General features: G+C 61.3%; 213 protein-coding genes, 2 tRNA genes, 3 pseudogenes and 1 riboswitch (1 of these 219 running past the window's edge). Of the genes and pseudogenes, 96 read left to right on the top strand and 122 right to left on the bottom strand.

The genetic code is table 11. The annotated features are described in order from the left end of the window. Positions 1–76 precede the first annotated feature (76 nt). The 21 genes from M5C01_RS18405 to M5C01_RS18305 all read right to left on the bottom strand — a co-directional run bounded on the left by M5C01_RS18405 (position 77) and on the right by M5C01_RS18305 (position 13,021). Positions 77–409, bottom strand: coding sequence for a hypothetical protein (locus M5C01_RS18405; protein WP_152739795.1), 333 nt, complete (start codon positions 407–409; stop codon positions 77–79). 166 nt (positions 410–575) lie between these two features. Continuing rightward, entirely contained in the window at positions 576–875 is a 300-nt protein-coding gene (locus M5C01_RS18400; RefSeq protein WP_121141184.1) for a type II toxin-antitoxin system RelE/ParE family toxin, read from the bottom strand. Next, on the bottom strand, positions 872–1,159 hold the full coding sequence (locus M5C01_RS18395; RefSeq protein ID WP_103499793.1) for a type II toxin-antitoxin system ParD family antitoxin: 288 nt from the start codon (positions 1,157–1,159) through the stop codon (positions 872–874). Before M5C01_RS18395 ends, M5C01_RS18400 begins: the two co-directional genes overlap by 4 nt. Positions 1,160–1,242: 83 nt before the next feature. After that, positions 1,243–1,764: a hypothetical protein gene (locus tag M5C01_RS18390; RefSeq protein ID WP_152739794.1), complete on the bottom strand. Its 522-nt coding sequence runs from the start codon at positions 1,762–1,764 to the stop codon at positions 1,243–1,245. Further along, a complete protein-coding gene (locus tag M5C01_RS18385) occupies positions 1,757–2,164 on the bottom strand; it encodes a head-tail adaptor protein (protein ID WP_121141188.1) in 408 nt (135 codons plus the stop codon). The genes M5C01_RS18390 and M5C01_RS18385 overlap by 8 nt, the downstream gene beginning before the upstream one ends. 2 nt (positions 2,165–2,166) lie before the next feature. Next, the gene (locus tag M5C01_RS18380; RefSeq protein WP_152739793.1) at positions 2,167–2,517 is read right to left on the bottom strand and encodes a head-tail connector protein; all 351 of its coding nucleotides are present in this window, start codon (positions 2,515–2,517) and stop codon (positions 2,167–2,169) included. Beyond that, the gene (locus tag M5C01_RS18375; RefSeq protein WP_152739792.1) at positions 2,517–2,798 is read right to left on the bottom strand and encodes a hypothetical protein; all 282 of its coding nucleotides are present in this window, start codon (positions 2,796–2,798) and stop codon (positions 2,517–2,519) included. The genes M5C01_RS18380 and M5C01_RS18375 overlap by 1 nt, the downstream gene beginning before the upstream one ends. Positions 2,799–2,805: 7 nt before the next feature. Continuing rightward, positions 2,806–3,387, bottom strand: a complete 582-nt coding sequence (locus M5C01_RS18370; protein WP_152739791.1) for a hypothetical protein — start codon at positions 3,385–3,387, stop codon at positions 2,806–2,808. Continuing rightward, entirely contained in the window at positions 3,388–4,068 is a 681-nt protein-coding gene (locus M5C01_RS18365; protein ID WP_152739790.1) for a hypothetical protein, read from the bottom strand. Beyond that, positions 4,032–4,640 (bottom strand): hypothetical protein, encoded by a 609-nt coding sequence (locus M5C01_RS18360; protein ID WP_152739789.1) that lies wholly within the window; start codon positions 4,638–4,640, stop codon positions 4,032–4,034. Before M5C01_RS18360 ends, M5C01_RS18365 begins: the two co-directional genes overlap by 37 nt. Continuing rightward, complete coding sequence (locus tag M5C01_RS18355; RefSeq protein ID WP_178129869.1) at positions 4,630–5,208, bottom strand: hypothetical protein; 579 nt, start codon at positions 5,206–5,208, stop codon at positions 4,630–4,632. The genes M5C01_RS18360 and M5C01_RS18355 overlap by 11 nt, the downstream gene beginning before the upstream one ends. Before the next feature lie 57 nt (positions 5,209–5,265). Then, entirely contained in the window at positions 5,266–6,462 is a 1,197-nt protein-coding gene (locus tag M5C01_RS18350) for a phage major capsid protein (protein ID WP_152739788.1), read from the bottom strand. A gap of 66 nt (positions 6,463–6,528) precedes the next feature. Beyond that, positions 6,529–7,389: a head maturation protease, ClpP-related gene (locus M5C01_RS18345; protein WP_152739787.1), complete on the bottom strand. Its 861-nt coding sequence runs from the start codon at positions 7,387–7,389 to the stop codon at positions 6,529–6,531. A gap of 4 nt (positions 7,390–7,393) precedes the next feature. Then, positions 7,394–8,707, bottom strand: a complete 1,314-nt coding sequence (locus M5C01_RS18340) for a phage portal protein (RefSeq protein WP_178129868.1) — start codon at positions 8,705–8,707, stop codon at positions 7,394–7,396. After that, positions 8,700–8,852, bottom strand: coding sequence for a hypothetical protein (locus tag M5C01_RS18335; RefSeq protein ID WP_178129854.1), 153 nt, complete (start codon positions 8,850–8,852; stop codon positions 8,700–8,702). The genes M5C01_RS18340 and M5C01_RS18335 overlap by 8 nt, the downstream gene beginning before the upstream one ends. 8 nt (positions 8,853–8,860) lie before the next feature. Continuing rightward, positions 8,861–10,543, bottom strand: a complete 1,683-nt coding sequence (locus M5C01_RS18330; RefSeq protein ID WP_152739785.1) for a terminase large subunit — start codon at positions 10,541–10,543, stop codon at positions 8,861–8,863. Between the two features lie 3 nt (positions 10,544–10,546). Then, positions 10,547–11,011 carry a terminase small subunit gene (locus tag M5C01_RS18325; RefSeq protein WP_152739814.1) on the bottom strand — a complete coding sequence of 155 codons (465 nt, stop codon included), beginning with the start codon at positions 11,009–11,011 and terminating at the stop codon, positions 10,547–10,549. A gap of 142 nt (positions 11,012–11,153) precedes the next feature. Next, positions 11,154–11,501: an HNH endonuclease gene (locus tag M5C01_RS18320; protein ID WP_152739784.1), complete on the bottom strand. Its 348-nt coding sequence runs from the start codon at positions 11,499–11,501 to the stop codon at positions 11,154–11,156. 21 nt (positions 11,502–11,522) lie between these two features. Continuing rightward, positions 11,523–11,858 (bottom strand): phage holin, lambda family, encoded by a 336-nt coding sequence (locus M5C01_RS18315; protein ID WP_152739783.1) that lies wholly within the window; start codon positions 11,856–11,858, stop codon positions 11,523–11,525. A gap of 68 nt (positions 11,859–11,926) precedes the next feature. Then, positions 11,927–12,002: transfer RNA gene (locus tag M5C01_RS18310), tRNA-Met, on the bottom strand. A gap of 122 nt (positions 12,003–12,124) precedes the next feature. Further along, positions 12,125–13,021, bottom strand: coding sequence for a Bro-N domain-containing protein (locus M5C01_RS18305; RefSeq protein ID WP_152739782.1), 897 nt, complete (start codon positions 13,019–13,021; stop codon positions 12,125–12,127). A gap of 17 nt (positions 13,022–13,038) precedes the next feature. Here M5C01_RS18305 and M5C01_RS18300 point away from each other — a divergent pair, with 17 nt between their 5' ends. Continuing rightward, complete coding sequence (locus M5C01_RS18300) at positions 13,039–13,812, top strand: Arc family DNA-binding protein (RefSeq protein WP_248764368.1); 774 nt, start codon at positions 13,039–13,041, stop codon at positions 13,810–13,812. Positions 13,813–13,903: 91 nt separating this feature from the next. Further along, positions 13,904–14,491 (top strand): hypothetical protein, encoded by a 588-nt coding sequence (locus tag M5C01_RS18295; protein ID WP_152739781.1) that lies wholly within the window; start codon positions 13,904–13,906, stop codon positions 14,489–14,491. A 211-nt stretch (positions 14,492–14,702) separates the two neighbouring features. Here M5C01_RS18295 and M5C01_RS18290 read toward each other — a convergent pair whose 3' ends face one another. The 6 genes from M5C01_RS18290 to M5C01_RS18265 form a co-directional block, all read right to left on the bottom strand. Next, complete coding sequence (locus M5C01_RS18290; RefSeq protein WP_152739780.1) at positions 14,703–15,368, bottom strand: hypothetical protein; 666 nt, start codon at positions 15,366–15,368, stop codon at positions 14,703–14,705. Positions 15,369–15,565: 197 nt separating this feature from the next. Then, positions 15,566–15,910, bottom strand: coding sequence for an antiterminator Q family protein (locus tag M5C01_RS18285; RefSeq protein ID WP_152739779.1), 345 nt, complete (start codon positions 15,908–15,910; stop codon positions 15,566–15,568). 34 nt (positions 15,911–15,944) lie between these two features. Beyond that, a complete protein-coding gene (locus M5C01_RS18280) occupies positions 15,945–17,321 on the bottom strand; it encodes a site-specific integrase (protein WP_248764367.1) in 1,377 nt (458 codons plus the stop codon). Then, a complete protein-coding gene (locus M5C01_RS18275) occupies positions 17,318–18,100 on the bottom strand; it encodes a hypothetical protein (RefSeq protein ID WP_152739778.1) in 783 nt (260 codons plus the stop codon). Before M5C01_RS18275 ends, M5C01_RS18280 begins: the two co-directional genes overlap by 4 nt. Next, a complete protein-coding gene (locus M5C01_RS18270; protein WP_152739777.1) occupies positions 18,093–19,022 on the bottom strand; it encodes a hypothetical protein in 930 nt (309 codons plus the stop codon). Before M5C01_RS18270 ends, M5C01_RS18275 begins: the two co-directional genes overlap by 8 nt. 43 nt (positions 19,023–19,065) lie before the next feature. Then, on the bottom strand, positions 19,066–19,890 hold the full coding sequence (locus tag M5C01_RS18265) for a phage antirepressor KilAC domain-containing protein (RefSeq protein ID WP_248764366.1): 825 nt from the start codon (positions 19,888–19,890) through the stop codon (positions 19,066–19,068). Between the two features lie 145 nt (positions 19,891–20,035). On the opposite strand from M5C01_RS18265, the gene M5C01_RS18260 reads away from it, so the two are divergent. Next, positions 20,036–20,449: a hypothetical protein gene (locus tag M5C01_RS18260; RefSeq protein WP_152739776.1), complete on the top strand. Its 414-nt coding sequence runs from the start codon at positions 20,036–20,038 to the stop codon at positions 20,447–20,449. A gap of 273 nt (positions 20,450–20,722) precedes the next feature. Here the strand turns inward: M5C01_RS18260 and M5C01_RS18255 are convergent, their stop codons facing one another. Further along, positions 20,723–21,193, bottom strand: coding sequence for a YmfL family putative regulatory protein (locus M5C01_RS18255; RefSeq protein ID WP_152739775.1), 471 nt, complete (start codon positions 21,191–21,193; stop codon positions 20,723–20,725). 29 nt (positions 21,194–21,222) lie between these two features. Beyond that, complete coding sequence (locus M5C01_RS18250; RefSeq protein WP_152739774.1) at positions 21,223–21,465, bottom strand: Cro/CI family transcriptional regulator; 243 nt, start codon at positions 21,463–21,465, stop codon at positions 21,223–21,225. A gap of 50 nt (positions 21,466–21,515) precedes the next feature. Here M5C01_RS18250 and M5C01_RS18245 point away from each other — a divergent pair, with 50 nt between their 5' ends. After that, complete coding sequence (locus tag M5C01_RS18245; RefSeq protein WP_152739773.1) at positions 21,516–22,211, top strand: helix-turn-helix domain-containing protein; 696 nt, start codon at positions 21,516–21,518, stop codon at positions 22,209–22,211. An 81-nt stretch (positions 22,212–22,292) separates the two neighbouring features. Here the strand turns inward: M5C01_RS18245 and M5C01_RS18240 are convergent, their stop codons facing one another. Beyond that, on the bottom strand, positions 22,293–22,628 hold the full coding sequence (locus tag M5C01_RS18240) for a S24 family peptidase (protein ID WP_248764365.1): 336 nt from the start codon (positions 22,626–22,628) through the stop codon (positions 22,293–22,295). Between the two features lie 858 nt (positions 22,629–23,486). Here M5C01_RS18240 and csrA point away from each other — a divergent pair. From csrA to M5C01_RS18220, 4 genes are all read left to right on the top strand, one after another. Continuing rightward, a complete protein-coding gene (csrA, locus tag M5C01_RS18235) occupies positions 23,487–23,702 on the top strand; it encodes a carbon storage regulator CsrA (protein WP_152739771.1) in 216 nt (71 codons plus the stop codon). A gap of 77 nt (positions 23,703–23,779) precedes the next feature. Then, positions 23,780–24,157, top strand: coding sequence for a hypothetical protein (locus M5C01_RS18230; RefSeq protein ID WP_152739770.1), 378 nt, complete (start codon positions 23,780–23,782; stop codon positions 24,155–24,157). 55 nt (positions 24,158–24,212) lie between these two features. Further along, entirely contained in the window at positions 24,213–24,902 is a 690-nt protein-coding gene (locus M5C01_RS18225) for a hypothetical protein (protein ID WP_152739769.1), read from the top strand. Between the two features lie 11 nt (positions 24,903–24,913). Beyond that, positions 24,914–25,192: a hypothetical protein gene (locus M5C01_RS18220; RefSeq protein WP_152739768.1), complete on the top strand. Its 279-nt coding sequence runs from the start codon at positions 24,914–24,916 to the stop codon at positions 25,190–25,192. A gap of 152 nt (positions 25,193–25,344) precedes the next feature. On the opposite strand, the gene M5C01_RS18215 is transcribed toward M5C01_RS18220, so the two are convergent. After that, complete coding sequence (locus tag M5C01_RS18215) at positions 25,345–25,884, bottom strand: hypothetical protein (RefSeq protein WP_152739767.1); 540 nt, start codon at positions 25,882–25,884, stop codon at positions 25,345–25,347. An 84-nt stretch (positions 25,885–25,968) separates the two neighbouring features. After that, complete coding sequence (locus tag M5C01_RS18210) at positions 25,969–26,649, bottom strand: hypothetical protein (protein WP_152739766.1); 681 nt, start codon at positions 26,647–26,649, stop codon at positions 25,969–25,971. Between the two features lie 49 nt (positions 26,650–26,698). Between M5C01_RS18210 and M5C01_RS18205 the strand changes: the two genes are divergently transcribed. From M5C01_RS18205 to M5C01_RS18190, 4 genes are all read left to right on the top strand, one after another. After that, positions 26,699–28,414: a DNA cytosine methyltransferase gene (locus M5C01_RS18205; RefSeq protein WP_178129867.1), complete on the top strand. Its 1,716-nt coding sequence runs from the start codon at positions 26,699–26,701 to the stop codon at positions 28,412–28,414. Positions 28,415–28,877: 463 nt separating this feature from the next. Continuing rightward, positions 28,878–29,399, top strand: coding sequence for a hypothetical protein (locus tag M5C01_RS18200; RefSeq protein ID WP_152739765.1), 522 nt, complete (start codon positions 28,878–28,880; stop codon positions 29,397–29,399). Continuing rightward, the gene (locus M5C01_RS18195; RefSeq protein ID WP_178129866.1) at positions 29,396–29,548 is read left to right on the top strand and encodes a hypothetical protein; all 153 of its coding nucleotides are present in this window, start codon (positions 29,396–29,398) and stop codon (positions 29,546–29,548) included. Before M5C01_RS18200 ends, M5C01_RS18195 begins: the two co-directional genes overlap by 4 nt. Beyond that, positions 29,545–30,090, top strand: a complete 546-nt coding sequence (locus M5C01_RS18190) for a hypothetical protein (protein ID WP_152739764.1) — start codon at positions 29,545–29,547, stop codon at positions 30,088–30,090. The genes M5C01_RS18195 and M5C01_RS18190 overlap by 4 nt, the downstream gene beginning before the upstream one ends. A gap of 57 nt (positions 30,091–30,147) precedes the next feature. Here the strand turns inward: M5C01_RS18190 and M5C01_RS18185 are convergent, their stop codons facing one another. Next, positions 30,148–30,378, bottom strand: a complete 231-nt coding sequence (locus tag M5C01_RS18185) for a hypothetical protein (protein ID WP_152739763.1) — start codon at positions 30,376–30,378, stop codon at positions 30,148–30,150. A 139-nt stretch (positions 30,379–30,517) separates the two neighbouring features. Beyond that, complete coding sequence (locus M5C01_RS18180; RefSeq protein ID WP_152739762.1) at positions 30,518–31,861, bottom strand: hypothetical protein; 1,344 nt, start codon at positions 31,859–31,861, stop codon at positions 30,518–30,520. 119 nt (positions 31,862–31,980) lie between these two features. Here M5C01_RS18180 and M5C01_RS18175 point away from each other — a divergent pair, with 119 nt between their 5' ends. From M5C01_RS18175 to M5C01_RS18165, 3 genes are all read left to right on the top strand, one after another. Further along, entirely contained in the window at positions 31,981–32,124 is a 144-nt protein-coding gene (locus M5C01_RS18175) for a hypothetical protein (protein WP_178129865.1), read from the top strand. 218 nt (positions 32,125–32,342) lie between these two features. Further along, entirely contained in the window at positions 32,343–32,579 is a 237-nt protein-coding gene (locus tag M5C01_RS18170; RefSeq protein ID WP_152739809.1) for a DUF4224 domain-containing protein, read from the top strand. Between the two features lie 3 nt (positions 32,580–32,582). Further along, entirely contained in the window at positions 32,583–33,650 is a 1,068-nt protein-coding gene (locus M5C01_RS18165) for a tyrosine-type recombinase/integrase (RefSeq protein ID WP_152739761.1), read from the top strand. A gap of 99 nt (positions 33,651–33,749) precedes the next feature. Here the strand turns inward: M5C01_RS18165 and M5C01_RS18160 are convergent. The 12 genes from M5C01_RS18160 to M5C01_RS18105 form a co-directional block, all read right to left on the bottom strand. After that, positions 33,750–33,823: transfer RNA gene (locus M5C01_RS18160), tRNA-Cys, on the bottom strand. A 148-nt stretch (positions 33,824–33,971) separates the two neighbouring features. Continuing rightward, positions 33,972–35,426, bottom strand: coding sequence for an FAD/NAD(P)-binding protein (locus tag M5C01_RS18155; protein WP_152739760.1), 1,455 nt, complete (start codon positions 35,424–35,426; stop codon positions 33,972–33,974). Between the two features lie 14 nt (positions 35,427–35,440). Then, on the bottom strand, positions 35,441–36,208 hold the full coding sequence (locus M5C01_RS18150; RefSeq protein ID WP_152739759.1) for an ABC transporter ATP-binding protein: 768 nt from the start codon (positions 36,206–36,208) through the stop codon (positions 35,441–35,443). Positions 36,209–36,211: 3 nt separating this feature from the next. After that, positions 36,212–37,552: an ABC transporter substrate-binding protein gene (locus tag M5C01_RS18145; RefSeq protein WP_103494301.1), complete on the bottom strand. Its 1,341-nt coding sequence runs from the start codon at positions 37,550–37,552 to the stop codon at positions 36,212–36,214. 35 nt (positions 37,553–37,587) lie between these two features. Next, positions 37,588–38,637, bottom strand: a complete 1,050-nt coding sequence (locus tag M5C01_RS18140) for a branched-chain amino acid ABC transporter permease (protein WP_152739758.1) — start codon at positions 38,635–38,637, stop codon at positions 37,588–37,590. 3 nt (positions 38,638–38,640) lie between these two features. Then, entirely contained in the window at positions 38,641–39,522 is an 882-nt protein-coding gene (locus M5C01_RS18135) for a branched-chain amino acid ABC transporter permease (protein WP_152739757.1), read from the bottom strand. Beyond that, the gene (locus tag M5C01_RS18130) at positions 39,522–40,298 is read right to left on the bottom strand and encodes an ABC transporter ATP-binding protein (protein ID WP_152739756.1); all 777 of its coding nucleotides are present in this window, start codon (positions 40,296–40,298) and stop codon (positions 39,522–39,524) included. The genes M5C01_RS18135 and M5C01_RS18130 overlap by 1 nt, the downstream gene beginning before the upstream one ends. Beyond that, complete coding sequence (locus tag M5C01_RS18125) at positions 40,295–41,290, bottom strand: AMP-binding protein (RefSeq protein ID WP_152739755.1); 996 nt, start codon at positions 41,288–41,290, stop codon at positions 40,295–40,297. The genes M5C01_RS18130 and M5C01_RS18125 overlap by 4 nt, the downstream gene beginning before the upstream one ends. Positions 41,291–41,567: 277 nt before the next feature. After that, on the bottom strand, positions 41,568–42,965 hold the full coding sequence (locus M5C01_RS18120; protein WP_152739754.1) for an LLM class flavin-dependent oxidoreductase: 1,398 nt from the start codon (positions 42,963–42,965) through the stop codon (positions 41,568–41,570). Continuing rightward, positions 42,955–43,410 (bottom strand): hypothetical protein, encoded by a 456-nt coding sequence (locus M5C01_RS18115; protein WP_152739753.1) that lies wholly within the window; start codon positions 43,408–43,410, stop codon positions 42,955–42,957. Before M5C01_RS18115 ends, M5C01_RS18120 begins: the two co-directional genes overlap by 11 nt. A 9-nt stretch (positions 43,411–43,419) precedes the next feature. Continuing rightward, positions 43,420–44,622, bottom strand: coding sequence for an SfnB family sulfur acquisition oxidoreductase (locus tag M5C01_RS18110; RefSeq protein ID WP_152739752.1), 1,203 nt, complete (start codon positions 44,620–44,622; stop codon positions 43,420–43,422). Between the two features lie 281 nt (positions 44,623–44,903). Next, positions 44,904–45,467: an XRE family transcriptional regulator gene (locus M5C01_RS18105; RefSeq protein WP_103499610.1), complete on the bottom strand. Its 564-nt coding sequence runs from the start codon at positions 45,465–45,467 to the stop codon at positions 44,904–44,906. Between the two features lie 83 nt (positions 45,468–45,550). Between M5C01_RS18105 and M5C01_RS18100 the strand changes: the two genes are divergently transcribed. From M5C01_RS18100 to M5C01_RS18050, 11 genes are all read left to right on the top strand, one after another. Further along, on the top strand, positions 45,551–46,501 hold the full coding sequence (locus M5C01_RS18100; protein ID WP_152739751.1) for a DMT family transporter: 951 nt from the start codon (positions 45,551–45,553) through the stop codon (positions 46,499–46,501). Positions 46,502–46,617: 116 nt separating this feature from the next. Beyond that, positions 46,618–49,536, top strand: coding sequence for a monovalent cation/H+ antiporter subunit A (locus M5C01_RS18095; protein WP_152739750.1), 2,919 nt, complete (start codon positions 46,618–46,620; stop codon positions 49,534–49,536). Further along, positions 49,536–49,880: a Na+/H+ antiporter subunit C gene (locus M5C01_RS18090; protein ID WP_005789164.1), complete on the top strand. Its 345-nt coding sequence runs from the start codon at positions 49,536–49,538 to the stop codon at positions 49,878–49,880. Before M5C01_RS18095 ends, M5C01_RS18090 begins: the two co-directional genes overlap by 1 nt. Next, on the top strand, positions 49,877–51,544 hold the full coding sequence (locus M5C01_RS18085; RefSeq protein ID WP_152739749.1) for a monovalent cation/H+ antiporter subunit D: 1,668 nt from the start codon (positions 49,877–49,879) through the stop codon (positions 51,542–51,544). The genes M5C01_RS18090 and M5C01_RS18085 overlap by 4 nt, the downstream gene beginning before the upstream one ends. After that, entirely contained in the window at positions 51,541–52,029 is a 489-nt protein-coding gene (locus M5C01_RS18080) for a Na+/H+ antiporter subunit E (protein ID WP_103499614.1), read from the top strand. Before M5C01_RS18085 ends, M5C01_RS18080 begins: the two co-directional genes overlap by 4 nt. Then, a complete protein-coding gene (locus M5C01_RS18075; RefSeq protein WP_100943305.1) occupies positions 52,026–52,304 on the top strand; it encodes a K+/H+ antiporter subunit F in 279 nt (92 codons plus the stop codon). The genes M5C01_RS18080 and M5C01_RS18075 overlap by 4 nt, the downstream gene beginning before the upstream one ends. Beyond that, positions 52,301–52,660: a Na+/H+ antiporter subunit G gene (locus tag M5C01_RS18070; protein ID WP_103499615.1), complete on the top strand. Its 360-nt coding sequence runs from the start codon at positions 52,301–52,303 to the stop codon at positions 52,658–52,660. The genes M5C01_RS18075 and M5C01_RS18070 overlap by 4 nt, the downstream gene beginning before the upstream one ends. A 332-nt stretch (positions 52,661–52,992) precedes the next feature. Then, positions 52,993–53,868, top strand: coding sequence for an ectoine/hydroxyectoine ABC transporter substrate-binding protein EhuB (gene ehuB / locus M5C01_RS18065; protein ID WP_152739748.1), 876 nt, complete (start codon positions 52,993–52,995; stop codon positions 53,866–53,868). A gap of 41 nt (positions 53,869–53,909) precedes the next feature. After that, the gene (gene ehuC, locus M5C01_RS18060) at positions 53,910–54,581 is read left to right on the top strand and encodes an ectoine/hydroxyectoine ABC transporter permease subunit EhuC (RefSeq protein WP_152739747.1); all 672 of its coding nucleotides are present in this window, start codon (positions 53,910–53,912) and stop codon (positions 54,579–54,581) included. A gap of 2 nt (positions 54,582–54,583) precedes the next feature. Further along, complete coding sequence (ehuD, locus tag M5C01_RS18055; protein WP_152739746.1) at positions 54,584–55,234, top strand: ectoine/hydroxyectoine ABC transporter permease subunit EhuD; 651 nt, start codon at positions 54,584–54,586, stop codon at positions 55,232–55,234. Next, positions 55,227–56,018 carry an amino acid ABC transporter ATP-binding protein gene (locus M5C01_RS18050; protein WP_152739745.1) on the top strand — a complete coding sequence of 264 codons (792 nt, stop codon included), beginning with the start codon at positions 55,227–55,229 and terminating at the stop codon, positions 56,016–56,018. The genes ehuD and M5C01_RS18050 overlap by 8 nt, the downstream gene beginning before the upstream one ends. On the opposite strand, the gene M5C01_RS18045 is transcribed toward M5C01_RS18050, so the two are convergent. Next, positions 55,996–56,925, bottom strand: coding sequence for a LysR family transcriptional regulator (locus M5C01_RS18045; RefSeq protein ID WP_103499620.1), 930 nt, complete (start codon positions 56,923–56,925; stop codon positions 55,996–55,998). The two genes, M5C01_RS18050 and M5C01_RS18045, sit on opposite strands and share 23 nt — an antisense overlap. Before the next feature lie 131 nt (positions 56,926–57,056). On the opposite strand from M5C01_RS18045, the gene M5C01_RS18040 reads away from it, so the two are divergent. From M5C01_RS18040 to M5C01_RS18025, 4 genes are all read left to right on the top strand, one after another. Beyond that, on the top strand, positions 57,057–58,151 hold the full coding sequence (locus M5C01_RS18040; RefSeq protein ID WP_152739744.1) for an AbrB family transcriptional regulator: 1,095 nt from the start codon (positions 57,057–57,059) through the stop codon (positions 58,149–58,151). A 264-nt stretch (positions 58,152–58,415) separates the two neighbouring features. Then, the gene (locus M5C01_RS18035) at positions 58,416–59,432 is read left to right on the top strand and encodes an iron ABC transporter substrate-binding protein (RefSeq protein WP_152739743.1); all 1,017 of its coding nucleotides are present in this window, start codon (positions 58,416–58,418) and stop codon (positions 59,430–59,432) included. 3 nt (positions 59,433–59,435) lie between these two features. Continuing rightward, on the top strand, positions 59,436–61,046 hold the full coding sequence (locus M5C01_RS18030; protein WP_103495178.1) for an iron ABC transporter permease: 1,611 nt from the start codon (positions 59,436–59,438) through the stop codon (positions 61,044–61,046). Further along, positions 61,043–62,116 carry an ABC transporter ATP-binding protein gene (locus tag M5C01_RS18025; RefSeq protein WP_103495175.1) on the top strand — a complete coding sequence of 358 codons (1,074 nt, stop codon included), beginning with the start codon at positions 61,043–61,045 and terminating at the stop codon, positions 62,114–62,116. Before M5C01_RS18030 ends, M5C01_RS18025 begins: the two co-directional genes overlap by 4 nt. Here the strand turns inward: M5C01_RS18025 and M5C01_RS18020 are convergent. Further along, positions 62,113–63,828 (bottom strand): hydrogenase maturation protein, encoded by a 1,716-nt coding sequence (locus M5C01_RS18020; RefSeq protein WP_152739742.1) that lies wholly within the window; start codon positions 63,826–63,828, stop codon positions 62,113–62,115. The genes M5C01_RS18025 and M5C01_RS18020 overlap by 4 nt on opposite strands. A 224-nt stretch (positions 63,829–64,052) precedes the next feature. Between M5C01_RS18020 and M5C01_RS18015 the strand changes: the two genes are divergently transcribed. Continuing rightward, positions 64,053–64,247 (top strand): hypothetical protein, encoded by a 195-nt coding sequence (locus tag M5C01_RS18015; RefSeq protein WP_103495173.1) that lies wholly within the window; start codon positions 64,053–64,055, stop codon positions 64,245–64,247. Here the strand turns inward: M5C01_RS18015 and M5C01_RS18010 are convergent. The 3 genes from M5C01_RS18010 to M5C01_RS18000 form a co-directional block, all read right to left on the bottom strand. Further along, a complete protein-coding gene (locus M5C01_RS18010; RefSeq protein WP_152739741.1) occupies positions 64,209–64,877 on the bottom strand; it encodes an HAD family hydrolase in 669 nt (222 codons plus the stop codon). The genes M5C01_RS18015 and M5C01_RS18010 overlap by 39 nt on opposite strands. Before the next feature lie 153 nt (positions 64,878–65,030). Beyond that, positions 65,031–65,447: a VOC family protein gene (locus tag M5C01_RS18005; RefSeq protein WP_103495177.1), complete on the bottom strand. Its 417-nt coding sequence runs from the start codon at positions 65,445–65,447 to the stop codon at positions 65,031–65,033. A 32-nt stretch (positions 65,448–65,479) separates the two neighbouring features. Further along, positions 65,480–65,905, bottom strand: a complete 426-nt coding sequence (locus tag M5C01_RS18000) for a YciI family protein (protein ID WP_152739740.1) — start codon at positions 65,903–65,905, stop codon at positions 65,480–65,482. A 370-nt stretch (positions 65,906–66,275) separates the two neighbouring features. On the opposite strand from M5C01_RS18000, the gene M5C01_RS17995 reads away from it, so the two are divergent. Further along, positions 66,276–67,406 (top strand): patatin-like phospholipase family protein, encoded by a 1,131-nt coding sequence (locus M5C01_RS17995; protein ID WP_152739739.1) that lies wholly within the window; start codon positions 66,276–66,278, stop codon positions 67,404–67,406. 11 nt (positions 67,407–67,417) lie between these two features. Here M5C01_RS17995 and M5C01_RS17990 read toward each other — a convergent pair whose 3' ends face one another. After that, positions 67,418–68,299 carry an EamA family transporter gene (locus tag M5C01_RS17990; RefSeq protein WP_152739738.1) on the bottom strand — a complete coding sequence of 294 codons (882 nt, stop codon included), beginning with the start codon at positions 68,297–68,299 and terminating at the stop codon, positions 67,418–67,420. 94 nt (positions 68,300–68,393) lie between these two features. Here M5C01_RS17990 and M5C01_RS17985 point away from each other — a divergent pair, with 94 nt between their 5' ends. Beyond that, positions 68,394–69,317, top strand: a complete 924-nt coding sequence (locus M5C01_RS17985) for a LysR substrate-binding domain-containing protein (RefSeq protein ID WP_152739737.1) — start codon at positions 68,394–68,396, stop codon at positions 69,315–69,317. Here the strand turns inward: M5C01_RS17985 and M5C01_RS17980 are convergent. Next, on the bottom strand, positions 69,262–70,167 hold the full coding sequence (locus M5C01_RS17980; RefSeq protein WP_103495167.1) for a LysR family transcriptional regulator: 906 nt from the start codon (positions 70,165–70,167) through the stop codon (positions 69,262–69,264). The two genes, M5C01_RS17985 and M5C01_RS17980, sit on opposite strands and share 56 nt — an antisense overlap. Before the next feature lie 107 nt (positions 70,168–70,274). Here M5C01_RS17980 and M5C01_RS17975 point away from each other — a divergent pair, with 107 nt between their 5' ends. Beyond that, positions 70,275–70,862: an NAD(P)H-dependent oxidoreductase gene (locus M5C01_RS17975; protein ID WP_152739736.1), complete on the top strand. Its 588-nt coding sequence runs from the start codon at positions 70,275–70,277 to the stop codon at positions 70,860–70,862. A gap of 133 nt (positions 70,863–70,995) precedes the next feature. Further along, positions 70,996–71,583 carry a TetR family transcriptional regulator gene (locus M5C01_RS17970; RefSeq protein WP_152739735.1) on the top strand — a complete coding sequence of 196 codons (588 nt, stop codon included), beginning with the start codon at positions 70,996–70,998 and terminating at the stop codon, positions 71,581–71,583. 3 nt (positions 71,584–71,586) lie between these two features. On the opposite strand, the gene M5C01_RS17965 is transcribed toward M5C01_RS17970, so the two are convergent. Together M5C01_RS17965 and M5C01_RS17960 are read right to left on the bottom strand one after the other, a co-directional pair. Further along, a complete protein-coding gene (locus M5C01_RS17965) occupies positions 71,587–73,047 on the bottom strand; it encodes a HAMP domain-containing sensor histidine kinase (protein ID WP_152739734.1) in 1,461 nt (486 codons plus the stop codon). Then, on the bottom strand, positions 73,044–73,760 hold the full coding sequence (locus tag M5C01_RS17960; protein WP_103495163.1) for a response regulator transcription factor: 717 nt from the start codon (positions 73,758–73,760) through the stop codon (positions 73,044–73,046). The genes M5C01_RS17965 and M5C01_RS17960 overlap by 4 nt, the downstream gene beginning before the upstream one ends. A gap of 159 nt (positions 73,761–73,919) precedes the next feature. Between M5C01_RS17960 and msrB the strand changes: the two genes are divergently transcribed. From msrB to msrA, 3 genes are read left to right on the top strand one after another with little or no spacing between them, the layout of a single operon-like run. Then, positions 73,920–74,438 (top strand): peptide-methionine (R)-S-oxide reductase MsrB, encoded by a 519-nt coding sequence (msrB, locus tag M5C01_RS17955; RefSeq protein WP_103495162.1) that lies wholly within the window; start codon positions 73,920–73,922, stop codon positions 74,436–74,438. A gap of 27 nt (positions 74,439–74,465) precedes the next feature. Further along, entirely contained in the window at positions 74,466–76,271 is a 1,806-nt protein-coding gene (locus M5C01_RS17950) for a cytochrome c biogenesis protein DipZ (RefSeq protein WP_152739733.1), read from the top strand. A 20-nt stretch (positions 76,272–76,291) separates the two neighbouring features. After that, positions 76,292–77,020 (top strand): peptide-methionine (S)-S-oxide reductase MsrA, encoded by a 729-nt coding sequence (msrA, locus tag M5C01_RS17945; RefSeq protein WP_103495160.1) that lies wholly within the window; start codon positions 76,292–76,294, stop codon positions 77,018–77,020. A 166-nt stretch (positions 77,021–77,186) separates the two neighbouring features. Here the strand turns inward: msrA and M5C01_RS17940 are convergent, their stop codons facing one another. Beyond that, the gene (locus M5C01_RS17940) at positions 77,187–78,806 is read right to left on the bottom strand and encodes a glucan biosynthesis protein D (RefSeq protein WP_152739732.1); all 1,620 of its coding nucleotides are present in this window, start codon (positions 78,804–78,806) and stop codon (positions 77,187–77,189) included. Positions 78,807–79,123: 317 nt separating this feature from the next. On the opposite strand from M5C01_RS17940, the gene M5C01_RS17935 reads away from it, so the two are divergent. Both M5C01_RS17935 and M5C01_RS17930 read left to right on the top strand, forming a co-directional pair. Beyond that, positions 79,124–79,807 carry a response regulator transcription factor gene (locus M5C01_RS17935; RefSeq protein WP_100943330.1) on the top strand — a complete coding sequence of 228 codons (684 nt, stop codon included), beginning with the start codon at positions 79,124–79,126 and terminating at the stop codon, positions 79,805–79,807. Further along, entirely contained in the window at positions 79,785–81,179 is a 1,395-nt protein-coding gene (locus M5C01_RS17930) for a HAMP domain-containing sensor histidine kinase (protein WP_152739731.1), read from the top strand. The genes M5C01_RS17935 and M5C01_RS17930 overlap by 23 nt, the downstream gene beginning before the upstream one ends. Positions 81,180–81,201: 22 nt before the next feature. Here M5C01_RS17930 and M5C01_RS17925 read toward each other — a convergent pair whose 3' ends face one another. After that, on the bottom strand, positions 81,202–81,618 hold the full coding sequence (locus tag M5C01_RS17925; RefSeq protein ID WP_103495155.1) for an SRPBCC family protein: 417 nt from the start codon (positions 81,616–81,618) through the stop codon (positions 81,202–81,204). Between the two features lie 89 nt (positions 81,619–81,707). Then, the gene (locus tag M5C01_RS17920; RefSeq protein ID WP_152739730.1) at positions 81,708–82,718 is read right to left on the bottom strand and encodes an aldo/keto reductase; all 1,011 of its coding nucleotides are present in this window, start codon (positions 82,716–82,718) and stop codon (positions 81,708–81,710) included. A gap of 143 nt (positions 82,719–82,861) precedes the next feature. On the opposite strand from M5C01_RS17920, the gene M5C01_RS17915 reads away from it, so the two are divergent. Next, positions 82,862–83,779 (top strand): LysR substrate-binding domain-containing protein, encoded by a 918-nt coding sequence (locus M5C01_RS17915; RefSeq protein ID WP_103495153.1) that lies wholly within the window; start codon positions 82,862–82,864, stop codon positions 83,777–83,779. Here M5C01_RS17915 and M5C01_RS17910 read toward each other — a convergent pair. The 3 genes from M5C01_RS17910 to M5C01_RS17900 all read right to left on the bottom strand — a co-directional run bounded on the left by M5C01_RS17910 (position 83,776) and on the right by M5C01_RS17900 (position 86,791). Further along, positions 83,776–84,507 (bottom strand): hypothetical protein, encoded by a 732-nt coding sequence (locus M5C01_RS17910; protein WP_152739729.1) that lies wholly within the window; start codon positions 84,505–84,507, stop codon positions 83,776–83,778. The two genes, M5C01_RS17915 and M5C01_RS17910, sit on opposite strands and share 4 nt — an antisense overlap. A 253-nt stretch (positions 84,508–84,760) precedes the next feature. Further along, positions 84,761–85,315, bottom strand: coding sequence for a phosphonate metabolism protein/1,5-bisphosphokinase (PRPP-forming) PhnN (gene phnN / locus M5C01_RS17905; RefSeq protein ID WP_152739728.1), 555 nt, complete (start codon positions 85,313–85,315; stop codon positions 84,761–84,763). Between the two features lie 162 nt (positions 85,316–85,477). Continuing rightward, positions 85,478–86,791 (bottom strand): MFS transporter, encoded by a 1,314-nt coding sequence (locus M5C01_RS17900; protein WP_152739727.1) that lies wholly within the window; start codon positions 86,789–86,791, stop codon positions 85,478–85,480. Between the two features lie 244 nt (positions 86,792–87,035). Here M5C01_RS17900 and M5C01_RS17895 point away from each other — a divergent pair, with 244 nt between their 5' ends. The 4 genes from M5C01_RS17895 to M5C01_RS17880 all read left to right on the top strand — a co-directional run bounded on the left by M5C01_RS17895 (position 87,036) and on the right by M5C01_RS17880 (position 90,393). After that, the gene (locus M5C01_RS17895; RefSeq protein ID WP_218586085.1) at positions 87,036–87,158 is read left to right on the top strand and encodes a LysR family transcriptional regulator; all 123 of its coding nucleotides are present in this window, start codon (positions 87,036–87,038) and stop codon (positions 87,156–87,158) included. A gap of 117 nt (positions 87,159–87,275) precedes the next feature. Further along, a complete protein-coding gene (locus M5C01_RS17890) occupies positions 87,276–87,914 on the top strand; it encodes a substrate binding domain-containing protein (protein WP_218586084.1) in 639 nt (212 codons plus the stop codon). 206 nt (positions 87,915–88,120) lie between these two features. After that, complete coding sequence (locus tag M5C01_RS17885; RefSeq protein WP_103495148.1) at positions 88,121–89,419, top strand: MFS transporter; 1,299 nt, start codon at positions 88,121–88,123, stop codon at positions 89,417–89,419. A 200-nt stretch (positions 89,420–89,619) separates the two neighbouring features. Continuing rightward, positions 89,620–90,393 (top strand): substrate-binding domain-containing protein, encoded by a 774-nt coding sequence (locus tag M5C01_RS17880; protein WP_152739726.1) that lies wholly within the window; start codon positions 89,620–89,622, stop codon positions 90,391–90,393. 106 nt (positions 90,394–90,499) lie between these two features. On the opposite strand, the gene M5C01_RS17875 is transcribed toward M5C01_RS17880, so the two are convergent. The 6 genes from M5C01_RS17875 to M5C01_RS17850 form a co-directional block, all read right to left on the bottom strand. Beyond that, positions 90,500–91,414, bottom strand: a complete 915-nt coding sequence (locus M5C01_RS17875; RefSeq protein WP_103495146.1) for a LysR family transcriptional regulator — start codon at positions 91,412–91,414, stop codon at positions 90,500–90,502. A gap of 224 nt (positions 91,415–91,638) precedes the next feature. Then, positions 91,639–93,081 carry an outer membrane protein transport protein gene (locus M5C01_RS17870; protein WP_152739725.1) on the bottom strand — a complete coding sequence of 481 codons (1,443 nt, stop codon included), beginning with the start codon at positions 93,079–93,081 and terminating at the stop codon, positions 91,639–91,641. Positions 93,082–93,203: 122 nt separating this feature from the next. Next, a complete protein-coding gene (gene praB / locus M5C01_RS17865) occupies positions 93,204–93,686 on the bottom strand; it encodes an alkane oxidation protein activator PraB (RefSeq protein ID WP_100943342.1) in 483 nt (160 codons plus the stop codon). A gap of 170 nt (positions 93,687–93,856) precedes the next feature. After that, positions 93,857–94,348, bottom strand: a complete 492-nt coding sequence (gene praA / locus M5C01_RS17860) for an alkane oxidation protein activator PraA (RefSeq protein ID WP_152739724.1) — start codon at positions 94,346–94,348, stop codon at positions 93,857–93,859. A 138-nt stretch (positions 94,349–94,486) separates the two neighbouring features. Further along, entirely contained in the window at positions 94,487–95,764 is a 1,278-nt protein-coding gene (locus M5C01_RS17855; RefSeq protein WP_152739723.1) for an alkane 1-monooxygenase, read from the bottom strand. A 242-nt stretch (positions 95,765–96,006) separates the two neighbouring features. After that, the gene (locus tag M5C01_RS17850) at positions 96,007–96,999 is read right to left on the bottom strand and encodes an alpha/beta hydrolase (RefSeq protein WP_152739722.1); all 993 of its coding nucleotides are present in this window, start codon (positions 96,997–96,999) and stop codon (positions 96,007–96,009) included. A gap of 252 nt (positions 97,000–97,251) precedes the next feature. Between M5C01_RS17850 and M5C01_RS17845 the strand changes: the two genes are divergently transcribed. The 3 genes from M5C01_RS17845 to M5C01_RS17835 are packed head-to-tail and all read left to right on the top strand — an operon-like array spanning position 97,252 to position 100,537. After that, positions 97,252–98,802, top strand: a complete 1,551-nt coding sequence (locus tag M5C01_RS17845; RefSeq protein ID WP_152739721.1) for an NAD(P)/FAD-dependent oxidoreductase — start codon at positions 97,252–97,254, stop codon at positions 98,800–98,802. Continuing rightward, on the top strand, positions 98,799–99,695 hold the full coding sequence (locus M5C01_RS17840) for an SDR family NAD(P)-dependent oxidoreductase (protein WP_152739720.1): 897 nt from the start codon (positions 98,799–98,801) through the stop codon (positions 99,693–99,695). Before M5C01_RS17845 ends, M5C01_RS17840 begins: the two co-directional genes overlap by 4 nt. Before the next feature lie 14 nt (positions 99,696–99,709). Continuing rightward, positions 99,710–100,537 (top strand): metal-dependent hydrolase, encoded by an 828-nt coding sequence (locus tag M5C01_RS17835; protein WP_152739719.1) that lies wholly within the window; start codon positions 99,710–99,712, stop codon positions 100,535–100,537. 7 nt (positions 100,538–100,544) lie between these two features. Here the strand turns inward: M5C01_RS17835 and M5C01_RS17830 are convergent, their stop codons facing one another. Continuing rightward, positions 100,545–101,690, bottom strand: coding sequence for an HlyD family secretion protein (locus M5C01_RS17830; protein ID WP_152739718.1), 1,146 nt, complete (start codon positions 101,688–101,690; stop codon positions 100,545–100,547). Continuing rightward, positions 101,687–103,348, bottom strand: a complete 1,662-nt coding sequence (locus M5C01_RS17825; RefSeq protein ID WP_152739717.1) for an MFS transporter — start codon at positions 103,346–103,348, stop codon at positions 101,687–101,689. Before M5C01_RS17825 ends, M5C01_RS17830 begins: the two co-directional genes overlap by 4 nt. Positions 103,349–103,744: 396 nt before the next feature. On the opposite strand from M5C01_RS17825, the gene arnC reads away from it, so the two are divergent. The 8 genes from arnC (at position 103,745) to M5C01_RS17785 (ending at position 113,092) form a co-directional block, all read left to right on the top strand. Continuing rightward, entirely contained in the window at positions 103,745–104,758 is a 1,014-nt protein-coding gene (arnC, locus tag M5C01_RS17820) for an undecaprenyl-phosphate 4-deoxy-4-formamido-L-arabinose transferase (RefSeq protein ID WP_103495135.1), read from the top strand. Beyond that, positions 104,755–106,746, top strand: a complete 1,992-nt coding sequence (gene arnA, locus M5C01_RS17815; protein ID WP_103495134.1) for a bifunctional UDP-4-amino-4-deoxy-L-arabinose formyltransferase/UDP-glucuronic acid oxidase ArnA — start codon at positions 104,755–104,757, stop codon at positions 106,744–106,746. The genes arnC and arnA overlap by 4 nt, the downstream gene beginning before the upstream one ends. Next, positions 106,746–107,630, top strand: coding sequence for a 4-deoxy-4-formamido-L-arabinose-phosphoundecaprenol deformylase (gene arnD, locus M5C01_RS17810; RefSeq protein ID WP_152739716.1), 885 nt, complete (start codon positions 106,746–106,748; stop codon positions 107,628–107,630). The genes arnA and arnD overlap by 1 nt, the downstream gene beginning before the upstream one ends. Next, entirely contained in the window at positions 107,627–109,276 is a 1,650-nt protein-coding gene (gene arnT / locus M5C01_RS17805) for a lipid IV(A) 4-amino-4-deoxy-L-arabinosyltransferase (protein WP_152739715.1), read from the top strand. The genes arnD and arnT overlap by 4 nt, the downstream gene beginning before the upstream one ends. After that, a complete protein-coding gene (gene arnE / locus M5C01_RS17800; RefSeq protein ID WP_103495132.1) occupies positions 109,273–109,617 on the top strand; it encodes a 4-amino-4-deoxy-L-arabinose-phosphoundecaprenol flippase subunit ArnE in 345 nt (114 codons plus the stop codon). Before arnT ends, arnE begins: the two co-directional genes overlap by 4 nt. Beyond that, positions 109,614–110,021 (top strand): 4-amino-4-deoxy-L-arabinose-phosphoundecaprenol flippase subunit ArnF, encoded by a 408-nt coding sequence (gene arnF, locus M5C01_RS17795; protein WP_103495131.1) that lies wholly within the window; start codon positions 109,614–109,616, stop codon positions 110,019–110,021. Before arnE ends, arnF begins: the two co-directional genes overlap by 4 nt. Beyond that, the gene (locus M5C01_RS17790) at positions 110,018–111,379 is read left to right on the top strand and encodes a UDP-glucose/GDP-mannose dehydrogenase family protein (RefSeq protein ID WP_103495130.1); all 1,362 of its coding nucleotides are present in this window, start codon (positions 110,018–110,020) and stop codon (positions 111,377–111,379) included. Before arnF ends, M5C01_RS17790 begins: the two co-directional genes overlap by 4 nt. 117 nt (positions 111,380–111,496) lie before the next feature. Beyond that, positions 111,497–113,092, top strand: coding sequence for a glycosyltransferase family 39 protein (locus tag M5C01_RS17785; protein WP_152739805.1), 1,596 nt, complete (start codon positions 111,497–111,499; stop codon positions 113,090–113,092). A 185-nt stretch (positions 113,093–113,277) separates the two neighbouring features. Here the strand turns inward: M5C01_RS17785 and M5C01_RS17780 are convergent, their stop codons facing one another. The 7 genes from M5C01_RS17780 to M5C01_RS17750 all read right to left on the bottom strand — a co-directional run bounded on the left by M5C01_RS17780 (position 113,278) and on the right by M5C01_RS17750 (position 123,100). Continuing rightward, positions 113,278–115,125, bottom strand: a complete 1,848-nt coding sequence (locus tag M5C01_RS17780; protein ID WP_152739714.1) for a polyurethanase — start codon at positions 115,123–115,125, stop codon at positions 113,278–113,280. Between the two features lie 25 nt (positions 115,126–115,150). Further along, positions 115,151–116,488 carry a TolC family outer membrane protein gene (locus M5C01_RS17775; protein ID WP_177099079.1) on the bottom strand — a complete coding sequence of 446 codons (1,338 nt, stop codon included), beginning with the start codon at positions 116,486–116,488 and terminating at the stop codon, positions 115,151–115,153. A 13-nt stretch (positions 116,489–116,501) separates the two neighbouring features. Further along, a complete protein-coding gene (locus M5C01_RS17770; protein WP_152739713.1) occupies positions 116,502–117,830 on the bottom strand; it encodes an HlyD family type I secretion periplasmic adaptor subunit in 1,329 nt (442 codons plus the stop codon). Further along, on the bottom strand, positions 117,827–119,608 hold the full coding sequence (locus M5C01_RS17765) for a type I secretion system permease/ATPase (protein ID WP_152739712.1): 1,782 nt from the start codon (positions 119,606–119,608) through the stop codon (positions 117,827–117,829). The genes M5C01_RS17770 and M5C01_RS17765 overlap by 4 nt, the downstream gene beginning before the upstream one ends. A 183-nt stretch (positions 119,609–119,791) precedes the next feature. Further along, a complete protein-coding gene (locus tag M5C01_RS17760; RefSeq protein ID WP_248764363.1) occupies positions 119,792–120,187 on the bottom strand; it encodes an AprI/Inh family metalloprotease inhibitor in 396 nt (131 codons plus the stop codon). A gap of 51 nt (positions 120,188–120,238) precedes the next feature. Continuing rightward, positions 120,239–121,687 (bottom strand): serralysin family metalloprotease, encoded by a 1,449-nt coding sequence (locus M5C01_RS17755; protein WP_152739711.1) that lies wholly within the window; start codon positions 121,685–121,687, stop codon positions 120,239–120,241. Positions 121,688–121,996: 309 nt separating this feature from the next. Next, positions 121,997–123,100 (bottom strand): P1 family peptidase, encoded by a 1,104-nt coding sequence (locus M5C01_RS17750; protein ID WP_152739710.1) that lies wholly within the window; start codon positions 123,098–123,100, stop codon positions 121,997–121,999. Positions 123,101–123,272: 172 nt separating this feature from the next. On the opposite strand from M5C01_RS17750, the gene M5C01_RS17745 reads away from it, so the two are divergent. The 9 genes from M5C01_RS17745 to M5C01_RS17705 all read left to right on the top strand — a co-directional run bounded on the left by M5C01_RS17745 (position 123,273) and on the right by M5C01_RS17705 (position 132,312). Then, a complete protein-coding gene (locus tag M5C01_RS17745; protein ID WP_103499142.1) occupies positions 123,273–124,124 on the top strand; it encodes an AraC family transcriptional regulator in 852 nt (283 codons plus the stop codon). A 51-nt stretch (positions 124,125–124,175) separates the two neighbouring features. Further along, positions 124,176–124,787, top strand: coding sequence for a LysE family translocator (locus M5C01_RS17740; protein WP_152739709.1), 612 nt, complete (start codon positions 124,176–124,178; stop codon positions 124,785–124,787). A gap of 134 nt (positions 124,788–124,921) precedes the next feature. Continuing rightward, on the top strand, positions 124,922–125,863 hold the full coding sequence (locus M5C01_RS17735; protein WP_100943482.1) for a choline ABC transporter substrate-binding protein: 942 nt from the start codon (positions 124,922–124,924) through the stop codon (positions 125,861–125,863). Between the two features lie 221 nt (positions 125,864–126,084). Further along, positions 126,085–127,014, top strand: a complete 930-nt coding sequence (locus tag M5C01_RS17730) for an alpha/beta hydrolase (protein WP_152739708.1) — start codon at positions 126,085–126,087, stop codon at positions 127,012–127,014. Positions 127,015–127,118: 104 nt separating this feature from the next. Continuing rightward, positions 127,119–128,147 (top strand): LacI family DNA-binding transcriptional regulator, encoded by a 1,029-nt coding sequence (locus M5C01_RS17725; protein WP_349292400.1) that lies wholly within the window; start codon positions 127,119–127,121, stop codon positions 128,145–128,147. Between the two features lie 71 nt (positions 128,148–128,218). Next, complete coding sequence (locus M5C01_RS17720; RefSeq protein WP_152739706.1) at positions 128,219–129,007, top strand: TIM barrel protein; 789 nt, start codon at positions 128,219–128,221, stop codon at positions 129,005–129,007. Beyond that, positions 129,000–129,953 carry a sugar kinase gene (locus tag M5C01_RS17715; protein ID WP_152739705.1) on the top strand — a complete coding sequence of 318 codons (954 nt, stop codon included), beginning with the start codon at positions 129,000–129,002 and terminating at the stop codon, positions 129,951–129,953. The genes M5C01_RS17720 and M5C01_RS17715 overlap by 8 nt, the downstream gene beginning before the upstream one ends. Before the next feature lie 63 nt (positions 129,954–130,016). After that, positions 130,017–131,315, top strand: a complete 1,299-nt coding sequence (locus M5C01_RS17710; protein ID WP_152739704.1) for an MFS transporter — start codon at positions 130,017–130,019, stop codon at positions 131,313–131,315. 19 nt (positions 131,316–131,334) lie between these two features. Then, complete coding sequence (locus M5C01_RS17705; RefSeq protein ID WP_152739703.1) at positions 131,335–132,312, top strand: NAD(P)-dependent oxidoreductase; 978 nt, start codon at positions 131,335–131,337, stop codon at positions 132,310–132,312. Between the two features lie 49 nt (positions 132,313–132,361). Here M5C01_RS17705 and M5C01_RS17700 read toward each other — a convergent pair whose 3' ends face one another. The 4 genes from M5C01_RS17700 to M5C01_RS17685 all read right to left on the bottom strand — a co-directional run bounded on the left by M5C01_RS17700 (position 132,362) and on the right by M5C01_RS17685 (position 137,779). Next, positions 132,362–133,987 (bottom strand): methyl-accepting chemotaxis protein, encoded by a 1,626-nt coding sequence (locus M5C01_RS17700; RefSeq protein WP_103494261.1) that lies wholly within the window; start codon positions 133,985–133,987, stop codon positions 132,362–132,364. 336 nt (positions 133,988–134,323) lie between these two features. Continuing rightward, entirely contained in the window at positions 134,324–135,403 is a 1,080-nt protein-coding gene (locus M5C01_RS17695) for a polyamine ABC transporter substrate-binding protein (RefSeq protein ID WP_152739702.1), read from the bottom strand. A gap of 104 nt (positions 135,404–135,507) precedes the next feature. After that, positions 135,508–136,914, bottom strand: a complete 1,407-nt coding sequence (locus tag M5C01_RS17690; RefSeq protein WP_152739701.1) for an FAD-dependent oxidoreductase — start codon at positions 136,912–136,914, stop codon at positions 135,508–135,510. 49 nt (positions 136,915–136,963) lie between these two features. Further along, positions 136,964–137,779 (bottom strand): helix-turn-helix domain-containing protein, encoded by an 816-nt coding sequence (locus M5C01_RS17685; protein ID WP_152739700.1) that lies wholly within the window; start codon positions 137,777–137,779, stop codon positions 136,964–136,966. 170 nt (positions 137,780–137,949) lie between these two features. On the opposite strand from M5C01_RS17685, the gene M5C01_RS17680 reads away from it, so the two are divergent. Beyond that, positions 137,950–138,240, top strand: coding sequence for a DUF1652 domain-containing protein (locus M5C01_RS17680; RefSeq protein WP_152739699.1), 291 nt, complete (start codon positions 137,950–137,952; stop codon positions 138,238–138,240). A gap of 132 nt (positions 138,241–138,372) precedes the next feature. Here M5C01_RS17680 and M5C01_RS17675 read toward each other — a convergent pair whose 3' ends face one another. Further along, a complete protein-coding gene (locus M5C01_RS17675; protein ID WP_178129864.1) occupies positions 138,373–140,856 on the bottom strand; it encodes a UvrD-helicase domain-containing protein in 2,484 nt (827 codons plus the stop codon). A gap of 271 nt (positions 140,857–141,127) precedes the next feature. On the opposite strand from M5C01_RS17675, the gene M5C01_RS17670 reads away from it, so the two are divergent. After that, complete coding sequence (locus M5C01_RS17670; protein ID WP_152739698.1) at positions 141,128–141,826, top strand: pirin family protein; 699 nt, start codon at positions 141,128–141,130, stop codon at positions 141,824–141,826. A 160-nt stretch (positions 141,827–141,986) separates the two neighbouring features. On the opposite strand, the gene pgm is transcribed toward M5C01_RS17670, so the two are convergent. Then, positions 141,987–143,633: a phosphoglucomutase (alpha-D-glucose-1,6-bisphosphate-dependent) gene (gene pgm / locus M5C01_RS17665; RefSeq protein WP_103494254.1), complete on the bottom strand. Its 1,647-nt coding sequence runs from the start codon at positions 143,631–143,633 to the stop codon at positions 141,987–141,989. Between the two features lie 164 nt (positions 143,634–143,797). Beyond that, a complete protein-coding gene (locus M5C01_RS17660) occupies positions 143,798–144,067 on the bottom strand; it encodes a DUF1652 domain-containing protein (RefSeq protein ID WP_103494253.1) in 270 nt (89 codons plus the stop codon). Between the two features lie 427 nt (positions 144,068–144,494). Between M5C01_RS17660 and eco the strand changes: the two genes are divergently transcribed. After that, the gene (gene eco / locus M5C01_RS17655; RefSeq protein WP_103494252.1) at positions 144,495–144,974 is read left to right on the top strand and encodes a serine protease inhibitor ecotin; all 480 of its coding nucleotides are present in this window, start codon (positions 144,495–144,497) and stop codon (positions 144,972–144,974) included. Between the two features lie 11 nt (positions 144,975–144,985). Here eco and ilvA read toward each other — a convergent pair whose 3' ends face one another. Then, a complete protein-coding gene (gene ilvA, locus M5C01_RS17650; RefSeq protein ID WP_152739697.1) occupies positions 144,986–146,017 on the bottom strand; it encodes a threonine ammonia-lyase, biosynthetic in 1,032 nt (343 codons plus the stop codon). Positions 146,018–146,216: 199 nt separating this feature from the next. Further along, entirely contained in the window at positions 146,217–147,803 is a 1,587-nt protein-coding gene (locus M5C01_RS17645; protein WP_152739696.1) for a RimK family protein, read from the bottom strand. 92 nt (positions 147,804–147,895) lie between these two features. Between M5C01_RS17645 and M5C01_RS17640 the strand changes: the two genes are divergently transcribed. Then, on the top strand, positions 147,896–149,002 hold the full coding sequence (locus tag M5C01_RS17640; protein ID WP_152739695.1) for a GNAT family N-acetyltransferase/peptidase C39 family protein: 1,107 nt from the start codon (positions 147,896–147,898) through the stop codon (positions 149,000–149,002). Positions 149,003–149,016: 14 nt separating this feature from the next. Here the strand turns inward: M5C01_RS17640 and M5C01_RS17635 are convergent, their stop codons facing one another. Next, positions 149,017–149,361 (bottom strand): hypothetical protein, encoded by a 345-nt coding sequence (locus M5C01_RS17635; protein ID WP_152739694.1) that lies wholly within the window; start codon positions 149,359–149,361, stop codon positions 149,017–149,019. Between the two features lie 109 nt (positions 149,362–149,470). Next, positions 149,471–155,767 carry a TcdA/TcdB pore-forming domain-containing protein gene (locus M5C01_RS17630; RefSeq protein WP_178129862.1) on the bottom strand — a complete coding sequence of 2,099 codons (6,297 nt, stop codon included), beginning with the start codon at positions 155,765–155,767 and terminating at the stop codon, positions 149,471–149,473. Positions 155,768–156,490: 723 nt separating this feature from the next. Here M5C01_RS17630 and M5C01_RS17625 point away from each other — a divergent pair. Both M5C01_RS17625 and M5C01_RS17620 read left to right on the top strand, forming a co-directional pair. Continuing rightward, on the top strand, positions 156,491–158,080 hold the full coding sequence (locus M5C01_RS17625; RefSeq protein ID WP_152739692.1) for an ABC-F family ATPase: 1,590 nt from the start codon (positions 156,491–156,493) through the stop codon (positions 158,078–158,080). Positions 158,081–158,205: 125 nt separating this feature from the next. Next, a complete protein-coding gene (locus M5C01_RS17620) occupies positions 158,206–159,399 on the top strand; it encodes an MFS transporter (RefSeq protein WP_152739691.1) in 1,194 nt (397 codons plus the stop codon). Between the two features lies 1 nt (position 159,400). Here the strand turns inward: M5C01_RS17620 and M5C01_RS17615 are convergent, their stop codons facing one another. Both M5C01_RS17615 and M5C01_RS17610 read right to left on the bottom strand, forming a co-directional pair. Beyond that, on the bottom strand, positions 159,401–160,432 hold the full coding sequence (locus M5C01_RS17615) for a dienelactone hydrolase (protein WP_103494244.1): 1,032 nt from the start codon (positions 160,430–160,432) through the stop codon (positions 159,401–159,403). Positions 160,433–160,681: 249 nt separating this feature from the next. After that, positions 160,682–161,293 (bottom strand): FMN-dependent NADH-azoreductase, encoded by a 612-nt coding sequence (locus tag M5C01_RS17610; protein ID WP_103494243.1) that lies wholly within the window; start codon positions 161,291–161,293, stop codon positions 160,682–160,684. Positions 161,294–161,422: 129 nt separating this feature from the next. Between M5C01_RS17610 and M5C01_RS17605 the strand changes: the two genes are divergently transcribed. Together M5C01_RS17605 and M5C01_RS17600 are read left to right on the top strand one after the other, a co-directional pair. Then, positions 161,423–162,331, top strand: coding sequence for a LysR substrate-binding domain-containing protein (locus M5C01_RS17605; RefSeq protein WP_152739690.1), 909 nt, complete (start codon positions 161,423–161,425; stop codon positions 162,329–162,331). Beyond that, entirely contained in the window at positions 162,328–162,687 is a 360-nt protein-coding gene (locus M5C01_RS17600) for an MmcQ/YjbR family DNA-binding protein (RefSeq protein WP_178129861.1), read from the top strand. The genes M5C01_RS17605 and M5C01_RS17600 overlap by 4 nt, the downstream gene beginning before the upstream one ends. On the opposite strand, the gene M5C01_RS17595 is transcribed toward M5C01_RS17600, so the two are convergent. Both M5C01_RS17595 and M5C01_RS17590 read right to left on the bottom strand, forming a co-directional pair. Continuing rightward, positions 162,682–163,113: a DUF1294 domain-containing protein gene (locus M5C01_RS17595; protein ID WP_152739689.1), complete on the bottom strand. Its 432-nt coding sequence runs from the start codon at positions 163,111–163,113 to the stop codon at positions 162,682–162,684. The two genes, M5C01_RS17600 and M5C01_RS17595, sit on opposite strands and share 6 nt — an antisense overlap. Beyond that, the gene (locus M5C01_RS17590; RefSeq protein ID WP_152739688.1) at positions 163,110–163,937 is read right to left on the bottom strand and encodes an undecaprenyl-diphosphate phosphatase; all 828 of its coding nucleotides are present in this window, start codon (positions 163,935–163,937) and stop codon (positions 163,110–163,112) included. Before M5C01_RS17590 ends, M5C01_RS17595 begins: the two co-directional genes overlap by 4 nt. Positions 163,938–164,232: 295 nt before the next feature. Here M5C01_RS17590 and M5C01_RS17585 point away from each other — a divergent pair, with 295 nt between their 5' ends. From M5C01_RS17585 to M5C01_RS17550, 8 genes are all read left to right on the top strand, one after another. Further along, complete coding sequence (locus M5C01_RS17585) at positions 164,233–165,867, top strand: methyl-accepting chemotaxis protein (RefSeq protein ID WP_152739687.1); 1,635 nt, start codon at positions 164,233–164,235, stop codon at positions 165,865–165,867. 61 nt (positions 165,868–165,928) lie between these two features. Further along, the gene (locus tag M5C01_RS17580; RefSeq protein ID WP_152739801.1) at positions 165,929–166,465 is read left to right on the top strand and encodes an AAA family ATPase; all 537 of its coding nucleotides are present in this window, start codon (positions 165,929–165,931) and stop codon (positions 166,463–166,465) included. Positions 166,466–166,918: 453 nt separating this feature from the next. Continuing rightward, positions 166,919–167,359, top strand: a complete 441-nt coding sequence (locus M5C01_RS17575; RefSeq protein WP_152739686.1) for a hypothetical protein — start codon at positions 166,919–166,921, stop codon at positions 167,357–167,359. A 1-nt stretch (position 167,360) separates the two neighbouring features. Further along, positions 167,361–167,936, top strand: coding sequence for an adhesin (locus M5C01_RS17570; protein ID WP_152739685.1), 576 nt, complete (start codon positions 167,361–167,363; stop codon positions 167,934–167,936). A gap of 65 nt (positions 167,937–168,001) precedes the next feature. Next, positions 168,002–168,976 (top strand): heme utilization protein, encoded by a 975-nt coding sequence (locus M5C01_RS17565; protein WP_152739684.1) that lies wholly within the window; start codon positions 168,002–168,004, stop codon positions 168,974–168,976. Between the two features lie 63 nt (positions 168,977–169,039). Then, entirely contained in the window at positions 169,040–169,720 is a 681-nt protein-coding gene (locus M5C01_RS17560) for a C39 family peptidase (RefSeq protein ID WP_152739683.1), read from the top strand. Between the two features lie 43 nt (positions 169,721–169,763). Then, the gene (locus M5C01_RS17555; RefSeq protein ID WP_152739682.1) at positions 169,764–170,513 is read left to right on the top strand and encodes a hypothetical protein; all 750 of its coding nucleotides are present in this window, start codon (positions 169,764–169,766) and stop codon (positions 170,511–170,513) included. A gap of 49 nt (positions 170,514–170,562) precedes the next feature. Then, positions 170,563–171,864, top strand: a complete 1,302-nt coding sequence (locus M5C01_RS17550) for a hypothetical protein (protein WP_152739681.1) — start codon at positions 170,563–170,565, stop codon at positions 171,862–171,864. A 67-nt stretch (positions 171,865–171,931) separates the two neighbouring features. On the opposite strand, the gene M5C01_RS17545 is transcribed toward M5C01_RS17550, so the two are convergent. Beyond that, positions 171,932–173,257, bottom strand: coding sequence for a sigma-54 dependent transcriptional regulator (locus M5C01_RS17545; RefSeq protein WP_152739680.1), 1,326 nt, complete (start codon positions 173,255–173,257; stop codon positions 171,932–171,934). A 360-nt stretch (positions 173,258–173,617) separates the two neighbouring features. Between M5C01_RS17545 and M5C01_RS17540 the strand changes: the two genes are divergently transcribed. Then, positions 173,618–173,881, top strand: a complete 264-nt coding sequence (locus tag M5C01_RS17540) for a hypothetical protein (protein WP_100943402.1) — start codon at positions 173,618–173,620, stop codon at positions 173,879–173,881. Between the two features lie 162 nt (positions 173,882–174,043). On the opposite strand, the gene M5C01_RS17535 is transcribed toward M5C01_RS17540, so the two are convergent. From M5C01_RS17535 to cobW, 4 genes are read right to left on the bottom strand one after another with little or no spacing between them, the layout of a single operon-like run. Then, positions 174,044–174,655 carry a VWA domain-containing protein gene (locus tag M5C01_RS17535; protein ID WP_152739679.1) on the bottom strand — a complete coding sequence of 204 codons (612 nt, stop codon included), beginning with the start codon at positions 174,653–174,655 and terminating at the stop codon, positions 174,044–174,046. 35 nt (positions 174,656–174,690) lie between these two features. Then, positions 174,691–175,716 carry an AAA family ATPase gene (locus M5C01_RS17530; protein ID WP_152739678.1) on the bottom strand — a complete coding sequence of 342 codons (1,026 nt, stop codon included), beginning with the start codon at positions 175,714–175,716 and terminating at the stop codon, positions 174,691–174,693. A 12-nt stretch (positions 175,717–175,728) separates the two neighbouring features. After that, positions 175,729–179,502 carry a cobaltochelatase subunit CobN gene (cobN, locus tag M5C01_RS17525; RefSeq protein ID WP_152739677.1) on the bottom strand — a complete coding sequence of 1,258 codons (3,774 nt, stop codon included), beginning with the start codon at positions 179,500–179,502 and terminating at the stop codon, positions 175,729–175,731. A 3-nt stretch (positions 179,503–179,505) separates the two neighbouring features. Beyond that, positions 179,506–180,573, bottom strand: coding sequence for a cobalamin biosynthesis protein CobW (cobW, locus tag M5C01_RS17520; protein ID WP_152739676.1), 1,068 nt, complete (start codon positions 180,571–180,573; stop codon positions 179,506–179,508). A gap of 94 nt (positions 180,574–180,667) precedes the next feature. Next, positions 180,668–180,887: riboswitch (cobalamin riboswitch) on the bottom strand. A gap of 88 nt (positions 180,888–180,975) precedes the next feature. Here cobW and M5C01_RS17515 point away from each other — a divergent pair. Continuing rightward, entirely contained in the window at positions 180,976–182,268 is a 1,293-nt protein-coding gene (locus tag M5C01_RS17515; RefSeq protein ID WP_152739675.1) for a glycosyltransferase family 4 protein, read from the top strand. Between the two features lie 3 nt (positions 182,269–182,271). Here M5C01_RS17515 and M5C01_RS17510 read toward each other — a convergent pair whose 3' ends face one another. Both M5C01_RS17510 and cobF read right to left on the bottom strand, forming a co-directional pair. Beyond that, positions 182,272–184,605: a glycoside hydrolase gene (locus M5C01_RS17510; RefSeq protein ID WP_248764361.1), complete on the bottom strand. Its 2,334-nt coding sequence runs from the start codon at positions 184,603–184,605 to the stop codon at positions 182,272–182,274. A gap of 211 nt (positions 184,606–184,816) precedes the next feature. Continuing rightward, positions 184,817–185,566: a precorrin-6A synthase (deacetylating) gene (gene cobF / locus M5C01_RS17505; protein WP_152739674.1), complete on the bottom strand. Its 750-nt coding sequence runs from the start codon at positions 185,564–185,566 to the stop codon at positions 184,817–184,819. 125 nt (positions 185,567–185,691) lie between these two features. Here cobF and M5C01_RS17500 point away from each other — a divergent pair, with 125 nt between their 5' ends. Beyond that, the gene (locus M5C01_RS17500; protein WP_100943409.1) at positions 185,692–186,597 is read left to right on the top strand and encodes an AraC family transcriptional regulator; all 906 of its coding nucleotides are present in this window, start codon (positions 185,692–185,694) and stop codon (positions 186,595–186,597) included. Positions 186,598–186,613: 16 nt separating this feature from the next. Here M5C01_RS17500 and metC read toward each other — a convergent pair whose 3' ends face one another. The 10 genes from metC to M5C01_RS17450 all read right to left on the bottom strand — a co-directional run bounded on the left by metC (position 186,614) and on the right by M5C01_RS17450 (position 197,302). Next, positions 186,614–189,358 carry a cystathionine beta-lyase gene (gene metC / locus M5C01_RS17495; RefSeq protein ID WP_178129870.1) on the bottom strand — a complete coding sequence of 915 codons (2,745 nt, stop codon included), beginning with the start codon at positions 189,356–189,358 and terminating at the stop codon, positions 186,614–186,616. A 26-nt stretch (positions 189,359–189,384) separates the two neighbouring features. Continuing rightward, entirely contained in the window at positions 189,385–190,041 is a 657-nt protein-coding gene (locus tag M5C01_RS17490; RefSeq protein WP_152739672.1) for a glutathione binding-like protein, read from the bottom strand. Then, complete coding sequence (locus M5C01_RS17485) at positions 190,038–190,637, bottom strand: cysteine dioxygenase (protein ID WP_152739671.1); 600 nt, start codon at positions 190,635–190,637, stop codon at positions 190,038–190,040. The genes M5C01_RS17490 and M5C01_RS17485 overlap by 4 nt, the downstream gene beginning before the upstream one ends. 29 nt (positions 190,638–190,666) lie before the next feature. After that, on the bottom strand, positions 190,667–191,488 hold the full coding sequence (locus tag M5C01_RS17480; protein ID WP_152739670.1) for an amino acid ABC transporter ATP-binding protein: 822 nt from the start codon (positions 191,486–191,488) through the stop codon (positions 190,667–190,669). After that, on the bottom strand, positions 191,475–192,149 hold the full coding sequence (locus M5C01_RS17475; RefSeq protein ID WP_103494401.1) for an amino acid ABC transporter permease: 675 nt from the start codon (positions 192,147–192,149) through the stop codon (positions 191,475–191,477). The genes M5C01_RS17480 and M5C01_RS17475 overlap by 14 nt, the downstream gene beginning before the upstream one ends. Next, entirely contained in the window at positions 192,139–192,861 is a 723-nt protein-coding gene (locus M5C01_RS17470) for an amino acid ABC transporter permease (RefSeq protein WP_152739669.1), read from the bottom strand. The genes M5C01_RS17475 and M5C01_RS17470 overlap by 11 nt, the downstream gene beginning before the upstream one ends. Then, entirely contained in the window at positions 192,861–194,075 is a 1,215-nt protein-coding gene (locus M5C01_RS17465) for an aminotransferase class I/II-fold pyridoxal phosphate-dependent enzyme (RefSeq protein ID WP_152739668.1), read from the bottom strand. The genes M5C01_RS17470 and M5C01_RS17465 overlap by 1 nt, the downstream gene beginning before the upstream one ends. Continuing rightward, complete coding sequence (locus M5C01_RS17460) at positions 194,072–195,481, bottom strand: FAD-binding oxidoreductase (protein WP_152739667.1); 1,410 nt, start codon at positions 195,479–195,481, stop codon at positions 194,072–194,074. Before M5C01_RS17460 ends, M5C01_RS17465 begins: the two co-directional genes overlap by 4 nt. Next, positions 195,478–196,299: a transporter substrate-binding domain-containing protein gene (locus M5C01_RS17455; RefSeq protein ID WP_152739666.1), complete on the bottom strand. Its 822-nt coding sequence runs from the start codon at positions 196,297–196,299 to the stop codon at positions 195,478–195,480. The genes M5C01_RS17460 and M5C01_RS17455 overlap by 4 nt, the downstream gene beginning before the upstream one ends. A gap of 169 nt (positions 196,300–196,468) precedes the next feature. Continuing rightward, complete coding sequence (locus tag M5C01_RS17450; protein ID WP_152739665.1) at positions 196,469–197,302, bottom strand: transporter substrate-binding domain-containing protein; 834 nt, start codon at positions 197,300–197,302, stop codon at positions 196,469–196,471. Positions 197,303–197,545: 243 nt separating this feature from the next. Between M5C01_RS17450 and M5C01_RS17445 the strand changes: the two genes are divergently transcribed. Beyond that, on the top strand, positions 197,546–198,403 hold the full coding sequence (locus tag M5C01_RS17445; RefSeq protein WP_152739664.1) for a LysR substrate-binding domain-containing protein: 858 nt from the start codon (positions 197,546–197,548) through the stop codon (positions 198,401–198,403). Between the two features lie 80 nt (positions 198,404–198,483). After that, a pseudogene (locus M5C01_RS17440) lies at positions 198,484–199,287 on the top strand (hydantoinase/carbamoylase family amidase); the annotation flags it as partial. A gap of 130 nt (positions 199,288–199,417) precedes the next feature. Here the strand turns inward: M5C01_RS17440 and M5C01_RS17435 are convergent. From M5C01_RS17435 to M5C01_RS17410, 6 genes are all read right to left on the bottom strand, one after another. Further along, positions 199,418–200,986 carry a GGDEF domain-containing protein gene (locus tag M5C01_RS17435; protein ID WP_152739663.1) on the bottom strand — a complete coding sequence of 523 codons (1,569 nt, stop codon included), beginning with the start codon at positions 200,984–200,986 and terminating at the stop codon, positions 199,418–199,420. Positions 200,987–201,089: 103 nt separating this feature from the next. Beyond that, positions 201,090–202,358, bottom strand: coding sequence for a DUF1479 domain-containing protein (locus M5C01_RS17430; protein ID WP_152739662.1), 1,269 nt, complete (start codon positions 202,356–202,358; stop codon positions 201,090–201,092). A gap of 156 nt (positions 202,359–202,514) precedes the next feature. Then, complete coding sequence (locus M5C01_RS17425; RefSeq protein WP_152739661.1) at positions 202,515–203,387, bottom strand: AraC family transcriptional regulator; 873 nt, start codon at positions 203,385–203,387, stop codon at positions 202,515–202,517. 87 nt (positions 203,388–203,474) lie between these two features. Then, complete coding sequence (map, locus tag M5C01_RS17420) at positions 203,475–204,287, bottom strand: type I methionyl aminopeptidase (RefSeq protein WP_152739660.1); 813 nt, start codon at positions 204,285–204,287, stop codon at positions 203,475–203,477. Beyond that, positions 204,284–204,550 (bottom strand): ParD-like family protein, encoded by a 267-nt coding sequence (locus M5C01_RS17415; RefSeq protein WP_152739659.1) that lies wholly within the window; start codon positions 204,548–204,550, stop codon positions 204,284–204,286. The genes map and M5C01_RS17415 overlap by 4 nt, the downstream gene beginning before the upstream one ends. 191 nt (positions 204,551–204,741) lie before the next feature. After that, positions 204,742–205,074 carry a hypothetical protein gene (locus tag M5C01_RS17410; protein WP_178129860.1) on the bottom strand — a complete coding sequence of 111 codons (333 nt, stop codon included), beginning with the start codon at positions 205,072–205,074 and terminating at the stop codon, positions 204,742–204,744. 186 nt (positions 205,075–205,260) lie between these two features. Between M5C01_RS17410 and M5C01_RS17405 the strand changes: the two genes are divergently transcribed. Next, on the top strand, positions 205,261–205,788 hold the full coding sequence (locus tag M5C01_RS17405) for a DNA-binding protein (RefSeq protein ID WP_255916948.1): 528 nt from the start codon (positions 205,261–205,263) through the stop codon (positions 205,786–205,788). Between the two features lie 42 nt (positions 205,789–205,830). On the opposite strand, the gene M5C01_RS17400 is transcribed toward M5C01_RS17405, so the two are convergent. Next, a complete protein-coding gene (locus tag M5C01_RS17400; protein WP_152739658.1) occupies positions 205,831–206,787 on the bottom strand; it encodes a threonine dehydratase in 957 nt (318 codons plus the stop codon). 105 nt (positions 206,788–206,892) lie between these two features. Here M5C01_RS17400 and M5C01_RS17395 point away from each other — a divergent pair, with 105 nt between their 5' ends. Then, positions 206,893–207,690, top strand: coding sequence for an AraC family transcriptional regulator (locus M5C01_RS17395; RefSeq protein WP_152739657.1), 798 nt, complete (start codon positions 206,893–206,895; stop codon positions 207,688–207,690). Between the two features lie 4 nt (positions 207,691–207,694). On the opposite strand, the gene M5C01_RS17390 is transcribed toward M5C01_RS17395, so the two are convergent. Both M5C01_RS17390 and M5C01_RS17385 read right to left on the bottom strand, forming a co-directional pair. After that, entirely contained in the window at positions 207,695–208,441 is a 747-nt protein-coding gene (locus M5C01_RS17390) for an EcsC family protein (protein ID WP_152739656.1), read from the bottom strand. Between the two features lie 115 nt (positions 208,442–208,556). Beyond that, a pseudogene (locus M5C01_RS17385) lies at positions 208,557–208,640 on the bottom strand (thioesterase); the annotation flags it as partial. Positions 208,641–208,774: 134 nt separating this feature from the next. Between M5C01_RS17385 and M5C01_RS17380 the strand changes: the two are divergent. Beyond that, positions 208,775–209,274, top strand: a pseudogene (locus M5C01_RS17380) (GNAT family N-acetyltransferase). Between the two features lie 56 nt (positions 209,275–209,330). Here the strand turns inward: M5C01_RS17380 and M5C01_RS17375 are convergent. Both M5C01_RS17375 and M5C01_RS17370 read right to left on the bottom strand, forming a co-directional pair. Then, entirely contained in the window at positions 209,331–211,535 is a 2,205-nt protein-coding gene (locus M5C01_RS17375) for an OsmC domain/YcaO domain-containing protein (RefSeq protein WP_152739655.1), read from the bottom strand. Between the two features lie 86 nt (positions 211,536–211,621). Further along, positions 211,622–213,199 (bottom strand): L,D-transpeptidase family protein, encoded by a 1,578-nt coding sequence (locus M5C01_RS17370; protein ID WP_152739654.1) that lies wholly within the window; start codon positions 213,197–213,199, stop codon positions 211,622–211,624. A 143-nt stretch (positions 213,200–213,342) separates the two neighbouring features. Here M5C01_RS17370 and M5C01_RS17365 point away from each other — a divergent pair, with 143 nt between their 5' ends. Continuing rightward, a complete protein-coding gene (locus M5C01_RS17365) occupies positions 213,343–214,053 on the top strand; it encodes a murein L,D-transpeptidase catalytic domain family protein (RefSeq protein WP_152739653.1) in 711 nt (236 codons plus the stop codon). A 21-nt stretch (positions 214,054–214,074) separates the two neighbouring features. Here the strand turns inward: M5C01_RS17365 and M5C01_RS17360 are convergent, their stop codons facing one another. Further along, complete coding sequence (locus tag M5C01_RS17360; protein ID WP_152739652.1) at positions 214,075–214,806, bottom strand: type 1 glutamine amidotransferase; 732 nt, start codon at positions 214,804–214,806, stop codon at positions 214,075–214,077. Between the two features lie 132 nt (positions 214,807–214,938). On the opposite strand from M5C01_RS17360, the gene M5C01_RS17355 reads away from it, so the two are divergent. The 5 genes from M5C01_RS17355 to M5C01_RS17335 all read left to right on the top strand — a co-directional run bounded on the left by M5C01_RS17355 (position 214,939) and on the right by M5C01_RS17335 (position 222,347). Beyond that, positions 214,939–216,108: a hypothetical protein gene (locus M5C01_RS17355; RefSeq protein ID WP_152739651.1), complete on the top strand. Its 1,170-nt coding sequence runs from the start codon at positions 214,939–214,941 to the stop codon at positions 216,106–216,108. Positions 216,109–216,112: 4 nt separating this feature from the next. Next, entirely contained in the window at positions 216,113–217,669 is a 1,557-nt protein-coding gene (locus M5C01_RS17350; RefSeq protein WP_178129858.1) for a rhomboid family intramembrane serine protease, read from the top strand. Between the two features lie 263 nt (positions 217,670–217,932). After that, positions 217,933–219,309, top strand: a complete 1,377-nt coding sequence (locus M5C01_RS17345) for a cystathionine beta-synthase (protein ID WP_103498720.1) — start codon at positions 217,933–217,935, stop codon at positions 219,307–219,309. Next, positions 219,306–220,484 (top strand): cystathionine gamma-synthase, encoded by a 1,179-nt coding sequence (locus M5C01_RS17340; protein ID WP_152739649.1) that lies wholly within the window; start codon positions 219,306–219,308, stop codon positions 220,482–220,484. Before M5C01_RS17345 ends, M5C01_RS17340 begins: the two co-directional genes overlap by 4 nt. Before the next feature lie 147 nt (positions 220,485–220,631). Next, complete coding sequence (locus M5C01_RS17335; protein ID WP_152739648.1) at positions 220,632–222,347, top strand: amidase; 1,716 nt, start codon at positions 220,632–220,634, stop codon at positions 222,345–222,347. Between the two features lie 129 nt (positions 222,348–222,476). Here the strand turns inward: M5C01_RS17335 and lepB are convergent, their stop codons facing one another. Together lepB and M5C01_RS17325 are read right to left on the bottom strand one after the other, a co-directional pair. Continuing rightward, on the bottom strand, positions 222,477–223,145 hold the full coding sequence (lepB, locus tag M5C01_RS17330) for a signal peptidase I (protein WP_152739647.1): 669 nt from the start codon (positions 223,143–223,145) through the stop codon (positions 222,477–222,479). Between the two features lie 166 nt (positions 223,146–223,311). After that, on the bottom strand, positions 223,312–224,208 hold the full coding sequence (locus M5C01_RS17325) for a LysR substrate-binding domain-containing protein (RefSeq protein WP_152739646.1): 897 nt from the start codon (positions 224,206–224,208) through the stop codon (positions 223,312–223,314). Between the two features lie 106 nt (positions 224,209–224,314). Here M5C01_RS17325 and M5C01_RS17320 point away from each other — a divergent pair, with 106 nt between their 5' ends. Further along, positions 224,315–225,032: the 5' portion of a 2OG-Fe(II) oxygenase gene (locus tag M5C01_RS17320; RefSeq protein WP_152739645.1), read on the top strand. The gene runs 71 nt beyond the window's last position; only the first 718 of its 789 coding nucleotides appear in the window; it begins with the start codon at positions 224,315–224,317; its stop codon lies off the right edge, out of view.

The following is a 225,032-nucleotide window of genomic DNA, read 5'->3' as shown; positions in this document are numbered from 1 at the left end:
GTGCTCAGGAGCGCGGTACCGTTAGCTTTGGGCAAAAGGCAAAAATAGCCGGCTGTCACATACCGTCTCAGAGAGATCAAGCTTCATCAAAGCTGTCTTTCTCAGAATTTATGATAGGTAGCACCACACCCATTTTCGCCGACATAAATTCAGCTTCTTCCTTGCTCATGACCACTTTGAAGCCGTTCCCAATCAAGTCGTTGATATAGATCTTGTTGTACTTGAACCAGTACACGATCAGAACAATGCCGAACGTGGGAACGCTCAAGAACAACATAATCAGAAAGTTCTTCCAATCACCTCGTAATAGCGCAGGAAAGAACCCGAAAAAAAACGTCGTCCAAGAAAAACCTACCGGCGCTTCCTTGAACTGCCCGGTGTGTTCATTCTTCAATTTGATCGTATCCATGCTGCCATCCGTTTCAGTGATTGAAAGGGAGTCAACGTAAGAAAGAAAGCCTAAATTCGTCTGTAGTCCAGATTCCGAAAATCACGCCAGAAACGTCCGGAGAAACGTCCTGATCGCCAGAGTCAGCGGGCGCATTCATCCTGGCGCCCCCTCAAATCGCAGTCACTTAAAGCAGATCGACAACACCTGGCAAGTTGCGACCGCCATAAACTACACGCTCGATCCGCACAGTCTCACCTTCAATAACACGAAAAAGGATGGCGTAATTCCCAACTACCGCCATGCGGGCATCTTGGCCTATATCCGGGCGGAGCTGGTAGATGTACGGGTTGCGTTGGATGTCCGAAAGTTTCCTTCGGATGTCCTGAATAAAGGTCACAGCCCGTACCGGGTTGTCTTGCGCAATAAAATCAGCGACGTCATCCAAATCCCCCTCAATATAACGAGAGAGCTCAAGCTGCATCATTTGCCCACGCCCCTGGCGTCAGCAATGGCCTGATACTTACGTTCCAGGCGGTCAAGAACACTATCAGCGGAGACGCCGGGGGTTTCATCAGCCCGCGCCTCTTGCCAAAGCTGACGTAATTCGTCGACACCTTGCTGGCGCAAGCTGCGCTTGTACGTCCAGTCCCGCAATGCATCGCGAATGACTTCACTGCTTGAGGCATATTCGCCGGTGGCCACCGCGCTACGGACCATGTGGACCATTTCGGGCGGCAACGCAATACTGATTTTTTCGGCCGTGCTCATAGGCTCACCTGTGAAAGGTAGGAATACTTCCTACCACCATAGCAAATCCGAACAGTCGCCACAAACCAGCCCCTGTCTCCCCCTCAACCCAATGCCTGCGCAAAGGCCGCCTCCAAAATTCTACGCACTTGCGACTGAGTATCCTGAAGTGCGTCGGACATGTAGTTCTTGCGCGGCTTGATCCGCCAGTCACCTGCAGCGCGCACTGCCAGAGCTGCAGCCCGGACGCCCTTGCCCCGGCGATTCGACTTGCCCTTGCCCAGCCCTGGGGCCAGGGGTTTCAGGCGCCCTCCCATTTTAACCCCGTAATACAGGTAGGCCGGGTAATACGCCTTCATGGCGCCGGTTTTGTACGGTGCGATTTTGACCAGGAATCCCGACCGGGAGAGCTTGAAGGCGATCGAATTCACCAGCGTCCCGGTTCGACTGACCGGGTAATTATCTTCTCCTCGAGCCAGCGCCAGGTTCACCTGGGCCTGCCTCGCAACAACGCGCCCAGCCTTGCGCATGCCCTCGCGGATCTTCCGCTTGTCGAAGACGTCACGGGTCAAATTGTCGAATCCCTCGATATGCAGATAGCCTTCGAGCGCCACTGAGTTAGCCATAAATGCCTCCAGCCGGTTGTATCAAGCCCAGTTCCTCCACTTCCAACAGCGTGAAGCGTCCGGTACCGTTCATATCGGCGCTGCGCTTGACCCGGTATACCGGCGTATCTGCAATCACCTCATAGAGGTCGGTGCCACCAGGCTCAAGCCGTACATGCACCACTTCATGCGCGTCGGTGATGCCCGGAAAAAGCCTCATTTCGATGCGATGAGTAATCTTGACGTCGGTCTGGATACCCTCGGCGTACACCGCCGTCCCAACGGGCACGATCTTCGCCCAACGGGGCTTGAGCGTTGAGAACTCGGACCCCAAGCCCATATCCGGCGTCGGGACATCCGTGCGCAGACGGATAGCGACACGCCGATTGAGCTCGCCGGCCGCCGGTTCACGGTAGGCCATGCTCAGACTCCCCAACCGATGCGATACGGTGTCAATAGCGCCTGTGACCCCATGGGCAACGCCACGACGGAAGCCGTATTGATGCCGGTCACGGTGTCTTCGCGGTTGGCGTAGAGGTGCCCGAGAATCAACAGGCAAGCCGCCTGTATGGCCGCGCTGATCACCATCGGCGAGCGCCCGGCCGTTCCATCGATAACAGCCTGCTCCAGCGCGGCTTGATCGGCGAAAAAGCGCCTGTTCAGGAACTGAGTGGCGCTGTCCTCGGCGGCCTCCAGCAGGAGTGCAACGTGCCCTCGATCGTCCTCTTCAGCCTTTACATGCTGCATGGCAGTACCCATGTCGATGACGGCCATCAGCGGCGGGGCTCACTGTCAGTGGCCAACCCCTTGGCAATCAACTGAGCGGCTTGGTACCGGGCCGCTTGATAGGGTTTGCCTCCGGCACGCTTCACTTCGCCTTGGTCCAGATAGCTGCGCAGAGGCCAGAGGATGACGCCTCCCTCATCAACAGAGGTGGGTGCCTGGGAAGTCGACTGAATGAGTGAGGACAGCGCGCCCTGATCGTCCGACGCAGATGTCTCCGGCGTCGAGTCCCTGGATTGCGCGGCTGAACCCTTCTGATTTTTACGTGCCATGTTGCCTCTACCTTTTTTGTGCATTGCGTTGCTTCATCGCCATCTTGGTCGAGTCCATCGACAGCCCCATGCCGATGACCGAGCCCGGGGCATAGCCGCGGCGAACCGGCAGCGCGTGATAGCTGATCGGGAGGGTCGCGACCGAGACTTGCAACCGATCAGCCAACCTGTTCCAGGTGATGTCCAGGGCGGCCTCATCGGTACCGCCGCAGGACTCCAGCCGGTCAATCCATTCATCCAGCAACCAAGCCACACCCGCACACTGCCGGAACATCATCATGCCCACATGCCAATGCCGCGGGAGCGTGGTATGGCGTACCAGACCGAGGTCCGACGGCAGCGAGCGCTTGAACAAATCGGGTTTGCGCAGCAGCGCACTGTCCACATCGAGCCAGATGATTTCACCGTGCCGCTCCAGACGATCACGGATGAACCGCGCCTTGAGCTGCGTGTTCTGCATCCAGTCGCCGGTGGTTTCAAGCCGACAGATATCGTGTGCAATACCGTAGTGGTCGCACTCGGCAGCCAGCCGGGCCGCGTGCTGCGGGTACAGCCAGTTGTCGGTGTAGAACGAAATAAGTACAGGCATTCAGGTCACCATCGGGGGCACCCAGGACTCTCCACTTTCCCAAGGGCGCGGGCTGCCATGAAAGCAGACGATCCGGGCGGACTCGGGCACCCGCCCCGTCCCCACCGAGCGGGAGTAGCGACCCTTTTGTGCAACGTCTTTCTTGAAGCTGACCACTGTACCCGGCATGACCTCCTGCCAGCGCTGAGCACCAATGCCGGTGGTACCGATAAAGCCCTGGTCACCGTGCCGGTGCGGCGCTGTGCATTCGCGCATATGCCGCTCGGGATCAAGCATGAACTGGTGCCAGATAGGCGCCTTGACCTCAACCGGAATCGACATCACCGCCGAGGCCGCAGGCGGGTCGTTTTGCGTCTCGCGGTAGAAGTCGGTCAGCATCGTGTATGGCCGAACGGCCAGCAGGTCGCGGATATCTCCGACGATGACCGAGTCCAGGTCGATAAAGAACAGATGTCGGCGACCGAGCGGGCCTTTGGGGTTGAATAGTTCCAGCTTGCTCCACCATTTCGGCCAGCCATACTCCAGCTCAAAGCAATCGACGCCTGCCACGGCAACATCGGTCAGGCAGGCACTGCTGTAGTGCCTGGGGAACTGCCGGTGCAGCCACCGCACATGCTCCGGCGAGTACACGCCGCCGGAGCGCATTACCGTGACAATGACGGGCTGGTTTTTTCGAGCCATTCAAGAAGCTCCATATGCGGGATGCCGCCCATCAGGCCGCAGGAGGTCACGTCGATCTGCTCTCGTGCCGAGGCGAACAGAAGCGGCAAGTGGCTCAGGTTATTGGGATGGCCCCCCTCTATGCGCTCGTCAGCCGTTGCGTCGACCCCGACCAGCGCAACCTGTTTGCAACCCAGGTGGAAAGCCAGGCCCAGCGCGCCGTAGGCGCTGTTGCCGGTATTGATCCGGTTGGGATCAGTGCTCAGTCCAGACACCGCCGACCAGCGCCAAAACCACCATTCAGGACTTCCCGTTGCACTCGGCTCTATCCCTCGCTCGGCATGCCGCTCGAACCGCAGAACATGACCAGGAAGGCCGCGTATTGCTGGAAACGCGACGGCATAGCGCACGCCGTGACGAGATGTCGCCAGCCGCTGGAGATTGGCGGTCGAAGGATCCAGGGTGAAAAACCAATCGGCCCGGGACAACCAGTCGATCGCCCCGTTGACGGCGATGACCAGGACGTCGGCCGGCGGTTCGAAACCACGCGCCGAAGGTCCGGAGGCAACGATGATGCAACGGCTACCGACCATCGAGCGTCACCTGCAGGTCCGCCCTTGGGAAGACGGTCAGTGCCGTTTCCCGAGAACAGTTGATGATGTCGATAGACGGATGGTCCTGACGCAACCGCGCAAACTGCGCCGGCCAAGTAGTGATTCTGTCGGCATTCCCGAGACAGGCCGGATGGTCTCCATGCCAGTGCCGGCGGCCACCGGTGTATTGCAGGTCGTAGCCCAGCAGGATCACTCGGCTTGCACCGCGTTTGATCGCCAGAGCCACCGCGGCGGCGCCGGAGTTGCGGTAATCCTTGATCCGCCAGGGCACCACGTCGTGGGCCGCCTGATTCAGGGCCGCCAGCTCACCGGAAAATCGGCGTTTCACCTCCGGCATATGCTCGTACCACCAGGCACGGTCCATGGCGAACAGCACATCGGCCCACGGTGCCAGGCGAAAACTGGTGTTGGTGCAGATGACTGCCCGGCCTTCGACGCCTGACACCTCGCGCCAGGTTTTGACCGCCGCGCAATCTTCCGCCGTCAAACTGGGTCCGCTGGCGATGCAGACCACCACCGACCAGGATGCAGGAATAGAGTCAGCCATAACGTTTCCACGAGTCGTGCGACCGGATTGCCCGGTCACGCAGGCGAATGCTTGTCATCAGGACTCGGACAGGGATCCGGTGACGAATGCTTCAGGGCGGTACACGGTGAATGCCAGACGCTCTTCGGCGCGGATGGTGATCATGTTGTTTTCGAAGTCCTTGTCGTTCTCGGTGGAGATCAGCACTTCAATGGCCATGCGGTCGAATATCTGCGCCGCCAACTTGAAGGCCCCCACCAGGAAGTCGTCCTGGACGATGGCCTGGGTTTCCACCACCGGCAGGTTCCACAGACGCGCCGCGGTACCTTCTTGCGGCCGACCAATGATGTAGCGATGCTCACCGTCCTTGAGCAGCTCGATCAACGCCCAATCGATGGGATTGAGCACGATGCCCGTCGAGGGGAACTCGGCCAGGGTGGCCTGCAACAGCGCCAGGCGGATACGGTCGATACGTTGCTCGGCGTCGACGACGACCCCAGCCGGTGGGTTGTACGGTTGGGCCTGCGGAATGATGCCGTGCACGTTATTGCCGGTCCCGTTGCCGTACAACAACTGGGCCTCTTCCGCCAGAAGCAACCCATAACGGGCACGTGCGTCAATGAAGCTCTGTAAGGCCGGAGCGTCGTCGAGGATCTGCCGACTACCTTTGAACAGATGGGCGATGGTGCGGACCGCCGCGTTGTCCAACTCGAACTTCAGGTCACTGTAAGGCTTGGCCTGCCCCTCACCCACGACCCCCGCGTTGTTGGTGAACCCCGTTTCGCGGACGTACTCCACCGAGTTGCTACTGGTACTCCCCGGCGCCACTAAATCCCGAATGGTCAAGCGGCGTTGAGGCAGGGCAATAATTCCCGGTTGACGATCCGGGGCCACCAGGGCGCCGGCCGACTCAGGCACCGAGGTAATGGCCGCGCGCGGTACCTCGACACGACGCGAGCCGCGAAACGAACTGGTCACCCCCTCCTCGGTCATTTTCGCCGCCACCAGCTCGCCGGCAGACGGCTGGTGTTCCGGTTCACGGTGCGTGTTCGCCCGGATCAGTTTCTGCTCGGTCTCCAGCAGGCGGGCCTGCAACTCTCCCTGGGTGAGCAACAGTTCGTCGACCTTGGTGCGAGTTTCGGCCTGCATCTCACCGGAAAGCTTGATTTCCTTGGCCGTCTGCTCGGCGTACTGCTTGATCTGGTCGCCGACGGCTTTCAGCTCTTTTTGGGTATCCTGCTGGGCGGCTTCGATTTTTTCGAGATCCAAAGGCATGGCGTTGATCCTTGCTAAATGCAAAAGCCACCTCGCGGGTGGCTTTGAATGGGCGTGAACAGGCGATTAACGCAGAGGGAGAAGCCCCTTAAGCGCGCTGGCCTGCTGTGCGGTTTGTTCGAAAACGGCGGTATCCAGGGCAGCGCCAGGCGTACCCGTCACGACAGCGCGAAGCCTGTCGCCGCCGGTAGCGCGAGGCATACCGGTCTTGATCTCTGCCAGCAGTTTGCGTCGCTCGCTACGGGACATTCCGGATTTCGCCAGCGCGGCATCCAAACGGCGTGCAGCGCGGGCCTGGGACTGGGCGTCATCGTGGCTTTCCTTGATTTCATCAGCCGCGATCAGGCCAGTGGCGAAACCTTTCTCCAGCGCGCTGACACCATTGAGATAGGTTTCAGCATCGAGCAGGGTCTCGACCTCATCCTCCTCCAGCCCGCTGGTATCGGCATAAAGGCCGATCATCGCCCGATCGAACGCCTCCATCTGATCCGCCGCCTCTCGCAAGCCATGGCGGTTCGCGGCCAGCCAGACCCAACAGTTATGGATCATCAGAAAGGCGCTCTTGGCCATCTCACGCTGGATACCCGCCATGGCAATGACCGACGCCGCTGACGCCGCCAGGCCGAGTACCTTGGTGGTGACCCGTTGCGAATGCTCCCGCAGACGGTTGTAGATGGCGATCCCCTCGAACATATCGCCGCCGGGGGAGTTGATGTAAACCGTGACCGCTTTGTCGCCGATAGCCCGTAGAGCCGCATCCACCCGTTTGAGCGTGACGCCTTCGCCCCACCAGTCATCGCCGATGATGCCGTAAACGGTGATCGTCGCCTCATCGCCGTCGACGGCGGCGCGCAGGTCCGGATTCCACATTTCCAAGGCGAGCGGGCTCAGCTCGCAACGAAAATCGCGCTCCTGTGTTGCTTGCATGCTGTTACTCCGGGTTTCTTGTGTCCGGCTGATTGAGCCCGTTCATCAGGGCGTTCCTGGCGGTTTGCATATCGCTGGTTTCGCCGAGACGGTCGATTGGCGACAGATTGGTCTGCACGGTCAGCACATCGGCATTGCCGCCGCGGCGTGGCAGGTTCTCTTTGGCCCGGCATTCGTCGCGGGTCATGATCCCGTTCTGGGTCATCTGGCTGTACCAGGCCGCCCGGCCGGCAGTGTCTGCCTTGAGGAATGCCTCCAGGGAAAACTCTGCATAGTGTCGAACCCGATCCACCGGGCTCAGCAAGCGCTTATTCACGCATTGCTGAATCTGGCTGGTGATTGAGCTGATGCAAAAGGTCAGGAACGCAATCATCTGCTGTTCCAGCCCTGTCCCCCAGTTACTGCCCTTTTCGGTTTTGCCGACCATCCAGGGCGGTACACCGAACCAACGGCAGATTTCCTCAACGCTGAAGGACCTGGACTCCAGCAACTGCGCATCGGCGGGATTGATGCCGATGGTTTCAGGCGTGACGCCTTGCTCCAGCACCGGTGACTTCCCGGCATTCATGGCGCCGGAGACTTGCCGAACATAGTCACGGAACTCATCGCGTTGACCGGGCTTGAGGATGCGATCGACCTTGAAAGCCACCGTTGGCAGCAAACCATTCTTGAAGGTGCCGTTGGCCGCATCATCGGCGGACATGGCCGCGCCAAAGACATCCGCGCCATAACGAATAGCCGACAGACCGACCCGGCCGTCCAGTGAGAACGCCGGGATGTGCAGCATGTCGACGCGCTGGATTTGTCGGCGTGGACCTTTTTTCGGCCGGTACCAGTATTCCAATCGTCCATCGGCGTCCACCACCAGGTCGACCCGCGACGGCAACAGGAAATCCAGGGCAATCACGCGGCCCGCAGAACGATGAATCTCACAGAAGGCATTGCCCCACAACAGCATGGACGCGACCACCGCCTGCCAGAACTGGAAGGCCGTCATGTCCTCGTTGGGGCTGTTGTGGATCACGTCATACAGCGAGAAGCTGCGAGCATCTTCTCGACCACCGTCGCTCATGCGCCGGTAGACACCCAGCGGCAGGCCGGCGACCGATGTGGAAATAATCCGTACACATGACCAGACCGCCGACAGGTGCAGAGCACTGTCAACGGTAACGGTTTTCCCGGAGCTGGATTGGGTACCGAGAAAGCCGCTCCAGAAGCCGCCGTCCGTCAACTTGATGACCGTGCCCAACCATTCCCCAAGAGAGGCCCGTGGCTTTGTCGCCGACCGTACGAGGACCGCGGCTAAGGTTTTACTCACTGGTCAGCCCTTGGCGGATAAAGCCCGCGATAGCAAAAAAAGAGGCCGCCCCAGCCAGCAGCGCCCAGCCAGTGCCTGACAACACGTACACACCGGATATCAGTAAACCGAACCCCAGCAGGGAGCTCCCGATAAAGCTAATCATGGGCATGCTCATACGATGATTGGATTCCTGATAGCGTCCATGAAGTCATCATTACCGCGTGCCTGCGGACTGAGCGAAAGCAGTGATACCGCGTTGAAAGTGGCCATCAGCGGGTCGATCTTGGCGAACCCCGAGGCCTGCTTGGTAATGAGGATCGAATTGCCCCTGGGCTCCACACGCGCGTTACCGCAACACCAGGCCATCATCGGTTGCCCACCATGGATCAAGCCGCCTTCGGCCAACTTTCGCTCGGTGGTCTTGATCGCGCCGCCGAGCTTCCACCCCTGGGAAATACCAATGATCTTGTCCTCCGGTACCCCTGCCTCAATGAGTGCATCGAGAATCGCACCGACACCGGCCGGGTCGATCCCGACCTTATCCAGCAATCCGGACTCCTCCACCTGCGCAGCAAGACGGGCGACCTCGCTAACATCCTCACCAATGGTCTCCACCAAGGTGAGATGACCGTCCCGGGCAAAATCGTGAAAGCGTGCGGCCTCGCTCTTGCGTCGCTCGAGCACCGAGGGATGAGCCCAAGCGTGGGTCCACAGCAACCATTTGCGCGTGCTCCCATCGCGCCCGATGGCGGAGAAGCCCAACAGGTCATCGAGGCCACCCCCATCGATCCCGATATCAATCACTTCGCTCCGTTCAAGCAGGTCTTCAAACGACACACCCTCGGGGATCCCCTGGGCTTGCCAAAATTCAGCACCGGCCCAGCGATCAGACTTCAGGGCCAGGCCGATTTCGACGTTCAGGTGCTTGGCCAGAAAACCCAACATTGACGACTCGCCGGCCTCCTGGGCCTTTTGAAACTCGCGAACGAGAAACGCCGTGTCCACCGACGCCCCCAGGTTGGGGTTGGTGATGTAGAAGTTCTCCGGATTGCGATGCTGCTGGGCCTTGAGCATTTTGTCCGGAAACTCATAGAGCACCGGCAGAAAGCATTTGTCCTCAATGCGCCCGTCGCGCACGCCCCGGGCGTACTGCAACTTGGCCCGAAACACCCCCGCCGGCGGCTCGTCGGACTGGGTCGACAGGAAAATGGTAAAGCCCTCGGGTCGCGAGGCCAGGCCGCCACAGGCTTCGCGCAGCATGTTTTCGGCGTTGGCCTTCTTGCCGAACAGCCACAGTTCGTCAATCAATACGCCCGTGGCCTTTTTGCCACCCACCGTCTCGCTGTCGGCGGCAATGACTTTCAACGTTGCGCCGGTCGTGCGGTGCGTGATCGTTCGGATGTGATCCTGCACATGGAGGAGCGCTGACAGTTCATCGTCAGCTTTCACCATGTCCCGAGCGGGGTAAAAGCTGTTGTTCGCGACCTCGATGGTCGGGGCCAGAATCAGAAATTCAGCCGAAGGCCGCCAGTTCAGGATCAGGGCCGTAAGCATGATGCCGGCCGCCGTGGTGGACTTGGTGTTCTTCTTGCTGATCAGCAGGAAGAACTCGGTGATCAGTCGCCGTCCCGCCTCTTCGTCGTAAGCACCGAAGACCGCCTCGACGAACTGCAGAATCCAGGGGCGACTGACCTCGCCCATGGTAGGGCTGTGCGCCATGTCCACCACACGCAATTCCCGAAACACATCCAGCGCCTGCCTGGCCACACCCGGAAATAGCGGTTCGAACGGAATCAGTGACTGCCCGGCGACGATCCGCTGCTCCCAGTCGGGGCATGCCGTCGACCACTCCATTCATCACCTCTTGATCGGAACCACTTTGCTGGGCTGGGCGCCCTGACCGAAACGGCCACTGGCGGCCGCTTTGGCCGCCGCCTCCTTTTCCTCCTTCTTACCGCCCTCGCCTTTCCTGGCATGTACGAACGGCATCAGGGTCTTCGCCGCTTCGACCCGCAGCTTGGCTTCGGATTTCGTATCGTTCATCACGGCCAGCAGGAAGGCTTTTGGATCGCGGAACATCAACGCCGATTGGATATCGAAACGCGGCTCTTCAGGTTCAGGTTTGGGTAGTTCGCTGGGCGTCGGCGTTTTGTTAAAGCCCCGGCGTTCAAGCTCAGCCTGCACCGCCGGATCCTTGAACAACCGAGAGCCGGCGGCGGATGCCGTCGCCGCGCTGTAACCCGCGGCGATAGCGGCGTCCCGCTTGGAGGCGCCTTGCTCGATGGCCTCAACAAACGCCCGCTTTTTGTTTGTTAAAGCCATTAACAAAAATCCTGAAAGGGGGAAAAAATCTGTCCGTGCGAGGGCGGGCGGTCGCGCAGACGAAAGTCTCTGAAGTTTTGCCCCCCCTACCCCTCAAAAATGATAATGATTCTCGATTTCGAAAATCCTGACCGATCTCGCCCTACCGAACACCCTGCCGTGCCGCCTCGACCTCCTCACGCTGTTTCACTGAGGAGTGGCAGGGAGTACAGAGCGAAACCCACAGGCTTCTATCCCAGAACAGCGCCATGTCACCCCGATGAGGAGTGGAATGGTCAACCACGTTCGCCGCCGTTACCCTCCCTTCTCGCTCGCAGTACGCACACAGAGGATGCGCTTGCAGATGTTCCAGCCGCGCCTTGCGCCAGGCATGGTTGTAACCGCGCTGGTGGGCGTTGCTCTTGTCGTAGCGCCAGGAACCCGGCTCAACAATGCGGATGCGATCATCCTGGGTTTTCACCCGAGTACCGAGCGTATGCAGACGAGCCATTGTCGGCCTCCACGAGGATCATCAATCGACAGGGCGCTTGGGCAATTTGAGATCGACGAGCCGATCTACCAGCCGGGCGATTTTCTTCGTGCCGAGGTATCCCACCCAGACACCCACCGGCAATGCCAGGCTGGACGGCAATTCGAAGTGCTCGAGCAGCGGAATCATGCCGAGGGTCATGCCCGCGCAGAGAGGCCCCTCGAGGAGCCATTCGCGCCAATTGCCACCGCTATGGATAACACGGAGCACTGCCATCCCACAGGACATCAGCACCACGTACAGCGTCGCCTTGTGCTGGCTAAACCATTCAAGCGCCGCCGCCCAGGTGTCGGGGTTTTTCTCGGGCATGTCGCTCATCTCGGGGATTCCTCCCAAGCAGGGAGCTGCAAAAAAGAAAACCCTGCGCGGTGGCAGGGTCTTGAATATGGATGCGAGGGCCGGATACGAACCGACGACCTTCGGGTTATGAGCCCGACGAGCTGGCCTCTGCTCCACCACGCATCAAAAACGAAAAAGCCCGACACAGTGGCCGGGCTTTTTTTGCGGAAAAACCGCAACGTAATGAAAATTTATACGACAGGATCGATCCAGTCAACCAACCTTCCGGTAGACGTTGAGAGCAATCAGAAACGCAGTCCCCCCAGGTTCTGACACTCTTCGGGCATCAGGGCAAAAAAGTCAGATGGTCGACCCACGCTACAGACAGATTCAATCGTTTCTCTGACGGGTTTCAGTCTCTCAACGGACTGTCGCAGATTCGTAATATGGGTATTCGCATTGCCGTAGAACCGACTGTGCACCAATTTCATTGCTGGACCTATACCCTCCTCCCAGTGGTGCACTGTCCACGCAGCGCTATGCATTAAATTCCAGGCTGCCAGCGCCTGGCCGTCATCCAAAGCGAGTACCCCGACGGGCTCCTTGGGTAGATAATCACCTTCTCTGAGTACGTATGCCGCAATAAAATTGCGTGCCGCGTCCAACTGCTCAGCAGGAATATCCTCTGCTGACCGTACTCCGAAAGCCACATGAGTCTGGGACCAGATCTTGGACATTGCACGGCGCCTCGCGGGCATTGGCAACTCTGCCACCTTGCCTTTGATAATCGAACCCAGCATGTGGAAACCGTCGGTCCCGATGGTTTGACCGATCAGGGTACCCATGCGACCCAGACCGTCATGGTAATGGCCGTACTTGTGGATTGCCGGAAGCACTTCGGCGGTGACCCACTTTTTGAAGCGCTTAGCCTCGGCCTTGCGGCTGCGCAGGATTGCCGAATACAGGCCGGACTCGTTGATGACCAACATTTCTTGCTCGCCGCCAGGGGTCACCACAATGTGGAGACCCTTTTCATCCTCGTCGAGATTGCGGGTCATCCTGCTCGCCTCGGTATATGCCAAGGCCGCGGATACATCGCTGCCCACGAACCAAGGTTGATCGTCGATCAACAGGGTGCGGACTTCGCGAGACTCAAATCTGAACGGAATGACACTCGATGCTGCTGTGGTATTCTTGACCATGTGGATGTCCTCAGAAAATGTTCACATCTGAAGCCCTGGCGAATCTCACCTCGCCGGGGCTTCTTCCTTTCAGGCACTGCCTGCTTACCGCCTTTCCTCCTCCGCCAAGAAAACATTCTCCATTGCCGACCATCGGCTGGCTTGCTTCTGCCCAACTCTCAACCTCCAGCCGAAAGCCATCGCCACCAATGCATCACCGTTATGCACAAAACAAATGTATAACGGTGATGCATTGCCGTCAACATCACGGTGATGCATTCTTTTCACAAGGTAAATCGCCTGTCAAAAAAGCACGGAAATCTATGAGTCGCACCGACCCCCAATTCAATCTGCGCATTCCCGAGACCTTAAGGGATCAGGTAGCTGCGGCATCCAAAGAGAACGGCCGATCTGCCACAGCAGAAATTCTTGCGCGCCTCGAGATGAGCTTTTTGAAGGAAAACCCACCCTCAGAATTCATGCCGGCCGAGAAAGTTCGAGAGCTATCAGCTATAGCTCGCCGGCAAATCCCAAGAATGGTAAGAGAGCGGATACTGCGCGATATCACCCGTGCCATTGAGCTAGGCCATGGAAATTCGCACACTACTTTCCGCGATCTAGAACTTGAGCAGATGCCGGAACAGGATTTCACTGCTCTCCTTGATGGGGTGACCGAGGAGCTCAGGATATTGGGCTATCAGGTAGAGTGGGACGGAGGAGAATCCGTCTGGATCACCTTCGATGAGCTAGAAAAGGCAAAGAGCAAAGAGTCTCCACCCGATGTACCAATCTCTAACAACCTGTACAGATAGTGCACCAATTTAAGCCACCCTAAAATAGACAGGCATGATGAGGACACCTCTCAGCACATGGAAACGCATAAAATAATCAACCAGGAATCAAATGAGAGGATATATATTTTTCGCAGCCGCCTTACTAGTCACCTTGCCTGTGGCAGCGGCACCAGAAGATCTTTTTGATACAATGCCAGTATATTCAATTGCTGCGCGCATGCCAGCTTGCAGCAAAACAATTGGAATGCCTGCGGGTATTTTTGGTGACGATGAAAGTAAAAAACCAAATCTAACTAGTCGTGTGAGAAATGACGGCCAAGTGATGATGGTGCGTGACCTAAGGGAAAATGGTGACATTTACATATCGCAATTTTTTCTTGATAAAAAACAGTGCCTGCAAGCAATAGCCGAAGGTGCAGTTTCTACGTATACCCCGTCGCCAAAGTCTAGTAATTGGTGGTACCACTTTGATGGAGAGGTTAAGTGTCTTCCGATTTCTTACACCAGTTCAAAACTCAGGGAGCCAGCAGACTTCGCCCTAAAAGCCAAAAAAAACGGATACCACTATGATGTCGTGAAGTTTTCTGATTCTTATATTCTTGAGGACAAGAACAGGAAAAGCGTTATCTGGTTTCAAAAAGGCCAGGAAAATTGTGAGTCTGTTGCTCGTGACCTTCTAAAAGAGCGAGCTTACTGAGGTTGCCTTCAGCAATGAATATCAGGGCCTGCTTACCACCGCAAGCAAGGCTGTCTCTAGCGATGATTGTGTATCCGCCTGTACTTCACAGAGCGCCAATCCTGTATCGCTGAATTTACAGTGACGGGTGACGGGCAAACGAAACATCAAGCAAAATTCATAGAGATGAGCGCACCAATTTCTGAAGGCTATTGCATTTACAAGTGCTACTTCACCCCGGATTAACTTCCATGAGAAAAGGCACAACTTGAGCTTTGATTTTATCGAAAAAGAAGGACATCTCAAAAGGTTTGTCTGCTGCTAAAGTCCATAGCCGTGTCATGCTATCCAGCGCCTGTTCATGTGACTGTAGTTTTTCATCAGGCCACAACGTCCTCATAACCGCATAGGTTGAACACATTATAGCTTGCAAACTTTCATCCTTCGAGCCTCGACTCTCTAAAAATTTTATTTTTGATATTTTTCCAGATTCCGCCACATCAACAAACACATCCAATTTGGCGCCGCCAAGATTTAACTCTTGGTAAATCACAGCGCCATCGTTAATCATATGCTCAGGTGTCAATTTTGATAAGGAGCACTGCGGGATTTGTTTCAAATACTTAATGACTCCCTCCTTAAACTCTCTTGGTGTGAGATTAAGGCTTTTATCTTTTTGCGGTGTGCCTTGCTCATCCTGATAATCTTCTGGAAGTAGGTAAACAAATTCCTCTTCTTGTTTGGCAGTCGCAGAAAAAGCATGAGTCATTAAGAGAATTGCAACCATTAAACGGGAAAACCCAGGGGAAAATTCAAAAAATATCTTCATCTTGAAGAAACTTGTCGAGACCTCCTTGAACTGCCCTGCGTGTTCGTTCTTCCATCTGATCGTAGCCATGCTGTCATCCGTTTCAGTGTTTGAAAGGATGCCAACATAGGAAAGAAAATCTCAACTCGTCTGTAGTCCTAATTCCGAAAGTCGCACCAGAAATTTCCCTGAATATCACAACCAGCCAACGAACTCGCTTTCGCGCAGAACCAAAATTTGCATCTCTCATCTCGTGCTCACTTCACGCTGTCTGCCACCTCAAGACATCATCCGATCAGCCTGCGGCGTGACTCGAGCACACCATCAATCCAGGCAATACCCGCCTTCCAAAGCTCCCTCGTCTTCCCGTAACCAAAGCCCAGCCTCTTGCCGATAGTCATCAGATCGGCATCACGAGAGGTGTAGTAGTGAATGATCACCTGTCCCGCCTCCGCATAGCGATCACGCAGGCGACCGACCAGGCTATCAATCAGCAGCGCATCATCGTCAGTAATCATTGGCATTGCCAAATCGTTCTCCCGCGACGCGCAACAAGACACGCCCGAGCCCAGCAACACCCAGCGCCCCCAATGCTCCAGCAGATCCTCTACGGTTCGATCCGTGCACTTCATGGTCGTGCGCTCCTCTCAAGCCCAATCATCATGTTCAACCTATGTCCTGACGCCGTTTGGGGCTGGCGGCGTCGAATAGCGTCCTCCTTGGCAATGGAAATTCGGCCGCGCTGAACGCCTGATCCGGTAAGGCCTGCGGGCCTTTTGGCGGTTTTTCGCATCTCGCCTCTGTCTCACCGTGCAACCCGACAAAACCCCGCGCATCCAACCACCCGTGCCAGACCTCCAACGCCTGGCGCTTGAGGCGCTCGGCGGTGGTGTGGATGTACACCTGATCGAGGTTTTTCAGGGCATGGTTGAGCAGCAGCTCGCCCACCAGGTAATCCACGCCCAGGTCGGTCCAAGCCGTGCGCGCCACCTTGCGCAAGTCGTGGCTCGACCATTCGCCGTTCGACAAGCCCCTGAACAGCGTGCTGGCCTGGGTCGCACTGAGGGGCGCTCTCGGGCGACCGGGGAACAGGAAAGGGCCGTCATACCCCGCGGCCTGCTGATGCGCCTGGTACCGCCGCAGCAACGCGCACACCTGAGCGGTCAGTGGCAGGCGGTGCTCGCTCTTGGTCTTGGTGTCCCCCGCCGGAATAAACCAGGTGTGCGCCCGCAGGTCGATGTGCTGCCAACGCGCCACCCGGGTTTCCCCGATCCGCGTGCCGTGACACAGCATCATCACCGCCAGCATCGAGGCGCCGGGGGCGGCTTCAAAACCGTCAGCCAGCCTTGGCAGCAGCGCCTCCAGATCGGTCCCGCGCAACCGGGCCGGCTTGGCCCGGATCCGGGTGTTCACAAAGTCTCCGAATGTCAGCCCCGCCATGGGATTGCTGGCAATCATCGACAGCCGCTGCGCCTGCCGAAACGCCACCGCCAACACGCCATACACCGAGCGCACAAACGACAAGGCATAGCGCTCCTGCATCGGCCAGAGCAGCAAACCGTCCAACGCCGGGCGATCCAGCGCGAGCAACGCCAACGGGCCCAGACGCGGCACCAGATGACACTTGAGCGCCGACCGGGCACTGGCCTTGCGTTTGGCCGATAAAGCCTTGTCCCGGGTCATGCGATCCTGGTACCAGGCCAGCAGGTCACCCACCGTGGCCCAGTGGCTGGCTGTGGAATTCGCCTGGGGATCCGCAGCGCGGCGCGCCAGAATGGCCGGCAGGGTATCCAGCATCCTCCGGGTATTGAGGCCTGGGTAATCCCCCGCCTTGCCCCACTGGCCGGCGACCACCACGTGCCAGGCCCCTCGGCTGCGGTCGACCGTGGAGTAACGGAAACGCAACTCCCGGTACCGAGGATCGCGCAGTTGGCGAACATTGCCACCCTGGTGCCGGCGGATCTCGGCATCGCTCAAGGTGACGTTCAGGGTTTTCGGTACCGGGGCGTCTGGTTCATTTTTCAGTGCGGTATCACTGCTCACAACCGTCCCTCCTTTCGGGCTTGGGCTATCAGGTCAAACTGTCGATTGATACGCTCGGCCAGGTCGCGGCGTTCAGCCTCCACCCGGCGCTGACGCTCCTCCAGGGCCAAGGCCCGTCGCGCCTCCAATTCCACGCTGAGTTGATGTAACCGCTCACGAACTTGGGGCGAGGGACTGGCCGTTGCCCCGGTGATCAGCCCTGCAATGGCCCGGCCATCCTCGGTGATGGGGGTGTGCTCGAGGCGCGCCAACTGGGCGCTGGCAACTTCCGGAGCAATCAATTTCAGCTGCACCGCACGCTCGATCGCCGCCACACCGCGGCTGGGGTCATAGCCCACGGAAACGCTCCAGGCCACTGGCCGAACCTGGCGCCGAGCCTCGTCTACCAGCCGTTCGTAGGCCGACAGAAACGCCATGCGCGCGCCCACCTTGTCGCCCAACTCGAGGATCGGGCGCGCCGCCGGCAGCGCCTGTAGGATTTCCTCGGTCAGCACCACCGTTTCGAATTCATCGAGCGCGACCAACGCGATCGACCAGGCCTCGTTCTTGTCGGGACGCCCATCCGCGGCCTTGAGGTGCTCCAGGATGTCGAACGTCGTCAGCGTCGCGCGACCGCCCCGACGGCATGCCGTCAACGCCGCCTCAATCCGTTCAAGCGGGTGCTCGCTCAAATCGGCAGCCATGATCAGCGCCGTATTCGGGCTGATCGTGGTGCCCATGGCTTCCGCCGTGGCACAGAGCAGGTCGATGATTGCTTCGAGGTGGGACGGGTTAAGCATGGCGGCCACTCCGCTGGCGCAACAGGTCTTTCGCCTGTTCGGCGGCCGACAGATTGCTCTGGGTGTTTTCCATCTGCCGGGCGCTGGTCCCGGTGATGGGCCGGCCGGTGATCCATTGGGTGTGGATGCTCTCGGCCTTGGACAACAGGGTGGTGAGGCTGTGGCACTCACGCAGGTACTGGGCATCGCTGATCACCAGGTAGTACGCGGCCACCTTCGGCGCGGCGTTGACCCCGAGCCGATCCACCAGTTGCCCGAGCAATCCGCCGACCCGAGCGTTCCACACCGGCCAGGTCGAATACCGCTTGCGGTAGGCGAAGGCATAATTCGCCCACACCTTGAACGTCTTGCAGCTCGGATCCCTCGGTCCGGGCATGTCGGGCGGGATCTCGCAGCGCGGTATATCCGAGAGCGACTCGCCCCCCTCGCCGGGCTGGGGCGGCGCAGCCGCACCCTCCCCCGGTAAAGTCTCTGTTGTAATCTCTGAAGTAATCTCTGAAGTAATCTCTGTTGTAGTCTCTGTAATAGCCTGTGGGTTTTCCTCAGGCCTGCTGGTGGGTTTTCCCCGAGCCTGTTTGGGGTTTTTCCGCAAACTGGGCTGCGGATTTTCCACAGACAAGTTTGCGCGGATCGCCTCGAGGTTCACGCGATAAAACAAACGACAGGGAACGCCTTTTTTTTGTTCCTCCAGCACGCCTATCTTGACCAGTTTTTTACGAGCGCCCTCCTGCTCATAACGCGTCATACCGGTCTCGGCTTCCCACTCCTCCATGGTCTTGTAGAACCATCCCTCGGCGTCATCGGTGCGGTTGGACCAGTAGATCGCCTGGGACAACATCAGGGCGCCGGTGATGCCCACGCCCAGCGACACAAACGCGCGCTGAAAGGCGATCGGGCGATCCAACAGTTCTTGCAAAGTCATGGCATCGCCCCGGCGGCCGCCTGGCCTATCCCGTGATCGGACATCACTCCCCCTCCTGCAGCAGGGTCGCCAGGTAGGCCAACCCCTTCGGCGTGACCAAGGGCTGAAACGCCGCCCGCTCCAACCCAGTCTCCGCATCGGGCGTCAACGCCGTCACCTTGTGCTGCAACAGCCCTTCCCGAATCCGTGGCTGATACGCGATCCAGCGGGTGGAGCCCTTGCGACGGAAAATCCAGCGGCGCTGTTCCATAAAGGCGAAGAGACGGGATGGCATCACCTGCAGTTGCTTCGCGGCATCGGTGATGCAGATCGCCCCCTGGGCCGCGGCCAGGCGATTGATGGCCTTGATTTTCGGCGCCTGAGCCTCGATCGCTCGCTGAAGCTCACCGTTCTGCTCGGCCAGATCCGCGGCCAGACGCAGCGCTTCAGGGAGCGTTTGAGGGATACGTAGGGATTCTGAGGGCGAAGGCCGGGCCTCCAGCTCAAGCCAACGCTGCACCACCCGGTGACGCAGCTTGACGCTGTAACCGGAGGTCAGCGTGATCGCGTGCTCCTTGTCCAGCATAAAGCTGCAGATGTAGCCGCGGCTGTCGCGGGCCCAGGAAAATCCCCTCGTGGAAGGATGGCGCCTTTCTGAGCCATCGCCGAACACCAGGTCGAGCAAGGCGTCGGCGTTCTCGCGAATGTATTCCGAACGTCGGTTTCGGTACTTGCCCGGCATGTGCTGCTGCAGGTAGCTGTCCCCATAGAGGGTGATCAGCATGATCCGAATATCACGGATGACATTCTTGTGGTCCTTTTCCGTGAGCTGGGCGATCTCACGGCTGGACATCATGACAATGTTGCTCGACGCGACGATTGTGTTCACGACGGCCTCTCACTGCGGTGACGTTGTTGAAAACACCGGGGGAGCACTCCGGCTTTTTTAAGCCCGCGATTCACGCGAAATGGGTGTCCGGCGCATCCGTGGTAACGTTCGTTTCCCACAAAACACAGGCCAGGAGGCCGGACATATGAACTACATCGATTACGCCAAAGAGTGGTCTGATCGCGTCGAGGCAGTGATTTTTGCCGAAGGCCATCCAGAAGGTGCACCGCTTAGCCGAGAAGCGCACAAACGTGCCGTTCTCAAGGCGCTGCCAGGCTATCTGCTTTTCAGCTTCTGCCAAGTACAGCGCGCGCTCCATGCAACACCCTGGGAACCGCTTGAGGGCCTCAAGGCCGCCCAGCTGTACGTTATTCAGAAACACCATTGGGACCTCGCGCAGGTTCAGTCGCTCTCAGAGGAACAGCTTCAATTCGTTCTGCACGAGGAGCTTTGCCAGGTTGAACTGACAGAGAGTGCTTATCAGATGGCTCAGGTTGATATTGTTTATCTGGGCATGGCGGGGCTGAAGCTGAAACAGCAGCCTGCCGTACCGCAGTAACAATCCGGACCTCGTTGATCCAGGCCTCTCGTTTTTTGAGTGCTGCCGCCTGTTCCATATGCCAGGCGGCCTTGTCACCCAAACTCAGCCCATTCGGCCATGCCACTGCCGGGATGTGCTGCCCATCCAGCACCGCGATGCCACGCAACAATTGCAACGCGGCCTCGGCCGGCTCTCCCGAGACTCGAGCACCCATCGCCTGAATGGCAATCTCCCGCTCGCGGGGGGACAATTTGATATCTGCGCTGATGTTTTCTCGAGCCATGATCTCTCTCACTTGGCCTTGTTCAAGGCAATCACCGAATTCACATACTCATGCCGCGCCGCCATATGCTTGGCATGCACAGCCAAAATCTCCCGGGCTTCGGCGTCATCGATCTCCCCGCCGTTGAGCAGGGACTGGATGATCAGTTGATCAACCTGCCCACGTTTGGCCGAAGTCATCAGAGCCCGTTCGTGCAAGCAGACATTGTCCAAGGCCTCTGTATCCGGAAGCCGGACAAACACCCCGCCATAGCGCGCACAGAGGTAATCCGGCAGATAACTCGTCCCTGTCTCCGACTCGAGCACGCACAGTTCGGCATCGCTCAGCGGTTTGCTGCCCGCGTTTTCATAGAGGTGGTTTTCAAAGCGCTTGAGGTTTTCGTAACCCAGACGCGCGGCGGCACACTCCGCCCCGCCCGGAAAAGCCCGGACAATGGCTTTAGCCACTTCGCGGCGAGACTCTAGAATGGGCGGGGGCATTTTCTGGTTTCTCCTCGAACCGGCAACCGTCACACTGAGCCTTGCACGGCGAGCTCAGCACTATCGGCAGGTGGTTTGGGTATGTGCCGACAGAGCTCCCAGGCCTTGATAGCACCGCTGGTCTTTTCTTCAGCGACAAACGCCGTGGACGCACTCAGCCCACAGGATCCGGACAGCCATTGCGAGACCGCCGGTTGCGATACGCCCAACTCCCTGGCGGTTTTGACTTGATCGCCGAAGTGCTCGACGAGTCGTTCTACAGGTGTCTTCATCGCAGCAACCTTAATAAGCACCCTTATAGCATACAAATAAGAACTCTTATTTGCAACTGCATAAGCTCACTTATACATTGTTGAGCATGAACTTCTCCCAACGATTGAAAGCCGCCCGCAAGTACGCCGGTCTGACCCAGAAACAGCTCGCTGACGCCGCTGGGGTCAGCCAGCCCGTGATCTCGCAGATCGAGAATGGCGCGTCCTTGAAAAGCGTCCATACCAGCAAGCTGGCCACCGCTTGCAGGGTCGATCTCCTCTGGCTGTCCGAAGGCATTGGAGAAATGCTGAATGACGCTGCTGCCAGAGGCGCGTCATCGACCACGGCGAACAGGGGGCCGGTCTACAACGTACCGTTGATTGCCCTGAGCCAAGTCCATTCCTGGATCTCGGGCGGCTACAAGACGCCGGACTTCAAGATAGAAGAGTATCTCCCCTGCCCGGTCCCGGTCGGTCCCCGGGCCTTTGCCTTTCGCATGCCGAACGACTCGATGATCGGCCCTCGGCCCGACAAGTCGATTTTTGAAGGCTGGGCGGTGTTTGTCGATCCCGACACGCCCCCCCAACCCGGGCAGGTCGCCTTGGCATCAATCAAGGGGGCAGATCCGATCCTGGGCGTGCTGACGCCCCACGGCGGGCACCTGTTTATCAAGCCTGCGAACTCTCAGTTCGTGAAGGAAGAGGTTGACTCAGAGAACACCGAGTGGTGCCTGGGTCGAGCGGTGTTCACCGGTTATTCGATGTAAGAACTGCCAGTCTCTCTAGACGCCCCATCGTGACAAAGGGCTTGAAGAACAATCCATGTGTCTCCCCAAGCCGCAACGCATCTATTTTGCTACTCCAATAAACACTACGCGCCCCAGGCACCAGTCGGACCGACTTCGATCCACGACGACCATGGGGTAACGCGGGTTGGACGGTTTAATGTAGGAGAGTCCTCCGCGCATGGTCAATACGCCGACAATGGGCTGACTACCATCGATAGAGCCCAGTACCAGTTGACCTGGCTCCGGTGCGCTATCGGGATCGATGACGACAGTCCACCCCTCTGGAATCGATTTTTCAATCGTAGGCCCAAGCATGGAGTCGTTGGGCATCAGAAAGAAAAAACTGCGTTTTCCGATCTGTATGGGAGAAAGCATGTTCACCTCTACGAGCGACATCTTATAACCCCCGGCAATCCACTCCAGCACATGCTCCAGAGGAATCAGCGGGACCCTGTATAGATGCTCAGTATGCGTAGAGGGGGAGCCTGCCGATTCCCCAAATCCTGTATGAGATTTCCCTTTTTTTGAACACGCCCTCGTCATGGCGTGTTCACACCCCCGCCATTCGAGGCGCGCTCCCGGCGCTTCGGCCATCGTAAAAGAACACCTACTCCTCAGACCTGTTGGCCAGCCCCTCTACTCCCGTCAGCATTTTCGTATTCGAGTGCCTCCACTTTCCTCCCTTCCTCTCCATGACCTCACCGATTTCAAAAATCAAAAATAAAATAAGCATTCTTATTGACAAGAAAAATAAGCTATCTTATTTTTCAGTCGTCGACAGGCATCACCAGCAGCAAAACAGGCATTGCCCACACGCTCTTTAACAACTCGACAGCCGATCCTGCTGCGGCACAAGCAGGGCCTTCTGCCCGGCAAGGACAGGGAGGGTCGATGCAAAGGCTCTCAACAACCCCCAACCAACAGACCGCGATGCCTCTACCGGAGACCGGCGATCCGCCTTGGCCCGTGCCTCAGGAGTGACTGGGGAAACAGCCAAGAACGCAGGAACAACCTGCGGCGGACGAGGGATACCGAACTGGCGAATGACCCGGAAACGCATTGCGCACCGCCAACCCGGCGGCAATGGGTGAGGAATCGAGCTTCAGCGCACGGCTGCCGGCGCCGCGGTGAGAAACCTGACATGTGATTCAAACCAGTGGCCGACGCCAGTAGCGGGCCATGGTTAGCAAAGTTCCACTGAAGCGCCTTCACCACGAGGGCGCTTTGGGAAATCATCAAGCAGGGAGCACCACCATGTTGATACTCAGCCGCCAAATCGGCGAAACCATCTGCATCAACGACGACATCTGCGTCACCGTACTTGGCGTCCAGGGTAAGCAAGTGAAGCTTGGGATCACGGCTCCACCGGGCGTGCCTGTACACCGCGAAGAGATTTATCGACGCATTCATGGCACGAATTCGACCCAGACCGAATGCGGGCGGGCGCCAGGCCGCAGCCTATTGCCCTGAGAAAGAATCTCGCCCTCCATCGAAGTACATTCCCCGTGTCCCAACCAACGCTGACGAGCACCCGGTTGGGACAACCCATGCAGGAAATCGCCATGGACCCAACGATCAAACAGAGGCTCGCCATCTTCCATGGGCTGCGCCTCCGAGCGGAGCTGACCCCCACCGAATTCCGGCAGATGGCCGGCGTCGACCAACCGATTCAAGCGCTCCGCTTCACCGTCATTCCCCGAGGCAACAACACGTTCGAGATCGTCGAACGTGCCACCGGAAAAACCAAGGGTGAGCGCTTTGGCCACCACAACGCCTGCCAATTTGCCCAACAACTCGAAGATCACACCAAAGGCCACCACGGCCGTTACTCCACAGTAAAGCTATTCGGCAAATTGCTGCTGCGTTGGGCGCTGGCACTCACGGCCCTGCTCAGCATCTTTGCCTTCTATGGAACCGACCGCTGACCTCGCTCGCGGCCTACCAGCACTGAGTCCGTTATCAATCTACACGGAGCCCTATATGAATATTGAAATCGAAGGTCTCATCGCCTCCTCCCTGACTACCGCCCTGTCGCCAGAAGCCCTCCAACCCCTGATACAGGCCAACCTGGAAAAAGCTCTGAAGGCCGCCATTGAGGAACAGTTTGACTATCGCTCGACGTTTCGTGAAATGCTCAAAACGAAGATTACCGAGGCGATGCCTGCCGATATCGGCGATATGGGGCGCTTCGGCGACTTGATGCTGAAAATCATCAAGGCCCATCTGGCGGAGGTGCAGGAGGGTTTTGTGAAACAGGCAATCGAGCGCCGGATGACAACGTTGTTGAAACCATTGCCACCCAGCATGAAGCTGTCCGAACTCGTCGAAGAGTTGGCCCGCTTCTTTGATAAACCTTACAACCGCGATGGCGCTTACAGACCGACATTCATCCTTCAACGGAGCAACTACAGCGACGGTTTTTGGGACTTGTTCGCTGATCCGAAAGAGGCTGTCCGCTGGCATCGCTGCAAGTTCTGCATGCGCTTCAACCGGGAAGGTAACTGCTGGTCACTGGCAGTCGACGACACCGATATCGGCAAGAAACTGTTTCTCGGACCAAGTTTCGACGCCGATGCCCTGGTACTGAACCTCTACACCGGACAGATCAAGATCGAGCGGGACATGGATCAAGACGATTTGGACAACGTCGCTTACCGCGGCGATGACTGAGGGAGATATCCATGTTCACCAAGATATTCAATCAGGACGGAACCTTCCAGGCCCTGTATGCAGCCCAGCGGTGGTTGGCCAGCAATGGCTACAGCTACGGCCCTTCCAGCGCCATGAATCCCATCCCGGTCCTGAAAGGTGACGTCTGTATCGCCAAGTGGAAGAACCTGACCCGGGAAGAGGTCGCTGCGCTGGATGGCCAGGTGACCGGCAACCTCCGCGACGGGCCGATCACGGTGACATTGAATTGCGATCCGACAGCGACTGAGCGCGCGGGCGGCATAGCGTGAGCGGAGATTCAGCATGACCCTTTCCCACCAGGTGCTGGTCGGCGACTGCCTGGAGCTGCTCCAAAAGATGCCCGCCCGATCAGTGCATTGCCGCGTGTCCAGCCCGCCCTACTTCGGGTTACGGCGTCGACAGGTAGTTCGGCCTGCAGGAGTCAAGCGTTGGAAAGGCCATTACCCATTATCGTGTTTCCAATGTGGAAAAAACCGGTCCCATCGTCGATCGAAAACATAACAGTAGTTTCAATAAGGAGATCGCGCAGCTTTTTCAGTTCCGCAGGATCCGTTGGCATCTTGATCAGGAGGGAGGTAACCATGCCACCGTCACCGGGTTTGGATATTTGGAGGTATTCATACCCGGACAGCGATTCACGCAGAGTGTTATGTCCTCCAATTTCCTTGCCCGTTCTCGCTAGCCTTGCACGGACAGTGAACGCGAATGCATAACCTGAAATTACTGGGTCTGGTGTCGGAGTGTCCTTCCACTCGTGCCCCTCTTTACTTTCTATCATGTAGGGGCCTTGGCCTATGTACTGACCGTAGTTTTCGACAAGATAGGCCATTTCATAGGTCGACTTCACCGTAGAGGCTATTTCCAAAACCGGCGTACTCATGCTCACAACGAGCATAGAAGCGGCAGCTAAATTTCTCAGGTAAGCAGGCAAATCATTTTTCTGAACAAATTCCTTCATCACGCATCCTTACTCCTGCCTCATACCGGGCCGAACACAAATCGATATTACAGCGATCACATAGTCCAGCGCCAAAATGGATATTGCTTACTTAAATTCGTCAACAACCTTCTTGAACTCAAAAAGTTTTCTGTACTCTTCTATCGCGGCAACAATCTCTTCCCTATAGTTTTCCGGTTTCGGCGAAGTTCTGTTTTCAGCTCCAGCGATACCTTCCGGATCGAAAGCAATAGCAGCTAACCTTATTGGCTCAATGAGTGGCACCGCGAATATATCACCGACCTTATCATTTCTCCAGGCAACACATCTGAGCTGCGCGACCATAAGAACATAAAGACTTGTCGCAAGCGGAGCCTTCAATTCTTGCACACAGTTATATTTCTTAATAAGCTCCGTAAGCTCCCAAAATTCTGCAACCCTTGGATCTATCGGCCCTGAATTTCCAAACCCGCCAGAGTGCTTTAGGGCAAGCCCCAAAAACACGCTAAACATTTCCACTCGAGAAGTATTCAAGCTTTCAATAGCACTTAATGCTTCAGCCTTTATCTCTCTCAGCTTTACAACACTTCCTGCTATTGATATTTCTTGAACCTCAGGGGCAAACCCAACTGCAACTGCCAACAACGCAAACGCCAATACAAACGCAGTAAACTCCGCGCCAGAAAATTTTGAAAAAAGCAGCAAGCCTAAAGCAAGAGCTAAAGCAACAACAAATCCAACACTCGCTCCGACCGCAAGACGTACGCGATTAGTTGAATCAACACTCATACCAGTATCCCCATCAGATTTTGACCGACTATACCGGCGAGGCGTCACTGTGCCCATCACTTATGGAAGTGTTTGCAGCGGTATCGAAGCTGCGACCATAGCCTGGCACCCGCTGGGCATGCGTGCGACTTGGTTCGCCGAAATCGAGCCGTTCCCATCGGCAGTCCTGGCCTATCACTATCCGGACACGCCGAACCTCGGCGACATGACCCGGCTCACGGCCAAGGTACTGACCGGTTCAATTCAGGCACCAGACATTCTGATTGGCGGCACGCCCTGTCAGGCCTTCTCGGTAGCAGGAATGCGCGAAGGCCTGTCCGATCCGCGAGGCGCCCTCACCATCAAATACGTAGGACTCGCAGATGCAACTGACTATGTTCGCACCAGCAGAGGTAAACCAGCCTCAATCATCGTCTGGGAAAATGTCCCCGGCGTCCTCAGTGACAAGCACAACGCCTACGGATGTTTTCTTGGCGCACTTGCTGGGGAAGACTGCGAGCTGCACCCTTCAAGGAAGAAATGGCCGAACGCTGGTTGTGTCTATGGACCCAAAAGAACAATCGCGTGGCGGGTCCTGGACGCCCAATATTTCGGCCTGGCCCAACGACGCCGTCGTGTGTTCGTTGTCGCAAGTGCTCGAGACGGGTTCGATCCCATCGAGGTACTTTTTGAGCGAGAAGGCATGCGCCGGGATACTGCGCCGCGCCGAGGCCAGGGGCAGGACGTTACCGGAACAGCTCCTTTCGGCCCTGCACTCCAGTGCGGATGCGGGCAAATCTTTGCAGAGCCGCTTGGCCCCTATGGCTGTCCGAACTGCGAGGGTGATGAGGGGCCGGCGGTAGACATGTTCGGCGGAATCCCCGCATTCGGCGGCTACCACCTGGAAAGCTCGGTTGAGCAAGCCGCCACACTGACCGCAAAGGACAGTCGCCTGGATATGGAAAGCGAGACATTCTTCGTCGCGCCGACACTTGTAGGTGGCGGCAGAAAGTCCGGAGGGTATTCACTCGACGATATCCCCATCACCACCCCTGCACTCCGGGCCCAAGCCCAGAGCAGTCATCGCGCCGACTCAGAAGCCTTCATCGTGGCCGGAACTCTCAACGCCAACAGCAAGGCCGCTGGCAGCGTCACCCAGCAGGACGCAGAGTCAGGTCTGCTGGTTGTGCACGGAACGCAAGATCCCGGGGTAAGCAGCTCGACCGCGTTTGCACTTGGTCGAAATAGCGGACGGGAAAATGCGGTGCTGGCCTTCAGTTGCAAGGATCATGGCGCCGATACCGGGGCGATATCACCAACGCTTCGTGCAATGAATAACTCAGGTAGTCACGCCAATTCCGGCGGCCAGGTCGCCGTTTGCATCACCGGCGATATCACACATGCATTGAAGGCCAACGGCTTCGACGGCAGCGAGGACGGTAGTGGGCGCGGCCAGCCAATCGTGGCAGCGTTCGCGGAAAACTCTCGAGCCGAAGTGCGTTACGAGGACAGTGACGGCGGGATTGCTGGATCCCTGAGTGGTGGTGGCGGAAAAGCTGGCCAGGGCATGTCATCGGCTCAGATCGGTTCATCCGTACGCCGCCTCACTCCACGTGAGTGTGAACGTCTCCAGGGAATGCCCGACGACTACACGCTGATCCCCTGGCGCGGCAAACCAGCGGAGGAATGCCCTGACGGCCCGCGCTACAAAGCGATCGGGAACAGCAAAGCAGTCACCGTCGTGCGCTGGATCGGAATGCGGATTCTGCGGCAGATAAAAGCCTGACCGATGCCGGGATTCCGGCATCGGGTACTCTGAAAAACACTATGTCTCGCTGGGACGGCCGGCCTCCGCTCGAAGCGTGTTCAACTGATCAGCGGTGAGTCGCCAGATAGAGAAGCGGCAACGCTCGAACCCTGAGGAGGTCTTCCTGACTTCCTCCACAAACTCAATCACTACACCACCAACACCTTTTATCGTCTTCAACTGCAAACCCATTACTAATTCCTCTAAATGTGAAAAGTCGGCACGTGAAAAATTTCGTCGGCCGATTTACATCATCAAGGAAAATTTTTTGCTGTTGTATACCACCGCGAAAGCATCAGACCAGAGCGCTACACGGATTTAAAGCCGGGCTACCAACTGCGCCCCAGCACCCGACCAGCCACCTGCGCTAACCCTCGGACCGCGTACCTCAGGGACATCAGGCCACATGACTACCCGACTAAGCACCAGCACAGGAGGCGGTATGATCGATCTCTTCTGGTTTCTGATCGCCAGGCTCTTGGCGCCCCCCGTCATTGCCGACAAGCTCATTTCCCGAGCCAAGCTCACCCCGTACCAACACATGATGTCCGCCGACGGTACTGGCACATACATGGGCCGCTGGTGGCTGTTCAACCCGTACGACCGGAAGACACACAAGCCAAAGATTTGGTCGCTCCCGTGGTCGTTCCGCATTCACCACATCATGCAACCCGATACTGGCCGCGCTCTTCATGATCATCCCTGGAACGCCAGAACTATAATTCTACGTGGCTGGTACATTGAGGAACGGCTAAGCCCCGGCAATCACACGCAGCTCAGCGAACATGTTCGCCGAAGCGGTAATACATCCCACCTCAACCACGGCGAATTCCACCGTATTGAAGAGGTATCACCTGGCGGGGTCTTTACCTTGTTCATCACCAGTCGCAGGAAGGGAGGCTGGGGATTTCTGGTCAACAGCGTGAAAGTATCATTACATAAGTACCTGGGAGAAAAATCGTGAACCACCTTCTCACCATCTGCTTCACCGAAACTGATGCGGGTGACCCATTCGACATTGAGCAGATGTCACGTCAACTCAAACAGATCACAATCGAAGTCATTCAAAGAGCTACAGGACAACACCACTATCCCGATACGGAGGCATCATGAACGAGGAGTTGAAAAAACTGATCGACAACGACAATTCCCGACCACAGTCGCAAAAAGATTTGTATGACACCATAGATACTGCCCTGGCCCACGAAGGAGACAGCAAGCAGTTGGTGCAATTTTTGCTTTACCAACGCGACGAGTTGCTGCGACAGCTGCATGCTGCCGATAAGAGAGTTGTCGAACTGACCGGACTATTGGATGAAACAATCCAATATCTGAGCAATACACCTGGCTTGTTACAGCACGGTGCCAAGAGCTTGGCAGATCACATCAAGGCTAAACTCAAAGGTACTGTTCTCCCTACCAGTACTGACGAAACCTACCAACAGAACGGTGGGTGGATTGAATGGTCCGGTGGTAGCAACCCTGTTGGCATGGCAGACATGGTCGATTTCATGATGGCAGAAAACCCAAACATTTTTTGCCACTGTGCCGGCTTCCTAAATTGGGAGCATCGTAAAAAAAATCGACTGAATATCGTTCGGTACCGGTTGAGTAAACCCCGAGCAAACGACGGTACTTCGGTGATAAAACCCTGACGTAGACAACCTAGCGACCGGAGGCCAGGACATGCGGATAGCGGCCTGGGGCTGGGATTAACCTTTTTCTTTCGCCAGTTTCGCGCCCAACTGCCGGCCGGCAACCTGGGCCAGGCCATGGTTAGGAAATGTGCGGCCTCCAGCAACAACTGGCACCACCACTGCGCCGTCTAACTCCATCTCGACCTTGATCCGCCAGGTTTCCCGGCCCTTACCGTCCTTCTCGCACTCCATGTAATTCCAGAGCTGAAACCCTTCGTGCTCGTCATAGATGCCGTGCTTGGTCATGTGCCTGCCCGCTTGAGGAAGGCGCCATCGCAGCATCTCGACCGGGCATACCCCGACCAGAGATAATCATGTCCACAGAAAATAGCCTGCGACATAGCAATGATAGGGGCGCACTTTTATGGATTTTTCATTGTTATTCTTACGTTGCTTCATTTGGCGGTGTTAGAAAAATTATTGCCTTCTCTATTAATAGCTTTTTTCTCTCAAGTTCTTGAATTGAATCCGAGAGATCCAAAAACTCGTTCGACTCTCGAAGACTAGAAAAAAACTCAGCATTTGATGCGTGAAAGATTACTGCCTGACGGAAAAAATTTTGTGCCTGGTAGCAGTAATCGTTGGGGTTTTCAATGGACCGCCCTGTATGAACGCTACGATTCCTATAGTCCTTAAGATGTTCAAGTACCTGATGGTGATACGCACGATCACCAAACATAAAAGAACAACGTTTTACTACCAAATCGGTATTATTCTCTCCCGGAGCCATTAACGTTTCTAATGCGGCCCAAATTTTCTGCAAAGCAAAATTTTTATCTTTACCATCAAACGCCCTAACAAAGCGAACTATCGCTTCTTTTAGAACATGGCCATCTTTATGCAAATAGATACGAGAATGTATTTGATTAAAAAAATCAATAGCATGCGCACGCTTGGATTCATTTATATAGAGCGAATCAACTTCTGTGTATTCACTTTCAAACCAGTATACACCACCACTAGCGAGCTTTCCCTTTTGGTTGTGCAGTGTATGCATTCCACCAAGCATCACAGAGTTAATTGGCAGTCTCGACCCATTCCCTCCACCAAGAGGGGCCTTATAAGACGAGTTAAGTATTAGCGAAAAAACACCTCGAACATAGTCGAGCTCAGCAAGAGCAAACTCCATCCCATCCATGGCACTCTTTGACTTGAACCTTATCACCACTGGACAATAGTGCTCGGGCATCGGGCTCCCCATTTCCTTCCAGCGTGAATCAAACGCAATCCTTGTACGATATTTTTTTGGTAGTCCTTTAGGAAAGCATTGAACTGTTGAGCCTGATAATTTTATCCTTTCAATTGGAAAACCACCAATCAACGAAATGGAAGTCACAGCGATATATTCTAGCTCTGGTTTTTTACCGTACTCCACCACCTGTTTATTCATGCATTGCATAAACTGCTCAGCAGTAGTTGACCCCGATACGATCCAGAAATCCAGCGCAAGAGAGTAAAATGATCGAGATGTATGGTGACTATACTCTTTGTGAAAATCGATCATCGAAAACAGCACTGAATCGAGCTCGAATTTTTCAAATCCATTATATGAAACTCGCCCTTCAGAATCAATAATCGATGAGCGTTTTAAACGTTCCAAAATAACTATCGGCTTCAGTTTTTTGTTTGACCTCCATGATACTTTCAACTTAAATCCCTCACTATTTTGTTGAGTGGGCATTTTGCCATGTGGCAGCCCCTTTAGCATCATTAGAAAAGCTGCTTTCACTACCTAAGCGCACCTCCTGAAAACCTCACCCCAAAGCGTTATCTGTCGACGAGTCTAAATTCGCGTAAAACAACCATTCCCCCTTCAAAGTCAGCCGTCATAGCGGCCAAGGAGTCGTCATGCCTGAAGAAAACGCTCTGAAGCGCTTCACCGTCGGCGATAGCGATTTTGACGTCGCCCACACTGAAGCCAAATCTCTGAATCCACACATGAATACCAGGAAGCTGTTTATCAGCCTCATGGGTACTTTGGCGTATTGGTGATCATCGGGCTCTGGTTCTTCCTAGCCGCGCCGGAGCTGTTCGAAGAAGGGAATGTGAAGAACCTGTTGCTGGCATTCGTTGGCACCACAGCCTGGCTCACCACCCCCTGTGCATCGCAATCCACATCATCCAGAAAACATAGCCGGCAGCGCCCGGCACCAACAGCAAGCTATCCAAATGACAGGCCTGCCGTCGCCATAGGCGGCATGGAGAACCCCATGGAAATTCAAAGCGAAACGCTCGCCGACGAAGAGTTGGCAGCAATCACCGGCTACCAATTGCCAGCCAAGCAAATCGCCTGGCTCTCGAACAATGGCTGGCAATACGTCCTCACCGGCGCCCGCCGGCCAGTAGTTGGTCGCGTATACGCCCGATTGAAGCTGGCCGGCATCAAACCCTCTGCGACGAATGCGGTCGCCGAGACCTGGACCCTGGACCTTTCTCGGGTGAGTTAATAAATGCGCAAGAAGAAGGCTGCAAACTTGGATTTGCCGCCTCGCATGGTACGCCGCATTAGAAAAAGGAAGAGCGGGAAGATTTGGGTTGGGTATTACTACTGCGGCAGGGATGCCGAAGGAAAGAGGATCGAGATCCCCCTGGGCGGCGACCTGGATGAGGCGAAGATCGAATGGGCACGTCTTGATAGAAAGGTAGTTCCCAAACCCGTTTATTTGATGGGTCGCCTATTCGACGACTATGAGAATAGGATCATGCCGGGGCTTAAGAAAGGGACCCTGAACGATTACAAGAAAGGATTGAAGCAGATCAGGAAGGCATTCGAAAACGCCCCAGTTGAGGCGATGACGCCGCAGGTTATCGCGCAATATCGCGATAACAGAACAGCCAAAGTTCGGGCAAATCGGGAACTGGCTCTGCTTTCAGTAATCTTCACCTACGCCAGGGAATGGGGACTCACCGACAAGGCAAACCCATGCCTCGGCCTTCGCCGGAACAAGGAAATCCCACGAGACTTCTATGCGGGCGATGTGGTCTGGGATGCGGTATACAAGGAAGCGCCACAGGAGCTCAAGGACGCGATGGATCTTGCCTACCTTACTGGCCAGCGACCAGGTGATGTCATAAAGAGCTCCACCCTCGACCTGAATAACGGATTTCTCAGCGTTGTCCAAGGGAAGACCGAGAAACGTCTGCGGATTCGCCTGCATGATGGCGAGTCTGCCTCGGAGCTCAGCCTATTCATCGATGCGCTTCTTGAAAGAAAGAATGCCGCCGGCATCAAGAACTCAGTCCTGATCACCAACCAGTCCGGCCTGCGAATGAGCTACGCCATGCTACGCAACAGGTGGGATGGGGCCCGTGAGACAGCGGCGGAAAAAGCAGCAGCAGAAGGTGATGCGGCCCTGGCGGCGACCATCCGCCAGTTCCAGTTCCGGGATATCCGCCCGAAAGCCGCCAGCGAAATCGAAGACATTGGCCACGCCAGCAGACTGCTTGGCCACTCGACCGAAGAGATGACCAAGAAGGTCTATCGCCGCGTTGGCGAGATCGTCAACCCGACGAAATGACGTCGAGTTGCGGAACTCCTGCCAAGAGTTGCGGAACTCTTTTCATTTTTCGGGCATTAAAAAAGCCCCGTAAATCGTTGATTTACGGGGCTTTGAAGGTGGAGGCCGAGGTCGGAATCGAACCGGCGTAGATGGATTTGCAATCCACTGCATAACCATTTTGCTACTCGGCCTCAGGTCGAATCGAGCGCCCTTGCAAGACTGGCTTGCCGCAACTCCTTGATTCTTCAGCGTTGGTTACGTTGCCGTCCCTGCTGATGGCGCGCATTATGTCCTAGTTGAATGACACTGGCAACCCCCTGAATTCTAATAATTTTTAGGTCAGCTTCGGTCTTTCTCCGAGGCGCTCAATTGCGCCAGACGCACCGCCAGTGCCTTCGCCTGGCTGGCCACATCCGTCACCGCCGTGCTCTCCCACCACATGCCCCGCAACGGCGGGCCCATGGCGAACAAGCGGGTGGAGATATTGCCCTCGGCATCCACCACAGCGCCACCGACATCCGCCGCGATACCCAACGCCAGCGGCCCTGGCCGAACCAATCGTCGTGCCAGCAATTGCTGGGGCAATGGGCGATCCACCCGGCACCAGTCATATTCAATACCCGTGGAGTTGATCAGGGCGGTTCCCGTGACCGTATGTGTCTGCGTCTCCCCCCTTGGCCGGATGAAAATACTCACCTGCCCATCCCGTGGCTCTTCCAGGCCCTTGAGTGACGCCGCCTCGATGGTCAGCCGCCCTTCTTTATATAACCGCTCTACCAACTCGGCACTCAAGGGTGGCGAACGGTGGTGATGACTCTCCCACCAGGGCCGCACATGCCGCACGAACTGCCGACGCTGCACATCGCTGGCCTGGCTCCAGAGCCGACCGATATGTGCCCGCACCGTGTCCAACGGCGCCTGCCAGTCAATCCCGGTCTCCAACGCCAAGGTGCATTGGCGACGCACCTCGCGCAGCAACTGCCGTGGGCTGCGAATACTGTGATCGGCCGCCAGGAAATCCACCCAGCTCGGCGGCTGACGCCGCACATGAGGCAACAGCCCGTGCCGGGAAATCACCCGGATCGGCCCGCGATGCCCGGCCTGTTCCAGCGAGACCACGGCATCGACCATGGTCAGGCCGGAGCCGATGATCAGCACCGTCCCTTGCGGATCAAGCCGCGACAGGGTCGCCACATCCCAAGGGTCCACCGCCGCCGCATTCAAGCCGCTGGATTGTTTCTGCCGGGTACGCGCCGCAGGGAACATGCCGGTCGCCAGCACCGCGCTGGTACCTTGCAATTGCCGACCATCAGCCAGCATCAGCAGTACCCCATCACTGTCGCTTTGCAGATCGACCACTTCGCCCCGCACATGCTCGGCCGTCGATCCCCAGGCCGCCCCCTGCTCCCGGGCTTCGGCCAGGCGCTGCTGGACGTAAAGGCCAAAGATCCCCCGGGGCATGAACAGCTCGCTGACCGGAACATGCTGTTGATCCGACTCAGGCCAACCACCGTCCGCTATATAAGCCTGCAACCACTGCGTCAGGTCATCGGCATTGTCCGGGTCGACGCTCATCCGCGCCGCGTTACCGTTCAACGTATGCCCCAGCTCCGTGGCGCTGTAGGCCTCACCCCGTCCCAATTCGGCACGCGGCTCGACGATCAGGATCCGCCGCCGGCCTTCCAGGCGCAGTAACTGCACCGCCAGCATCGCGCCGCTCAAGCCCCCGCCGATAATCAACACATCAGCAGCCGGGATGGCGTCTGTCGCCTGTCCGCTCAGGGTTCCACTCATTCTTCACTCTCTTGTCAGTGCTTGCCCAGGTAGAAGTCGTGCAGGTCGCCCCTGGCCAGCAATTCATCCGCCGTACCGCTGAGCACCACCCGGCCGGTGTCGAGCACATGGGCCTGGGTCGCGTATTTGAGCGCTACATTAATGTTTTGCTCGGCAATCAGGAAGCTGACCTGCTGCTCACGATTGAGCTGAGCCACGATCTCGTAGATTTCCTGAACGATAATAGGCGCCAGGCCCATGGATGGCTCGTCGAGCAAGACTAAAGTCGGTCGTGTCATCAAGGCCCGGCCAATGGCGACCATCTGCTGCTCGCCTCCCGAGGTCAGCCCGGCCTGGGTTTTGCGCTTGGTTTTCAGGCGCGGGAACCAGGCATAGACCCGCTCCAGGTCTTCCAGCATCTGCCGTCGACTCAGCCCGCGGACAAACCCACCGCTGCGCAGGTTGTCCTCCACCGTCAGTTGCCCGAATACATGTCGCCCCTCCAACACGTGCACCAGGCCGTCACGCACGCGCTGGCTCGGGTCGACCGCCAGGCTGTCACGTCCCTGGAAGTGGATGCTGCCGCGCGTGACCTGTGCCCGTTCGGCCCGCGCCAGCCCGGAGATTGCCTTGAGGGTGGTGCTTTTGCCGGCACCGTTGGCCCCGAGCAAAGCGACAATGCCGCCTTTGGGCACACTCAGGGAAACCCCGGACACCGCCAGGATCGTCCGGTCATAGATCACCTCGATGTCCGAGACCTGCAACAGCGGCGCACCGCTCGCTTCAAGCGCGGGCCGGCCCATGGCTTACTCGCCCGCCGCGCAGGTGCGCGGAGTCAGGTGTTTTTCTGCCGCAAAGGCTGCCGACTTCTCGTCGATCAATGGCCGCAACAGCGCCCGATCCGCCGCGATCCAGTCGCTGACCAGGCTCCAGTGGCTACCGTCCCATTGCTGGACCCGCGCCGAACCGCCGCCTTCATGGTCGCTGCAGGACAGTTTCAGGTTCTGCATCAGGCCGTAGAAGCCCATGGCCTTGAGTCGCGCATCATCGATATCCAGATGCTCCAGGCCCCAACGCCCTTCTTCGCCATGCAGCGGCCGCTTGCCGAACTTGGCCTGCCCGGTGCGAATGGCTTCCACCGCAATCGCCGCGTTCACCAGCCCGGAGTTGTAGTAGACGCTGCCGAAGTTGTTCAGGTCCTTGAGGTCGCTCTTGCCCTTGTCGAGGATGTATTGCTTGAGGCGCTTGTGGATCTCGAAGTCCGCGCCCGCCGGGTAAGGCGTCAACGCCAGATAACCCTTGGCCGCCGCACCCGCCGGCAACACATCTTCGCTGGAACTGGCCCAGATATCACCGACGATATGGTCCACCGGGAAGCCAAAGCGCGCGGCGGTCTTGACCGCTACCGGCGTCGATACACCCCAGGTCCGCAGGAACACCCAGTCCGGATTGAGCTGGCGAATCTGCCGCCATTGCGCCGACTGTTCGTTGCCCGGATCAGCTACTGGAATCTGGATATTCTCGAAGCCGTATTTTTCCGCCAGCAGTTTCAGCGGCCCGAGGGTTTCACGGCCATAGGCCGAGTCATGGTAGACGGTGGCGATCTTCTTGCCCTTGAGCTTGTCGAAGCCGCCTTCGCGCTGGGCTATGTAATTCACCAGGGTTGAGGCTTCGCTGTAGAAGGTCAGCATCACCGGGAAGTTATAGGGGAAGACCTTGCCGTCGGTGGCCTCGGTACGGCCGTAACCGAGGGTGATCAACGGTATCTTGTCGACTTCCGCGCGCTCGCTCAGGGCGTAAGCCGCCGGCGCGCCGTTAGGCTGATAGACCGCCACCGGCGCACCATCCAGACCGTTCTTGAAGCGCTCGTAGCACTCGATGCCCTTCTCCGCCGTCCATTCGGTTTCACACTCCTGCCAGACCAGCTTGACGCCGTTGATCCCGCCTTCCACCTCGTTGATGTAGTTGAGGTAGTCGATCATCCCGGCCCAGACCTGCACGCCGCTGGAGGCATAGGCGCCGACCCGGTAGGTGGCCAGGGGGAAGAATTGCTGGTCGGGCGAGGCCTGGGCCATCGGCGCCGCAGTGCCGAGAACCGTCAGGGCCAGGGCCGCAGCCGTCAGTGAACGTTTGAAAAGTGCACGCATGGTGGAATCGTTCTCCAGGGATGGGAAATCGGAAGTCAGAAGCGCAACGGCCAGTGCCGGATCCGTTCGCGGGTGTTGCTCAGCAGGCGGATCAGCCCTTCCGGTTCCTTGATCAGGAACAGGATGATCAGCACGCCAAAGATGATTTTTTGCAGGTTCTGCAACTGCCCGGCATCCACCGCGCCACCGAGCAAGGCCTGCCCGAGATGGCTGAGGAGGATCGGCAGCAGGCAGATAAAGGCCGCGCCGACAAAGTTGCCGGCGATGCTGCCCATGCCGCCGATAATGATGATGAAGAGGATCTGGAACGACCGATTGATATCGAAACTGCCGGCGCTCGCGGTGCCCAGGTAGGCGAACGCCCACAGCGCCCCGGCGATGCCCAGGTAGAACGAACTGACGGCAAATGCCAGGCGCTTGTAGCGCGCCACCGGAATACCGATCACCGCCGAGGCCGTGTCCATATCGCGGATCGCCATCCAGTTGCGCCCGGTCTGGCTGTTCACCAGGTTGCGCGCGACCCAGGTCAGCAGCAGCACCGTGACCAGGGTCAGCAGGTAGCGGCCCACCGGGGTATTCAGGTCATGCCCGAGCAACGACAGACTCGGAGCGGAAATGGTCCCGGACGATCCGTAGTTGTAAAACCAGGGAAACTTGACGAACAACCACTCGAGGAAAAACTGCGCGGCCAGGGTGGTGACCATCAGGTAGAAGCCCTTGATCCGCGAACTGGGCAGGCCGAACAGCAAGCCCACAAAGCCGCTGATGATGCCGCCGCCCAGCAGCGCCAGAGGCAAGCCCAATTCCGGCAGACGCAGCAGAAAGCCGTAGGTGGCAAAGGCCCCCACTGCCATGAAGCCCGCCGCGCCGACCGAGGTCTGCCCTGTGTAGCCGGTCAGCAGGTTGAGCCCCAGCCCCGCCAGGGACAGCACCAGGAACGGGATCAGGATCGCGCTCAGCCAATAATCGTTGCCCACCAGCGGCACGACACCAAATGCCAGCACCAGCAGGCCGAGCAACGACCATGGCAGGCGCCGCTCGATCAGCACCCAGGGTGCGGTTTCACTCATTACGGGAACGGACATGCTTCAGACTCGCTCAATGGCCCGCTCGCCGAACAGGCCAGCCGGGCGGATATACAGGAAGGCCAACGCCAGGACATAGGCGAACCAGGGCGTGATGCCGCCGCCGATCAGCGGCCCGATATAGACTTCGGCGAGGCTCTCGGAGGCGCCGACGATCAACCCGCCGACAATCGCCCCGCCGATCGAGGTAAAGCCGCCGATGATCAACACCGGCAAGGCCTTGAGCACCACCAGCGACAGGGAAAACTGCACCCCCTGGCGCGCGCCCCAGAGCAGGCCCGCCACCAGACCGACACAGCCGGCCACCGCCCAGACGATCTGCCAGATGCGGTTGAGGTTGATGCCGATGGACAGTGCCGCCGTGGTGTCGTCGGCCACCGCCCGCAGCGATACGCCGATCCGGGTCTTGTTGAACAGCAGCGCCAGGACCACCACCAGGACCACGGCGGCAGCGGCGGCAATCAGGTCGAACTGGCTGAGCATCATCCCGTGGACAAACAGCGGCACGTCGTCGATGCCCAGATCCAGCGCACGGACCTGGGAGCCCATCAGCCCTTGTGCCAGGCCTTCGATAATGAACGACAGGCCCAGGGTCGCCATGAACAGGGTGATCTGCGAACGGTTGACCAGCGGCCGCAATACCAGGCGCTCGATCAGCAGCGCGCCGATCACCATCACTCCGACCGTCAGCAGCAACGCCAGGGCGAACGGCACGCCTTGGTCGTGAAGGCTGACAAAAGTCAGTGCGGCAAACAGCAGCATCGAGCCCTGGGCAAAATTGAACACGCCGCTGGCCTTGTAGATCAGCACGAAGCCGATGGCGACCAGCGAATACAGGGTCCCGGCGAGCAATCCGCCGATCAGGGTTTCGAGAAAAAACGCCATCAGTGCACTGCTCCCAGGTAGGCCGCGATCACTTCGGGATTGCCCTGCACTTCGGCCGGCGTGCCGTCGCCGACCTTGCGCCCGTAGTCGAGCACCACCACATGATCGGACAACCCCATCACCACCCCCATGTCATGTTCGATCAGCACCACGGTGGTACCGAGATCGCGATTGACGTCGGCGATAAACCGCGCCATTTCCTGCTTTTCTTCGGCATTCATACCGGCCATGGGCTCGTCCAGCAGCAACAGCGTGGGACCGGCAATCAGCGCCCTGCCCAGCTCCACGCGTTTTTGCCGGCCATAGGACAAGGTGCCCACCGGCACATCGCGCACGGCCTGCAGTTCAAGCAACTGGAGAATGTGTTGAGCCTTGAGGCGAAAGGCCTCGGCCTCCCGACGCGCCCGGGGCAAGCCCAGGGCCTGTTCGAGAAAGTGGCTGCGCATATGCCGCGACAGCCCGGTCAGGAGGTTGTCGATCACGCTCATCTTCTTGAACAGCGCATTGTTCTGGAAGGTCCGGCCAATGCCGCGACGGGCCGCGTCCAGGGGATCGATACGGTGAAAGCGCTGCTGCTCGAAGACGATCTCACCGCTGTCGAAGCGGTAGACCCCGTTCAACAGGTTGAGCAACGAGCTCTTGCCCGCGCCGTTGGGCCCGATCAGGGCGCAGATCTCGCCGCGCGGCACGTCGAATGACAGTGCATTGATGGCCTTCACGCCCTTGAACGACAGCGACACGTCACGTACTTGCAAAATAGGTTCGAGGGTACTCATGCGCTTTTCCGTCCTGGGGCATCGACCCGCCATTGATTGAAGGCCGCCGGGACTTTCGATGGCGTCGCCGGTTGCCAGATGTATTGCAGACGCTGAAAGCCCAGCAGGCGCCGCACACGCTGCTTGAGCAGGCGGGCCACGAGTCGTTCGGGATGGGCCAGTGACCATTCGCACAGGCGCCGGCGCCAACTGCCCGGAGGAGCCAGGCGTTGTTCGATTTCGTCGGCCAGCACTTGCAGGCGCTCCGCTGACAGCAGCAGGCCGGACGGCGCGAGTTCCCGTCGATCACGGCTGGCGCTGTCGCGGCTTTCCGGGAAAGCCAGGCTGTGGCCGGTGTTCAGCCATTGCTCCAGGACCACGCTCAAGCCGCCCTGCCATTGGCTATCTTCTTCACTCCATAGCTGAGGTTGGGCGCTTGTTGCACGCCACCGCACCAGCGGGCGCGGCTCCTGGTTGTCGCCACTGAGGCTGGCGAAGGCGAGCACGTTTTGCCTCGGTGAACCCGGCTGGCGTCCCGGTAGCTGATTGGCGATCAGCACTGCTGGGGCGGCACTTGAATCGCCGGCAGCTAGCCAATTGAGCAGTTGCTGGCGACTGTCGACAAAGCCGTGGCTGGGGTGCAGTCGCCAGAAGGTCTGGGCCAGGACTTCGGCGCTCAGGTCCGGGGCCAGGCTCAGGACCTGAGCGCCGATGGAATGGGCGGCCAGTGCCAGCAGCAACAGGTTCGGTTCCAGTGAGCCGCTGACGGCCAAGCGTGAGTCGGCGGTGAAACCCTGTTGGCGTAGGCCGTCGGCCAGGCGCTCGACTTCGCGCAAGGCATCGATCCAGCGCCAGCTGTGCCATTGCCCGTGGCGCTTGTGGCGCAAGGCGCTCTGCAACGGGCTGACCTGGGCCCAGTGGCGCAGCTGCTCAAGAGCACCCGTAAAGATCGAAACCGTTTCAGGGTGCGGCGGATGGATGACGGGCGGACGTTTCAGTTCATGCACGCTCATGGCGGAACCTCGTTCAGTCGTTTGGCGTGCGGTGGTCCGCTGGCGATTGTGAAATACAGGTTTGTCTATGGAGATATTGGTGCTCTCAGGGGCCTCTTCGCGGGCAAGCTCCGCTCCCACAGGTTTTGTGTTGTGCGCTTTGGCCAGGGCAACTCAAACATTTCCCACAGGCTTTGTGTCGTGCGCACTGGCCGGGACAACTCGAACCTTGTGGGAGCGGAGCTTGCCCGCGAAAGGGCCCTGAAGGTCAGCACGAGAATCCCTGCCCCACTCGGTATCAGGCTGATCGCAGGCTCTTCCCGCGCAACGCCGCCAGATCCCGATACCCCGCCCCCGGATGGATATCCGCCAGCTTCGGCCCCGCGCCGAACAACTTCTCGCGCAAGGTCCCCGGGGCATACTCGGTCTTGTACACACCACGCTTCTGCAACTCCGGCACCAGCAAGTCCACCGCGTCGACAAAGGTCTCGTGGGTCAGCGCATAGGCCAGGTTGAAACCGTCGACATCGGTCTCTTCAACCCACTCCTGCAGCAGATCCGCCACGGTTTCCGGGCTGCCGACAAACAGCGGCCCAAACCCACCGATCCCGACCCAGTCAGCCAGTTCATTGGGCGTCCAGATCCGGTTCGGGTCCGCCGTGGAAAAGGTCTCCACCGCCGACTGGATGGCATTGGTGTGCACATGCCGCAGCGGCTCATCGGGCTTGAACTGGCTGAAGTCGATCCCGGTCCAACCCGAGATCAGCGCCATGGCGCCCTCGTAGCTGACATAGGATTTGTATTCCTCGAACTTGGTCTTGGCCTTGGTATCGGTCTCGCCAAGGATCACCGTCTGCAGGTTGAAGATCAGGATGCTTTTCGGGTCCCGACCGGCCTCGGCCGCGCGCCGACGGATATCGGCCACGACCTTTTTCAGCAGCACCTTGGACGGTGCGGCGACAAACACGCACTCGGCATGCTCGGCGGCGAACTGCTTGCCACGACTGGACGCGCCGGCCTGGTAGAGCACCGGGGTACGTTGCGGCGACGGCTCGCACAGGTGAATACCCGGCACCTGGAAGTGTTTGCCGACATGCTGGATCTCGTGGATCCTGCTCGGGTCGCTGAACACCTTGCGCGCCCGGTCGCGCAGGATCGCGCCGTCTTCCCAACTGCCTTCCCAGAGTTTGTAGCAGACCTCCAGATACTCCTCGGCATAGTCGTAACGGGCGTCATGTTCGGTCTGGGCACGCTGGCCGAGGTTCTTCGCACCGCTTTCCAGGTACGAAGTGACGATGTTCCAGCCGGCGCGCCCCTTGGTCAGGTGATCGAGGGTGGAAAGACGTCGGGCAAAAGGATACGGATGCTCGAAGGACAACGAAGCCGTGAGGCCGAACCCCAGGTGCTCGGTCACCAGCGCCATGGGCGGAATCAACTGCAACGGGTCGTTCACCGGCACCTGGGCCGCCTGGCGAATCGCCGCGTCGCCATTGCCGTTATAAACGTCATAGATGCCCAGCACATCGGCGATAAACAGGCCGTCGAACTTGCCACGCTCAAGGATCTTCGCCAGGTCGGTCCAGTACTCCAGGTCCTTGTATTGCCAGGAACGGTCACGCGGGTGAGCCCACAGTCCGGGCGACTGATGGCCGACGCAGTTCATGTCGAAGGCATTGAGGCGGATTTCACGGGACATCGACAGCACTCCTGGCACTCGGTGGAACCACGCCATTGAGGCGCAAGTCACCGATCAATCGGTATTTGAGATGCAACGGATCCTGGAGCGGATCATGGCTGGGCGACCACTCGGGGCGTTGGCCGGTCAGTTCCTGTTCAACCTGTCCGACCTGCGCCAGGGCTTCGGCGATGGCAATACTGGCTTCGGCGACGGCAATGGTCTTTTCGGCCTCGTCCTGGTTGCCGGCAGCAATGCGTTCGGCGCGCTCCAGCAGCGCCGCCGCCACCTCGATGCGAATCTGCAGGTCGCCGAACTTGCCGATGACCTGGTGATCGTTGGCCAGTCGGGCATGGCCGCGCGCAACGCCCAGGGTCCGTTCCAGGGATTGGCGGGCGTTACGCAGGTCGCTTGCCACTCGGGCCAGGGCGGGCTGGTGACTGGCGGGATGAGTCAATGCGTTCATCGTGGGCTCCTAGTTCCAGGCATGTCGGGCCGGCTTGACGCCGTTGAGCAGGTAGTTGCCGATCAGGTGGTATTTCCAGCGCGCCGGGTCATGCAGGGTGTGGGTGCGGGCGTTGCGCCAATGGCGATCGAGGTTGTGCCTGGCCAGTACCGAACGGGTGCCGGCCAGCTCGAAAATCTTGCTGCTGGCCAGCAACGCGATTTCGGCGGACAGCACCTTGGCCTGGGCCACCACCACGGAGGCCAGGGCAACACTGTCTTCGCTGGGCTGCGCCAGGGCGTGGTCGACTGCCAGGCCGGCCTTTTCCAGGATGGCTTCGGTGCCGTGTACCCGCCATTCAAGATCGCCGATGGCAGCCTGGGTGAACGGGTCCTGCCAGCCATGTTCCTGCTGGCTGTCGATCCACGGCCGCGCTTGACGGGCATGACGCTTGGCTTCTTCGAGGGCACCGACGGCAATACCGGTGTCGACCGCCGCCTGGATGATCTGGGAAATCGGGCCGTTGGCGGTGGGCCGGTCGAAGGCCTGGTGGGCTGGAATCACGCTGCTGCGCGGTACCTTCACGTCGTTGAACAGCGCATTGCCGCTGGCGGTGGTGCGTTGGCCGAAGCCGTCCCAGTTATCGACGATGGTCAGGCCCGGGGTGCCCTGCTCGACAAAGGCGATCTGCGCATTACCGGCCTCGTCGAGCCCGACCACCGGGACGATATGGGCGAACAAGGCGCCGGTGCAGTAGAACTTCTCACCGTCGATATGTGCGGTGTCGCCGTCGAAACGGATACGGGTGTCGAAGGTGCCGGCGTTCTTGCTCTTGGCTTCGGAGAAGGCATTGCCGAAGCGATAACCTTGCAGCACCTTGGCGAAGTAATAATGCTTTTGTTCCTCGCTGGCGGTTTGCAGGAGGATATCCAGCACACCGAGGTGGTTCTGCGGGATCTGGCCAAGGGACGAGTCGGCAGCGGAAATGATCTTGATGACTTCCGCCACCGTCACATAGGAAACGCCGGCACCGCCGTAGGCTTTGGGAACGGTGATGCCCCACAGGCCGCTGGCGGCGAATTCATCGAGTTCGGCGACGGGCAGGCGTCGCTCGCGGTCACGTACGCCGGCTTCGACGGCAAAACGCGCCGCGAGGGTTCTGGCCGCGGCAATGGCCTCTTCATCCGAACGGATGATATGGGCGGTGTAGGCAGGTTTGGCGACAGTTGTCATAGACCGACTCCCGAGTCCTTGAAAATGCAAAACGCATGACAAGGACATAGCAGGAGTCGTGCCTGAAATTAAAATCTATATTTTTCAGTCGCTTAAAATAAAAACCTAGAATTGATCGCAGCTGTAAAACAGCAAACTGTCCAGACACTGTTGCCCTGGCAACAGTTGGTATTGGGGCAGATGGAGATGGAAATTTAAGAACACCGCGAACCTGTAGGAGCCTGGCTTGCCAGCGAAGAGGCCCTTGAGGCCGCCAAAAGCTTCGCGGGCAAGCCACGCTCCTACAATACAACGTTGCGGATAAAGCGCGTCGCCACATCACCATCGTTGCGATAGCCGTGGGGCTGGTTGCTGGGAAACATAAAGAACTCCCCCGCCGCTACCAACCGCGGCTGCTCCCCGAGCACCACCGTCAGGCAACCTTCGAAGACATAGATCTGCTCACTCCAGCCATCGCAGTCCGGCTCCGAGTCATAACGCTCCCCCGGCTCCAGGCGCCACTCCCAGAGTTCGACTTCGCGACTGGCCATGGCCTTGGCCAGCAACACCGCCTTGCTCCCCGGAATCACCCCGGCCCAGGCCACCTCGTTGATCCGACTCGGGTCGCGGACATCCGGCGCCTGGATCAGATCGCTGAAAGCCACACCCAACGCCTCGGCCACCCGGTCCAAGGTGGTCAGGCTGACATTCTTCTCCCCTGCCTCGATCGCCACCAGCATACGGCGGCTGACCCCGGACTTTTCCGACAACGCGGTCTGACTCAACTGAGCCTCATGGCGCAGGCGACGCACATTCAAGCTGACGTGTTGCAACACCGAAGCCCGTTGCGAAGTTTCTTTGTGCACTATATTGCTCACTTGGTTGGTTTGCGCAGTATACTGCCCAGCTTCGGCGCATTGTGCGTCTCACCCGAATAGTGTGCAAGGCCATGACTGCGGCGAACCCCAACACCTCGTTTGCCTCGACCCTGCGGTTCAGCAAGGCCGAGTGCGTGCTGATCCTGATCACCATGGTCTGGGGCGGTACCTTTCTGCTGGTGCAGAACGCCATGACCGTCAGCGGCCCGATGTTTTTCGTCGGCCTGCGCTTTGCCGCGGCGGCGTGCATCGTCGCCTTGTTCTCGGCCCGCAGCCTGCGGGGCATTACGGCTTTCGAGCTGAAGGCGGGATTCTTTATCGGCACCGCAATCATGCTCGGCTACGGTCTGCAAACCGTGGGCCTGCAAAGCATTCCCAGCAGCCAGTCGGCGTTTATCACCGCGTTGTACGTGCCCTTTGTGCCGCTGCTGCAATGGCTGGTGCTGGGCAAACGTCCGGGGCTGATGCCGAGTATCGGGATCATGCTGGCCTTTACCGGCTTGATGCTGTTGTCCGGGCCTAACGGCGCGAAGCTGAATTTCAGTTCCGGGGAAATCGCCACGGTGATCAGCGCCATCGCGATCGCCGCCGAAATCATCCTGATCAGCAACTATGCCGGCAAGGTCGATGTACGGCGGGTGACCGTGGTGCAGTTGGCCACGGCGTCGATCCTGGCGTTTCTGATGATCGTGCCGACCCAGGAGGCGTTGCCGGAGTTTTCCTGGTTGTTGTTGGCCAGTGCCGTCGGCCTCGGGGCCGCCAGTGCAGCGATTCAGGTGGCGATGAACTGGGCGCAGAAGAGTGTTTCGCCGACCCGTGCCACCTTGATCTATGCCGGGGAGCCGGTCTGGGCGGGGATTGCCGGGCGTCTGGCGGGTGAGCGCCTGCCGGGGATTGCGCTGCTGGGGGCTGCGTTGATTGTCGCGGCGGTGATCGTCAGTGAGTTGAAGACCAAGGGCAAACAACGGGCCGAGGCAGTCGAAGAGGCTGCGGAAGCCGAAGGGCTGGATCCGAACAAATAAACAGGGCAAATCAGGCATTTGCCACCTACCTTGTAGGATTCTGCCACAGGTTCTGGGTTGGTGATCTCCGGCGCGCCACGTATGATCCTTCGCAAACTCCTGCAGATTAGAAGCCTATGTCCCTGATAGTTCTACTGCTTCTGCCTTTTATCGGCAGCTGTCTGGCGGCCCTGCTGCCGCATAACGCACGCAATAGCGAATCCATCCTGGCCGGTGTCATCGCCCTGGTCGGCACCCTGCAGATGGCGCTGCTCTACCCGCAGATCGCCCACGGCGGCGTGATTCACGAAACCATCAATTGGCTGCCCAGCCTGGGGCTGAACTTCGTCCTGCGCCTGGATGGCTTCGCCTGGCTGTTCTCCATGCTGGTGCTGGGCATCGGTACCCTGGTGTCGCTGTACGCTCGCTACTACATGTCGCCGGAAGACCCGGTACCGCGCTTTTTCGCCTTTTTCCTGGCCTTTATGGGCGCCATGCTCGGCCTGGTGCTGTCCGGCAACCTGATCCAGATCGTGTTCTTCTGGGAACTGACCAGCCTGTTCTCCTTCCTGCTGATCGGCTATTGGCACCACCGCAGTGATGCCCGTCGCGGTGCCTATATGGCGCTGACGGTTACCGGCGCCGGCGGTCTGTGCCTGTTGGCGGGGGTATTGATTCTCGGCCATGTGGTCGGCAGCTATGACCTGGACACTGTGCTGGCGGCCGGCGATAAAATCCGCGCCCACGTCCTGTACCCGGTCCTGCTGCCGCTGATCCTGATCGGCGCCCTGAGCAAGAGCGCACAGTTCCCCTTCCACTTCTGGCTGCCCCACGCCATGGCCGCACCGACTCCGGTTTCGGCCTATCTGCACTCGGCGACCATGGTCAAGGCCGGGGTGTTTCTCCTGGCGCGTTTGTGGCCGTCGCTCTCCGGCAGCGACGAGTGGTTCTGGATTGTCGGTGGCGCGGGCGCCGCAACCCTGATGCTCGGCGCCTACTGCGCCATGTTCCAGAACGACCTCAAGGGCCTGCTGGCCTACTCCACCATCAGCCACCTGGGCCTGATCACCCTGCTGCTGGGCCTGAACAGCCCACTGGCCGCCGTGGCCGCGGTGTTCCACATTCTCAACCATGCGACCTTCAAGGCCTCGCTGTTCATGGCCGCCGGCATCATCGACCATGAAAGCGGCACCCGCGATATCCGCAAGCTCAGCGGCCTGATCAAGCTGATCCCGTTCACCGCGACCCTGGCGATGGTCGCCAGTGCCTCCATGGCCGGGGTGCCGCTGCTCAACGGCTTCCTCTCCAAGGAAATGTTCTTCGCCGAAACGGTGTTCATCAATTCCACGGCCTGGGTCGAAACGGCCCTGCCGGTGATTGCCACCCTCGCCGGTACCTTCAGCGTCGCCTACTCGCTGCGCTTTACCGTCGATGTGTTCTTCGGTCCCAAGGCCACCGACCTGCCCCACACGCCTCACGAGCCGCCGCGCTGGATGCGCGCGCCGGTGGAACTGCTGGTGTTCACCTGCCTGCTGGTGGGGATTTTCCCGGCCCAGGTGGTCGGCTCGATACTCGCCACCGCGGCCCTGCCGGTGGTCGGCGGGGTCTTGCCCGAGTACAGCCTGGCGATCTGGCACGGCCTGAATGCGCCGATGATCATGAGCCTGATCGCCATGTCCGGCGGCGTGCTGCTCTATCTGCTGCTACGCAAGCAACTCAAGCGCGGCCGCTTCAGCCGTCCACCGCTGATCGGCCGCCTCAACGGCAAGCGCCTGTTCGAGCGCTGCCTGGTGACCATCATGCGCTACGCCCGGCGCATCGAGCGCCGGGTCAGCACCCAGCGCCTGCAAACCCAGTTGTTCCTGCTGGTGCTGGCGGCGGTGGTTGCCGGCCTGATCCCGATGCTGCACAGCAGCCTGTCCTGGGGCGACCGGCCGAAGATCCCCGGTTCCATCGTCTTCGTCACCCTCTGGTTGCTGGCCATCGCCTGCGCCCTGGGCGCCGCCTGGCAAGCCAAGTACCACCGACTGGCGGCCATGATCATGGTCAGCGTCTGCGGCCTGATGACCTGCATCACCTTCGTCTGGTTCTCCGCGCCGGACCTGGCCCTGACCCAACTGGTGGTGGAAGTGGTGACCACGGTACTGATCCTGCTGGGCCTGCGCTGGCTGCCACGGCGTATCGAAGAGGTCTCGCCGCTGCCAAGCAGCATGCGCAAGGCGCGGATTCGCCGCCTGCGCGACCTGCTGCTGTCAGTCGGGGTCGGCGGCGGCATGGCCCTGCTGTCCTACGCCATGCTGACCCGCCAGACGCCCAACGATATCTCCTCGTTCTACCTCAGTCGTGCCCTGCCCGAAGGGGGCGGCAGTAACGTGGTGAACGTGATGCTGGTGGACTTCCGTGGCTTCGACACCCTCGGTGAAATCACCGTGCTGATGGCCACCGCCCTGACCGTGTTCGCCCTGCTGCGCCGCTTCCGTCCGCCGAAGGAAAGCCTCGAACTACCCAACCAGCAGCGCCAACTGGCCCCGGACGTGGCCACCGACCTGGTCAACCCGCGCAGCGCCAGCGACACCGCCCTGGGCTTCATGATGGTGCCGGCGGTGCTGGTGCGCTTGCTGCTGCCGATCGCCTTCGTGGTCTCGATGTACCTGTTTATGCGCGGGCATAACCAGCCGGGTGGCGGTTTTGTCGCCGGGCTGGTGATGTCGGTGGCGTTTATCCTGCAATACATGGTCGCCGGCACCCAGTGGGTTGAAGCACAGATGAGCCTGCGGCCGTTGCGCTGGATGGGCACCGGCCTGCTGTTCGCCACGGTCACGGGCCTGGGGGCGATGGCTCTCGGTTATCCGTTCCTGACCACCCACACCGCCCACCTGCATCTGCCGTTGCTGGGGGATATCCATGTCGCCAGCGCGTTGTTCTTCGATATCGGCGTGTACGCGGTGGTGGTCGGTTCGACCCTGCTGATCCTCACCGCCCTGGCGCACCAGTCGGTCCGCGCCCATCGGCCGAGCCAGCAACTCGGCGCCCAACCCAAGCCAGGAGCCGCCTGATGGAAGAAGTCATTGCAATTGCCATTGGCGTGCTCGCGGCCTCCGGCGTCTGGCTGGTGCTGCGTCCACGGACCTTCCAGGTGGTGATGGGCCTCTGCCTGCTGTCCTACGGGGTCAATCTATTTATCTTCAGCATGGGCAGCCTGTTTATCGGCAAGGAGCCGATCATCAAGGACGGCGTGCCCCAGGACCTGCTCAACTACACCGACCCGCTGCCCCAGGCCCTGGTGCTCACCGCCATTGTGATCAGCTTCGCCATGACCGCGCTGTTCCTGGTGGTGCTGCTGGCCTCGCGCGGCCTGACCGGTACCGACCATGTCGATGGCCGGGAGCCCAAGGAATGAACCCGATGTCGCACCTGATCATCGCCCCGATCCTGCTGCCGCTGCTTACGGCGGCGCTGATGCTGATGCTCGGCGAGAAGCACCGGCCACTCAAGGCCCGCCTCAACCTGGGCTCGAGCCTGATCGGCCTGGGCATCTCGGTACTCTTGCTGATCGGCACCCAGGCCGGCGAAACCGGCTCCATCGGCGTCTACCTGCCGAGCAACTGGCAGGTGCCATTTGGCATCGTGCTGGTGGTCGACCGTCTCTCTGCGTTGATGCTGGTGCTGACCGGGATCATCGGCGTCAGCGCGCTGCTGTTCGCCATGGCCCGTTGGGACCGTGCCGGCGCCAGCTTCCACGCGCTGTTCCAGATCCAGTTGATGGGCCTTTACGGCGCTTTCCTGACCGCCGACCTGTTCAACCTGTTCGTGTTCTTCGAAGTCCTGCTGGCCGCTTCCTATGGCCTGGTCCTGCACGGTTCGGGGCGCTCGCGGGTGTCGGCGGGCTTGCACTACATCGCGATCAACCTGCTGGCCTCGTCGTTGTTCCTGATCGGCGCGGCGCTGATCTATGGCGTTACCGGCACCCTGAACTTCGCCGACCTGGCGCTGAAGATCCCGCTGGTGCCGGAAACCGATCGCGGGCTGCTGCATGCGGGCGCGGCGATTCTCGCCGTGGCCTTCCTGGCCAAGGCCGGGATGTGGCCGCTGAACTTCTGGCTGGTGCCCGCCTACTCCGCCGCCAGCGCCCCGGTGGCGGCGATGTTCGCGATCATGACCAAGGTCGGGATCTACACGCTGCTGCGGCTGTGGACCTTGCTGTTTTCCGGCGAGGCCGGTGCCTCGGCGCATTTCGGCGGTGACTGGCTGATCTACGGCGGCATGGCGACCATCGCCTGCGCCGCCGTGGCAATCCTCGCCGCCCAGCGCCTGGAACGCATGGCCAGCCTGAGTATTCTGGTCTCGGCGGGGATCCTGCTCTCGGCCATCGGCTTTGCCCAACCGAACCTCACGGCCGGCGCGCTGTTCTACCTGGTCAGCTCGACCCTGGCCCTGAGTGCGCTGTTCCTGCTGGCCGAACTGATCGAACGCTCACGTTCGGCCAACGAACTACCGCTGGAAGAGGACATCGACCCGCTGCCCCGGCGGCTGGAGTCCTTGCACCCAAGGCCCGGCACCAACCTGGACGATGAACAGAAAGCCGTGGTCGGCCAGGTCATTCCCTGGACCATGGCCTTCCTCGGTTTGAGCTTTATCGCCTGCGCCCTGCTGATCATCGGCATGCCGCCGCTGTCCGGCTTTATCGGCAAGCTGGCCTTGCTCAGCGCCTTGCTCAATCCGAAAGGGTTGGGCATCGATGCGCCGATCTCCCTGGCGGCCTGGGGCCTGCTGGCCTTGCTGGTGCTGTCCGGGCTCGCTTCGCTGCTGGCTTTCTCGCGCATGGGCATCTCGCGTTTCTGGACACCCCAGGAGCGGCCGTCGCCAGCGCTACGGCGTTTCGAATGCCTGCCCATCTTTGCCCTGCTGGGCCTGTGCATCCTGCTGACCGTCAACGCCGAGCCGCTGTTGCGCTACACCCAGGCGGCGGCTGACTCCCTCGACAACCCCGGACAGTACATCAGCGCCGTGCAGGCCGCTCGCCCGGTGCCTAACCCGACCACCGCCGTGGAGGTACAGCCATGAAACGCCTGTTCCCCGCGCCGTGGCTGTCCCTGGCGCTGTGGCTGTTGTGGCTGGTGCTGAACCTGTCGGTCAGTCCGGGTAACCTGCTGCTGGGTGCGGCCCTCGGCGTCTTCGCTCCGGTGATGATGGCGCCCTTGCGCCCGCGGCCGATCCGTATCCGTCGCCCCGGGGTGATGCTACGCCTGTTTTTTCGGGTCGGTGCCGACGTGGTGCTGTCCAACCTCGCCGTTGCCTGGGGCGTGCTCAACGCCGGACGCCGTGCGCCGCGTTCGGCCTTCGTCAAGGTGCCCCTGGACCTGCGCGATGCCAACGGCCTGGCCGTGCTGTCGATGATCTGCACGGTGGTTCCCGGCACCGTCTGGTCGGAACTGGCCCTGGACCGCAGCGTCCTGCTACTGCACGTTTTCGACCTGGACGACGAAAACGGTTTTATCCAGCACTTCAAGACGACTTACGAACGTCCTCTGATGGAGATCTTCGAATGAGCGCACTGCTCGCCAATGCGATCCTGCTGAGCCTGTTCATCTTCAGCGTGGCGCTGGTGCTGACCGTGGTCCGGCTGTTCAAGGGCCCGTCGGCGCAAGACCGGGTCCTGGCCCTGGACTACCTGTACCTGATTGCCATGCTGATGATGCTGGTACTGGGCATCCGCTACGCCAGTGATACCTACTTCGAAGCGGCGCTGCTGATTGCCCTGTTCGGCTTTGTCGGCTCGTTTGCCCTGGCCAAATTCCTTCTGCGTGGCGAGGTGATCGAATGAACCCGTTATCCCTCTGGATCGAAATTCCGGTGGCCTTTCTGCTGGTGGCCGCCAGCCTGCTCGCCCTGTGTGGCGCCATCGGCCTGTTGCGCATGAAGGACTTCTTCCAGCGCATGCACCCGCCGGCACTGGCCTCGACCCTTGGCGCCTGGTGCGTGGCGCTGGCCTCGATCCTGTACTTTTCTGCACTCAAGTCGGAGCCGGTGATCCACGCCTGGCTGATTCCGATCCTGTTGTCGATCACTGTGCCGGTGACCACCCTGCTGCTGGCCCGGACCGGGCTGTTCCGCAAGCGCATGGCTGGGGATGATGTGCCGGCGGAAGTCAGCAGCGGGCGTACCGAAGGCGGGAGCTGAGGGCACCCGCTTTACCCTCGGCAAACAACATATGCTTATCACTTAACGATATTTAAAACTTTTCGCTTATATCGATAAAATCATTTTCAGATTCTGTCAGTCGAGGCTGAACACCCCCTCGGGCCAGGCTGGACTGGCGACAAGTGGACTTGTCGCCGGCGCCAGTCAGTTAAGGAAATGGGATCTCAAAAATGCCACCTAACCTGTAGGAGCAGGGCTTGCCCGCGAAGCTTTTAGCGTCCTCACGGACTCTTCGCCAGCAAGCCGGCGCCTACGGGTCATGTATTCGGCTTAACTGTCTGGCACCCCTTTCCATTCTCTCCAGGTCCTCCATGAACGCTATCAAGTCCCTGTCGTTGCCGGCCGCGCTGTGCGCCAGCGTGCTGTTGAACCTAGCCCCGTCCTCCTCGGCCCTGGCCGCGGGCCTGCTGGAAAAGGGTCGTAGCCAAGGCCTCAGCGCCGGTATCGCCAATGAGCAGCCGTACGCCTACATCGACACCGACGGCAAGGTCACCGGCGCCTATGTCGATGTGCTCAAGGCGATTCTCGAACCGCTGGGCATCCACAAGCTGGAAACCCCGATCACCGACTTCGGTTCCCTGGTCCCCGGTGTCACCGCCAAGCGTTTCGATCTGATCGGCGAAGGCCTTTTTATCAACGCCAATCGCTGCAAGGTCATCGGTTTCTCCAACCCGATCACCCGCTCCGGCGGCGCCTTCATCGTCAAGGCCGGCAACCCGCTGAACCTGCACAGCCTCAAGGATGTCGCCAACAACGGCCAGGCACGCCTGGCCACCCAGGCCGGCACCAACCAGGTCCAGGAAGCCCGCGACAGCGGCGTTCCAGCGGCCAATCTGGTGCTGTTCGACAAGGACACCGAAGCCCTCTCCGCCCTGGAGGCCGGACGTATCGACGTGGTGTATTTCCCCGACGCGGAAATCATCGGCCTGCTCAAGAAAGCCGCCAACCCCGCTATCGAACGCGCTCTGCCTTTCGCGCAGATCCCCGATGCCCAGGGCAAGCCAAGCTGGAACTACCAATCCTATGGCCTGCCGAAAAACGATCCGGCCTTTACCCAGGCCTTCAACGAACAGTTGGCCAAGCTGCGGGCCTCCGGTGAGTTGCTGAAGATCCTGCAGAAATACGACTACACCGAAAACGAGCTGCCCGACCTGGACGTCACCGCCGCCCAACGTTGCAGCCAGTAACCAGACGCTGAAACGGCCTCAAACCCACACGAGTACAGGCCATGTCCCTCGATACCCCGGCCGTGGAAACGGCCCTGTTCATCGCGCGCCAGTTGGCCCATGGCGCGTGGGTGACCGTGCAAATCACCTTCCTCGCGGAGCTGCTGGTACTGGTGCTGTCGCTGGTGATCGCGCTGATGCGCCTGTCGCCCTGGCGCGCGCTGCGCTGGTTCGCCAGCGCCTATGTCGAGCTGCTGCGTGGCATTTCGGCCCTGGTGCTGCTGTTCTACCTGTTCTTTATCCTGCCGCTGTTCGGTATCAGCCTGTCGCCGATGACCACCGGGGTGATCGGCCTGGGCCTGACTTTCTCGGCCTACGGCTCGGAGATCGTCCGCGCGGCGCTGATGAATGTCAGCGCCGGGCAACGTGATGCCTTGCGCGCCCTGGACTTCGGGCCGCTGGCGGCCTTTCGGCGGATCATCCTGCCCCAGGCCCTGCCGTTTATGCTGCCACCGCTGGGCAACCAGTTGGTCGAGTTGATGAAGACCACTTCGCTGGTGTCGCTGATCACCTTGAGCGACCTGACCTTTTCCGGCAATCAGCTGGTGACCACGCTGGGGCAACAGACGCTGATCTGGAGCATCGTGCTGGTCTGCTACTTCGTCATGGCCTGGCCATTGACCTGGCTGGTGCGGCGTTATGAACACCACAGTTCGGCCTGGCGCCGGGAGTAACCATGGAATTCGACTTCGAGTTTGCCTGGTCGATCCTGCCCGACCTGCTGCGTGGCCTGCTGGTCACCGTGCAGGTGGTGGTGCTCGGTTTCCTCCTGGCGGTACTGCTCGGGCTGATCCTGGCGATTGCCCAACGCTCATCGGTCAGCGCAATACGGCGCGGCTGCCAGGGCTATCTGAGCTTTTTTCGCAACACGCCGCTGATGGTCCAGCTCTATGTGCTGTTCTTTGCCCTGCCCTCGGCCGGGATTACCCTGCCGGCGATCTCCACAGGGGTGATCGGCCTCGGGCTCTACTACAGCGCCTATATCGCCGAGGCCTATCGCGGTGCCATCGACGGTGTACCGGCGGGCCAGTGGCAAGCCGCCCGGGCGCTGGACTTCGACACAGCCACCACCTGGCGCCGGATCATCCTGCCCCAGGCCCTGAAACCGATGCTGCCGGTGCTGGGCAACTACCTGATCGGCATGTTCAAGGAAACTCCGCTGCTGGCGGTGATCACCATTCCGGAGCTGTTCCAGGCCGCCAAGCAGGTGGCCGGGATGAGCTATCGCTACACCGAACCCTATACGCTGATGGCCGTGCTGTTCCTGATCATCAGCGTGCCGACTTCCCTGCTCTTCAAGTACCTGGAAAGGCGCAGCCATGTCTGACGTTGTACACCTCGCGGCCACGGCGCCGGCACAGATCCGCCTCACCCAGGTGGTCAAGCACTTCGGCGCGACCCGGGTCATCGACCACCTCGACCTGAGCATTCCCCAAGGGCAGAAAGTCGCGCTGATCGGCCCCAGCGGTTCGGGGAAATCCACCGTATTGCGCTTGATCAAGGGCCTGGAAAGCTACGAGCAGGGCCACATCGAGGTCGACGGCGTGGCGGTCAGCGCCAAGGGCGGCGGCTGGCGCTGGCCCGGCACGAAAAAAGCCCCGGTGGAGCATCGGGTCGGCATGGTCTTCCAGCAGTTCAACCTGTTCCCGCACCTGACCGTTCGGGAAAACATCACCGAGGCGCCGTTGCAGGTGCTCAAGGTCAGTCGCGAAGAAGCCCTGGACCGCGCCCAGGCCTATCTGGCGATGGTCGGCCTGAGCCACAAGGCCGATGCCTATCCCGCCCAGCTGTCCGGCGGCCAGCAGCAGCGGGTGGCCATCGCCCGGGCCCTGGCGATGCGTCCGAAGGTGATGCTGTTCGACGAGGTGACCTCGGCCCTCGACCCGGAACTGGTGGGCGAAGTGCTGGAGGTGATTCGCACGATTGCCCATGAGCAACAGGTGACCATGCTGCTGGTGACCCACGAAATGAAGTTCGCCCAGGACATCGCCGACCGGGTGCTGTTCATGGAGGCCGGGCGTATTGTCGCCGACGGCACGCCCCGGCAGATCCTGGTGGAGCCGGACAACGAACGCACCCGGCGCTTTCTCAATCGGGTCGAGCAGCGTTAACGGCTCGCCGTGCGCTGAAAAACGCCCGGCCATCGCGCTTGAGCAGGTCGAGCATGGTCTGCGCGGCTGGCGATAAGTAAGCGCCGGCCCGCACCGACACCACCAGCGTACGCTTCATGGTGGTTTCCTTGAGCCGCACTTCGCGCAGGTGCGTCGCGCCCTTCACATCCTCCAGGGTTTCCCGTGCCAGGAAACTCAACAGGCGGGTCTGGCCGATCAGCCGCGGTAGCAGCGAAATGGTGTTGGTCTCGATCTGCACCGAGGGCAGCGGCAGATCGTGAGCCAGGAACACATTGTCGATCCAGCGTCGGGATGAAACACCCGACGCAGGCAACACCCAACGATAACGCCCCAGCTCGCTCAGGCGAATCGGCGCGTCGAAGATCGGGTGATTGCGACTGGCAACCACCACCGCTTCGTCATCGAACAGCGGATGCGACAACAGCTGGGGGTCATCGTCGAACAGTGGGCAGATCACCATGTCCAGGCGTCCGGAACGCAGGGATTCGCGCAACATATCGTCCTGGCCGATCGCCAGGCTCAAAGTGATCTCCGGCGCCCGCTCCAGCAAGGCCGCAGTCAGTTGCGGCAGCAGGTATTCGGCCATGCTCGACGCGCAGCCCAGGCGGATATTGCCCAGCACGCCACTGGCGAAATCGCGTATTTCACGGTGGGTCTCGGCAATGCTCTGCTGCAACTGCCGACCGCGCTGCTGCAATAACTCGCCGACCGGCGTCAGCTTGATCCGTCGGCCCTCGCGCTCGAACAGCTTGGTGCCGAACGACTCCTCCAGCCGTTGGATGCTCTTGGTCAGCGCCGGCTGGCTGCGATTGAGCTTCTGCGCCGCGCGGCCCAGATGACCCAGCTCGGCAATGGTTTCGAAATAGGTGAGATCCCGCAGGTCCATATCAATCAACCAAAGTTATCGTTTCATCACAATTAGAAACTAGACTTGATCGATCAGGCTATCAATAATTTACCCACTGCGCCGCTTTCAACGCCCTGCAACAGGAGCGTCCAGCGCTTTGGAGAGTGCTCTTGACCACATTATCATCCTCATCCTCCCGGCTTTCCCTGACCACCTGGCCGCGCTCGTTGCAATGGCTGGCCCTGCTGTTGCTGGCCGGCGGCAGCGGACAACTGCTCAAGTACGCCGAGTTGCCCGCCGGGCAATTTATCGGTCCGATGCTGGTGGCAATCGCCTTTGGCGTCAGTGGCGCCAGCATCCGTGTTCACCGCCAGGCGTTCCGCCTGGGCCAGGGTTGCATCGGCCTGCTCGCCGCCCACTCCATAACCCTGGCGGTACTGACGTCAATGTCCGACTCCTGGCACCTGATGCTGTTCGCCACGGTACTGACGGTATGCCTGAGCGCCATGGTGGGCCTGGCGATGGTGCGTTTCGGCGGGATCCAGGCCAGCACCGCCGCCTGGGGCACCTCCCCTGGAGCGGCATCGGCCATGGTCGCCATGGCCGATGATTTCGGCGCCGACGGGCGGGTCGTGGCAACCATGCAGTATGTGCGGGTGGTCTGCGTGGTCATGATCGGGGCGCTGGTCAGCCATGTACTCGAAGCACCGGTCAACGGCAGCGAATCCCATGCCGCCGATGCCGCGCTGCATGGCTTCAACCTGCTCAACCTGGGGCTGACGCTGATCACCGTGGTGTTCGGCGTGGTGCTGGGCGCGCGCGTACCGGCGGGGGCCCTGCTGGTACCGCTGCTGATCGGTGCCGTCCTGCAACTGTCCGGGCTGCTGCATATCACCCTGCCCGCCTGGCTGCTGGCAATCGCCTACGGCGCCATCGGCTGCTACGTCGGCCTGCGTTTCGACCGCCCCACCGTGCTCTATGTCTGGAAACACCTGCCGGCCATGATCCTCAGCGCCATCAGCCTGATCGCCCTGTGCGCCGCCTCGGCCTGGGTCCTGGCGAAGTGGCTCGGCCTGGACTTCCTCTCGGTCTACCTGGCCACCAGCCCCGGCGGGCTCGACACCATGGCGATCATCGCAGTCGACACCCATTCGGATGTCGGCCTGGTCCTGGCGATGCAGACCTTGCGCCTGCTGGCGGTGATCTTCACCGGCGCGTTCTTTGCCCGGCTGGTGATTCGCTTCTCCCTACCCATCAAGCCCTAGGCACGACAAGACTCACCGATGACGAAGCATTCATGGCACAATCTGCGTCGTTACCTTAGTCAAAATACGAACGACATTGATTAAGATTTGTTTGAGAGTCATGCTGGTTTTGACGTTTTTTTCTCATTTCACCCTCTAAATTGCCGCCCCAGACAAACATGCGAATGATTCCCATTGTTTAACTGGGCCGGCGAGCCGGGTGTAGATGCACCGAAAATCGCCAGCCACCTCGACTACTAAAAGACTGCAGGAGCTACCCACGCAATGATTCCCCGTCTGCCTTCGTTTCTGAAAACCGCCTTTCTGACCACCGCCATGCTCAGCGCCGGCCACGCCTATGCGGCCCCAAGCGCCGACGGCATCGTGGTCTACAACGCCCAGCACGAAAGCCTGACCAAGGCCTGGGTCGATGGTTTCACCAAGGAAACCGGGATCAAGGTGACCCTGCGTAATGGCGACGACACCGAGATGGGCAACCAGATCGTCCAGGAAGGCGACAAGTCGCCAGCCGACGTGTTCCTGACCGAGAACTCCCCGGCCATGGTCCTGGTGGACAACGCCAAACTGTTCGCACCGGTGGCCCCGACCACTCTGGAACAGATCGGTGCAGCCTACCGTCCGGCCCACGGCAACTGGGTCGGCATCGCCGCCCGCTCCACCGTGTTCGTCTACAACAAGAGCAAGTTGACCGAAGCCCAACTGCCCAAGTCCCTGCTCGACCTCGCCTCGCCTGAGTGGAAAGGTCGTTGGGCCGCCTCGCCGGCCGGTGCCGACTTCCAGGCCATTGTCGCCGCCGTACTGGAACTCAAGGGCGAAGCCGCGACCCTGGACTGGCTCAAGGCAATGAAGACCAACGCTTCGATCTATCGCGGCAACAGCGCGGTGCTCAAGGCGGTCAATGCCGGGCAAGTCGAAAGCGGTGTGATCTACCACTACTACAGCTTCGGCGACCAGGCCAAGACCGGCGAGAACAGCAAGAACACCTCGCTGCACTACTTCAAGCACCAGGATCCGGGCGCTTTTGTCAGCACCTCCGGCGGTGGCGTGTTGAAGTCGAGCAAACACCCGGAAGAGGCCCAGGCCTTCCTCAAGTGGATCACCGGCAAAGATGGCCAGGCGGTTCTCAAGAACGGCAACTCGTTTGAATACGCGGTGGGCGTGGGTGCCGAATCCAATGCGAAACTGGTGCCGCTCAAGGACCTCGACGCACCCAAGGTCGATGCCTCGAAACTCGACAGCAAGAAAGCGGTTGAGTTGATGACCCAGGCCGGAATCCTGTAATTGATCCCAGAGTCCATTTCCCCCCTGGACCCCGCCGCAGTCGCATACGCGCCTGCGGCGCTTTCGCGCAAGCGATCCAGAAATTTCTTCGGGCGCCAGGGCAATGCCTGGATCATCGGGCTGTCCGTGCTGGTGTCCCTGCTGGCGTTGTTGCCGATCGCCTTCGTGATCCTGTCTTCCTGGCAAACCGGGTGGACCACCCTTGAAGCGCTGGTCTGGCGTCCGCGGGTGGCCGAGCTGCTGACCAACACCCTGTTGCTGATGGTCATCACCATTCCGCTGTGCGTGGCACTGGGGCTGGCCCTGGCCTGGCTGACCGAACGCACCGACCTGCCCGGCCGCCGCGCCTGGTCATTGCTGGCCACCGCGCCCCTGGCCGTACCGGCGTTCGTCCACAGCTACGCCTGGGTCAGCCTGGTGCCGCCGATCCACGGGCTGTTCGCCGGGGTGCTGGTCTCGGTGATCGCCTATTTCCCGTTTCTCTACCTGCCGATTGCCGCGACCCTGCGCCGCCTGGACCCGGCCATCGAGGATGTCGGCGAGTCCCTGGGGCTCAAACCCTGGGCGGTATTTTTCCGCATTGTCCTGCCGCAACTGCGCCTGGCGATCTGCGGCGGCGCCTTGCTGGTCGGCCTGCACCTGCTGGCCGAATACGGCCTCTACGCGATGATCCGCTTCGACACCTTCACCACGGCGATCTTCGACCAGTTCAAGTCGACCTTCAGCGGACCGGCGGCCCATACCCTGGCCGGGATCCTGGCGCTGTGCTGCCTGGGCCTGTTGACCGTCGAGTCGGCCGCCCGGGGCAAGGCCCGTTATGCCCGGGTCGGTTCCGGCAGCGCGCGGCAACAACGCACGGTACGCCTCAGCCGCAGCACCAAGCTGCTGGCGCTGAGCATCCCGATCGTCAGCAGCCTGCTGGCCCTCGGCGTGCCGCTGGTCACCCTGGGCAACTGGCTGATCGCCGGTGGCCGCGAGGTCTGGCAAATGGGCGACCTGCTGCCGGCCCTGGAACAGACGCTGCTACTCGGTGCCGCCGGCGCCCTGCTGACCACCTGCGCGGCGGTGCCCGTGGCCTGGTTGTCGATCCGCTCGCCCGGACGCCTGCATCGCCTGCTGGAAAGCTGCAACTACATCACCAGTTCCCTGCCCGGCATAGTCGTGGCCCTGGCCCTGGTCACGGTCACCATCAACTTCGCCCGACCGATCTACCAGACCTCGATCACCGTCCTGCTGGCTTACCTGTTGATGTTCATGCCCCGCGCCCTGGTCAGCCTGCGCGCCGGTATCGCCCAGGCGCCGGTGGAACTGGAGAATATCGCCCGCAGCCTCGGGCGCTCACCGGTCCGCGCGCTCTGGTCGATCACCCTGCGTCTTGCCGCGCCGGGGGCCGCCGCCGGTGCCGCACTGGTGTTCCTGGCCATTACCAACGAACTGACCGCCACCCTGCTGCTCGCACCCAACGGCACACGGACCCTGGCCACCGGTTTCTGGGCCATGACCAGTGAAATCGACTATGCCGGCGCCGCGCCCTATGCGCTGCTCATGATCCTGCTGTCGCTGCCGCTGACCGGGCTTCTCTATCATCAATCCAAACGCACGGCTGGCCGATGAACGCTCTTGAAATCAACGCGCTGTACAAGTCCTTCGGTTCGCAAGCGGCCCTGGAAGATATCCATCTGTCGATTGCCACCGGTAGCCGCACGGCCATCGTCGGCCCATCCGGCTCGGGCAAGACCACCCTGCTGCGGATGATCGCCGGTTTCGAATTTCCCGACGCCGGGCGTATCACCCTCGACGGCCAACCGCTGGTGGATGCCCAGACCCAGGTCCCGGCCCACCAGCGTCTGATTGGTTATGTGCCGCAAGACGGCGCGCTGTTTCCCCATATGACAGTGGCCGATAACATCGCCTTCGGTATCGTCGACAAGGCTACCCGGCAACAACGGGTGGCCGAGCTGATGGACAGCGTGGCCCTGGAGCCGCAGATGGGCAAACGCTGGCCCCATGAGTTGTCCGGCGGTCAGCAACAGCGGGTGGCACTGGCCCGCGCCCTGGCGCAACGCCCTCGGTTGATGCTGCTGGACGAGCCCTTTTCCGCCCTCGACACCGGGCTGCGGGCATCCATGCGCAAGATGGTCGCGCGGCTGCTGTCCGAAGCCGGGGTGACCACTATCCTGGTCACCCACGACCAATCCGAAGCCCTGTCCTTTGCCGATCAGTTGGCGGTAATGCGCAAGGGCCGGCTGGTACAGGCCGGACACCCGATGGACCTGTACCTGCGTCCGGACGATGAGGACACCGCGCTGTTCCTTGGCGATGCGGTGATCCTGCCTGCCCTGATCGAAAACGGCTGGGCGCAATGCGACCTGGGCCGGCTGGCGGTCAATGATGAAGGCCGCCACGGCCAGGCGCAGATCATGTTGCGCCCCGAGCAGTTGCAACTCGCGGCCCAGGCGCCGGGACAAGCGGACGGCAACGGCAGCCCGGCGGTGGTCACCGAATGCGACTTCGGCGGCAACACCTGCACCTTGACCGTGGAGCTGAAGGCACCGGCCGCCGACGGACAGAAACGTTCATTGCTGGTGCGTAGCTCCGGCATGCACGCACCCCGGGTCGGCAGCCAAGTGCTGGTCTCGGCCCTGGGCCATGCCCATGTGCTGGGGCGCCAGGCCGTCCGCTAGCCGTTCACCACCTCGGCGCTGTTCGCCCAGGGCGCAACCAGTCGCCGAGGTGTCCCGCAGGTCCGGTGCTTGAACACGAAGTGCCGGCACTTTTCTGCAAAGCCATTACGATCCTCGACCATATCCAGGCGCATCTGCGCCAACTCTTCGTCGCGGCAGCGCTCCATGTCTTCGACATCCCGGGCACGCCGGCGCTCGCGTACGGCTTTATAAAGAGGGTCGTGGGCGACACGCTGCGCCTGGGCCATCAACCAGTTGCCAAAGGCCTGCGGGCAACGCGGGCCGATGTCCTGGACCAGGCCGATTTCCAGCGCCTGGGCGACGCTGATCGGCAAGCAGTCTTCGCTGAGCTGCAGCGCACGCTCATAGCCCACCGCGCGAGGCAGACTGTAAGTCCAGTATTCGGAGCCATAGAGGCCCATGCTCTTGTAGTGAGGGTTGAGCACCACGCCACTGCGGGCGAACACCCCGTCGGCCGCCAGGGCCAGCATCACCCCACCGGCGCCGGCGCTACCGGTCAGGCCGCTGACCACCAGTTGCCGCGCGGTCAGCAACTCACGGCAGACATCGTTGATTGCGCGGATATTGGCCCAGGCCTCAAGCCCGGGCACCGCCGCCGCCTGGATCACGTTGAGGTGCACACCATTGGAAAAACTGCCGCGCCCGCCACGGAACAGCAGCACCTCGGTGTCCTGGGCCTTGGCCCAGCGCAGGGCACTGACCAACCGTCGACATTGCTCGGTGCTCATGGCGCCGTTGTAGAACTCGAAGGTCAGCTCGCCCACACCGTCCAGTTCACGATACCGGATCGGCTGGTAGGCCTCCTTGCAATACGGGTGGCTGGCGACAGACCAATTCAAGGTCGGCACCCTGTCGAGCCGACCGGCCAGCACATGCCGCGCCGGGCGTTTGAACGTCTCCTCCCCCAGCCGGGGTTTGCGCCGCAATGAGCCGATCCACAGGCTGCGGTCTCCGGTCGCCACCAGCACCGCATCGTCATGCACCGCCAGCAGTTGGCCCGGCGTTCCACAGCGGCTGTCGAGATGGGCGTCATAGAGGTAGCAGGATTCGCCCAGCAGTTCGGCGAGCACGCCGGGCTGGCCGTCGGCGGCGTCGATGCGCCGCTGGATCAGTTCGGCGTCATCCTGCCAACTGAAGGCGCGGTCGCTCTGCTTCATATTCGCTTGCAGACGCCCGCGAACCTCCGGCAAACGGTAATCCAGGGGCAGGGGCACAAAGTCTCTGCCGAACCGGGCCACCACGTCGTGGATGCAGGTCATGGCCGCGTCGGCCACCGGGCCGTTGTAGAGCTCGGACTTGCGCACGCCCGCCGGCATCTCGAATTCACAGGTGGCCCAGATCGCCCCGCTGTCCATTTCCTCGGCGGCCTGCAAGGCGGTCACGCCCCAGGTGGGCAACTGCCGGGTGATCGCCCAATCCAGCGCACTGGCGCCGCGATCACCGACAATCCCGGGGTGGATGATCACCACCGGGCGCTGCGGGTCCTGCCACAACCGGGCCGGCACCCGGTCCTTGAGAAACGGGCAGATCACCAGGGCCGCATCGGTGTTTTCGATCTGTTGGCAAACCGTATCTTCGTCGCTGAACAGCACCACACTGGGCACGTGCCCCGCTTCGCGCAGTTCCAACCAGGCGCGCTGGGTCAAGCCGTTGAATGCCGATGCCAGCAGAATGATTTTCAATGAACGCATAACGGAACTCCTCCTTGAGCAATACGCCGGGCCCCACGCTGCAACGAGCAATCCATGGCCCGACCGGAGCCGCTACAGTAAAGCGCCCCACCCGCGGCACCTTGACCGAGGTCAACAGACAACCGTACGGCGGGAGCATTCGCGCAGCATCGATTTCTCGGCTAGGATTTTCCGCTCATGGAGTCGCCCGACTATTCAGCGGGCTTTTGAACAAGGAGAGAGAAATGACCGCAGTTCGTCTTGCAGAGCGTGCCTATCGCAGTTGGTCCAGCCCCATCCTGCTGGAACTCAAGGAACGGGAACATCAGTTGGACCCGTCCGCCCGCGTTGCCCTGATCAATGTATTGCAAGAGCGCCGCCTGATCGAGAGCGACAGGCCTTCAGCCGTGGTGCAGCCCATCCGGCCGGGCGTCGAGTGAAGGCAAGGCACCCAGTCCGCGCAACCAGCCGTGTTCGGCAAACGCCAGCATCTCCTGGTCGCCGCGACTGTCGCCATAGGCAAACAGTACCCGCCCGCGCGCATCGCCCAGCCAGTGCTGCAACTGCCGGACCTTTTCCGGCCCCCAGCAGTTGGGCGACGCCAGGCGTCCGGTAAAACGTCCGTTGCGAAACTCCAGTTGCGTGGCCAGTACCGCATCAAAACCGGCGGCCTGGGCCCAGTGCTCGAGATAGAGCGTGGGCGATGCACTGACCAGCACCAGACGGTGCCCCAGGCGCTTGTGCGCCTCGATCCGTTCGAGCATTTCCGGACGGATCAGCGTCGGCAGGCGCTCGGCGACATAACGCGCCGCGGCCTCTTCCAGCTCGACCTGGCTCCTGCCACGCAGGGTGAACGCCAGAAACCGGGCCTTGGCCTCGGCCCGCTTGCACAGCCCCGTATACATACCCGCCAGCCAGGGCAAGACCAGCAGTCCGGCGATCAGAAAACGCCGGTTACCCACCTGGTAACGGACGAAATCCCGCAAGCTGTCGGTGGTGGTAATGGTGCCGTCAAAATCGAAGGCCACGCAGGTTACGGCTTGCGGCGCGGCACTGTTTGAAATCGTCATTGCTGTTTCACGCTCATGAACCGAACGGGCACAGTGTCTCACTCCTGCGCGACAATTGCCTGAACGACAGGTATCGCCAATGCCCTTCCCTCACGAGCCCGCTCGCTCCCGCAACTGACCGCCTGGCTGCGGGAGCGGGTTTATCTCAGAGGCTTAGTGGCCCGTCTCGCAATTGATCATCCAGCTCACGCCAAAACGGTCTTCGAACATTGCGAAGTACTCGGCCCAGAAGGTCTTGGCCGGCGCCATATGGATGTTGCCACCGTCGCTCAGGCCAGCGAACAGTCGCTTGGCCTCGTCAACGCTGTCGACATTGAGCGACACCGAAATGCCCTGCATTTTGCTGTACGGCTGATGCGGCGGACAATCGGAGGCCATCAGGCTGAAATCCCCCACCGTCAGGCGGGTATGCAGGATCTTGTCCTGGTTCGGTGCATCCTTGGGGATGCAGGCCTCTTCCGGCGCATCGGCGAACGACAGGGAAAACAGCTCGCCACCGAGCACCTTTTTGTACAGGGCAAAGGCCTCCTTGCAGTTGCCGTTGAAGGTCAGGTAAGGAATGATTTTCAGGCTCATGATGGATCTCCTGTTCTGGCAGGTTTTCAGGATTGACCGGACATCTTCGCGCGCAGGTGTTCTTCCTGTTCGCGCAACTCGGGGGTCAGGCTCTCGCCAAAGTCCTCGGCCTCGAAGATCTGGCGGATTTCGATTTCAGAGTCGCTGGCCATCGGGTTCGGGCAACGCTTGACCCAGTCGATGGCTTCTTGCAGTGACTGCACATTGAAGATCCAGAAACCGGCAATCAGTTCCTTGGTCTCCATAAAGGGTCCGTCGACCACACTCCTCTGTTTGCCGCTGAACTGCACGCGCACACCCTTGGCGCTGGGGTGCAGCCCCTCCCCGGCAAGGATTACACCGGCCTTGGCCAGTTCTTCGTTATAGGCGCCCATGGCCGCCAGCAATTCGTTACTGGGCATTTCGCCGGCTTCCGATTCCGGGCTGGCTTTGACGATCACCATAAATCGCATGGTCGTATCTCCTGATGACAGTGCTAGACAAGTTTAGACAAGCCAATAAGTGGCCCCGTCGACTAATCGAATGAGCGAGCGCGGAATCGACACAGGGTGAATTTTTTTACTGATCGCCGTGGATCCGTTTGCAGCGATCGAGGAAATCGGCGATCGATGGCGCCGTCGCTCATTCGACCAAGCATAGAAATAGACAACGCAAAACCACGGATTGGCTCTGGAACCCTGATCGTTACAAGGCAGCCCCTACACACAGTTGCCGTAAGTCCTACCTCGAAACAGACATTGAAGCGCAGCCCTATGCCGTACCTGGAGAAAGCACTACCATCGAAAAGCCATTGCCCACGACAACCCCCACCAGAGAGGAAACATGGAGTCTCCTGCAATCTCGATTGGCCCACGTTCAGATTTTGCCCTTGCGCTCTCCGGCGGCGGCGTTCGGGCCATGACGTTTCACCTTGGCGTGCTCAAATACCTCGCCGAACAACAGGCCCTGGAACAGGTCACGCAGATTTCCACGGTGTCCGGCGGTAGTCTGCTGGTGGGCCTGATGCTTCACGAAAACCACGGCCAGTGGCCCGACTCCGCGACCTTCCTGCAACATATCTACCCCGCCCTGCAAGCCAGGCTGTGCTCACGCAGCCTGCTCTGGAGCGCCTTGCGCCAATTGTGCAACCCGCTGAATTGGCGCTTCCTGCTGTCCCGGGCCAACCTGCTGGCCCTGGCCCTGCAAAAGGAATGGGGGGTGACCGCCCTGCTGCCGGAGATCGCCGCCAAACCCGACTGGTCGATCAACGGCACCACGGCGGAAAACGGCAAGCGCTTTCGCTTCAAGCGCAGCAATATGGGTGACTACTCCATCGGTTACGCCAGCACCACCGGCTTCCCCCTGGCCCAGGCCCTGGCGGTGTCGGCGGCGTTCCCCGGTGGCATCGGCCCGCTGTCGCTCAAGACCCGCCGTTTCAAATGGATGCAGCGCGAATGGGAAGCCCCACTCAACAGCGCCGTCGAGATGCGTTTGCCGTTCAAGAAGCTGCGGCTCTACGACGGCGGCGTCTATGACAACCTCGGCCTGGAACCTTTTTTCGACGCAGCTACCGGACAGACCAAGCGCTACGAATACCCGATCATTCTCTCGGACGCGGGCGCACCGCTGAAGCCGGGGTTTGACGCCGGGGTGCTGAGCCCCTGGCGACTCAAGCGCCTGGCCGACATCATGTCCGACCAGACCCGGGCGTTGCGCAGCCGGACCTTTGTCGAATACCTGAAGAAAGCCCCGGGACGCGGCGGTTACCTGAGTATCGCCAGCTCCCTGATCGACTCGTTCAAAGGCAGCGATGCGGCCTTTGCCGCGGGTTTCCCCACCACCCTGAATCGCCTCAAGCCCGAGGTGTTCGAGCGGATCGCCCGACATGGCTATGCCGTGGCGCAAGCGACCGACCGGGAGTACCCGCTACTGCCCGTGGCCTCGAAAACAGCGGAGCTCCTCGTGCTCTCGTAAAGCCGCAACAGTCAGGGCAGCGCCAGCACGCCCAGGCTGGCACTGATCACCAGGGCGGTGCCGACAAACTGCATCGGGATCATCGGCTGGGCCAGCACCACATAACCGGCCAGGGCGCCCACTGCCGGTTCGGCGCTCATCAGGATGCCGAACGAAGACGCCGGCATCCGCCGCAACGCAACCATCTCCAGGCCATAAGGCAGCAGCGGTACGAACAAGGCCAAGCCCGCGCAGTTGGCGATCTGCAACAGCGGCGGATGGCCGCCGCTTTGCCAAAGCCCCAGGGGCGTGGCAATCAGGGCAGCGGCCAGCAGCGATACCGACAACCCTTCAAAGCCCTGGAACAGCCGACCGACCTTTTTCATCATCAGGATATAAGCCGCCCAACCCGCCGCCGAACCGAACGCCAGCAACACACCCAGTGGCTCGCCGATCCAGCCCTCCTCATTACGTGCCAGCAGCAACACCCCGGTTACCGCCAGCAAAGGCCAGATCAACGCTCGCCAGCTACGTACCCCGAGGCTGGCCACCAGCAATGGACCGAGAAACTCGATGGCGATCGCCAGCCCCAGTGGAATGCGCTGGATCGCCGCGAAGAAACAGGTGGTCATCACCGCCATCGCCAGGCCAAGACTCCCGGCGGCCAGCCAGCGTGACAGCGAAAACCGATGCAGGCGCGGCCGCACCAGCAGCGCAAGAACCGCCGCCGCCCAGCACAGGCGCAGCCAGGTGGTACTGAAGGTGCCATAAGTCTCCATGGTCGGCGACGACAGCGCCGCGCCGAACTGGACAAAGAGCATCGACAGCACGCAGAGCATGGCCGCCCATAACAGCGCGCGGTGGTGTGTCCTGCCGGTATCGGAGAGCGGTAGTCCGGTGGCATTTTCCTGCATGCTGAAGTCTCCTGTGAATGTCGAGCCATCCTAGCCAGTCGCAGAGACTTCAAATAAGCTGATATTTCTTATCCAGACTTCACGAATATTGATAATGCGCGATCTCGACAGCAGTCTGTTGCGAACCTTCGTCACCGTCGCCGAAACCGGTGCGGTGGGCACGGCCGCCCGGCGCCTGGCACGCACCCAGGCCGCGGTCAGCATGCAGTTGCGGCGGCTGGAGGAAGACCTCGAACGCCGCCTGTTCGACCGCTCGCCACGGGGCCTGCGCCTGACCGAGGCCGGCCACCTGCTATTGCCTTACGCCCACAGCATTCTTGGCGCCGGGACCGATGCCCGACGAGCCTTGTCCGCCAGCCAGATCGCCGGCACCGTGCGCCTGGGTCTGCTCGAAGACATTGCGGTGGGCAGCCTGCCCCGGGCGCTACGGCGCTTCTCCTCAGCCTATCCACACATTTCCCTGGAAATTGTGATCGACAGCAGCGTGGCCATGTCCGCCAAACTGGCGGACGGTACCCTGGATGTGATCATCGGTGACGCCTCGGCGATCACTGCCCAGCCCCAGGCCTGCTGGACCCAGTCGTTGTTCTGGGTCGGGGCTCGCGGCCTGGCCCTGCCCGCCGACCTGAGCACACAGAGCCTGCCCCTGGTGACCTTTGGCGGTGGCTGCCTGTGGCATGGCCAGGTGGTGAAAATCCTCAAGCGGGCGAACATCCCCTGGCGCGTGGTCTGCAGCAGCACCAGCCTGCCGGCGGTACAGTCGGCGGTCGAGGCCGGCCTGGGCATCACGGTGTTGCTGGAAGGCAATATCCGCAGCGAAAGCATGCGTGTACTGGGCCCGGCCGATGGCCTGCCGGCGCCGCCCATCGTCGATTTCGCCCTCTATGTCCGCCGGGTACCGGCGGTCCAGGCCGCCGCGGTCCAGGCGCTGCAAAGCTTCCTCGGGGAAGAGTTGAATATCATCATGCCCCGGTCGCTGACTTCGGAAACGGCAGGTGCTCTTGCAGAAAGTCAATAAACGCCCGCAGCTTGGGCACCACGTGCCGACCTGAGGGCCACAGTACATTGAATTGACCGGTTTCCTGGGTGAAGCTGTCCAGCACGGTAATCAGTTCACCATTTTCCAGCTCCCGCGCAATCAGGAAATCCGCCACGTAAATCAGCCCCAGGCCCTCAACCGCGAAAGCCGTTCGACCATCCTGGGCATTGCAGACCATCGAACAGGGCAACCCCGCTTCGGCGTCCTCTCCAGCCCCCGACAGCATCCAGCTCTGCAGCTTGCCGGTCAGGGGGTAACGAAAATGAATGCAGGCGTGGGCCCACAGATCCGCAGGCGTGAGTGGAACCCCGCGCCGGGAGAAATAGGCCGGTGAGCCGGCGACCAGCATCCGAAAGCCCCCCAACGGTCTGGCACTGAGCCCGGAATCCTTGGGTTCCCCGGTCCGGATCACCGCATCGAACCCCTCCTCGATCACTTCCACCACCCGGTCGGTAAACTCCAGGTCGAGCTGGATATCCGGATAGCGTCGCTGGAATTGGGTAAAGACTGGCAGAAAGGGCTTGCCGATCATCGGCAGGCTGATACGCAGCCGCCCCTGGGGCATCGACGATAGCTGCGACAGCTCGGCGTTAGCGGCGTCCAACTCCCCAAGTACCCGCTTGCAGCGCTCCAGATACAGCATCCCTTCGCCCGTTAGCGCGATGCTCCGGGTGCTGCGATGAAACAGGCGCACGCCGAGCTTTTCCTCCAGCCGCGCCATGCTCTTGCTGACCGCCGATGCCGAAATCCCCAGAAAGCGTCCGGCCGCCACGAAACTGCGGGCCTCGGCGGCCTGCACAAACACACCGATTGCACTCAGACTGTCCATACCCACCCCATTAATGACTCCAGAGTCCATTCTAAACGGATCTACAAACCATTTTTCCAGTCGATGTTCATCGCTATCGTCTACACCTACTCAACTGGAGCACCGTGATGGACAAGATATTCGTGATCAACGCCGGCACCCCTTATGCCTTTGCCAAAGGCGACTTGAACCGCAGCCTGCATGACACCGCGGTCAGCCTGCTGACCCGCTCCGGGTACGAGGTCCGCTCCACCCACCTGACAGAGGGTTACCGGGAGGAGGAAGAAGTCGCCAAGTTCCTCTGGGCCGATGCGATCATCTATCAGATGCCGGCCTGGTGGATGGGCGCGCCCTGGACACTGAAGAAATACATCGACGAAGTCTTCACCGTGGGCCATGGCCAGCTCTATGCCAGCGATGGGCGCAGCGCTGAAACCCCCTCCCTTGGTTATGGCTCCGGAGGGCTGCTGCAGGGTCGCAAATACATGATCTCGGCAACCTGGAACGCCCCCAGGCACGCTTTTGAAGCCGAAGATGATTTTTTTGAAGGCAAGGATATCGATGCCGTCTACTTCCCGTTCCACAAGGCTCATCAGTTGATCGGGCTGCAAGCGCTGCCGACCTTCGCCTGCTTCGACGTCGTGAAAAACCCCGGACATGAGAACGACCAGTTGCGCTACAAGCGGCATCTGGAGCAGGTGTTCAACACTCGATAAGCCTTGTTCATGCCACCTGCCACTCATGACAAGGAAGTCGTCCAAGGTATGGAAAAGAACAGATAGATGTTTACAACAATCTATAATCTGAAGGATGCTAAGCCAATCACCGCATCCCTTCAGGAGCCCCCCCATGCCCCGCGTCTCGCGCAAACAGGCCGAACTCAATCGCGAAAGCATCACCGACGCCGCCGCGCGGCTGTTTCGTGAGCGCGGTCTGAAAAGTCTGAGCCTGGTTGAGGTGATGGGCGCCGCCGGCCTGACCCATGGCGGTTTCTATGGGCATTTCGAGTCCAAGGAAGCCCTGGCCGCCGAGGCCTGCAGCCGCAGCTTCCAGCAGTCGACCGAGCGCTGGCGGCAGAAGGCCGAGACCCTGGGCCACGGCGAAGCGGCGCGCCAGTCCATTGTCGAGCACTACCTCAGTACGAAACATCGCGACACGCCGGGCGAAGGCTGCCCGGCGGCGGCCTTCTGCGGCGACCTGGCCCATGAAGACCCCGGGACCGCGCTGCATCGCAACTACGTCAAGGGCCTGGAGACACTACTCGACACCTACGCCTCACTGCTGGGTACCGACGACCCGCAGGTCCGGCAAAAAGCCCTGGTGCATCAGGCGCTGCTGGTCGGCGCCCTGACCCTGGCCCGTTCGACCCGGGGCCAGGCGCTATCGGACGAGTTCCTGACAGCAGCCAGGGATTTCCTGCTGGCCGAAGCGAGCTGAAAATCAGCCCACCGCCGTCAGTTCGAAACAGAACACCGCGCCCTTGCCCGGAATCGACAACAAGCGAATCTGACTGTCGTGCAATTGCAGGATGCGCCGCACAATCAGCAACCCCAGGCCGCCGGAACGCCGGTCGCCGTCCTGGTTGAACGGCCGGCGGAACAGGTTTTCCAGCAAGCTCGGGGCAATCCCCGGCCCGGTGTCGCTGACCGTAACCTGAAGCTTGCCGCGGCCATGGGTCAGCGCCACCTCGATGGTGCCGCCTTCGGGGGTATGGCGCAGGGCGTTATCGATCAGGTTGGTCAGGACCCGCTCGATCATCCCCAGGTCCGCGCTGACCATCGACGCCCCACGGGGCAAGACCGCCAGCAGCTTCGACTGGCGGGTCTCGGCCATCAGTTCGAACTTCTGGAACACGTCCTGGATCAGGTCGCTGAGGGAAAAATCCTCGACCTGCAGCCGCACCGCGCCATGCTCCAGGCGCGCCAGTTCAAACAGCGCCTGGGCCAGTTGCCCGACCTTGCTGCTCTGGGCCAGGGCGATCCCCAGGTAACGTCGACGCTCATCCGGCGCCAGCACCGCGTCCTTGAGGGACAGGGTTTCCAGGTAACCGTGCAAGGACGCCAGGGGCGTGCGCAAGTCATGGGAAATATTCGCCACCAGCTCGCGACGGTCCTGGTCGAGCTGGGTCAGGCTGCGCCACTGTTCGCCGATGCGCGTGGCCATCTGGGCAAAGCTGGCTTCCAGCACCTCGATTTCATCGCGACGCCCGGCTCCGGCCCGGGACAATACCGGCAACTGCGCCGGCGCGGCATCGGTATCGAAATCACGCATGGTCTCGGTCAGGCGGCGCAGCGGACGGGTGATCAGGCGGAAGGCGATCAGGCCGGCGATCAGCCCCAACAGAGCCACCAGGCTCATGGCCCACAAGGTGGTGCGCAGCACCGAACTGGCCGACACCTGGGCCGCCAGGCGATCATGCTCTTCGCCCTGGAGGACCACGTACAGATAGCCCAGTTCCTTGCCGCCACCGCGCAAGGCCGCCGCGCTGAACACCTTGCGCCCGTCATCGCTGCGCGGGTCGTCACCGAGGATCGGCAGCGGCTGGCCGTCGAGCAGGCGGCGGATCGGCGCCAGGTCGACGTGATCGCGGCGCAGGTGGCCTTGGGGCGCGGCATCGCCGGTGATCTTGCCGCTGGGTGAGAGCAGATAGACTTCCACGCTCGGGTTGACGTTCATCAACTGGCCGAACAGCGCACGCACGCCCTCCATGGTCAGGCCTTCGGTGCCCACCAGCCGATTGTCCAGGGCAATGCTCTGGGCCAGGTCCCGGGACAGTCCCTGGACCACTTCCTTTTCATGCATGTCGCTGGCCCGCACCTGCAACCACACCGAGGCCCCGCAACAGGCCAGCAGCAGGATGGAAAAAGCCAGGGACAGGCGCTGGGAAAGGGTCAGGTTCATGACGGGCGACTCACCGGCGAGAAACGATAGCCGCGACCCCAGACCGTGAGAATCCGCTCGGGTTGCGCCGGGTCGACTTCGATCTTGGCCCGCAGGCGATTGATATGGGTGTTGACCGTGTGTTCATAGCCGTCGTGCTGGTAACCCCAGACCTGGTTCAACAGGTCCATGCGCGAATACACGGTGCCGGGGTTTTTCATAAAGAAATGCAGCAGGTCGAATTCCCGTGGGGTCAGGTCCAGGGACTTGCCGTCGACCCAGGCTTCACGGCTCAGCGGATCAAGGCTGAGGCCGCCCTGCTCCAGGGTCCCGGCCTCGATTTTCAGGCTCTTGGCCAGGGCATCGACCCGCCGTAGCAAGGCCTTGACCCGCGCCGCCAGTTCCAGCATCGAGAACGGCTTGGCCAGGTAATCGTCGGCGCCCAGTTCCAGCCCGAGCACCCGGTGCATCTCGCTGGAACGGGCACTGGTGATAATGATCGGGGTGTAGCGCGCCATGGCCCGCGCCTGCCGGCAGATTTCCAGGCCATCGACGCCCGGCAGCATCAGGTCGAGGATCAGCGCATCCCAGGAGCCCTTGCTCAATTGCGCCAGGCCCAGGTTGCCGTCGGCGCAGTGGGTGACCTCATACCCCTCGTCCCGCAGGTGCAGGCTCAGCAAGTCCGCCAGGTGCAGGTCATCTTCGACGATCAGAATGCGTTTGGGTGAATCCATGGGCAACCTTTGTGCTGGTAATCGGCGAAAACGACGCCTGAATCATTGTGCCGGATCGCCAGGAGGCAATGTTCACAAATAAGTTAAGTTTACGGGAGGATTTGGCGACCCCCGCCGCTCAACAATGAAAGCCTGATCAATCACCGTGGACGCGACGCCATGTCCTCCAGAAGACGCTTTCTTGTTTCCAGTGCCGCCACCCTCCTCGCCGCCGGTTTGTTCGACTGGCGCGCCGTCGGCGCCACCTTCGGCAGCGGCAGTCGTTCGGCCGACACCGGCGAAACCTTCGAAGTCAGCCATACCGACGCCGAGTGGAAATCGATGCTCAGCGATGAGCAATACGAAGTGCTGCGCCATGAAGGCACCGAGCGGCCGTACAGCAGCGCCCTCAATGAGGAGCACCGCGCCGGCGTGTTCGCCTGTGCCGGCTGCAGCCTGGCGCTGTTTTCGTCGGCCGCCAAATATGACAGCCGCACCGGCTGGCCAAGTTTCACCGCACCGCTGGAAAGCGCCGTGGCCACCCGCCGCGACACCTCCTTCGGCGTCTCCCGGACCGAAGTGCATTGCCACCGTTGCGGCGGCCACCTGGGCCATGTCTTCCCCGACGGACCGCAGCCCACCGGCCTGCGTTACTGCATGAACGGTGTCGCCATGACCTTCGCCCCCGGCGCGGCCTGATTCCCACGTTTCGACAAGGATTCCATCATGTTCCTGCTTATCCTGGCCTACCTCGGCGGTCTTCTGACCATCCTCAGCCCCTGCATCCTGCCGGTGCTGCCGTTCGTCTTCGCCCGCTCCGGCGAGCCGTTCCGGCGCAGCGGCCTGCCCTTGCTCTGTGGCATGGCCCTGACCTTCGCCCTGGTCGCGACCCTGGCGGCGGTCGGCGGTGGCTGGGTGGTGCAGGCCAACCAGTACGGCCGTTGGCTGGCCATGGCGCTGATGGCGTTTTTTGCTATTACCCTGCTGTTCCCGCACCTGGCCGAACGCCTGACCCAACCCTTGGTGGCGGCCGGTGATCGGCTATCACGCTCGGCGCAAAGCCACGATGGCTCGCCCAGCGCGCGCTCGTCCTTTGTACTCGGCATCGCCACCGGCCTGCTGTGGGCGCCCTGCGCCGGACCGATCCTCGGGCTGATCCTCACCGGTGCCGCCCTGCAGGGCGCGAACATCGGCACCACCCTGTTGCTGCTGGCCTACGCCGCCGGTGCCGCGACCTCCCTGGCCGGCGCGCTGCTGATCGGTGGCAAGCTGTTCAGCGCGATGAAGCGCAACCTCGGCACCGGCCAATGGCTGCGTCGCGGCCTGGGTGCGGCCATGCTGATCGGCGTGGTCGCCATTGCCCTGGGCCTGGACACCGGCATCCTGACCCGGGTGTCCACGGTCGCCACCTCGGGCCTCGAACAGAAGCTGCTCGACAACCTGACGCCGAAGAAAGCCCCGGAACAGGGTGGCGCCATGATGGCGGCGGTCAACAGTGACGCCGGCCAGCCGAGCGGCAGCATGATGGCGATGGCGGCCAAGACCGGTGGCGCGGAACGTGCACTGCCGGTGGAGGGCACCCTGCCGGACCTCTCGGGTGCCGTGCAGTGGCTCAACTCCGCACCGCTGAGCGCCGCCGAGCTCAAGGGCAAGGTGGTACTGATCGACTTCTGGACCTACTCCTGCATCAACTGCCTGCGCAGCCTGCCCTACGTCAACGCCTGGGCGCAGAAGTACCACGACCAGGGCCTGGTGGTGATCGGCGTGCATGCACCGGAGTTCGCCTTCGAACGCGATATCGACAACGTCCGCCAGGCCGTCGGCAAGCTGGGCATCCAGTACCCGGTGGCCATCGACAACAACTATGCCATCTGGCGCGGTTTCAACAACCAGTACTGGCCAGCCCACTACTTCGTCGATGCCCAGGGTCGTGTGCGTTATCACCACTTCGGCGAAGGCGACTACGAAGGCTCCGAACAGGTGATCCAGCAGTTGCTGAAAGAAGCCGGCCACCAGAACGTCTCCGGCGGCATGGTCAGTACCCAGGCCCAGGGCGTGATGCAGGCCGCCGACGAAGCCGAAGTGAAATCGCCGGAAACCTACCTGGGTTATGACCGCGCCGAGAACTTCGCCTCGCCGGGCGACCAGGTGGCCGACCATCAGAAAAACTACGTCGCACCGAAGCAACCGGCCTTGAACCAGTGGGGCCTGGACGGTCAATGGACCGCCCATGCCGAACAAGTGACGCTCAACCAGGCCCCGGGCCAGGTGGTCTATCGCTTCCACGCCCGTGACCTGCACCTGGTGCTGGGCCCGGCGTCGGATGGCAAGCCGGTGCGCTTCAAGGTGCGTATCGACGGCGCCATGCCCGGCGCCAACCACGGCACCGATACCGACGCCAACGGCGAAGGCAAGGTGACCGAGCAGCGTCTGTACCAACTGGTCCGCCAGGCCGGGGACGTCAGCGAACACACCTTCTCCATCGAATTTCTCGATCCCGGCGTACAAGCCTACGCCTTTACCTTCGGTTGATCGCCACAAGGATAAACACCATGAGCAAGCCAATCCTGCAACAAAAAACCAGGTCTCCGCTGCTGATACTCGCCGGGATCGCTACCCTGTCCCTGTCGGTGCTGATATTCCAGCGCCTGGCCTGGTCGGCGGAAGATGCGGTGCAGATCGCCCCGCCGGCGCTGGATCAAGCGGCCGGCGCCAGCGGCAAGGCCACGGCGGTGTTTGCCGGCGGCTGTTTCTGGGGCGTCCAGGGGGTGTTCCAGCATGTGCGGGGGGTCGAGAATGCGGTGTCGGGTTATACCGGCGGCGCGGCGAATACCGCCCAGTACGAATCGGTGGGAGAAGGTTCGACCGGACACGCCGAGTCGGTGCAGGTGACCTATGACCCGAGCAAGGTCACTTATGGGCAACTGCTGCAGGTGTTTTTCTCGGTGGCCCATAACCCGACGGAGCTCAACCGTCAGGGGCCGGACAGCGGTACGCAGTACCGTTCGGCGATTTTCCCGATGAATGCCGAACAGGAAACCATCGCCAAGGCCTATATCGCCCAGTTGGATGCCGCCAAGGCATTTCCGGCGGCAATCGTCACCCGGATCGAGGACGGCAAGGTCTTTTATCCGGCCGAGGGTTATCACCAGAACTACCTGACACTGCACCCAAACGCGCCGTATATCGCCGTCAACGATCTGCCGAAGGTGGAAAACCTCAAGCGTATGGAACCGCAGCTGTATCGGGCTGATCCGGTGTTGGTGCCGAACGTCAACTGACGGCTGCGGCAATCCCAATGCCCGTAATGAGATATTGAAAACGCCACGGCACCTGTAGGAGCTGGCTTGCCGGCGATGGCGTCCGGATGGGCGCTGCAAGGCTCAAGGGCCTCATCGCTGGCAAGCCAGCTCCTACAGGGACCGTGTTCGGTTTCAGACCTTCTTATCAGGTATAGCGCCGCTTGTCCGCAGCCGGCGGGAAATACTGGTACAGCCAGGTTTCGCTCAAGGTGCGGTCACGGGTGCGAATAAACAGCCGCAGTTCCACCGGGTCGACCCGATCGTCGCTCGGGTACCAGTCGAACGTCACCCGATAACCGTTGATTTCGTCCAGTTTGAGGACATCGATATCCTTCACCTGACCGCAGGACGTCGTCACCACCGGCTCGATCTCGGCCCCCAGGGACAGACGCTCCAACCCTCCGCCGGTAAAGTCCACGGCAAAGCGCCGGGCCCAGACCTCGGGGTTATGCTCACCCGGTGCCCAGCCTTCGACAAAGCCGCCCATGCCCGAACGGGTCGCGTGCACCCGTGCCAACGGCGTGCCCACCGGTGGCATCGCACTCCAATACAGCTTGTAGCCGTAATTCAGCGAAGCCCCCGCCGCCACCGGTTCCTTGGGCGTCCAGAACGCGACGATATTGTCCAGGGTCTCGCCTGTGGTGGGGATTTCCAGCAAGTCGACGGAGCCCTCGCCCCAGGCCGTGGTCGGCTCGACCCACAGGCTCGGACGCCGGCTGTACCAGTCAACGGTGTCCTGGTAGCTGGCGAATTCATGGTCGGTCTGCACCAGGCCGAAGCCCTTCGGGTCCTTGTCGACGAAGGCATTGAACTGCAAGGTCGCCGGGTTGTTCAGCGGCCGGCAGATCCATTCGCCATTACCGCGCCACATGGCCAGGCGGTCAGAGTCATGGATCTGCGGGTGAAGGGTGTCGCACATCCGCCGCTCATGGGTGCCGCAACTGAACATGCTGGTCATCGGCGCGATGCCCAACTGCTCAATGGCGGTACGCGCATTGATATGGGCATCGACCGCCATCACCACCTGCTCGGCCTGGCAATCGATATCGAAGCGATAGGCACCGGTGGCACTCGGCGAATCGAGCAAGGCATAGACCACAAAGCGGGTGCTGTCCTTGTCCGGGGTTTCGAACCAGAAATGGGTGAAGTCGGGAAACTCCTCACGCTTCTTCCCATAGGTATCGATCGCCAGCCCCCGCGCCGACAAGCCGTATTGCCCGGTCTTGTCCACCGCCCGGAAGTAGCTGGCGCCGAGGAACGAGACGATGTCGTGCTGGTCGATTTCCGGGGCCTTGAACAGCTTGAAGCCGGAGAATCCCAGGTCGCCCTTGAGGCGCGACGGGTCGATGCCGCTGCGGGCATAGTTGAACAACGCCGGGCGGAAATGCACCTCGCGGGCCTGGTGCGTCTGCGGGTCGACGCTGTACATGCGCACCGGCTGCTTGAACCCCATGCCGACATGGAAGAATTGCATGTCCAACTGGCCCTTGAGCTCGTTCCACAGCGAGTGCCGGGCATCGTACTGAATGGCGTTGAACTGCTGCGGGGTCATGTCCGCCAGGGACTGCGGCAACACCTGGCGGGTGCTGACATAGTCCTTCGCGGCGAGTTTTTTCGCGTGGACCTGCAGTGTCTCGAAGTCGAAGTGTTCTATCTCGCCATCCGCGGTGGCGGCAAGCGCCCGGGCCGCGAACAGACCGCTGGCCGACAGGCCGGTATAGGCCGCCAGGGCCATGGAAGCTTTCAGAAGATTGCGGCGGTGCATAAAAAGACCTGTACAGGAGCTGCCGGACATCCGGAACCCTTGGGCGCCGGATCAAAAGAAGCGCTCGTTCAAGACTGCGAACGAATGCGGCTACAGGTAACAGATAACAAATCCCTGTGACGGTTCGCAATATCCTACAGAAAACTTACTGACAGCCTTTATTCAGCCAAGGTGTGGCTATATGTTTCCAGCCTCTCTGGTAGACCCGAGGCACCTTGTTAATGGCTGCCCGAGGCGCATGAAGATTTGTTCAGAATGTTTTCATGCGCTTCTTGGCACACTTGCCCACTTGTTTTGAAGGTCCGTCGAGGCAACCCATGACCCGCATCCTGACCATCGAAGATGATGCTGTAACCGCCAAGGAAATCGTGGCTGAACTGAGCAGCCACGGGCTTGAAGTCGACTGGGTCGACAATGGCCGTGAGGGCCTGGTTCGCGCCGTCAGCGGTGACTATGACCTGATTACCCTGGATCGCATGCTGCCGGAGCTCGATGGCCTGGCCATCGTCACCACGCTGCGAACCATCGGGGTGGCCACGCCGATCCTGATGATCAGCGCCCTCTCCGATGTCGACGAGCGCGTACGCGGCCTGCGCGCCGGCGGCGACGATTACCTGACCAAGCCCTTCGCCTCCGACGAAATGGCCGCTCGGGTCGAAGTGCTGCTGCGACGCAAGAGCCCGGCACGGGAATTCGAAACCTCGCTGCGGGTGGCCGATCTCGAGCTCAATCTGATGACCCGCGAAGCCTCCCGGGCCGATCAACTGTTAAGCTTGCTGCCCACCGAATACAAGCTGCTGGAATTCCTGATGCGCAATACCGGGCAGATCCTCTCGCGGATGATGATTTTCGAGGAAGTCTGGGGTTATCACTTCGACCCCGGCACCAACCTGATCGACGTCCATATCGGTCGCCTGCGCAAGAAAATCGACAGTCAGGGCCTGGCACCGCTGATCCGTACCGTGCGAGGCTCGGGTTATGTCATTGCCGAACCCCTCTAGAGGTTGGCGCTCCTCCACCAGCAGGCTGCTGGCGCTCTACAGCTTCCTGTTCGTGGCGTGGAGCTGCAGCCTGATGGGGGTGCTGTACTACGAAGTTTCCGGTTACCTGAGTACCCTCGCCCGCCACTCGTTGATGCAACGCCAGCACCTGTTTTCGCGCTTCCAGGGCCAACCGCTGATGGAAGCGCTGACCACCAGCATGACCTTCGACATGCGTGGGGTCGACGCCTACGGCCTGTTCAACGAGCAGAAACTGCACCTGAGCGGACCGATCCAGGAAATCCCCGCCGAGTTGCCCCTGGACGGCAGGATCCATGAGCTGGCGGACTGCATCGACTCCGACGACCCCAACCTGCCCCAGGACAGTTGCGACGCGGTGGCCACCCAGACCCACGACGGACGCTGGCTGGTGCTGGTACGCGACAACGGCTCGTTGTTCGGCGTGACCCGGATTATTCTCCATGCCCTGTTCTGGGCGGTATCACTGACCATCCTGCCCGGCGTTGCCGGCTGGCACCTGCTGCGTCGCCGACCGATCCGGCGGATACGGGCGATCCAGGCCAGCGCCGAGTCGATCATCGCCGGCGACCTGGGCCATCGCCTGCCGCTGTCAAACCGCCGCGACGAGCTGGATATGCTGGCGGCGATCGTCAATGCCATGCTCGACCGGATCGAGAAGCTGATGCACGAGGTCAAGGGCGTCTGCGACAACATCGCCCATGACCTGCGCACCCCGTTGACCCGTTTGCGCGCCCAGTTGTACCGGATCCAGCAACAGACCGTCGACGGTTCGCCCGAGTCCTTGCAACTGGATGGGGTGATTGCCGAGACCGATACCTTGATGGCGCGTTTTCGTGGTTTGTTGCGTATTTCCGAGCTGGAAGACCATCAACGGCGCTCCGGTTTCCTGGTGCTGGATCCCTTGCCGTTGCTGCACGAGCTGCATGATTTCTACCTGCCGCTGGCCGAGGAAGCGGAGATCCACCTGCGCCTCGAAGTGCCCGAGACACTGCCGGCGATCACCGGCGACCGGGCCTTGTTGTTCGAAGCCCTGGCCAACCTGCTGAGTAATTCGATCAAGTTCACTCCACCGGGCGGTGAAGTGGTATTGAAGGCGAGCTTTGATGCGGGCAGTACCCGCATCGAAGTCCTCGATTCCGGCCCCGGTATCCCGATGGCCGAGCGCGAAGCGGTGTTCCAGCGGTTCTATCGCTGCGACGAAGGCGCCCAGCACGGCGGCTTCGGCCTCGGCCTGTCGATTGTCGCCGCCATCGTCAACCTGCACGGCTTCACCCTCGACATCGACAGCAGCGAACAGGCCGGCGCGCGCTTGATCCTCAATTGCCGGGACAGCCTGATCACCGTGGACTGAAACCAAGGGCCAAGCCTTGGGTTCAGTCCGGGAAATTGGCCTTCAAGGCCGCGAGGCCGTCGGCATAGATCCCGTGGAACAGCTCCACCGCTTCCTCTTCGCTGACGCCCGTCGGGGTGAAGATCCCCGCCCACTCGACGATCGAGGTGTGCGGATCATTGCCTTCGCGGACCTGCATCGTGGCCAGGTAGTCGGCCACCGGGAAGGGCTGCTCGATAAAGGAATAACTGTAGCGCCGGGCGCGATTGTCGAACGCTTCCAGGCGCTCGACGATCCGCACGCCGTCCGCCGTGTGCAAGCTGCGCACACGCCCGCCTTCGCTGAGGCGGCTTTGACGAATGAACGGCAGCCAGTCAGGCAGGGAGTCGAACCCACCCATCAGTTGCCAGACCTGCTCCGGTGGCGCACCGATTTCGAGGGTGACGGATGTTGCGGCCATGAATAATCTCCAGGGATAAGTGGGTAGCCGGTCCGATCCCGACGCTGGAGGCTCTGACGCCAGCGACGTTAGCGGACCGTTTTTTTGTTTCAGACCAGCGGCAACGGCGCATTGCCCGCCACCAGCCCTTCATCACGCAACGCCTGCCAGAACGCCTGCGGAATCTGCTCGCGCAAGGCCGCCACATCTTCGGCGATCCGCCCTGGCCGGCTGGCGCCGGGAATCACCGCCGCCACGGCCGGGTTGGCCAGGGAGAACTGCAAGGCCGCCGCCTTGAGGCTCACCCCGAAGCGTTGCGCGATGGTCTTTATCCGTTCAACTTTAGCCATGATTTGTGACGATGCCGGTTGATATTCGAAATGCGTGCCACCGGCCAACACTCCTGAACTGTAAGGACCACCGACAACGATATCGACTTGCTGGGCCAGCGCCTCGGGCATCAGGCGTTGCAGGGCGCGCTCGTGATCCAGCAGGGTGTAACGCCCGGCCAGCAGGAAGCCGTCGGGCCGCGCTTCGTCCAGTTGCAGGGTCAGCTCGCACGGTTCGACCTTGTTCACCCCCAGGCCCCAAGCCTTGATCACACCCTCATCGCGCAGGCGGCTAAGCACCCGGAACGCGCCTTTGCGCGCCTGGTTGAAATACTCCAGCCATTCGTCGCCGTAGAAGTCCTGGGCAATATCGTGCACCCAGACGATGTCCAGACGGTCAGTCTTCAGGCGTTCGAGGCTGCCCTCGATGGAGCGCAGCGTAGCGTCGGCCGAGTAGTCGTTGACCATCTTGTTCGGACGGCCATGCTCGAAGACCCCGGCCTTTTCGCCCAGGTCACGGGCGGTGACGTCTTCCACTTCATCCAGCACCAGCCGGCCGACCTTGGTGCTGAGCACGTATTGATCCCGTGGGTGCTTGGCCAGGGCCTCGCCCAGGCGGATTTCCGCAAGCCCCGAGCCATAGAACGGCGCCGTGTCGAAGTAGCGTACGCCCTGGTCCCAGACCGCATCGACGGTGGCCATGGCCTCTTCCTCGGGAATGGCGCGGAACATGTTGCCCAGCGGGGCGGTGCCGAAACCCATGGTGCCCTGCAGTTTGTCTCTGATGCTCATCGTAATGATCCCTTGAATGGAAATGATGAGTCCGCCTCACCCACTGGGGTGACGCGGATCTCGCTGTCGGGATTAATACTAGGTTGCAGACTTTTGACCGTCCAAGACATAATTTGCTCAACTTGAGTCCTGGAAGGTCTGACATGATTGATCTACGCCAGCTGCGCTATTTCGTGGCGGTCGCCGAAGAAGAGCACGTCGGGCGTGCCGCCGAGCGCCTGCATATTTCCCAATCGCCCCTGAGCCGGCAGATCGCCCAGTTGGAGGAGCGCCTGGGCCTGACCCTGTTCGAACGCAGCCTGCAACGCATCCGCCTGACCGCCGACGGCCAGACCTTTCTCGCCGAGACCCGGGCCTTCCTGACCCATGCCAACCGGCTGGAGTCCCTCGGGCGGCGGCTGGGCCGGGGTGAAGAAGGTGGCCTGTGCATCGGCTATATCGAGAACGCCATGCATTCGGGCGTGCTGCCCCAGGCCCTGCGCAGCTTGCGTGTCGATCGGCCGGATGTGCATATCGCGCTCTACAGCCTGAATTCGGCGCAGCAACTGGAAGGCTTGCGCCAGCGCAGCCTCGATATCGCCCTGGTCAGCGAGCCGCCAGCGGCAGATGACCCGGACCTGAACAGCGCCCGCGTGCTCAACGACCCCATGCTCCTGGCCCTGCCCGAACGGCATCCGCTGGCACAACTGAGCGAGTTGAGTCCGGCGGACTTTCTGGAGCAGGAATGGATTGCCGTGCAGCATCCCCTGCGCACCGGCAAACAGGACGATTTCGTCCAGGCCTGTATCAAGGCCGGATTCAATCCCAATGTCCGGTTGCAAGCCAATGAACCGCTGACGGCGCTGGGACTGGTGGCGGCGGGACTGGGCTTGACCATGATCCAGCAGAGCCTGCGACACAACGCCCCCCAGGGCGTGGTGCTGCGGGAATTACCCTGGATGATCTACACCACGCCCTTGTGGGCGGCCTGGCATCGGATCAACCTGCGACCGCTGGTGGCGACTTTCAGGGAAGTGCTGGTGCGGGACGCGATCCAGGCCGACCTGCCGGCGGCGGACTAGATGTCCATGATCTTGGCGGCAAAGGCATTCCAGCCGGCCGGTTCCTGGATCAATGCCTGGTAGTTGTGCGAAAAGCCGCCCATCACGCCACGCCGGGTCATGAGTTCACGGACGATGGCGGTTGCCGGCCCGCTGCCACTGCCTTTCAACAGGCTCTGTTCCTGATAGGCGCGCCAGTGCAACTCCATCGCAATGACCTTGCACAGCGCCGACTCCTGGGCCAGCACGCCGGTATTTTTAACCAGCAGACCGAGTTTGATCGGGATGCTGACGGCCAGGGATACCCCGCCGGGAATGGCCGCCAGGCTGAACCCGACGCCGCGATTGAACAACTTGTGGCTTTTCATGAGTTTCAACAGTTCAAACCACTGGCTCAGGGTTCTACTTTGTCGACAGTTCCTGGCCATTTCAGCAAAACGATACAAGTGCACGATTGAAGCCCCGGCGGAACTACCATCGCGAATCAGCGCATAAGGGTTGACCGGCAAGACCGTGCTTCCGAGTGATGCCGCCGTCCCGGTAAAAGACTGCACGTAATTACGCACTTTACGATGGTGTAACAGGTGCTTGGTCTTGGGCGAACGCCGCGAGACACCGTTCACCGTGAAATAGGGATTATCCATCAGGGCCGAAGACGCTTGCCCCATTTTGTAGGACCCCACCAGCGGCGCCACGGTGGCCCCCGCACCATGGGGGACCAATCCGGACAATGCGAGGGCAGTGTCCATGATCAGGCTATCCACCTTGAAACTGTATTGGGAAAGTTCTTTCAAGCTCGCGGCAAAATTATCCTGCTCCACACCCATATCGGCCTACCTCTCGTGTTTAAAGATCCGGGGTTTTTAATCAAAATATCAGTCCCGAATACCATTCAACGAGGTAAAAAAAGGCCAATGTATTACCTGAATTTTCCGTTTATTTAAAAACGCAAAAGGCAATAAGAAAGGTCCTATATATCCTGCGCACCTTTGCAAAAACCAACTATTTCCCGAGCAGTCTGAACAAGGTCTCCAGGCTTTGGCGAAGAGGGCCGGAGTTATCCAGCAAGTCCAGCGAAGGATCGTCCGCCGCCAGCAGCGAGGCGGTGAATTCGGCATTGCGCGCCAGGCGCGCCTCGATCTGCGGCAAGCTCTCCCGCCCCCGCGCCAGCAGCCGTTCACGCAGGACCGCCTGGTCCACGGTAAGCAGGATCACCTGTAAGTCCGGATAACGCCCGCGGGCCTGGGGCAGATAGCCCCGCGAACCGTTGACCAGCACATCCAGGCCGGCGGCCAGCCAGTCGTCGACCAGGCGCGGGATGCCATAACACAGGCCGTTGGCCTGCCAGCTCATGGCAAAGGCCCCCTGGGCCTCCATCGTCGCGAATTGCTCGGCGCTGACCGATTGCGCCGCCTCCCCCAGCGCCTCGGCCGAACGGGTGATGACCCGCCGGGCAATCCGGCAGCCACGCGCGGCCAGGGGTTCGCGGGCGGCATCGAGCAAACTGTCCTTGCCCGAGCCCGAAGGCCCGATGAGATAGATCAATCGGCCGGCCATCCACAGTCCCTCACACATTCTCGTGCGCACAGTACAACACTCGCGGCGATCATGGCACTGGCCGCAAGGCCGTTCGAAGACGGACGGGGGGACAAGGTGCACGGGGTCATGGCCGCTCGACAAGCCGCAACGCCCGGCCTGGGCCGGGCGATTGCCGCTGCCTCAGGCCGGGTTGCGCGCCGCCAGTCGGGAGAAGCTCGCCAGGCAAGCCACGGCGGCAAAGCCGGCACCGATATACAACGCCAGGATCGGCCCGGAGTGGCTCGACAAACCGAAACTCAGGGCTACCAGCGCAGCCCCCGTGGATTGGCCGAGCAAGCGCGCGGTGGCGATCATTCCGCTGGCACCGCTGCTGCGCTCACGGGGTGCGCTGGTCATCAGGGCCTTCTGGTTCGGCGACTGGAAGAAGCCGAAGCCCAGGCCGCAGATCACCATGCGCACGCCGATCTCCAGGGCGCTCGGATCCGCCGGCAACATCGCCAGGGACAACATGCCCAGCGACAGCACCCCCAGGCCGATACCGCCGAGCAAGCCCGGCGGGTAACGATCCGACAGGCGTCCGGCAAACGGCGCGATCAAGGCCACCACCACCGACCAGGGTGTCATCAGGTAGCCGGTCTGCACCGGATCACGGCCCAACACCGTCTCGAAGAAAAACGGCAGCGAGACAAAGGCCAGGCCCTGGGTGGCGAAGGAGCAAACGGCGGTCAAGGCCGACAGCGCAAACATCGGGCGCTTGAGCAGATCGATCGGAAACATCGGCGCCGGATGCCCGGCCTCGCGGCGCAGCATCAGGCCACCGGCACAGACACAGACCAGCAACGCCAGGCAGATCGGCAGGGTGCCAGCAAACTGCGCGCCCTCCCCCAGCGCATAAATCAGCGAACCGAAGGTCACGACACTCAGGCCGGCCGTGCCCCAGGCAAAGCGCTGGCCGTTGGGCGGTGTATGGGGCAACGACGGAATGGCCATGGCCAGGGCGATCAGGCCAATCGGAATATTCACCCCGAACAGCCAGGGCCAGGTGGCCACGGACAGGATCAACGAGGCCACGGTCGGCCCGGCGGCGAACGACATGCCCACCACCAGGGCATTGAGGCCCATGCCCTTGCCGAGTTTTTCCGGCGGGAACAGGCTGAAGATCAGCGCCGCGTTGACGCTCATGATCGCACTCGCCCCCACGCCCTGGAGGACCCGGGCCAGGGTCAACTCGGTCAAGGTGCTCGACATCGCACAGAGTGCCGACGACACCGTGAACAACACCAGGCCGAACAGATAGATCTTGCGATGGCCGATCACGCCGCCAAACGAGGCGAAGGCCAGGATGGTCGCCACCGCCGACAGCTGGTAGGCGTTGATGATCCACACCGATGCAGCCGGTGTGGTGTGCAGGCTGGTGGCGATGGCCGGCAGCGCCGTATTGGCGATGGCGGTGTCCAGCGAGGCCAGGGCGATGGAGATCAGGATCGCCAACATGCCACTGACCTGACGCGATAAACGCGGCCTGAAAATTCCCGATAACCCGCTGATCGCACACCCCCGAAACCCGCTGTACAGAGCGGATCATAGCTTTTTGCCAAATACCGATGACGACGTTTTGCTGAACCACGGCTGTACGATATCGAGCTCGGGTTCAGGCGGCGTCTGCGCCCATGGTGATCCCCTACCCTCACTTGATAAACTAGGACTTTCTTGGATCACTCCCAATAAAAGGTTGGCAATGGACGTTCTGGCAAGCATGAAGGTCTTCGTCAAGGTGGTCGATCACGGCAGCTTCAGCGCCGCGGCGCAGTCCATCGGGATTTCCTCGACCATGGTCGGCAACCATGTCCAGGGCCTGTAGAAACACCTGGGCACGCGCCTGCTGCATCGCACCACCCGCCGCCAGAGCCTGACCGAGATCGGCCAGGGCTATTACACCCAGTGCCTGGCCATCCTTGGGCAGATCGAACAGGCCGAATTGATTGCCCGGGAACAGCGCGCCCATCCCCGCGGCCGATTGCGCGTCAGTGCGTCGCCGACCCTGGCCTCGGACCGGTTGATCCCGGCCATAGCCGCCTACCTCAAGGCCTATCCGGAAGTGGATATCGAGTTGAAGTTCAACGATCGGGTGGTGGACCTGGTGGAGGACGGTTTCGACCTGGTGTTCCGTTACGGCGAACTGCCCAGCAGCGGCCTGGTGGGACGTCTGCTGAGCAAGAACCGGCGCATTGCCTGCGCCTCGCCGGCGTATTTGAAGGCCCACGGTACACCGCGGGTGCCGGCGGATCTGGCGCAGCATAACTGCCTGGTATTCCTGCGGGCCACACCGCAACGTGACTGGTTGTTCCACGGTGTGAGCAGCGAAAGCGTCCGGGTGCAGGGACAGTTCTCGGCCAACAACGGCACGGCGTTGATGAACGCCGCGATGGAAGGCATCGGCATTGTCCTGCTACCCCATACGCTGGTGGAAGACGCCCTGAAGGACGGGCGCCTGGTACACCTGTTGCCGGATCATGAGACCCTGGATCGACCGCTGCATCTGGTCTATCTGCCGGACAAGCAGATGACGCCGAAGTTGAGCAGTTTTATCGAGTTCATGGTCAGGCGGTTTGCCTAGGACGACCACACAAAGAAGACCTCAAGCCGAGCCCGCTCGCCACATTGTTAGCCATGCGGCACATGGAAACATCTAGTATTAATTCGCCGGACGCATCAATCCATTCTAAAAATGCACTTATCAAATCTATAGCGCTACTCCAGTATCCCGGCCAATAAAAATCTGCACTGCGATGCAGGCCATAAAAATGCTGGAGACCTTTCACGATGCACGCCACAACACCGACCGCCAGTTCCGCCCGTGCCAAGGCGGGCGCGGTATTTCGCGTTACCTCGGGCAACTTCCTCGAACAGTTCGACTTCTTCCTGTTCGGCTTCTACGCCACCTATATCGCCGCCGCCTTCTTCCCTGCCAGCAGTGAGTTCGCCTCGCTGATGATGACCTTCGCCGTGTTCGGCGCCGGCTTCCTGATGCGCCCGCTCGGCGCGGTGATCCTCGGTGCCTATATCGATGACGTCGGTCGGCGCAAAGGCCTGATCGTCACCCTGTCGATCATGGCCAGCGGCACCATCCTGATCGTGCTGGTGCCCGGCTACGAAAGCATCGGCCTGCTGGCCCCGGCCCTGGTCCTGATCGGTCGCCTGCTCCAGGGCTTCTCCGCCGGTGCCGAGCTGGGCGGGGTCTCGGTCTATCTGTCGGAAATCGCCACGCCGGGGCGCAAGGGTTTCTTCACCGCCTGGCAGTCCTGCAGCCAGCAGGTCGCCGTGGTGATCGCCGCTGCCCTGGGCTACGGGCTGAACCAGTGGATGTCGGCCAGCGTGGTCGCCGATTGGGGCTGGCGCATCCCGTTCCTGGTCGGTTGCATGATCGTGCCGTTTATCTTCCTGCTGCGTCGCAACCTGGCGGAAACCGAGGAATTCGCCAAGCGCAAGCACCGTCCGGGCATGCGCGAGGTGTTCAACACCCTGGCGCAGAACTGGGTCATCGTGGTTGCCGGGATGCTGATGGTCGCGCTGACCACCACCGCCTTCTACCTGATCACCGTGTATGCGCCGACCTTCGGCAAGACCGTGCTGCACCTGAGCACCGCCGACAGCCTGTTGGTGACCTTGCTGGTGGGGGTCTCGAACTTCTGCTGGCTGCCCCTGGGCGGCGCCCTCTCCGACCGTATCGGCCGTCGTCCGGTGCTGCTGACCATGTCCGGCCTGACCCTGGCCACGGCCTATCCGGCGCTGTCGCTGCTGGTCCAGGCGCCGACGTTCACCAGCATGTTGCTGGTACTGCTGTGGTTCTCGTTCCTCTACGGGATGTACAACGGCGCGATGGTTGCGGCCCTGACCGAGATCATGCCGGTGGAAGTCCGGGTGGCCGGTTTCTCCCTGGCCTACAGCCTGGCAACCGCGGTGTTCGGCGGTTTCACTCCGGCGATCTCCACCGCGCTGATCCAGTACACCGGAGACAAGGCCTCGCCGGGCTACTGGATGAGCTTTGCCGCACTCTGTGCCCTGTGCGCGACGCTGTTTCTCTATCGCAAGGCCCGGGTGCAGTTCCAGCCGGCGGTGTAAACCTGGTGTTTTTGGGGTGACCTCAAGGGCCTCTTCGCGGGCAAGCCCTGCTCCTACAATGTCCGTGTCGAACCAGAGTCTTGTGGTCGACCGAGAACCTGTAGGAGCAGGGCTTGCCCGCGAAGGCGGCAGAACAGGCACCGCAACCCCATGGGTCCTGAACCCAACCTCGCCCATTCGATACCAATAAGAGAATCCCGATGAAAGCAGTGTTTCTCAAGCTCGCCCTGCTCGGCAGCCTGGCCCTGGCCAGCCTGACGGCCCAGGCCGAGGAAATCCGTGTAATGACCTCCGGCGGCTTCACCGCCGCCTACAAGCTCCTCGGCCCGAAATTCGCCGCCGACAGCGGCAACACCCTCGATACCGTTCTCGGCCCGTCCATGGGCAAGGCCCCGGAAGCCATTCCCAACCGGCTGGAACGCGGTGAAAAGGCCGATGTAGTGATCATGGTCGGCTACGCCCTCGACGAGTTGATCAAGCAAGGCAAGGTCCTGCCCGGCTCGCGGGTCGAGCTGGCCGATTCGCGGATCGGCCTGGTGGTACGCGCAGGCAGTGCCAAACCGGCCATCGGCACCGAAGCCGAACTGAAAGACACGCTGCTCAAGGCCAAGTCCGTGGCCTACTCCGACAGTGCCAGCGGCGTGTATATCCAGGATCAGTTGTTCAAGCGCCTGGGCATCGAAACGCAGCTCAAGCCCAAGGCAACCATGGTGCCGAAGATCCCGGTGGCCTCGGTGGTGGCAACCGGTGACTTTCAACTGGGCTTCCAGCAGGTCAGCGAACTGCTGCCGGTGCCAGGGGTGACCTATGTCGGCAAGATCCCGGAATCAGTGCAGTCGGTGACACGTTTTGCCGCCGGGATCCCGGTGGGGGCCGAGCATCCGGCACAGGCCAAGGCCCTGCTTGAATACCTCGCCGCTCCGGCCGCCCAAGCCACCGTGAAGGCCACAGGACTGGATTCCGTTCTTCATTGATCGCACGTCCCTTTGTAGGAGCTTGCTGGCGATGGCGACCGTTCAGGCGCTACAAGACTCACTGGCCCCATCGCCAGCAAGCCGGCTCTGCAGGTTTTGGGGCGGCTCAGGATCCGCTGGTATGCGGCAGTTTCATCTCGACAATCAGCCGCTCCAGCTCCCGCGCCGCCGGGGTCAGCACCCGTCCCCGGCGCTTGAGCAACCCGACCTTGCGCATCACCTCCGGCTCGACCAACGGCACACTGGTGAGAATCGGATGCTCGTCGCCCACTGGCATCGCCATGGTCGGCACCGCCGCGATCCCCAATCCGGCCTCCACCAGACCGATCATGGTGGTGACGTGCCGGGTTTCACAGACCCCTGGTTTCTGCGCCTCGATCCCCACCAGCGCCTGGTCGAGCAGGAAGCGATTGCCCGAGGTCTTGTCGAGGCTGATGTAGTCCTGCTGGTACAGCTCGGTCCAGGTCACGCTGGCCCGCCCGGCCAGCGGATGATCGCGGCGACAGGCCACGACATAACGCTCCTCGACCAATAACTCGAATTCGATTTCCGCCTGCAGGTTGCCGGTGAAACTCAAGCCGAAATCCGCTTCGCCACTGAGTACGGCGGCATGCACGTCATTGGCGCTGGAGTCGAGCACCTTGACCTTGATCTTCGGATATTGCCGGTGATAGTGAGCCACCACCTTGGGCATGAAGTAATAGGCCGCCGACGGCACACACGCCACCGTGACATGCCCGAGCCGGGTCGAGGCCACGTCGGTGATGCCCAGCAGTGCGAGGTCGAGATCGTCCAGCAAACGCTCCACGGTCGGCGCGAATGCCCGGCCCACCTGGGTCAGGCTGACCCGCCGGGTGGTGCGTTCGAACAGCCGGACACCGAGGGCTTCCTCGAGTTTGTCGACACGTCGGCTCAACGCCGGCTGGGAAATATTGATGGCCTGGGCCGCCTTGCGAAAACTGCCCTGCTCGACCACGGCGCGGAAGGCCTGCAAGTCGTTCAAATCGAAGTTGATGGCCACCGGGCTTACTCGTCGGAAACTGATTGATCAGTTTAACGCATGAGTCTGCCGGTTCGATGCATGAGCTGAGTTTGAATGCGCGTTATTCGTCGCAATCGAGCAGGAGCCGGCTTGCCGGCGATGGCGTCTTTAAGGACGCCAAAAACTTCGCGGGCAAGCCTCGCTCCTACAGTTACGCGGTGTTTTCAAAGCATTTGATCGGTCACAGCCGCCGCAACTTCTTATCAGAACTTATAGGTTGTCGACAGACTGACCACATCGCCGGAAGCTTCCACCTTGCCATTCAGGGTCGAGCCACCCAGGCGATCTACGTTCTGGGTATTGATCGGAGCGTCTTTCACAAACTGGTGCGAATAGGCCCCGTCGACGCTCAACCCCGGTATTTCCTTGACCTCATAACCAAAGCCCAGGGAAGTGAACCAGCGGTTGTTGTCCGGGATGCGTGGATCGCGGGTCGAATTGCGGGTCGGAGTCTCGTCGAAAGCCACACCCGCGCGCAGGGTCAGACGATCAGTGAACCGATAGTCACCGCCCACCGAGTACATCATGGTGTCCTTGTAGTTATAAGGAATGGAGACAATGAGATTTCCATTGGATTTCAGCGTCAGGTCCTGGAAGGACGACCACTGGGTCCAGGTCGCACTGACGCCCAGGGTGAAACGGTCGTTGAAGACGTGTACCCAGTCCAGGCCGGCCGTGGCGGGGATATCCAGCTGGGTACTGGCGTTGGCACCGTCCGGATTGAGACTGAGCCCGGGATAGGCCAGTCCAACCAGCGTCTGACCGTTGGGCCCCACCGGTAGGGTGGTGTACTGCCTACCGAGCGCATCGGCGTAGATATTGTATTTACCCTCCAGCTTGTTCTTGATCTTGGCGTGATAATTCAGTCCCAGAGAGTCACGATCAGTCGGCTTCCACTCGACCCCGGCAAACCAGCCGACCGAAGTGTTATCCACCTTGACACGCATCAGGTTCGAGCCTACGCCCGATGGGAACGGAATGCCCCCCAGGCCCGGGGACAAGGCCGCCGCGCCAGTCAGGTTGAGGTTCTGGCTGACGAACCCATTGGTGTGTTGCACGATAGCGCCGGCGCCCACCGAAAAGGCGTCGTTGACCTTGAACGACAGCGAGCCGGTGAGCCCCACGGTCTCGATCTTGGTATCCACGGCAAAGTCACGACCTTTCCAGTCTTCGTCCCAGGTACTGCGCATCCCCTGGGGAACCACCTGGCTCAGGCCAAAAGCAAAACGATCGTTGATCGGTACGACCAGGAACCCGGTTGGAACCCAGGCCGTAAAACCGCCTTGACCACCATCGCCGGTCAGGGGCACAGGGTCGCCGGGAATGCCATTGGCATCCACCGGGGTCTGCGAGGCAGGATTGCCCTGATAGTCAGTGGCGGTCCCCGAGTACTTCAATTTGATACGCGCATAGTCGACCGTGAACTGGCCAACACTCTGATCAATGAAGGCCATTGCCGCCGGGTTGTTGAAGGCAGCACTGGGGTCGTTCTTGAACAGTGAGCCGCCACCGAAGGCACGCCCCCAACCCGGTGCACCGTAGGTGGGTGTCGAAAAACCACCGGCCTGAACAGGCCCCGCCGTTACCAAACCACCCAGAACAGCCAGTGCGATAGCCACGTGCAATTGTTGTTTCTTATTATTCATTCCCCACTCCTTATTATTATCAACCGCAACAGGTCATCCCCGCCCACCAGCACTCAACAGACGCCTCCGAGGAGGCGCCGGTCTTATCAACGAGTGATCAGCACGTTGTTCTCAACCCAACCTCAAGGGTTGGTGATAACGAAGGTCGGGCTCGGTGCGACGTTGAGCGCAGTGATGCTGCAACTGCCCACGGCCTGTGCACTTGGAACGGTCAGCGCGCCGCCACCATAGTTGGTGTTGATCGTCGCGGTGCCGCAGTTCGAAATGACACTGAAGCTGACACCGGCCACCGTTGCGGTGCTGGTGCTGGTCGGTGTCAGCGTCCAGGGCAGGTTCTGCATCACCGGCACACCGCACAGGGAGTTGGAGCCGCTGACAGTGGCCGCGGTAATCGACGCCGAGGAGCCGTCAGCGGCGGTTTTGCCGGTGAAGGTGATGTTGCAGGTCACCGGCAGGTTGAACGACGCCGGGGATTTCACCGTAATGGTGCCAGGAGCGCTGAAGGTGGTATTCACCGGAGTAATGGTTGCCGCGTTGACCATGGATGCCGCGCCTAAGCAGACAGCAATGGCAGTGAACGATACGAGAGTTTTGATGCCTTTCATTGTTGTTATTCCTCACATGTTATGGCGATTCATTTCGCCGGGGATAATGGCCTTTAACGGACAACACGGAGTACCACGACAGCAACAGCGACCGAGCTTCCTTTTCCAGCCAAACTTTCAAAATCCGCTGTATAACTTTTTAACAGCCGTCCAATAACGGGTTATTCCATTCAGGGCACGACCCGAAAGTTCGGCGGCATCTGGATCGATACCGTCTTGATGGTGCAGCCGCCGTCCAATGCCACATCCGCCGCCTGGAGTTTTCCGTTGCTGTTGTTCCAGGTGCCGGTTGCCGTGGTCGGCCCGCAATCACCACCGACAAAGGGGGCGTGCACCGTGACCTGGATACCGGACATCGAGCCGCTGCCCTCGTCCCTGGCCACCAGCTTCCAGGGCAAGTGCGTGGCCTCGACCTGGCCGCACTTCAGGCCACCGTCGAAACCGACCTTCTCGACACTGGCATAACTGCCGTCGGCGCTGATCCGGCCGCTGACTTCAATGGTGCAGTCGGCATTGATGATGCTCTTGGCAAAACTGATCGGGCCCTTGGCGCTGAACTCGCTATTGGCCGGTTCCATCCGCGCGGCGGCAAACGCCGGGGCCACGGCCGAAAAACCCAGCAGTACCGCAAGTACCCGAAAAGCTAATAGAATTGAGTGCATGGCTGACGTCCTTCCTGGTCTTTATTGTTGTTTTATGGAGCAACTTCATCTTCCATCCGGGGCCCCTTCGCCAATCTTGGCGTGAGTCTTCCCGCCATGCGCACTTTGAAAAATGGGCATGTTATTCAATGGTTTTATTCAATCAGTGTGACGAGTGCCGTAGCGCTTTAATAACTCCAAGCGTCGGGAGGGTTGCAAGTTGGCCAGCCGCACATTGCCCTCATAGTGCGCCAATACCCGGTGATCCATCAGCCGCCGCCAGAGAAACGGTACATAGGCCCAGACAATCATACTTGCGTAACCGTATGGCAGTTGCGGCGATTCATCGAAGTGACGCAAGGCCTGATAACTGCGTGTCGGGTAAGCATGGTGATCGGAATGCCGCTGAAGTTGAAAGAGAAAGATATTGGTGACAATCCGATTACTGTTCCAGGAGTGCCGTGGCGAACAGCGCTCATAACGGCCATTGGGTAACTTCTGGCGCAACAGGCCGTAGTGTTCGACATAGTTCACCACTTCCAGCAACGAGAACCCGTAGATCCCCTGGATCAGCAGGAAGGGAATTACCGCGCTACCCAGCCAGAGGATCAAGCCGCCCCACATCACCACGCTGAACATCCAGGCGCCGAGCACGGTGTTTTTCCAATGCAGGGCCGGCAGCCCGAGCTTGCCCAGCCGATCACGCTCCAGGTGCCAGGCCGAACGCAGGCTGTGGTAGACCGAGCGCGGCAGGAAGCGCCAGAAACTTTCTCCCAGTCGCGAGCTGGCCGGGTCTTCCGGGGTGGCAACCCGCACGTGATGGCCGCGATTGTGCTCGACGAAGAAGTGGCCATAGAAGGTCGGCGCCAGGGACAACTTCGCCAGGAACTGCTCCAGTGGCCGGGTCTTGTGTCCCAGCTCATGGGCAATGTTGATGGCGATCCCGGTGGCGGCCCCGGTGGACATTGCCATACCCAGGTAGGTGAAGGCACCGACGCTGCCGTGCACCTGGGCACGCTCGGTGATATAGCCCATCAGGCTCGCCAGACCACCGTGCAACGACCACGCCTCGCCGAGCCGCAGCAGACCACCGCCGATCAACCAATCAATGCCGCCCGCCGCCAGCCAGGCGGTGCTGATCATCGACAGGGTGACCAGGGCCACGCAGGTGTAGATGATCCAGCGGTAGTAGGTCTGTTTCTCAAGATCCGGAACCATGGTTTCCGGTGGATTGTTGCGGTCTTCGCCGAACAGGCCGTCGATCATCGGGATCAGCCCGAAGATCACCAGCACCCCGCTCCACCACAAGGACTGGATGCCGGTGGTAAGGGCGAACAGGCCGGACAAGAGTGGCGTGGCCATTGGCAAAGCACCAAGCCACCACAGATGCCGCTTGCCGTCGGTCCAGATCCCAGGTGCCGCCAGGGAAGCGCTCATGGCAGCCTCCGCAGGATCACAACAGCACACGGCCGCGCATCCGAGTGATGGGCAGGCAGGGAGAAAGCAAATGCGTCAGAAAGCGTTATTTTCATTATTTTAATCGCTCAATTGCACTTTTAAAAAAAACATTCAAAACATTTTTTTAAATATTTAGCCCGATTTCGTTAGCTCGTCAACTATTTTTTTATCGAATGTTGAATGTCGTCACGTCGCGCTGGATCAACCTGCCAGCCGCTCGCTCAGGAAGCCCCCAGCACCGGGGTTGCCTGATCCACGGCGAGCCCGGCTTGCGGTTTTGCCCGCAGGGCGATGCTGCGGACCAGCTCGACCACCGGCGCCACGGCGGTGACCGGCAACATATGTCCGGCCCCTTCGACAATCTCCAGGGACAGGCCTGGCAGCTTGCCGAGCATCGATTCGCCGTGCTTGCGGTAATTCAGTACGCGGTCCTTGGAGCCATAGATCAGGCCCACCGGCAGCTTGAGGGAGGGATAGCGCCTGACCATATCCGGGAGGTCGTTGTTCACCGTGGCGATCTCGCTGGAGGCGCAATAGAAGTTATCGCTGCGCATGCCCAGCAATCCGCCGCCGCGCTCGGCAAAATCAGTGGGCGCCGGCTCGGGAGCGAACACTGCCCTGATCAGGGCCTTGCGCCCGAGCATCCCGATGGGTGTGGCCAGGACCTGCGCAAACCAACGGCGCAAGAATGCCGGCCTCACCCCCAATGACAGAAACACCGGAGGCAGGAGGGGTTGGGGATGGGTCAAGGGGGCTACCAGCACCAGGCCGCTAACCGACTGCGGATGATCCAGCGCCAGGGACAGCGCCAAGGCGCCACCGAGGGAATGTCCGAGTACCAGCGGGCGATCGAGGTCCAATTTGCCGATGAATTCGGCGATCAGCCTGGCCTGCGCAGGGATATCAACCTCGGCACCCGGGTGACGGGAAGAATAGCCGGAGCCGGGACGGTCCAGGGTGATCACCCGGAACTCTTCGCGCAGACGCGGCGACAAGGCATAGGTGAGGTTGCGTCCACAGCCGGACAGTCCATGGATCATCACCAGGGCCGGGCCGCTGCCCTCATCCACATAATGAATCCATTCGCCGCCCACCTCGATAAAACGCCCCTCGGCGGGCACCGCGGCTTCGATGCTCCGGTTGATCCGTGAGCTGATGACCCATAGCGCGGCATTTGCCGCCGCAAAAAGTACAACCCCAACGCCCCATCCCATTGCTCGCCCCTTGCATCCCAGCCCAAGGCGCGGCGCCGGGATTGGCTGCCACCTCGAGAATCGCCTACACCTGATAAACAGGCCCATCGGTCGGATGAGTCGCCAGGGTTCGGCAGAACACTAGCGTAGGCGATATTTTCAGGTAAGTTATTTAAATTATTTTTTAAAACATTTAATTTAAATATGCAATGCTGAGGACTCATCCAGCGCCGCCAATCATCGGCAGGCGTTGCCACAATCGAGGTACACACCATGAATGCGTACTCGTCACCCCCGCCAGATGGCGAAGCCGTTGATATTGCGATCATCGGCACCGGTTTTGCCGGATTGTGCATGGCCATTCGCTTGAAACAGGCCGGCATCAGCGACTTCTTCGTCGCCGAACGGGCCGACAGCCTGGGCGGCACCTGGCGCGACAACCACTACCCCGGCTGCGCCTGTGATGTGCAGTCGCATGTCTACTCCTTCTCTTTCGCGCCCAATCCGCACTGGAGCCGGCAATTTGCACCCCAGGCGGAAATCCGTGCCTATCTTGAGCGTTGCGCGAAGGATTTCGGTGTCACTCCCCACCTGCATTTCGACATGACCCTGAGCCGCGCAGTGTTCGACGAAAGCCGACAGCGCTGGGCCCTGAGCTTTGCCAACGGACGCCAGCTGTCGGCACGGGTGCTGATTTCCGGCATGGGTGGGCTCTCGCGTCCCGCGCTGCCGGATATTCCGGGGCTGGCGGACTTCCAGGGCAAAAGCTTCCATTCCCAGCACTGGGATCATGCTTATGCACTGGAAGGCAAACGGGTCGCGGTGATCGGCACCGGGGCCAGTGCCATCCAGTTCGTGCCGCGGATCGCCCCGAGGGTGGCGCACCTGAGCCTGTTCCAGCGCACGCCACCCTGGATCCTGCCCAAGCCGGATCGCGAATTGTCGACGGCCGAACGCTGGTTGTTCCGACACCTGCCCTTTACCCAACGGCTGGCACGCTCGGCCATTTACTGGGCCCTGGAAAGCCGGGTGATTGCCTTCGCCCGCTATCCGAAGTTGATGAAGCTGGTACAGAAAATTGCCGTACGCCATCTGCACCGCCAGGTGGCCGCGCCAACATTGCGCAAGACCCTGACGCCCGACTACACCATCGGTTGCAAGCGCATCCTGATTTCCAACGACTACTATCCGGCGCTGGCGCGCAGCCACGTGAAAGTGGTCAGCCAGGCGGTCACGCGGGTCGAGACCGATGCCGTGGTCACCGCCGACGGTGTCCGCCACCCCGTCGACTGCCTGATCTTCGGTACCGGCTTCCAGGCCACCGCCCCCCTGCCCCGGGGCCTGATCATCGGACGCAACGGCCTCGACGTGCTCGATACCTGGGCCGACGGCGCCCATGCCTACCTGGGTAGCTGCCTGCCGGGCTACCCGAACTTCTTCATGATCATCGGCCCGAACACCGGGTTGGGGCACAACTCGATGATCCTGATGATCGAGGCCCAGGTCACCTATATCCTTCAGGCCCTTGCGCAAATGCGCAGCCAGTGGATCGAGACCCTGGAGATCAGGCCCGAAGTGGAAAGTCGCTACAACGAGCGGCTTCAGCAGCAGCTCCAGCGCGCGATCTGGTCAACCGGCGGCTGTCGCAGCTGGTACCTGGATCCGCGCACCGGCAAGAACACCACCCTCTGGCCCGGCTCGACCTGGCGTTTCCGTCAGGTCACGCGTCATTTCCAGCTCGGCGATTACAAGGTTTCTGCCCGGATATCCCCAAGCCCGGAACCGGTTCCCGCTCAAGCCCAATCCCCCGGAGGCCGCCCATGAAGACCTTCGACGGCAAAGTCGCCGCCATTACCGGTGCCGGCGCCGGCATGGGCCGCGCCCTGGCCATTGCCCTGGCCCGCGAAGGTTGCCACCTGGCCCTGGCGGACAAGAATCCCCAGGGCCTGGCACAGACCCTGGAACTGGCCCGGGCCGCCGCGCTACTACCGCTGCGCATCACCACCCGGGTCCTCGATGTCGCCGAACGCCAGGCTCTGTTCGACTGGGCGGCCGCCACGGCGGCCGAGCATGGCGGCGTCAACCTGGTGTTCAATAATGCCGGGGTGGCCCTGTCGAGTACCATCGAAGGCATGAGTCAGGAAGACCTCGACTGGATCATCGGGATCAATTTCTGGGGCGTGGTCCATGGCACCCAGGCCTTCCTGCCTTACCTCAGGCAGACCGGCCACGGCCATATCATCAACACCTCCAGCGTGTTCGGCTTGTTCGCCCAACCGGGGATGAGCGCCTACAACGCCAGCAAGTTCGCCGTGCGCGGCTTTACCGAGTCGTTGCGCCAGGAACTCGACCTGATGGACATCGGTGTCTCGGCCACCTGCGTGCACCCTGGCGGCATCAAGACCGATATCGCCCGTTCCAGCCGGATCAGTGACAACGTCAAGGGCCTGCTGATCGACAACGAGGAACAGGCCCGGGCGGATTTCGAGAAACTCTTTATCACCGATGCCGACCAGGCGGCCCGGACGATCCTGCACGGCGTGCGAAGAAACCGTCGACGGGTGCTGATCGGCCGCGACGCCCATGCCCTGGATCTGCTGGTGCGCCTGCTGCCCAGCGCCTATCAGGCCCTGGTGGTGTTCGTCACCCGACGCATGTCGCCCTCGGGCAAACGCAAGACCCGGCCCGACGCCAGTGACGCCGGTGGTCTCAATTGAAAGGAGTGCCAGCCATGCTGCCTGTACGCCGTGATGTCCGTGTCGACCTGCCCGCCGAGCGTGCCAAGGACTGGCATGCCCAGGGCCCGTGGGTCACGCATTTCTTCAATGCCCTGTCCTTGCTGTTTCCCTCCGGCGAACTGTTCTTCATGGACAGCGTGCGCCATTACCGGGATCGGGTGCACGACCCCGAGCTCAAGCGCCAGATCCAGGGTTTCATCGGCCAGGAAGCCATGCACAGCCGCGAGCACTTGCGCTACAACGACATGCTGCAAGCCGCCGGCCTGCCGGCGCACAAGCTCGATCGACGGTTGCGGATAATCCTCGACTTCCAGAAAAAGCACTTCCCGCCCGCCTTCAACCTGGGCATCACCATTGCCCTGGAGCATTACACCGCAATGCTCGCTGATCTGATGCTGCGCGACCCGAGCCGCTTCGGCGACTCGGTCGAGGGTTATCGGCAGATGTGGATGTGGCATGCGCTGGAGGAGACCGAGCACAAGTCAGTGGCCTTCGATGTGTGGAATGCCGCGCTCAAGCCGGGACCGGGTCGCTACCTGATCCGTGTCGGCAGTATGCTCAGCACCACGCTGATGTTCTGGCTGGTGGTGTTCGACTTTCATGTGCGCCTGCTGATCGCCGACCGCAAGGCCGGTCATCCGCTCAAAGGTTGCTGGTCCATGCTCAAGTACCTGTTCGGCCGCCACGGTGTGTTCCCGCGTATCGCCCTGCCCTGGCTGGATTACTTCAAGCCTGGCTTCCATCCCTGGGACCATGACAACCGCGAGCATCTGCAACGCATCGATGCCCTGGTCGAGGCGATGGATAAGCAGCGCCCCTGATAGCCTGTCAGTCAGGCTCCACAGGCTGGACCTGACTGGCGGTATCGATACTCACCACCACCGACAGCCCCGGGCGCAGCCGATCGATCTCCTCCTGCCCCGGGTCGACGATGATCCGTACCGGCACCCGCTGGGCGATCTTGACGAAGTTGCCGGTGGCGTTATCGGCCTGTAACAGGCTGAATTCCGAGCCGGTCGCCGGGGCAATGCGCTGCACACGGCCGCTGAAACGACGATGGTTGAGGGCATCGACGGTAAAGCTCGCCGCCTGCCCCACCCGCACATCCGCCATCTGGGTTTCCTTCATATTGGCGATCACCCAGTGCCGATCCGGCACCAGGGCCATCAACTGCGCGCCGGAGTTCACATAAGCCCCCAGGCGCACGCCGATCTGCCCCAGTTGGCCGTCCCGGGGGGCGGTGATCCGGGTATTCGACAAATCGATCCGCGCCAGCTCCACCGCGGCCTCGGCGTTGGTCACTGCCGCCTCCAGTGAACCGCGATTGACCAGCACGGTTTGCAGGTCCTGGCGGGAAATATCCAGCGCCGCCTTCGCCTGGGCCACCGCCGCGTCCGTCTGGGCATGGTCGGCACGGGTCACGTCGAGCTCACGGCGGGACACCGAGCCATCGGCGATCAGCGCTTCGTTGCGCTTGAGGTCGGCGCTGCTCTTGAGCACCTGGGCCCGGCTGTTGTCGAGGGCCGCCTGGCGCTGGGCAATGGTCGCCTCGGCGCTACGGCGCTGCTGCAGATTGTTGGCCAGGGCGGCCTTCTGCACGTCCAGTTGGGCCAGGGCCTGGTCCAGCCGCTGCTTATAGATACGATCATCGAGCCGCACCAGCAGCTCGCCGGCCTTGACGAACTGGAAGTCCTGCACCGGTACTTCGTACACATAACCGCTGAGCTGCGGGCCGATCAGCGTCACCTGCCCGCGCACCAGGGCGTTCTCGGTGCTTTCGATGGCGCTGCCGAACGGCGGCAGCTGCCAGGCATAGAGCACGATCAACACGCCGGTGATGGCGATCGCGGCAAAGCCCAGGGACGAGACGATCCGCACCCCCAGGGACCTCGGTTCGGTGGACGAGGCGCCGGCCGGGGTGACCCCTTCAGGGGTGGCGGCAATGGCATTGGTCGTGGTCGCAGGTTCGCTCATCGTGAAGGGGCACCGCTGGTGAGAGTGGAAGACGGGGCGTTGCGGGCAATCTTCCTGTTCATGCTGAGCAACCACAGGCTGCGGGCGAAGATCCACAGCATGGTCAGGACCGCGATCACCGCAATCAGCATGAACACATCGTTATAGGAGAGGATATTCGCTTCGCGGGTCGCCGACGCGGCCAGCGCCTGCATGCCCTGGGTGGTGCGCGCCGACGGGTCGAAAATCACCCCGGCATAGGCCGCGCTGCTGCTTTGCAGGCGTGCGGCGACCTGCGGATCGATCAGGGTCAGGTGTTCGACGATGCTGCTGGAGTGGAATTTCTCCCTCGCCACCTGGAAGGTCCCCAGCAACGCGGAGCCGATCAAGCCGCCGAGATTGTTGCAGATCCCGAACAACACCGAAAAGCTCACCAGGTTGCGCGGGTTGGTCACCACATTGCGGGTGCCCAGGGCCATGGTCGGGCCGAGGAAAAAGGTCCCGCCGAAGGCCAGCAGGAACTGACTGGCGTACATATTGGCCGGACGCGTCAGGTTGTTGGAAAAGCTGTCCATTGACGAGCCGACCGCCATCAGCGCCAGGGAAATGATCAGCGGCTTGAGCAGATGGTCAGGGTGAATGGTCAGGGCACTGGCCGCCAATCCGGCGATGCTGCCCAGCAGCATCACCCCATAGAGGCTGCGCATCTGTTCGCTGCCCATGTTCAAGGCCTGGAGAAAGCCCACCGCACCGGTGGACTGCTCCGAGAGCACCATGCGGATCAGGATCACCGCCAGCCCCAGGCGGATCATCGCCCCGCTGCCCAGCCAGCGGGTCATCAGCATCGGGTTGCTGCGGTTGTGTTCAATTGCCAGCCCGGCGAGGATCAGCACGATCGAGGCCGCCGAGGCGATGCCGATCCAGGGCGCTTCCAGCCACCAGTCGATCCGCCCCAGGGACAGCACCGCGCAGAGCAGCGCCACGCCGGTAGCGAGGATGGCAAAGGTCAGGAAATCGAGTTTTTCAAAGGTCTTGAAGCGATCGCCCGGCGGCAGCTTGAGCAGGAACACGCAACCCAGGGCCGCCAGGGCCAGTCCCAGCTCGAACAGATACAGCCCGCGCCACTCGGCGATCTGCAGCAGGTCCTCGGAAAACAGCCGGGCCAGGGGCAGCGCCAACTGCGAGGTGCCCAGCCCCAGCACCAGGGCCTTGAGCCGCCATTTCGCTGGAAAAGCCTGGATCATGTAATACAGGCCCAGGGAACTCAGGGCCGCGCCGACCATGCCGTGGGCCGCACGCACGGCAATCGCCGAACTCAGGTCATTGACGAACAGATGGCCGAAGGTCACCAGCGCATAGAGCACCAGGAACACCTCGGTGAAGGCTCGCAAGCCAAATTGCTGACGAAATTTCACCAGCAACAGGTTCATCGAGACATTGGTCATGACATAGGCCGCCGGCAACCAGGCGATCTCCGCCGTGGTCGAGCCCAGGGCGCCTTGCAGGTACGGCAAATTGGCGATCACCAGCGAATTGCCGAGGCCGCCGGTCAAGGCCACCAGCAGTCCGACCATGGCATAGGCCCAGCGCCTGGGCGTGGAATGCAACGGCGTCGACGGCGATCCGGGCAGGCTGGGGCGCTCGTGGGGCTGCCAGTCGTGCGGCGCGTATTGGTTCATCGGGGCCTTGCTCCAAACACCGGAAGGCGACTCTTATTTGCGCGGCCACACAGATTACCTGAATCGCCGCTGTCTATTGAGCAAAAACAACAGGTCGTTCATCTCTTCTTCATAGGCTTTTCACATTTGGGCGTTTACCGTAGAATCCTGCCCGCGCTTCGGGCCAGGGAATTGATAAAAATCATGAACATAACGCTGCAATGCAGCTTTGACATTTCATTTTTTTAGGCTTAAATCGCCGCATGTCTTTTATTACCCCTGTATCATCCCACGGTCATGCCTCTATGCTTGTCCGCATAAAAGGTATCGTTCATTGTGCCCGAGCGTTGAGTCCGGCATGCTATCGGCTGGCTTGAAGCATCGCCGCACCATTGAAACCATTCTGGAAAGAAGCCTTTGAAACCTTATCCAATTCAGCGCGTGTCGATCGTTATCCCGGTCTATAACGAAGAACAGAGCCTGCCAGAACTGTTGCGCCGCACCGAAGCGGCCTGTTCGCAGTTGACCCAGGATGTCGAAATCATCCTGGTCGACGACGGCAGCCGTGATCGCTCCGCCGACATTCTCCAGGAAGCCGCCGAGCGTGAAGGCAGCCAGGTCATCGCCGTGATCCTGAACCGCAACTACGGTCAGCACGCCGCGATCATGGCCGGCTTCGAGCAATCCACCGGTGATGTGGTCATCACCCTGGACGCCGACCTGCAGAACCCGCCGGAAGAAATTCCGCGTCTGGTGGAACAGTGTGCCTTGGGCTTCGACGTGGTCGGCACCGTGCGCAACAATCGCCAGGACTCGGCCCTGCGCCGCTGGCCGTCGCGCCTGATCAACATGGCCGTGCAACGTTCCACCGGCGTCGCCATGAGCGACTACGGCTGCATGTTGCGCGCCTATCGCCGGACCATCGTCGATGCGATGCTGGCCTGCCGCGAGCGCAGCACCTTTATCCCGATCCTGGCCAACAGTTTTGCCCGGCACACCACCGAAGTACTGGTGCAGCACGCCGAGCGCGAGCACGGTGACTCGAAATACAGCCCGATGCGCCTGATCAACCTGATGTTCGACCTGGTCACCTGCATGACCACCACGCCCCTGCGGCTGTTGAGCATCATCGGTTTCACCATGGCCGGTCTCGGCGCCCTGTTCGCCATCCTGCTGGTGGTGCTGCGCCTGATCTTCGGCGCCGCCTGGGCCGGTGACGGTTCGTTCGTGCTGTTTGCTATCCTGTTCGTCTTTACCGGCGGCCAGTTCATCGGCATGGGGCTCCTGGGTGAATACCTGGGCCGCATGTACAGTGACGTGCGTGCACGTCCGCGCTTCTTCATCGAGAAAGTGCTGCGTAGCCAGCCGTCTCCTGCCAGCGCTGCTGGTGATACCCCTTCTACTACTACCTCCAATCAGGTCGCACCATGAATCCGAAAGTTGTCGTCTTCGCCTATCACGATATTGGTTGCACCGGCATCGAGTCCCTGCTCGCCGCAGGTTACGACATCGCCGCAGTGTTCACCCATGCCGACGACCCGAAGGAGAACGCCTTCTACGGTTCCGTAGCGCAACTCTGTGCTCGCAAGGGCATTACCGTGCACGCCCCGGAAGATGCCAACCATCCTCTGTGGATCGAGCGCATTGCCAAGCTGAGCCCGGACTACATCTTCTCGTTCTACTACCGCAACCTGTTGAGCGAAGAGCTGCTGGCCACCGCCAAGAACGGCGCGTTCAACCTGCACGGTTCCCTGCTGCCACGCTACCGCGGTCGCGCACCGGCCAACTGGGTGCTGGTCAACGGCGAAACCGAAACCGGCGTGACCCTGCACCGCATGGTCAAGCGTGCCGATGCCGGTGGCATCCTGGCGCAGAACCGCGTCGCCATCGACCGTGCCGACACCGCCCTGACCCTGCACACCAAGCTGCGTGACAGCGCTGCAGCCCTGCTGGGTGAAGCCCTGCCACAACTGGCTGCCGGCAAACTGAGCGAAACCGCCCAGGACGAGTCCAAGGCCACCTACTTCGGTCGCCGTACCCCGGCTGACGGCAAGCTGGTCTGGAAAAAGCCTGCCGAAGAGCTGTTCAACCTGGTCCGCGCCGTGACCCAACCTTACCCGGGTGCCTTCTGCGCCGTGGGCGAGCACAAGCTGATCGTCTGGAGCGCCGAAGTCGTCAAGGGCAACGAAGGTCAGGCCCCTGGCCGTGTGATCAGCGTCGACCCGCTGCGCATCGCTTGCGGTGAAGACTCCCTGGTGATCAAGGCCGGTCAGCGCAACGACGCCGGCCTCTTCCTCAGCGGCCCGCAACTGGCCAACGAACTGGGCCTGGTGGACGGTTCCTTCCTGCGTGGCGCCGAGTCGGGCCGCAAGCCACGTCGTACCCGCGTACTGATCCTGGGCGTCAACGGCTTCATCGGTAACCACCTGTCCGAGCGCCTGCTGCGTGACGACAAGTACGACGTCTACGGTCTGGACATCGGCTCCGACGCCATCGAGCGCCTGCGCAGCCACCCGAACTTCCACTTCGTCGAAGGCGATATCAGCATCCACTCCGAGTGGATCGAGTATCACATCAAGAAGTGCGACGTGGTCCTGCCGCTGGTGGCCATCGCCACCCCGATCGAATACACCCGCAACCCGCTGCGCGTATTCGAACTGGACTTCGAAGAAAACCTGAAGCTGGTTCGCTACTGCGTCAAGTACAACAAGCGCGTGATCTTCCCGTCGACTTCCGAAGTCTACGGCATGTGCCAGGACGAGAACTTCGACGAAGACACCTCGAACCTGATCGTTGGCCCGATCAACAAGCAGCGCTGGATCTACTCGGTCTCCAAGCAACTGCTGGACCGCGTGATCTGGGCTTACGGCGCCAAGGGCCTGAACTTCACCCTGTTCCGTCCGTTCAACTGGATGGGTCCACGTCTGGACCGTCTGGATTCGGCGCGTATCGGCAGCTCCCGTGCCATCACCCAGCTGATCCTGAACCTGGTGGAAGGTACTCCGATCCGTCTGTTCGACGGCGGCGAGCAGAAGCGCTGCTTCACCGACATCGCCGACGGCATCGAGGCCCTGGCCCGTATCGTCGACAACGAGAACGACTGCTGCAACGGCCAGGTCATCAACATCGGTAGCCCGGACAACGAAGCCAGCATCCGTCAGCTGGGCGAAGAACTGCTGCGTCAGTTCGAAGCTCACCCGCTGCGCAGCAACTTCCCTCCGTTCGCCGGTTTCCGCGACGTGGAAAGCAAGGCGTTCTACGGTACTGGCTACCAGGACGTGTCGCACCGCAAACCAAGCGTCGAAAACGCCAAGCGCCTGCTGAACTGGGAGCCGACCGTCGAGATGAGCGAAACCATCGGTAACACCCTGGACTTCTTCCTGAAAGAAGCCATGCTCGAAATCGCGGACAAGCGCTGATGCAGGCTGGACTTCGCATCGATGTGGACACCTATCGCGGCACCCGTGAAGGGGTACCGCGGTTGCTGGAACTGCTCGACGAGGCCCAGGTCAAGGCGACGTTCTTCTTCAGCGTTGGACCGGACAACATGGGGCGCCACTTGTGGCGCCTCATCAAACCCCAGTTCCTCCTGAAGATGCTGCGTTCCAAGGCTGCCAGTCTTTATGGCTGGGACATCTTGCTGGCCGGCACTGCCTGGCCAGGCAAGCCGATCGGTCGGGATCTGGGGCATCTGATGCGCCAGACCCTGGCCGCCGGCCATGAGGTCGGCCTGCATGCCTGGGATCACCACGGCTGGCAGGCCAACGCCGGGCGCTGGAGCGAAGCCGAACTGATCGAACAGATCCGTCGCGGCGTCGATTGCCTGAGCGATATCACCGGGCAAGCCGTCGAATGTTCGGCCACCGCCGGTTGGCGAGCGGACGAGCGTGTCGTGCAAGCCAAGGAGCATTTCGGTTTTCGCTATAACAGCGACTGCCGCGGGCACGGTCTGTTTCTGCCACGGTTGGCGGATGGCAGCCTGGGGACCCCGCAAATTCCCGTGGACCTGCCTACCTTCGACGAAGTCGTGGGTGCGGATCTGGCCGCGAAAGATTTCAATGCGTTCATTCTCGACCGGTTCAGTCCGGCGCGCCTGAATGTCTACACGATTCACGCAGAAGTAGAAGGGATTCTGATGGCAAACGAGTTTCGCCAGCTGCTGGCCCAGGCCAAGGCGCGCGATATCGAGTTCCAACCCCTGGTCAATCTATTGCCGGCCCAACTGGACCGCCTGCCCGCAGGGCAATTGGCCCGTGGCACCCTCGGCGGCCGTGAAGGCTGGCTTGGGGTACAGCAGGGATGACCAGGCGCTGGGCTTTGCCGTTGCTGTTTCTTGCTTTTCTGCTGTTCTACCTCCTGCCACTGGTCACCCATGGCATGTGGATTCCCGACGAAACCCGCTACGCCCAGATCGGCCAGGAGATGCTCCGGCACGGCCACTGGGCGTCGCCGCATTTCATGGACCTGCGCTACTTCGAAAAACCCATCGCCGGCTACTGGATGATCGCCATCGGTCAGGCCATTTTCGGTGAGAACTTTTTCGGCGTGCGTTTCGCTTCGGCCCTGAGCACCGGGCTGAGCGTGCTGCTGGTCTATCTGATTGCCGGACGCCTGTGGAACGACGAACGCAAGCAGTTTGCCTGCGCCGCGTTGTACATGAGCTTCGGCCTGATCGCCGGGCAGGCCGGGTATGCCAACCTCGATCCGCAGTTCACCTTCTGGGTCAACCTGAGCTTCGTCGCCCTGTGGTTCGCCATCGACGGCAGTACCCCACGGGCACGCCTGTGGTCGTGGGTGGGCCTGGGCCTGGCCTGCGGCATGGGTTTCATGACCAAGGGTTTCCTCGCCCTGCTGTTGCCGGTGCTGATCGCCCTGCCCTACATGATCTGGCAGAAGCGTTTTCGCGAACTGGTGGGTTATGGCCTGGTGGCCGTGGTCGTGGCCACGCTGATCAGCCTGCCCTGGGTCCTGGCGGTTCACCTCCAGGAACCGGACTACTGGCGTTTCTTCTTCTGGCACGAGCATATCCGTCGTTTTGCCGCCGAAGACGCGCAACACACCCGGCCTTGGTGGTTCTACCTGCCGATGATCGTGGCTTCCAGCCTGCCATGGGCAGTGCTGTTCCCGGTGACCCTGAAGGACGCCTGGCGTACCAAGGGTCAGCGCATCACCCTGTTCCTGCTGCTCTGGCTGTTGCTGCCACTGGCGTTCTTCAGCCTCAGCCGCGGCAAGCTGCCGACCTACATCATGCCGTGCCTGATGCCCCTGGCGTTGCTGATGGGGCATTCGCTGATGGATCGCATCAAGCTTGCCCAAGGCCAGGTTCCTCGTCTCAACGGCCTGCTCAACCTGGTGTTGGGCCTGGCGGGAATGGCGGCACTGGTGTATTTCCAGATCAAGCAGCCGTTCTACGATAACGAGCCTTTGCACCTGACCCTGCTCTGCGTGTTCATCGGCAGCTGGATCCTGGTCAATCTCCTGCCCCTGTTCAAGCCGCTGACCTTCTGGGCCACCCCGGCGCTGGGAATGGGCATGCTGGTGTTGCTGCTGCCGGCGGCGATGCCGAACGTCATCGTGCACAACAAGATGCCCGACCAGTTCATCGCCCACCATGCCGAAGAGTTGAGCCAGAGCCGTCACTTCCTGAGCAACGACCTGGGTGCCGCTTCGGCGCTGGCCTGGCGCATGAAACGCAGCGATATCACCCTCTACAACACCCAGGGTGAATTGCAGTACGGCCTGGGTTATCCCGAGACCGCCGGTCGCGCTCAGGATCTGAGCCAGATCCAGGCCTGGATGGACAACGCCCGGCGTGAAGGCCAGGTCGGTGTGGTGATGCGCGTCAAGGATGAGGACGAACTGCACGAGATCGACCTGCTGCCCAAGGATCATGTTCGCTATGAAGAAGGCAACATGGTTATCCTGATTTTTTCGAAGACCACCCCATGACCCTGATCTTGTTGCTCAGCGCCTGCCTGCTGACGTGCCTGGGCCAGGTCGCGCAGAAGTTCGCCGTCGAAAGCTGGCGCGGCCCGGACCTGGGCATCCTGCACAAACTGCGTTCGCCCTGGCTGTGGCTGGCCCTGGCCAGCCTCGGTTTCGGCCTGCTGGTCTGGCTGCTGGTCCTGCAACGGCTGGAGGTCGGGATTGCCTATCCGATGCTCAGCCTGAACTTTGTCCTGATCACCCTGGTGGCGCACTACCTGTTCAAGGAGTCGATCGACACCCGCCATTGGTTGGGCGTGGCGTTGATCATCGCCGGTGTGGTCCTGTTGGGGCGTCACGTATGAGCCAGGCTCGCGGTTTTACCCTGGCCACCGGCAGCGTCCTGCTGGTCAGCGGTGCCCAGTTGGGCATGCGTTGGAGCATGACCCGCCTGCCGGAACCGACACAGTGGCTGGACGCCCTGATGACTCAGGACGTATCGTTACTCGCCTTGGGTGTAGTGGCGGCATCGATCCTCGCCTACGCCCTGTCCATGCTTTGCTGGCTGGCCGCCTTGCGCGACCTGCCATTGGGCCGTGCCTACTCGTTGCTCAGCGTCAGTTACGCGCTGGTCTACCTGCTGGCCGCCGGCCTGCCGTTTTTCAATGAAAGCTTCAGTCTTTCGAAATCGCTGGGAGTGGCCCTGGTCATTCTCGGCGTGCTAACGATCAACTCTCCACGTATACCCCGTCCTAGGGACTCCGTATGAAAATCAGCGTAATTGGTAGCGGTTATGTCGGTCTGGTGCAGGCGACTGTGCTGGCCGAAGTCGGTCATGATGTCGTCTGCATGGACGTCGACCAGAACAAGATCGACTTGCTGCGTAAAGGCCACATCCCCATCTTCGAACCAGGGCTGGAGACCATGGTCAAGAGCAACCTGGAAAGCGGCCGCCTGCACTTCACCAGCGACGAAAAGCTGGCGATCGAGCATGGCCAGGTGCTGTTTATCGCCGTCGGCACGCCGTCGGACGAAGACGGTTCGGCTGACCTGAAGTACGTCCTCTCGGTGGGCGATGCCGTGGTCCGTCACCGCGTCGATCCGCTGATCCTGGTGGAAAAATCCACCGTTCCGGTCGGCACCGGCGACACCCTGCGCGCGCACATTCAAGCCGCCCTGGACAAAGTCGGCCGGACCCTGGAATTCGATATCGTCTCCAACCCGGAATTCCTCAAGGAAGGTTCGGCGGTGGAAGACTGCCGTCGTCCGGACCGGATCGTCATCGGCTGCGAGCGTGAAGAAGTCCGCGAAGTGATGCGCGACCTCTACGCCCCGTTCAACCGCAACCATGACCGCATCATGTTCATGGACCTGCGCAGCGCCGAGCTGACCAAGTACGCCGCCAACTGCATGCTGGCGACCAAGATCAGCTTTATCAACCAGATCGCCGAACTGGCCGAACACCTGGGCGCGGACATCGAAGCCGTGCGCATGGGCATCGGCGCCGACCAGCGCATCGGTTACCACTTCATCTACCCGGGCTGCGGCTACGGCGGTTCGTGCTTCCCGAAAGACATGCGCGCCCTGATCCACAGCGCCCAGGCGGCCAACTGCTCGAGCGACCTGCTGCAAGCGGTCGAAGCGATCAACGAGCGTCAGAAGCACAAGCTGTTCGACCGCCTGAACGCGTTCTACAAGGGTGACCTGAAAGGCAAGACCTTCGCCCTCTGGGGCCTGGCGTTCAAGCCGAACACCGACGATATGCGCGACGCACCGAGCCGCGTGCTGATGGAAGCCCTGTGGGCGGCCGGCGCCCAGGTTCGCGCGTTCGACCCGGAAGCCATGCAGGAAACCCAGCGCATCTATCCGGATGAGCCGGGCCTGTCGCTGATGGGCACGCCGGAATCGGCCCTGGTCGGCGCCGATGCACTGATCATCTGCACCGAATGGCAGCAGTTCAAGGCACCGGACTTCGAACTGATCAAGCAGCGCCTGAAAGCGCCGGTGATCTTCGACGGCCGTAACCTGTTCGACGCCAACCGCATGCAGCGCAAAGGTTTCACCTACTTTGCGATCGGTCGCGGTGCGTCGCTGGATCTGCCGGTGACCCGTCACGGTCTGGAATGATGCCCTGACCCTTGCATAGGGTTACTGAGCAAACAAACGACGCGGTCATTTCGAAAAAATGACCGCGTTTTCGTTCCTAACGGGCTTGCCCGTTGTTTTAGGTCCACGGCCGTGACATTGACGTCCTCATCCCGTAACACCCTGAATCGCCAATCCCTCGGCCTGGGCCTGATCGCCCTGCTGCTGTTTATCGCCGGCGTCTATCAGCAAGCCGCCATCGGTTTCGACTCGCGCTTCGTGCTGTTCGCCGAGGAAATGCTGCGCCATGGTCCGAGTTTCTTTCCGACCACCTATGGCGAGCCGTATCCGGACTATTCGGCATTTTCCACCCTGTTGATCTGGTTGCTGTCGCTGCCGTTCGGCTCGGTCAACGCCCTCGCCGCCTGGCTGCCGAGCGCCCTGGCCTCGGCCTGGATCGTGGTGCTGATGTACCGGCTGGTGGCCCCGCATTCGCCCCGTTGGGCGCTGCTGAGCATTGCCTTGCTGTTGCTGACCAATAATTTCCTGATTGAAACCCGCGCGGTATCCCTCGACCAGATGCTCGCCGCCGTGTCCCTGGCGGTGTTCTACCTGGGTTATGCCGCCAAATACTACGGCGCGCCGAAACGCAGCGTGCTGCTCCTGGCGCTGCTGGTGCTCGGTTTTGCCATTCGCGGCCCCATGGGCCTGGTGATCCCCACCGGCATGCTGTGCAGCTTCTACCTGCTCAGCGGTCAATGGCGCCGGTTGTTCGTGTTTGGCTTCCAGGCCCTGTTCCTGCTGGCAGCCTGCATCGGCCTGCTGTTGTGGCTGGCCTCGCTCGATGGCGGCCCGGCCTTCCTCCAAGAAGTGATCCGTATGCAGTTCACCGGCCGCATGGACGGCTCGGCGGGCTCCAGCGGTACGCTGTATTACTTCAGCAGCGCTTTTGGCAACTACGCCCTGGCTTATCCATTGGCCGTGCTGGTTCTGGTTGCCATTCTGACAACCGGTCGCCAGCATCGTGGGCCGGCCTTGCAACTGACCCTCTACGCGGTCGCGGCCGGCTTGATCGTGATGCTCGGCCTGTCGGTGCCCCAGGCGAAAAAAGCCCGTTATATCCTGCCGATGGTACCGATGGCGGCGATCATTGCCGCCTATCCGTTCCAGGTCGGGAAAGGCCGTCTGTTTGCCTGGCTGCGTGGGCTGATCCAGGGTCTCTGGTTGATCCTGCCGGGCCTGCTGATTGTCGGGATGTTCATGTTGCACCGGCGTTTCCCTGAAGAACTGCCAACCCTGGGCGTCGCGCCCTATCTGGTCGGGGCCTTGCAACTGATCGCCGTGGTGGCGTTGTTCAACGCCCGCTGGCGCGCGCTCGGGCTGGCCGGTTGTGCGGTGCTGGCGCTGTGGAGCAGCTATATCCTGATCGTCGAGCCGACCGAACGCGTCGCCTACGATACCCGCGCCTTTACCCAGGCTACCCAGCAGTTGATGCAGAAGGATCCTGCGCCGCTGGTCATGCACGCGGTGGGCAAGGATGGACGGGCGATCAAGTTCATGGTCAATGCCGAGGGCGATCTGCAGCCGATCTTCACCGAAACGCCTGAGCAGCTTCAGGGCGTGGCACGACCGGCGTGGGTGATGATGGGCAAGGATCAGTATGACGCCCTGAAAGGCACGGCTATCGGCGATCTGACGCCAGTACTCAGCCAGCGGTTCGACAAGAACGATTATGTGCTGTTGAAGCTACCGTAAAACCTGTAGGAGCCTGGCTTGCCAGAGAGGCTTTGAGCGATCTCGGGCCTCTTCGCGGGCAAGCCCTGCTCCTACAGTTCGGTGTCGTACACAAGATCAGCAAACGACGACTCACTGTAGGAGCAGGGCTTGCCCGCGAAGCTTTTGGCGGCCTGGAGGCTGCTATCGTTTCCTGTATTACAGCATCAGGCGATAACTACACTCGCCCCCTTCAGCACATCCAGCCCTACCCCCACCAACGTCACCGAATCCGACCCGAAGGTCAGCACGGTGTCGTGTCCCACCACCTTGGCGTGGTCCTGGATAGTGTGTCCCTGGGAATCGGCATACCCCATGAACACCAGTTTGTCGGAAGCCTGGAAGCCGGTGATCTTGTCCTGGCCGAACGATCCGTTGAAGCCGTTGAACAGGAAGGTATTGCCCCCGCCCTTCGCATCCATCAGGTCATTGCCGGCACCACCGATAAACACATTCCCCCCCTTGGCCGAACCGATCAGATGATCGTCGCCGCCATTACCCAACAGCCACTCCCCCGAAGACTTCGCCGTCAGGGTATCGGCCCCATCGCTGCCGACCTGCGAGTTGACGTAACTCCCCTCGGACAAGCTCTGGTTGCCCACCACATGGGCCACGTCCTTGTTGAAGAACACCAGGCTCGACTCCTTGCTGACCAGGGTGCCGATATTCTGGGCAATGGTGATCCCGCCGCTGGCATCACGGATATACAAGGTGCCGTGGCCGTCATTGGCGATATCGAAACTGCTCAGGGATTTCTGCAGATCGAAGGTGTTGTTGCCCTTGCCGCCGAGAATGATGTTGTAGCCACCGTCATCGCGGAAGGTATCGTTGCCGCCGCGCCCCTCGATGTAATCGTTGCCACGCCCTCCCTTGAGCAGGTCATTGGCGTCGCTGCCGATGATAAAGGTGCTGCCGCTATGGGTTTCGGCATTGCGATTGAGGTCCTGCACCCAGGTCTTGTCCCGTGCCGGATCCGACAGGTTGGCGACGATGATGGTCGAGTCCTTGCTGGTCAGGTTGTAGAACTGCGACCCCAGCACCCGATTCAAGCCATCGCCATAGGCCGTCGGCAGATGGGAAATCCAGGTGGCGACGTTACCGATGGAAAACGGCAGCACATTCCAGGCATCGGACGCGTAATGGTCGTTGAAGCTGACGATATTATTGGTCGCCGAGGCCTTGTTGGCATCGTGCACACCCAGGGTTGCCAGGGTCAGATTGGAGCCGTCGAGGGCACGGAACACCGGGTCGTTTTCATAACCGATATTCAGCACCTGGGTGCCCGGGCCGCTCTGGGTCGGTGAAGCAAAGGCGATGTAGTTGGCATCCTTGTAGAAACCACCCCAATGGTCCTTGCTCAGGTCGGCCACGCTGTTGACCGCCAGCCCGCCGAGGCTGTGGCCGCTGACCAGCACGTCCTTGCCGGAAAGACCGTTGGCCGCGGCAAAGGTCGCCACGCTCTTGAGCAGGCCTTCGAAGGCATTGGCGCTGTAGTTCTTCGCGTAATCCTTGGGTCCGATGGCCGCCAGCAAGTCGTTGATCGCATCGCCGATGGTGTCGCTGATCTGGCTTTCCCGCGGCCCGCTGGTGCCACGGAAGGACACGCCGATCTCGGTCAGGTGCCCGCTGGCGTCGTACTTGCCGAGGATTTCCGCCTGCGCCGTGGTGTAGCCGGCCTTCTCGCCATAGAAGGTGCCGCGGGCATCGGTCTTGCCGCCGTAGCCCAGTTGCACGGCACTGATGGGTGTCCAGCCGGCGGCCTTCACCGCCGCCAGCGCGGCTTTCTCCGAGTCCGGGTTCCAGGGGATCCCGGGGATGACCCCCTGGGCATCCGTGCCGCCGATCAGGGCCTTGACCAGGGTCGCCGGCAGGCCGAGACCGAAGCCGTTCTGCTGGTAGCCCACGGCAAAGCCGTTATCGAGGTTGTGGTAGGAGTACAAGGTGATCGCCATTGCATCGGAATACAGTGCTTTCGAAGCCTCGGTTCCCACGTTTTTATAGTCAAACACACCCATGGTATTGCCTCCTTGCTGGTTGGAATCATTGTCGTATGAAGGCCTCATCGACCCTGGCCAGGTCGGTTTCGCGCAAGGTGCCCGCGTAGTAATGCAATTTGGTCCAGGCCATCAGGTAGTCGTAGCGCGCCTGGGCCAGGTCGCGCCGGGTGCTGTAGAGCTGCTGCTCGGCGTTCAGCGCATCGAGGTTGACCCGCTCGCCACCGAGGATGCTCTGCTTGGTCGAGACCACCAGGGCTTCGGCCGAACTCAAGGCCTTCTGATAGGCGCGCAACTTGCTCACCCCCGACAGGCAGGCACTGAACTGACGACGCAGCTCGATCAGGGTTTCGCGGGTCTTGCCGTCCAGTTCGTATTCGGCCTGTTCCAGATTGGCGCTGGCCTGGCGCACCGACGCCGAGACGCCGCCACCGGCGAACAACGGCACGTTCACCTCGAAACCGATAGTGTTGGTGTCGTAGCGCTGGTTGTAGGTGTTGCCGCTGTCGGACTCGCTCTTGCGCACGCTGGCGTAGGCATTGAGCTTGGGCAAGTGCCCGGCGCGGTTGCGCTCCACTTCATAATGGGCCACTTCCAGTGCCTGGCGCTGGGACGCCAGGGTCGGGTTGTTCTCCAGGGCCATGGCGTGCCAGGTATCGAAGTTGGCCGGCTCCAGGGGAAACGACTGAAAGGTCCGGGCCAGTGGCGCCAGTTCGGAAACATCCACCGACGCTACGCCGATCAGCGCCCCCAGTTCGCGCAGGGCGGCATCCTGTTCGTTGCGGGCTTCGATTTCCTCGGCGGTGGCCAGTTCGAAACGCGACTCGGCTTCGAGAATATCGGTACGTGTGCCCTCGCCCTGGCGGAACAGATGCTCGTTCTGCTGGAACTGCTCCCCATAGGCTTTCTTGCGGGCCTGGGCGATCTCGATCTGGTCCTGGGCAAACAACGCCTTGGTGTAATAGGTCAGGACCCGCACCAGCAGCTCCTGGCTCTTGCCGCGAAAGGTTTCATCGGCGAACAACGCCTGGGCCACGCCCTTGCGGTAATTGGCATAGGCCTCGTAGTCGATCAGCGGTTGTTGCAGCATCAGCGTCGAGCCGGAGCTGGTGTAGTGACGGTCCTCGTGGGAGTTGCCCCGTTCGCTGAGGTAGGTGGCCCGCGAATCGTTACGGCCCTGGTTGTAGTTATAGGAAATCTTCGGCAGCAGGCCGGCCCGGCCAATGGCGCGGTTTTCCTGGCCGGCATCGCGCTCCTTGAGCGCGCCGAGGAATACCGGGTCATTGCGCAGCGCCTGCTCATACACCTGGAACGGCCCCATGGCCTGGCTGCCGGTGCTGACCAACAGGGACAGCGTTGCCACGATCATCGACAGTGTCTTCATTCGGTGAAACATCCTATTGCTCGGTCAGCGCGGAACCCGCGCGGTCCAGCAGGGGTTTGAACAGATAGTTGAGCAGCGAGCGCTCGCCGGTCCGCACGAACATCTCGGCGGGCATGCCCGGCTTGATCACCAGCCCGTGGAGTTTTTCCAGGGCCATGTCGCTCACCGACGTGCGCAGCACGTAATACGGCGCGCCGGTCTTTTCATCGAGCAACTGGTCGGCGGAGATCAGGCTGACTTCGCCGGGCACCCGTGGCGTGCGGCTCTGGTTGAAGGCGGTGAACAGGATGTCCACCGGCAGATGGCTGCCGACCTTGTCCACCAGGTTGACCGGCAGGTGCCCCTCGACTTCCAGGCGTTCGCCCTGGGGCACGATCTCCAGCAGGGTTTCCCCGGCACGGATCACCGCGCCTTCGGTGTGCACGCTGAGGTTGACCGCGATGCCCTCCGCCGGCGCGACGATCTCGCTGTGCTGCAAATTGAAATCCGCCGAGCGCAGCTGCTGCTCCAGGGTCAGGCTCTTGAGCTGGGCCTCGGCCAGTTGGCCGCGCACTTCCTTCTGGTACTCCTCGCTGTGCTGGGAGAGCTTGAGACGCGACTCGACAATGCCCTGCTCGACCCGCCCGCTTTCGCCGCTGTTCTGCGCCAGGTCCTGTTGCACCTGGGACAGTTGGCGCTGGTAGTCCAGCAGGCGGTTGCGCGGGATATAGCCGTTGTCCGCCAGGGGCTTGAGGTTGTCCAACTGGCTGCGCAGGGAATCGGCGCGGGCCAGCATGTCGTTGCGCGCGCGACGCATACCGGCCAGTTGCGAGCCGGCGCCGTCGATACTGGCGCGAATACCGGCCTGCTCCCGGGAAAAGGCTTCGCGACGGCTACTGAACAGTTGCCGCTGGCCTTCGAGCACCAGCGCCAGGGGCGGGTCGGCCTCCGCGCTCAACTCGGGCGGAAACACCACCCGGGGCAGGTTGTCGCGCTCGCTCTGCCAACGCGCCTGGCTGGCCCAGGCCATGCGGTACTGGGCCTGCAACGATTGCACATCGGCCGACAATTGCGTCTGGTCGAGACGAAACAGCGGCTGGCCCTGATGCACCACTTGCCCTTCGCGCACCAGGATCCGGCTGACCACGCCGCCGCCGAGGGATTGCACCGCCTTGCGCTTGCCGGATACCACCACGGTGCCCTGCACGGCAATGCCCTGGTCCAGCGGCGCCAGGGCCGCCCAGAGAAAGAAGCCGCCGGCACCCAGGAGGGCCAACAACCAGCCCATACGGGCAAAGAACCGGGCATCACGTTCCCGGTATTCAACAGGGGTACTGATCTGCATTGTGCTGTCCTTGCTCATGCGCCGCTACTGCGCGTCGGCGCGGGATACTGTCGGCTCAGGCTGACGCCCGCCGGGGTGGCTGCCTCGCGGGCCGGTTGCGGTGCGGGTTGGGCGCCGGCCGACAGTGCCTTGAGCACATCGGCACTGCTGCCGAAGGCTTGCAGGCGGCCTTCGTTGAGCACCAGCAACTTGTCCGCCTGGGTCAGGGAGGTGGAACGGTGGGTCACCAGGACCACTGTGCTGCCCCCCGCCTTGAGCAGGGCAATCGCCTGGGTCAGGGCGGTTTCCCCGACCACATCGAGGTTGGAATTGGGCTCATCCAGCACCACCAGGCGCGGGCCGCCATACAACGCGCGGGCCAGCGCCACCCGCTGCTTCTGCCCGCCGGACAGGCCGCTGCCGTCTTCTCCCAGCAGTGTGTCGTAGCCCTGGGGCAGGCGCAGGATCAGCTCGTGCACACCGGCCTGACGTGCCGCCTCGACCACTTTCGCCGAGTCGACTTCGGCAAACCGCGCGATATTTTCGGCAATGGTGCCGCTGAACAACTCGATGTCCTGGGGCAAATAACCAATATGCGGACCGAGGTCGTCGCGGTCCCAGCGGTGCAGGTCGGCACCGTCCAGGCGCACGGTGCCGCCCAGGGTCGGCCAGACGCCCACCAGCACCCGGGCCAGGGTCGACTTGCCCGAGCCCGAGGCACCGAGCACCCCCAGCACCTCGCCGGGGGCCAGGCTGAAACTCACCTGGTGCAGGGTCGCGACACGCTTGCCCGGCGGTCCGGCGCTGACCTGTTCAAAAGCCACCTGGCCCTGGGGCGCGGGCAGGCTCATCTGCCCTTCTGTCTCGGGGAACTCACGCAACAGGCCGTCCAGGCGCTGATAGGCGAGCTTGGCCGTGCTCCACTGTTTCCACACCGCAATCAACTGGTCGATGGGGCTGAGCACCCGGCCCATAAGGATCGAGCCGGCGATCATCATCCCGGCGGTCATCTCACCCTTGATCACCAGCAGCGCCCCCAGGCCCAGCACCAGCGATTGCAGGCACAGGCGCAACATCTTGCTCAGGGAAGTAATCACCGCCCCGGTATCGCTGGCGCGGTTCTGCCGTGCCAGAAATCGCGAGTGCACCTGGAACCAGCGCCTGCGCAAGGCCCCGAGCATGCCCATGGCCTGGATCGTCTCGGCGTTGTGCAGATGACTGGTGGCCAACTGAGTCGAGCGTTGCGAATAACCGCTGGCTTCGCTCAAGGGCTTTTTGGTCATGGACTCGTTGAGGCAGGCCAGGGCGATCAGCAACAAGGCCCCGACACTGGCGAACACCCCCAGCCAGGGATTGAACAGGAAGATTACCAGCAGGTAGATGGGAAACCACGGTGCATCGAAAAAGGCGAACAGGGCCGGGCCGGTGAGAAACTGGCGAATCTGCGTCAGGTCGCCGAGGGACTGGCCGGCATGCCCTTCGCCGCGCAACAGGTTGCGCTCGAAGGCCGCCTGGTAGACCCGCAGGTTCAAGCGCCGCTCCAGGGCGCTGCCGATGCGGATCACGATAAAACTGCGGACCACTTCCAGCAGCCCGATAAAGGCAAAGAACCCCACCACCATCAGGGTCAGCATGACCAGGGTGGTTTCGTTCTGGGAGGTCAATACCCGGTCATAGACCTGGAGCATGTAAATCGAAGGCACCAGCATCAGCAGATTGATCAACGCGGTGAAACAACCGACGCTGAGCAACACACTTTTATAATCGCCGAGCACACGGATCAAAGGTATCCCGGACATCATTTTCGGCGGGTTCATCTCTCTTCCTTGAAGTTTACGCACAGCCGGATACGCACCTTTATTCGATGGCCGGCGAGCCGCTCGGGAATATAGGCACTTTCAATAGGAGTCGTTCTTTAGCGACGCATAAAGACTGAACGAGAAAACAACTAACAGGCACAAGGCATCAAGTTGCCGTTTAATCGATTTGCACCTGGATACTCAGGGCTTATCGCGCACCAGTACCAGAACGCTTCCATTCTTCAAACGCACTTCATAACGATCCGCCCTCTGCCGATTGAGATGGACGATGCCAGTCCCTTCGGCGCCATACAGCCACAGGCCATCGGGGGTCGGTTCCCAGTTGGCCGGGCGTTCGCCCAACCAGCCGGCGATGCACTCCAGGTCGCCACTCAGGCGCGGTGACTGCAACGCCAGGTCAAGCTTGCAGGCCTGGGGGTTCTCACCTTCAGGGTACATCCGCCACTGGCCGACAAGGGCCTCGGGGCTGGTCATGAGCAGGCTGCTCGCCATGGTGACTTCTCCAGAAAACGCCAGAAACGCAGCCATCAGCCACGTTGAATAGGTACTGCGAACAAAGCTCTTGATCATGGACATGGACTACCTGGCCAGAGGGCAGCGCTGCAGCGCTGCCCCTACCGCATCAACTCAAGCCACGATATCCGTGACCGCTGCCTGACCCACGGTGGTCACCAGGAAATCGGCGACGCCGTGCCCGGAGAAGTCCACCGCCAGGGTACCCAGGTTGGTGCCCGAGGCATACGTCAGCACCGCATCGCCGGCATGGCCGGTGAACGCGTTGACGAAGGTCAGGCCCGAACCATGGGTGATCCCGGACAGATCGATCTTGTCCTGGCCACTGGTGAAGTCCATGATCCGGTCGGCCGCTTTCGGCGCCGAGTCGGAAACGGCGGCGAACACGAAGGTATCGTTGCCCGAACCACCCCAGAGCTTGTCGGCACCGCCAGCCCCGTAGAGGATATCGTTGCCGGCACCGCCACGCAGTTCGTTGGCCGCATCGTTGCCGATCAGCAGGTCGTTGCCCGAACCGCCGATGGCGTTCTCGATCGTGACACCCTGGGCAATGGAGATATTACCCACCATGCCGCCAACGTCGGAGAACGAGCCGTCATGCAGGTTGATCTTCTGGTTCTGGGTGAACCCGGAGAAGTCCAGGGTATCGTTGCCGCCGCCGTCCCAGACCGAGAACACCAGCTTGTCCGAAGACGAAGTGGCGCTCAGGTAGTCGCGACCGGCATTGGAGTTGAACCCATAGGTGGTGTCGCCGGAACGGGTGCTGTAGTTGGCGCCGTAGAGTTTCTGGATCGCCGCGATATCATCCATCAGCGGGCCCGAGGAATAAGCCTCGACCCCGCCTTTGCTGAAGTTCTGGCTGGTGTTGCTTTCGCTCCAGTAGCTCATGACGCTGTAGCCGCGGGTGTCCTGTCCATAGGACGCGTCATTGTAGGTCGGGTTGCCTTCGCCGGCGTTGTAGTCGCCGGGATGAGCCAGGCCGAGGGTATGGCCGATCTCATGGGTCAGGGTCTGGCGACCGTAGTTGTTCAGGCCAGGCGTCTTGTTGACGTTGTAGCCGCTACCGGTCAGGTACCAGGACTGGCCGTCGTAGCCAGGCTCGGTTCCCGGCAGGAAGGCGAATGCCGCCGCGCCTTCCTGCCCGCCGCTGTAGTTACCGAAGGTCATATGACCATCGCCACCCTTCGCCGCCTCCGTGAAGGTCACATTGGCCACGTCCGCCCAGGATTGCATGGAGAGCACGGCCTGCGACTTCTGCAGCGCGCTGAACTGGCTGAACCCGGTGACGCCCAGACCGCTGAAATTCGAGGTCTGGGAAGTCAGGAAGGTATAGGTCAGTTCGATCTTGCCGCTGCCGTCCAGATCGTGCCAGGCGGCACCGTCACGCAGCAGTTGCGTGGCGGCCTGATCGACGGAGTAGGAGGGTTTGCCATTGACCGTGAGATTACCGCCACGGTCGTATTGATGGCTGAAGCTATCGATCTGGTTAAAGGCGGAACTTGTCCCGTTGGCCGCCAGTGCCGCATCAGAAGAAACAATAGCTTTGGTTTTGACTTTCGACATAAACACACTTCCTTGTTTGCAAGTGAAACAGTTTTTGTCAGATAGCGACAATCCCTTGGCGAGATCATCCTATCACTCGCCCTTTTTGAAGGCAGCGAGAAACTGACACAATTTGAAATCAAACGTCCAGCGCTTTTTTGATAACAAATCCCATAAACACCGAAAACACCTACAAACGCTGGACAACGCCATGAAAGTTTTTTCTGACAGTAACGGCCGACTCCCGCAAGCAGACTTTCGGAAAACTTCAAGTCGCAAGAATGCATATGGGAAGTGCATCAATAAATGACCAACCAGTCACTTTTATACTTATAAATTTCCCGGTCGACCACTCGTTCTCAATGCATTCAGGACAACTTCGCCGCTTAACGCCGATACCGCTGTTCCATCGGCCGTGTTCATGTCCTCGCCGGCCAGCAGGGCATTGATGATCGCCTCCTCCACCGCTTCGGCGGCCGCCAGGAACAACGGCGAAATATGGTCGTTGTTGAGCATCGCCAGCGGGCTGCTGAACGGCAGGTCCTTGCGCCCGTAATCGGCGGGTGGCAACTGGTCGTTGCCGGTGGCGAAGGCCAGGAAGATATCGCCGCTGGAGTCCTCGGTGCCGCCGCCGGTGCGGGCGATACCGATGGAAGCCCGTTGCGCCAGGCGCTGGCATTGATGGGGCAGCAAGGGTGCGTCGGTGGCGAGAATCACCACGATCGAGCCCATGCCCGGGGTGCCACGACGGGCGAAAGGCGACGGGATATCCAGCAATTGGCGACCAACCGGATAGCCATCCACCCGCAGCTCCTGGCGCTTGCCATGATTGGCCTGGACCAGCGCGCCGACGGTCCAGCCGCCCTGCGCTGCCGGCAGGCGCCGGGATGAGGTGCCGATACCGCCCTTGAATTCATGGCAGATCATCCCGGTCCCGCCACCCACCGAGCCTTCGGTCACCGGACCGGGCCTGGCATCGGCCAGCGCTTCACGGACCTGCGCGGGGCCGACATGCTGGCCCCAGATATCATTGAGCACCCCGTCATAGGTTTCCATCACCACCGGCATGCACCAGTACACCGCCGGGTCCGCCAGGCTGTCGCGCTCGTCGGCGATCAGCGCATCGCGCACCACGCCGACGCTATGGGTATTGGTGATCGCCACGGGCGTGGTCAGCAACCCGGCTTCGCGAATCCACTCCAGGCCCGTGGCATCGCCATTGCCGTTGAGCACATGGCAACCGGCGAAACAGGGCTGCTGCCGCGCCGCGCCGGGCCGTGGCTGGATCAGCGTCACGCCGGTGCGCACCTGCTTGCCGTCGATCTCGGTCTTCAATGTACTGTGGCCGACCCGTACACCGGGCACATCGGTGATGGCATTGAGCGGCCCCGGAGTTCCCAGGCCCAGGGTGATTCCCCATTCACGTGCGCGCATAATCCCTCTCTGTCCGCGGGTTTGAAATGTGCGGCCACTCTAGGCGCTCACTTCCCGCTCGCCAATTCCCCTATCGGGGTACTGTCGAGCCCGTGCACGGATCTTCTAGACTGCTACCCGGCCGCCAGCCTCTACTGAAGCACTGCAGATTGACCACGACTCCAGGAACCCCATGTCCAGCACCGTCAACCACTGGGTCGACCTGAACCAGGACCGCGACACCGGCATCGAAACCCTGCGCGCGCGTTTCCAGGGGCATACCCACGCCTACGATGCCCACTGGCACGACAGCTACCTGGTGGGTGTCACCGAACAAGGCGTGCAGCAGTTCAATTGCCGGGGCACCCGCTACCAAAGCCTGGCAGGTAACGTCTTCCTGCTCGAACCCGGCGAGATCCATGACGGCGACGCACCCACCGACGGCGGCTTCACCTACCGCACCATCTATCTCGACCCACACTGGCTGGAACGGGAACTGAGCGCGCTGTTCGAGGAAGCCCCGGCGGGCAGCCAACTGAGCTTTGCCGCGACCCTGGCCACCGACACCCGCCTGGCCCAGGCCACCAGTGCCGCGTTCCAGGCCATTCATACCCAGGAATTGCGCATCGTCCGGCAAAGCGCTCTCGACCGTTTGTTCGACAGCCTCACCGACCATCTGCACTGGCGCGCCCGCTACCGCGAGGACCCGCGCCTGCCACGGGTTGCGCAGGTTGCCCGCGAGTACTTGCACGCCCATCTGCAACATGACCTGAGCCTGGATGAGGTCGCGGCCGTCTGTGGTGTCGACCGCTTCCGCCTGACCCGAGCCTTCAAGGCCGCCTACGGTCTGCCGCCCCACGCCTACCTGGTGCAATTGCGGGTGGCCAAGGCGCGGCAACTGCTGTCCCGTGGCGAAACCCCGGCGAACGTCGCCATGACCCTGGGTTTTGCCGACCAGAGCCACCTGGGCCGCTGGTTTGTCCGCGCCTACGGGCTGACGCCCGCCGCCTACCGCAAGCGCTGCTCAAATCTTCCAGACGCCTGAGGCGGCGCGCGGGAAGATCGGTTGATCGATCTTTCAGTGGAGCCCCTCCCCATGTTGTCCAGCCTTTCCAGCTTCCTGCCCTTTGTGCTCTTCGCCATCGTCGCCTCCGTCACCCCCGGGCCGAACAATATCCTGGTGCTGAGCAACAGTGCCCGCCATGGCCTGGCGGCAGCCCTGCCGATCATCCTCGGCGCCGGTGCCGGCGCGGCACTGATCGTCCTGCTGGTGGGCAGCGGTGTCGGTGAATCGCTGGCACAACGGCCCCAGGTCCGCACCGGCATGCAATGGCTTGGCATCGCCTGGCTGAGCTACCTGGCCTGGCAGATCTTCAGCGCACCGGCCAGTGCCATCGACCCTGATGCAGCTCCGACCAAACGTCTCGGCCTGTTGGGCGCGGCCAGCCTGCAACTGATCAATCCGAAGGTCTGGATGATGGCCCTGGCGGTGGTCGGCGTGTTCGCCGGCAACGGTGCCGAACGCCAGGCCCACGTGCTGTCACTGTCCCTGGTGTTCTTCCTGGTGTCGCTGCCATGCATGAGCCTGTGGGCGGTACTCGGTGTCGGCTCCGCGCGGCTGTTTCGCTCGCCCCTGGCGATGCAGCGGTTCAATCGCTGCATGGTGCTGTTGTTGCTGGTTTCGGCCTGGCTGAGCGTGCTGGTATAACGTCGGGGTCGCTGCAGTGCAAAAGCCGGTCGCACTGGTGCGCTTTTGCCAGCAGCCGGCTGCGTAACGTGGCCGGACGGTGCATGAAGACACCGAACTCCACAATAAACGACCTGCCGCGAGACCTGCGTATCATGAAAAGACTGTTCAACAGCTGTCTGTTCCTCTGCGGTACCGCCCTCCTGAGCACCAGCGTGCTCGCCTCCGAAGACGCTTCCTGCAAGACCGTGCGCATGGGCGTGGTCAACTGGACCGATGTGATCGCCACCAGTGGCATGGCCGATGTGCTGCTCAACGGCCTGGGTTATGAAAGCAAGCAGACCAGCGCCGTGCAGCAGATCATCTTTGCCGGGATCCGGGACAAACGCCTGGATATCTTCCTCGGCTACTGGAAGCCGGCGATGGACAAGAACATCGCGCCTTTTGTCGCCGCCAACCAGGTCAAGGTCCTGGCCCAGCCCAGCCTCTCCGACGCCCAGGCCACCCTCGCCGTGCCGCAATATGTGGCTGACGCGGGCCTGAAGACCTTCGCCGATATTGCCAAGTTCAAGGACAAGCTCGGTGGCAAGATCTATGGCATCGAGCCCGGCAGCGGCGCCAACACCACCATCAAGACCATGATCGATACCGACCACTTCGGCCTCAAGGGTTTCAATCTGGTGGAGTCCGGGGAAGCCGGGATGCTCGCGGCCGTGCAGCGGGCGGTCAATCGCAAGGAGTTCGTGGTGTTCGTCGGCTGGACCCCGCACCCGATGAACATCAATATGAAGATCACCTACCTGACCGGCAGCGAAGATGTCTACGGGCCTAACGAAGGCGCGGCCACCGTGTCCACCGTCACCGCCCCGGACTACGCCCAGCGTTGCCCGAACGTGAACAAGCTGCTGGAGAACCTGACCTTCAGCGCCGCCCAGGAAAGCCAGTTGATGGTGCCGATCATGGAGCGCCAGACGCCCCAGGACGTGGCCAAGAAATGGCTGCGCGATCACCCGGAAGATCTGCAGAAGTGGCTGGCCGGCGTGACCAGTGTTGATGGCAAGGACGGTGTGGCAACCGTGCAGGCCAGCTTGAAATAACACCCATTGTAGGAGCGGAGCTTGCCCGCGAAGCTTTTAGCGTCATCACGGGCCTCTTCGCTGGCAAGCCAAGCTCCTACAGGTCCATGGAGTGCGCAAAATCTGTATCCGACGCCGAGCTGCAGGAGCAGGGCTTGTCGGATCGCCGCACCGCCGCGAAGAGGCCCTAAAGATCGCCGCCACAGGTTCTCCTGACACCTCGTACAGAACTGAGACTGCGCATGACCGATTACCCGCTCTCCCCCGAACTCAGCGCCTTTGTCGCCAAGACCCTCGATTTCAACGCCCCGGACAGCACGATCAATGGCCTGCGCCTTGGCTACAGCGCTATGTGCCGAGCCTTCACCCCGGCACGCCCGGCGAACATCAGCGTCAGCGAACAGCGGATCGGCCAAGTGCCCGTACGCCTATACCGTCCGACCTCAACAGCACCCGCCCATGGCTGGCCCTGTGTGGTCTACCTGCACGGTGGCGGTTGGGTGGTCGGCGACCTCGACTCCCACGACTTCATCACCGCTGAACTGGCCTCCCGGCTCAACGCCGTGGTCATCGCGGTCGACTACCGACTGGCACCGGAACATCCCTTCCCGGCGGCTTTCGATGATTGCCTGGCGGTGTGGCGCGGTTTGCAGGACAGCGCCGCAACCTGGCAACTGGACCCGCAACGCATGGCGATTGCCGGCGACAGCGCCGGGGGCAATCTTGCCGCCGCCGTATGCCTGGCCCTGCGCGATGCCGGCCAAGCGCAGCCGCGGCTACAAGCCCTGATCTATCCCGGACTGGGTGGCGACGACCAACTGCCCTCGCGCATCGAATGCGCCGACGCGCCGCTGCTCAGCGCCAGCGATGTGCACTGCTACCACGCCTTGTACCTGCCGGGTTCGGCCACCCCTTCGGCCTATGCGATGCCGTTGCAAGCCACGGAACTGCGGAGCCTGGCCCCGGCGTTTATCGCCGTGGCGCAATTCGACCCCTTGCGCGACGACGGCGTGGAGTACAGCGAACGCCTGCAAGCGGCCGGTGTAAGTGTGGATTTCCATCCCGGCCACGGCCTGGTGCACGGCTGCCTGCGCGCCCGGGGCAGTGCACCGGAGGTCGATCTGCTCTACGAAAAACTCCTCGCTGCCCTGCACCACTCCCTGGACCTGTAGCAAAAGTTACTTGACGACCGACCTTGCCTTGAGTTCTTCTGAAACCGGTTTCAGTGCCAATGCACCAACCGCCTGCCGACAACTCCAAGAAAAGGTTTCAGGCCGTGAACAGTTTTTCCGCCGCCCAACGCAGCCGCGTGACCATGCTCGATGTCGCTGAACGCGCCGGGGTCTCCAAGGCCAGCGTGTCGCGTTTTATCGGCGATGACCGCGCCCTGCTTTCCGAAGCCATCGCCCTGCGCATCGAACAGGCGATCAGCGAACTGGGCTACCGCCCGAACCAGATGGCCCGTGGCCTGAAACGCGGCCGTACGCGCCTGATCGGCATGCTGGTGGCCGATATCCGCAACCCTTATTCGATTGCCGTGATGCATGGCGTGGAAACCGCCTGCCGCGCCCACGGCTACAGCCTGGTGGTGTGCAACACCGACCGCGACGACCAGCAGGAGCGCCTGCACCTGGCGGCGCTGCGCTCGTACAACATCGAAGGCCTGATCCTCAATACCCTCGGTCACCACCTCGAAGAGTTGCAGGCACTGCAACGGGAAATGCCGATGGTGCTGGTGGACCGCAAGGTCGAGCAACTGGGCAGCGATCTGGTCGGCCTTGATAATGGTGCCGCCGTACGCAGCGCCGTCGAGCACCTGGAGCAACAGGGTTACCGCGACCTGATGCTGGTCAGCGAACCCCTCGACGGCACCAGCTCGCGGCTGGAACGGATTGAACACTTCAACCTCGAAATTGCCAGGCGTGACGTCCTGAGCGGCAGCATCGGCCATACTGGCGAATCATTGCGGCGTCAGTTGCAGGATTTCCTGGCCGCCCCCGGCACCGGACCCAAGGCGCTGTTCTGCGCCAACGGCATTGCCGCCCTGGCCTGCGTCCAGGCCCTGCGCGAGCTGGGCTGCAATCTTTTCGACGATATCGGCCTGATCGCCCTCGACGACCTGGAATGGTTCCCGCTGGTCGGTAGCGGCATCACCGCCCTTGCCCAGCCCACGCAGCAGATCGGCGCCAGTGCCTTCGACTGCCTGTTCAAGCGCCTGCGGGGTGACAAGGGCACCGCCAAAGCCCTCGATTTTCCCGCACAGTTGATCGTCCGTGGATCCACCCAACGTACAAAATTTGCCTGAGACGCAGCGGAGCCTGGCCTCCGCTGTAGAGCCTGCCAAAAAATGAAACCGGTTTCAGAGGTACAACAACAATGAAAGAACAGCTGTTTCCCGTCTCCATCAGCCTCTCCAGTTACGGCGCGACGCTGGTTCGCGAACGTGGCCAGGAAAGTTTTATCGAACTGCTGGCCGAGGCCGGCGCCAGTCGCATCGAAGTACGCGAAGAACTGCTGACCAACGAAGATCCGCAGCGCTTTGCAACCCGCGCGGCGGCCATGGGCCTGGAGTGTGCCTACTCGTCACCCCTGGAATTGTGGCCCGCCGGTCAGTCGCGTCCCGACCCGCAGTTGGCGGCTACCCTGCAACGCGCCGAAGCCTTTGGCGCCCGCTGGCTGAAAGTCTCCCTGGGCTACTTCAGTGAAAACTGCGACCTGTCGGCACTGGCAGGATTGTTGTCGGCATCATCAGTCCGCTTGCTGGTGGAGAACGACCAGACCACCCAGGGCGGCCGCATCGAACCCCTGCTGCGCTTTTTCGATCAGGTCGAGCAACAGCAACTGCCGGTGAAAATGACCTTCGATATCGGTAATTGGCGCTGGCAGGACCAATCCGCCAGCAGCGCCGCGCGCCTGCTCGGCCGGCATGTCGACTACCTGCACTGCAAGGCCGTGGCCCTGCGCGCGGACGGCAAGCTCGTCGCCCTGCCACCGAGCGCCGTCGATCTGGAACAGTGGGAACGTTTGCTGGGCCAGATGAGTCAAGGTTTGACCCGAGCCGTTGAATACCCGCTGCAAGGCGACGACCTGCTGGTCGTCACCCGCGAACAGGTACGCACCCTCGCCCGCCTGGGCCACTCCATGGAGGAAACAGCCCATGCCTGAGATCGAAATCCTCTCGTTCGGTGAGACCATGGCGATGTTCGTCGCCGAACAGACCGGCGACCTGGCCCGGGTCGGGCACTTCCACAAGCGCATCGCCGGCGCCGACAGCAATGTCGCCATCGGCCTGGCGCGCCTGGGCTTCAAGGTCAACTGGCTGAGCCGGGTCGGCGCCGACTCCCTGGGCCGTTTTGTGATCGACACCCTGCAAGGCGAAGGCCTGCACTGCGATTACGTCGATATCGACCCGGGCTATCCCACCGGTTTTCAACTCAAGTCCCGGGAAGACCAGGGCCAGGACCCGCAGGTGGAGTATTTCCGTCGGGGTTCGGCCGCCAGTCACCTGTCAGTGGCCGATATCCGCCCGGAGCTGCTCAAGGCCCGGCATCTGCATGCCACCGGGATTCCTCCCGCTCTCTCGGCCAGTGCCCGCGAGCTGTCGTTCGAGCTGATGACACGCATGGCGGCGGCCGGGCGCAGCGTGTCCTTCGACCCCAACCTGCGACCGAGCCTGTGGCCCAGCGAAAGACAGATGATCGAAGACATCAACGCCCTGGCCGCCCTCGCCCATTGGGTCCTGCCGGGCCTGGGCGAAGGCCGCTTGCTCACCGGTTATCAGGATCCGCGGGATATCGCCGCCTTCTACCTCGACCAGGGCGCCGCCGTCGTGGCCATCAAGCTCGGGGCTGACGGCGCCTACTACCGGACCCATCGCGACGAGGGGTTTGTCGCCGCGGTGCCGGTGCAGGTCGTGGTGGACACGGTCGGTGCCGGTGATGCTTTCGCCGTTGGCGTGGTCAGCGCGCTGCTGGAGAACCACAGCGTGGCCCAGGCCGTGGCGCGCGGCAACTGGATCGGCGCCCAGGCGGTGCAGAGCCGCGGCGACATGGAGGGTTTACCGACCCGGGAACAACTGACAGCGGCGCACCGACCCGCCCCCGTCGGCTAAGCAAGACCCGTTTTCTTGAATGCCACCTGCTGCGACAAAAACAACAAGCTCAGGAGCCACACCATGCACACGCTGAAACTCGCCACCCGCCGCTGGTGGTACATCATGCCCATCGTTTTCATCACCTACAGCCTGGCCTACCTGGACCGCGCCAACTATGGCTTCGCCGCGGCCTCGGGCATGGCCGCCGATCTGCAGATCACCCCCGGGCTGTCGTCGCTGCTCGGCGCGCTGTTCTTTCTCGGCTACTTCTTCTTCCAGGTGCCCGGCGCCCTCTACGCGCAGAAGCACAGCGTGAAGAAGCTGATCTTCGTCAGCCTGATCCTCTGGGGCGGCCTGGCCACCCTCACCGGCATCGTTTCCAACGCCTATATGCTGATCGGCATCCGCTTCATGCTTGGCGTGGTCGAAGCCGCCGTGATGCCGGCGATGCTGGTGTACCTGTGTTATTGGTTCACCCGTGCCGAACGCTCGCGGGCCAATACCTTCCTGATCCTCGGCAACCCGGTGACCATGCTCTGGATGTCGGTGGTCTCGGGTTATCTGGTGCAGCACTTCAGCTGGCGCTGGATGTTTATCGTCGAAGGCCTGCCGGCGGTGATCTGGGCCTTTATCTGGTGGCGCCTGGCCGATGAGCGTCCAGCCCGGGCGAGCTGGCTCAGCGCGCAGGAAAAACGCGACCTGGACAGCGCCCTGGCCGCCGAGCAGATCGGCATCAAGGCGGTGAAAAACTATGCCCAGGCCTTCCGCGAACCCAAGGTGATCATCCTTGCCCTGCAGTTCTTCTGCTGGAGCATCGGCGTCTACGGCTTTGTGCTGTGGCTGCCGTCGATTCTGAAAAGCGGCTTGAAGATGGACATGGTCGAAGCCGGCTGGTTGTCGGCCTTGCCCTACCTGGCCGCGGTGATCGCCATGCTCGCGGTGTCCTGGGGCTCGGACAAGCTGCAACGGCGCAAACGTTTTGTCTGGCCACCGCTGCTGGTGGCGTCGGTGGCCTTCTATGCCTCCTACGCCCTGGGCGCGGAACATTTCTGGTGGTCCTACAGCCTGCTGGTGATCGCCGGTGCCTGCATGTACGCGCCCTATGGACCGTTTTTTGCGATTGTCCCGGAGATCCTTCCGGCCAACGTTGCTGGCGGTGCCATGGCGCTGATCAACAGCATGGGTGCCCTCGGTTCCTTCGGTGGTTCCTACCTGGTGGGCTACCTGAACAGCGAAACCGGTTCGCCGGGGGCTTCCTACCTGCTGATGAGCGGCGCCCTGCTGCTGTCAGTGATCCTGACCGTATTCCTCAATCCCGGCGCCAGCGATCGCGCAGCCCCCAAGGGCTTGCCGACGCCCCGTGCGCTGTCCCATCCCTGAACCCTGTCGAGCGAACCCGATGAAAAAACCGGTTGTGTTGTACAAGAAGCTCTCGCCCTCGCTGATGGCCCGCCTGCATGAGCACACCCAGGTCACCCTGATCGACGATCTGGGTGACAACGGCCTGGCGCAACTGCGTGCCGCCTTGCCCGAGGCCCGGGGCCTGCTCGGTGCCAGCCTGAAGCTGGACGCCGCACTGCTTGACCTGGCGCCACACCTGGAGGCCATCGCCAGCGTCTCGGTGGGGGTCGACAATTACGACATCGATTACCTGACCCGCCGACGGATCCTGCTCAGCAACACGCCGGACGTGCTCACCGAAACCACCGCCGACACCGGCTTCGCCCTGATCCTGGCCAGCGCCCGACGGGTGGTGGAACTGGCGAACCTGGTGCGCAACGGACAGTGGACGCGCAATATCGGTCCGCTGCATTTCGGCACGGATGTACATGGCAAGAAGCTCGGCATCATCGGCATGGGCCGTATTGGTGAAGCCCTGGCCCAACGCGGGCATTTCGGCTTCGGCATGCCGGTGCTCTACCACAGTCACTCGCCCAAGCCTGAAGTGGAACAACGCTTCAATGCGCGCTACCTGGGACTGCACGAACTGTTGCAGGAAGCCGACTTTGTCTGCCTGACATTGCCCCTGACCCCTCAGACCGAGGGGCTGATCGGTGCCGGGGAATTGGCCCTGATGCGCCCGGAAAGCATCCTTATCAATATTTCCCGGGGCAAGGTGGTGAACGAGCAGGCGCTGATCCAGGCCTTGCAGAACCGGCAGATCCGTGGCGCCGGCCTCGATGTGTTCGAGCGCGAACCGCTGGCGCCGGACTCGCCGTTGCTGAGCCTGGCCAACGTGGTGGCCACGCCGCATATCGGCTCGGCCACCTTTGAAACCCGTGAAGCCATGGCACGCTGTGCGGTGGACAATCTGCTGGCAGCCCTGGCCGGAGAACGACCGGCGAACCTGGTCAATCCCCAGGCCTACCCGCACTGACAGCCGTGCCGGTAGCGAGCGTCGCCGAGCCCTGGCAACGCTCGCAGCGTCAGATCACGAAGCGCGCGACCATGGCATTGAGGTCCACCGCCAGGCGCGACAGCTCATGGCTGGCGGCACTGGTCTGGTTGGCACCAGCGGCCGACTGGGAAGCCAGGTCGCGGATATTCACCAGGTTGCGGTCCACTTCACGGGAGACCTGCGCCTGCTCTTCCGAGGCACTGGCAATCACCAGGTTGCGCTCGTTGATCAGGTTGATCGATTGGGTGATCTGCTCCAGGGCCACACCGGCGGCACGCGCCGTTTCCAGGGTACTCTGGGTCCGCTGGTTGCTCTGTTGCATCGATTGCACGGCCTGACCGGTGCCATTCTGGATACCGGCAACCATCTGCTCGATCTCCTTGGTCGACTGCTGGGTACGATGGGCCAGCGCCCGCACTTCATCGGCCACCACCGCAAAACCACGCCCGGCCTCGCCCGCCCGTGCGGCTTCGATAGCGGCATTGAGGGCCAGCAGGTTGGTCTGTTCGGCAATCGCGCGGATCACATCCAGCACCTGGCCGATATCGCGACCCTGGGTGGCCAGGCCTTCGATCAGCACCGAGGTGCTTTGCACGTCCTGGGTCATGGCCTGGATCGCCTCCACCGTCTGCACGACACGGTCGCGTCCGTCACGAGCCGCCTGATTGGATTGCTGCGAGGCTTCGGAGGTGGACACCGCATTGCGGGCCACTTCTTCCACCGCACTGGTCATTTCGTTGACCGCGGTGGCCGCCTGCTCGATCTCGTTGTTCTGCTGCTGCAGCCCGCGGGACGACTCTTCGGTCACCGCGCTAAGCTCTTCAGCGGCCGACGCCAGCTGCGTGGCGGAACCAGAGATTTGCTCGATGGTCTTGCGCAAGTTGCCTTGCATCTTTGACAACGCGCCCAGCAGGCGGGCCGGTTCATCCTTGCCTTCAATGGCAATGGCCTTCGTCAGGTTGCCGCCAGCAATGGCTTCAGCGGCTTCGACCGCCTGGTTCAGCGGCGCCACGATGCTGCGGGTCAACAACCAGGCCAGCAGCACGGTAGCCAGCGCCGCCACCACAGAAACCAGGATAATGCCGAAACTGGCATTGCTGTATTGCTCACCGGCCTGGGCCGACGCAGCCTTGGCTCCGGCCTTGTTGATCGCCACCAACTGGTTGAGCTGCACACCCATCAGGTCAGTACCGGCCTTGATCTGGTTATTGATCAGATTACGCATCTCATCGACCTTGTCCTGCCGCGACAGCTCCAACATCTGGCTCTGGTCCCGGATATAAGTGTCGAGCGTGCCCGAGAACTCCTTGTACTTGGCCAGCTCATCCCCATCAGCAGGCAAATCGGCGTAGCTCTTCACGTCCTTGCGAACTTTGTCCACCAGGGCGGCAACCCGCGTATCGGTGTCCTGCAGGGATGCGGAGTCACGGTTGAGCAGCAGGCGAAAAGACAGGATGCGCATACGCAGCACGTCTTCGAGCACATTGCCGAGAAACCCGACGCTAGGCAGTTGATTCGTTTCCATATCAATGGATGCCTGGCGAATCACCGTCATACGGGTCTGGGAAAAGACCCCCAGCACAATCACCAGCAATGCAATAAATGCAAAGCCGAGAAACGCGCGGGGAGCGATATTCATATTTCGTAGGGACATGGGCTGCTCTCTATAAGGCTTGAGGACTACTAGCTTCCATGCCGTAAACCTGTCAGATAGCAACTGGCCATACCGACAGTGTTGCACCACTCTTTTCAGTGACGGTGGGCTTACAACTGATTATCGGCAGAAGTTGTGAATTTATTCAGGGGGAATGAAAAAATATTTCACTTTATGACTTGGCATGGCGAAATATTTCATCACCGATACAATTGGCGCCCTACGCGCTTAAAATTATGGCTATAAGCCACTAACTGTACAGGCATGTTCAATGATCTGAAGCGGTAACTTGTGGGAGCACTGAACTCCCACAAGCGGAGCACCAGTTATAGCGAATCATTCTCCGGTCTTGATCTTGCTCCACAGCCGCGTACGAATGCGATCGATATTCAATGGCATCGCTTCCAGGGCAAACAGCTTGCCCATCATTTCCGAGCTCGGATATACCTTGGTATCGGCCTTGAGCGCCGGGTCCACCAGGCTATCAGCCGCCACATTGCCATTGGCGTACTTCACATAGTTGCTGATACCGGCCATCACTTCCGGGCGCAGCAGGTAGTTCATAAAGGCGTAACCGGCTTTTTCATCCGGGGCATCGGCCGGCATTGCGACCATATCGAACCAGATGGCGGCACCTTCCCTGGGAATCGAGTAGCCGATATCAATACCGTTCTTCGCTTCCTTGGCCCGACTCTCGGCTTGCAGGATATCGCCGGAGAAACCCACCGCGACGCAGATATCACCATTGGCCAAGTCACTGACATATTTCGAGGAATGGAAGTAAGCCACATAGGGACGCACTTTCATCAGTAAGGCTTCGGCTTTTTTATAGTCCGCCGGGTTCTTGCTGTGGTGCGGCAGGTGCAGGTAGTTCAAAGCGGCCGGGAGCAATTCGGGGCCGTTGTCGAGTATCGCCACCCCGCACTTCTGCAGTTTCTGCATGTTCTCGGGCTTGAAGATCAAGTCCCAGGAGTCCACCGGCGCGTTATCACCGAGCACCGCCTTGACCTTGTCGATGTTGTAACCGATGCCTGTGCTGCCCCACAGGTACGGGAAACCATGTTCATTGCCGGGGTCGTTGACCTGCAGCGCCTTGAGCAACGCCGGATTGAGGTTCTTCCAGTTCGGCAGCTGGCGCTTGTCGAGCTTTTTCAGCGCCCCTCCCTCAATCTGCCGGGCCATGAAATGGTTGGACGGGAACACCACATCGTAGCCGGACTTGCCGGTCATCAACTTGCCATCCAGGGTCTCGTTGCTGTCATAGACGTCATAGGTGAACGCGATCCCGGTCTCCTGCTGGAAGTTCTGGGTGACGTCCGGGGCGATGTAATCCGACCAGTTGTAGATCTTGACGGTCTCGGCCGCCTGGCCGAGGGAGGCGACCAGCATCAAGGGAGCAAGGGACATGCGGATCATGAGTCGATTCCTGTGTGAGTTTTTGTTGGCAGGTTCGGGCGATCAGAGGATCAGAAAATCAGTGCATCGGTCTTGTGATGGATGAACCGGCGCCCAGGCGCCGGTTACTGCATGAAACCCTCCATAAAGCCGGCAACGCTGCTCGCCAGCTTGCGGCGCCAGGGCGGCGTATCGGGGTTGGCCAGGGTCTGGTCCTCATGGACAAAGCTGCGGATGATCGCGTTGTAGCCCAGCCAGCGGCAGGGTTCCGGCTCCCAGGCTTTCAGTGCCTGGAGGCCGCCCTCGCGGATCACCCAGGGTTGCCGGACCCGTTCGCTGTCCTGCTCCAGGATCAGGTCGGCCAGGGTCCGCCCGCCGAGATGGCTGGCACCCACGCCCTCGCCGCCATAACCTCCGGCCAGGGCCAGGCCATTGGCAGGGTCGCAGAGCATGTGCGGCTGGAACCGTCGCGACATGCCCAGGTTGCCGCCCCAGGAATGGCTGATGCGGACCTTCTTCAATTGCGGGAACAGTTCGCCGAACAGGTAGCGGCGCAACTCGATTTCGCTGTCGGTGAGGTCGAAGTCATGCCGTAGCCGGCCGGCAAAGCGATAGCCGCCGCGAGCACCGAAGATCAGCCGGTTGTCCGCCGAGCGCTGGCCGTAGGTGACCTGGCGACTGCTCTCGCTGAAGGCCTGGCCCTGGCTGAGGCCGATTTCGTCCCAGGTTGCGGCGGACAAGGGTTCGGTGGCCACCAGCAGGCTTTGCACCGGCAGTTGATAGCGGCCCAGGGGCGGCAGCGTCACCGAGTAACCTTCCACGGCCGGGACTACCCAGCGACTGCGAATCTGCGACCGGGCCGTGCGCAAGCCGCCAGAGCGCCAGTCGGTCACCGGGGTGTTTTCGAAGATCCGCACACCCAGGCGCTCGACGGCCCGGGCCAGGCCGCGCACCAGCTTGGCCGGCTGGACCGTGGCGATATGGGCGGCATGGATGCCGCCGTAGGGCCGGGCGACCCGAATTTGCCCGGCCAGTTGCTCGGGCCCCAGCCAGCGGTAATCGCTCTCGTTGAGCCCCTGCTTGTAGAGTTTGTCCAGGTAGGTCCGCAGGCTGTGTTCCTGCTCAGGGTAACGCGCGGCGCAGTACAACGCCCCGGCCTTGCGGTAGTCGCAGTCGATGCCTTCGCGATCGATCACCCGCTTCACTTCGTCGGGGATGTCATGCAGCAAGTCGAAGGACGCCCGCCGCTGTTCCGGCGACAGCCCGGCCAAAAGACGGTCTTCGCCCAGCAGATTGCCCATCACCCAACCGCCGTTGCGCCCCGACGCGCCGAAACCGGCGGTCTGCGCCTCGACAATCACCACATTCAATTGCGGGGCCTGGCGCTTGAGGTAATAGGCGGTCCACAGCCCGGTGTAACCGGCGCCGACAATGGCCACATCGACATCCAGGTCCTGCTCCAGGGACGCCCGTGGCGTCAGCGGCTCATCGAGCTGATCCATCCATAAACTGATAGTGCGCCATGCTGGCATTCCAGACTCCACAACCGGTAACAGATGGTTGCGATCCTAGTGCCAGTGCTCAGAGGCTGTCTTGCGCGCGTGCACGCAGAGAAATTTCCTTGACGTAGGCCTTGGGCGACAGGCCGGTGTGCTCGCGAAAGCACTTGTAGAAGGCCGACAAGGAATTGAATCCGGCGGCAAAGGCCAACTCATCGATACGTAACGGCTGCACGGCCTTGTCCAGTGCAGCCAGCAGATGCTGCAGGCGCGCCTGGTTGACATAGCGGTAGAAGCTCTGGCCGAGCACCTGGTTGAGCAGATAGGAAATCTGATTACGGCTATAGCCGCACTCCCCGGCTACCCGTTGCAGGTCCAGGTCGGGGTCCAGGTAGGCTTGCTGGCGCTGGAAATACTGTTGCAGGTCATCCGCCATAAAGCTCAGTTGCCGCGGCGACAGGCCCAGGCGACTGGTCGCCGCGCGTCTACCGCCAGTGGTCGTGCTGGCGACCTGTTCGCGCACCAGGGACGCGTATTCATTCACGCGCCAGATCAGGCCGTCACGCACGGTGATCGCCTCGCTGGAATGAAACGATACCAGGCCCTCGCCGCCACGCAGGGTCATCTGGTACTGGATAAAAGCGGTATTGCCATCCAAACGGATGCGATCGCTATGTTCGAGGGCTTCATCTGATTCGCGCGGCATGCTCGATCCTACGTATTCGCGCAGCTCTGAAAGGCCCAGGACACGGTTCTGAAAGAAGTCGTGGTACTGGATCTGGGGATGGTACAGCGCCATCACCCCGTCAAGGTCGCGGTGTTTCCAGCACAGGTGGTAACGCAAAACGGTTTCGCCGGTCGCCCGGGTCTGCTGCGGGCCGTCATTGTCGTCGGACATGGCGCACTCGAACCAAGATTAAGAGACATAGATCAAATTACACGAAAACAATCGCCGAACGGCTTGAAAAAACTCTCTTGCGCCCGTTGAACGGATGCTATTTTTAAGCCTTGTGCTGGTGGGACCATGAGGTCCCGCCGTTCCTACCCGCGAGCAAAAGGAAGCGCTCAATGATCCAGGTGGGCAACATGAGTAAAGTCTTCAGCAAGGTGACTTTCCCCAACGCATGCCAACTGATGCGCTGGCATTTTCATCCCATGGGCTTCGAAGCCAGCATGGATGCGCCGGGCAGCATGGTTGCCCGGCTATTCGACCGGGCCAGCGGCGAAACGCTGATCGCCATCGCCGGCATTCCTTGCGCCACGGTGATGAACGCCGCCGATGTGGAGCGGATCATCGAGGCGGTCGAGGATGAGCTTGAGGCCTTTGTGCCGCCCATGGGGCTGCGGGCCGTCAACTGACTCGAAGTCTTGCAAGTCAATTGTAGGAGCCTGGCTTGTCGGGACACCGCATCGCAGCGAAGAAGCCCTTGAAGGCGCCAAAAGCTTCGCGGGCAAGCCCTGCTCCTACAGTTATGCGGCGTTTTCAATAGCTCATTTAACGTTCAAGGCCTGAGCGCTGGCGCGTAAATCGGCGAAAAACGCTTTGTCCCCCGCCACCCGATCCGAGGCCTTGGGCCCGTTCGCGGCCTGGCCGTCCTGCCCGTCCAGATACCAATAGCAATGCTTTACCGCCCGGGTGATGCCGACATAGGCCAGCCGCAGGATCTCGTCCTTCTGCGCCTTGTCGTAGGCCTCGGCATCGCCATCCTCCCCGAGCCCGGCCATGCGATAGACCTGGTTCTTGTAGGGTGAACGGGTCAGATGCAGGCAGTCGCCCAACAGGAACACCACATCGGCCTGCAGCCCCTTGGCGCTGTGATAGGTCAGTTGCTTGAGCCGTCGCTGCTCGAAAGGCAAGCTAGAATCAACATTAACTACATAAGAAATATGCTCATTAATCAGTAACTTATCGCTACTTTTTCGAAACAACATCAAGATGCTTTCGCCACGCCGGTAGTGCTCTTCCAAACGTTTGGCCAAACCGGCATCGTCCCGATCCAGCACATTGACCGGCCACAGTTCCTTTGGCTCGCCGCTGGCCTTGGCCTTTTTCCCGGCAATCGCCGGTGCCGCGCGGACAATATGCTCGGCCGCATCGATGATGTGCTGATGACTGCGATAGTTGTCACTGAGCATGACCCGGGTGGTCGCCGGTGACGGGAATTGCTTGCTGAACTCCATGAAGTACTTGGGCGAACTCCCCCGCCAGCCATAAATCGACTGCCAGTCATCGCCCACGCACAACAGCGACGAATGCCGGGCCGCGCGACCGACCTGCATCGCCGGGCCACGGCGGCGGATCTCCCGCAGGCTGGCCCGCAACCAGGAGACGATCTGCGGTGAAACGTCCTGGAACTCGTCGATCATCAGGTGCGACAACGGACGCAATAGCTCGTCACTGAGCAGCGCCTGGTTTTCCGGGGTGTTTTCGCCGAACAGCGAGAACATGCGGTTATAGGTCATGATCGGTGGCGACTGGGCCAGCAGATGGGCTTCGAGGGCCTTCCAGAACAGGCTCAGGGCTTCGAAGAAGAAGCGGTCCGGATCGTCCTGAGCGAAACTCATCCGCGCCACGGCGGCCGGCACATCCAGCCCAAGGTTCTCGATAAAGCCGGCGGCCATCACAAAACAGTCGAGCAGTGGTGCGGACGCCAGTTCACCCTTGACCTTGTAATCGAAGCCGGGACCGGCGGTGGCATCACCCGCCAGGGACGACAAAACGCATTTGGCTGATTCGTAACTATCCAGCCATATCAATGGCTTACGACAGAAAGCTTGAAACAAGGTGCGCTTTACCGCCCATTCGGCGCGCACCGTGAGCTTGGATCCGGGACGGCTGATCTGCGGACTTTCCCGCGGATCGAAGCCAAGTACCACCCAAGCCTCCAGCTCGGCAATGTAACCATGGCAATGGAACGGCGAACCGTTGATCTCGATGACCTCACGGTCCGGTTCAATCCCGGCAATCGGCCAGGCACCCGCGCGAAACCACAGGTCCTCCAGGGTGTCGCACAGCTCCTCGTCGCGTTTGGACGCCAGCTCGGTGACCGCCATGCGCTTGCGCACATCCGGGTGGTCCTGGTCCAGCTCACGCAGTTGCAGAGCCTGCTTGTAGAGCGGCACCAGCACTTCGCGAAAACGCGGATTATCGGTGTGCAAACGTTGATAGCAGGCATTCAACTGCTGGCGCTGGGCGTCGTTGATCCGCAGGTCGAACGGGTTGCTGTCGGCGCCTTCCTCGGCGAACAGGCTACGCTCACTGAGGTTCTCGAACGCCTGCAACTGACCGAAGCCTGGCAGGCTGCGGACCATGGGCAGGATCCGCGAGTGAAAGGTGCGTACCACCTCACGGGCATCCCGAGGGCTGAGCACATGTCCCCAGAGGCCCATGACCTCCACCAGCTTGGCCATGAAGTCCTTGCGCGACTCACGGGTAAAGGTCACCACGGTCATGGCGTCCAGTTCAAAGCCCAGGTAGTGGGTCAGCAGCAGGATGCGCAGCACCAATGAAGTCGACTTGCCGGCACCGGCACCGGCGATCACCGACGTCGAGGGTGTGTCACTGAAGATCATTTTCCATTGCGCCGCACTGGGCTGCGACTGGGCAGGCAGGAGCCGGGCCACATCGGCCTTGATCCGCTTCTTCAATTCCGCCGTCAGCGGCAGGCGCCAATCGTCGAACAGATTGTCGTCGACCCCGGGTGCGCGATGTTCTACCGGACGCGTATCGCGGATCAGCAGGACCTGGCGTCCCTCCTCCAGGCCGTCGCGTCGCCCCTCCTCATAACCGTACTCGAGGCCGGCGCCATGGCCGCTACGAAAGCCGTCGGCCTGGCCCTGCAACCAGGACGCCACGTGCTGGGCGCGCAAACGACTCAGGCCGCCGCCCAGCAACTTGGCCAGCAGGCGCTTGAACAGGGGCAATTGAGCCAGGGAGGAAAGTTCGGCAGGCGGTTCGGGTGTCGGTGATGGCACGCTGACTCCAGGTAGGCGACGGTCTGGGCGAAAGGCCTATGGTCGCTCCATTACGTCCCGAGTTCTAGTCAATTGCTTGTCGATCAGCCATTTAGGCGACGAATTGAAAGTCCGGAGAGAACTTTAACAATCGAACAAACCGATTGATTTAAGGCATTTTTTACGCTTTTTATCGATATCTATTTAATAGATGATCGCTGCCATCAACCACCGGTTACCGTCCTGCCCCGGCTCCTGCCGGCCCATGACGAACCTGAACAGGAGAAGACTCATGCTGCAACTTCGACCCTTCAAGACCCTGGGCGGCGCTCATCATGGCTGGCTGGATGCGCACCACCATTTTTCGTTCGCCGAATACCATGATCCGCAACGCATGAACTGGGGCAACCTGCGGGTCTGGAACGACGACGTGATCGCACCCGGCACCGGCTTTCCAAAACACCCGCACCGGGACATGGAAATCATCACCTATGTCCGTGAAGGCGCCATCAGCCACGAAGACAACCTGGGCAACAAGGGCCGTACCGAAGCCGGTGATGTCCAGGTCATGAGTGCCGGGACCGGGATCGCCCACAGCGAGTACAACCTGGAATCGACGCCGACCAAGATCTTCCAGATCTGGGTGATTCCCAACGAGGCCGGTTCGGCCCCGTCCTGGGGCGCCAAGCCGTTTCCCAAGGGGGAACGTGGCGAAGGTTTCGTTACCCTGGCCAGCGGCAAGAGCGGCGACGACCAGAGCCTGCGGATTCGCGCCGATGCCCGCCTGGTGGCGGCCAATCTGAAGGCTGGAGAAAGTGCCGAGTATCGCCTGGACAGCGGTCGTCGGGCCTATCTGGTGCCGGCCACGGGGGTGATCGAGGTCAATGGCCTGCGTGCCGAAGCCCGCGACGGGGTGGCGGTGGCCGACGAGCAGGTGCTGCGGGTGACCGCCGTGCAGGACAGCGAAATCATCCTGGTGGACCTGGCCTGATTCGCTGATCGGCAAAACCAAAAAGGGGTGAACGACCATCGTCGTTCACCCCTTTTTCTATCTGCGAACCCAATCAACTGTAGGAGCTGGCTTGCCAGCGATAGCGATGTTGGATTCACCACCGCAATCGCCGGCAAGCCAGCTCCTACAGAAGCCACAATCAGCTCGGTGAAATCGCCCCATCCACCAGCACCTGGGCTTCTTCCACCAGACGCTTGAGGTGATCGTCACCGATAAAGCTCTCGGCGTAGATCTTGTAGATGTCCTCGGTGCCCGAAGGACGCGCGGCGAACCAGCCGTTCTCGGTCATCACCTTCAACCCGCCAATGGCCTGGTCGTTGCCCGGCGCGTGGCTGAGGATGCGCTGGATCGCCTCGCCCGCCAGTTGCGTGGACGTCACCTGCTCAGGTGCCAGTTTGCTCAGCAGGGCCTTCTGCGCCGGGGTCGCCTTGGCATCGACCCGCACGGAGAACGGCTCGCCCAGTTCATCGGTCAGGCCGCGATAGATCTGGCTCGGATCACGCCCGGTGCGCGCGGTCATTTCCGCCGCCAGCAAGGCCGGGATCAGGCCGTCCTTGTCGGTGGTCCAGACGCTGCCGTCCTTGCGCAGGAACGACGCCCCCGCACTCTCCTCGCCACCAAAGCCGAGGGAACCGTCGAACAGGCCGTCGGCGAACCACTTGAAGCCCACCGGCACTTCGTACAGGCGCCGGCCCAGGCGTGCCGCAACCCGATCGATCAGGCCGCTGCTGACCACGGTCTTGCCAACCGCAGCATCCGCGCGCCACTGCGGACGGTTCTGGAACAGGTAGTCGATGGACACCGCCAGGTAGTTGTTCGGCGCCAACAGGCCGCCGGACGGGGTGACGATGCCGTGACGGTCATGGTCAGGGTCGCAGGCAAAGGCCACGTCGAAGCGTTCTTTCAAACCGATCAGGCCCTGCATCGCATGGCTGGAGGATGGGTCCATGCGGATCTTGCCGTCCCAGTCCACGCACATGAAGCGGAAGGTCGGGTCGACTTCGGTGTTGACCACTTCCAGATTCAGTCGATAGTGCTCGGCAATCGCCGACCAGTAGCGCACGCCGGCCCCGCCCAGGGGGTCCACGCCCAGGCGCAGGCCGGAGGAACGGATGGCATCCAGGTCGATGACATTGATCAGATCGGCCACGTAGGTGTTGAGGTAGTCGTGGCGATGGGTGGTGCTGGCCTTGAGCGCCTGCTCGTAGCTCACACGCTTCACACCGGCCAGGCGGTTGGCGAGCAGTTCGTTGGCCTTGGCCTCGATCCACTTGGTGACATGGGTATCGGCCGGGCCGCCATTGGGCGGGTTGTATTTGAAGCCGCCGCTTTCCGGTGGGTTATGGGACGGGGTGATGACCACGCCGTCCGCCAGGCCCGAGGTGCGACCGCGGTTGTAGCAGATGATCGCGTGAGAGACCGCGGGCGTCGGCGTGTACTCGTCGGCGGCGGCGATCATGGTGTCCACGCCATTGGCGGCGAACACTTCCAGGGCGCTGGCGCCGGCCGGCGTGGACAACGCATGGGTGTCGATGCCGACAAACAGCGGACCGTCGATCCCCTGGGCCTGGCGGTACAGGCAGATGGCCTGGCTGATGGCCAGGACATGCCACTCGTTGAAACTCAGCTCGAACGAAGTGCCACGATGCCCGGAGGTGCCGAAGGCCACACGCTGGGTGGAGATCGCCGCATCGGGCTGGCCGGTGTAATAGGCCGATACCAGTCGCGGGATATCAACCAGCAACTGTGCCGGTGCCGGCTTGCCCGCAAAAGGACTGAGTGTCATGCAAAACCTCTGGAGATGGATGGTACGGGGGAAGACGCGCAGTTTACTGGCAGTTCGACACTGACGTTAAGGGTTCTATCCGTTGGCGCGAAGATTTTCCATGGGAAACGCGCTCCCCCGTGAGAGGAAGCGCGTCTCTTGATCAGCGCAAATGATGCGGCGCGTTAGCGCGCCCGTGCTTTCATTTCGCCAAGGGCGGCGACCTGATGATTTTTCAGGTCATAGCGCAGTCCTGCAATCAAGTCGGAGATGGCCCGACTGCTGTCAAGCTTCGATGCCTGGATTCCGGTGACCATAAGGTCGATCCGTTCGGATTTTCGGTCGAAGACTCTGACCGTCAACGACTCGTCCGCCCCCAGGCTGCATTGGCAGCGCGTGGGCAGGAAACTGCTCTCGATGATGTTGCGTAATTCCAACGTGGACAATACTTGCATGGCGACTCTCTCCTTTATGTGAGACGGCCAGGTCTTTGGCAGAACAGCCAGGGTTAGCCATTCACATCTGCGTTTCAAGCGGGCGCCCGGTCCAGCCATGGAGGACGACACCGATATTCAGATTAGGCCTTTTCACACAGCTCGTTAAGGTTATTCGTCCGACAATCCGACACAATGACCTTGCACTCAGCGTGCCGAAACAAGATGAATTATTGTTTGTTGGAAAAATCAATGCGTTAAGGCGCTAATAGACCCGCGCGTCCATGCAAAATGCATCAAATGCCTTCTAGGATCGTGCCGTTTGCCGGTATCGTGGCAAACGCCCCTGGCCTGGACCGGCATCCAGCGCCAGTGTCATTAGGCACCGTGCCGCCACCGCATCCATCAAACGAGGGAGTACCCCCTCATGACAGGGCAACGAGAGCTCATGAATTCGACGACTATCGCCGCAACCTTCCTGCTGGCGCTAACCACCACCGGCGTGTTCGCCGCCGACAAAGCCGACCTGGCCCCCTTCCCCAAGGCCGAAGACGGATTCACCCGCTCGGTCATTCGCGTGCCGAAGATGACCAAGGACTCCGACCATCGGGTCGAGATCATCGCCGGCAAGGTCATGCCCGTCGATTGCAACACCAAGCGCCTGGGCGGCAACCTGGACGAGAAAAACCTCGAGGGCTGGAGCTACTCCTATTACCGCCTGGAGAAAGTCACCGGGCCGATGTCCACCCTGATGGCCTGCCCGCCCGGCAGCAAGACGAAAAAAGACTTCGTCCCGGTGATCGGCGAAGGCTACATGCTGCGTTACAACAGCAAGCTGCCCCTGGTGATCTACGCGCCCGATGACCTCGAGATCCGTTATCGGATCTGGACACCGTCCAAGCTGATCAAGCCCGCCAGCCCCGAATAAACCGTTCTGGCTCACGCAGCCCCGCCCAGGGCTGCGCGTTCGGCAACGTGGCGCAAACTGTCGAAGTTGATATTGGCCCCCGAGTTGACCGCCACCAGGGTCTGGCCGCGCGGCCCATGGGCCGCCACGTACTGCTTGATGCCCGCCACCGCCAGCGCACCGGAAGGTTCGGTGATGGAGCGGGTATCGTCATAGATGTCCTTGATCGCGCTGCACAGCTGGTCGTCGCTGACGGTGATGACCTCATCGACATACTCACGACAGATTTCAAAACCATACGCCCCGATCTGCGCCACGGCCACGCCGTCGGCAAAAGTCCCGACCTTGGGCAACACCACCCGCTCCCCCGCCCTTAGCGCCGCCTGCAGGCAATTGGAGTGCTCCGACTCCACGCCGATGATGCGCACCTCCGGCCGCAGGTATTTGACGTAGGCGGCGATGCCGGCGATCAACCCGCCGCCGCCGACCGGAACGAAGATCGCATCCAGCGGCCCGGGATGCTGGTTGAGCAACTCCATGGCCACGGTACCCTGCCCGGCGATCACATCCGGGTCATCGAATGGCGAGACAAAGGTGTAGCCACGCTCCCCGGCCAGTTGCAGGGCATGGGCCAGGGCAAACGGAAAGCTCTCCCCGTGCAGCACGGCCGTGGCTTCACGACTGCGCACGCCCCGCACTTTCAGTTCCGGTGTGCGGGTGGGCATGACGATGGTCGCCTGGATCCCCAGGGTTCGCGCCGCCAGGGCCACGCCCTGGGCGTGGTTGCCCGCCGAGGCCGTGATCACGCCGCAGCGTCGCTGGGCCTCGCTGAGCTGGACCAGCTTGTTGTAGGCCCCTCGGATCTTGAAGGAGAACGTCGGCTGCAGGTCCTCGCGCTTGAGCAGGATCTGATTGCCCAGGGTCAGGGATAACGCCGGGGCCACTTGCAACGGGGTACGAATCGCCAGGTCGTAGACCGGCGCGGCAAGGATCTTGCGCACATAGTCGCCAAGCAAATGGCTATGGGTGGCAGGTTCCTGGCTGAGGGTAGCGGTGCTGGGCATGGCGGTCTCCGGGTGATCGTTTGGCCTCGGAGACAGAAACAAAAAACCCGCCTCGGAGGCGGGTTTGGGTAACAGATACAGGTCAGCCCGCCAGATAAGGAATGGCGGTAATAATGCTTGGCTGAGAAAAGCGCTGTACGGAAGTCATGTGTCGACGTTATCCGGGCACCACGGCCAAGTCAATGCCCGGATGCATCGATTACCAGGCCTGGCCACGACGCTTGAGCTCCAGGCGCCGGACGAACTCCTCGAGCACCAGGCCGTAAAGATCATCCTGCAGATAGGCGTCCTCGATACCGGCGTCCATGTTCGGGTTGTCGTTGACCTCGATTACCACGACCTTGTCGCCGGACTGCTTGAGGTCGACACCGTAGAGCCCGTCGCCGATCAGGTTGGCGGTCTTGACCGCCAGCTCCACCACCGCCCGCGGTGCTTCGTGAACCGCCAGGGTGCGGCATTCGCCGTTGATGTCCTGGCCCTTGGCCTTGTGGTTGTAGATCTGCCAATGGCCCTTGGACATGAAGTACTGGCAGGCGAAGATCGGCTTGCGATTGAGGACACCGATGCGCCAGTCGTATTCGGTGTAGAAGAACTCCTGGGCCAGCAGCAGGACCGAGTGTTCGAACAACTCGGCGGTGGCCTCCAGCAACGCCTGCTGGCTTTCGACCTTGATCACGCCACGGGAGAAACAACCGTCGGGGATTTTCAGCACCAGGGGGAAACCCAGCCGATCGCCGACCCGTTCGAAATCTTCCGGTCGTTCCTTGTAGAGAATCTCGGTGGCGGGCATGCCCAGCTTATGACTCTTGAGCAGGTCGGTCAGGTAGACCTTGTTGGTACAACGCAGGATCGAGGTCGGATCATCCATCACCACCAGGCCTTCGCTTTCGGCTTTCTTGGCGAAGCGGTAGGTGTGGTTGTCGACGCTGGTGGTCTCGCGGATCAGCAGGGCGTCGTATTCGGCGATACGCGAATAATCCTTTTTCTCGATCAATTCGACATCGATGCCCAGGCCCTTGCCGACCCGGATAAAGTTCTCCAGTGCCTTGGCATTGGACGGCGGCAGCGCCTCCTGGGGATCATGCAACACCGCCAGGTCATAACGGGCCAGGCGCCGCGAACGGGGCACGCGCCAGATCTTGCGACTGAAACTGTCCAGGGACTGGGCAAAGTGATCTTCCTGATCTTCGCGCAACTTGTGCAAGGTGCCCGACTTGACCCCTTCGATATGCCAGGCGTTGGTCTTTTTAAACTCGACCAACAATATCGGACAGGGAAAAACTTCAAATAACTGACGCGCCAGATCCTGTAACGGCTCGATCACCGTACTGCCAAAATACAAGGTCAGGGTAAAGCCTTCGGTGCCTTGGTAAAGTTGATGGCCCAGGGCTTTATCGAGGGTTTTGTCGAGATCGTCCAGGGCCAGGCCGTACAGCGCCTTGCGGGTCAATTCGCTGATGGTGCGCACCGACGGAATGACCTTGTGCCCTCTCGCCTCGGCCAGCAACGAGCAGTAATAGCCGTGGCCCAGGTACTTGTAGCTGCGGCACAGGTTGATCACCTGGACACGCTTGCCAGACTCATTGCCCCGGGTCTGCTCAAGGTACTCCTGGGCCGTGACGATGTCTTCGCTGGGAAAATAAGAGGCCCAGTCTTCCTTGCGCTCCACGATAATAACCAACTGACTGCCGGGACTTGTTGAACTTGACAAAATACTTGTCGTGGTTATTGCTGTCAGTGCAGTTTGCTCGGATACTTCGCGCCAATGACCTTGTACCGCTGACATAAAAACCGACCCCATGGAAAACAAGACACTTCCTATTAAGCACGAAGTTTTTTGAAAGTCCCGTTTCGTTACACAACTTTTACGGTGGTTATATGGATCTTGTCTTTCGCATTGCCACGACCGATGATTTGCCCGCCTTGCTGGAACTGGAAGAGCACTGTTTCACCACCGACCGGCTGACCGCCCGCAGCTTCCAGTGGATGGTCAGCCGTGCCCATGCGCAACTGATGGTCGCCCAGCAAGCGGACGCTCGACTGGCCGGCTATGCCCTGGTGCTGTTTCATCGCGGCACCTCCCTGGCGCGCCTGTACTCCATCGCCATCGCTCCCCACGCTCGCGGCACCGGACTGGGTAAGGCACTGCTGCAACGTAGCGAAGCCTGCGCCCTGGAGCATGACTGCGCCTACCTGCGCCTGGAAGTGCGCAGCGACAACGCCGCCGCCATCGCCCTTTACGAACGCAACGGCTATCGCCGCTTCGGGCGGATCAGCGATTACTACGAGGACCACGCCGACGCCCTGCGCCTGGAAAAACGTATTCTTGAACACCGCGACAGCCGCGACCTGCAGGTCCCCTACTACGCCCAGACCACCGAGTTCACCTGCGGGCCCGCTTGCCTGCTGATGGCCATGGGTGCGTTACAGCCGGGGCGCAGCACCTCGCGCCGGGAAGAGGTGCAAATCTGGCGCGAAGCGACCACGGTGTTCATGACCTCCGGCCATGGCGGCTGCAGCCCCCAGGGGCTGGCATTGGCCGCCTGGCGCCGGGGTTTCGCGGTGCGCCTGCAAGTGAGCATCAGGGGGCCGCTGCTGCTCAACGGTGTGCGCAACGAACATAAAAAAGACGTCATGCGCCTGGTCCACGAGGGCTTTGAAAGCGAGCTGGCGTCAACCGATGTCGAGCAGGTGTTCGGCGGCCCGCTGGACCTGCCACGCCTGCTGGCCGCAGCGGGACAACCGCTGGTGCTGATCAGCAGCTACCGCCTGACCCGCTCCAAGGCCCCGCATTGGGTGATCGTCACTGACTGTGATGAAGAATTCGTCTATCTGCACGACCCGGATGTCGATCACAGCCAGCATCGCCAGCCATTGGACTGCCAGCATCTGCCGGTCAGTCATGCCGAGTTCGACAAGATGAGCGCCTTCGGCAGCAGCAAGCTGCGGGCGGCGGTGATTGTCTATCGACGTGAGCAGCAATAAGCTGGGAGCGATACTCAGCGTTGCATATTCGGATCGCTGCGGGTACCGGGGTTAATTGGCACCGCCATCGGTGCCGACTGATCGCGCGGATAGCCATTCTGGATCGCGCCGTTTTCAATGGTCGCAGGCCGTGGCGTCGGCAACGTACTCGGACCGCGCAAGGGCGGTGCGCTGGACACCGAACCCTGGCGACTGTTTGGATTGGCGCGGCGAATCGGGCTGTTGTAGGGGTTGTCGCTGTTGGGCAGGTTTTGCGCCAGCAACCGCGGCGCGCCCTGGGGAGTACCTTCGGCAGGAAGGGCAACGACCAGAAGCCCGACGACCAGCAAGGCTATCGGAGCTAAGACCAGTCTGTTCATGACGCCTCTCTTCAAGGGTGAGTTCGTTATGGGGGTTGGACAACGCCTCGCCCCATAATATACCCGCAACCGCCTCGAATTCAGTGCCGCCGTGGCACAACCGGCCGCCTTACTGTCGGCCCAGCCCCGCCAGCAGGCCACTCAGCGCCTGGGGCGCCAGTTGCAATTTGGTCCCGCGTTGCGCCGCCTGCTCGATATCCGGGATCAGCAGGCTGGTATGGACGTCACTGTCATAGAGCATCAGATCCTCGCCGCTGCGTTGCAACACCAGCCGTTCGGAATCGGCACTGATGAGCGCATCACGGCTCTGCGCGTCAATGACGATCTGTCGATAATGGCTAAGCAACCCACGACCCAGTGGGTAGTGATGCACTTCATGGCTGTGGCCGGAAACCATCAGGCACTCGGCCTCCTCCAGGACCGGCAACGGCTCGCCGTACGCCGGACTGCTGTGGTCGAGCTGCAGGATCAGGTTGCCTTTGGACAAATGGACAAAACTGTAGCGCCCTACCGGCGTCGCCTGCAGATTGTCCAGGCACCACAATTGCCCACTGTCTTCATCATGGATATAACCGCCCGCCTGGCCTGCGGCCTTGCCCAGGTAAGTCAACTGATGGTCTGCCTGCGGGCCTTGGGCACACAGCAGCTCCGCGCTGTCCGGCAGATACCAGCCGGGGGCCTGGCCCGGCTCGGTCAACAGTCGCACGGCCGAGGGCAGGTCGTAATGCTGGCGCAACACCGCGATCCGCTCGCCGACCTGTGCCCTCTCTTGCGGCGTCTTGATCCTTAGCGCAATCAGCGTCGCCCGCTCCGTCAGTGTGGCGGCCACCGGCAGCAGGACCATGGCACCGTCGCTGCTTTCCAGGTGCAACCGGGTCCCTTGCCGCTGCCCCCTGATCCACTGCTGCGGCGCCTGCCAGGCCATCGCATCGGGGGCCGCGGGTGACGGGAGCAACTGCTCGTCGAATGCCAACTCGGTCTCGGCCGGGAGCAGGGCCTGGCGATAGAGCTGTTGGCTCTCGCCATCCAGAATCCAGGCATGGCGGTCATCGGCGGTCAGTCCCAGATAGGTCAGGGCCTGCCGTCCATCAAGATTGCCGCCGCCCTGCACCAGCCGTTGCGCGGCACAGTCATACCAGGCGCCGGTGGTTTTTCCCGCGAGGCCTCCCAGCCCCCATAACGCCAGGTTGTCGAGTCGTGCCGGCGCCGTACTGGCCAGCCGTCCGAGCGCCGTCGCCAGATCTTCCCGGTGGCCGGCGACCCAACTGGCAACCACGCCCGCCAGCCGCGCAGCGCCACGGTCCAACAGCCATAGGCATCCCTCCGTCGTCAGGGCCAGCCACGGTGACTGATCGCCGCCCCGGACAGCACTGACCTCACTGAGGTCCACCGCCGTAGCCAGCGTCCCGCTCATGCCTTCATCGGCCTGGAAGTAAGCCCGCCGCGCATGTGGGTCGTAGAAGTAGAAACCCGGCTTGTCACCCCCCGTCGACCCCACCAGCGAAAGGTCCCGCGGCAGGGCCGCGCCCAGATTTGCCCGCACCACACGCGGCGGCTGGTACTCGCTGTTGAAAACCAGCCACTCGCGCTCTGTCGTCTGCCCCAGGCTGGCGGCGCAGGCCACTACTCGCGCGCAGATGGCGCTGACTTGCCGCTCGGTCATCCGTTTTAGCGGATCACGCCAGTGTGCAGCGGCGGATAGCAGGGCCAGACTGTTTTCGCCGGGGTTGAACAGTTGCCCGACCCGATGGATCGCCAGCAGTTTCAGCGAGGCCTCTTCGACCTGATAAATGTGCTCGACGGAGCAGTCCGGCAACAGCTCTTCAATCGCCAGCAGGAGTTGAGCATCGCGCTGCACCAGGCTGCTGTGGGTGATGGTTCCGGCAAAGGTCCGCGGCCGGTACTGGACCAGTACCTGTCCCGTGGCGATTGCCACCTGCCAGACATCCGCGTCCCGGTAGAACCAGGCCTTGTCTTCGACGATACCGCCCAACTGCGCCTGGCCGAGAAACTCACTGGCCTGCGGATAATCGGTGTAGATAAAACGGTCCTGGCTCACCTGATAGAACGCCCTGCCGGTGTCCTGCCCGGCCGGGCGATAATGATCAACCGTCACGAAGGGTTGGCTGTGGGGTGAATGGCTAGTCAACTGCTTGAGATGCGCATGCAGGGCCTGCCAATCCGCGAATACACTGCCATCGGCCTCCAACAGACTCAGTTGCTGGTTCTCCCGGTCGACGGTAAACAACTCGCCACTGGCGTCGATCAACGAAATCTCGCCACAGTTCTCCGCCAGGGTTATCGCCAGGCTCCCCACCTGCAACTGACTGCCGTCGAGGCGCATCGTGGCCTCCTTCAATTGCCGGGCATCCAGTGTCCAACGGCTGTTCGCCGAGCCCCCCAGGGAAATCGACACACCGTCCAGCAGGCCGAGACGGTAATGACCGCCCTCGCCCTCCAATTGATAGGACAGCTTGCCCAGCAGGATATCCGGCAGCGCGGGCACCAGGATGTCACGGTCCTGGGCGTCCAATAACACCCTGACCGGTGTCTCCACGTACTCCGGCATAATCCGCCGGACAATCCGCTCACCGGGGAAGGCGTAGAAGTCAAAGTCGAAGCGATAGTCTTCCTCGAGCCTGCGCAACACATCAAAACCGTAGTCGTGCCGAGTGGTGGCAAACGGCAGGATCATGTATTCGTAATTGAGGTACGACTTCGGGGTCATGGGTAGCACCAGGATCGCATCGCCGGGGGCGAAGCTGACCTCGGCCTGGCGATAACCGATACCTTCGCGAATATTGATCGCCTGGCTCTTGTCCAGGTTCGCTCCGCGGCCTGGCCACCAGAGGAAGTAGTTGCTCCTGCCGGAGCCGGTCGAGCCCCTGGGGTCGTTGCGGTAAAGGTATTGGCTGCCCAGGGTCAGTTGCTGGCGACGCAGATCCAGTGCGCTGATCACCGCGCCCGGAATGGACTCCATCAGGACATGCCCGGGGGCCTGGACATCCGCCCCATGATCGGTGCTGTTTTTGCGCTCCACGCGCCGATAGCCGCCCTGGCGATAGGCGCTATCGAGACCGGCAAAATAGCTACCCACCTGGGCGGCCTCCTCGGCCACGGCACTGAAGGCCTGGGCCAGGGCGGTGAAGCCGATGCCCAGGCCCGCCACGGGTGCCGCCAGCGCGCCGGCAAAACCCGAAGCGGAGGCGGCACCGACGATACCGGCATTCGCCGCCATCGAAGCGCCAAGACTGAACACGCCGAGGGCCAGTCCGGCGCTATCAAAGGCCAGTTGGGTGGCGAAGACCGCACGCTGGGCTTCATTCTGCGCCTGGGACAACTCGATGACATCCAGTACCACGCTGCCCAGATTCAAGAACAGGCCAACGCCGGCATTGAGCCTGGAGAGCGACGACATCACGTTGAGGGACTGCGCCTCACTGAAAAACGCCTGGCCCTTGCTGATCGCCAGTGCCGAACGAAACAGGTGCACGACTTTCGCCACATCCATGACCGTGCCATGGACGATCTGCGCCGTATTGAGCCAAGCGTGCACTTGCAGCGAACAGCCCAATACCGCCGTCAACTCGCCGCCGGCCGCCTCGGTGCGACTCTTGTGGCCAAACCAGGCGAACAGGGTCTGGACCATAAACAGCGCATTGAGCCCATCGGCGGCCTCCCCTTCGGTCGCGTCGACCTGGCCCGCCAAGGGCTCGCCCGCCCCCTCGCGAGCCTGCGCGACCCGGGTCAGTTGCCGATTGTAGTCCTGCATGAATTCAACCACGCGGCGGTCCGTCAAACGCAGTACCCGCGTCGATTCCTCAGGATGCGCAATCTGCGCGAACGCCAATCGGTACTCGCCGCCCTTGGCAGCTTCCTCCTGCTTCAGGCTGTGCCAGAGCGGCAGCCATTCGCCCGCGGACAGATTATTGTCACGGTACAATTGCTCCATGCCTTGCTGAAAGCCTTGCACCCGCGTCACCACGCCGAGCCGCTGTTTCTTCAGCTCCAACTGAGCCAGTTTTTCATCCAGCGTCTCCGTCAGCAGCAGGCTCTCGTCGTACCCGGTTTTTCCTGGCGCGACCAGCGCCATCCAGGCATCGCCGCTACGACGCAGGACCATCTTGGTATCCGTGAGGGTGACGCCCCGTTTGCCGCCCTGCGGGTTGACGATAATTTTCGCCGAATGGGCCGCGACGGAACGTACGGAGAGTTTTTCCCGATCCAGGGCGTGTACGAACGCCTGTATATAGCTACTGGTTTCTGTCGGCTCGTTATCCACCAGCGCGCACCCCACCAGGCTGATATGTTCCGGCGCGGCAGCTCGCGCCCGCACCTGCCCGGACAGCAAAGGATGGTCCAGTAACTGCCTGAGGCCTTGCGCCAGTTCGGACGGCAAGTAACCCGCCAGGGTCCGCTGCCCGGCGGCATCGTCACGACCATGACCCACCGCCTGCAAACGCCAGTGGTTTTTCCCCTGCCGGTTCAATTGGCCGATCCGCGCCAGCAGCGAATCCTGGCCTGGCGCGAAGCGCAACTGGCCCGCGACGTCGAGCTGGAGCAGCAATGAATCCGAAGGGTGTTTACCGGCCAGATCAATCGCCGCCTGCCTGACCGTCCGATTATCTTCAAGCTGAACGATCAGTTGGTAGTCGAACCGGCTGGTACCCTCGCTTTCGTTGGATACCGCCAGCGCCGGCAGATCCCACTCGCCGACTTCGTCCCGGTTCAGTACGCTGTCATCTTGCGAAAGAGGCTCTCTGTTCTCGTCGTCAGAGGCTGACGCCGACCACTGCTCGACATTCGCCCTCTGCACCGCCTCAGGGTCGTAATAATCCTCGCCACTCCAGCCGACCAATACTTCACCGGGAATAAAACCGACCCGTTTCTCGATATCATGCATCGCAACCACGAAATCGCGAAGACGGTTGTTTAATGCTTCGGGTGTACTGGAGGTCGTCACAACATTGCGCAACGCCAACAGATAGGATCTTTTATTGTTACTCAAGCGCGCATGCCGGGAAACCTGGTAACCACGCTGTTTGAATCCCTGCTCCTTGGCCTCACTGAAGTCATTGATAATCAGGACCTGCGCACCCTTTTCAACCGCTCGCGTCACATAACGATCGACTTTCTCATAAAACTCTTCAACGCTTAGATAGCTATTACTGAAATGCCCACTGAGCAGGATCAGATCACCTGGCCCCAGATCGGATCGCGCAAACAACTCCCAACCGTCACCGTTCAGGAACTCGGTGCTGTCGAGATTCCCGCCGTGGAGCCGACTGATAAAAAACAACTTTCTTTCATTGGTGATCAAAGGAAGAAAATTGACCCGGTAATGTTCCTCCGCCGTCAGCAAGGACAGAGGCAAGTGCAACCTGTACTCGGCCGAGGAGACTTGGTTGATGGTGACCGCACTAGTATGCTTGGCCGCATTCTGCATGACATAAAACAACGCGGCGACCCGTGTCCTGGCGGTTAATTGACCAATTTTCGGCACCGCCGGCTCATCAACAATCACCTTGCCATCTTTCAGCGAGATCAATTCAGCCAGACTGTCTTCAAAATAATCCTTTACCGCCTGACGAAGATTGTCCGCCCGATCCTGCCTGACAAACGCCTTGAGCTTTTCCCGCCGTCTTGCTTGTTCCGCCTCTTTTTTGGGTAAAGGGACGTCATCCGGAAAAAGGCGCTCAAAACTCATTGACAGGTTGTCGTCGAAATCAAAACCATGCTGGCGGCTGATCGCCAGGAGATCGGACTTGATCTCCTGGACACCCCTGACGACGCCCTGCGGATGGCTGACCACCTCGCTCTGGGTCACCGCGATCAAGGGATTGATATCGTTGACGATGATTTTGCCCTTGAACCCCAGCGCCCTGGCCCAGTTCGAATAAACCCCCGAGCCGGCCATGGGTTCTATCACGCGGGTGACCACAGGTGCAGGGGTACCCTCTGACTGGCGGTGAAGGATATCGGCAATCAGCGCGCCATCCACCTGCTCCAGTTCGGTGGCCACACTGCCCGGCATGCTGAAAAAAGGCAGGCCACGCAGATCAATCCTGAGGTCCATCTGGCTGAGCGCCCGGACCTTTTCCGCGCGTGTTCCACTGCTATCGCGCAGGCGCTCTTTCACCTTGCGCCAGAAATCGGGATCACGTTTGCCGCCACGTCCCATGCCGGTCACCGGATAAGCGGGATGCCGGGTGTTCCAGTTCGAGGCAGTGGTCAGATAGTCCTCGTAAATAGAACCTTTCAAGCCATAACTACCGTAGTGGTAGCGATCACGCAGCCAGCCACGGAACTCGCTGATCCGGCTTTCCACCTGGGCCGGCGTATAGCCGCTCAAGACCCCTTCCGCACCCGCCACGCCGAGGACCAGGATACGGGCATACCCGTTCATCTGTGTGGGATCGCCAAGCACCGGTACAAAGCCTTGCCCGCTCAGTCGAAACCACAGGGTCGGCTTGTCGGGGTGCTGCAGTCCGAGTGAGCGTATGGCGTCGGCAATCCCCGGGACCTCGCCAAGCTCCAGGATGACCTGGCTGTCAAAGGTTTCACCGGCTTCGTTGTAGCGCTTGGACTGCCCCCAAAGGGCGAGGTTGGCCCCGAATGGGCCCGGTTCATGACTCTGTGTCGAGGTGCCGGCTTCATCCCCCCGGATCCTCGGCCGTCCACCCTCGTTCCTGACGACCGAACCAGGTCTTTTCCTCGATCCGCTGCTCCCGTTCCCATCCACACCGTCCCTGGTTGTAGCCGCTCCAACACCCATGTACCGCCTCCAGAATCATGATTTCAATTACGGGGACGTATTGTGCTGAGAAGCGTTATGTCTCAAGTCGTACATATGTATAGACATGGCTCTGTGCTGGGCCTCACAGACAGACACCCGCCAACAGCCATGTAACTGTCGTCATCCGTATGCGACAATAGGCCCAATGTCTGGAATGAATCCCGCCTTTAAATTGCACAGCAGCTCGGACACACCGTCGGATGCTGCTCTTTACGTACGCGCGCTGGCTGAACTCCAGCGGTGACCGGAGCGAGATGGAAAAGCTCCTGAAATGCCCAGGGAATGGCCCAAGCACCCCATCAGCAGCGCGTAACCCCTTGATAGGTAAAGTAATTGATCTCCACCGCAAATATCACCATGCAGTTCGGCGCCAAGCCGCTCTTCGAGAACGTCTCGGTCAAATTCGGCGCCGGTAACCGCTACGGCCTGATCGGCGCCAACGGCTGCGGCAAGTCGACCTTCATGAAAATCCTCGGCGGCGACCTCGACCCGTCCGGCGGCCAGGTCATGCTGGAACCGAACGTACGCCTGGGTAAACTGCGCCAGGACCAGTTCGCCTACGAAGAATTCACTGTACTCGACACCGTGATCATGGGTCACGAAGAGCTGTGGAAGGTCAAGGCCGAGCGCGACCGCATCTACTCGCTGCCGGAAATGACCGAAGAAGACGGCATGACCGTGGCCGAGCTGGAAACCGATTTCGCCGAGATGGACGGCTACACCGCAGAATCCCGCGCCGGTGAATTGCTGCTGGGCCTGGGTATCGGCATCGAGCAGCACAACGGCCCGATGAGCGAAGTCTCCCCTGGCTGGAAACTGCGGGTGTTGCTGGCCCAGGCGTTGTTCTCCGATCCGGAAGTGTTGCTGCTCGACGAGCCAACCAACCACCTGGACATCAACACCATCCGCTGGCTGGAAAACATCCTGACCCAGCGCTCCAGCCTGATGATCATCATCTCCCACGACCGTCACTTCCTGAACAGCGTCTGCACCCATATGGCCGACCTGGACTACGGCGAGCTGCGCCTGTTCCCGGGCAACTACGACGAATACATGACCGTGGCGACCCAGTCCCGCGAGCAATTGCTGTCGGACAACGCCAAGAAGAAAGCACAGATCTCCGAGCTGCAATCCTTCGTCAGCCGTTTCTCGGCCAACGCCTCGAAAGCCAAGCAGGCCACTTCCCGCGCCAAGGCGATCGACAAGATCCAGCTGGCCGAAGTCAAGCCGTCGAGCCGCGTCAGCCCGTTTATTCGCTTTGAACAGACCAAGAAGCTGCACCGCCAGGCGGTCATCGTCGAGCGCATGGCCAAAGGTTTTGATGGCAAGACCCTGTTCAAGGACTTCAGCTTCCAGGTTGAAGCCGGCGAGCGCGTGGCGATCATCGGTCCGAACGGGATCGGCAAGACCACCCTGCTGCGCACCCTGGTCAACGAACTGACCCCGGACGCCGGTACCGTCAAGTGGACCGAAGCGGCCGAACTGGGCTACTACGCCCAGGATCACGCTTCGGACTTCGAAGACGAATCCAATCTGTTCGACTGGATGGGCCGCTGGACCAAGGAAGGCGAACAAGTGGTTCGCGGTACCCTCGGCCGCATGCTGTTCTCCAACGACGAGATCCTCAAGTCGGTCAAGGTCATCTCCGGTGGTGAGCAAGGCCGCATGTTGTTCGGCAAGCTGATCCTGCAAAAGCCGAACGTGCTGATCATGGACGAACCGACCAACCACCTGGACATGGAATCCATCGAGTCCCTCAACCTGGCGCTGGAGAACTACCCGGGCACGCTGATCTTCGTCAGCCACGACCGTGAGTTCGTTTCATCCCTGGCCACCCGCATCATCGAACTGAGCCCAAGCGGCGTGATCGACTTCAGCGGCACCTATGACGACTACCTGCGCAGCCAGGGCGTGGTGTTCTAAAAAACTATGGGAGCCGGCACGCCGGCTCCCATAGAGCACACAAGAAATTAGTTAGCCTGCTTTCTTTTATCCTCCCATCCCGCCATCATGTTCGCCTCTAACCGCCCGCCCGCGAACGAGCCTTCATGTCCGCCCAGCAACCACCCAGACCGACCAGCAACCTGACGATCACCCTGCAGATCGTTTCCATCGTCTTCTACACCTTTATCGCCTTCCTCTGCATCGGCCTGCCGATCGCGGTGTTGCCCGGTTATGTACACGGACAACTGGGGTTCAGCGCGGTGATCGCCGGCCTGACCATCGGTTCGCAATACCTGGCGACCCTGCTCAGCCGCCCCATGGCCGGGCGCATGGCCGACGGTATCGGCACCAAACGTTCGATCATCCATGGCCTGTCGGGCATTGTGCTCAGCGGTGCGCTGACCTGGCTGTCGACACAGCTGCAGCACCTGCCACTGCTGAGCCTGGGGATTCTGATCGGCGCGCGCCTGCTGCTGGGGATCGCCCAGGGCCTGATCGGCGTCGGCACCATCAGTTGGGGCATTGGCCAGGTCGGCGCGGATCAGACCGCTCGGGTCATTTCCTGGAACGGCATCGCCTCCTACGGCGCCATCGCCATTGGCGCGCCATTGGGGGTGCTGATGGTCGAGGATTACGGCTTCGCCAGCCTCGGCATCGCCTTGTCGACCCTGGCCCTCGGAGCGCTGCTGCTGATTCGCAACAAACCTTCGGTGCCGGTGATTCGCGGTGAGCGCCTGCCGTTCTGGGCGGTGTTCGGGCGTATCGCGCCCTATGGCGCCAGCCTGACCCTGGCCTCCATCGGCTATGGCACCCTGACTACCTTTGTCACCCTCTTCTATCTCAGCCGCGGCTGGACCGGTGCCGCCTATTGCCTGACGGTGTTCGGCACCTGCTTCATCCTCGCCCGGCTGTTCTTTATCGGCTGCATCAACCGCTTCGGCGGTTTCAAGGCGGCCATCGCCTGCATGAGTATCGAGACCCTGGGCCTGGTGCTGCTCTGGCTGGCGCCTTCCACCGGCGTCGCCCTGGCCGGCGCGGGCCTGGCGGGGTTTGGCCTGTCGCTGGTGTATCCGGCGCTGGGTGTGGAGGCGATCAAACAGGTGCCGAGCAGCAGTCGCGGCGCGGGCCTGAGCGCCTACGCGGTGTTTTTCGACCTGGCACTGGCCATCGCCGGTCCGGTGATGGGCGCGGTGGCCTCGAATCTGGGGTATTCGTGGATTTTCTTCACGGCCGCACTCCTCTCGGTCGGCGGCCTGTCGGTCACGGTGCTGCTGGCACGTCGCGCGGCCACCCGCTGACTCACTGATCGGCGGTCTGCATCCCGCCATGGCTCGGCGTACTGAGGGTCTTGCTGAAGAAGCGCCCGGCTTCGTGGATCAGGTCGCGATGAATATCCTCGCGGTTGACCCCTTCGGCATCGGTACAGAGTCCCGGCGTGGCCTGCAGTTGCTCGGGGCCGCACGGCGCCATGAAGACGAAATGCCCGGCCCCGGCGATCAGCTTGAACTGCGGCGCCACCGGCAGCTTGCGCGCCAGGGCGGCGGCATTCTTGTCCGGAAACACCAGCTTGTCGTCACCGCCGCTGTACATCAGTACCGGCACATGGACACCGGCCAGGGTATGGCGGCCGAACATCAGGCTCAGCGGCGCCATCAGCAACAGCGCATGCACCCGTGGATCGGCCACCGGCTGCAGGTCATCGCGGTCGACAATCAATTCGCCCTTGGTGTTGCAGGCATCCTTGTCATCCGGACGCTGCTGGCAATAACGACGCAGACGCTCCAGGTTCGGCTGGGCGCCGGCCAGGATCAGCGCGGTTTCGCCACCCGCCGAATAACCGATCACGCCGACATTCTCGGCTTCGATAAACGGTGACAGGGTCGAGTCGCCGAGGGCGGCGGTGATGGCTTCGGAAATCTGCATGGGCCGGCCATAGAGGTTGCTCAGCGTCCCCAGGCGGCTTTGATCCTTGTAGTTGTCGCCCGGGTGCAACACCGCGACCACGATAAAGCCCTTGCGCGCCAGGGAAGTGGCCAGGTCGTGCAGGGCCAGGGGCGTGCCGGTGTTGCCATGGGACAACATCAGCAGTGGATAGCGGCCAATGGCAACCTTGACGTCTTCGCCGGCCTGGATCGTGTAGTTGCCGATCCGGCTCGTGTGCTCACGATCACTGGAGGGATAGAAGGCAATCGCCGACATCGGCTTGAGATCCAGCGGATCGAGGAATATCAGACGATGATAACCGACGCTCCAATGAGCGGGCGGCGCGGCCTGCACCGTCAGGAGGCTGCTGGACAAGCAGATCAGTAATACTGCACAAAGACGCATCATGGGGATGTCCACCTTTGCTGCGTAATTAGCACGCCAATTCTCTTCAATTCCCTGAAGCTAAAGCTCTGGAGAGGGCTTTGACTGATTTTCGAGGTTTTTCAGAGCACCTATGGTTGATCGATGCCTGCATAAACCGAGCCAAACCTGAACAGCCAGACGCAAAAAACTCCGTACGCTGACCATTCATAATGATCAGAGTACGGAGTTTAATGGGTGTTCCCGAAAGAAGCTCGCGTGTTTACCAAAGCTTTACGCGGTGGCGAACAGCTCTTCGCTGATCCGCGCCTGGGCGGTGCTGATGGCCTTGGCGCGGACTTCTTCGCCGTAACCCAGGCCATGGGCGCGGACGAATTCGATATCGGTGATGCCGAGGAAACCGAACAGCACGTTCAGGTAGTCTTCATGGGCTACGCCGGTAGGCATGCCGACATGCAGGCCGCCGGAAGTGGAGACGATCACCAGTTTCTTGCCACCCGCCAGGCCTTCAGGACCGGCTTCGGTGTAACGGAAGGTCTTGCCGGCGACGGTGATGCGGTCGATCCAGGCCTTGAGTTGGGTCGGGATGCTGAAATTGTACATCGGTGCCGCGATGACGATGGCATCGGCGGCGAGGAACTCTTCGATGGTCGAAGCACTGAGTTCGGCTTCGTGGCGCTGGGCGGCGTCACGCAGTTCGGCAGCGGTACCGCCGGCGACCAGGGTCAGGCTGGAGAAGTGGCTGATGGCGTCGCTGGCCAGGTCGCGGTAGGTCACCACGGCAGAAGGCTCGGCGAGTTTCCAGGCGTCGACCACCTGACGGCTCAACTGACGGGAGGCGGAGTTGTCGCCCAGGATGCTGGAATCAATGTGCAAGAGTTTCATGCGGGATCTCCAAGTGAGGATCGCCACTGGGCGATCAAGTTGAGATAATCCTACAGGCGAAACCAATAGCCGATTAGACAGCTTGAATGTGATAGTTTGTCCCAACCATAGAACAATCGAGTCACGCCCATGCAGGACCTCAACGATCTCTACTACTTCGCCAAGGTGGTCGAAGCCGGCGGCTTCGCGGCGGCCGGGCGTCTGCTGGGCATTCCCAAGTCGCGCCTGTCGCGACGCATCGCCGAGCTGGAAGAACGCCTCGGCGCGCGCTTGCTGCAACGCACCACCCGCCAGCTGAAACTCACGGCGGTCGGCGAGCGCTACCTGCGCCATTGCCAGGCGATGCTGCTGGAGGCCGAGATGGCCGACGAGGCAGTGGCCAGCATGTCCAGCGAACCCCGTGGACGCTTGCGCGTCTCCTCTCCGGTGGGCCTGGCCCAGGAGTTCATGCCCTGGGTGATCTCCAGCTTCCTGACCGCGCACCCGCTGGTTCAGTTGGAAGTGCTGATGGTCAATCGGCGGGTCGACCTGGTGACCGAGGGCGTCGATGTCGCCCTGCGGGTCCGCGAACAAGGCGACGAAGACCCGTTGCTGGTGACCCGCCGCCTGCGTCAGGCGCAAACCTTTATCCTGGCGACACCGGCCTTTCTCGAGCAACACCCCATCAACCAGTTGGACGATCTCAGGAATGCACCCGTATTGGGCGCCCTGGAGGCTGATCGGCTGGTGCACCTGAGCCTGATCAACGCCGAGGGTGAAAAACGCGAACTGGCCCTCGAGGCCCGACTCGGAGTCGACGACTTTGTCGTGCGCAAGGCCTGTGCCCTTGCCGGCCTGGGCTTTACCGTCCTGCCGATGCTGTATTGTGAGCAGGAGCTGGCCAACGGCACTTTCGTGCAGATACTCCCGGAATGGTCCTTGCCCGGCGGCTGGTTGCAGGCCGTCTACCCCCATCGGCGCGGCGTACTGCCGGCGGTGCGGGCTTGGATCGATCATCTGGCCGAAGTTTTCAAAGGTTGCGGAGATAGAACACTGTGAAAGGATCAAGCCTGAGCCGGGAAGACATCGCGCAGTTCTGCCTGACACTGCCCGGGGCGCGGGAAGACTACAAATGGGGCGGCGTGCGGGTATTTTCCATTGCCGGCAACAAGATGTTCGCCGTGCAAGGGCTGCGCGGCGACTCCCTGGCCTTCAAGGTCGACAAGGAGCTGTTCCTCGGTCATGTCGACCGTCCGGGAATCGGGCCCGCGCCGTATCTGGCCAGGGCCCACTGGATCATCATGGACACACCCTACCCGCTGGGCCGTGACGAACTGCAAGGGTTGATCCAGCGCTCCCATCAACTGGTGGTGGCAAAACTGCCCAAGCGCGTCCAGGTCGGCCTGCTGTTATAGAAACGACAGGTGCACCAGGCTGGCGCTGAGGAACAGGTAGTCGATCCAGAACACCTGGTGCAATAGCACGATCAACCAGAACACCAGCTGAAACGAGACTTTGCGGGTTTTGTGCCGAAACACCTGCTGGGCGATCAGCGCCCCCGGCCAGCCGCCCAGCAGCTCGATGGCGTGGAGGACCTTCTCCGGTGTACGCCAGGTTTCGTCACGGGCCTTGCGCTTGTCGCTCCAGTAGAGAAAAAACGCCAGCAAGCTGACCAGTCCGTAAGCCCACAGCGGCGCCGGGGAGCCACCACCAAGCCACATCTTCAGCGCGCCAAATCCAGGCAATACGCAGAGCACCAGCAGCGCCGCCAGCTTGAGCTTGAGATGCCGGACCCGGCCGCTGGCCTGGTGGCCAAGTTCCTGGCTACGTGGCGCCCTCATCCGTGGCTCGACCAGTCGACCCAGCCGAACTGCCAGGTGGCCAGGATCACCAGGCCGAAGACAATCCGGTACCAGGCGAACGCCACGTAGGTATGGCTGGCGATGAACTTCAGCAGACCGCGCACGGCGATCATCGCGAAAACAAAGGACGTCACGAAACCCAGGGCAATCACCGGCAAGTCCGCCATCTGGAACTGATGGCGGAAACCGTAGCCGGAATACACCGCCGCGGCGACCATGGTCGGCATCGCCAGGAAGAACGAAAACTCGGTGGCGGTCTTGCGCGACAGCCCGAACAGCAAGCCGCCGATAATCGTCGCGCCGGAACGCGAGGTGCCGGGGATCATCGCCAGGCATTGGGCGAAGCCGACCTTCAGGGCATCTTTCCAGGTGATCTCATCCACCGTCTCGGCATGCACCACGTGCTGGCGGCGCTCGGCCCAGAGGATGATCAAGCCGCCCACCACCAGCGCGGCGGCGACGGTGATCGGGTTGAACAGATAGGTGGCGATAACCTCCTTGAACAACACCCCCAGCACCACCGCCGGCAGGAACGCCACCAGCAGGTTGAGGGTAAAGCGCTGGGCATTGCGCTGCGTCGGCAGGTCCCGGACCACCGAGAACACCTTGTGACGAAACTCCCAGACAACCGCCAGGATCGCCCCGAGCTGGATGATGATATTGAAGGCAATCGCCCGTTCCCCACCGAAATTCAGCAGGTCCGCGACGATAATCTGGTGCCCGGTGCTGGAGATCGGCAAGAACTCCGTCAAACCCTCGACAATACCCAGAATCACTGCCTGTACGGCGGTCCACAGATCCATTATTCCCCCATGCTGCCGCACACCCCGCGCGGCACTTGAAAAATTCGACGTTCGATCATCTGCCCATGACAACAGGTACACAGCGTGCCGCACCGCTTGTCGTCAAAGCGTAAAAAATGCCTGAAAAATCAAACATCAACTCAGGTTTGTCAGTTTCGGGCCGAGATCCTATCAGACACGTCTGTTTGTGGCTGCCAGGAAAGTAGCCAAAAGCCTGCTGGGCAGGAGCGATAAAACCTGTTTGGATGCAGATTGGCGATGATCACCACAAGAAGAAACAAGGAGCGGTGTCCTCATGAATAGTTTGCGAAATGTGTCGATCAGTCGGCGGTTGTGGCTCATCCTCATCGTCGCCATGGCGATGCTGCTGACCCTGGGCCTGTTGATGCTCCAGCAGATCCATGACGACCTGTACCAGGGCAAGGCGCAGAAGACCCAGCACGTGGTCCAGGTCGCCAGTGGCGTCCTCAACTACTACCACGACCTGGAAACCGCCGGCACCCTCAGCCGCGAAGCCGCACAGAAGCAGGCCATGAACGTGATCCGCGGCCTGCGCTACAACCAGACCGACTATTTCTGGATCAACGACCAGCGCCCGGTGATGATCATGCACCCGGCCAACCCCAAGCTTGAAGGCCAGGACCTGTCAGGGATCAAGGACCCGGACGGCTACGCCCTGTTCAACGAGATGGTCACCCTGACCAAGGCCAAGGGCGCGGGGATGATCAACTATCGCTGGCCGAAACCGGGGGCCAGCGCCCCGGTACAGAAAACCTCCTATGTCCAGCTCTTCGAACCCTGGGGCTGGATCATCGGCTCGGGCGTGTACGTCGACGACCTGCAGGACGAGTTCTACGGCCAGGTCTGGCGAGCGTCGCTGATCGGCCTGGGGATTGCGCTGATCATGGCGTTGCTGGTGACGATGATTGCCCGCAGCATCGTGCGCCCCCTGCAGGAAACCGTGAATGCCATGGCCAATATCGCCAGCGGTGAAAGCGACCTGACCCACAGCCTCGATACCCACGGGCAGGATGAAGTGACGCAACTGGCCCGCCATTTCAACGGGTTTACCAGCAAGCTGCGCAGCGTGGTCGGCCAGCTCCAGGACTCGGCGACGGCACTCGGCCAGTCCTCCAGCGACCTGGGCAGCAACGCCACCCAGGCCCAGGCCCGCAGCCAGCAGCAATCGCAACAGATGGAAATGGTGGCGACGGCGATCAACGAAGTCACCTATGGCGTGCAGGACGTGGCCAAGAATGCCGAGCAGGCCGCCAGCGAGATGCGTGATGCCGAAGCCCAGGCGCGCCAGGGCCAACTGAATATCGACAACAGCCTGCAACAGATCGATTCGCTCTCCGCCACCATCAACCAAGCGGTGGAGGTGATCCGCACCCTGGCGGCCGAAAGCACGCAGATCGGCAGCGTCCTGGAAGTGATTCGCTCGATTGCCGAACAGACCAATCTGCTGGCCCTGAACGCCGCCATCGAAGCCGCCCGGGCCGGTGAACAGGGTCGCGGCTTTGCCGTGGTCGCCGATGAGGTGCGCCTGCTGGCCCAGCGCACCCAGAAGTCCACGGCGGAGATCCAGTCGATGATCGAGCGTCTGCAAGGTCATTCCGAAGCCGCGGTGAAAGTCATCGGCGACAGCAGCCGTGCCTCGCAACTGACCATCGAGCAAGCCGGCCTGGCTGGCGAGAGCCTGAACGCCATCGGCCAGGCCCTGCGTAACCTCAATGGGCTCAATGCCTCGATTGCCAGCGCCACCCTCGAGCAGTCCCATGTGGTGGAGGAAATCAACCAGAACGTCACCGACGCGGCGGGCCTGTCCCACAGCACGGCCCTGGCGGCCGAGCAATCGAGTGTCGACAGTGAAAAGCTCAAGAACCTGAGCCAGCAACTCAATACCTTGCTCAAGCAGTTCAAGGTCTGAGGGCGGGAGGGTACAATCGCCCTCCTTTTTTCGAGCCCAAGGAATTCCCATGCCCGCGCCCATGAAGGTCATTGTCCTGGCGGGGCCTGAATCCAGTGGTAAAAGCTGGCTGTCCGCCGAACTGCAAGCCCATTTCGGTGGGCTGGTGGTGGGCGAATATGTGCGTTATTTCATCGAGTGCAACCTGCGTGATACTTGCCTGGAGGATATCCCGGCCATCGCCCGCGGGCAGCTTGATTGGGAGGATGCGGCTCGCGCGCAGGCCCCCAAGCTGCTGATTCTCGACACCCACTTGCTGAGCAATCTGCTCTGGAGCCGGACCCTGTTCGGCGAATGCCCGGCGTGGATCGAACAGGCCCTGCAGGCGCGCCACTATGACCTGCACCTGTTGTTGCGCCCCGAAGGCGTGGGCTGGACCGACGATGGCCAGCGCTGCCAACCGGAGCTGGGTGAACGCCAGGCCTTTTTCGCCGCCAGCCTGGATTGGCTGACGCGGCATGGACAAACAGTCACAGTGATTGATGGCGATTGGCAGGCGCGTCGCGAGCAGGCCTTCGCGGCCGTCGCCCGGCTGCTTGAAGGAGAATCTGAACCCTGAAAACACCACAAATCCTGTAGGAGCCTGGCTTGCCAGCGAAGGCGTCCGTAAGTGCGATGCAAGACTTGAGGGCCTCATCGCTGGTAAGCCAGGCTCCTACAGGTATCGTTGTGTTTTCAAGGGCAAACATGGCCATTTTTCAGCCCAGTGTCCATTTCTGAAACACCCGGTACACAGACGAAGCCTCAAAATCAACGGTTCAGGCACGGCACTGCCCCAAGTGTTAAGCCGCTGATACACCTCCCCTGAAAGGCCCGTATTACCGCGTTGCGCCGAAATCTCCCCGTCTGCCCCCCTCGATACTGTCTCATCCGTGAAACAGCTTTCACGCGATTCATTTGCCTTCCAAAACAACCCATTGTTTTAAAAGGAAAAACAAAAAGCGGCACAGCTTCTGCTCTTTCCCTCTCAAACGCCAGGCTAGGGCCAGCGTACTGAAGAAGGAATGCCGTCATGGGGACTTTCACTACCGGCTTTACCCGCACCGTGCTGATCAGTTGCGCGATCAGTTCGATGCTCTGCCTCACGGCCCAGGCCGGTGGCAACGGAGTGATTGTCCTTGATCGTACCGTGCAACCACAGAGTTATGGCCGCCCGGCCCTACAACCTGATCCCAACCCCACCACGGTCAACGCCAACCCTTCCGCCGTGATCACCTCGGCCACCGGCAAGGAACTGAGCGATGGCGATATCGCCGGCATCAGCACCGGCGGCTCCATCAGCCAACTGATCGACAACCATACCGCCAGCATGCCGGGCCTGAACAACCCCAATGGCTTGCCAGGGATGACCGCCGGACACGGCGGCGGCAATGGCGCCAGCATCGCCAACACGATCAACCATGGGCTGTCGGCGGGTATGAACGCCCTCGGCGCCATCGGCAAGGGGCAATGACATGCGCCATTCACTGTTTCTTCTCGCCCTGTTCAGTAGCGCCGGCGTACTGGCCGACTCCGGTAGCCCGGTTATCGACAGCGCCACGATCAACAACAGTAGCCAGCAATACAACGGCAACGTGATGGTCAACCAGGCCGCCGGCGACCAGCAGCAACAGCTCAACAGCCGCGCCATCGCGGTCGGCACCAACGCCAGTGCCACGACCTCGCTGAACCAGAAAATCACCAGCGGGGCCAGTACGGCAATCGACGCCAAGGCGGCCATCCAGGGCAACTCTTTCAGTAACGGCAACGGCATGGTTGGGGTCAACCAATCCGCCGGTGCCAACAACCAGATGATCAATGCCGTGCGGATCAGCATCAGTGCCGCGCCGCAAAGCATCGACGACAGCGTCCTGTCCCAACAGAACGTGGCGCTGTCACCGAACTCGGACTCATCCACACCCTCCGGCAGTCGCCAGGTCGTTACCAGCGACCAGGCCTTCACCGGCAGCCGGGGCGTGATTCAGGTGAGCCAGAGCGCGGGGGTGGGCAACCGTATGGCCAACACCCTCAGTATCCGGGTCGCTGATTGACCCGTGCAGTGCCCATTAGAAAGTACCAACACTTAACTCAACTAATAAGCACGGAGATACACACCATGAAACCTACAATGGCTCTCAAACCACTGGTCTTCGCTCTGGCCGCCATCATGGCAATGGCCGCTCAGGCAGGCGGTGATGAAGGACACGGTCGTCGTCATCATGACCATGACAAAGGCCCGGACCTGGCAACCCTGCTGCAAATCACCGCAGGCGCCACCGCCTCGGTGAATGACACCCAGGACAGCCACGGCAACTCCGTCGTCAACCAAGGCACCCAGAACAACGGCAGCATCAACGGCTCGTTGAACAGTGCCAGCGGCAACATGGGCGCCAACGCCGCGGCCGGCGATGGCAACCAGCAGCTCAACGAAGCCGCGCTGGCCACCGCCGACGAAAGCTTTATCTTCGGCAGCGCCGTTTCCAGCACCACCTTGACCCAAACCAACCACAACAACACGGTCCTGAACCAATCCACCCAGAACAATGGGTCATTGAACAACTCTGGTAACAACGGCTCCGGCAACATGGGTGTCAACGTCGCCGCCGGCAACTTCAACCAACAGAAAAACGACCTGGCCATCGCCGTATCCGGCGGTCGTGTCGCGTCGGCAACCGGCGCGGCTACCCAGAACTCCAACGGCCTGCAAGTGGCCAACGCCGCGGTTCAAGCCTACAAAGTCACCACCCTCAAAGCCACTATCGATATTGATGGCAGCTACAAAGGGACCTTCTCAGGCACCGAAAGCAGCGGCAAAGGCGGTTATGGCAATGACGGCTGGGGTGGCGGTGACAACGGCAAAGGGAAAGAAACCATCAAAGGTACCGAGATGGGGACTATCGACCTGAATGGCGTCGCCACTTATCAAGTGATGACACCTAACGGCTGGACCATGCCAGTGGTCAACAACGCCAGCATCAACAACTCGCTCAACAATGCCTCGGGCAATGTGGGTGCCAACGTGGCGGCCGGTGTCGGCAACCAACAAGGCAACACCCTGTCCATCGCAGCAGGCTGCCGCGCCTGCATGTAGTGGCAACAGTACTGAGAGCCCCGGAAACGGGGCTCTTTTTTCAGCTCTGAGAGGCGTATGACCATGCGTACTATCGCCCTTGCCCTCGCGCTTTTTCTCTCCATCCCTATTCAGGCCGCGACCATGGCCGTGCCCGGCCTGCCGGGTGCAGTGGTGTTCTACAAGCACGTACAAAGCATTCGCGAACGGCGTTTTTCCGACCTGGTCGAGCAGAAGACCGACTTCAGTTGTGGTGCCGCCGCACTCGCCACCTTGTTGCGCCAGGCCTACTGGCTGGACGTCAACGAAGAACAGATCATCAAAGGCATGCTGACCACCTCCGACCAGGAGCTGGTCAAGAAGCAAGGCTTCTCCATGCTGGACATGAAGCGCTACATCGAAAGCATCGGCATGCGCGCCAGGGGCTACAAGATTCCCGCCGACAGCCTGCCCAGCGTGACCATTCCGGTCGTGGTGATGATGGAGATCCGCGGCTACAAGCATTTCGTGGTGATGCAGCGCGCCGACAAGGACTGGGTCTATATCGGCGACCCGGTACTGGGCCACAAGCGCTACAGCAAGGCCGACTTCCAGAAAGGCTGGAACGGCATCATCTTCGCCATCATCGGTCCCGGCTACGACAAGAGCAACGCCTTGCTCGACCCACCGGCCCCGCTGACGGCCAAGAACAAGCTGGACACCTTCCACCCGGTCCAAGACGCGGAACTGATGGATTTCGGCTTTATCCAGAGCGACTTCTTCTAAGGTGAACTAAAAATAAAGGGGCAGGATGCTCCGGGAGCAGCACATGAAAAACTCACACTGGTTGATGGTCAGTTGCCTGGCACTCACCTGCCTGCCGGCACACGCAACCCTGCCCTTCAAGCCTATCGAACTGAAAGATTCAGAGATGTCCGAACTGCGTGGTCGCTACGTCATGCCAGGACGCATCATCAGCTTCGGGATCGTTATGCAAAGCAGTTGGACCAACGCCCAGGGCGACACCATCGGCGCGGCCACTTCCCTGCAGATCCAGCAATCGACTGTCAAGCCGCAGTTCTACGTCACCACCTTCAGCACCCAGGGCAACGGGTCGGCCCCCACCCAGGGCACCGGCACGGTGATCGGCGGTGCCGGCCTGAACGCCTCGGCGGGAGTGACCCAGGTGGTGCGTGCCGCCGGTGACGGCAACGGCGCCAGCAACAACGTGGCGATCAATGTCAGCGAAGCCAACCAGGTCCCGAGCAGTCCTCAGCAAATGGGCCAGGTGCTCACCAGTGGTGGCAGCATCACCGGTCTCGGCGCCGCCGGCAGCGTCACCGTCTCTGCCGCGGCCAGCGGCGTGAAAATGCAGATACTGGCCAACAACAATCAGGGCAACGCGCTGCAACAGATCGCCCAGGGCGGTGTGCTGCAGTCCACTACCCTGCTGGGTGGCAACAACCTGGTCAACAGCATGACCCAACTCAATGTGGTGTTGCAGAACAACATGCCTACCGTGGGAGCACTGGATTGCAGCCTGACTCAACTCAAGGGACTACGCAGTATGGGATTCTGAACTACGCTCATTTTCGACCATTGGATGTCAGAAAAGGACGACTTATCTCATGTCTCTATCGCTCTCTCTACGCATGGCGGTATGTGTGGGTGCGCTCTTCCCGGCGACGATGCTGCAAGCAGCAACTGACCCCGAGGTAGAGGCCCTGAAACAGGAACTCCAGGAGCTGAAACAACGCTACGTACAACAGCAGCAAGCGTTGTCGGTACTGGAACAACGGGTTCGTCAGGTCGAAGATCAGCCGGCACCGCCACCGCCCAAACGCCTGGTCAAATCCCCGGCGGACCTGAAAAAGGGGCAAACGGTGGCGGCGGCCGGCGCCAACGCTCCAGGCTCAGCGGCCAGCACGTCCGGCGCCTCTTATGGCCAGTCGCTCAAGGATGATTCGGCGCCAGCCCAGAGTGTGTCCGACCTGTACAACGAGGCCAGCGGCTTCTTTGGCAATGGCAAGTTCAGTGTCGAGACCGGGATTACCTATTCGCACTACGATACCCGACAGCTGTTTCTCAATGGCTTTCTGGCCCTGGACTCGATCTTCCTCGGCAATATCAACCTGGATCGGATCAAGTCCGATACCTGGACGCTCGACCTGACCGGCCGTTATAACCTCGACAACCGATGGCAGTTCGACATAAACGCCCCGATTGTCTACCGGGACTCGGTCTATCAAGCGGGGGGCGGCAACGGTGGCGCGGCCGGAACCACTGTCGAGCAAACGGTGAAACAGGATCCGGCCTTGGGCGACGTCAACTTCGGCGTGGCCTACAAGTTCCTCGACGAATCGGAGAACTGGCCGGATGCCGTCTTCAGCTTCCGGATCAAGGCGCCTACCGGCAAGGATCCGTATGGCATCAAGTTCCTCACCTCGTCTCAAAGCAACAGCCTGACTTATCCGCAAAGCTTGCCGACCGGCAACGGTGTCTGGTCCGTCACACCCGGCATCTCGCTGGTCAAAACCTTTGACCCGGCCGTACTGTTCGGCACCTTGGCCTACACTCACAACTTCGAGGGATCGTTCAGCGATATCAGCCCGAACCAAGGAGTGGTCGTTCCCGGCAAGGTCCAGCTCGGCGACAGCTTCCAGATCGGCGCGGGCGTGGCCTTCGCCCTGAACGAGAAGATGAGCATGTCCTTCTCGTTCTCGGACCTGGTGCAAAGCAGGAGCAAGCTCCAGCAGAGCGGCCAGAGCTGGCAGAACGTGGTCGGCAGCGATGCCAACTCGGGGTTCTTCAACATCGGCATGACCATTGCCGCTTCGCCGAACCTCACCATCGTACCCATGCTGTCCCTGGGCATGACCCCCGACGCACCGAACTTTTCGTTCAGCGTGAAATTCCCCTACTACTTCTGACGCCGCCCCATGGAAAAGGCCCGCAACGTGCAAACGCTGCGGGCCTTTTCGTTTCGCTCACCGCGCCCTAGCGGATCTGGTGCTTGTGCAGCAATCGATAGAAAGTCGGACGTGACACCCCCAGCACCCGGGCGGCCACGCTCATATTGTCACTGTGCCGGTTCAACACATCGCACAGTGCCTGGTGCTCGGCACGGTGCACATAGTCTTCGAGGGTGCCCATGGGTGCGCTGTCGCACGGCAGGCTGTTGAGCCCCAGGTCCCGTGCCTCGATCTGCCGCCCCTCGGCCAGCACCAGCCCGCGCCTGACCCGATTGGCCAGCTCGCGGACATTGCCCGGCCAGGCATGATTGCCCAGGGCGACCAAGGCCTCTTCACTGAAACTACGCGGCCGGCGCCCGGTTTCCTGGCTGTAGAAATGGGAAAAATGGTTGGCCAGCATCGCCACATCACCATGCCGTTCGCGCAGTGGCGCCGTCATCACTTGCAAGACGTTGAGCCGATAATAGAGGTCCTCGCGGAAACGCCCGCTGCCGATGGCGGCTTCCAGATCGACATGGGTCGCCGCCAGCACCCGTACATCCACCGCGATGGGCTGGCTGCCACCGACTCGCTCGATGTGCTTTTCCTGGAGGAAACGCAACAGATTGGCCTGCAACTCCAGGGGCAAGTCGCCGATTTCATCGAGAAACAAGGTGCCGCCGTTGGCCGCTTCGATGCGCCCGACCTTGCGCTGGTGCGCCCCGGTAAAGGCGCCTTTCTCATGGCCGAACAGCTCGGACTGGATCAGGTGCTCCGGAATCGCCCCGCAATTGATCGCCACGAACGGCTTGGCATGCCGCTGGGACTGCCGGTGCAGGGTGCGCGCCACCAGCTCCTTGCCGGTCCCGCTTTCCCCACGGATCAACACCGGCGACTCGGTGGGCGCCAGTTTGCCCAGCAGCTTGCGCAGCTCGCGGATCGGCCGGCTGTCGCCGAGCAACTCGTGCTCCGGCTGGTCGACATGGATCGAACCCTGGCCGCGCAAGCGCGCCATGCCGAAGGCGCGACCTAATGTCACCTGTACGCGGGAAACATCGAAGGGCAAAGTATGGAAATCGAAGAACCACTCGCATACGAAGTCACCGACGTTCTGCAAACGCAGCACTTCCTGGCTGAGGACCGCGATCCACTCGGTGCCGCTGCGGCTGATCAGGTCCTTGACCGCTTCAGGGCGTTCGAGATGAAACGGTTGCAGACGCAACAGACCGACATCGCAGGAACGGTCGAGGGCGGCGTCCAGATTGCAACTGTCGACATCCCAGCCGACGGTGCGCAAGCCAGGTAACAGGCGATGACAATCATCGCAGGGATCAACCACCAGCAGGCGTCTGAGCGGAACCGCTTCTTGCATGACTGATCCTTGGCGCCAGAGTTTTAAATATTTATTAGAAACAAGCAGTTGGCAAACCTGCCTGTAACACTAGCAAGAACTTGACGCAGGCTTGTACCGTTTGGTTATAACTTTGCCGATGCATAAGCCATAGATCCGGAAAGCTGCAAGCCAGAGCCTTCGGGCCACCGCTACTGGTTTGGCGGAGCGGACATGGCCATACCGGGGCTTGAACTGAGTATATGAAAGAAAGTGAAAAAAACTTTATGACTTGTGTGACCTGATGCCCGCGATCGGACATCAGTACAAGTAACCGACCGAAACGGTGAGCCCAAACCGACGGTCCAGCGAAATTGTTTGGGCATACTTGAGAGAAAACCCATGAACGCCCCGCTCCGTATGAACGAAGCACTTCTGATGGCCGGCCAGGCCCTCAAGCCATTCCAATGTGTTGCCTGGGTGGCACAAGACAAAGGCGAACTGAGCCTGACCGTGATCGACCGGACCAACAACAGCATCGGTCGCCAGCAGATTCCTTGCAGCGCCTACTCCGACTCCGAGCAGTTGGTCAGCCTGCTGCAACAGGCCCGTGCGGAGTTGAGCCAGAAAGGCTACGACCTGCAGCCGTGGACATTGTCGGCCTGATAGCGCTCCAGAAAACACGCAAAACCTTGTAGGAGCAGAGCTTGCTCGCGAAGGCGGATTCATAGGCGCCGTAGCTCCAAGGTGTATGGCCGCTTGCAGCGGTTCGCGAGCAAGCTCTGCTCCTACAGTTGACCGCGTTCTCCCGCACGATCGCAGTGTCTTTCAGGGTGTCGAAAGCTCTTCGATATGCCGATACTGCGCGCCCAGTTCCGCCGCCAACCGCACGGCACGTCCCAGGCGGATCGGACCTTTTTCCAGGTCCACCAGCAACGCCTGGCAGTTAAAGACCGGCAAGCCCGACCAGGCTTTCAAACGCCCATCCGTCAGCAACAGCACCCGCTGCTGTTCAGCCGCAAAGCGTTTCTGCCGCTTGGCCAACCAATCCGCCGCTTGCGCCAGCGCCGCCTGCAAAGGCGTTCCGCCCCCTGCTCCCAAGTCCTCCAGCCAACCGCGTAAATCACTCGAAGCTTTCAAACCCTGAAGCTGCCACTTGGGCCGATCACCGCTGGCAGTCATCAACGCCAGGCGCGCCCGCTGCCGATAAGCATCGTCAAACACCTGCGCCAGCAAGCCCTTGGCCTCACTCAACGCATGGTGCCGGCGGGTCGACGCCGAAGCATCGACAATCACCAGCCACAGTTCATGGGGCGAGCGGCTGCGCGGACGAAAGCGCAGGTCCTTGCGCAGACGCGGGCGCCCGGCCAGCAAGGTTTCCACCCAACTGATCGCACCGCTATCACCAGCCCTGCTGACGCCTTGACGCCCAGCGGACAAACGACCTGACCGAGGCCTGGCATCCGCCCCCGGTTTCAGTCGAGGGCGGATGCCTGGGGCTTTTTTGGCCAGCTCGGAATTTCCCGGCGCGCGCCCACCGGCAAGGCCTGGGCCGGCAGCTCACCCCATTGCCCCTGGCCCTCGCCGGGCTCGCTTGCCGACTGGGGCGCCGCCCCCGGATTCGAGGCCGGTGCCGAGGTTGGCGGCACACCTTCGCGACGACGATGGCGCAAGGCAAACTCGGCCACCGCCTCGATATCCTCCGGGGAGATCTGCCCGGCACCGCGCCAGGCCGCATGAGCCCGGGCGGCACGCAACCACACCAGGTCGGCGCGCATGCCGTCGACACCCGCCGCAAAGCAGCGTTCGGTAATCGCCTCCAGGGCCCGGTCATCCAGGGCGATCTCCGGCAGGCGTGCCCGGGCCTGGCGGCAGCGCTCGCGCAAGGCCTCCTGCGCCGGCGCCCACTGCTCGCAGAAACCTTGCGGGTCGCTATCAAAGTCCAGGCGTCGACGGATGATCTGCCCCCGTTCGCTCGGCTGCGGCTGGCCGCTGAGAGCCACGTTGAGGCCGAAACGGTCCAGCAGTTGCGGACGCAACTCGCCCTCCTCCGGGTTCATGGTGCCGATCAATACGAACCGCGCCGAGTGCCGATGGGAAATACCATCACGCTCCACCCGATTGACGCCACTGGCGGCGACGTCCAGCAACAGGTCCACCAGATGATCGGGCAGCAGATTGACCTCATCGACATAGAGCACCCCGCCGTCGGCCTTCGCCAGCACGCCGGGGGAAAACTGCGCCCGGCCTTCGCCCAGGGCCGCGTCCAGATCAAGGGTGCCCACCAGCCGCTCTTCCGTCGCCCCCAGGGGCAAGGTGACGAACAGCCCGCTGGCCAACAGATCCGCCAGCCCACGGGCCAGGGTCGACTTGGCCATACCCCGTGGGCCCTCGATCAGCACGCCGCCGATCTTCGGGTCAATCGCCGTCAGGCACAGCGCCAGTTTCAGGTCGTCGGCGCCGACCACGGCCGACAGCGGGAAATGCGGGGTATCGCTCATGGCTTGCACACCTCAGGAATCTTCTTCTATATCCAGCAGCAGGTTTTCCAGCGCCTCGCGGTACTCGCCGGGCTCGCTCCACAACCCGCGTTGCTGGGCTTCCAGCAAGCGCTCGGTCATATCCCGCAGCGCCGCCGGATTATGTTCGCGGACAAAGTCACGGGTGTCCGGGTCCAGCAGATAGGCATCGGCCAGCAAGGCGTACTGGTGATCGTCGATCAGGCCGGTGGTGGCATCGAAAGCAAACAGGTTATCGACGGTCGCCGCCAGCTCAAACGCACCTTTGTAGCCATGGCGCTTGACCCCGTCGATCCATTTCGGATTCGCCGCCCGCGAGCGGATCACCCGGTTCAACTCGTCCTTGAGCGTGCGGATCTTCGGCAGGTCCGGTTGGCTGTGGTCGCCATGATAGCTGGCGGCCTGTTCACCGCGCAGGGTTTCCACCGCCGCCAGCATGCCGCCCTGGAACTGGTAGTAATCATTGGAATCGAGCAGGTCGTGCTCACGATTGTCCTGGTTTTGCAGCACCGCCTGGACCTGGCTCAAGCGTTGCGCGAACTGTCCACGTGCCGCCGTGCCTTCATCCTGGCCGCCATAGGCATAACCGCCCCAGTTCAGGTAGACCTCGGCCAGGTCCTCGCGGCTCTGCCACAAGCGCCCGTCGATGGCGTTCTGCACCCCGGCGCCATAGGCCCCGGGCTTGGCACCGAAAATTCGCCAGCCGGCCTGACGGGCCGCCTGTTCCTTATCCAGACCTTCGGCCTGCAACTGCTCGCGCTCGGCGCGGACCCGGGTAGCCAACGGGTTCATATCCGCCGGTTCGTCCAGCGCCGCCACGGCCTGCACGGCCGCGTCGAACAGGCGGATCAGGTTGGCAAAGGCATCGCGAAAAAAACCGGAGACCCGCAAAGTCACATCGACCCGCGGACGGTCCAGCAAGCTCAGGGGCAGGATCTCGAAATCGTCGACCCGCTGGCTGCCCGTGGCCCACACCGGCCGCACGCCCATCAGCGCCATGGCCTGGGCGATATCGTCGCCGCCGGTGCGCATGGTCGCCGTGCCCCAGACCGACAGGCCGAGTTGGCGCAAATGGTCGCCATGGTCCTGCAAATGCCGTTCGAGAATCAGGTTGGCCGACTGAAAGCCGATGCGCCAGGCGGTGGTGGTCGGCAGATTGCGCACATCCACGGAAAAGAAATTGCGCCCGGTGGGCAATACGTCCAGGCGTCCGCGACTCGGCGCGCCGCTGGGGCCCGCCGGCACGAAGCGACCCGCCAGGGCATCGAGCAGGCCGTTCATCTCCGCCGGACCACAAGCATCCAGGCGCGGGGCGACCACCGTCAGCAAGCCATCGATGATCAGCCGCACATCGGCCCACAACGCCGTGTCCGGCCAATCGATCCCGGCTTGCAACGCCCGCTCGATCAGTTGCCCTGCGTACAGTTCCAGGCGCTCGCGGCTGTCACCGGCAGTACGCCAGGTTTCCTCGCTGACGCTTTGCAACGACTCGGGCCGAGGTCCGGCCCAGGGTTCAGCCAGGGCGCAGTCCAACGGATCGAAGCCCATTTCAAAGGCCTTGGCCAAGGCCCGCAACAGGCTGGACTGGGCACCGCGCCCGTCGCCACGGGGAATCCGCAGCAAGGCCAGCAGCGTGTCGATGCGCAGGCGCCCGCTCGGCGATTCGCCGAACACATGCAAGCCGTCGCGGATCTGCGACTCTTTCAAGTCGCACAGGTAGGTGTCCAACCGGGGCAGCCAGATCGCCGCGTCGGCATCGCTGTCCAGGCCCGCGTCGAGTTGCAGTTCACGGTCGATCTGCGTCTCGCGGACCAGCTTGAGAATGTCACGCTGCAATTCGCGGGCACGCCGTGGGTCGAGCAATTGAGCTTCATAGTATTCGTCAGCCAGCAACTCCAGATCCCGCAGCGGTCCGTAGGTTTCGGCTCGGGTCAACGGCGGCATCAGGTGATCGATGATCACGGCCTGAGTGCGGCGCTTGGCCTGGGCACCCTCGCCCGGGTCGTTGACGATAAAGGGATAGATATTCGGCAATGGCCCCAGCAATGCATCCGGCCAGCACTGCTGCGACAGCCCGACGCCCTTGCCCGGCAGCCACTCCAGGTTGCCGTGCTTGCCGACATGGATCAGCGCATGGCTGCCGTAGGTGTGTCGCAGCCAGAAATAGAACGCCAGGTAGCCATGGGGCGGCACCAGGTCCGGGTCATGGTAGACCGCGCTGGCATCGACCTGATAACCCCGGGCCGGCTGGATGCCGACGAAGGTCAGGCCAAAACGCAGCCCGGCGACCATCATCCGCCCGCCACGGAACATCGGGTCCTGTTCCGGCCGGCCCCAGCGCGCCATGACCGCTTGGCGATTGGCCTCGGGCAGGTGCTCGAACATCGTCTGGTAATCAGCCAGCGCCATACTCTGGTGACACGGCCGCAGGTCAAGGCTGTCGAGATCGTTGCTGACACCACCGAGCAAGGCCTGGATCAGCGCCGTGCCGCTTCCAGGCAAATCCTCGCTCAACGGATAACCCTGCTCCTTGAGCGCCCGCAGGATATTCAGCGCCGCCGCCGGGGTATCCAGGCCCACGCCGTTGCCGATCCGCCCATCGCGGGTCGGGTAGTTGGCGAGGATCAGGGCAACGCGCTTGTCCGCATTGGGCAGCCGTGCCAGATCGATCCAGCGACGGGCCAGTTCGGCAACGAAATCCATGCGTTCGGGCTGGGCACGGTAGCAGACCACATCGCTCTGGCTGCGCTCGCTGCGCCAGGCCAGGTCCTTGAAGCTGATGGGCCGGCTGATGATGCGCCCGTCCAGTTCCGGCAAGGCGATATGCATCGCCAGGTCGCGGGGCCCGAGGCCCTGCTCGCTGGCCTGCCAGCCGGGCTCGTTGTCCTGGGCGCAGATGGCCTGGATCACCGGGATATCCCGGCGAAACGGCCGCAGATGGGGAGCCTCGGGGCTGGACTGGGCAAATCCGGTGGTATTGAGGATGATCGCGGCCGCCACCTCGTCCAGCAGATCCTCCACCACACTCAGGCACGCGGGCTCCTTGAGACTGGCCACGGCAATCGGCAAGGGATTGAGCCCTGCCGCCTGCAAGCGCTGACAGAACACATCGACGAAGGCGGTATTGGCCGCCTGCAAGTGCGAGCGATAGAACAGCACCGCCGCGACCGGTTGCCCGACCTGCCAGTCGGCGCGCCAGGCAGGCAGTCCGACACTGCCATGACGAGGATGATAGATCGCCGTGCGCGGCAAGGGTTGCGGCTCGGCCCAGGAGTAGTCGCGCCCCAACCAAAGGTTGGCGAGACAGCGATACAGGTCCAGGGCATTGCCCATGCCGCCCTGGCGCAGAAAATGCCAGAGCCGCCGGCCTTCCTCGGCGGGCACCGTGCTCAGGTCGCTCAGTTCCGGGTCCGGACGGTCGTCCCCCGGCACCAGGATCAGGGTCACCCCGCGCTCGGCCAGTTGCACCAACCGCTCGATACCGTAGCGCCAGTAACCGATCCCACCGTGCAGAGACAACAGAATGACCCGGGCGTGTTGCAGCACCTGGTCGAAATAGAGGTCGACCGAGGCGTGGTTCTGCACCTGCATGGGGTTGGCCAGGCGCAGACTGGGGTAATTTTCAGGCAGTTGCCGCGCCGCTTCGGCGAGCAATGCCAGGCTTGAATCGCCGCTGCAGAGGATCACCAGCTCGGCGGGGGTTTGCCCCAGGTCGGCGATATTGTCATCCGACACAAAACCGCCGGGCTGGGTCCTGAGCAGATGCATGGGTCAGACAGTCAGCGCGGCGCGCAAGGTCGATTCGAGCAGCGCGGCATCCAGTTCCTGGCCGATCAGCACCAGGCGGGTGACACGTGGCTCGTCCGCGCTCCAGGCACGGTCGAAGTGCTTGTCGAAACGAGTGCCCACACCCTGGATCAGCAGGCGCATCGGCTTGTTCGGGATCGCGGCGAAACCCTTGACCCGCAGGATACCGTGCTTGACCACCAATTGCGTCAGGGCGTCCAGCAGCAGGCTTTCATCGGCTTGCGGCAGTTCGAGGGAGATCGAGTCGAAGGCATCATGATCGTGGTCGTCATGATCGTCATCGTCGTGGTGGTGATCATGGTGGCTGTGGCGACCGTCGATATGCTCCTCGGAACCGGCGCCCAGGCCCAGCAGCACGTCCAGGGGCAGGCGACCGCTGCTGGCTTCGATGACCTTCACTGCCGGCGGCAGCTCCTCGGCCACTTCCAGGCGCACCCGGGCCAGGTCTTCAGGGCTGATCAGGTCGGCCTTGTTGAGAATCACCAGGTCGGCGCTGGACAGTTGGTCGGCGAACAGCTCGTGCAGCGGCGATTCGTGGTCCAGGTTCGGGTCGAGCTTGCGCTGGGCATCCACCTGGTCCGGGAACGCGGCGAAGGTGCCGGCGGCCACGGCCGGGCTGTCGACCACGGTGATCACCGCGTCGACGGTGCAGGCACTGCGGATTTCCGGCCACTGGAAGGCTTGTACCAGGGGTTTGGGCAGCGCCAGGCCGGAGGTTTCGATAAGGATATGATCGAGGTCGCCACGGCGCGCCACCAGTTCGCGCATCACCGGGAAGAATTCTTCCTGGACCGTGCAGCAGAGGCAGCCGTTGGCCAGTTCATAGACACGGCCATTGGCTTCTTCTTCGCTGCAGCCGATGGAGCACTGCTTGAGGATCTCGCCGTCGATGCCCAGTTCGCCGAACTCGTTGACGATCACCGCGATGCGGCGGCCCTGGGCGTTGTCGAGCATATGGCGCAACAGGGTGGTCTTGCCCGAGCCGAGAAAGCCGGTGACGATGGTGACGGGAAGCTTGGCCAGTGTTTTCATCGGATGCCCTTTGGCAAAGTGGCGGGCATACGGGACGAGAACCGCGGCCCTTGGGCGCGGATGCGTTCGCCACCGGATCACCCCGCCCGGTTGTAGTGAGAAACGGTGACGAGGCAGGTCTCCTGGCTTACGGTCTGGCGGTCGCGCTTGCTCTCGAAAGCAGGCGAACCGGCCGGGCCTTGCGCCTTCCCGCCCGTAGGCAGTGGCATTGCAGGGCTATCGAACCGTTTACAGTTGCGGGGGCAGCCGCGGCATACCGCGTTCCCTTCTTAGCTTCGGCCGAACGCCGAAGAACCTCGAAGCTGCAAGGCTACGCAGTGCGCCGGGGCAGGTCAATCGCGAGCGCCGCTGTGGTTTAATTGCGCCCCTTTTCCCGCCCTGCCCGTTTCAAGGAATCCTGTTATGAACGCCACCGACATCACCCAGGTCCTGGTTATCGGTTATGTCTGGCCGGAACCGCGCTCGTCGGCCGCCGGCGGGCACATGATGCAGATCCTCGAAAGCTTTCTCGAGGTCGGCTGGCGCATCACCTTCGCCAGCCCGGCCGTTATCGGCGAACACAAGGCCGACCTGGCGAGCCTGGGCATCGAGGAATGTCGCATCGAGCTCAATAACAGCAGCTTCGACAGTTTTGTCGCCGACCTGCAACCCGACGTGGTGCTGTTCGACCGTTTCATGATGGAAGAGCAGTTCGGCTGGCGCGTGGAAAAACACTGTCCCGGGGCCCTGCGGGTGCTGGAGACCGCCGACCTGCAAAGTCTGCGCGATGCCCGCCAGCAACAGCTCAAGGCACGTCTGAAAGACGATCAGGACCTGAATGACTTCAGCACCCTGTTCGCCCCCGACCAGCGGCAGATGTTCGAACAGATGAGCGCGACCGATCAGGCCCAGCGGGAAATCGCCGCCATCTACCGCTCGGACCTGAACCTAATGATTTCCGATGTCGAGTCGCAGTTGCTGATCGAGCAGTTCAAGGTCCCGGCGGCGCTACTGCACTGGTGCCCGCTGATGATCGACACGCCCACGGCGGCCTACCGCGATTTCGATGAGCGCGCGCACTTTCTCAGCATCGGCAACTTCCGCCACGCGCCGAACTGGGATGCCGTGCTCTGGATGAAGACCACGATCTGGCCGCTGATCCGCCAGCAACTGCCCACCGCCCAGTTACATATCTATGGCGCCTACACCCCGCCCAAGGCCACCGCGCTGCACAACCCCGCCCAGGGCTTTCACATCATGAACTGGGCCGAGGATGCCTTGCAGGTCATGGCGGCGGCACGGGTGTGTCTGGCACCGCTGCGTTTCGGTGCCGGTATCAAGGGCAAGATCGTCGACGCCATGCTCTGCGGCACACCGAATGTCACCACCCCCATCGGCGCCGAAGCCATGCACGGTGAGCTGCCCTGGGCCGGCGCCATCGAAACCAGCGCCGTCGCCCTGGCGCAATCGGCCGTGCGTCTCTACCAGGACCGTGCGCCGTGGCAGCAGGCCCAGGCCAACGGCCAGGTGCTGCTCGCCGCCCGTTATGAGCGGCAGGTCCACGGCCCGGCGTTGATTGCCCGGATCCAGGCCTGCCGCGAGGATCTGGCGGCCCACCGTCGGAACAATTTCACCGGGGCGATGCTGCGCCACCATCACCACAAGAGCACCCAGTACATGTCCCAGTGGATCGAGGCGAAGAACCGCGTCGACTGAGCCTCAGGAGGCACCGAGGAGCTGGCGGATCTCGATCAGTTGCGCCGGCTCGCCGGCCACCACTACATGGGCCGACAACGGAGGCAGTTGCCGGCCCTCCGGCGTGCGGCTGGGCCTGACGGAGAAGTTGACGGTAATCAGCGTGCCGTCGGCAAAGGTCGAGCGTTGCAGCAGGCGATCCCCGGACAACACCTGGAAATCGTCCATGGCCTGGCTGAACAGGCGCTCGTGCAAGGGCCGGAACACCTTGTCGTAGGCACTGATCAGCGGCAGGTCACGGGAAATCACCTGATCGTTGAGGTGATACAGCGGCGGCACCATGTACAGCAACTGCAGCAAGGCCGTGACATCACGTTCGCTGGAGAACTTCAGCGAGCCGTACTCCCAGTGATGGGTACTGACCAGGCTGTCATGCAGGGCTATCTGGTACAGCGGCAGGCGAAACTCGGCCGACGTCACGAAGCGCGCCACCTCCGGCTTGAGCGGGACCGCCTTGAAATACAGGTTGGGGGTTTCCGGCGGCCAATAACCGCCCAGGTAATAACGCGAGCGCTTGTTCTTGCGCATATCCGCGTCCATCCAGGCAAAGGGCTGGGTGGCGATGCCATGACTGAAGGCGATGATCGGCGCGTAGAAGGCCTGCCCGCCCTCGCTGCCCGTGACCAGGTCCAGTGCCTGGACCGGATACGCCAGGCGCCGGCGGCGCGCCTCGGCATCCTGCGCCTGGCTGGTTTCCCGACCCGGCGTGTAATCACTGAACTCGGGACCCGCGGCATCGACATCAAGAAAGTAGCTGTTCAGGCGCCCCGCCCGCGCCACGGCACTGATCCGCCGCCGGGCATAGGCCTCGACGCTGCGCGGATTGACGAACACACCACGGCCATTGAAGCCCTGGACTTTCTTGCCCTGCTCGTCGGTATAACCGGCGGCGACCAGTTCATCGCCCATCTTCGCGGTCGCCCAACTGGCTTGCAGATTCGACGGATGCGCGCTGCCGTAACTGTCGTAGGCCGACACCAGGTAGCCGGCGGCCTTGGCCGCGTCCACCGCCTCGGGGTGCCAGAAGGCATCGCGCCAGTCATCGGCGCCCAGCCAGGCCCGGGCCAGACCCGCCCCCTGCAAGGCGGCAACGGTGTCCAGGGACAAACCACCACCCCAGCGCTCGGCCGGTGCCAGCAGATCACCAAAGGCCTCGCGCAACTGCTGACGCACCGTTTGCGCCCAGGCCACCTCGGCCAGGGGATCATGATTGCCGGGCAAGGGTGCCCGGGCCTCACGCCCGATCACCGCGAGCAACCCGGCATTGATCGCCCGGATCACCTGGGTCCGGGCAAAAGGTGGGACCTGCCCAAAGGCACTATCGGCTTCACCCAACGCCAGCAGGAAGGCCTCTCGAGCCTTGAGCTCGAAGGCCCCCCAGAGCCTGGAGGCCAGGTGATCGCTGTCATCGCGGTGCTGGGCAAAAAAGCGCAGGAACTCCGGCCAGTGCAGGATATCGCCCGCCTTCAGCGGTCCGGCATCCCACAGATAGATATGCGGCGCGCCGCCCAGGCGGGCAACGTGGGGTTGAGTGTGGATTTTCTCGCGCAACGAGACGAACTGATCGTGATCGCGCAGCCACTGGCGGTACAGCCGTGCGCCGATCAGCGGTTCCCGCGGGCCGACGACGATGCGTACCCGGTAAGGCGCGCCGGGGGCCAGGCGATTGAAGGCATGGCTGAGGGTCGGCAAGGGCCGGGCGTTTTGCGCCTTGATGCCAAAGCTGGTGTTGAACGGTGTCTCGACGATCCAGGTGATGGAACAGTCCTTGCGCAGTTCGGTCCAGAACGGCATCGACAACACCCCATTGAGCCGGGCCGGCTGATAACGCCGCAGCAGCCAGTCGAGCCATTTCGGATCGTCGCTGGGGATATAGGCGCCTTCGCCAAAGGGAATCGCATGGGCTTCGATCGCCCCGTCCTCGACGGGCCTGGGCCACTCCAGCCGCCCCGGTTGTTCGGCCTGCACCGTGACCACCAGGGCATTCCCATCGACCCCGACCTCGATCCTGAAATCCTGGTCCGCCTGTCGGACCCGCCAGCGGTTACCGTCTCGCTCGATGACCTGCGCGTCCTCGTCGAAGGCCGCGGCGCTGAGCAAGGCCGGGGACCGATGTTCGTCGCTGTGGTGCAGGGACACGGCCAGGGTCGCCGGGTCGACGACAAAGGTCCCTGAACGATGAGGCAGGTAGACCTGGGAAGCCCCTTCGACGCTCAGGGCCAAGGTCCATCCGAGCAGGGTCAGCCAGATCTGCAGGCAGTGACAATCATTCATCCACCGCGGCGGCATGACCTTCATGTTGTCCTCATCGATTCAGGTGTGTAAACCGATGAACCTTAACTGACCGAGGAGAAAAGACCCTGTAGTCCGCTTCTCCTCAAGTCGAGTGAAAGCACTAAAAATCTGTGGATGTGGGAGCGGAGCTTGTCGGATCGCCGCACCGCCGCGAAGCTTTCAGCGGCCTCACGGGCCCCTTCGCGGCAGTGCGGCGATCCGACAGGCTCCGCTCCTACAGCGGCCGGCGCAACAGGTAACAGTCCATGATCCAGCCTTTGCGCTTGCGCGCTGCTTCGCGCACACGGCGAATCCGCTCGCCCACCTCGTGGAGCTTGCCGGCCACCAGCAGCTCGTCGTCGGTCCCCAGGTAGGCGCCCCAATAGATTTCCAGGTCCTGGTCGGCGAACTGGCTAAACGCGCAGCGGGCATCGAGCATGACCACCACATTGTCCAGATCAGCCGCTTCCAGCCGTCGCCCGGTGGTGATCAGCAGTGGCTCGCCGATACGATTCAGGGCAATCCGATGCTGCGCGGCCAGCACCTGGATACTGCTGATGCCCGGAATCACCTCGACGGCAAACGCCGGACCGCCCAGCGCACGGACCCGCTCAAGGATTCTCAGGGTACTGTCATAGAGCCCCGGATCGCCCCAGACCAGGAACGCGCCGCACTCATCCTCGCCTAACTCCTCGTCGATCAGCCGTGCGAACAGGGCCGCCCGTTGCCGATGCCAGTGCTCGACACCCGCCTCGTAGGACGCCGCCGAGTCCTCGCGCACCGGATCGCTGACCTGGACCTGCCGGCAACCGGGCTGCTGGATGTAGCGTTCGCAGATGTCCTTGCGCAAATTCAGCAGATCGTCCTTGGTCTCGCCCTTGTCCAGCAGGAACAGCACCGAGGCGCGATTGAGCGCATTGATCGCCTGGACGGTGATCTGCTCCGGGTGGCCGGGGCCCATGCCGACCAGCAGAAGGGTTTTCATGACTGGCGCTCCGGTTGTCTGACGCCTGGCACGTCCCCCTCTTGGGTACGGCGCAACTGGCGCGATGGCAAGGATGAGGGCATTATCGGAAAGCGCCCACAACAAAAAACGACAAGTAGCCAGGCATGACCCGAGCAGCCCGCGTCACCGACCCCTCCTACGAGCTGATGGACGACCACAACGGCCTGTCGATCATCTATCGCCAGCATGGTTTTCCCTGCCCCCTGGTCCGTTGGCATTTCCACAAGGAATACGAACTGCACCTGATCGTCGCCAGCTCCGGCAAGGTGTTCATTGGCGATTATATCGGCAACTTCTACCCGCAGACCCTGTTCTTGACCGGCCCCAACCTGCCCCACAACTGGATCAGCCAGGTGGCCGAGGACGAAGTGGTGCCCAAGCGCGACATGCTGGTGAATTTCACCGACGAACTGTTCGAAAGCGGTCATCTGGTGTTCGCCGAGCTGAAAACCCTGACGCCACTGCTGGAACGGGCCCAGTACGGCATCGAGTTCCGTTGCCAGCACACCGTGCGCCAGGCCACGACCTTGATGCAACGTATCGCCGACTCCCAGGGAGTCACCCGGCTCGGTCACTTCCTGATCCTGCTGGAACTGCTCGGCAACTGTGACGATTACCAGTTGCTGTCGGGTGTTACCACACCACAACTGGCCGACGAGCACAATATCGACCGCACCAACCGGGCGGTCGACTATATTTTTGCCCACTATGCCCGGGAGCTGCCGCTGGAAGAAGTGGCCGAGTACCTGGGCATGAAGCCCACCTACTTTTCCCGGGTGTTCAAGCAGGCCACCGGCCGTTGCTTCGTCGAATTCGTCAATCGCCTGCGCATCAGCAAGTCCTGCGAATTGCTCGCGGACGGCGACAAGCCGGTGACCGATGTCTGCTTCGAGTCAGGCTTCAACAATATCTCCAACTTCAACCGCCGCTTCCAGCAACTCAAGGGCATGACGCCCTCGCATTACCGGCGTCTGGCGGTACAGCGCCTGACGGAGCAGAACCACGGCTGAAGCCGTGGTCGGCAGGTTACGCCAGGGCGGCAAAACCACGCTGCAAGTCTTCAATCAGCGAAGAAACCGCCTCCAGGCCGATATGCAAGCGGATCACCGGGTGCAGTGTCGGCCCGGCAAATTGCCGCTCGCTCACATCCACCACGGTCACCAGGCTTTCATAGCCGCCCCATGAAGCCCCCAGCCCGAACAACTGCAACGCCCCGATAAAGCGCTCCAACTGTCCGGGATCGGCGTCAGCGAACTCGAACGACAACAGCCCGTTGCTGCCACTGAAATCCCGCACCCAAAGCTCATGATCCGGGTGCGTGGACAAGGCCGGATGGAACACCTGCCGTACCTGCGGCTGCGCCTGCAACCAGCGAGCAACTTCCAGCCCCTGGCGCTGATGCACCTCCAGGCGCGCCGCCAGGGTCCGCGCACCGCGCAGCACCAGGTAGGCATCATCCGGGCTCACCGTGTTGCCAAAGCTGTCGCTCATCCGCGCCAACGCCGGCCAGGCCGCCTCGGTGGTACAGACACTGCCCATCACCACGTCGCTGTGACCGCACAGGTACTTGGTCAAGGCCATGATCGAGATATCCGCCCCCAGGGCCAACGGCCGGTACTGGTAGCCCGAACCCCAGGTGTTGTCGACCGCCAGCAGGATACCCCGCAACTTGCACAAGGCCGCGATGGCCGGCAGGTCGTTCAACTCGTAGAGCAACGAACTCGGCGACTCGCAATAGACCATACGGGTGTTGGCCTGCAGGCGTGACTCGATATCCCGGCCGTCCGCCGGGAAATAACCGACCTCGATGCCAAAGGGCGCCAGGAACTCCTTCGCCAGGCGCCGCACCGGGAAGTAGACGCCATCGGTAATCAGCACATGGTCGCCCGGACGCAGATAGGCCAGGAAGGTCTGCGCCACCGCCGCCAGCCCGGTTCCGAACAGACGCGTGCGGTGGCCGCCTTCCAGCTCCGTCACCAGGTCTTCCAGGGCAAAGGCCGTGGGATTGCCCCGAGCGCCGTAGCTCAGGACCCGTTCGCTGTCGCGGCGACGGCGGGCGTCACGCATATCCGCCAGGTTGTCGAACAGCACGGTGCTCAAGCGGGTGACCGGCACGTTCACCGAACGCGGGCCGCTGCCCTTGAGGGTACGGGCCGCGTGAACCAGCCGGGTCCGGACATCCACGGGGGCCTTGGCCGGTGCCAGCGGTTTCAGGCTGGCGATCTCCGCCGGGGTCATCTGCGCCAGCAGGCCGGTTTCCCAGGCCAGATACTGGCGTGCCGCGTCCTTGTTGCCGGAATGGCGGTCGTGGGTGAAAAACAGGAAGTCGATGCAACGCTCGTCAGGCAACACCGACGCATCGTTGACCAGCGTCAGCCCGGCCGCTTGCCAGGCCGACAGGTCCGCGCTGGAAAACCGCACCTGTTGGCGCTGGGCCTCGGGCAGTTCCAGCGCCGCCAACTGCGCCACGGCGATATCGTCCGCCAGCAGCACCAGGGGCCGCTCTTCGCCCGCGACTTCAGCGGCGAGCAACGAGCGGATCGACCAACGCGAACCGGCCAGATGGGCCTTGCGAAAGGCCATGCTCGGACGCAGGTCGATCAGCACCAGCGCGTCTTCGGCCAGTTCACGGGACAGCTCCTGCGCCTCAAGCGCGGGCAACTCGGGCAACGGAAAGGCGCCCGCCAGCGGCAAGCGCAAGCCGCTATACAGCCCGTCTTCCAGGACCCGGGCATCGTGCCCCAACTGGCGCAACCAACTGGCAACGATGGGCGCGCGCACGCCATCATCGTCGAACACCACCACCCGCGCCTGGCGCACACCGATATACAAATCGGTGGCCTGGATCAACTGGCCGCCCGGCGTGTGTTGCGCGCCCGGCAGGCTGCCGAGACCGAACTCCTCGGCACTGCGCACATCGCAGAGGAACAAACTGCCGTCACCCGCTTGTGCCCAGGCCGTGACCTGGGCCGCCGTGACCGTCGGCACCTCGGCACGCCGGGCCAGCGTGCTGGCCGCCTCGCGCTGCTGCTCGATACCCACCGGCGGCGCCACATCGCTGTAGCGTCGGGTACTGCCATGCTCCAACTGAAGATCGGCCAGGAACCAACCTTGCGTGCCGTTTTCCAGGGCATAAACCGGGTTTTTCACCCCGAGATTGATCAGCGTCTGGGCCCCGATAATGCTGCGGGTGCGCCCGGCGCAGTTGATCACGATCGGCGTCGACTCGTCCGCCACCAGGTCGTGCAGGCGATAGCCCAACTCACCATTCGGGCAGCAGACCGAGCCCGGAATGGTCATCTTGCGGTATTCGTCGAAGGGTCGGCCGTCCAGCAGTACCAAGGGTTCACCCCGGGCCTGCCAGTCAGCCAGTTCGGTCGCGCTGATATGCGGCGTATGACAGGCTTCTTCCACCCATTCGCCAAAGGCCTTGGACGGCACATGCACCCCGGCGAACAACTGCAGGCCCGCCGCCCGCCAACCGTCGGCACCGCCCTGCAGCACATGCACCTGCTCATAACCCAATGCCTGCAGGCGTTGCGCGGCACGGGCAGCCAGTTCGCCGCCATCCTGGTCGTAGATCACCAACCGAACTCGTGGCTCGGGTGCCAGACGACGGACCTCCAGCTCCAGGCGGCTATAGGGCAAATGCACCCCGTGAAACAGATGGGCCTCACCGTACTGACCGTGCTCACGCACATCGAACAGGGCGATTTCCCGCCCGTCGAACAGCCATTGCTGCAACTGTGCCGGTGTAATGGTTTTACTCACATAAACCCCGCTTTCCAGTGAAGAGCTCATTCCAGCACCAACGAGCGCTCGCCCGCGGCCAGTTCACGGCCCCTGGCGTAAGCACGCTGCACCGCCGGACGGGCCTTGATGCGTTCGCGCCAGGCGTTGATCGCCGGGTAGTCGCCAAGGTCGAAACCCTGCCGGGCAGGCTGGATCCAGGGGAAGATCGCCATATCGGCAATGCTGTATTCACCCGCGACAAAGTCCTGCTGGGCCAGGCGTCGCTCCAGTACTTCATACAGCCGGGTGGCTTCGCCCCGCAGCAGGTCGAGGGCAAAGGGAATCGGCTCCGGGGCCTTTTCCCGGAACAGCTGCCACTGGCTCAGGTACGGCGTGATATGCCCCACCTGCCAGAATAGCCACTCCTGCACCCGCCGCCGCTCGCGGCTGCCGGCCGGCGGGAGGAACTGCCCGGTCTTGTCGGCCAGGTAGTTGAGAATCGCCCCGGACTCGAACAGGCTCAGCGGCTCGCCGTTGTCGGCCGGCCGGTGATCGACAATGGCCGGAATCCGGCCATTGGCACTGATCTGCTGGAACGCCGCTTCACGCTGCTGACCCTGGCGGATGTTCACCGGCAGCAGGCGATACTCCAACCCCAGCTCTTCGATCAGAATCCCGACTTTCAAGCCATTGGCCGTCGGCCAGTAATGGAGGTCGATCATGCCGCGTAGGCCTTGATCGAAGGCGCCATCTGCGAAGCGTTGTAGTTGAGGATACTGCCGTCGTCCTGCACGCCATAGCGACCATTGAGGGATTCCAGCGGACGCCCGTAGAGATGGAAATGCAGGGTCGCCTGCTCGCCATCGACACGGATGCTGTGCAGGTCTTCACCGAGGAAAGCGATGGAGGTACCGGGCTGGACCACCACTTCGCGCTCAAGCTTGAGCTCGGCACGCCGAGGGTCGCTGCCGTCGTCACCGCGGGCATAGACGCGGTTGAGTTCCTGGCCCTCGACAGCACTGATCACCGCCCAGGTTTCGTGGTTGTGGGCGATGGTGTTCTTGCCCGGCAGCAGCGAGTTGAGGTACAGGGTCGGGGTCTCGCCATCGTCGTTCAGGCGATAGCGGAAGGCAGTATTGCCCTCACCCGCTACCGGTGCCGGAAAGGCTTCGAAGTTGAACAGGTCGCGGCGCTCGGCAAGGTCTTCCAACAGGGCGACGATCTCTTGCAAAGCGGCACGGTCAACACCGCGCTGATGGATGGCACGGATTTTCACCAGGAAAGATTCGATCACGTTGGCGCGTTCGGTGGTGCTCATGGGCAGGCTCCTTATCGGGTGGATCACGGTCAGACGGACAGGCTGTAGCGGCTGATATTGCTCAGCAAATACGGATCGGGTTGCAGGTAGCGACGGCCGGCATCGCCCAGGGCATGCCGGAGGAATTCGCGGGTGCGCTCGCTTTGCGGCTGCTGGAACACCTGGTGGGCGCTGCCGGATTCGACGATCAGACCGTTTTCGGTGAAATACACCCGATCGCTGATCTCCTCGGCAAAGCGCATTTCATGGGTCACCAGCACGCAGGTCATGCCCTCTTCGGTCAGCTCGCGAATCACCGTCAGTACTTCGCCGACGGTTTCCGGGTCGAGGGCCGAGGTCACTTCATCGAACAGGATCAGTTCCGGGCGCATGGCCAGGGCCCGGGCAATCGCCACCCGCTGTTGCTGGCCGCCGGACAGTTGCCCGGGAAAGGCGTCGACCTTGTGCTCCATGCGCACTTTTGCGAGCAACTGCCGGGCCTCCTTTTCGGCGTCGGCACGGCTGCGGCCCAGCACCTTGCACGGGGCGATCAACAGGTTGTCCAGCACCGACAGGTGCGGGAACAGGTTGTATTGCTGGAAAACGAAGCCGACCCGCTTGCGCAACTCGATCAGCTCGGCCTCGCGGTGCAGTTGGTGCACCTCGGTGGCGCCGACGCGAATGGTCCCGCGCTGGGGTTTGAGCAGCCCGGTGATGCAACGCAGGATCGTCGACTTGCCCGAGCCCGAAGGCCCGATGATGGACACGGCCTGGCCACGCTGCACATCAAGGTCGATGCCCTTGAGCACCGCGTTGGCGCCGAACGACAGGTGCAGGTCGCGCAGGCTGACGAGGGGTTCAGTAGAAGGCATAGCGTCGCTCCAGGCGTTGGGTCAGACGGGAAATCGGGTAGCAGTAGACAAAGAACAACGCCAGCACGCTGAAGTAGATCAGCACGGTGAAGCCGGTGCGGTTGACGGTATTGCTGGCGATCTGCGCGGTGTCGATCAGGTCATGCACGCCCACCAGCGACGCCAGCGCGGTGCCCATGGTGATCACCGCATAGAGGTTCATCCATGGCGGCAGCATGCGCTTGAAGCACTGCGGCAGGATGATCGAGCGAAACAACTGGCCGCGACTGAAGGCCAGGGAGCGCGCGGCTTCCCATTGGGTGCCGGGAATCGAGCCGATGGCCCCGCGAAAGATCTCGGCGACGTTGGCACTGGCCGGCAGCGCCAGGCCGACGGTGACTTTCAGCCAGTCGGGAAACGGCAGGTAGGTGCCGCCGATATGGATCTCGAAGGGAAACACGTAGGTGGTGAAGTAGATCAGCACCAGCCAGGGCGCGTTGCGAAACAGCTGCACCCATAGCCGTGCCGGCAGGCGCAGGATCCGCAGCGGCGACAGCCCCAGCGCACCGATCAGCAAACCCAGCAGCGAGCCGATGACAATCGCCAGCAGGCTGATCAGGATATTCTGCGCAAAGCCCACGGCCAGCGCCGGCGACCATTGCCACAAGGACTCAATGACCATAACCGGGCATCCTCAACCGCGCTTCCAACGCCCGGCCCACACAGTTGACGATAAAACTCAGGACCCCGAAAAAGCTCAGCATCAGAATCATCAGTTCCAGCACGTTGTCGCTCTGGGTCCAGATCATGATCGAGGCGTAGGTGATATCACCGACGGCAATGGCCGAGGCCACGGCGGTCATCTTCACCAGGTCGATCAGATTGTTCACCAGTGACGGCAGGGCAAAGCGCAGGGCCAGCGGCAACTGCACATTCCACAGCAACTGGCGACGACTGAAGGCCAGGGAACTGGCGGCCTCCATTGTCACCGCCGGCACCGCCTCGATCCCGGCGCGCAAGGCTTCGGCATGGAAGGCACCCTTGTGCAGGGAAATCACGATCACCACCCAGGCAAACGGCGTCAGCGGGTTGGCCGCGCCCACCGCCTGGGTCAGCAACATGTTCAGCACCAGGAAGGCGCAGTAGAGCTGGACCAGGGTCGGCGTATTGCGCGTGACCTCGATAAATAGCCGCGCCGGACGCAACAGCGCCTTGTTCCCGCTGGTCAGCATCGCCGCCAGGGTGAGCCCCGCCAACAGGCTGCCGATAATGGTCAGCACGCACAGCAGCAGCGTGGTCCAGGCCCCGTCGATCAGGCTGCCGCGTTGGTAGGCGTCCAGCAGGAAACGGTAGTTGAGTCCCAGGTGGGCGGCCCACTGCACAAAGGTTTCCATCACGCCGGGCCCTCGCCCAGCCGGGCACAGGCGGCGGCAATCCGGCGGCCGGCCTCACGCACGCTGCCGGTGGCCGTGGCGATCGACAGACGGAACCACGGCGACAGGCCATAGGCACTCCCCGCGACCCCGGCGACGCCCTCCTCCAGCAGATAATCCACCAGCTCGTTGTCGCTGCCGATGACCTGGCCGTCCGGGCGCAGGCGGCCGATCAGGCCGGCACAACGGACAAAGACGAAAAAACCGCCCTCGGGTTGCAGCACTTCGAGCCCGTCGACTTCGCTCAAGGCGGCCACCAGCAGGTCGCGGCGCTCCTGATAGGCCGCCACTTGCGGCTTGAGGAAATCCAGCCCGCCTTCATAGGCCGCCAGGGCCGCCGCCTGACTGACCGACGAAGCACCGGACGCCGATTGCGACTGGACCACGCTCATGGCCGTGGTCAGTGCCTGGGGACCGGCGCCAAAGCCGATGCGCCAGCCGGTCATGGCATAGGTCTTGGACACCCCGCCCACCAGCAGGCAGCGCTCCTGCAGATCCGGCGCGACATTGAGCAGGTTCAGCGGCGCCTGGCCGTCGAAACGAATGTGCTCGTACAGCTCGTCGAGCAGCACCAGCACCTGGGGATGGCGGCGCAGCACCTCGGCCAGCGCACTCAGCTCATCGGCGCTGTAGACCGCACCGCTGGGGTTGCCCGGGCTGTTGAGGATCAGCCAGCGGGTGCGCTCACCAATCAGGCCGTTGAGCTGCGCCGGAGTCAGCTTGCAGCCCTGCTCCAGGGTCGAGTGGATAAACACCGGTTCGCCGCCATTGATCCGCACGCTGTCCGGGAAAGACGGCCAGTACGGCACCGGCACCAGCACTTCGTCACCCTCGTCGAGGGTCGCGGCGAAGGCATTGAAGATGATCTGTTTCGCACCGTTGGCGATCACGATCTGGGGCACGGCATAGTCGAGGCGATTTTCGCGCTGGAGTTTGCGCCGCACCGCCTCGCGCAGCGCCGGTACGCCCGGGGTCGCGGTGTATTTGGTCGCGCCGGCGGCGATGGCCGCGCAGGCCGCTTCCTTGATATGCAACGGGGTATCGAAATCCGGCTCGCCGGTGGTCAGGTCAAGCACGTCGCGACCGCCGTCGCGCAAGGCCGTGGCCCGGGACTTGGCCGCCGCATTGGCCGACAGCGAGACCTTCTGCACCCGTTTGGACAGTCGAACAGTCATGGCAGCACCTTGCCTGGATTGAGCAACCCACGGGGATCGAGGGCCTGTTTGATTCGGCGCATCAGGTCCAGCTCCACCGGGCTCTTGACCTCGGCCAGCAACGCGCGCTTGCGTTGGCCGATACCGTGCTCGGCGCTGATGGAACCGCCGTGGGCGTGGGTATTGCGATGCACCAGGGCGCTGAGCGCCGCGTAGTGGGCCATATGCGCTTCGACCGGCTGGCCGAGGGGCGCGGCGACGTTGTAGTGCAGGTTGCCGTCGCCGAGGTGGCCGAAAGTCAGGTTGCGCACGCCGGGGAAATGTTCCTGCAACAAGGCATCGGTCTCGCGGACGAAGTCGGCGATGCGCGAGATCGGCAGCGAGATATCGTGCTTCATATTGCGCCCCTCGCGGGCCTGGGCTTCGCTCATGTTTTCCCGCAACTGCCACAGCGCGGCGCTCTGGGCCAGGCTTTCGGCAATCAGCGCATCGGCCAACAGATTCAGCTCGAAGGCCTCGCCCAGCACCCGCTCGAAAGCATCACGGGCATGTTCGGCGCTGTGGTTGTCGGACAGCTCCAGCAACGCGAACCAGGCTTGCGGTGCCTGGGCGAAGGGTTGCGGGTCATCGGGAAATTGCTGGCGCAACAACGCCAGGCAGGCGGCGGACATCAGTTCGAAAGCCGTCAGGTCGGCGCCAAAACCGGCGCGGGCATGGGACAGGAAGGTCACCGCCTGCTCCAGGGAGTCGAATGCCAGCAACGCAGTGCTCTGGGCCTTGGGCAGCGGAAAGAGTTTCAAGGTGGCGGCGGTGATAATGCCCAGGGTGCCTTCGCTGCCGATAAACAGGTCGCGCAGGTCGTAGCCGGTATTGTCCTTGCGCAGACCGCGCAAGCCGTTCCAGATATCACCGTCGGCGGTCACCACTTCCAGGCCCAGGGTCAGCTCGCGGGTATTGCCATAACGCAACACACCGGTGCCGCCGGCATTGGTGCCGAGATTGCCGCCCAGGGTGCAACTGCCTTGCGCACCCAGGCTCAGGGGAAACAGGCGCCCGGCGTTACGGGCCGCGTCCTGCAGGTTCTGCAGGATACAGCCGGCCTCGACGGTGACGGTGTCGTTGTCGGTATCGATCTGGCGGATGCGGTTCATGCGGTCGAGCAGCACCAACACGCTGCTGCCCGTGGCGTCCGGAGTGGCCGCTCCCATCAGGCCGGTATTGCCACCCTGCACCACCAGCGGCGCACCATGGTGGGCGCAGACCCGCACCACGGCGGCGACTTCCTCGGTACTGGCCGGGTGCACCACGGCGACGACCCGGCCATGGTAGACACGGTGCTTGTCGCTGAGGAACGCGCTCCCGGCGATGGAGTCCTGGACATGGGCCGCGCCCAGCAGTTGTTGCAACTGCGCGAACAACCCACTCATGGAAGCTGCGCCAGTGGAGCCGCATCCTTGAACTGCTCATGCAACTGCAGCAGCGCTTGAGAGGGCGGCATGCCGGTGCGCTTGCCCAGCTCGATCAGCCAGCCACTGCGGTGCCAGTCACGGACAATCGCGTCGAGACGGGCCTGGATATCCTTTTCGCCCTTGCGCACCCAGATCACCGAATTCGACGGGATCAGGTCAGTAGGCAAGGGAATCTCGTAGCCGGACCATTCGGCCTCGTCGAGCAGGCTGTGCATGGTCGGGCTGACGTGGACCGCGGCCACGCAGCCATTGCCGCGCAGGGACAGCAGCGATTCGGACTGGCTGCGGAAGGCCTTGATCTGCGCGCCATAGACTTCCTGCAATGGCTTGGTGAAATTGCTGCCCTGGGAAACGCAGACCGGCTTGCCCTTGAGGTCTTCCCAACGGGTGATGCCGGCGCCTTTGCGAATCAGCGCCGCACCGCCGACTTCTTCGTAAGGCGTGGGCACATAGTCGAGGATCTCGGCGCGTTCTTCGGTGAACTGCATATTGGCGATCAGCGCATCGACCTTGCCCTGTTGCAGGAACTGCACGCGGTTGGGTGCCAGTACCGAGACGCTTTCCAGCTCCACGCCGAGGCGCTGGGCCAGGCCCTTGGCGAGCTCGACGTTATAGCCCTGATGAGCACCGGTGGCCGGGTCGATGGTGCCGAACGGTGGACCGCTGAGGATCACGCCGATACTGATCTTGTGCCGCGACTGGATCTTGTCGAGGGTGGCATCGGCCTGGGCCAGGGAGGCGAAGAGCGCCAGGGCGATGGGCAAGTACTTGAACATTGCGGGGTATCCTTGAGAAGTCGGGCGATCGGGAGTCCGCCTTCGCGGGCAAGCTCCGCTCCCACACTGTTCGCGTCGAACACACATCATGCGTACGACACAAAACCTGTGGGAGCGGAGCTTGCCCGCGAAGAGGCCCTCAAGTGCGCCAAAAACGTTACGCGTACGGTCAACCCTTGAACTGGTTATGCAGCTCCACCAGCGCCGGCGACTTCGGCGAGATCTGATTACGGCTCTCGGCCTCGATCAGCCAGCCGCTGCGGTGCAGGCCCTGTACCACCTTGTCCAAGCGCTTCTGGGTATCGACCTCGCCCTGACGGGTCCAGATCACCGACGGGGCCGGGTTCAACTCCGGAGTGATGGCGCGATAGTCCTGCCACTCCGGGTTGCCCGCCAGCAGCGGATTGATCAGCGTCGCATCGTGGACCGCCGCCACGCAGTTGTTGCCGCGCAGTGCCAGCAGGGACTCCGAAGAACTCTTGAAGGCTTTCAACTGCGCGCCCAGCTCGCTCAACGGCTTGACATAGCTGCTGCCCTGGGAAGTGCACACCGGCTGCCCCTTGAGGTCTTCCCAGCGAGTGATCTTGCTGCTCTTCAACACCGCCGCGGTACCGCCGACCCTGTAGAACGGCGTCGGCACATGCCCCAACTGGCCGTCGCGCTCCGGCGTCCATTCCATATTGGCGATCAGCAGGTCGACCTTGCCCTGCTGCAGAAACTGCACGCGGTTGGCCGGCAGCACCGGCACCAGTTCGACATCAACCTTCAGGTCCTGGCCCAGGGCATTGGCCAAATCGACATTGAGGCCCTTGGGCGCCTGGGTCGACGGATCGATGGAACCGAAGGGCCCGCCGGACAACAGCACGCCGACCACCAGTTTGTGGCGCTGCTCGATCTTGTCCAGGGTGGCATCGGCCTGGGCCGCAGCCACCGCCCCCAACGCCAGCACGGCGCCGATAACAGCAGGAAGCAGGCGTTGGCCCGGTGTGCGCTTGAACGACATGACTATCCCCTCGATGGCAATCGGCGTATCCCGACCTTGTTGACCTGCATGCTAGGGAGCGCCAGGGACGAACGGAAATTCAAATATCTAATATTGTTATAACTTTCTGGTTATTAGCTTTTGAGAAAAACGGTATATCCCCTGTTTACTGGGGCTTTCAGCGTTCCGAATAATTTAGGCTCGCCAAATACATCAGCATCTGTAATCTATTGGCGATCGCCCTTGATATGAATTCGAGCCGCCATGCCCTCTCCGACCCTGGATCTGGAACTGCTTCGCACCTTCGTCGCGGTGGCGGACCATCACAGTTTTGCCGAAGCCGGCCAGCACCTGGCGCGCACGCAATCGTCCGTGACCCAGCAGATGCAACGCCTGGAACAGCAGGTGGGCGTCAGCCTGTTCCAGAAACAGGGCCGGCAGAAACAGCTGACCGAGCCGGGGCGGCAGTTACTGCGTCATGCCCGGCAACTGTTGTCGCTGAATGACGAGGCGCTCAATGCCCTGCAGGAAAGCCACTTGAGTGGCGTGCTGCGCATCGGTTCGCCCCACGATATCGCCGACACCATCCTGCCGCCGATCCTCAGCCATATCGCCCGCTCGGCACCGCGCCTGCGCCTGGAAATCGATGTCGGCCGCAGCCCCTACCTGATGGAAGACCTGCACCGGGGCAAGATCGACATGGTCATTTCCACCCGCGAAGACTCGCGCCTGCAAGGTTTTGCCCTGCGCACCTCGCCGGTGTGGTGGATCTGTTCGGCGCAGTACATCCATGTCCCCAGCGAACCGTTGCCACTGATCCTGGTGGAAGAACCGAGTATCTACCGGCGCTATGCCATGGAAGCACTGGAGCGTGAGGGGATTGCCTGGCGCCAGGCCTACCTGGCCTCGAACCTGATCGGCATCAAGGCGGCGATTCGTGCCGGACTCGGCGTGACGCCGCGCAGCATGGAGCTGCTGGGGCCGGATATGCGGGTACTGGGGGAAAACGATGGCTTGCCGCGCTTGCCGGATGTGACCTATCACCTGTGGATCCGCCCCAACACGGTCAACCCGCTGGTGCGCCGGGCCTATGATCTGATTCGTAGCAGCCAGGGGTTGTAGGCGCTCAAGCGCTCATTCTCCACCTCCACCGCCGCGATGACCGTCAGCCCGTAACCCAGGCTCACTGGTGTACGCCGGAGGGGCTGTCGATTGAGGACGCCTTGGCCACCATCGGCACGGACGGCACGCGCCTCGCCGAAGAGCTGGCACGCATCGGCTATGCCGGCGACCTGCAACCGGGAGCCATCGTCCCCCACGAATACCTGGAACTGCATATCGAGCAGGGGCCGATCCTCGAGGCGGAAAACACCTTGATCGGCGTGGTGGAAAACCTCCAGGGAATCTCCTGGCAACAGGTGATCGTGCAAGGCAATGCCAACCACGCGGGCACCACCCCTACCCGCCTGCGTCATGACGCCGGCTACGTCGCCAGCGCGGTGGTGGCCGAACTGCGCAAGATCGCCATGGACTCGGACGACACCACCCTGGCCACCGTCGGCTGCATGAATTTCGAGCCGAATGTGATCAACGTCATACCGCGCAAGGCCAGCTTCACCGTGGACCTGCGTGATCCCGATGAAGCACGGCTGGCAGCCGCCGAACAACGACTTTCCCGGTTCCTTGCCAAAATTTCGGAGGCCGAGGGCGTGCATATCAGCACCACACAACTGGTGCGCTTCCAACCGGTGATATTCGACGCCGGCCTGGCCGACGAGATCGAAGCCAGCGCCCAGAGTTTCGGCTTCAGCCACAAGCGCATGACCTCGGGCGCGGGCCATGACGCACAGATGATTGCGAGAATTGCCCCGTCGGCGATGATCTTCGTACCCAGCCGTGGCGGCATCAGCCACAACCCGCGCGAGCACACCGATGACGATCAGTTGATCAAAGGTGCCGAGGTGCTCCTGGATGTGGTCAACCATCGCCTGAACGTCCAGCTGTAGCACTCCCCGAAAACCACAGGCCACCGGCGTCTAAGCGAAGCTGGTGGGTGAGTCCGCGGATTCGCTTCGGGCCCGCCAACAGGCGTGGTTGGCAAGCGCTTGAATGCCGTCGGCACTTGGCCGTTTCAGCTCAAACCGTCGCATCCGAAAGATGATTGGAAATAACGGTCCGATTTCTACCACTGGTCTTGGCGACATACAGTGCCTTGTCAGCGATATCGATCAAGTTCTCAGGCGTGTCCATTCTTGAGCCTGACAACGCACTGATGCCCACACTGATGGTGACGACTTTGGCCGGCGATTCATCATGTTGAATGGAACAACCCTCCACTTCAGTTCGAATTCTTTCGGCGATAATAAAGGCACCCACGTAGTCTGTATTCGAGAGGATGATGGCAAACTCCTCTCCTCCATACCGCGCGGCCAGATCGCCTTCTCGCGTGATGTTTTTCTTGATAATGGCGCTGACCACCTTCAAACACTCATCGCCTTGCACATGACCATAATGATCGTTGTATTTTTTAAACAGATCCACGTCGATCATGATCAGGGCAATGTCATCAGGCCTGCGTCTTGCCTTGTTGACCTCCGCACTGATAAACAAGTCAAACTTACGGCGATTCGGCAGGCCTGTCAGGCTATCCTCGAGCGCCAGTTGCCCGAGCGCCTTGTTGGCCTCGATATAATTTTTTTCAGAACGCTGCAAGTCCTTTTGCGCCTGAATCTGCTGGCTCATGAGTTTGATCAGCCGATAGCCAAGAACGCTGAGCGCAATCAGCAATACCGACGAAATAAGAAAGCTGGCAAAGGATTCGTTACGCCAATCCGCCAGTATTTCACTTCTGTCAAAGGCCGCAATCACCACCAGGGGGTAGCCATTGACCCGCTGAAAGCTGATGACCCGCTCAACGTGGTCAATAAATGACCTTATGGTAGCAGTGCCCGAGCTGATCTCAGGCTTTAGCAACGCAAAGACTTCCCCCGTTGAAATATCGGTGCCGATATCAGCGTCGCGAAAAGGTTTGCGTACGACGATACGCCCTGTGGAGGAAGCCAGATTGATCAGCCCATTGGCTCCCATGTCGATGCCGTCATAGAGACTGAGAAAATAGTTAAGATAGATCGTGGCGATGGTCACTCCGGCAAAACTGCCGTCCGGGTGATTGAGCCTCCGCGAGATGGTCATGACCCATTCATTTGTTGAGCGACTGCGTATGGAGGGGCCAATATAGGGCGCCGAGCTGGCATGATCGCGATGGTAGATAAAATAGTCGCGATCCGAATTGTTGAGGCCCGGCGGAGTTGCGCCGTTTGAGTTGAATAACCAGCGCCCCTGCTCGTCATAAATAAAAAAACCATGGACTTGCGGCAGGCTTTTTTGTTGGTTTTTCAGTATCGCCCCCAACCTTTCCAGGGTCTGCGCCCCGGTGCCCTCAACTTCCACTTGTCCCTGAATACCCAATATCACCGTGTCAGCTTGAGTGAGCGTCGCCGCGATACTGGATGACAAGGCCTTGGAAAGGTTTGACATCTGGATCTCTTTGTCATGCAAGTGGTACTCCAAAGAGTTGAACATCCCCCAGATGCTGATCGCGATCAATGAGATACAGACCGCTGCCACAAAAAGCACCACATGGCCGAGCTTGAGCTTGGCATTCGCCCATTCGGTCCTTAGAAACGAGGTCGCTTTTGTGATCATGAAACCCTTCCGTGTGGTTGAAATGATGTGATGTAGCTTATGCGATTTTCACCGACACCTCACATTTCTGGTCATGAGAGGCGCTCACGATGCAAGCCCCCCTTCAGGATAGGCCCAAACCGTTGCGCCCGAAGGCGTTCAACTGCTCAACCGTGAAACGGCCCTTCCATGACGCTTCGTAGTGTTCAGGCGGAAAATCATCCGGCGACTCGCCGGCCTCGAACGCTCGGCAAACGTCCTTGGCATATTGGCGGTTTTTCGGGCACATCGGGGCTGCGGGCACATACATGACGTTACCCCAGCCCTCTTGATCCTCCACGGGCGCAACACTATGGATAACATCGCAGTGCCACCAAACCGAGTCCCCCGCCTGCACATCGGGGATGGGCGTCAGCCCCTGAACCAGCAGCGGATGCCACTGTTGCGAAACCGGCAGTACCTTGCCCGGCGCGACGCCACACAGCTCATCCTCCGGCACATCATCGAGCAAGGGACGCAGGAGCATGTAGGCCATGGCCTTGGGGATCGGCAAGGTATGCAATACACCTTGATCGGCGCGCATATCGGATAATGCGGTCCAGCCTTGAAAGGTCCTGAATGCGGAGCATTTCACCGTGTCTTTGTAGGCATACTCGTCTACCTCGGTACGATACGCGGCATCCCAAGGGTCGTAAGACTTGAAGTCATTGCGGTAGATTTTGTCGAAGACCTTCAAGTAGGCAGGATGCAGCCAGCGCTCCAACGCCCCCGAGTCGGTATGTGGCCCCAGCCCCCGGGAAGTGGTGCCGGGTGGACGACGGCGTACGCGATCCGGGTAAAGCGCGTTGATATCCGGGTTGAACCACTGCTGACCTTGGGAATGAATTTTCCACAGCCGGTTCAGAAATGACTGCGCGGTGCCCATGCGCGCATCCTGGCGCAGTTGCATCTGTGAAACCGACCAATAGATCGGAAAAATCTCCGGCCGCGAGGCCTCGAGGTTGCCAAAGAATTGATCGACCGGTCCGTGATAAATCCGGTCGAAGTCATTCTTGTCCAAGTACTCCAGAAGCCCCTTGTCCCATGCCAGGACCTGCTCTCTGGGGAAGTGATTTTTGATCAGCAGACAGCCCCGGCGCCTGATTCCTGCAAGTTGCTCTTCGCTCACCTCACCCGCGGCGATGGCGTCAAATTCTAGGACTGGCCATCCGGAACCGGTCAGCGCCTCCTGCGCCTTGATCGAGGCGATCTCGGCCGTAATGAACCCACAGACTTCGGCAAACAAGGACTCCACATCGCCTATCTGCGCGCGCAAGGTCTTTTTCATTTTGACGATGCTGTCCTTGTAGTTGTCCGGGAGCGTCGCGCTTTCGAATGCTTGATACTGATTCATGAGGCACCTGCGTCTTATTGTTCGTACAGGCATCAAAACATTGGGCGGTGCTTGGCGGCAGCCACATTTCAAGCGTTGAGCAATACGATTCTGGCTTCTTTCCTTGCGCCCATGGCGCCATTCGATTAACGGCCTGACAGGTCGCCATGGGCAGGCTTATTGGAAATGGTGCCCGTGCCGCTGCCGGAACTCCGAAGGGGTCATGCCCTTTTGCGCCTTGAACTGCCGGTTGAAAAGCGCTTGGGACGAGTACCCCACCCGCCCGGCAATGATCGAAACGGCCACGTTGCCTTGCATCAACAATGCGCAGGCGTGTCCGACGCGCAACCGGACGATGTACTCCAACACCGTACACCGCGTGTGCCTCCTGAACATTCGATGAAAGGCTGAAACGCTGACGCAGGCCATCTCCGCCAACGCTGAAAGACTCAGCGCACTCGCATAGTGGTCGTGAATGTAATCAAGGGCCCGATGGATACGAGCATCTTCGGTGATTGCAGTGAAGGCCTGAGTGCTGCAGGCGGGGGCAATTTTCTCGGCATGCACATCCCGGGCGAGCCTGTTCAGCACCGTCAGCAGTGAGATCAGCCGTTGCGTAGCGTCCTGATCCAGCATCGCTTCGATGATAGGGCGCAGTTCGCCAGAAGCGGCGTCACTGAAACGCAGGGCATTCCGTGCGGCTACCAACAAGGCGCGGACAGCCCCCATCTCCGGGCACAGTTTGACCAGAGCCTGCACCCAAGCCTCGGAGAACCAGATGACCAAGGCAATGTGCGGTCCGGTCGGATCAATAAGTTCGGCGGAGGACCAACTGTGTGGGACGTTAGGGCCGATCAGGACCAGATCGCCATCGTCGTACAGCGCCACATCATTACTGATATAGCGATGCCCTCGACTGTTCAACGTGAGGGTCAGCTCGTACTCAGGATGATGGTGCCACTCAAAGGGTATCGCCTGCGCAAGGCGCCTGTTCAGCAAGGTCCAGGAAGTATCCGCTGCGCTGGGTACCTTCTCGAAACTGGGCTTCATGAACCATTACTGCCTTAGAGGGAAGTGAGCACGCCACAATCGTATCATTGGGCATCACCAGTCACACTTCCCGCAGGCGCTGCCTGCTTACGATAACCTGATAGGCGCCTGAACAATGGCGGGATAGTCGTCGACGCTGTCAGGCCAAGGCGTCAACACCTTGAAGCCGTCGTCGGTGACCGCCACCATATGTTCCCACTGGGCCGAGAGGGTCTGATCCTTGGTGACCACCGTCCAGCCATCGCTCAGGGTTTTCACATGGCGCTTGCCGGCATTGAGCATGGGTTCAATGGTGAAAATCATCCCGGCTTTCAGTGTCAGGCCCTGACCCGGATAGCCGTAATGCAGGACCTGTGGCTCATCGTGGTAGATCTTGCCGATACCATGGCCGCAGTACTCGCGCACCACACTGAAGCCGTCGCGCTCGGCAACGCTCTGAATCGCATGACCGATATCGCCCAGCGTCGCGCCGGGGCGGACCATGCGAATACCCGCGCACATGGCTTCATACGTGGTCTTGACCAGACGCCGGGCCTGCGGGCTGGGCTCACCGACGAAGTACATGCGGCTGGTGTCGCCGTACCAGCCATCCTTGACCACGGCGATATCGATATTGACGATATCGCCATCCTTCAGCACCTTGGCCGAAGGAATGCCGTGGCAGACCACCTCGTTGACAGAGGCACACACGGTTTTCGGGAAGCCGTGGTAGCCGACATTACCGGGAATGGCCTTCTGCACATTGACGATGTAATCGTGGCAAAGCTGATCCAGCTCGTCGGTGGTAACACCCGCCTTGACGTGTGGCGTGATCATGGCCAGCACCTCGGCGGCCAGTTTGCCCGCCGCGCCGGACAGGGCTATTTCCGCCTGGGTATTGATCTTGACGTTGGTTTTCATTGCTGGGCTCCTGGTGCCGCATGGACCCGGGAGCCTTGGGAAAGATCGGCAAGCGCACACAGCTGCTTCAAATCAAGGCCGCCGGCCAGTTCGGCGCGAATCAGCAAGCGACTGATGTCGCGGTGATCCAGGTCGGGATACAGCTCCGCCAGCATGCCGATGCGCATCCAGTGCTCGGCCTGGGCATTGATCGAACGACTCAAGGCATCGCTGGCGACGCGCAGATGCTCATGCATACCCTCTGAAATTTTTACGATGCCCATCGACTTATCCAATATGAAATATATATGAATCGTATATTAGTCGATAACGGTGCGGGATCGCAATTTCATCGTGCGAGGTGACTGTCGCGCAGCCCATGTGTCAGTACGATCGCCCGCTCCAGGGCACTTCCACAGGTTCCGCGACAGATCGCAAGGGGGGGGGGGGTAGAAAGCTGCCCCCTGAATGGCTCTTAGAAACGTGCTTCGTCAAGATCGGCGATCAGCAGCGGCCCTGTCGGATGCCAACCCAGGCGTGCTTGTGTCTGGGCACTGGAAGCCGGCATATCCAGACTGACGAACATCTCCAGCCAGCCAAAGTGCGCCACGGCTTCCTGAGCCGTGATCGACACCACCGGTACATTCAGACCCCGGCCAATCGCCTCGGCTATTTCGCGACTGCTGACGCCTTCTTCGCCGACAGCGTGATAACGCGCCCCCGGCTCGCCTTTCTCCAGGGCCAGGCGGTATAGACGCGCGGCATCGAAGAGATGGCCCGCCGGCCAACGGTTACGGCCTTCACCCACGTACGCGAGATGCCCTTTTCGCGCGCAACGGCAACAAGCGGTGTGATATGGCCCTGCTTGAGTGGGTTGTGGACTTGGGGTAATCGCACCACCGACAGGTTGACGCCTGCTTCCAACAAAATATTTCCCGCCAGCTCGGACGCGACGCGGGCGCTGGGTCGGCCACCGGAAGTCCACTACACGCCTGTGGAAGGCATCACCCCCAGGCTGCAGCGCGTGCTTGATTCCCTGCCGGCCAGCCCGGCCATCATCAAGAGTGCCACTTGGGACATCATTGCCTGGAACCGGGCCGCCGCTGTCGTGCTGACGGACTACAGCACGCTGCCGGTTGGACAACGCAATATCCTGCGGTTCCTGTTCTGCGATCCGGCGGTCCGCGCCAAACAGCATGATTGGGAGAGTGTGTCGCGTTTTGTGGTCGGTGCGTTCAGAGCGGATGTGGCACGCGCCGGGTTGGTATCCGAGGTCAGCGAACTGGTGGACGAGCTTTGCACCGTCAGCCCGGAATTCGCAGCGTTATGGCGCCATCATGAAGTGCACGGTTATGCAGAGGGAGAAAGCGTAAAGCGCTTGCTGCACCCTGAACTGGGGCACATCGAGTTGGAGCACTCGGCGTTTTCCATCGACGGTCGGCCGGATCTGGGCATGATCGTCTACACCCCGCTCAACGACAGCACCGCAGAGAAAATCAAGGCGCTGGTCGAGCGTGCCTGAAGAAGCTCCAGGCAACAATCGGCCTCGCAGCCGGCTAGCGTCTCAGCCAATCACCTTCGCATACACCGGCCGGTCGACATTCCCACCGGTCAGAATGATCCCCACCTTCTTCCCTTCCATGGCACCACGCTCCTGCATCAGCGCCGCCAGCGCCGCCGCCCCTGCCCCTTCGGCCAGGTTGTGGGTGTCGCTGTAATACACGCGCATGGCCTCGCTGACCTCCTCGTCCGTCACCGATACGATCCTCGCCGCACCCGCCGCATAAACCGCAAAAGCTTCGGGGATCGGCTTACGTACGGCCATACCGTCGGCCAGGGTATTTGCCGAAGCGGTTTCCAGTATTTTTCCGGCTTCGAAGGATAACTTCGCGGCGTCCGCTTCAGTCGATACCACGCCCACCACCTGGGTCTTGAGGCCCAGCACATCGCGGGCGGCAATCACCCCACAAACTCCCGATCCGCAACCGATGGGCACATAAACGGTGTCCAGGTCCGGCGCCGCCTTGAACAACTCCAGCGCGTAAGTGGAAACCCCCTTGATCAACTCGGGATGGTACGGCGGCACCAGGTAGAGGCCTTGCCCCTCAGCCAGGCGCGCAGCCTCCTCACGGGCTTCGTCGAAATCCCAACCAAACTCGACGACCTCGCCACCAAAGCCGCGCATGGCGTTGTTCTTCTCCACGGAATTGCCCCGCGGCACCACGATCAACGCTCTCAAGCCCAGCGCCCGGGCCGCCAGGGCGATGCTCTGGCCGTGGTTGCCGCGGGTGGCGGTGACAACGCCTCGGGTGTCCGGGTGGGTACGTTTGAGCCAGTGCATGAAGGTAATGCCGCCGCGCACCTTGAAAGCCCCGGTGGGGGTATGGTTTTCGTGCTTGACCCAAACCGTGCACCCCAAGCGTTCGGCCAGCAATGGCCAGGCATATTGGGCGGTGGCGGGCATCACCTGGTATACCTGGCGGGCAGCGTTTTCGATGTCGTCGCGAGTCAGTCCGTGCATGGCTATTCTCTCTGAGGTTTTGCCCAGTCTAGGCAGACGCACAAGCTGCGGGCTTTCAGAAAATTGACCTGACCTTCAGGCGTGCCCTTCAGTAAGATGGTGTCTATGAATCGCCGAAACAGCTTGCCGTCACCGCCCCTGCGCGAACCGGTCCGTCGGGCCGAGGCCGGGCCGTGGGCGATCGAATTGCTACCGGCGGCCAGCTACGAAACCCGCTATATCGCAACCCAGGCCGCCATTGGTTTTGCCTTCGACAGCCAGCGCGGCCAGCACGCGATTGGCAGCGACCGGATCCGCCCATTTGTCGCCACGCCCAACGGCCTGGCGTTCATACCACCGGGGTGTGATGTGTTTTCCGAATCGCCCAAGGGCGGTGAGTACCTGCGGCTGATTCGCACCGACGGCACGCCGCTGGCGGGGGACCATGCGTTCAACAATCGCATCGATCGGCAGGCCATTGCCCTCGCCCAACGAATGCGTAGTGCGCTGTTGCGGGCCTCGGTGGAGGACGACTGGGAGGCCTGGGCACTGGCCCTGGTTCAACGAGCGGCGGGAGAGGATCGGTTGTCGGAACCTCTGCGGGGTTCGATAACCACCCAGCGGTTGCGCCTGCTCGATGAGTTCATTGACGCCGGGCTCGACGGGGCGTTGAGTGTGCAGGCGATGGCGGCGGTGCTGGGGTTATCCGAAGGCTACTTCATACGGGCGTTCAAGGACGCCACGGGCAAGAGCCCCCACAGCTACCTGATCGATCGACGCCTGGTCCGCGCCCGGGACCTGTTGCGCAACCCGGCGGAGCGCCTGGCGGACATCGCCCAGGCCTGCGGTTTTGCCTCCCAGGCCCATATGGCCACGGCGTTCAGGCAGCGTTTGGGCGTCAGTCCGCGAGACATGCGTGGGTGATCGGCTATCCGCGCGCTGGAAGGGACTGGTACAGCTGTTGGACCGCCTCTTGTCCGTAGCGCCGCTCCAGCTTTCTGATAATGAAATGCCCGCGCGCCATGTCCTGGAAGTGGTTGATAAAGGCCAGGTTGATCAGCGCGCCGCCCACCGCGCCGATCGCCGGTATGGCTTGCGCGGCGGCCTTCTCCCCCACGTGGATGCTGAAGCGTTCGGCAATGGTGGCGATCAGCTTGAGTATCGAGCCATCCGACAGGGACTTCGCCAACGCGGCCCGCACGGTGTAATAGCCGGTTTCCGAATCATCGTCCTTGGTTGATCGACCGCCGAGTGCAAAGACCGCCAGGCAGGCTTGTTTCGCCTCGTCGGTATCAATGCGCTCGTCATGACTCCTGGCGATATCGGCAATGGAGCGCAGCATGATTGAGGTTGAGAGCGGCAACTCGACACTGAGCCCGGCAAAACCGAAAAAGCCGCCGACGCCCCCGCTGACGGCGATGCCGGTCTTGTGCCAGAGATTGGAAGGCCCCTCACCCGGAATATCCTTCATGGTAAACACCGCGGCATCGAGGGCCTTCACCAGTGCTGATTGAGTGATACCGGCAATTCTTTTGGTGATGCTTTTGGGTAACTGCGCCAGTGCGACCTCGATGGGCATGCCGATAATATTCGTCAGCTTGGCGACGAAGCCGGGGTTCTCCAGCAGGTTCTTTGCACATTGCAGCTCATTTCGATCGTCTTCCGAGAAGCTCATCAATACGTACTCGATACTGGGTTGGCAGGACAGCTACAGGACAAAAAGCTCCAGTGCATCCCTGTGGCAACGTGAGTATCAAAGTGCGGCCACTGTATGGAAAAGGCAAGTCATGGTGCTCCATAAAGCTCCACTTGTGGTCCCAGCCGAGGATCGTGCTGTGAATTTCAAAGGCTTCGAACAGCCGCAACTCGCGGCGATGCGAAGACCGCTGAAGCGCGGCACAAACTGAGCATTGCTGTACAAAAAAGCGTTGATTACTCAAGTGAGGCTGATAATACTCGCAAGCGAAGACCCAAGCCCAAGAGCATTCAAGCAAGGAGGCGCGAACCAATGCAGACATTCAGTGTTCGCACGCTAGAAGAAACGGATATTGAAGCCTTGCTGAGATTCGAAACCCATAACCGTGAATGGTTCGAATCTCAAATTGACGCCCGTGCCCCTTCCTTCTACTCACGGCAAGGGGTTACCGATCATATTGAGCGCTATTTGTCCGACTTTGCTCTCGGTACCTGGCATCCCTTTGTTATCGAAGAAGCCAGTGAGGGAATAGTCGGTCGAGCCAACTTGAAAACATCAACTCACCAGAGGGTTGTGCAGAAGTCGGTTATCGGATTGATCAACGCTTTTGCGGGCAGGGACTCGCCACCCTGGCACTGCAGCATCTTATCCAGGAGGCACAGACGCACTGGAACCTTACGCAACTGCTGGCCATTGCCTACAAGAACAATATTGGCTCACAAAAAGTACTGAGCCGGTGCGGGTTTCTGCTTGAACATGAACTCGGTATGGACAAGACGAAGGATGAATATCTATTCATCCTTTCGCTCTAGAGACTGGCCGCAAAAAAACAAAAAAGCACCTGAGGTGCTTTTTTGTCAGCACTATTTCAGCTGGATAACGCCGTCACCCTGGCTCGCGCCGCGTGCAGCTTTTTGTAGCTGTCGATCAGGCGCAGGTGCCGATCAAGCCCCTCCAGCTTCATGCTGGTAGGCGTCAAGCCGAAGAAGCGTACGCTACCCTCGACCGAACCGATCACGGCGTCCATCCGCGGGTTGCCAAACATCCGGCGGAAATTGACCTCGTAATCGCTCAATTCCAGCTCGTTGTCCATCTGCACCTCCAGCACCACATTCAAGGCCTGGTAGAACAACCCGCGCTCGACCGTGTTGTCGTTGAACTGCAGGAAGGTTTCCACCAGCTCTTTCGCCTCGTCAAATTGCTTCAAAGCGAGATAGATCAGCAGCTTCAACTCCAGGATCGTCAACTGACCCCAAGCCGTATTGTCGTCAAACTCGATGCCGATCAAGGTGGTGATATCGGTGTAGTCGTCCAGCTCGCTTTCTTCCAGACGCTTGACCAGGGCTTTGAGGTCGGCATCGTCGAGGCTGTGCAGATTCAGGATATCGGCGCGGAAGAACAGCGCCTTGTTGGTGTTATCCCAGATCAGATCGTCCACCGGATAAATTTCCGAGTAATCCGGTACCAGAATGCGGCAGGCCGTTGCACCGATATGCTCATACACGGCCATGTAGACCTCTTTGCCCAGGTCTTCAAGAATACCGAACAAGGTCGCGGCTTCCTCGGCATTGGAGTTTTCACCCTGGCCGGAGAAATCCCATTCAACAAATTCGAAATCCGACTTGGCACTGAAGAAACGCCACGACACCACGCCGCTGGAGTCGATAAAGTGTTCCACAAAGTTGTTCGGTTCCATCACCGCGTGACTTTCAAAGGTCGGCTGGGGCAGATCGTTCAGACCTTCAAAACTGCGACCCTGCAACAGTTCCGTAAGACTGCGCTCCAGCGCCACCTCAAAGCTTGGGTGCGCCCCGAACGAGGCAAACACACCGCCAGTGCGCGGGTTCATCAGGGTGACGCACATCACCGGGAATCCCCCACCCAGCGACGCATCCTTCACCAGCACCGGAAAGCCCTGCTCTTCCAGACCCTGGATACCGGCCAGGATACCGGGGTATTTCGCCAGGACTTCCTGTGGCACATCCGGCAGTGCGATTTCACCTTCGAGGATTTCGCGTTTTACCGCGCGCTCGAAGATTTCCGACAGGCACTGAACCTGTGCTTCGGCCAATGTATTACCGGCGCTCATGCCATTGCTGAGGAACAGGTTCTCGATCAGGTTGGACGGAAAATACACCACCTCGCCATCCGACTGACGCACATACGGCAACGAACAGATACCACGCTCTTCATTACCGGAGTTGGTATCGATCAGGTGCGAGCCACGCAACTCGCCATCGGGGTTGTAGATCGCCAGGCAATGCGGGTCGAGAATTTCAGCCGGCAGCTCATCCTTGCGGCCTGGCTTGAACCAGCGTTCGTTCGGGTAATGCACAAACGCCGCATTGGCGATGTCTTCGCCCCAGAACTGATCGTTGTAGAAGAAATTGCAATTCAGTCGCTCGATAAACTCGCCCAACGCCGAGGCCAATGCGCCTTCCTTGGTCGAGCCCTTGCCATTGGTAAAACACATCGGCGAATGCGCATCGCGGATATGCAGCGACCACACATTGGGAACAATATTGCGCCACGAAGCGATTTCAATCTTCATGCCCAGGCCGGCCAGAATGCCCGACATATTGGCGATGGTTTGTTCCAGCGGCAGATCCTTGCCGGCAATATAGGTAGCGGCGTCCGAAACCGGGCCGAGCATCAGCAATGCCTGGGCATCGGCATCCAGGTTCTCCACTTCCTCGATCACAAACTCAGGCCCGGTTTGCACGACCTTCTTTACCGTGCAACGGTCGATGGAACGCAAAATGCCCTGGCGGTCCTTGGCGGAGATATCCGCCGGCAACTCGACCTGAATCTTGAAAATCTGGTTGTAGCGGTTTTCCGGATCAACAATATTGTTCTGCGAAAGACGGATATTGTCGGTGGGAATATTGCGGGTTTCGCAGTACAACTTCACAAAGTAAGCCGCACACAACGCCGACGAAGCCAGAAAATAATCGAACGGGCCGGGGGCCGATCCATCGCCCTTATAGCGAATAGGTTGATCGGCCACCACCGTGAAGTCATCGAATTTGGCTTCAAGCCGAAGGTTGTCGAGAAAATTGACCTTGATTTCCATGCGGGATTACCAAAATAACGAGACAAATAATTGGCCGCCATTATCCGGTTTTTCAGTTGGAAGTCTTGTGCTTTCAATCGCCGCACTCAATGACTCGACGCACCTCCCAAGGCCTTCAACAGTACCGGATCATGCCCATAGATATCCGGGGCATAGAGCAAGGTTCCGTCACCAGCGACTTGCACCGTCCAATAACCGAGCAGGATCGGCACCGGCGCGACCAGTCTGAATTCATGGGTGGTGCCGCTGGCCAATAACTCCTCGGTCCGGGCACGCTCGGCCGGGGTCAGCAGCAGGTCCCGTAGGTGCATCGGCTGCTCGACCCGCACACAACCCGAGCTGAAAGCCCGCGGCCCCTTGGCAAACAGCGGCTGGCTGGGGGTGTCGTGCAGGTATACCGAAAAGGGATTGGGGAACCGCAGGACGATCTTGCCCAGCGGGTTCCGTGGACCGGCCTCCTGGCGCAGCATGATATTGCCGGGCCGCTCCCAGTCGATGGCGTCCGCTGCCAGGGGATTGCCTGCACTGTCCAGGATCTGCAGGTTCTGCTGGCTCAGGTAGGCCGGATCCTGACGGATAGCCGGCAGCTTGTCCTCACGCATGATGGTCGGCGGCACGGTCCAGGTCGGGTTCAGGGTCAGCCGGGTGACCCGGGATTTCAATAGCGGTGTCTGCCGATCGGCACGTCCTACCTGAAGGCGTGTCTGCCACACCGGCGCGCCGTCGTGATAGACACTCAACCGGGCCGCCGCGACATTGACCAGCACCCCCTCGGGCTCCAGATCCGGTGCCAGCCAACGAAAGCGTTCAAGGTTGATCCGCAGCTGCTCGCGCCGTAGTGCCGGGCTGATATTCAGCTCGGTCAGGGTGCCTGGCCCGATCACCCCATCCCCCTGTAGCGAATGGCTCAGTTGGAAGTGCTTGACCGCGCTGCTCAGTTCCTCGCCGTAGGTTTTTTCAGGACCGCCGGGCAGGCTCTCCAGATAGCCCTCGGCGAGCATTCGCTGCGCCAGCGCGGGTATCCGAGCGTCCTCCATGCCGGGACGCAGCAAGGTTCCACCCGCGATCGCTTGCCAATGGGCCAATGGCTGCAGACGCTGCTCCGCGTAGACCCGCCGCAGGCTGCGGTACAACTCGATATTCGGCCGCGCCTGATCAAAGGCCAGGGCCATATCCTGCAGCCCCGTCGCCGCCAGCGTCAGGACCTCGGCGTCGACGTCCCGGGTCGACGGCTGTGCATGCCAGAGCGGCTCGAAGCGCGCCTGCTGCAAACGACCGTAACGCAGGTCCTGCAAGGCTTGCAGATACTGCCGGCTGATTTCGACATCGGTACACAGCGCGTTGCCGGCTCCCGTGTCCTGGGGCAACGGGTAACGCGCCGGGTCCAGGCCGTCATCGGCCAACAACGGCAACTGCGCCTGCAAGGCCGACAGACGCCCGCTGACGGACCAGACAGGCGCATCATTCTGAGACTGGTAAAACGCCTGCAAACGCTGCTGTGCCGACGTGTCCAACTGTGCGACCAGGCCCGGGCACTCGGTCGACAACTGCGTCAGGAACGACGGCAAAGGCATGGGCAGATCGGTGAGCAGGTCTTCTGCTGTCGCGACCAGTGGTGCCACGAGCAGGTAAATGCTCAAGTAATATGCGTGTTTTTTGAACAACGGCTTGACTCCAATCCACGGTCGTCGCATTGATAGTTCACAGCTGCAACAGAAGCGAAAAACCTTCAGGCAGCCTGTGACCACGCTGCCCGAAGACCGTTGGGAGGCGCGAGCCTGGATTGACGGCCGAGGCACTCTTCAACATGCTGACTTCTTGCTCCCGACTCTGCCTGATTATTCTGACCCTGGCTGCACCCTGCAGTTCTGCCCTGGCCGCCAAGGGCCATGAACCGACGCTGTACCGCAGACTCGCCCACGCCGCGCCGGAACTCAACCCCCTGGTTCTGAAAAACGCCCTGAGCGCCATGCAATGCGCCATCAACAGCGGCCTCGAACAATCCGAGCGCCTGGCGGTGATCGACTACTCGCAACCCTCGACCAAGCGGCGCCTGTGGATCTTCGACCTGCGCAAGAAGACCCTGGTGCTGCGCGACCTGGTCGCCCATGGACAAAAATCCGGAGAGAACTTCGCCACCCAATTTTCCAATCAGGTGGGCAGTTATCAATCCAGCCTGGGCCTGTTCCGCACCCAGGAAAGTTACGAGGGCACCCATGGTTATTCCCTGCGCATGGACGGCCTGGAGCCCGGTTTCAATGACCGCGCCCGCGACCGTGACATCGTGATTCATGCAGCCGACTACGTGAGCCCCCTGTGGAGCAAGCGCGAAGGCCGTCTCGGCCGCAGCCAGGGCTGCCCCGCCGTCCGCCCGCAAGTGGCGCGGCAGGTGGTCGACAAACTCAAGGACGGCCAGTTCATGTTTGTCTGGTACCCCGACAAGCACTGGCTGAAATCCTCGGCCTATCTCAACTGCAAACCCCAGCAGATGGCCAGTGCCACAGTCCCCGGTGGTTGATCCCCAGGGGAAACAGCACCTCTACCTCGGATGGTCTTGGCGCAGCCTGTACTGCGCCATCAGTTTGTCCAGAAACCCAAAGAGCTTCTGGTTCATTTGCCCATAGTCATTGGCCCGAAGGGCTGCCGGTTGCTGGACGAAACGGCGGCCAGTGGCCTCCACGAGTTCGCTCTCCGACGCGGCGATAAGCCGCTCCACGACATCGAGGGTGAACTCCATATGGCATTGAAAGCCATACACGAGCGGACCGTATTCAACGATCTGCCGCGGGCAGCCTTCGCTATAGGCCAGGATCCTGGCGTTCTCGGTCAGGCCGGGCATGTCGTTGTGCCAATGTCCGACCTCGAGGACGTCGCCGAAATGAGCGACCTTGTCGTTGCCCTTCCCCGCCTCGGTGAGGGTAATCGGGTACTTGCCGATCTCTTTCTCGGGACTGTGACCGAACCCCGCCCCCAGCGCCTCACCGAGCAGTTGGGCACCAAGGCAGACACCCACCACGGCCTTTTGCGCCGTAACGGCTTTGGCGATCAGCGCACATTCGGCGGCGGCGTCGAAGTGCGGACACTCTTCCCGGGTGGTGGCCGGTGACTGAGGACCGCCCAGCACCACCAGCAGATCGATGTTATCCACGTCCGGGAAAGCATGACGCTCATAAACCCGCGAGTAGCTTGCCTCGTAGCCACGTTCTTCAACCCAGGCCTCGTAGGCACCCGGCGACTCGAATGCTTCGTGAACGACGAAATGGACTTTCATTGAAACTCCTCTGGTGACAGTCCCTGTTTGGTACCCGCCCTCGAGGATGAAGTCCAGTCATCTTTCATCATGTGGGATGAGCCTTGCTGATAGCATTTTGCCGTATACCAATAAGTCGACAGGAAGCGCGTTTTGAAAAGCAAAAAAGGACTGCTGATTACAGCATACGCGAACCGGATAGCACGCCTGATTATCGGCCTACCCCTGCTAAGTGCGGCGTTAGGAGTGCCCATTGCGCATTCTGCACAGAATCCAGCGACGCCCGGCCCGAGCTTTTCATGTAGGGCGGCGAATAACGCCATCGAAAAGCTGATCTGTAGTGATCCAGGGCTATCCACACAGGGTCGAACAATGGCCGTGCTGTTTGCCGCGTCCCGTACGGACGCGTCAGGTCGGGGTCTATCACAGCAGCAACCCCTGCAACGACAATGGCTAAAGACCCGCGATAAGCAATGTTCGAGTGGTGATATGCACGCGTGTCTTGTCAGCACCTACGATGAGCGGCTGAACACACTGGCCATTGCGGCGCTTTTCCAGGCACCGGATGTCGCACTGGCAGAGCTTGCTCGACAGAACCCCGAATCCGCCCCGTTGTACGAAGCCATCTATCGCTACGCGACCATCGAGAATGACGCCGATCGTGCGACAGCGGTGGAGAAACTGATTGCTCCGGCTTTCGAAGTGATTCACGACAAACCATGGGCAACGCCTTTGTCCGATATCAAAGACACACATGACGTGGTGTCATCGGACAAAAACTTCTCCACGTTTCTGAATGTCGCATCGGTCAGCGATTATGCGCTGACGATGCCGTGTTCGGCGTTTGTACGACGGCCCGGATTGATCGACGTATTGGACTCGGTCTACGCCGGAGCCATCGACGGTCGACTGATCCGCAGTGACTGCGAAGCGATGACCTCACGCTTGCAGAAGGCGGATCAACTGACAAAAGCAGCGGTTGCGGTACAACCCAACTGTCCAGGCACCATTCGCTTCAGCCTCGAACGTGACTTTGACAAAACGCTGCTTCTCCTTCGTTTACACCGCACTGAAGCATGGGAGGCACAAGCACTCAATACCAGCTCCCGTGCCGAGAACGAAAACAATGGCGAACCGGGGAAAAACGTCGACAAACCGAGCTTTATCGCAGGGCATCAGGTGTCAATTCGTGACGCGGCCTATGAGCTGGCGACCTACTATTCAAGCCACTTCGGTGTCCCGCCAGTCCTTGCAAAAGAACAAGCTCGGAGGGCGGTGAATGCAATCATCTCCGGGGCCTACAACCTTTGTGAGCGGGGTTAGGAACATGGAGCGGATCGAGCCAACAATGGTCTTCACCCTCCCCCCGGAACTCCCGGATATTCCGGGCAGCAAGCTCATGGGAACGTTCAGAGCCCGGTTCGCCGTCAGGCCCAAGCGAGGGCAACGCGGTGCTGTTCTGCGCTCCATGCTCAGGAAAGGAGAGCTTTGCATCACCGATGAGGAAGTCGTACTCATCAAGTCGAGTCGCAGGCTGTTCCGACGTTCCACCGAAACGAAACGGGTCATCCCGCGCAGCCAGATCTTTGATGCCAAAACCATCAGAAAGTATGTCTATTTCGACATTCATGGCCCCGACGGCATCCAACACGTCTTCCTGATCGCATCCAGCCGCAACGCTGCACAACAAATCCTCGAATGGCTCCCCGGACACGCAACGCCTGCCCATGAGGCCGAGCAAATAGCCCTGTCCAGCTACTCCGAACGGATCCGGACACTGGCACCGATCACATGGGCCACCTACGGGCTGATCGCGATCAACGTGCTGGTTTACCTCGCGATGTGCGCGGGTGGTGTTGGTGTCATGGCGCAGAACTTGGCAATGACCGTCAAATGGGGCACGAACTTCGGCCCTGACACACTGACGGGGCAATGGTGGCGCCTGCTCACATCGGTGTTCGTCCATTTCGGCCTGATCCACCTGATGCTCAACATGTTCACGCTGTACCAGATCGGCCGGCTGGCCGAGCGCCTGTACGGAAGCGGCCGATTCCTGATGTTGTATCTGTTTGCCGGTGTCACCGGCAGCATTGCCAGTTTGCTATGGCATCCGATGATCAACAGTGCGGGGGCGTCGGGGGCGATTTTCGGGGTGTTCGGTGGACTGTTGGTGTTCGTACTGAAATACCGCCACGAGTTACCGAAGTCGATTGCCGTACAGCAACGCGTCTCCATACTGGTACTCATCGGGTACAACCTGCTCTACGGTTTTACCCACCCGGGCATCGACAACGGCGCCCATCTCGGCGGCTTGCTGGGCGGCGTGTTACTTGGCTTGACCCTGGCCAGCTCGCTCAACCCGACGGTTCGCACAAAAGTGGCGCTTGAAAGCACCTTGTTTTCCTGTGCACTGGTACTCGCCGTCCTGATCGCATCAGTTTACCCGTTGGCGCGCTCCAGCGAGACTGCCCGTGAAGAGATTCAATTCAGGGCACTGGTTCTCAGCCTCGGCCCGACCGAGCAAAAAACCATGAAAGAGATGGCCGCGCTCCTGCGCCAACCTACGGATACGCCAGGCAAAAGAGCGATGATAGCCATTGCCATCTCACGAGAGGTCGTCCCGCAATGGAACAAACTGTATACCGCCGTTGACAACGCCCGCCTACCCGCCAATTCGCCGCAAATCGTGGTCAAGTCAGCCATGCTGCGCTACTTCGACGACATGCGAAAAATGTGTCGCTTGAGCTCAATCATGATCGCGCGCGAGCCCACGCCGGATCCGGCATTGCTGGCCCAGGTCAAGACGCTCAAGAGTGACTCGATGGAACAGATCGCCGTGCTTCAGCGACTGGCCGCGGCCAACAAGCAAGGTGGGCGTCATTGAAAGCGGCCATCCCCGAGCCTGCTGATCACCAGCGGCACGCCCAACGCCGCAGGGAGGCCAATGAGCGTATCACGGGCCCGATGAAACCTTGAACAACCCGATCGGGTGAACACATTCACCGTCACCAGTCTGTCCATGATTGGCCGCCTCCAGGTTGCGGCCGGGGCAATCCCGGCCTATGTTCCAAGCGATACATTTATCTGCAACCAGCCGCCCCAGCCTGCTGTCCATCCAATACGAACGCCCCCGTAACGAGGTGACACATGCCGAACAACTCCCGCCCCGCCGTACTCGAACTGATCGGCAATACGCCGCTGGTGCGCGTCAGCCGCTTCGATACCGGTCCGTGCACGTTGTTCCTCAAACTTGAATCGCAGAACCCTGGCGGCTCGATCAAGGATCGTATCGGCCTGGCAATGATCGATGCGGCCGAGCGCGATGGGCGCCTGCGTCCCGGCGGCACCATCGTCGAAGCGACTGCCGGCAACACCGGTCTCGGCCTGGCCCTGGTCGGCCGGGCCAAGGGCTATCGGGTCGTGCTGGTGGTCCCCGACAAGATGTCCACCGAAAAGGTCCTGCACCTCAAGGCCATGGGCGCCGAGGTGCATATCACCCGCTCCGATGTCGGCAAGGGCCATCCCGAATACTACCAGGACGTCGCCGCGCGGCTGGCGCGGGATATTCCCGACGCGTTCTTCGCCGATCAATTCAACAACCCGGCCAACCCGCTGGCCCATGAAACCAGTACAGCGCCAGAGATCTGGGCACAAACCCAACACGACTTGGACGCCATCGTCGTCGGCGTCGGCTCGGCCGGCACCCTGACCGGGCTGACCCGTTTCTTCCAACGCGTACAACCGGACCTGGCCATGGTCCTGGCCGATCCCGTCGGCTCGGTAATGGCCGAATACAGCCGCAGCGGCACCATCGGCACCGCGGGTTCCTGGGCCGTGGAAGGCATCGGCGAAGACTTCGTCCCGTCGATTGCCGACCTGTCCAGCGTGCGCAAGGCCTATTCGATCAGCGACGAAGAAAGCTTCGACCATGCCCGCCAACTGCTGCGCGCCGAAGGCATTCTCGGCGGCTCCTCGACCGGCACCTTGCTGGCCGCGGCGCTGCGTTATTGCCGCGAGCAAACCGAACCCAAGCGCGTCGTCACTTTTGTCTGCGACACCGGCACCCGTTACCTGTCCAAGGTCTACAACGACCAGTGGATGAACGACCAGGGCTTGCTGAAGTACAAGCACTACGGCGATCTGCGCGACCTGATCGCGCGGCGCTTCGAGGATGGCCGGGTGATCAGCGTCGGTCCGGACGACACCCTGCTCACCGCCTTCCAGCGCATGCGCCTGGCGGACGTGTCGCAGCTACCGGTGCTGGTGGACGGCCAACAACTGGTGGGCGTGATCGACGAATCGGATATCCTGCTGGGTATGCATGACGACGCGACCCACTTCCGTCTGAGCGTGTCCAGCGTCATGACCAACAAACTGCAAACCCTGGCCCCCACCGCCAGCCTGGCTGAACTGCAGGCCGAGCTGGCTCGCGGGCTGGTGGCGATTATCGCCGACGCCTCGGGCTTCCATGGCCTGATTACCCGCGTCGACCTGCTCAATCACTTACGGAGATCCCTTGCATGAGTCAGCACGACAAGTCCGCCGCCCCCCGCGCCTTTGCTACCCGTGTCATTCATGCCGGGCAGTCGCCGGACCCGACCACCGGTGCGCTGATGCCGCCGATCTACGCCAACTCCACCTATCTGCAAGAGAGCCCCGGGGTGCACAAGGGCTTCGACTACGGTCGCTCGCACAACCCGACACGCTTTGCCCTGGAGCGCTGCGTGGCCGACCTTGAGGGCGGTACCCAGGCTTTCGCCTTTGCCTCCGGACTGGCGGCGATTTCCACCGTGCTCGAACTGCTCGACGCCGGCACCCATGTGGTCTCCGGCAATGACCTGTACGGCGGCACCTTCCGCCTGTTCGACAAGGTTCGCCAACGCAGCGCCGGGCATCGCTTCAGCTACGTCGACCTGACCGACCTCGGCGCCTTCGAAGCGGCGCTGCAGGACACTACGCGGATGGTCTGGGTCGAGACGCCGAGCAATCCCCTGCTGAGCCTCACCGACCTTGCCGCCATCGCCCGCATCTGTCGCGATCGCGGCATCATCTGCGTCGCCGACAACACCTTTGCCAGTCCGTGGATCCAGCGTCCGTTGGAGCTGGGCTTCGACATCGTGGTGCACTCCACGACCAAATACCTCAACGGCCACTCCGACGTGATCGGCGGCATCGCGGTGGTCGGGCAAAACGCCGAACTCGCCGAACGCCTGGGCTTCCTGCAAAACTCGGTGGGTGCCATTGCCGGGCCCTTTGACGCCTTCCTCACCCTGCGCGGCGTGAAGACCCTGTCGCTGCGCATGGAGCGCCATTGCAGCAACGCCCTGGACCTGGCGACCTGGCTGGAGCGTCAGCCACAGGTGGCGCGCGTCTACTACCCGGGCCTGCCGTCACACCCACAGCACGAACTGGCGCGTCGGCAGATGCGTGGCTTCGGCGGGATGATTTCGGTTGACCTGAAAAGCGACCTGGCCGGGGCCAAGCGCTTCCTCGAAAGCGTGGAGATCTTCGCCCTGGCCGAGAGCCTGGGCGGCGTGGAAAGCCTGATCGAACACCCGGCGATCATGACCCACGCCAGCATCCCTGCTGAAACCCGCGCGCAACTTGGCATCGGCGATGGGCTGGTGCGCTTGTCGGTCGGTGTCGAGGATGTCGAAGACCTGCGGGCGGATCTGGCGCAGGCATTGGCACGGATCTAAACCCCGCAGCGCAGGCCACCTTCAATGAAAGTTGGTGGCCTGCCGTCTTTATTTTAAACTGCGTTTTCCATCGGGCTGATTGAGTGGCCCAGCATCCCCTGTAATGCCAATCCCCATCACGCCCCCTCCGCAGTCGGCGCTAACAACATGATCGAAGTAACCGAAGTTTCCATTGCCCAGCTGCGTGCTGCGCTCGAATCCGGCCAGACCACGGCGGTTGAGCTGGTCCAGGCCTACCTCGCCAGGATCGACGCCTACGACGGCCCCGACACGCCTACCGCCCTCAACGCGGTAGTGGTTCGCAACCCCGATGCCCTCAAGGAAGCACAGGCCTCCGATGCTCGCCGGGCCAAGGGCGAAACACTGGGGCCACTCGATGGCATTCCCTATACAGCCAAGGACAGCTATCTGGTCAAGGGGCTTACCGCCGCTTCCGGCAGTCCGGCCTTCGCCAAGCTGATCGCCCATCGCGACGCGTTCACCATCGAACGGCTACGCGCCGGCGGTGCCATCTGCCTGGGCAAGACCAATATGCCGCCCATGGCCAACGGCGGCATGCAGCGCGGGGTCTACGGCCGGGCGGAAAGCCCGTACAACGCCGGCTACCTCACCGCGCCGTTCGCCTCGGGCTCATCCAATGGCGCCGGGACCGCAACCGCGGCCAGCTTCGCGGCCTTCGGCCTTGCGGAAGAAACCTGGTCGAGCGGACGTGGACCGGCTTCGAACAATGGCTTGTGTGCCTATACCCCTTCCCGGGGCGTGATCTCGGTGCGCGGCAACTGGCCGCTGACCCCGACCATGGATGTGGTCGTGCCCTATGCCAGGACCATGGCCGACCTGCTCGAAGTGCTCGACGTGGTGGTAGCGGAAGATCCCGATACCCGTGGCGATCTGTGGCGAATGCAACCCTGGGTACCGATTCCGAACGTGGCCTCGGTGCGTCCCGCGTCCTATGGCGCACTGGCCGCCGGCACCGATGCACTCGCCGGCAAACGCTTCGGTGTGCCGCGTATGTTCATCAATGCCGATCCCGAAGCGGGCACCAGCGAGGCCCCGGGGATCGGTGGTCCGACGGGGCAACGCATCAACACCCGGGCTTCCGTGATCTATCTCTGGGAAGCCGCGCGCAAGGCCCTCGAAGCGGCCGGTGCCGAGGTGGTGGAAGTCGACTTCCCGCTGGTCTCCAATTGCGAAGGTGATCGTCCCGGTACGCCGACGGTGTTCACCCGGGGCCTGGTGTCCAAGGAGTTCCTGCACCATGAGTTGTGGGATCTGTCGGCCTGGGCCTTCGATGACTTCCTGCGGGCCAACGGCGATCCCGCGTTGAACCGTCTGGTAGACGTGGACGGGCCGAAGATTTTCCCCCACGACCCCGGCACCCTGCCCAACCGCGAAGGCGACCTGGCCGCCGGCATGGACGAGTATGTGCGGATGGCCGAGCGTGGCATTACCCCTTGGAACGAGATCAGCACCCTGGCTGACGGACTGCGTGGGCTTGAACAGACCCGTCGTATCGATCTCGAGGAGTGGATGGATCGCCTGGGGCTCGATGCGGTGCTCTTCCCGACGGTGGCCGACGTCGGTCCGGCGGATGCCGATATCAATCCGCAGTCGGCGGATATCGCCTGGAGCAACGGCATCTGGGTCGCCAACGGCAACCTCGCCATCCGCCATCTGGGTGTGCCCACGGTCACTGTGCCGATGGGCGTCATGGCGGATATCGGCATGCCGGTCGGCCTGACCTTCGCTGGCCGGGCGTATGACGACTCAGCGCTGCTTCATCTCGCTTCGGCATTTGAATCGACCGGGACCAAGCGCTTGATCCCGCCTCGTACGCCGGCATTGGCGACAGGCAACCAGTAACCGGGGATGGGATTGGGGCCGTGCGGGCTCCAATCCCCTTTCAGCCCTGGAGGGCTTTTTCAGGTAATAACGCTGGTGTCCGGGAGGGCAATCCGGCAACCCGGTCGAATCCTGCGGCACGGGGTGACATCACAATATCGGCGAGCCAAATCGGCGAAATCGCGGCATCCAGTGATCCAAGATCTCAGCCGACGCCAGGATATGGTGCGCATGCCCGATCAACAGCCGGCGTGGCACAAAGCCGATATACCTTGAGTCCGCGCTGTCATCACGGTTATCCCCCAACATGAAGTAATGGTCGGCAGGCACCACAACAGGACCGAAATTCCGTAAGGCGCGTACCGTCGGCATAAACTGAACGGAGCGCTGACTCTTGTCCGCGAGCTCAGTCAACTTGATACCCGGGACTGACTGGCCAGAGGCGATAGGTTCGATGATGTCCTGCGCATTCAGGTAGGTTGCAGGGGTACCGTTGACCCACAGCACCTCATCCCTCATTTCCAGCGTGTCGCCAGGAATACCCACGATCCGCTTGATCAGGCGGATGCCATCCTTGGGTGAGGTGAAGGTCACGACATCGCCCCGGCGAGGATTATCAACCTTGACCAGGGAGATATCAGTGAGAGGCAACTTGAGGTCGTAAGCCACCCGATTCACCAGCACCACATCCCCCTCAACCAAGGTCGGGCGCATGGATCCGGAGGGGATGGGATTCCAATCGGCCAAGGATGTGCGGAAAACGCCAAAGCACAGCCAGAAAATAATGACGTAACGGTACCGGCTCAACCAACGTCGCATACATCCTCGCAATACAGAAAGGGCTGCAGAGAACGCTCCTGGCATCCGCCAAGCAACCCAGGGTCATTTTTTGCCTACGTTTACTACAGCGCAAACAGCTTACATGAACCGCGCAGCGACTGGCGATGCCGGTCTCGGAGTGTGTTGTTCGACCGGGACGGAGGGTTCAGCTTTTCCCCAACAACGCCAACAATCGCTCGACATCCCCCCGCCCCCGCTTGGCCCGCGGCACAAACGCACAATACCCATGCCCAAGCTTCAACGAAACAGCGGAAAGCGCGATCAAGCGCCCTGCCTCCAACTCTCGCTGGGCAATCGCCTTCTGCCCCAATGCGATGCCCATGCCCAACCTGGCCAGCGTCACCGACAAACTCGATAACCCCGAGCGCCGACCATGGGCAGGGTCCGGCGGATTGTCCAACCGCTCGGAGGCGAACCAGTCGCTCCACGTAGGGTGCGACGCATAATTGGCCCCCCACTGCGTATGAATAAACAGGCTCTGGTGAACAGGCGCGAGGTCGAAGTCCTTGTTCCCATGTCGGTACCACAACTCCGGCGCGCACACCGGCAGCACTTCGTCATGGAACAAGGGAATGGCCTCACACGCAGGATAGTGATAGTCCCCGTAACTGACCCGCAGGTCCACGTCATGTCGGGCGAGGTCAACGGGGTCGTCCTCCACACGGACATCCACCGACAGTTGCGGGTAGAACTCCACAAGTTCCATGAGCTTGGGCGCCAGCCAACATTCCGCCAGGGAAAACGGCACGCTGACAATCAGCCGGGTGCGAATCTCGCCTTCCAGGGTGCGCAGGGTCATCGCGGCAATTTCGTTCAACGCCCGCGAGGTTTGCGGGTACATCGCCAAGCCTGCATCGGTCAGGGCCAGGCGATTACCGTTGCGGACGAACAGCTTCTTGCCGAAGAAGTCTTCCAGATGACGGATTTGCTGGCTGACGGCCGCGGATGACACCCCCAGCTCAGCCCCCGCCAACACGAAACTGCCCAGGCGCGCGGCGACCTCGAATGTACGCACGGCATTGAGCGGTGGTAAGCGTTGCATAAGCGCTCTTCCCCTAAGTTTTACTAGGGGGAGCCTAACAATTTGTGCCGTTGTTGCGAAGTTTTTCGTGGGGTAAGTTGAGGCCATCTACAACGAGAGGGTCATCATGAACAACGTCATGGATCTTGAGCGCTTTCCACTCGACCGCGAAGGCAGCGATGGGTGGAATGAACTGGTCGATAGGTGCCGTACCGAATTGAAGCGCAACGGCATGTTCAACCTGGAAGGCTTCATCATGGCCGACGCGGTGCGTCAGGCGGCTGAGCACATTCGGCCAACCATGAGCCGTGAATCCCATACCCACAGCCGCACCCACAATATTTACTTCAAACCGACAATCGAGGGTTTGCCGGCGGATCACCCGGCGCTGCGCCGGGTCGAGACGGTCAGCCATACCCTGTGCGCCGATCAACTCAAGGGCAGCCTGGTGAACGAGGTGTACGAGTACCCGCCATTGCTGGCCTTTCTGGCCGCGGTCATGGAGAAGCCACAATTGCACCTTATGGCCGACCCCTTGGCCCGCGTCAATGTGATGAGCTATCGCCACGGCGAGACCTTGAACTGGCACTTCGATCGCGCTGAATTCACCACCACGCTGATGCTCCAAGCGCCCGACGAGGGCGGTGAGTTCCAGTACAGCAGCGACTTGCGTAGCGCCGATGATCCCAACTATGCCGGCGTCGCCGAGTTGCTCGAAGGGCGTGATCCGCAGGTGCAGACACTCAGGTTGCGCGCGGGCACGCTGAATGTGTTTCGCGGTAAAAACACCGCCCATCGCGTCACCCCCGTGCGCGGTGCCCGGGAACGCATGGTGGCGGTGTTCT

It is taken from the genome of Pseudomonas sp. MWU12-2319, from assembly GCF_023242525.1.
Lineage (GTDB): Bacteria > Pseudomonadota > Gammaproteobacteria > Pseudomonadales > Pseudomonadaceae > Aquipseudomonas > Aquipseudomonas gingeri_D.
The sequence above is the reverse complement of the archived record's forward strand: the minus strand, read 5'-3'. Positions and strand labels throughout refer to the sequence as shown.

What these genes read in the sequence shown, in the direction of transcription:
- M5C01_RS18260 (WP_152739776.1), top strand. Translation starts at nt 20,036, where the DNA reads ATGAACTACATCGATTACGCCAAAGAGTGGTCTGATCGCGTCGAGGCA.
- M5C01_RS17840 (WP_152739720.1), top strand. Translation starts at nt 98,799, where the DNA reads ATGAAGACCTTCGACGGCAAAGTCGCCGCCATTACCGGTGCCGGCGCC.
- M5C01_RS18295 (WP_152739781.1), top strand. Translation starts at nt 13,904, where the DNA reads ATGAGAGGATATATATTTTTCGCAGCCGCCTTACTAGTCACCTTGCCT.
- M5C01_RS17680 (WP_152739699.1), top strand. Translation starts at nt 137,950, where the DNA reads ATGATCCAGGTGGGCAACATGAGTAAAGTCTTCAGCAAGGTGACTTTC.
- M5C01_RS18270 (WP_152739777.1), bottom strand. Translation starts at nt 19,022, where the DNA reads ATGACTTTGCAAGAACTGTTGGATCGCCCGATCGCCTTTCAGCGCGCG.
- M5C01_RS18220 (WP_152739768.1), top strand. Translation starts at nt 24,914, where the DNA reads ATGTTCACCAAGATATTCAATCAGGACGGAACCTTCCAGGCCCTGTAT.
- arnD (WP_152739716.1), top strand. Translation starts at nt 106,746, where the DNA reads ATGCAGGCTGGACTTCGCATCGATGTGGACACCTATCGCGGCACCCGT.
- M5C01_RS17845 (WP_152739721.1), top strand. Translation starts at nt 97,252, where the DNA reads ATGAATGCGTACTCGTCACCCCCGCCAGATGGCGAAGCCGTTGATATT.
- M5C01_RS17870 (WP_152739725.1), bottom strand. Translation starts at nt 93,081, where the DNA reads ATGAATAATAAGAAACAACAATTGCACGTGGCTATCGCACTGGCTGTT.
- M5C01_RS17995 (WP_152739739.1), top strand. Translation starts at nt 66,276, where the DNA reads ATGGAGTCTCCTGCAATCTCGATTGGCCCACGTTCAGATTTTGCCCTT.
- M5C01_RS17335 (WP_152739648.1), top strand. Translation starts at nt 220,632, where the DNA reads ATGATCGAAGTAACCGAAGTTTCCATTGCCCAGCTGCGTGCTGCGCTC.
- cobN (WP_152739677.1), bottom strand. Translation starts at nt 179,502, where the DNA reads ATGCATCTGCTCAGGACCCAGCCCGGCGGTTTTGTGTCGGATGACAAT.
- ehuC (WP_152739747.1), top strand. Translation starts at nt 53,910, where the DNA reads ATGTCCCTCGATACCCCGGCCGTGGAAACGGCCCTGTTCATCGCGCGC.
- M5C01_RS17670 (WP_152739698.1), top strand. Translation starts at nt 141,128, where the DNA reads ATGCTGCAACTTCGACCCTTCAAGACCCTGGGCGGCGCTCATCATGGC.
- M5C01_RS17705 (WP_152739703.1), top strand. Translation starts at nt 131,335, where the DNA reads ATGAAAAAACCGGTTGTGTTGTACAAGAAGCTCTCGCCCTCGCTGATG.
- M5C01_RS18315 (WP_152739783.1), bottom strand. Translation starts at nt 11,858, where the DNA reads ATGAGCGACATGCCCGAGAAAAACCCCGACACCTGGGCGGCGGCGCTT.
- M5C01_RS18050 (WP_152739745.1), top strand. Translation starts at nt 55,227, where the DNA reads ATGTCTGACGTTGTACACCTCGCGGCCACGGCGCCGGCACAGATCCGC.
- M5C01_RS18375 (WP_152739792.1), bottom strand. Translation starts at nt 2,798, where the DNA reads ATGGCACGTAAAAATCAGAAGGGTTCAGCCGCGCAATCCAGGGACTCG.
- M5C01_RS17580 (WP_152739801.1), top strand. Translation starts at nt 165,929, where the DNA reads ATGAAGGTCATTGTCCTGGCGGGGCCTGAATCCAGTGGTAAAAGCTGG.
- M5C01_RS17425 (WP_152739661.1), bottom strand. Translation starts at nt 203,387, where the DNA reads ATGAAGCCCAGTTTCGAGAAGGTACCCAGCGCAGCGGATACTTCCTGG.
- M5C01_RS17790 (WP_103495130.1), top strand. Translation starts at nt 110,018, where the DNA reads ATGAAAATCAGCGTAATTGGTAGCGGTTATGTCGGTCTGGTGCAGGCG.
- praA (WP_152739724.1), bottom strand. Translation starts at nt 94,348, where the DNA reads ATGCACTCAATTCTATTAGCTTTTCGGGTACTTGCGGTACTGCTGGGT.
- M5C01_RS18155 (WP_152739760.1), bottom strand. Translation starts at nt 35,426, where the DNA reads ATGAGTGGAACCCTGAGCGGACAGGCGACAGACGCCATCCCGGCTGCT.
- M5C01_RS18210 (WP_152739766.1), bottom strand. Translation starts at nt 26,649, where the DNA reads ATGAGTGTTGATTCAACTAATCGCGTACGTCTTGCGGTCGGAGCGAGT.
- M5C01_RS18405 (WP_152739795.1), bottom strand. Translation starts at nt 409, where the DNA reads ATGGATACGATCAAATTGAAGAATGAACACACCGGGCAGTTCAAGGAA.
- M5C01_RS18345 (WP_152739787.1), bottom strand. Translation starts at nt 7,389, where the DNA reads ATGCAAGCAACACAGGAGCGCGATTTTCGTTGCGAGCTGAGCCCGCTC.
- M5C01_RS17390 (WP_152739656.1), bottom strand. Translation starts at nt 208,441, where the DNA reads ATGAGCTTCTCGGAAGACGATCGAAATGAGCTGCAATGTGCAAAGAAC.
- M5C01_RS18075 (WP_100943305.1), top strand. Translation starts at nt 52,026, where the DNA reads ATGAGCGCACTGCTCGCCAATGCGATCCTGCTGAGCCTGTTCATCTTC.
- M5C01_RS18360 (WP_152739789.1), bottom strand. Translation starts at nt 4,640, where the DNA reads ATGGTCGGTAGCCGTTGCATCATCGTTGCCTCCGGACCTTCGGCGCGT.
- M5C01_RS17990 (WP_152739738.1), bottom strand. Translation starts at nt 68,299, where the DNA reads ATGCAGGAAAATGCCACCGGACTACCGCTCTCCGATACCGGCAGGACA.
- M5C01_RS17910 (WP_152739729.1), bottom strand. Translation starts at nt 84,507, where the DNA reads ATGGACACTGCCCTCGCATTGTCCGGATTGGTCCCCCATGGTGCGGGG.
- M5C01_RS18170 (WP_152739809.1), top strand. Translation starts at nt 32,343, where the DNA reads ATGGAAATTCAAAGCGAAACGCTCGCCGACGAAGAGTTGGCAGCAATC.
- M5C01_RS17695 (WP_152739702.1), bottom strand. Translation starts at nt 135,403, where the DNA reads ATGATCCGCATGTCCCTTGCTCCCTTGATGCTGGTCGCCTCCCTCGGC.
- M5C01_RS17435 (WP_152739663.1), bottom strand. Translation starts at nt 200,986, where the DNA reads ATGATCACAAAAGCGACCTCGTTTCTAAGGACCGAATGGGCGAATGCC.
- M5C01_RS17765 (WP_152739712.1), bottom strand. Translation starts at nt 119,608, where the DNA reads ATGAACCCGCCGAAAATGATGTCCGGGATACCTTTGATCCGTGTGCTC.
- M5C01_RS17560 (WP_152739683.1), top strand. Translation starts at nt 169,040, where the DNA reads ATGCGTACTATCGCCCTTGCCCTCGCGCTTTTTCTCTCCATCCCTATT.
- M5C01_RS18140 (WP_152739758.1), bottom strand. Translation starts at nt 38,637, where the DNA reads ATGTCCGTTCCCGTAATGAGTGAAACCGCACCCTGGGTGCTGATCGAG.
- M5C01_RS18120 (WP_152739754.1), bottom strand. Translation starts at nt 42,965, where the DNA reads ATGTCCCGTGAAATCCGCCTCAATGCCTTCGACATGAACTGCGTCGGC.
- M5C01_RS17720 (WP_152739706.1), top strand. Translation starts at nt 128,219, where the DNA reads ATGAAAGAACAGCTGTTTCCCGTCTCCATCAGCCTCTCCAGTTACGGC.
- M5C01_RS17555 (WP_152739682.1), top strand. Translation starts at nt 169,764, where the DNA reads ATGAAAAACTCACACTGGTTGATGGTCAGTTGCCTGGCACTCACCTGC.
- M5C01_RS17530 (WP_152739678.1), bottom strand. Translation starts at nt 175,716, where the DNA reads ATGAGCGATACCCCGCATTTCCCGCTGTCGGCCGTGGTCGGCGCCGAC.
- eco (WP_103494252.1), top strand. Translation starts at nt 144,495, where the DNA reads ATGAATTCGACGACTATCGCCGCAACCTTCCTGCTGGCGCTAACCACC.
- M5C01_RS18365 (WP_152739790.1), bottom strand. Translation starts at nt 4,068, where the DNA reads ATGGCTCGAAAAAACCAGCCCGTCATTGTCACGGTAATGCGCTCCGGC.
- M5C01_RS17760 (WP_248764363.1), bottom strand. Translation starts at nt 120,187, where the DNA reads ATGTCCATGATCAAGAGCTTTGTTCGCAGTACCTATTCAACGTGGCTG.
- M5C01_RS17690 (WP_152739701.1), bottom strand. Translation starts at nt 136,914, where the DNA reads ATGCCAGCATGGCGCACTATCAGTTTATGGATGGATCAGCTCGATGAG.
- M5C01_RS17635 (WP_152739694.1), bottom strand. Translation starts at nt 149,361, where the DNA reads ATGAACAGACTGGTCTTAGCTCCGATAGCCTTGCTGGTCGTCGGGCTT.
- M5C01_RS17730 (WP_152739708.1), top strand. Translation starts at nt 126,085, where the DNA reads ATGACCGATTACCCGCTCTCCCCCGAACTCAGCGCCTTTGTCGCCAAG.
- M5C01_RS18000 (WP_152739740.1), bottom strand. Translation starts at nt 65,905, where the DNA reads ATGCGATTTATGGTGATCGTCAAAGCCAGCCCGGAATCGGAAGCCGGC.
- M5C01_RS18385 (WP_121141188.1), bottom strand. Translation starts at nt 2,164, where the DNA reads ATGGCCTACCGTGAACCGGCGGCCGGCGAGCTCAATCGGCGTGTCGCT.
- M5C01_RS18130 (WP_152739756.1), bottom strand. Translation starts at nt 40,298, where the DNA reads ATGAGTACCCTCGAACCTATTTTGCAAGTACGTGACGTGTCGCTGTCG.
- M5C01_RS18035 (WP_152739743.1), top strand. Translation starts at nt 58,416, where the DNA reads ATGATTCCCCGTCTGCCTTCGTTTCTGAAAACCGCCTTTCTGACCACC.
- M5C01_RS17770 (WP_152739713.1), bottom strand. Translation starts at nt 117,830, where the DNA reads ATGAGCAAGGACAGCACAATGCAGATCAGTACCCCTGTTGAATACCGG.
- M5C01_RS18285 (WP_152739779.1), bottom strand. Translation starts at nt 15,910, where the DNA reads ATGAAGTGCACGGATCGAACCGTAGAGGATCTGCTGGAGCATTGGGGG.
- M5C01_RS18305 (WP_152739782.1), bottom strand. Translation starts at nt 13,021, where the DNA reads ATGGTCAAGAATACCACAGCAGCATCGAGTGTCATTCCGTTCAGATTT.
- M5C01_RS18110 (WP_152739752.1), bottom strand. Translation starts at nt 44,622, where the DNA reads ATGACAACTGTCGCCAAACCTGCCTACACCGCCCATATCATCCGTTCG.
- M5C01_RS17480 (WP_152739670.1), bottom strand. Translation starts at nt 191,488, where the DNA reads ATGCCTTCTACTGAACCCCTCGTCAGCCTGCGCGACCTGCACCTGTCG.
- M5C01_RS17500 (WP_100943409.1), top strand. Translation starts at nt 185,692, where the DNA reads ATGACCCGAGCAGCCCGCGTCACCGACCCCTCCTACGAGCTGATGGAC.
- M5C01_RS18225 (WP_152739769.1), top strand. Translation starts at nt 24,213, where the DNA reads ATGAATATTGAAATCGAAGGTCTCATCGCCTCCTCCCTGACTACCGCC.
- M5C01_RS17620 (WP_152739691.1), top strand. Translation starts at nt 158,206, where the DNA reads ATGTCCGCCCAGCAACCACCCAGACCGACCAGCAACCTGACGATCACC.
- M5C01_RS17470 (WP_152739669.1), bottom strand. Translation starts at nt 192,861, where the DNA reads ATGGAAACCTTTGTGCAGTGGGCCGCCCACCTGGGACTCAACTACCGT.
- M5C01_RS17610 (WP_103494243.1), bottom strand. Translation starts at nt 161,293, where the DNA reads ATGAAACTCTTGCACATTGATTCCAGCATCCTGGGCGACAACTCCGCC.
- M5C01_RS17465 (WP_152739668.1), bottom strand. Translation starts at nt 194,075, where the DNA reads ATGACTGTTCGACTGTCCAAACGGGTGCAGAAGGTCTCGCTGTCGGCC.
- phnN (WP_152739728.1), bottom strand. Translation starts at nt 85,315, where the DNA reads ATGGCCGGCCGATTGATCTATCTCATCGGGCCTTCGGGCTCGGGCAAG.
- M5C01_RS18025 (WP_103495175.1), top strand. Translation starts at nt 61,043, where the DNA reads ATGAACGCTCTTGAAATCAACGCGCTGTACAAGTCCTTCGGTTCGCAA.
- M5C01_RS17360 (WP_152739652.1), bottom strand. Translation starts at nt 214,806, where the DNA reads ATGAAAGTCCATTTCGTCGTTCACGAAGCATTCGAGTCGCCGGGTGCC.
- M5C01_RS18290 (WP_152739780.1), bottom strand. Translation starts at nt 15,368, where the DNA reads ATGGCTACGATCAGATGGAAGAACGAACACGCAGGGCAGTTCAAGGAG.
- pgm (WP_103494254.1), bottom strand. Translation starts at nt 143,633, where the DNA reads ATGACACTCAGTCCTTTTGCGGGCAAGCCGGCACCGGCACAGTTGCTG.
- M5C01_RS18090 (WP_005789164.1), top strand. Translation starts at nt 49,536, where the DNA reads ATGGAAGAAGTCATTGCAATTGCCATTGGCGTGCTCGCGGCCTCCGGC.
- M5C01_RS18010 (WP_152739741.1), bottom strand. Translation starts at nt 64,877, where the DNA reads ATGACGATTTCAAACAGTGCCGCGCCGCAAGCCGTAACCTGCGTGGCC.
- M5C01_RS17490 (WP_152739672.1), bottom strand. Translation starts at nt 190,041, where the DNA reads ATGATCGACCTCCATTACTGGCCGACGGCCAATGGCTTGAAAGTCGGG.
- msrA (WP_103495160.1), top strand. Translation starts at nt 76,292, where the DNA reads ATGAGCAAGCCAATCCTGCAACAAAAAACCAGGTCTCCGCTGCTGATA.
- M5C01_RS18325 (WP_152739814.1), bottom strand. Translation starts at nt 11,011, where the DNA reads ATGGCTTTAACAAACAAAAAGCGGGCGTTTGTTGAGGCCATCGAGCAA.
- lepB (WP_152739647.1), bottom strand. Translation starts at nt 223,145, where the DNA reads ATGCGACGTTGGTTGAGCCGGTACCGTTACGTCATTATTTTCTGGCTG.
- M5C01_RS17570 (WP_152739685.1), top strand. Translation starts at nt 167,361, where the DNA reads ATGCGCCATTCACTGTTTCTTCTCGCCCTGTTCAGTAGCGCCGGCGTA.
- M5C01_RS17430 (WP_152739662.1), bottom strand. Translation starts at nt 202,358, where the DNA reads ATGAATCAGTATCAAGCATTCGAAAGCGCGACGCTCCCGGACAACTAC.
- M5C01_RS17940 (WP_152739732.1), bottom strand. Translation starts at nt 78,806, where the DNA reads ATGCACCGCCGCAATCTTCTGAAAGCTTCCATGGCCCTGGCGGCCTAT.
- M5C01_RS18020 (WP_152739742.1), bottom strand. Translation starts at nt 63,828, where the DNA reads ATGCGTTCATTGAAAATCATTCTGCTGGCATCGGCATTCAACGGCTTG.
- ilvA (WP_152739697.1), bottom strand. Translation starts at nt 146,017, where the DNA reads ATGCCCAGCACCGCTACCCTCAGCCAGGAACCTGCCACCCATAGCCAT.
- M5C01_RS17510 (WP_248764361.1), bottom strand. Translation starts at nt 184,605, where the DNA reads ATGAAGGTCATGCCGCCGCGGTGGATGAATGATTGTCACTGCCTGCAG.
- M5C01_RS17920 (WP_152739730.1), bottom strand. Translation starts at nt 82,718, where the DNA reads ATGAGCATCAGAGACAAACTGCAGGGCACCATGGGTTTCGGCACCGCC.
- M5C01_RS18085 (WP_152739749.1), top strand. Translation starts at nt 49,877, where the DNA reads ATGAACCCGATGTCGCACCTGATCATCGCCCCGATCCTGCTGCCGCTG.
- cobF (WP_152739674.1), bottom strand. Translation starts at nt 185,566, where the DNA reads ATGAAAACCCTTCTGCTGGTCGGCATGGGCCCCGGCCACCCGGAGCAG.
- M5C01_RS18350 (WP_152739788.1), bottom strand. Translation starts at nt 6,462, where the DNA reads ATGCCTTTGGATCTCGAAAAAATCGAAGCCGCCCAGCAGGATACCCAA.
- M5C01_RS18395 (WP_103499793.1), bottom strand. Translation starts at nt 1,159, where the DNA reads ATGAGCACGGCCGAAAAAATCAGTATTGCGTTGCCGCCCGAAATGGTC.
- M5C01_RS17735 (WP_100943482.1), top strand. Translation starts at nt 124,922, where the DNA reads ATGAAAAGACTGTTCAACAGCTGTCTGTTCCTCTGCGGTACCGCCCTC.
- M5C01_RS18115 (WP_152739753.1), bottom strand. Translation starts at nt 43,410, where the DNA reads ATGAACGCATTGACTCATCCCGCCAGTCACCAGCCCGCCCTGGCCCGA.
- M5C01_RS18200 (WP_152739765.1), top strand. Translation starts at nt 28,878, where the DNA reads ATGATCGATCTCTTCTGGTTTCTGATCGCCAGGCTCTTGGCGCCCCCC.
- M5C01_RS17450 (WP_152739665.1), bottom strand. Translation starts at nt 197,302, where the DNA reads ATGTCGTTCAAGCGCACACCGGGCCAACGCCTGCTTCCTGCTGTTATC.
- M5C01_RS18135 (WP_152739757.1), bottom strand. Translation starts at nt 39,522, where the DNA reads ATGGCGTTTTTTCTCGAAACCCTGATCGGCGGATTGCTCGCCGGGACC.
- M5C01_RS17885 (WP_103495148.1), top strand. Translation starts at nt 88,121, where the DNA reads ATGCACGCCACAACACCGACCGCCAGTTCCGCCCGTGCCAAGGCGGGC.
- M5C01_RS17630 (WP_178129862.1), bottom strand. Translation starts at nt 155,767, where the DNA reads ATGAACGGGTATGCCCGTATCCTGGTCCTCGGCGTGGCGGGTGCGGAA.
- M5C01_RS17835 (WP_152739719.1), top strand. Translation starts at nt 99,710, where the DNA reads ATGCTGCCTGTACGCCGTGATGTCCGTGTCGACCTGCCCGCCGAGCGT.
- M5C01_RS18370 (WP_152739791.1), bottom strand. Translation starts at nt 3,387, where the DNA reads ATGCCTGTACTTATTTCGTTCTACACCGACAACTGGCTGTACCCGCAG.
- M5C01_RS18330 (WP_152739785.1), bottom strand. Translation starts at nt 10,543, where the DNA reads ATGGAGTGGTCGACGGCATGCCCCGACTGGGAGCAGCGGATCGTCGCC.
- M5C01_RS17475 (WP_103494401.1), bottom strand. Translation starts at nt 192,149, where the DNA reads ATGGTCATTGAGTCCTTGTGGCAATGGTCGCCGGCGCTGGCCGTGGGC.
- M5C01_RS18255 (WP_152739775.1), bottom strand. Translation starts at nt 21,193, where the DNA reads ATGCCCCCGCCCATTCTAGAGTCTCGCCGCGAAGTGGCTAAAGCCATT.
- M5C01_RS17575 (WP_152739686.1), top strand. Translation starts at nt 166,919, where the DNA reads ATGGGGACTTTCACTACCGGCTTTACCCGCACCGTGCTGATCAGTTGC.
- M5C01_RS17685 (WP_152739700.1), bottom strand. Translation starts at nt 137,779, where the DNA reads ATGTCCGACGACAATGACGGCCCGCAGCAGACCCGGGCGACCGGCGAA.
- M5C01_RS17325 (WP_152739646.1), bottom strand. Translation starts at nt 224,208, where the DNA reads ATGCAACGCTTACCACCGCTCAATGCCGTGCGTACATTCGAGGTCGCC.
- M5C01_RS17900 (WP_152739727.1), bottom strand. Translation starts at nt 86,791, where the DNA reads ATGTTGGCGATCCTGATCTCCATCGCCCTGGCCTCGCTGGACACCGCC.
- M5C01_RS17830 (WP_152739718.1), bottom strand. Translation starts at nt 101,690, where the DNA reads ATGAGCGAACCTGCGACCACGACCAATGCCATTGCCGCCACCCCTGAA.
- arnF (WP_103495131.1), top strand. Translation starts at nt 109,614, where the DNA reads ATGAGCCAGGCTCGCGGTTTTACCCTGGCCACCGGCAGCGTCCTGCTG.
- M5C01_RS18230 (WP_152739770.1), top strand. Translation starts at nt 23,780, where the DNA reads ATGCAGGAAATCGCCATGGACCCAACGATCAAACAGAGGCTCGCCATC.
- M5C01_RS17750 (WP_152739710.1), bottom strand. Translation starts at nt 123,100, where the DNA reads ATGCGCGCACGTGAATGGGGAATCACCCTGGGCCTGGGAACTCCGGGG.
- M5C01_RS17895 (WP_218586085.1), top strand. Translation starts at nt 87,036, where the DNA reads ATGGACGTTCTGGCAAGCATGAAGGTCTTCGTCAAGGTGGTCGATCAC.
- M5C01_RS17485 (WP_152739671.1), bottom strand. Translation starts at nt 190,637, where the DNA reads ATGAGCACCACCGAACGCGCCAACGTGATCGAATCTTTCCTGGTGAAA.
- M5C01_RS17365 (WP_152739653.1), top strand. Translation starts at nt 213,343, where the DNA reads ATGCTGACTTCTTGCTCCCGACTCTGCCTGATTATTCTGACCCTGGCT.
- ehuD (WP_152739746.1), top strand. Translation starts at nt 54,584, where the DNA reads ATGGAATTCGACTTCGAGTTTGCCTGGTCGATCCTGCCCGACCTGCTG.
- M5C01_RS18080 (WP_103499614.1), top strand. Translation starts at nt 51,541, where the DNA reads ATGAAACGCCTGTTCCCCGCGCCGTGGCTGTCCCTGGCGCTGTGGCTG.
- M5C01_RS18150 (WP_152739759.1), bottom strand. Translation starts at nt 36,208, where the DNA reads ATGGGCCGGCCCGCGCTTGAAGCGAGCGGTGCGCCGCTGTTGCAGGTC.
- M5C01_RS17395 (WP_152739657.1), top strand. Translation starts at nt 206,893, where the DNA reads ATGAATCGCCGAAACAGCTTGCCGTCACCGCCCCTGCGCGAACCGGTC.
- M5C01_RS17550 (WP_152739681.1), top strand. Translation starts at nt 170,563, where the DNA reads ATGTCTCTATCGCTCTCTCTACGCATGGCGGTATGTGTGGGTGCGCTC.
- M5C01_RS17825 (WP_152739717.1), bottom strand. Translation starts at nt 103,348, where the DNA reads ATGAACCAATACGCGCCGCACGACTGGCAGCCCCACGAGCGCCCCAGC.
- arnA (WP_103495134.1), top strand. Translation starts at nt 104,755, where the DNA reads ATGAATCCGAAAGTTGTCGTCTTCGCCTATCACGATATTGGTTGCACC.
- M5C01_RS17970 (WP_152739735.1), top strand. Translation starts at nt 70,996, where the DNA reads ATGCCCCGCGTCTCGCGCAAACAGGCCGAACTCAATCGCGAAAGCATC.
- M5C01_RS18400 (WP_121141184.1), bottom strand. Translation starts at nt 875, where the DNA reads ATGATGCAGCTTGAGCTCTCTCGTTATATTGAGGGGGATTTGGATGAC.
- M5C01_RS17755 (WP_152739711.1), bottom strand. Translation starts at nt 121,687, where the DNA reads ATGTCGAAAGTCAAAACCAAAGCTATTGTTTCTTCTGATGCGGCACTG.
- M5C01_RS17645 (WP_152739696.1), bottom strand. Translation starts at nt 147,803, where the DNA reads ATGTCAGCGGTACAAGGTCATTGGCGCGAAGTATCCGAGCAAACTGCA.
- M5C01_RS17710 (WP_152739704.1), top strand. Translation starts at nt 130,017, where the DNA reads ATGCACACGCTGAAACTCGCCACCCGCCGCTGGTGGTACATCATGCCC.
- M5C01_RS17915 (WP_103495153.1), top strand. Translation starts at nt 82,862, where the DNA reads ATGATTGATCTACGCCAGCTGCGCTATTTCGTGGCGGTCGCCGAAGAA.
- M5C01_RS17855 (WP_152739723.1), bottom strand. Translation starts at nt 95,764, where the DNA reads ATGAGCGCTTCCCTGGCGGCACCTGGGATCTGGACCGACGGCAAGCGG.
- M5C01_RS18190 (WP_152739764.1), top strand. Translation starts at nt 29,545, where the DNA reads ATGAACGAGGAGTTGAAAAAACTGATCGACAACGACAATTCCCGACCA.
- M5C01_RS17880 (WP_152739726.1), top strand. Translation starts at nt 89,620, where the DNA reads ATGAAAGCAGTGTTTCTCAAGCTCGCCCTGCTCGGCAGCCTGGCCCTG.
- M5C01_RS17640 (WP_152739695.1), top strand. Translation starts at nt 147,896, where the DNA reads ATGGATCTTGTCTTTCGCATTGCCACGACCGATGATTTGCCCGCCTTG.
- M5C01_RS18300 (WP_248764368.1), top strand. Translation starts at nt 13,039, where the DNA reads ATGTTCACATCTGAAGCCCTGGCGAATCTCACCTCGCCGGGGCTTCTT.
- cobW (WP_152739676.1), bottom strand. Translation starts at nt 180,573, where the DNA reads ATGAAAACACTGGCCAAGCTTCCCGTCACCATCGTCACCGGCTTTCTC.
- msrB (WP_103495162.1), top strand. Translation starts at nt 73,920, where the DNA reads ATGTCCTCCAGAAGACGCTTTCTTGTTTCCAGTGCCGCCACCCTCCTC.
- M5C01_RS17740 (WP_152739709.1), top strand. Translation starts at nt 124,176, where the DNA reads ATGTTGTCCAGCCTTTCCAGCTTCCTGCCCTTTGTGCTCTTCGCCATC.
- M5C01_RS17540 (WP_100943402.1), top strand. Translation starts at nt 173,618, where the DNA reads ATGAACGCCCCGCTCCGTATGAACGAAGCACTTCTGATGGCCGGCCAG.
- M5C01_RS18165 (WP_152739761.1), top strand. Translation starts at nt 32,583, where the DNA reads ATGCGCAAGAAGAAGGCTGCAAACTTGGATTTGCCGCCTCGCATGGTA.
- M5C01_RS17375 (WP_152739655.1), bottom strand. Translation starts at nt 211,535, where the DNA reads ATGGAAATCAAGGTCAATTTTCTCGACAACCTTCGGCTTGAAGCCAAA.
- M5C01_RS18380 (WP_152739793.1), bottom strand. Translation starts at nt 2,517, where the DNA reads ATGGCCGTCATCGACATGGGTACTGCCATGCAGCATGTAAAGGCTGAA.
- M5C01_RS18275 (WP_152739778.1), bottom strand. Translation starts at nt 18,100, where the DNA reads ATGCTTAACCCGTCCCACCTCGAAGCAATCATCGACCTGCTCTGTGCC.
- M5C01_RS18145 (WP_103494301.1), bottom strand. Translation starts at nt 37,552, where the DNA reads ATGCGTGCACTTTTCAAACGTTCACTGACGGCTGCGGCCCTGGCCCTG.
- M5C01_RS17415 (WP_152739659.1), bottom strand. Translation starts at nt 204,550, where the DNA reads ATGGGCATCGTAAAAATTTCAGAGGGTATGCATGAGCATCTGCGCGTC.
- M5C01_RS17340 (WP_152739649.1), top strand. Translation starts at nt 219,306, where the DNA reads ATGAGTCAGCACGACAAGTCCGCCGCCCCCCGCGCCTTTGCTACCCGT.
- M5C01_RS17950 (WP_152739733.1), top strand. Translation starts at nt 74,466, where the DNA reads ATGTTCCTGCTTATCCTGGCCTACCTCGGCGGTCTTCTGACCATCCTC.
- arnE (WP_103495132.1), top strand. Translation starts at nt 109,273, where the DNA reads ATGACCCTGATCTTGTTGCTCAGCGCCTGCCTGCTGACGTGCCTGGGC.
- M5C01_RS18045 (WP_103499620.1), bottom strand. Translation starts at nt 56,925, where the DNA reads ATGGACCTGCGGGATCTCACCTATTTCGAAACCATTGCCGAGCTGGGT.
- M5C01_RS17445 (WP_152739664.1), top strand. Translation starts at nt 197,546, where the DNA reads ATGCCCTCTCCGACCCTGGATCTGGAACTGCTTCGCACCTTCGTCGCG.
- M5C01_RS17515 (WP_152739675.1), top strand. Translation starts at nt 180,976, where the DNA reads ATGAACGCCACCGACATCACCCAGGTCCTGGTTATCGGTTATGTCTGG.
- ehuB (WP_152739748.1), top strand. Translation starts at nt 52,993, where the DNA reads ATGAACGCTATCAAGTCCCTGTCGTTGCCGGCCGCGCTGTGCGCCAGC.
- M5C01_RS17615 (WP_103494244.1), bottom strand. Translation starts at nt 160,432, where the DNA reads ATGATGCGTCTTTGTGCAGTATTACTGATCTGCTTGTCCAGCAGCCTC.
- M5C01_RS17595 (WP_152739689.1), bottom strand. Translation starts at nt 163,113, where the DNA reads ATGAGGGCGCCACGTAGCCAGGAACTTGGCCACCAGGCCAGCGGCCGG.
- map (WP_152739660.1), bottom strand. Translation starts at nt 204,287, where the DNA reads ATGAAAACCAACGTCAAGATCAATACCCAGGCGGAAATAGCCCTGTCC.
- M5C01_RS17745 (WP_103499142.1), top strand. Translation starts at nt 123,273, where the DNA reads ATGTCCAGCACCGTCAACCACTGGGTCGACCTGAACCAGGACCGCGAC.
- M5C01_RS17455 (WP_152739666.1), bottom strand. Translation starts at nt 196,299, where the DNA reads ATGTTCAAGTACTTGCCCATCGCCCTGGCGCTCTTCGCCTCCCTGGCC.
- M5C01_RS17545 (WP_152739680.1), bottom strand. Translation starts at nt 173,257, where the DNA reads ATGCAAGAAGCGGTTCCGCTCAGACGCCTGCTGGTGGTTGATCCCTGC.
- M5C01_RS18335 (WP_178129854.1), bottom strand. Translation starts at nt 8,852, where the DNA reads ATGATTAGCTTTATCGGGAGCTCCCTGCTGGGGTTCGGTTTACTGATA.
- M5C01_RS18240 (WP_248764365.1), bottom strand. Translation starts at nt 22,628, where the DNA reads ATGTCGCTCGTAGAGGTGAACATGCTTTCTCCCATACAGATCGGAAAA.
- M5C01_RS17960 (WP_103495163.1), bottom strand. Translation starts at nt 73,760, where the DNA reads ATGGATTCACCCAAACGCATTCTGATCGTCGAAGATGACCTGCACCTG.
- M5C01_RS17605 (WP_152739690.1), top strand. Translation starts at nt 161,423, where the DNA reads ATGCAGGACCTCAACGATCTCTACTACTTCGCCAAGGTGGTCGAAGCC.
- M5C01_RS17965 (WP_152739734.1), bottom strand. Translation starts at nt 73,047, where the DNA reads ATGAACCTGACCCTTTCCCAGCGCCTGTCCCTGGCTTTTTCCATCCTG.
- praB (WP_100943342.1), bottom strand. Translation starts at nt 93,686, where the DNA reads ATGAAAGGCATCAAAACTCTCGTATCGTTCACTGCCATTGCTGTCTGC.
- M5C01_RS17660 (WP_103494253.1), bottom strand. Translation starts at nt 144,067, where the DNA reads ATGCAAGTATTGTCCACGTTGGAATTACGCAACATCATCGAGAGCAGT.
- M5C01_RS17400 (WP_152739658.1), bottom strand. Translation starts at nt 206,787, where the DNA reads ATGCACGGACTGACTCGCGACGACATCGAAAACGCTGCCCGCCAGGTA.
- M5C01_RS17715 (WP_152739705.1), top strand. Translation starts at nt 129,000, where the DNA reads ATGCCTGAGATCGAAATCCTCTCGTTCGGTGAGACCATGGCGATGTTC.
- M5C01_RS17460 (WP_152739667.1), bottom strand. Translation starts at nt 195,481, where the DNA reads ATGAGTGGGTTGTTCGCGCAGTTGCAACAACTGCTGGGCGCGGCCCAT.
- M5C01_RS17350 (WP_178129858.1), top strand. Translation starts at nt 216,113, where the DNA reads ATGGAGCGGATCGAGCCAACAATGGTCTTCACCCTCCCCCCGGAACTC.
- csrA (WP_152739771.1), top strand. Translation starts at nt 23,487, where the DNA reads ATGTTGATACTCAGCCGCCAAATCGGCGAAACCATCTGCATCAACGAC.
- M5C01_RS17590 (WP_152739688.1), bottom strand. Translation starts at nt 163,937, where the DNA reads ATGGATCTGTGGACCGCCGTACAGGCAGTGATTCTGGGTATTGTCGAG.
- M5C01_RS18390 (WP_152739794.1), bottom strand. Translation starts at nt 1,764, where the DNA reads ATGGCTAACTCAGTGGCGCTCGAAGGCTATCTGCATATCGAGGGATTC.
- M5C01_RS17565 (WP_152739684.1), top strand. Translation starts at nt 168,002, where the DNA reads ATGAAACCTACAATGGCTCTCAAACCACTGGTCTTCGCTCTGGCCGCC.
- M5C01_RS18185 (WP_152739763.1), bottom strand. Translation starts at nt 30,378, where the DNA reads ATGACCAAGCACGGCATCTATGACGAGCACGAAGGGTTTCAGCTCTGG.
- M5C01_RS18070 (WP_103499615.1), top strand. Translation starts at nt 52,301, where the DNA reads ATGAACCCGTTATCCCTCTGGATCGAAATTCCGGTGGCCTTTCTGCTG.
- arnT (WP_152739715.1), top strand. Translation starts at nt 107,627, where the DNA reads ATGACCAGGCGCTGGGCTTTGCCGTTGCTGTTTCTTGCTTTTCTGCTG.
- M5C01_RS18355 (WP_178129869.1), bottom strand. Translation starts at nt 5,208, where the DNA reads ATGGCTGACTCTATTCCTGCATCCTGGTCGGTGGTGGTCTGCATCGCC.
- M5C01_RS18125 (WP_152739755.1), bottom strand. Translation starts at nt 41,290, where the DNA reads ATGAGCGTGCATGAACTGAAACGTCCGCCCGTCATCCATCCGCCGCAC.
- M5C01_RS18100 (WP_152739751.1), top strand. Translation starts at nt 45,551, where the DNA reads ATGACTGCGGCGAACCCCAACACCTCGTTTGCCTCGACCCTGCGGTTC.
- M5C01_RS18320 (WP_152739784.1), bottom strand. Translation starts at nt 11,501, where the DNA reads ATGGCTCGTCTGCATACGCTCGGTACTCGGGTGAAAACCCAGGATGAT.
- M5C01_RS18015 (WP_103495173.1), top strand. Translation starts at nt 64,053, where the DNA reads ATGACCGCAGTTCGTCTTGCAGAGCGTGCCTATCGCAGTTGGTCCAGC.
- M5C01_RS17975 (WP_152739736.1), top strand. Translation starts at nt 70,275, where the DNA reads ATGGACAAGATATTCGTGATCAACGCCGGCACCCCTTATGCCTTTGCC.
- M5C01_RS17780 (WP_152739714.1), bottom strand. Translation starts at nt 115,125, where the DNA reads ATGGGTGTGTTTGACTATAAAAACGTGGGAACCGAGGCTTCGAAAGCA.
- M5C01_RS18250 (WP_152739774.1), bottom strand. Translation starts at nt 21,465, where the DNA reads ATGAAGACACCTGTAGAACGACTCGTCGAGCACTTCGGCGATCAAGTC.
- M5C01_RS17980 (WP_103495167.1), bottom strand. Translation starts at nt 70,167, where the DNA reads ATGGACAGTCTGAGTGCAATCGGTGTGTTTGTGCAGGCCGCCGAGGCC.
- M5C01_RS17930 (WP_152739731.1), top strand. Translation starts at nt 79,785, where the DNA reads ATGTCATTGCCGAACCCCTCTAGAGGTTGGCGCTCCTCCACCAGCAGG.
- M5C01_RS18175 (WP_178129865.1), top strand. Translation starts at nt 31,981, where the DNA reads ATGCCTGAAGAAAACGCTCTGAAGCGCTTCACCGTCGGCGATAGCGAT.
- M5C01_RS17925 (WP_103495155.1), bottom strand. Translation starts at nt 81,618, where the DNA reads ATGGCCGCAACATCCGTCACCCTCGAAATCGGTGCGCCACCGGAGCAG.
- M5C01_RS17345 (WP_103498720.1), top strand. Translation starts at nt 217,933, where the DNA reads ATGCCGAACAACTCCCGCCCCGCCGTACTCGAACTGATCGGCAATACG.
- M5C01_RS17850 (WP_152739722.1), bottom strand. Translation starts at nt 96,999, where the DNA reads ATGGGATGGGGCGTTGGGGTTGTACTTTTTGCGGCGGCAAATGCCGCG.
- M5C01_RS17775 (WP_177099079.1), bottom strand. Translation starts at nt 116,488, where the DNA reads ATGAAGACACTGTCGATGATCGTGGCAACGCTGTCCCTGTTGGTCAGC.
- M5C01_RS18095 (WP_152739750.1), top strand. Translation starts at nt 46,618, where the DNA reads ATGTCCCTGATAGTTCTACTGCTTCTGCCTTTTATCGGCAGCTGTCTG.
- M5C01_RS17935 (WP_100943330.1), top strand. Translation starts at nt 79,124, where the DNA reads ATGACCCGCATCCTGACCATCGAAGATGATGCTGTAACCGCCAAGGAA.
- M5C01_RS17585 (WP_152739687.1), top strand. Translation starts at nt 164,233, where the DNA reads ATGAATAGTTTGCGAAATGTGTCGATCAGTCGGCGGTTGTGGCTCATC.
- M5C01_RS17700 (WP_103494261.1), bottom strand. Translation starts at nt 133,987, where the DNA reads ATGTCCCTACGAAATATGAATATCGCTCCCCGCGCGTTTCTCGGCTTT.
- M5C01_RS17985 (WP_152739737.1), top strand. Translation starts at nt 68,394, where the DNA reads ATGCGCGATCTCGACAGCAGTCTGTTGCGAACCTTCGTCACCGTCGCC.